Source organism: Vibrio aestuarianus, assembly GCF_028858425.1.
Taxonomy (GTDB): Bacteria; Pseudomonadota; Gammaproteobacteria; order Enterobacterales; family Vibrionaceae; genus Vibrio; species Vibrio aestuarianus.
In genome coordinates this window covers 115,344-346,029 of the sequence record NZ_JAKNYQ010000001.1, presented here as the reverse complement: position 1 = coordinate 346,029, position 230,686 = coordinate 115,344, and the positions used below count along the sequence as shown (strand labels likewise).

The window sequence follows — 230,686 nt, the reverse complement described above, 5'->3', positions numbered from 1 at the left end:
AATAGCTTAGCGTCTATATTTTCCTGCTCTATAAAAGCGAAAATAAATCACAACTCATTGAATAAAAGACAAAAAAATCGAAACACATCTCTAGAAGTAACTTGATTTTCTAGTAGAAATAATAAAAATGTGATTGATGATTTCTTACAAAATCGTGTGTTACACACAAAATAGAGATAAGCCAAAATAAAGAAAATAACGTGACTGAAAATAGAATGGGATCGCTGAATTGATTTTTGTTTCGCCCAATAAAAAACGCCCCAGTCAAATACTGACTGGGGCGGCTGAATCAGCCTAATCCAATAACGTGAAACAAAAGGTCTGAAAGATAGAACATCTTACCTCTGTACCCTACGAGAGTTAATGTACAACAAGTGGTCAGAAATGGGAAACTTTTTTGTAGTTTTTTTTCACTAAATATTTCTTAAACAACAGAACACATAAAATGCACCATTCTTATTTCATGATAAAAAAAAGCCAGCATTTGTGTGCTGGCTCATATAAATTAGGGTGTTTAGTGTAAAAAACGATTAATGCGCCTGATCCCAGTTATCTCCATGACCAGTATCAGCCACTAATGGCACTTTAAGATCCGCTGCAGATTCCATCAATTGTTGTACTTTACTTTCAATTTCGGCTAAAGCTGTCTCTTGAACTTCAAATACTAATTCATCGTGTACTTGCATCAATAGCTTAACTCGTCCTTGTCCATACTCTTCAATCCATGCATCGACCAACAACATCGCTTTTTTGATAATGTCGGCAGCAGTACCTTGCATCGGCGCATTGATCGCCGCACGTTCAGCCGCTTTACGACGCATCCCATTACGAGATTTAATTTCAGGTAAATACAAACGACGTCCCAGCAAGGTTTCAACATATCCCAACTCACTTGCCGTTGAGCGAGTATCTTCCATGTACTGCATTACACCAGGATAACGTTCAAAGTATTTATCCATATACCCTTGCGCTTCACCGCGCGGAATACCAAGCTGTTTGGCTAGCCCGAATGCACTCATTCCATAAATGAGACCGAAGTTAACCGCTTTAGCCCGGCGACGCTGTTCGCTACTCACCTGATCAATACTGACCCCAAGAATCTCGGCAGCGGTAGCGGCATGGATATCTTTTCCTTGTTGGAAGGCTTCAAGCAGTGCTTTATCACCAGACAAATGCGCCATAATACGCAATTCAATCTGCGAGTAGTCGACAGCCATGATTTTCCAGCCATGAGGTGCAACAAATGCTTGGCGAATACGGCGCCCCTCTTCATTACGAATAGGAATATTTTGTAAGTTCGGATCGGTCGACGACAAACGGCCCGTCGCAGTCACAGCCTGATGATAAGAAGTATGCACTCGCCCTGTGGTTGGGTTAATCATCTTCGGCAGTTTATCGGTGTAGGTGGATTTCAGTTTGGCTAAACCACGATGCTCAATAATCACTTTCGGCAATGGGTAATCAAGCGCTAACTCTTGCAGTACTTCTTCATTCGTTGACGGAGCACCGGTTGGCGTTTTCTTGATAACAGGCAAACCCATTTGCTCAAACAAGATTGTTTGTAACTGTTTTGGCGAGCTGAGATTAAAAGGCTGGCCAGCAATCTCAAACGCTTTTTGCTCAAGCTCATCTAAGCGAGCGGCTATTTCGTGTGATTGAGCGCTAAGCAGCATATCGTCAATCATCACTCCGGTACGCTCAATACGCGATAAAACTGGTACTAGCGGCACTTCAATTTGCTGATAAACGCTGTTCAGTTTTTCATCTTGCTCGATATAGCCCATCAAACGATGGTGGAGCCGCAAAGTAACATCGGCATCTTCCGCAGCATAAGGCGCGGCTTGTTCTAGATCGATTTGGTTGAACGTCAGTTGGTTTTTGCCTTTACCTGCAACTTGCTCGAATGAGATGCAGCTATGCTGCAAAAACCTCAATGCTAGGCTGTCCATATCATGTTTGCCACCTACGCTGTTATAAACGTAAGAAGCCAGCATAGTGTCGTGTTTAATGCCTTTCATCTCAATATCGTAGCGTGCCAATACGCTCGCATCGTACTTGAGGTTTTGCCCTACTTTGGCTTGGTTATCATCTTCTAGAATCGGTTTGAGTTGTGATAAGACCCAGTCTCGATCAAGCTGTTGTGGTGCATCTAAGTAATCATGAGCCACAGGAACGTACGCGGCAACGCCTTCCTCTGTCGCAAATGAAACACCGACTAAATTTGCTACCATGTAATCTAGGCTGTCGGTTTCCGTATCAAAAGCAAATACGTCGGCCGCTTTCAACTTATCTAACCATTCGCTAAATGTTTTTTCATCTAAAATAGTTTGGTACTGACTGCGATCAATCGTCACCGCTGAGCTATCGACCTCTGAAGCTGAACTGGATGAAGAAGGCATCGCACTGCCCGACCTTTCATCTGCTTCAATGACGCCAGTGCCACCGTCAAGCAACTCGGTTAACCAAGACTTAAAAGTTAGCTGCCCGTACAGTTTGATTAGTTCATCAATATTCGGCTGAGTTTTCAGCAATGCTTCTGGTTTTTCTTCCAATTCAACATCAAGTTTGATGGTCGCTAACTGATAAGAAAGGAACGCATTCTCACGATTATCAGCCAGTTTTTGCGCCATGGTCTTAGAACCACGGAAACCTAATGGGGCTATCTTATCTAAATTGTCATAGATCTGTTCAAGACTGCCGATACCTTGTAGCAAAGCCAAAGCGGTTTTTTCACCAACGCCCGGAACGCCAGGAATGTTATCCACTTTGTCGCCCATCAGAGCTAAATAGTCGATAATAAGCTCTGGTGGAATACCAAATTTTTCAATCACCCCTTCTCGATCAAGTACTAGATTGGTCATAGTGTTGATCAACGTGATATTTTCATCCACCAACTGCGCCATGTCTTTATCGCCGGTACTGATTAAGACCGGCATCCCCGCTTTGGAGGCTTGAGATGCTAACGTGCCGATTACGTCATCTGCTTCCACACCTTCAATAGATATAAGGGGTAAACCCATGGCTCGAATTACGTTATGTAATGGCTCTATTTGACAACGCAAATCATCCGGCATTGGTGGTCGGTTAGCTTTATATTGTGGATACATCTCATCACGGAAGGTTTTCCCCTTCGCATCAAAAATAACCACCATGCGCTCAGAAGAAAACTGGCGCATCATGCTTCGCAGCATATTAACCACACCATATACGGCATTAGTTGGGATTTCACCATTACTCATGGTGCCAGGGTAGGCATGAAATGCACGGTAAAGGTATGAAGAACCATCAATTAGAATGAACGGGTTATCTGGTATACGAGCCATTGTCTTTTGCTATCCAAGGAGAATACAGAATGTAATGACTAAGGATGCCATGACTGCCCAGAGGTTTCCACGCCAACACACGCCTAGCTTCGAAAGATTTTGCTTATTTGCCCTGTAGCGCACAAGCCAATCTGTGGATAACTCTGTTCATAATTTTTATCCACACGTTATCAATATGCACATAAACACCAAAAAGACACACTTAAATCATTGTATTTAAAACACAAAAACAAAGATCGAACAATGTTGCCATGATCTTTTTATGATCATCCATTGTGGAAAAGACTACCGCTGCCCTTTTAGACACCCACTAGGAATCACTTGATCGTTTAGATATAAAAAAAGCGACACCCGAAGATGTCGCCTAGCAGAAAAAGTCAAAACTAAGTGAAGTCACTCATTCAGTTTTGCTATAAAGCTATAAATTACACTGGAAGCAATGTGAGCAATGTCGTGTCAAAAAGAAGCGGTGCAAGTTCATTAGCAATTTGTCTCGTCACTATTAACACCGAATCGTTGGTGAATCGTAAACTTGACGTCCTTGTGAACTCTCCTCGTCCCTAAGACAAAGTTAATAATAATGATTCTCATTTAATTATCAAGTTTAAATGAGAAAAAATATCATTTATTTTTTATACCGGCACAAACACAATGATAAGCTCAATAGAGAAAAGGAACATTTATCTTATTTTTCATGTGGTTAATAAAATTCAATGCAGGAATTTTCAGGAAATAAAAAAGCTGACCTATACCCAAACAACTTAGAGTAGGAAGGGGATAAAGTCAGCCTAGAAAAGTATGGTCAATATTATTCAGCGTCAGTCTGTAGATACTGCGCTGGCTTTGCGTTTTCTTCGGCTAGCCATTGCGCAACATCTTTTGCAAAGTACGTCAAAATGCCATCAGCACCAGCACGCTTAAAGCACAACAATGATTCCATGACCGTTTCACGCTCTTTCAGCCAACCGTTTAGAATAGCGGCTTTGTGCATCGCATATTCACCAGAGACTTGATAAGCAAAGGTTGGAACTTGTAGTTCAGATTTCACGCGACGAACAATATCAAGGTATGGCATGCCAGGCTTAACCATTACCATATCCGCACCTTCGTTGATGTCCATCGCAACTTCTTGAATAGCTTCATCGCTATTGGCTGGATCCATCTGGTAGTTTTTCTTATCACCACCTTTAAGATTTGCGGTTGAACCAACCGCATCACGAAATGGCCCGTAATAACATGAAGCATATTTTGCAGAGTAAGCCATGATTTGGGTGTGAATAAACCCGGCTTCTTCTAGAGCTTGACGAATCTTACCAATACGGCCGTCCATCATATCGGATGGCGCAACCACATCTGCTCCAGCTTCAGCATGCGATAAAGCTTGTTTGATCAGCACTTCCGTCGTTTCATCATTCATCACATAACCCGTTTCATCGATGATGCCGTCTTGACCATGAGTGGTGAATGGATCAAGCGCAACATCGGTGATCACACCAATTTGTGGAACATGCTCTTTCAGTAGACGAACCGCACGTTGCACCAAACCGTCTGGATTATAAGCCTCTGCTGCACATAAGCTTTTTGCATCTTGGTTAACGACAGGAAAAAGCGCGATCGCAGGTACACCAAGGTTTGCTAAATGCAGGGCTTCTTCCAACATTAAATCAATAGAGAGGCGTTCAATACCTGGCATTGACTCCACAGGCTCACGACGATCTTTCCCCATTAGAATGAACATTGGGTAAATCAGATCGTTAACCGATAACTGATTCTCAGCCATTAAGCGACGGCTGAAATCATGCTTGCGTAGACGACGCATACGACGCCCTGGGAACTGACCTTGAATGGATACTGACACTCTATTCTCCTTGTTTTTTCGCAGTCAAAGAAAGCGATCTTTCTTTAGCACCGCTGTTGATCAAGTGTGGCGAAATCATATCACTCTCGCTTTGTGACGCTAGCGGCAATCTACAAAAATCAGAAAAATGATCTCAGGCTCACACTTACGTATACTCTCAGAATATTTCTTATTGATAGAGACAGACCATGATTGATACCCATGCCCATATTTATGCTGCTGAATTTGATCACGATCGAGATGAAGTCGTGCAACGCGCTAAAGCACAAGGGATTGAAAAAATACTACTACCAAATATCAATCTCGACTCTATCCAACCGATGCTAGCAACCGAAGCGGCCTACCCTGACATTTGTCATTCAATGATGGGGCTTCACCCTTGCTATGTCGATGAAAATGTCGAACAAACGCTGACTGTGATTGAGTCATGGTTTGACAAACACCCTTTTATCGCCGTGGGAGAAATCGGTATCGATTTATACTGGGATAAAACCTTCAAAGCTCAACAAGAGAAGGCCTTTATTACCCAACTCAACTGGGCCAAAGAGCGTGATTTACCTGTCGTAATTCATACCCGTGATTCAATCAACGAAACTTTACAGTTACTCGCCAAAGAACAAGATGGATCACTAGCGGGTGTATTTCATTGCTTTGGCGGTAGCATTGAAGAGGCAAAGGCAATTAACGATTTAGGATTCCACCTTGGCCTTGGAGGAGTCTCTACCTTCAAAAATGGTGGAATGGATGTGGTGATTCCACAGTTAAATTTACAGTGGGTGATACTTGAGACCGACTGCCCTTATCTGGCACCCGTTCCACACCGAGGGAAACGTAATGAGCCCGCTTACACGCAGTTAGTCGCTCAGCGTGTTGCACAGTTAACCGATAGGTCGTTGGATGAAATTCAAACCATTACCAATCTAAACGCAAACTCATTATTTGCTATTTAAATAATCTATGAGATAAAAAAGCGGCAAATCTGCCGCTTTTTTTTATTCAACGATATGCTTTCTTTTTTATTGTTGCTCTTCATCACTCTCTTTACGCACATAAAAACGTGCAAAGAATAATCCAACTTCAAACAACAAACACATTGGTATCGCAAGTAAGGTTTGTGACACTAAGTCTGGTGGCGTCAGAAGCATGCCGACGACAAATGCTCCAACAATAATATAAGGGCGTTTTTCACCTAAAGTCTTAGGATCAGTCGCACCAGTCCAACACAATAAAATAATGGCAACGGGTACTTCAAAGGCAATACCAAAGGCTAAAAAGAGCGCTAAAACGAAATCAAGATAACTCGAAATATCCGTCGCAAATTCAACTCCCCCTAAAGATATCGCGGTAAAAAACCCAAACACCAACGGAAACACAACAAAATAGGCAAAAGCGACGCCACAGTAAAACAACAGTGAACTGGAAAACATCAAAGGCATCACTAAGCGGCGCTCATGCTTATACAAGCCTGGAGCAACAAACGCCCAAACTTGATATAAGATAAATGGCACCGCAATGAATACTGAGGCAATCAAGGTTAATTTTAAGGGGGTAAAAAACGGCGATGCAACATCGGTTGCAATCATGGTTGCCCCTTCGGGCAAACGCTCTACCAACGGTTTAGAGACAAAATCATAGATATCGCTCGAAAAATACACCAAGCCGATAAAAATAACGATCACGGCGGCAATCGCTCGCAATAACCGGTCTCGTAATTCCAACAAATGGCTAATTAAAGGCTGCGTCTGCTCAGCAGAAGACATATCGAACCTCATATAAATAGATCAAAAGAGGAGCTACAGCCGCAGCAGTAACTCCTCAAATAGGACTAATCGGCCTTTTTATCTGCCGTTGCAGGCTGCGAATCCGTTGAAGAGGGAATTGCTTCAACAATATCTTGACTACGCTCTGATGTTATATCAGAAGGTGATGTATTCGCATAAGGTCGCTGAACATCTTGCGCAGCTTGTTTTAGCTGCTCCACTGAAGACTTAAGTTCTGGAGATAAATCTTCCATCCCCATTTGCTCAGCTTTACGCAAGTTATCTTGCAGTTCTTGAACTTTAAGCTCGTGTGCTAATTCATCTTTCACACTGTTTGCCATGTTCTTTGCAGTACTGACAAATTTAGCCACGCTGCGAATCGCATGAGGCAAACGTTCAGGCCCAAGAACCACCAGCGCAACAACAGATATTAATACCAGTTCCCAGAAACCGATATCAAACACGTGTTATGCCTGCTCTTTATCTTTTTTAGTTTCAGCAGTCGCTTCCGTTTTCTGCTGATCTAAGTTTTTCGGTTCAAAGTCTGCATCTTTTTTCGCAGGTTCATCTTCACTCATCGCTTTTTTAAAGCCTTTAACTGCACCGCCTAAATCACCGCCAATGCCGCGTAATTTTTTCGTTCCAAATAGCAATACAACAATTACCGCAATGATAAGAAGTTGCCAGATACTGATACCGCCCATTTTCTTTACCTCGGGGATTTTTTAAACAAAATAACAATTCTTAGAGCTTACCGCTTATTAACGATAAGCTCGCCAGCTAAACAGCCAAAATGTGATACCCACAAGCCCTACTGTCAGTGACAATGGCTGATAAATACTGTTGACTAATATTGCCGAGCATACGATTAAAGTGGCACCAATGCCAAATAAAAACTTCCCGGTCGCCTGTTGACGCTTAGTGTCACAGTAACCCTGATAAAACTGATCCATTCGTTGGTTCATTGCTTTAGCTTGTCTGAGGCTATCGTAAAGAAGCTCAGGCAATTCTGGTAATTTTTCGACCCAAAATGGTGCTCGGTCTTTCAGCGCATTAATTAACGCCTGTGGTCCAACTTGATTCATCATCCATTTTTCTAAAAATGGTTTCGCTGTTTGCCACAAATCTAATTGTGGGTACAGTTGCCGTCCTAACCCTTCAACATACAACAAGGTTTTTTGCAGTAGCACCAACTGCGGTTGCACTTCCATATTGAAACGACGAGCGGTATTAAATAGATTTAACAACACATGGCCAAATGAAATTTCGCATAATGGTTTGGCAAAAATTGGCTCGCACACAATGCGAATCGCAAATTCAAATTCATCAATGTTGGTTTCACGTGGAACCCATCCTGAATCAACATGCAATTGTGCAACCCGGCGATAGTCGCGGTTAAAAAAGGCAAGAAAATTCTCAGCTAAGTAACGTTTGTCTTCACTATTTAACGTACCAACAATGCCACAATCTAACCCTATCCACTGTGGATTTTCTGGATTTTCTGGGTTGACGAACACATTACCAGGGTGCATATCTGCATGAAAGAAACTGTCGCGGAAAACTTGAGTGAAAAATACGCTCACGCCACGTTCCGCCAAAAGTTTCATATTAGTGCCATTGGCTTGTAACCCTGCAATGTCTGAAACCTGGATGCCGTATATTCGCTCAGAAACCATGACAGTTTTATTACTAAAGTCAGGAATAATTTCTGGTACGTATAATTCTTCGCTATTTTCAAAGTTGCGACGCAGTTGAATGGCATTGGCTGCCTCACGACGTAGGTCGAGTTCATCACGAAGGGTTTTGTCGTACTCACGTACAACTTCAACCGGCTTGAGTCGTCGAGCTTCCGGTAAGGCTTTGGCGACAATGCGTGCCATGCGGTACATGAGTTTGATATCTGCATCAATGACAGGCTGAATATCAGGGCGAATCACTTTTAGTACGATTTCCCGCCCTGACGATTTAAGTTTTGCCGTATGCACTTGCGCAATTGAAGCGGAAGCGAGCGGTTCAATATCAAAATCATCAAACCAAGTTTCAAGGCTGCCACCCAGCGCTTTTTCCATCTGAAGTTTCGCTAACGCGCCATCAAAAGGTGCCACTTTATCTTGTAATAGCGCGAGCTGATCTGCGATATGCGGAGGAAAAAGATCGCGCCGCGTAGACATCATCTGCCCAAACTTAATCCATACAGGACCAAGCTCTTGTAATGCTAAGCGCAATCGCTCACCTAATGGTTTATCAGGATGGCGATTTTTTATCCAGAACAGCCCTTTACGTGCCAGTATCGGAGCTTTCGTTAACTGATGTTCTGGCAAGAGTTCATCTAGGCCATATTCCAGCTGAACTTTAATGATTCGGTATAAACGCTTCCATTCAGTTGGGGTCATACTTGCTCCAACAATTGTTGAATTTTTACTTCTATACGAGCGGCCTGACTTTTTATGTCATCCACTTGATCACAAAAATAAGCCACTTCTAACGAACCAGGAAATAAACGCCACTCTTCGGTCAAAACTTGAGCCATATGATTTTGGTGTTTAGAGACTTGCGCTTGTAATAACTGCCCCGCATTTTTCATACTTTGAACCAAAGTATGAGCAACCACATCCCCAGTGATACGCGACAGCCACTCTTCGACATCAGGTTTGCAATCCGTCATGAGTTGCGCAAATTTTTGCGCCAATTGAATATCGCCTTCTAACACCAATTTATCTTGCTTGATCAACTGGGTGATATTGGCTTGTTCACGCAATTGCGGCAAAACCGACAAATTAAGAGAGAGGTAGCAGTCAGGCTTGCCTTCATAGTCAGCTAAAACATCAATTTGCTGACTAAAAATGAAGGTCAACGTTTTATTAAGTTCTTTGAGATTAACTTGGATCACTTGCCCTTTAAGGCGTGATAAACGACGACCCAGTTGTGGATCGTCTTGAATTAACGTGTTGAGTGTCGTTTCAATTGCGGCAGTCACTAAAGGCTCAAACGGCATGCTCAATCCTTAGAATTTATAACCACGGTGCAGCGCTACAATACCGCCCGTTAAGTTGTAGTAGCTGGTTTGCTCAAAGCCGGCTTCATCCATCATCCCTTTCAAGGTTTCTTGATCTGGGTGCATACGGATAGATTCCGCCAAGTAACGGTAACTGTCTGCATCATTGGCGATCATCTGACCAATTTTCGGCAACAAATGGAATGAGTATGCATCGTATACTTTCGACAATGGCTCAAGAATTGGCTTAGAGAATTCCAATACTAATAAGCGACCACCCGGCTTCAATACACGGAACATTGAGCTCAATGCTTTGTCTTTATCCGTCACATTACGCAAACAAAAACTAATGGTAATACAATCAAAATAATTATCAGGAAACGGTAGTTCTTCCGCATTGGCTTGCACGTAATGCACATTACCTACGATACCGTTATCACGCAGTTTATCGCGCCCAACATTCAGCATCGAATTGTTGATATCCGCCAGAATAACGTGCCCTTTCTCACCCACAATACGAGAAAATTTCGCAGTTAAATCGCCCGTGCCACCACCGAGATCCAAAATACGTTGCCCTGGGCGAGCACCACTGCAATCAATCGTGAAACGCTTCCATAAACGATGAATACCACCCGACATCAGATCATTCATAATGTCGTATTTAGTAGCAACAGAGTGAAAAACTTGTGCCACTTTGGCCACTTTTTCTTCTTTCGCTACGGTTTCAAAACCAAAGTGAGTGGTATTGGTTGTCTCTAACGCTGTTTTTGATTGCACGCTTGTATCCGTCATTCTGATTCCTCTTAGGCAGCACGTGTTGTTATAAGCTACTGCGGACGATTAGTTTACTTTATCCTCAGCTTGATGTCTTTCTACTAACGGCTCATTTTCCTTGGCATTTTCAGTCAATGCCTCATTTTGAGCTTGTTCTGCCCATTCGCTACTGATTGAACGTTTAATTTCAACGCCGAGTCGTTTGAAGCTTTCTGCTTGACGAATGGCATTGCCACGCCCAGTCGCTAGCTTATTCATCGCCCCTTGATAGCTTTGATTAGCGCGATCCAACGCCCCACCTAAACCTTCCATATCATCGACAAATAAACGCAGTTTGTCGTAGAGTTTACTGGCTCGCTCGGCAATTAATTGCGCGTTTTGATTTTGTCTGTCATTGCGCCATAAATTATCAATAGTACGTAGCGCCACTAATAATGTGGTTGGGCTGACTAAAATAATATTTTGCTCCATGGCGTCTTTAACCAAACTAGGGTCAGCTTGAATCGCCACCTGAAAAGCAGGTTCAACCGGAATAAACATCAACACATAATCTAGGCTCTGAAGCCCCTTAAGTTGATGATAATCTTTTTGTCCCAACCCTTTTATATGGGCTCGCAGTGCAAGTAAATGCTCACTTAATGCACGCTCTCGCTGCGTATCAGTTTCGGCATTAAAGTAACGTTCATACGCCACTAAAGCCATTTTCGAGTCAATCACCACTTGTTTATTGTGTGGTAAATGGACGATAACATCCGGTTGATAACGCTTGCCGGCGTCATTTTGCAAACTGACTTGGGTTTGATATTCATGCCCTTCACGCAGGCCTGACTCGGCCAACACACGGGCTAACACCACCTCACCCCAATTACCTTGCTGTTTATTATCACCTTTAAGTGCTTGAGTTAGATTCACCGCCTCTTTAGTCATCTGTTCATTAAGGCGTTGCAGGTTTTTCAGCTCATGAACTAATGTGTGGCGCTCTTTGGCCTCATGGTTAAAGCTGTCATTGACCTGTTTTTTAAACCCTTCGAGTTGTTCTTTGAGCGGAGAGAGCAAACCTTCTAAACTTTGACGATTTTGTTGATCAACTTTGGCCGTTTTTGCTTCAAACAATTGATTGGCTAAATGTTCAAATTGTTGCTTTAAGCGCTCTTCGGCACGCTCTAACAGTTGCAGTTTTTCTTGGCTTGATTGAATTTGCTGTTCATGGCGCGCTTCTTGTTCGCGTAACTGCGCTTCGAGCTGTGATTTCTGCTCTCGCATCTGGTTTAAGTCATTTGAATACTGCTGCCGCTCTTGTTTTACTGCTTCGAAATAACGCAATTTTTCCATTACGGCCATCAACTTACCGTGAGATTGTTTAAGCTCAAACGCAGCTTTGTCTCGCTCTTCGTCTAGCTCATCTAACTCTTGTTGCGATTGTTGTAATGCTTGTTTTAACTCGGTAATTTGCTGCTGATGATGCGTATTATTAGTGTCAATCTGCTGCTGCAATAACTCGCTTTTTAGATTCAGTTTTTGTTTCACCCACCAACCGACCGCTGAGCCGCTGATCACAGCACTGCTTAACGTTGAAAGCACTAACACTTGGTTTTCAATAATCCATTGCATAATAACGGCTTAACTCTATTTCATCAGTTATGCTTAAATGGTATTTCGATACTGGATAAATGTCCAGTTTGTGCAAGTTAACAGCAAGCTATAGACTTGCGCCGCTGAACACTATTTCAACAATCATTGTAATGAGGATACATGGACGAACGACGCGCACTGGGTTTTGGCTTATCAGCTGTATTATTGTGGTCAACGGTTGCCACCGCTTTCAAACTCACCCTAGCTGAATTTACTCCGATACAAATGCTCACCGTTGCGAGTATCGTTTCAGGCTTCGCGCTATTGGTGATTTGTGCAATCCAAGGCAAGTTGAATCAAGTCGCCAGAACCTTTCTTGCTAACCCTTGGTATTACTTATTGTTGGGGTTGATTAACCCACTCGCGTATTACCTTATTTTGTTTAAGGCCTACTCATTGTTGCCCGCCTCTCAAGCACAAGCGATCAACTACAGTTGGGCTATCACACTGACTCTGATGGCCGCTGTTTTTTTGGGGCAAACCATCCGCAAACAAGATTGGGTTGCCTGCGCACTGAGTTATTTCGGAGTTGTAGTCATTGCTACCAAAGGCGATATTTTAGCCATGCAATTTGATAGCCCGCTTGGTGTTGGGTTGGCATTACTATCGACGCTACTGTGGGCAAGCTACTGGATTCTCAATACCAAAAACACCGCAGACCCAGTTATTGGGGTTTTACTGGGGTTTCTAATCGCCATTCCGCTTGCCATTGGCTTAAGTTGCTATGAAGGGGCAAGTTGGCAACAGATCACCATCAAAGGTTGGAGCGCAGTAACTTATGTCGGCTTGTTTGAAATGGGAGTGACCTTCGTGCTGTGGTTAAGTGCATTAAAACTCACGGCCAATACCGCGAGGATCAGCAATCTCATTTTCGCTTCACCTTTTATCTCACTGCTATTACTGGCTACCATTATTGGTGAAACCATTCACCCCACCACCCTTATTGGTTTGGTGCTGATTATTGCTGGCTTAGTCATTCAGCAGTTCAAAACCCAAAAGAGCTAGTCCTTATCGTCAGTAAAAAAAACAACAGTGATAGTTGTATCAATATTACCAAGTGTGATTCTGCTATTCTAAATAGAGTCACCAAACTGAGCGAACGAATTGTCGATGATGGATAAAGCCGCCCACACTCTGCCAAAACTGCAAGAGTTCTTAGACAGTCTAGAAGACCATGCCTGGCTCAAAAGCCCGGAGGGTATTTATATTCTATGTAACAAGGCGGTAGAAAAAGCATGGGGATTATCGGCTCAGCAAATTTTAGGATCAAACGATTATCAATTGTTTGATGATGAATTGGCCAGGAAATTTATATCTGCAGATCAATGGGTTATCGATAATAAAACTCAGCTAGTCGTTGAAGAATGTTCATCGACAGACGAAGATCACAGTGAAATTTGGCTAGAAACGATAAAAGCGCCAATTTATAGCGAAAGCGGTCAATTACTCGGAACCATGGGTATGACACGTAATGTCACCCGCCGTCGCCAGTTAGAAAACCAACTTAACCTCACCACGCAAATTTTTAATCACTCTCGTGAAGGGGTGATGATCACTGATGACAAAGCCAATGTTATTGATGTCAATGCCGCCTTCACTGCAATTACAGGCTATCAAGCCGATGAAGTCATCGGTCGTAACCCTCGAATTTTACGCTCAGGTCATCACGATGACGCTTTTTATCAAGCAATATGGCACAACCTTTCGCAGAATAAATCGTGGAAAGGTGAGTTTCTTAACCGTCGCAAAGATGGCTCCCTCTACCCACAGCTCTCAACGATAACCCCAGTTTTCGATGACCACCAGCAGGTGAAAAACTATTTATGTGTATTTGAAGACATCTCTCTTCGTAAAGCACATGAAGCTAAATTGGAGCAAATGGCCTATTTTGACCCACTAACAGAGTTACCGAATCGGATTAATTTATTACAAGAGATAGCCCACCAAATTAAGCGCTATAACAGTACAAAGCTCAATTTTGCTACCTTATTTTTAGATATTGACCACTTCAAACACATTAATGACAGCTTTGGCCACTATTATGGTGACCAAGTTTTAGTTGAGCTTGCTAACCGTCTCAAGCTTTGTCTGAAAGAAACTGACCATATAGCAAGAATTGGCGGTGATGAGTTTGTTATCCTGCTGACAAAACTGCCACCTGAACAATCTTTAGCGCCAATTCTCGATAATATTTTCTCTGTCTTTGAACGCTATTTTGACTTTGGTGAAGAATCTTTAAGGCTGTCCACCAGCATTGGTATCGCAAATTACCCTCAAGATGGACAAACACCGGAAGCACTACTAAAAAATGCCGATACAGCAATGTATCTAGCGAAGAAGAATGGTCGTAATGGGTACGCGTTTTATTCACCGGAACTGACGGATGTCGCCATATCAAGAGTACGCTTACAATCGGCGTTGTATCAGGGTGTAGAACTAAAGCAATTTAGTTTAGTGTATCAGCCCCAATTTAATCTACACAACCAAACCTTACTCGGGTTTGAAGCGCTCATTCGCTGGCATCATCCTCAATTGGGTTTAGTATCCCCTGACGAATTTATACCTATGGCGGAAAAAACCGGTGCGATTCAATCAATTGGTGAGTGGGTCTTACGCACCGCCTGCCAGCAAGCAAAACAATGGCTCGATGCAGAGTATCCGTTAGACAAGTTATCCGTGAACGTATCAGCAATACAACTTAAACAGAGTAATTTTATCGAAATGTTGATCCGCATTCTCAGCGAATCACAGCTCCCAGCCCATAAACTAGAAATAGAAATCACCGAAGGCTTTTTAATCGAAAACAAGCAAAAAGCGATTCATGATTTGCAGCAAATTGCAGAACTGGGGGTGGGTATCGCATTGGATGATTTTGGTACGGGCTACTCTTCGCTTTCTTACCTCAAAGGGTTACCACTACAAAAGTTGAAAATCGATCGCTCGTTTATCAATGACATTCCCGATGATAAAGAAAGCAATGCCATTGTCGCGGCCATTTTAGCGATGGGGAATAGCTTATCGCTGATTGTTACCGCTGAGGGTATCGAGGATGAAAAACAAATGAGTTACCTTGACCAAATTGGTTGCCATTTTGGTCAAGGTTACTATTTAGGTCGCCCACTTAGTGTGGAGGATGCAACTAATCTACTGAAGAAGAATGGCTAATTCCTAGCCATTTTGTCGGAGGGATTTTAGCCTATCTACAGCATTTTCAACTCAGTTTGTTTAGGAAAAATTATACCCATGAGCCAGCAACAAAGCCGCTAGACCAACACCACTGGAAGTTATACCCACCTAACCAACCTGTCACATCCATCACTTCACCAATAAAATATAGGCCAGCGACAGATTTACACTCCATCGTTTTAGAAGAGAGGTAATCGGTATCAACCCCCCCTAAGGTCACCTCCGCCGTCCGATACCCTTCGGTACCATTAGGTAAAATCTGCCAATTCTCTAAATAATGTGTGATAGCAAGAAGATCATTGGGATTAAGCTGCTTTAGCGGTTTATCTTCTAGTTCTTTACGCTCAATTAACACTTCAATTAAACGCTTTGGCAATGCTTTGGCTAAGGTGTTTTTCAAGCTTTGATTGGGGTGCAGCTCACGAGATTGAACCAATAGATCATGCACATCTATTTCCGGTACTAAGTTAATCGTCACCTTTTGCCCTGCTTTCCAGTAAGAAGAGATTTGTAACACTGCAGGTCCAGATAAACCACGATGAGTAAACAACAGCGCCTCTTTAAATACAGTGCCATCTTCTGCTGTAATTTGCGTTGGAATGGCGATACCAGAAAGCTCAGTAAAATCTTCTTTATCTTGCTTGTGTAAAGTAAACGGCACTAAACCAGCAGTGGTTGAAACAATAGGCAAGCCAAACTGCTCAGCTATTTTATAACCAAACGGAGTGGCGCCGAGTTTTGGCATCGATAATCCCCCGGTCGCTACCACTAGCGATTGACACTCAATCGTATCCCCACTAACTTGCAGACAAAAACCGTCTTGCGTTTTTTCGATAGACTGAACATCCGTTTGGTAACGCTGCTTAACATTGGGCATATCGCATTCCGTTAGCAGCATATTAACGATATCTTTAGCTGAATCGAGACAAAACAGTTGCCCGTGATCGCGCTCTTCAAAGGCAATATCGTACTTGCTCACCATTGAGATAAAATCCCAATTGGTGTACTGCGACAAAGCGGATTTAACAAAGTGTGGATTACGACATAAGTAGTTACTTGCCGAGACATCATAATTGGTAAAATTACAGCGCCCACCACCGGAAATAAGAATTTTTCGGCCCGGCTTTTTAGCATGATCAATCACTAAAACATTTCTGCCACGCATACCTGCTTGTGCGGCACACATTAATCCTGCGGCCCCTGCGCCAATGATGACCACGTCGAACTGATGAATCATGCTTACTACCTACTCTTTAATCAAGCACGCTTTACGCACCCAACAACAAACAAAAAGGATGTACTGCGTGAGCGTACATCCTTAAACATTGCGGCTATTCTAGCGACTAATTGAATGAAGACAAGATCAACAAGCCACCACTTAACGTTCCATTAATTGCTCGGCGAGATCACGGCCACAACCACGAACGCTATCCACTGTTTCTGCAAAGCTCGCTGATATAGCTAAAATGCGGGAATCAGAATGCTCCACCAAGAAAGTAAGCTTTTCTTTTTCGGTGAGAATATCCCATTGATGATGGATATCACGAGCAAAATGCAGTACGCGAGCTAATTTTGGTGACAACTGCGCTTTGTCTGGTTGAGCTGAAAAGGCAATGGCATCGACCATTTCATCAGGAAACTTCCATGCTTTGGCTAACTTAGCACCAAGCACATTAGCGTCAGTATGGATAATATGGCGCTGTGCTTCGATTTCATCTTCTCCCGATTCAACACACTCACGTATTTTTAGTGCTTCTTTAGGCACTAAAGAGTGGATCATCAACAAGCCTATATTGTGTAATATCCCAATGGTGAAAGCGCTGTTTGCATCTAATTTTATCGCAGCCCCCAACTTACTGGCGATAAGAGCAATCTCAAACGTATCGGCCCAATATTGAGTTAAATCGAGCGTATCAATTTTAGGAAAGGCACTGGATAATACTGAGGCGATAACCATGGTGCGTACTGAACCACTGCCAACTCGAATCACCGCATCGTTGATCGATGCCACAGTTCGGCTTCCACCAAAATGCGCAGAATTAGCCAAGCGCAGTAGCCGCGCACTTAATACTTGTTCCATTGAAATCTTACGTGTCAGTTCACCAAAATCAACGTCATTTTGGTTAACCATCTCAAGCAGTTCTTGCAATATTTGTCGTAGACGAGGTAACTCATTTAGACGACTAAATAAGGCTTTTTCTTCCATTGAATCCATCCTTTTATTATCGTTTAAAGGATAGTTGGAGTGCTTTTATAATGCTAAACAATGACGAATAAATTTAGCTGCACAGCATTGGAATTAGGTCAGGCAAAGTAAAGGAGCGATTTCGCTCCTTTACTCTAACGCTTAAACGATACAAGCAACAAAGGTGGTTACCGCTAATAATGAGATAGATAGAATAAAGAGTTCCCTTACTCGATCACATTTGCCTGTAAAGATTGGATCATGATGATGGTGATAGTCTTTACTTTTTAGATAATGGAAAAGACGAACCTGTTTAGTGACATTACCATGCGTGGTAAAAAAGCCGCCTCCATCTACTTGCTGGTAAAGCAACGGATGAGCTTCACGCATGATATAAATAAGTGAACGTAGTGCTGTAAAATAACGAGCAAGGTTTACCCCTGTTACAAGCATCAACGCTAATAAAATTGTATCTCCAGTGATCATCTTTTCCTCCCTACACCTCTGTATGGAGAACCCGAAGAAAAAGACGACCGCTTCTAAGTCTTTTTGCTGAAATTACACAGCTTGGGCATCCATTACAGAAGATGAGCCTGCTTTTGCCATTGCCGCTAGGTCTTTGTCGATGAAGAACAGTGCTTTTCCATCATCACCAACCAACTCTAGCTTATCTAAAATCCCTTTAAACAACTTCTCTTCTTCGTGCTGTTCAGACACGTACCACTGAAGGAAGTTAAATGTTGAGTAATCTTGAGATGTAAATGCCGAATGAGCCAGTTTGTTAATCTGTTGAGTAATCATCTGCTCATGTTCATAAGTTTCGCTAAATACCTCTCCGAGGCTTGCAAAATCATGTTTCGGCGCTGCGATCGCTCCAAGGATAGGCAGTGCTCCAGTCTCACTCACATACGTGAAGAGACGTTGCATGTGTTGCATTTCTTCTACAGCGTGAACGCGTAAAAACTCTGCTGCACCTTCAAATCCTTTGTCTTCACACCAAGCACTCATTTGTAAGTATAGATTGGATGAAAAAAATTCGAGATTAATTTGCTCATTCAATTGTTCAACCATAGCTTGTGACAGCATTGACGACTCCTAATTTCTCTTATGATTTGAATTGACTATACCATGAACTCCACCATAACACTTTGTACTCAGTATATGGATATGGGATCACTTCGACAAAAAACTCTCAACCTCGATGCTAATCTTTATATAAAACCCATCAGGAGATAGCACTATGAGTTATCAACATATTTTAGTTGCGATTGATCTTTCAGAAGACAGCAAGCTATTGATAGATAAAGCCGTAGCATTAGCAAAACCACTTGAAGCCGAGATTTCTTTTATCCACATTGATGTCAATTATGCCGAACTATATACCGGACTTATCGATATCAATTTAGCAGAAACTCAGCACCAATCGATGGAATCATCTCAAAAACAACTGCAAGCTTTGGCAAATTACGCACAGTACCCAATTAGACATACCTTAGTCGGCAGCGGTGATTTAAGTAATGAGCTGTGCGAAACGATCAATGAATTTAGCATTGATTTGGTTGTTTGCGGTCACCACCAAGATTTTTGGAGTAAATTACTGTCGTCTACTCGTCAGTTAATTAACTGCTCACCAGTAGATATGTTGGTCGTGCCACTTCACGACTGACGGCAAGCTAAAACTCAGTTAGACTGCAGAGCATTAATTAATCATCGTTATGTATCATGATCTATTTATCTGCAGTTACCCTACTTTGGGCATTTTCTTTTAGCCTGATTGGCGTTTACTTAGCTGGTCAGGTTGACTCTTGGTTCTCGGTTTGGATGCGAGTGGCACTAGCAAGCCTTGTATTCCTGCCATTTATTAAATTTAAATCTATTCCCATTCGATTGATCCTAAAACTGATGGTAATTGGCGGAATTCAGCTTGGACTGATGTATTGCTTCTATTATCAGTCCTTTTTACTGCTATCAGTACCAGAAGTACTGTTATTTACCGTTTTTACGCCTATTTATGTCACGCTTATTTACGATTTACTCAAAGGACATTTTTCTCCCTGGTATTTAGTGACAGCAGCCATTGCCGTTGTAGGTGCAGTATTTATTAAATTTGCCGGGATAAATGATAACTTCTTAACGGGCTTCTTTGTGGTACAAGGTGCCAACCTGTGTTTTGCCATCGGTCAAGTCGCATACAAATACGTGATGGAAAAACAGCCAGTCACGCTGTCGCAGCATACCGTGTTTGGTTATTTTTATTTAGGTGCGTTAGTGGTGGCAAGTACTGCTTTTTTGTTGTTTGGTAACAGCGATAAGTTGCCAACCACATCGTTGCAATGGGGCATTTTGGTTTACTTGGGGTTAATCGCTTCTGGGCTTGGTTATTTTGCTTGGAACAAAGGCGCTTGTCTGGTTAATGCCGGCGCACTTGCGATCATGAACAATGCTCTAGTTCCTGCGGGCTTGGTAGTGAATATTATGATTTGGAACCGAGATGTTGACCTGATGCGCCTTGGTATTGGTGGCTCGATTATCTTACTTTCCTTATGGGTCAATGAAACATGGGTTAAACGCAAAGTCATGACCCAAAGTAAAACGACCAATTAAGTGAAGTCATATAAAATGATAGCGCCTACTAAAATGTAGGCGCTATTTTCTTACTCTTAAGTAATCTCTTTGCTAACACATTGCTGCTTTAACATAGACATCAAATCGATTCTTTTTCGTTTCGATTGCCATACTCGGCTTTTGATTATCTAACCAATTAGCATAATCTGGACGCTTGACCACAACCCGCTTGCTCGCCAAACTCAACGCGGGGGCTAATAAGGCATCGGCATCGAGATCTGCGCCTACCAATGACTGAAAAACCCGCATCTCTTTTTTAACTAATGCCGTTTGCTTTTTGTTTTCCGGATGAGGATACATTGGATCAAGATAGACAACATCTGGCTTTTCAAAACGAGGATCTTGCGCCAACTTATCAAGGGCATCATGACTTGAAGCATGAAGCAAAGTCATTCTTTCTCCAACCCAAATACCAATCTCAGGATCAAGCTTTGCTCTTTCTAAGCCATCATCGAGCAATGCAGCAACCACAGGATGACGTTCAACCATTTGTACTTTACAGCCCAAGGAAGCCAGTACAAACGCATCACGCCCTAACCCTGCCGTTCCATCCAAAATATTAGGAGTGGCACCTTTATTCAGCCCAGCCGCTTTTGCGATGGATTGACCTTTCCCTCCGCCAAACTTGCGACGATGCGCCACCGCGCCACTGACTAAGTCGACATAAATAGCCCCTAACTTAGGCTCATCCAACTTACGTAGCTCAAGTCGATACTCGGTTAACACCAACGCAAATTGACTCGTTTGACTATGTTCAAGCCCCCAGCGATGAGCTAAGTCATCCAAACGTGGCTGCTGTGTAGGTGCTTCGCAAATCAGTTGTAGCTGCAAGTTGACTCCAAAAACAGAGATAATAATCAGAAACCTGAGTTTAACTAATTTTGCTGGATGTGACTAAAGCTAATAACTAATCTCAAGCCATGACTTACGAGAAACTATGGTGAGTGGTAGACTCAAATTGCTGTATTACTATAAGGACTTTTGCCATGCATGCCACAGCCGCGAAGCTTGATGATCTCGACCGAGCGATTTTAAAAATTTTAATGGAAGATGCACGCACGCCTTATGCCGAGATGGCGAAACAGTTCAATGTTAGCCCTGCAACTATCCATGTACGTATCGAAAAAATGAAATCAGCCGATATTATTCAAGGCACAGAAGTTGTCGTGAATACCAAAAAACTAGGCTATGACGTCTGTTGCTTCATTGGCATTAATTTAAATGCAGCGCGAGACTATCACTCTGCTTTAGAAAAACTGAATGCATTAGACGAGGTGGTAGAAGCTTATTACACCACTGGCGCTTACAACATCTTTGTTAAGTTGATGTGTCGTTCTATTGAAGAATTACAGTTTGTCCTTATCGATAAATTACAAGCGATTGATGAAGTACAATCAACTGAAACACTTATTTCATTGCAAAACCCAATTAACCGCAACGTGAATCCATAATTTGCGCATAAATAAAAAGCCCGAGAATATATTCTCGGGCCACAATATCTACTTTATAGATTGGTTATTTATTCAGGTAATTTAGAAGCTCTTCTGCTGAAATACCTTGCTTTGCCAATTCTTTTGCCATGATTTCCACTTGTTCACCTTTGCGAGATTCTATCACGTGTTGAAACTGGAACACTAAATCACGTAGGACTGGTAGTGGTACTTGTTTTGCGGCGCTGCGAATACGCTCACTACTTTGGTTGCCTAATTCATTAAGCAATTTACCGAACATGACCTTTTCTGGCGACTCATCGAGCTGTTCCCAAATACGAGCCATTTCATAGGTTGTCATTGACATTGTTGTTTCGCTTCCAAAGTGCAATTGAAATAATTAAGTGCCCAAATATACACTCGTTAAAACGATTATAGAATAGCATAAACCGATTTTATTGCTGCACTGCTATTTGATGCCAGTATCGCCCTGCTTTTGATAACAGAATTAATAGCGATGGGGCGATTATCCACATATGCAACGCAATTAACACCTGAGGTTCAAACCCAGCTCGCTGTAGCGAGCCCACTAATAAACCAGCGCCACTCATTTGAAATAGTCCAAGCAATGCAGCCGCGGTTCCTGCTTTGTCACCAAATGGAGCTAACGCTTTTCCTGCTGCCGCTCCCAAAATCCAGGCAAATCCAATAGACGAAATAAAGATAGGTAACATAAAGGCTAATGCAGTTTGTTGCTGTGCAAGTACAAGCATTATTGTTCCGGCGATCAGTAATATACTAATGCCAACAACTAACGTTTTATGAGTGCCAAATTTATCCATAAATTGAGGTGCTGTTAAACACGCAACAATATTGATGATGGCATTCATTCCAAACCAAAAAGTGAACTCGTTCATGGTTAAACCGTAACCTTCCATCAACACCACAGGAGCTGAAGTTACGTAAGCAAGAATTACTGCCATGGCTAACATACATAAAGAGGCATGGAATAGGAAAGAAGGTGTTTTCAATACCGACCAGTACCGCGAAAACTTAAAGAATGCTTGCTTCTCTGCCGTTTCAGGATTGGTTTCTTTCATACCTATCAGCATCATTGAGCCAACAACCACAGCAAAACCAGCCATAAAGCTAAAATTACTGCGCCAGCCGAACTGTTGAGTCAACCAACTTCCAAGAATTGGTGCCAGTGCTGGAATGAAACAGATCGCCCCATTCAGGTAGCTGATCATTTTACCACTGCGTTCTGGTCCAAAAATATCGCGAACTGTTGCAAAGGCTGCCACCGATGTTGCACAAGCACCGAAGCCTTGTAGCAGCCGAGCCATCAGCATCCACTCAATACTTTGAGCTGCCCACGCCAAGCAAGCACTCAATGCATAGATACTGATACCTCCCAATGCAACAGTTCGACGACCGAGTTTATCCGCCAAGGGGCCCGCAAACAATTGCCCGATACCCATAGCGAATAGAAACCAAGTGATCGTATCTTGTGCATAAGCGTGTTCCACGTGAAATGTTTGTGAAATTAACGGTAAAGCAGGCAGATAAATATCAATCGCCAACGGGCTGAACAGTACCAACAAAACCAGTAATGTCAGCTGGCGCTTACTGTCTGCACCAGATGTTATTTGTTTCACGAAACACTCCAATATAAAGAAAGAACAACTTTGAGAACTGATGCATAGTAACGCAATGATGATATGAGCAGAAATGGCATATAATCATCCTAATTATTCCTAATTGGAAAAACAGATGAATATTGAGAAGTTATCTCGCATCGATCTCAATTTACTGGTTTGTTTAACCGTTCTGTTAGAAGAGCTGAGTGTCACGCGTGCTGCACATCGTCTCTGTTTGAGTCAGTCAGCCGTGAGCAAATCACTGGCCAAACTGCGTCAACAATTCGATGATCCGCTATTTATTCGTAACTCTCATGGTCTAAAGGCAACGCCTCAAGCTTTATTCTTGAAACCCAAGTTAGATATCTTAATTAATCAGCTTGAAATCATTACTCAGCCGCAGGAATTTTCGCCTCAAACCAGTGAATATCGTTTTCAAATAGCCGCAGTAGAAAGTGTTTACCCACTGATTCTGCCACACTTTTTACCAGTAATTTTTAACCAAGGACCTAATTTAAATATCAATACCCATTCTTGGGATGATCAAACATTCAAAAAACTACAGCTAGGAGAAATCGACTTAGGTATCACTGGCAAAGATATCGATATTAATGATGCTAAGCTAACTATGCTGCCCCCCAGTGACATCTGCGAGCAAGAGATTTACCGAGACAACCAAATGTGTGTGGTGAGAAAAGATCACCCGGTTTTACGTGAAAATTGGACGCTAGAAAGCTACCTTGCGCTGCGTCATGTACAAGTGCGATGTGATGGTAATGACCGCTGGCTGCTCGATTACCGTCTGGCAGATATTGGCAAAGAGCGTGATATCGCAATTACGGTTCCAGACTTCAACAGCGCCGCCAGTTTGTGTACCTATACTGATTTCATTTTCACAGCGCCAAGTCATTTTACCCATCTAGTCGCGCAACAAATGGATCTGGTTGTCCTCCCTTTACCAATGGAGTTCCCCCCCATGGCTTATACGCTTTTTTGGCACAGAGACAGAGAAAATGACCCCGCATTAAGCTGGTTAAGGCAGATGATCCAAACCAAAACCTTACACCTTAGATAATTATTATTTTGAAATTTGCGCGAGTCAGATAAAAAGAGTAGCTTATTTGCACTCGTCCACTCAGTAATGATGTACTGAGATTCATACAACGGACTGTTATAAAAAGGATATAACACAGATGCATAATTCGATCGCAGAACGTGTTTCAGCTTTACGTGGCTGGTTAACACAACAAGGGCTTGATGCTGTCATTATTCCTCATGAAGATGAATATCTTGGGGAGTATGTACCACAACATAATGAACGTTTACATTGGATAACTGGCTTTACTGGTTCAGCGGGTGCTGCCGTGATCACCCAAGATAAAGCCGCAATTTTTGTTGATGGTCGCTATACCGTTCAAGTTCGCAAACAAGTGCCGGAAAGCACATTTGAATATCGACACTTGATTGAAGAGCCCTTTCTCGATTGGCTACAAGAAACACTTGCTACAGGTAGCAAGGTTGGTTTTGACCCACGCATGCATCGTGCGAGTTGGCTTAAAGCTGCACAAAGAAAATTGGATGGTGAGCTACAACTGGTAGCGACATCAACCAACCCTGTCGATCAGTTATGGACGGATCGTCCCGAGGCCTTAGTTTCACCTGTACGCCTTATGAGTGATGAGTTTGTTGGTCAAAATAGTCAAAGCAAACGTAGCTTGATTGCGCAACAACTCATGAAAAAGAAGGCCGATGCGGCAATACTCACCGAATTAGATTCGATTTGCTGGCTATTGAACATTCGTGGTCTTGATGTATCACGTTTACCAGTTCTGCTTTCTCACGCCATTATTCATGTTGACGCTAGTGTCGATTTTTTTCTTGATCCATCACGTATTCCAAGCGAATTTACCCAGCATGTAGGCGCAGATGTTCGAGTCCACCATCCTGATCAACTAGAAGCGCAACTTCGTGTATTGAGTGGTCAGAAAGTTATTGTAGACTCGGCAACCAGCAACGCTTGGTTTACGCTAGTTCTACAAAATTCAGGGGTTGAGATAATTGATGACGCTGACCCATGTTTATTGCCTAAAGCGGCCAAGAACGCCACCGAAGTTGCAGGGATGAAAGCTTGCCACGTACGCGATGGCGCTGCGATGGCTAAGTTTCTCGCATGGCTAGATAACGAAGTCGCCAATCAAAGACTCCATGACGAAGGTTTTCTCTCTGATCGTTTACAAGCATTTAGAGAAGAAGACGCTTCGTTAGCAGACCTTAGTTTCGATACTATTTCCGCCGCAGGTAGCAATGCAGCGATGTGTCACTACAACCACATCAACCAAGCGACTCCAGGGCAACTCGCTTTAAACTCTCTCTACCTTGTCGATTCTGGTGGTCAATATACTGATGGCACAACGGATATCACACGTACTATCGCCATTGGTCAACCTAGTGATGAGATGATTCAGCAATTCACGTTGGTATTAAAAGGGCACATCGCGCTAGCACGAGCTCGCTTCCCTAAAGGCACTTGTGGCCATCAGCTAGATGTACTTGCTCGTCAACATTTATGGGCTAATGGTTATGATTATGATCATGGTACTGGTCATGGTGTCGGTCACTTCCTCAGTGTACATGAAGGCCCACAACGCATTAGTAAAGTGTTCAACAATGTCGCATTGCTCCCGGGTATGGTGCTTTCAAATGAACCTGGTTATTATCGAGCAGACGCCTTTGGCATTCGAATTGAGAACCTGGAATTGGTTGTCGAAATGGAAACCAAAGGTGATTTCAGCGTGTTAGGGTTTGAATCATTAACTCGTTGTCCAATAGACAAGCGTGCAATTAATGTTGATATGCTAACTCGCCCAGAGCTAGCGTGGTTGAACGATTATCACCAAAAAGTATGGCAACAAGTTAGCCCGTTGGTGGAAGGTGAAACTAAAGAGTGGCTACGCCAAGCAACCTCCGCAATTAAACATGACTGATATTTAAATTTCTGTCACATGTTCAACTCAATATGTTTTATCCATTAAAAAGGCGACCAGCTCTGGTCGCCTTCTAAATTGTGATCTAGATATTTACCGAATATAACGAGTATCTACTCTGATGTTTCACGTGAAACATTACCCCGAATAGGCACTATGCCAATCCTTCCACACAGCTTGCAAACCACGATTTTTTACAGCGAGTTCAACTTCATGTGCAGTACGATCATCGCTAATTGTAAATTGTTCTAACTCAACATCTTTCATCGCATAACCTCCAGGTTGAGTCTTTGATGCAGCAGAAATACTGGTAATTCCCAGAGGAATGACACTATCTCGAAAATGAGCTGATTCTCGAGTAGATAGAGAGAGTTCAACTTGCGAATTGAATAATCTAAATGCACAAATCAACTGGACCAACTGCTTATCAGACATTTCAGATTTAGGCTGTAATGAACCTTCACATGGACGTAAACGCGGAAAAGAAATGGAATAGCGGGTTTGCCAATAGGTTTTTTCTAAGTAATCAAGATGAGCAGCAACATAAAAACAATCAGTTCTCCAATCTTCTAAGCCAATTAACGCGCCGATACCTATTTTGTCTATTCCAGCCCTAGCCAGTCGATCTGGCGTCTCAAGTCGGAAATTGAAATCCATCTTATTGCCTCTTAAATGGTGTGAAGCATAAGTGGAAGGATGATACGTTTCTTGGTAGACCATCACAGCATCAAGACCAAGTGTTTTAAGCTCCTCATAATGTACTTGCTGAAGCGGTTGAACCTCCATCGCTACATAACTAAACTCGCTTTTGATCACAGGTAGTATCTGACGAAAATACTCTACCCCGACTTTAGTTTCATGCTCACCCGTTACCAATAACACACTATCAAACTTCATCTTTTTGATGGCTGCAATTTCACCTTCTACCTCTTGTCTATTCAAAGTACGCCGTTTGATTCGGTTTTCCATAGAAAAGCCGCAATAGGTACAAGCATTGGCACACAGGTTAGATAAATAAAGCGGGATATAAAACGAGATCGTATTACCAAATCGTTGACGTGTTAATGAATAAGCATACTGTGCCATTTGCTCTACATAAGGTTCAGCCGCTGGAGAAATCAGAGCTTTAAAGTCTTCCAAATTAAGCTTATCTTTTGCTAGAGCCCGCTCTACATCTCGTGCCGTTTTAGTTCGGATCGATAAACTAATATCATCCCAATCTAACTGCTTAAAACGTTCCAAAAAACTCATGACTACTCATCCAGAAAAGCGGTAAAAGGGCTGGAGGCAACCGCATGCCAAGATTGAGTTGCTAAGCCTGATTCATAGGCCATTCGTCCTGATTCTATCGCCATTTTAAAAGCCATTGCCATGCTAATAGGGTCACGTGCAGTTGCGATTGCGGTGTTAACCAGCACTGCATCAGCCCCCATTTCCATAGCACGTGACGCATGTGAAGGCGCACCAATACCAGCATCGACAATGACAGGAACTTTGGCTTGGTCGATAATAATTTCCAAGAAATCTTTTGAAACTAAGCCTTTATTCGAACCGATTGGAGCCCCCAAAGGCATCACTGCAGCACACCCTACCTCTTCTAATCTCTTACACAACACAGGGTCAGCATGGCAATACGGTAGAACAGTGAACCCCTCTTTTACTAGTTGCGCTGCTGCTTTTAATGTCTCAATTGGATCAGGCATTAAGTACTTAGGATCGGGGTGAATTTCTAATTTTAACCAGTTGGTTGCTAATGCCTCACGAGCTAAATGGGCAGCAAAAACCGCATCCTTAGCATTTTTTGCGCCTGAAGTATTAGGTAACAAATGGATATTAGATTCGATAAGTGGCGCTAAAATATCATCATTCGTATCGTTCAAATCAACACGCTTTAAAGCCATAGTTGCCATTTGTGAACCTGATTGAGCAAGCGCTCGCGCCATTACATCACGATTGGCAAACTTACCAGTTCCAGTAAACAAACGAGAGCTAAACTCTCTACCAGCTATTGTTAACATTTAGCCTCCTGCAATGGCTTGAAACAGTGAAATTGTGTCTCCATCACAGAGCAAGGTAGTAGCCCATTCACTACGTGGAATGACATTTGGTCCAATGGCAAAAACACTTCCAGTGGTCGATATGGCCAGCAAAGTGACAATATCCAATAGGCTTGAACCATTACTGACTTGATGCGGTTGATTATTGATCGTTATCGTTATATCGGACATTTTTGTTCCTCACCTATGTTATCTGCTACTGGCAAACAACAAACATCACAATGCAAATCTTTAGGGACGTTGAATGTTTGAAATTGAAAGGTTTGGCCATCAAACACTGTCATTTGATTAGCTTGGTAATCAGGCTGTTTTGTTAGAAGCTTGATTGTTTGAAGCGCTTGAAGCGCTCCTATCACTCCAACCACAGGACCAATGACACCAAGTTCGTCACAACGCTGTGTTGCTGGTAGCTCGCCATCTGGAACCAAACATCGATAACAGGGAGATGGTGGTAAGTGATCAAACGTAATTATTTGCCCTTGCCAACCAATCACCGACCCAGAGATCAAAGGCTTATTTGCTTTGCGGCATGCTTGATTAATGATATGACGACTTTCAATATTATCAGTACAGTCTAAAACCACATCCGCGAGTAAAATTTCTAGTTGTAACTGTTTATCAAAAATACGCTTTGTTATTGGTCTGACTCGACAATCCTTGTTGATAGCCGCTATCTGTTCAGCCATGGCTCTTACTTTTGATTTACCGATTTGATTTTCTCGGTAGAGCACTTGGCGATGTAAATTGCTACTTTCTAAAATATCATCATCAACAATCACAAATTGTCCAATACCCGCTGCCGCTAAATATAAAACAGCCGCCGAGCCCAAACCGCCACATCCAATAATAAGCACTTTACTGGTTAACAAAGTATGTTGACCATGTTCACCAATTTGAGTAAGCGAAAGCTGCCTCTGGTAACGAAGAAACTGGGAATCAGAAAGCATGGGTCCCCCTTCTCTCAGCACGTAAATTCAACTCAGAAAGTTGCATTATGGAATTGAAACTTTGGATAGCAGATCTAGTGTTTCTCGCCTCAGTTACCGCTCGAACCACAGCCAGACTTGACACGCCACATTGCCAAACTTGCGCTGCGTTATTAAGATCAATCCCGCCAATAGCAACCGTTGGTATGGGATTTATCCCCGTGGATTTAGCCAAATCATCTATTAATTGTTGGTAGAGTTTAAGTCTGACTAATCCTTGTGGTTTAGATGGCATTTGTTTGGTTGTCGTTGGAAATATATGACCTAAAGCGATGTAACTTGGCTTCAATTGGACAACTCGTAAAAGCTCATAGTAACCATGAGTCGAAAGACCTAAGCAAAGTCCAGCTTTTGCAATTTGCTCAAGGTCAGCTGTTTCAATATCTTCCTGCCCTAAATGGACACCAAAAGCTTGGTGTTTAATCGCAAGTTGCCAATGATCATTAATAAAAACTTGAGCACCATATCTTTGGCCAAGCTTGATAGCCTTGATGATATTTAGTTCAAGGTCTGGATGCTCTGTGTTTTTCATTCGCAGTTGAATGATTTTCACACCCATTTTAAGCAAGCACTCAATCCAATCGACACTAGCGACAACGGGATATAGCCCCAAGTTGTCTTTATGCATAACCGGGAAAGCTAGATCATCATTGGTCGCAAGGAAACCTTGTTTAATAGTCGGCTTTGGGAAATAGCTAATTTCTGTGGGCCATGTTTCACGTGAAACATTCATTGCAGCACGAGCTAGCACTAAAACATCTTCAAGTGGAAGACCAAGACATAACAAGGCTAAAACCCAAGCAAAATGAGTAATATCAGAATTAGATAGCTCTAATGAGCGAGAGTAATGCAGAGAACACAGCTCTTGGTCTTTGTACCATTGGTCTTTCGACTCAAGAGGATCCAGTGCTCCAAGAGCAAGTTGAATGACATTCTTTACTGCATAGCATGAAGAAGGAATCGCTGATTGGTACTGAAAAAACAAATTACAGCCAGAAACAGAAACATCTTGTGACGACATCAAACAGTCACTATCAATCGTCCACTCATCAAGTTGGCAGCACGTTGTTGGGCTCACACCTAATGTTATATCTTTAATATCAAAACCTTGCTGCTGAGCCAGTAGCAAAACGCGTTGGATATCTCCGGTTAAAGCAATATCTTGCCGAGGAATTAATAACCGAGTCATAGCTACTCCTCGCTGCAAACAGTCTGCTTATTCACCACTGGATGATATAGTTCGGAACCAGCCGCCTTAAACTCATGCGATTTTTTTCGCATACCTTCTAAAGGATCATCCAATAATTTCACAGAAATCTTTGCATCAGCAGCAACTTGCTCGCTATCTTTAGCATATTCTCGCACTTCTTGAGAGATCTTCATCGAACAGAATTTTGGACCACACATTGAGCAAAAATGCGCTACTTTTCCTGATTCCTGAGGTAAGGTTTCATCATGGAAAGCACGAGCTGTAACAGGATCTAGCGCAAGGTTAAATTGGTCCTCCCAACGAAATTCGAAACGGGCTTTTGATAAAGCATTATCACGAATTTGAGCGCCAGGATGGCCCTTAGCAAGATCAGCAGCATGCGCGGCTAATTTATAAGTAATTAAGCCGGTTTTTACATCTTCTTTATTGGGCAAACCTAAATGCTCTTTAGGCGTGACATAGCAGAGCATTGCGCAGCCATACCAACCAATCATTGCCGCTCCAATACCGGAAGTGATGTGATCGTAACCAGGTGCGATATCCGTTGTAAGTGGGCCTAGAGTATAGAATGGAGCTTCGTGGCAGTGCTTAAGCTGCTCATCCATATTTTCTTTAATCATATGCATTGGAATATGACCAGGTCCCTCAATAATGACCTGAACGTCGTATTCCCAGGCAATTTTGGTCAGCTCACCCAAGGTTCGAAGCTCAGCAAATTGTGCTTCATCATTTGCATCGGCAATTGAGCCAGGGCGAAGTCCATCACCTAAAGATAATGCGACGTCATACTTTGAACAGATTTCGCAAATTTCTCGGAAGTTCGTATAAAGAAAACTTTCAGTATGATGAGCCAAACACCACTTCGCAATGATTGAACCTCCACGAGAAACAATACCAGTGACACGTTTGGCCGTCATAGGAACATAGCGCAATAACAACCCTGCATGAATAGTAAAGTAATCAACCCCCTGCTCTGCTTGTTCAATAAGCGTATCTCGCATCACTTCCCATGTTAGATCTTCAGCAACACCATTCACTTTTTCAAGGGCTTGATACATAGGAACGGTGCCTATTGGTACCGGACTATTGCGTAAAATCCATTCTCGTGTCTCATGGATATTTCTCCCCGTAGAAAGATCCATTACCGTATCGCCACCCCAGCGAGTCGCCCACACTAATTTTTCCACCTCTTCTTCAATAGAAGAAGAAACCGATGAGTTACCTATATTAGCGTTTACTTTTACTAAAAAGTTACGGCCAATAATCATCGGCTCTGATTCTGGGTGATTAATATTAGCTGGGATAATTGCACGCCCCTGAGCCACTTCTTGGCGGACAAATTCAGGCGTTATATCTCGTGGAAGGTTAGCACCAAAGCTCTGACCTGGATGCTGTTGGTTAAGTTGTTCATCAGCAAACTTTTGCCGCCCCATATTTTCGCGAATAGCGATGTATTCCATTTCAGGAGTAATAATACCTTGTCGCGCGTAATGCAACTGAGTGACTCGTCTGCCGTGCTTTGCACGACGAACAGAAGGTAAATTACCATAACGTAATTGGTCTAACGTTTCGTCAGTTAAACGTTGTTTTGCATAAACAGAACTAACGCCTTGAAGCAACTCGGTATCTTCTCTCTCTGCTATCCAGCGCTCTCTTAGCTTCGGAAGACCTTGGTATAAATCGATGGTGTGGGATGGGTCAGTATAGACACCCGATGTATCATAAACACACACAGGGTCATTGGGCTGATAAACAGGGTCTGCTTTAGTCCCTCCAATTAAGCTATCGGCAAGTCTAATTTCTCTCATTGGGACACGAATATCAGCGCGTGAACCTTCGATATAAATTTTGGTTGAATTAGGGTAAGACTCGACAGATAGAGTGTCGATAAATTGTTTGGCTTCTAGTCTCGCTTGTTTGCGACTCGACATAGCATTTTCCTTTCATTGATTTAGGGATAAATGCTTGGCGGATTGATGCACAAGAGTCGATCAAAATAAAATTTTGATCTGAGGATGATATAACTAGATAGATCACTAGCAAGATTATCTTCTCTTGTTCCCTTCGCAGGTATTAGCCTGATCAGGTTCAACGGATCCCGAAAATACGGTCTCAGCCTTATGGCACTCCGACAAGTGAAATCATTATAAAGAAAGCAGATTAATTAACCAAGGTGAAACGTTAATTCAGTTAACTTTTGTTCAACAATTGAAAGCCAATCCAAGCAACAGAAATACTCAAAACGACATTCAATAGAATGTTAAGGCCCATTTTAAAGAAAGCGCCTTGCTGCATTAAAAGAACGTTATCCATAGAGAAAGTGGAAAATGTCGTTAGCGCTCCTAAAAATCCTAAACCAATAATTTGTCGCCACGGTTCAGTGGCAAGTAACTCACTCTCAAATGCCGCGATCAATAACCCCATAATAAATGAGCCGACAACGTTTACCATTAGTGTGCCATAAGGAAAACCTCGCCCGAGAAGCACCACACACAACTCGGAGATTAAATAACGAGAGCAAGCACCAAACGCCCCACCCAATGCGATAAAGCCTAATATAGACAATTGACCCATAATAATCTCCTTAGAACTACAGTCGCTATTCTAACCGCTAAAGAGGAGAAATCGACCTACAAATATAAAAAGTGGTTATACAAAGTACAAATCACCAAGTACTTTTTAAAAGTTACATACGTCACTTATGTAAATGAAATCGGATGAACTGTAAGAAAAACCACATTGGATACCAGCAACCGTCTTACTTAGTGAGCTAAAATCACTGGGCTGAATTCGGAGGAGTAGCAATGCTCAAAGAGCACATTAAACAATACAAACCAAATGAACTTGTCGATCCTGTCGTCCAATTCGAGACATTGCCAGGTGAGCAGATACACGACCATCCCCTATTACGGCGAACGTGTTAAAGCCTTCGTAACACTAATTAAGTTCGCCAGCTTCCCAGTGGAAAAACGTCCGATGACTCTGACTTCAAGTTCGCAACAGGTGCCCAGGGAAAACAGTAAAGGAGCTTACAGGTTAGCGTTCATCGAGCGAAAACTACCAGCCGCCTGATGAACAATTACAGGCGGAGATTACACAGCGAAAAGAACGAATTATGCGGTTAGATTGAACCAGTAGAAAAGCCCACCATGCACTTTATCTGAGCGTTTATGACAGACATAAAAAAGGCCACTCAACGAGAGTGACCTTTGAACTACACCATACAACCGAGAAAGCGTCTTAATGCTATACCGCTTTCGCTTCACATTTTAAAGCGAGAATATAAAACCCCATTCAATACAAAGACGGCTTTAACATCGATTCAATATAATCTCCAGCCATAGAAAGCCGGAGCCCCATGAATATCGACTCAATCAACAAACTCAAAGCCTATAAAGACAACTCTCAAAACGCTATAACGTGAGCAGTGCCACCGAGAGCTTTTATATCAATTCTACCGCCAGCCAAACGCTGATTGATGATGTGAAAAACCTGCTTGATGTACGTTTTGCAGCGACTGACGATTTGGTCGCGATTATTGGCAATGAGTTGATCGCCAACGGCCAAGCAAGGCTGTACACTGAGGACGGCTGCACACCCAGAAAGAAATCAAAAATCGAGATGTGCCAAGTTATCGCGACATATAGTGGTTTGGCCTTCGTCCATTGTATCCAGCTTCCCCCCGCGCGGCATCATGGCCACAAGCTTTGACAATATGCTTATACATGCAAATCGGTCATCATTAAGAACGACAGTAAAAACCGTGTTCAGAACTTCGAATCGATGAACATGGTCTATGTGGTTGAGCAACAGGGAAAAGCAGCCACACTCGAGTTCAACAACGTAAAACTCAAGAAAGTAGGTTCTGATCGTTGGGAGTTATGTTGCAGTAGAGTACGCACAAAAAAGCCCAGTAAATCAACTGGGCTTTCTGATTTGCATTATTATGCAAAATTAAGATGGCAGGGGTGGAGAGATTCGAACTCCCAACACGCGGATTTGGAATCCGCTGCTCTGCCAATTGGAGCTACACCCCTAACGTTTATTTTAAAGAGTTAAACTTCTCTTAAATAAAGTGGCGGAGCGGACGGGACTCGAACCCGCGACCCCCGGCGTGACAGGCCGGTATTCTAACCAACTGAACTACCGCTCCGCTGCGTGTCTGGTTAGACAATATTCAAAGCCTGGCGATGTCCTACTCTCACATGGGGAAGCCCCACACTACCATCGGCGCTATTGCGTTTCACTTCTGAGTTCGGCATGGAGTCAGGTGGGTCCGCAACGCTATGGTCGCCAAGCAAATTCTTTAATTCGGAAAGCTGTCTTCGTTCTTCACATTCAATGTTCTTCTATTGAGCCCACAAAACCCCTTCGGTGTTGTATGGTTAAGCCTCACGGGCAATTAGTATTGGTTAGCTCAACGCCTCGCAGCGCTTACACACCCAACCTATCAACGTTCTAGTCTCGAACAACCCTTTAGGACACTTAAAGTGCCAGGGAAGACTCATCTCAGGGCTCGCTTCCCGCTTAGATGCTTTCAGCGGTTATCGATTCCGAACTTAGCTACCGGGCAATGCTACTGGCGTAACAACCCGAACACCAGAGGTTCGTCCACTCCGGTCCTCTCGTACTAGGAGCAGCCCCCTTCAATCTTCCAACGCCCACGGCAGATAGGGACCGAACTGTCTCACGACGTTCTAAACCCAGCTCGCGTACCACTTTAAATGGCGAACAGCCATACCCTTGGGACCGACTTCAGCCCCAGGATGTGATGAGCCGACATCGAGGTGCCAAACACCGCCGTCGATATGAACTCTTGGGCGGTATCAGCCTGTTATCCCCGGAGTACCTTTTATCCGTTGAGCGATGGCCCTTCCATTCAGAACCACCGGATCACTATGACCTACTTTCGTACCTGCTCGAATTGTCATTCTCGCAGTTAAGCGGGCTTATGCCATTGCACTAACCACACGATGTCCAACCGTGTTTAGCCCACCTTCGTGCTCCTCCGTTACTCTTTGGGAGGAGACCGCCCCAGTCAAACTACCCACCAGGCACTGTCCGCAACCCCGATTAGGGGCCAACGTTAGAACATCAAAACTACAAGGGTGGTATTTCAAGGACGACTCCACGCAATCTAGCGACTGCGCTTCTAAGTCTCCCACCTATCCTACACATGTAGGTTCAATGTTCAGTGCCAAGCTGTAGTAAAGGTTCACGGGGTCTTTCCGTCTAGCCGCGGGTACACTGCATCTTCACAGCGATTTCAATTTCACTGAGTCTCGGGTGGAGACAGCGTGGCCATCATTACGCCATTCGTGCAGGTCGGAACTTACCCGACAAGGAATTTCGCTACCTTAGGACCGTTATAGTTACGGCCGCCGTTTACCGGGGCTTCGATCAAGAGCTTCGACCTAAGTCTAACCCCATCAATTAACCTTCCGGCACCGGGCAGGCGTCACACCGTATACGTCATCTTACGATTTTGCACAGTGCTGTGTTTTTAATAAACAGTTGCAGCCACCTGGTATCTGCGACTCTCAGTAGCTCCATCCGCTAGGGACTTCACCGCCAAGAGCGTACCTTCTCCCGAAGTTACGGTACCATTTTGCCTAGTTCCTTCACCCGAGTTCTCTCAAGCGCCTTGGTATTCTCTACCCGACCACCTGTGTCGGTTTGGGGTACGATTGCTTATAATCTGAAGCTTAGAGGCTTTTCCTGGAAGCATGGCATCAATGACTTCACACCCGTAGGTGCTCGACGTCGTGTCTCAGCCTAACAAGAAACCGGATTTACCTAGTCTCTTAGCCTACGCACTTGAACCTGGACAACCGTCGCCAGGCCCACCTAGCCTTCTCCGTCCCCCCATCGCAATTATAAGCAGTACGGGAATATTAACCCGTTTCCCATCGACTACGCTTTTCAGCCTCGCCTTAGGGGTCGACTTACCCTGCCCCGATTAACGTTGGACAGGAACCCTTGGTCTTCCGGCGTGGGGGTTTTTCACCCCCATTATCGTTACTCATGTCAGCATTCGCACTTCTGATACCTCCAGCATGCTTTACAACACACCTTCAACGGCTTACAGAACGCTCCCCTACCCCACAATCTTACGATTGCAGCCGCAGCTTCGGTTTACTACTTAGCCCCGTTACATCTTCCGCGCAGGCCGACTCGACCAGTGAGCTATTACGCTTTCTTTAAATGATGGCTGCTTCTAAGCCAACATCCTGGCTGTCTGAGCCTTCCCACATCGTTTCCCACTTAGTAGTAATTTGGGACCTTAGCTGGCGGTCTGGGTTGTTTCCCTCTCCACGACGGACGTTAGCACCCGCCGTGTGTCTCCCGGATAGTACTTACTGGTATTCGGAGTTTGCAAAGGGTTGGTAAGTCGGGATGACCCCCTAGCCTTAACAGTGCTCTACCCCCAGTAGTATTCGTCCGAGGCGCTACCTAAATAGCTTTCGGGGAGAACCAGCTATCTCCGAGTTTGATTGGCCTTTCACCCCTAGCCACAAGTCATCCGCTAATTTTTCAACATTAGTCGGTTCGGTCCTCCAATTGATGTTACTCAATCTTCAACCTGCCCATGGCTAGATCACTCGGTTTCGGGTCTATATCCAGAGACTAAAGCGCCCAGTTAAGACTCGGTTTCCCTACGGCTCCCCTATACGGTTAACCTTGCCACTGAATATAAGTCGCTGACCCATTATACAAAAGGTACGCAGTCACAGGACAAAGCCTGCTCCTACTGCTTGTACGTACACGGTTTCAGGTTCTATTTCACTCCCCTCACAGGGGTTCTTTTCGCCTTTCCCTCACGGTACTGGTTCACTATCGGTCAGTCAGTAGTATTTAGCCTTGGAGGATGGTCCCCCCATATTCAAACAGGATATCACGTGTCCCGCCTTACTCGTTTTCACTTAGAATGACGTGTCGGTTACGGGGCTATCACCCTTTATTGCCACGCTTTCCAGCGTGTTCACCTGCATCATTTAAAGCTTAAGGGCTAGTCCAATTTCGCTCGCCGCTACTTTCGGAATCTCAGTTGATTTCTTTTCCTTCGGGTACTTAGATGTTTCAGTTCCCCGAGTTCGCCTCGCTGCGCTATGTATTCACGCAGCGATACTAGCTTATGCTAGTGGGTTTCCCCATTCGGAAATCGTAGACTCAAGTGGCTTTTACTGCCTAATCTACGCTTATCGCAAGTTAATACGTCCTTCATCGCCTCTGACTGCCAAGGCATCCACCGTGTACGCTTAGTCACTTAACCATACAACCCGAAGAAGTTTCGTGTTGATGACAAGTCACCAAGGTTTAGTGTCTCTCTTTATTGAATGAGCGAGAGACATTTCGATTTTGCCGGACTCAATTTTGAAAACTTACCGCAGTAAGCTTTCCCAAGAACACTTGAATGTGTTTGGTATCAACACGTAAACGTATTGATATTGAGAACTTTTATTTGATAACAACAAATCACGTTGTTATCAGTCAGCTTTCCAAATTGTTAAAGAGCAAGATTTTCTGATGAAAACCATTTTTAAGAACACTTAAGCAAATGTGCTTAAAGATGGTGGAGCTATGCGGGATCGAACCGCAGACCTCCTGCGTGCAAGGCAGGCGCTCTCCCAGCTGAGCTATAGCCCCATCAGGTGTGTGATACTGTGTGCCAATCTTCGATTAAGAAGAATTGGTGGGTCTGAGTGGACTTGAACCACCGACCTCTCGCTTATCAGGCGAACGCTCTAACCACCTGAGCTACAGACCCAGCATCGTCTCTAAAACTGTATAAACCATCAATCTGTGTGGACACTCATCAGTGTAATCATCGTATAAGGAGGTGATCCAGCGCCAGGTTCCCCTAGCGCTACCTTGTTACGACTTCACCCCAGTCATGAACCACAAAGTGGTGAGCGTCCTCCCCGAAAGGTTAAACTACCCACTTCTTTTGCAGCCCACTCCCATGGTGTGACGGGCGGTGTGTACAAGGCCCGGGAACGTATTCACCGTGGCATTCTGATCCACGATTACTAGCGATTCCGACTTCATGGAGTCGAGTTGCAGACTCCAATCCGGACTACGACGCACTTTTTGGGATTCGCTCACTTTCGCAAGTTGGCTGCCCTCTGTATGCGCCATTGTAGCACGTGTGTAGCCCTACTCGTAAGGGCCATGATGACTTGACGTCGTCCCCACCTTCCTCCGGTTTATCACCGGCAGTCTCCCTGGAGTTCCCGACATTACTCGCTGGCAAACAAGGATAAGGGTTGCGCTCGTTGCGGGACTTAACCCAACATTTCACAACACGAGCTGACGACAGCCATGCAGCACCTGTCTCAGAGCTCCCGAAGGCACTCCTGCGTCTCCGCTGGATTCTCTGGATGTCAAGAGTAGGTAAGGTTCTTCGCGTTGCATCGAATTAAACCACATGCTCCACCGCTTGTGCGGGCCCCCGTCAATTCATTTGAGTTTTAATCTTGCGACCGTACTCCCCAGGCGGTCTACTTAACGCGTTAGCTCCGAAAGCCACGGCTCAAGGCCACAACCTCCAAGTAGACATCGTTTACGGCGTGGACTACCAGGGTATCTAATCCTGTTTGCTCCCCACGCTTTCGCATCTGAGTGTCAGTATCTGTCCAGGGGGCCGCCTTCGCCACCGGTATTCCTTCAGATCTCTACGCATTTCACCGCTACACCTGAAATTCTACCCCCCTCTACAGTACTCTAGTCCGCCAGTTTCAAATGCAGTTCCGAGGTTGAGCCCCGGGCTTTCACATCTGACTTAACGAACCACCTGCATGCGCTTTACGCCCAGTAATTCCGATTAACGCTCGCACCCTCCGTATTACCGCGGCTGCTGGCACGGAGTTAGCCGGTGCTTCTTCTGTCGCTAACGTCAAATGATGCTGCTATTAACGAACACCACCTTCCTCACGACTGAAAGTACTTTACAACCCGAAGGCCTTCTTCATACACGCGGCATGGCTGCATCAGGCTTGCGCCCATTGTGCAATATTCCCCACTGCTGCCTCCCGTAGGAGTCTGGACCGTGTCTCAGTTCCAGTGTGGCTGATCATCCTCTCAGACCAGCTAGGGATCGTCGCCTTGGTGAGCCATTACCTCACCAACTAGCTAATCCCACCTAGGCATATCCTGACGCGAGAGGCCCGAAGGTCCCCCTCTTTGGCCCGTAGGCATCATGCGGTATTAGCCATCGTTTCCAATGGTTATCCCCCACATCAGGGCAATTTCCTAGGCATTACTCACCCGTCCGCCGCTCGTCATCTTCAAAAGCAAGCTTTTGAAATGTTACCGCTCGACTTGCATGTGTTAGGCCTGCCGCCAGCGTTCAATCTGAGCCATGATCAAACTCTTCAATTAAAGTTTTGTTGGTCCTAAGACCGGCTCAATGAATACTGACTTCAAAACTGCTCTTACTCGAAAGTAAAAAGTAATTTTAAAGCTATTGTTGTTCCAACAGAACAACAATGAATTGACTGTGCCAAAATCAAGTAAACTTGATTCTGATTGGTCACTCAGTTCATTGATAAATCTTTTTCGATTATCATCAACGAGTGCCCACACAGATTGATAGGTTTATATTGTTAAAGAGCTTGCCTTTCAGTGCCTTAACACCTAAGCAGGACGCGTATAATACGCTTTCCACTTTGAAAGTCAACATAAAACTCTCACATTTTCATGAGAATATTATGGTGACTCGTCTCAATGAGACCAGTCGGAAATTAAAGCCTGGCGATGTCCTACTCTCACATGGGGAAGCCCCACACTACCATCGGCGCTATTGCGTTTCACTTCTGAGTTCGGCATGGAGTCAGGTGGGTCCGCAACGCTATGGTCGCCAAGCAAATTCTTTAATTCGGAAAGCTGTCTTCGTTCTTCACATTCAATGTTCTTCTATTGAGTCCACAAAACCCCTTCGGTGTTGTATGGTTAAGCCTCACGGGCAATTAGTATTGGTTAGCTCAACGCCTCGCAGCGCTTACACACCCAACCTATCAACGTTCTAGTCTTGAACAACCCTTTAGGACACTTAAAGTGCCAGGGAAGACTCATCTCAGGGCTCGCTTCCCGCTTAGATGCTTTCAGCGGTTATCGATTCCGAACTTAGCTACCGGGCAATGCTACTGGCGTAACAACCCGAACACCAGAGGTTCGTCCACTCCGGTCCTCTCGTACTAGGAGCAGCCCCCTTCAATCTTCCAACGCCCACGGCAGATAGGGACCGAACTGTCTCACGACGTTCTAAACCCAGCTCGCGTACCACTTTAAATGGCGAACAGCCATACCCTTGGGACCGACTTCAGCCCCAGGATGTGATGAGCCGACATCGAGGTGCCAAACACCGCCGTCGATATGAACTCTTGGGCGGTATCAGCCTGTTATCCCCGGAGTACCTTTTATCCGTTGAGCGATGGCCCTTCCATTCAGAACCACCGGATCACTATGACCTACTTTCGTACCTGCTCGAATTGTCATTCTCGCAGTTAAGCGGGCTTATGCCATTGCACTAACCACACGATGTCCAACCGTGTTTAGCCCACCTTCGTGCTCCTCCGTTACTCTTTGGGAGGAGACCGCCCCAGTCAAACTACCCACCAGGCACTGTCCGCAACCCCGATTAGGGGCCAACGTTAGAACATCAAAACTACAAGGGTGGTATTTCAAGGACGACTCCACGCAATCTAGCGACTGCGCTTCTAAGTCTCCCACCTATCCTACACATGTAGGTTCAATGTTCAGTGCCAAGCTGTAGTAAAGGTTCACGGGGTCTTTCCGTCTAGCCGCGGGTACACTGCATCTTCACAGCGATTTCAATTTCACTGAGTCTCGGGTGGAGACAGCGTGGCCATCATTACGCCATTCGTGCAGGTCGGAACTTACCCGACAAGGAATTTCGCTACCTTAGGACCGTTATAGTTACGGCCGCCGTTTACCGGGGCTTCGATCAAGAGCTTCGACCTAAGTCTAACCCCATCAATTAACCTTCCGGCACCGGGCAGGCGTCACACCGTATACGTCATCTTACGATTTTGCACAGTGCTGTGTTTTTAATAAACAGTTGCAGCCACCTGGTATCTGCGACTCTCAGTAGCTCCATCCGCTAGGGACTTCACCGCCAAGAGCGTACCTTCTCCCGAAGTTACGGTACCATTTTGCCTAGTTCCTTCACCCGAGTTCTCTCAAGCGCCTTGGTATTCTCTACCCGACCACCTGTGTCGGTTTGGGGTACGATTGCTTATAATCTGAAGCTTAGAGGCTTTTCCTGGAAGCATGGCATCAATGACTTCACTACCGTAGTAGCTCGACGTCGTGTCTCAGCCTAACAAGAAACCGGATTTACCTAGTCTCTTAGCCTACGCACTTGAACCTGGACAACCGTCGCCAGGCCCACCTAGCCTTCTCCGTCCCCCCATCGCAATTATAAGCAGTACGGGAATATTAACCCGTTTCCCATCGACTACGCTTTTCAGCCTCGCCTTAGGGGTCGACTTACCCTGCCCCGATTAACGTTGGACAGGAACCCTTGGTCTTCCGGCGTGGGGGTTTTTCACCCCCATTATCGTTACTCATGTCAGCATTCGCACTTCTGATACCTCCAGCATGCTTTACAACACACCTTCAACGGCTTACAGAACGCTCCCCTACCCCACAATCTTGCGATTGCAGCCGCAGCTTCGGTTTACTACTTAGCCCCGTTAAATCTTCCGCGCAGGCCGACTCGACCAGTGAGCTATTACGCTTTCTTTAAATGATGGCTGCTTCTAAGCCAACATCCTGGCTGTCTGAGCCTTCCCACATCGTTTCCCACTTAGTAGTAATTTGGGACCTTAGCTGGCGGTCTGGGTTGTTTCCCTCTCCACGACGGACGTTAGCACCCGCCGTGTGTCTCCCGGATAGTACTTACTGGTATTCGGAGTTTGCAAAGGGTTGGTAAGTCGGGATGACCCCCTAGCCTTAACAGTGCTCTACCCCCAGTAGTATTCGTCCGAGGCGCTACCTAAATAGCTTTCGGGGAGAACCAGCTATCTCCGAGTTTGATTGGCCTTTCACCCCTAGCCACAAGTCATCCGCTAATTTTTCAACATTAGTCGGTTCGGTCCTCCAATTGATGTTACTCAATCTTCAACCTGCCCATGGCTAGATCACTCGGTTTCGGGTCTATATCCAGAGACTAAAGCGCCCAGTTAAGACTCGGTTTCCCTACGGCTCCCCTATACGGTTAACCTTGCCACTGAATATAAGTCGCTGACCCATTATACAAAAGGTACGCAGTCACAGGACAAAGCCTGCTCCTACTGCTTGTACGTACACGGTTTCAGGTTCTATTTCACTCCCCTCACAGGGGTTCTTTTCGCCTTTCCCTCACGGTACTGGTTCACTATCGGTCAGTCAGTAGTATTTAGCCTTGGAGGATGGTCCCCCCATATTCAAACAGGATATCACGTGTCCCGCCTTACTCGTTTTCACTTAGAATGACGTGTCGGTTACGGGGCTATCACCCTTTATTGCCACGCTTTCCAGCGTGTTCACCTGCATCATTTAAAGCTTAAGGGCTAGTCCAATTTCGCTCGCCGCTACTTTCGGAATCTCAGTTGATTTCTTTTCCTTCGGGTACTTAGATGTTTCAGTTCCCCGAGTTCGCCTCGCTGCGCTATGTATTCACGCAGCGATACTAGCTTATGCTAGTGGGTTTCCCCATTCGGAAATCGTAGACTCAAGTGGCTTTTACTGCCTAATCTACGCTTATCGCAAGTTAATACGTCCTTCATCGCCTCTGACTGCCAAGGCATCCACCGTGTACGCTTAGTCACTTAACCATACAACCCGAAGAAGTTTCGTGTTGATGACAAGTCACCAAGGTTTAGTGTCTCTCTTTATTGAATGAGCGAGAGACATTTCGATTTTGCCGGACTCAATTTTTGAAAACTTACCGCAGTAAGCTTTCCCAAGAACACTTGAATGTGTTTGGTATCAACACATAAACGTGTTGATATTGAGAACTTTTATTTGATAACAACAAAAAATCACGTTGTTATCAGTCAGCTTTCCAAATTGTTAAAGAGCGAGTGTTATTCCCAAAGGAATGAATCACTTTCTAATGACTTTCAGCGTCAAACAAACCAACCAGTTCAATTACTTAATCTGGTTTGGAAGTGTGCATCCAAAAATCCTTAGAGAGTGGTGGGCGATACCGGGCTCGAACCAGTGACCCCCTGCTTGTAAGGCAGGTGCTCTCCCAACTGAGCTAATCGCCCACATTGTTTTCTTACCTAAAGTAAGCATTTCCGTGGGAGGAAATGGTGGGTCGTGCAGGATTCGAACCTGCGACCAATTGATTAAAAGTCAACTGCTCTACCAACTGAGCTAACGACCCATGGTATCCCGTAGGGGAGTCGAACCCCTGTTACCGCCGTGAAAGGGCGGTGTCCTAGGCCTCTAGACGAACGGGACACTAAGTGGCGAATGTTTGGGAACATTCTTTCTCTAAAACTGTATAAACCATCAATCTGTGTGGACACTCATCAGTGTAATCATCGTATAAGGAGGTGATCCAGCGCCAGGTTCCCCTAGCGCTACCTTGTTACGACTTCACCCCAGTCATGAACCACAAAGTGGTGAGCGTCCTCCCCGAAAGGTTAAACTACCCACTTCTTTTGCAGCCCACTCCCATGGTGTGACGGGCGGTGTGTACAAGGCCCGGGAACGTATTCACCGTGGCATTCTGATCCACGATTACTAGCGATTCCGACTTCATGGAGTCGAGTTGCAGACTCCAATCCGGACTACGACGCACTTTTTGGGATTCGCTCACTTTCGCAAGTTGGCTGCCCTCTGTATGCGCCATTGTAGCACGTGTGTAGCCCTACTCGTAAGGGCCATGATGACTTGACGTCGTCCCCACCTTCCTCCGGTTTATCACCGGCAGTCTCCCTGGAGTTCCCGACATTACTCGCTGGCAAACAAGGATAAGGGTTGCGCTCGTTGCGGGACTTAACCCAACATTTCACAACACGAGCTGACGACAGCCATGCAGCACCTGTCTCAGAGCTCCCGAAGGCACTCCTGCGTCTCCGCTGGATTCTCTGGATGTCAAGAGTAGGTAAGGTTCTTCGCGTTGCATCGAATTAAACCACATGCTCCACCGCTTGTGCGGGCCCCCGTCAATTCATTTGAGTTTTAATCTTGCGACCGTACTCCCCAGGCGGTCTACTTAACGCGTTAGCTCCGAAAGCCACGGCTCAAGGCCACAACCTCCAAGTAGACATCGTTTACGGCGTGGACTACCAGGGTATCTAATCCTGTTTGCTCCCCACGCTTTCGCATCTGAGTGTCAGTATCTGTCCAGGGGGCCGCCTTCGCCACCGGTATTCCTTCAGATCTCTACGCATTTCACCGCTACACCTGAAATTCTACCCCCCTCTACAGTACTCTAGTCCGCCAGTTTCAAATGCAGTTCCGAGGTTGAGCCCCGGGCTTTCACATCTGACTTAACGAACCACCTGCATGCGCTTTACGCCCAGTAATTCCGATTAACGCTCGCACCCTCCGTATTACCGCGGCTGCTGGCACGGAGTTAGCCGGTGCTTCTTCTGTCGCTAACGTCAAATGATGCTGCTATTAACAACACCACCTTCCTCACGACTGAAAGTACTTTACAACCCGAAGGCCTTCTTCATACACGCGGCATGGCTGCATCAGGCTTGCGCCCATTGTGCAATATTCCCCACTGCTGCCTCCCGTAGGAGTCTGGACCGTGTCTCAGTTCCAGTGTGGCTGATCATCCTCTCAGACCAGCTAGGGATCGTCGCCTTGGTGAGCCATTACCTCACCAACTAGCTAATCCCACCTAGGCATATCCTGACGCGAGAGGCCCGAAGGTCCCCCTCTTTGGCCCGTAGGCATCATGCGGTATTAGCCATCGTTTCCAATGGTTATCCCCCACATCAGGGCAATTTCCTAGGCATTACTCACCCGTCCGCCGCTCGTCATCTTCAAAAGCAAGCTTTTGAAATGTTACCGCTCGACTTGCATGTGTTAGGCCTGCCGCCAGCGTTCAATCTGAGCCATGATCAAACTCTTCAATTAAAGTTTTGTTGGTCCTAAGACCGGCTCAATGAATACTGACTTCAAAACTGCTCTTACTCGAAAGTAAAAAGTAATTTTAAAGCTATTGTTGTTCCAACAGAACAACAATGAATTGACTGTGCCGCTTATTGGTTTTCACTTTTCAATAAAAAGTGAAATCAAAAAGCATTCGAACTATTGCTAGTTCAGGTCACTCAGTTCATTGATAAATCTTTTTCGATTATCATCAACGAGTGCCCACACAGATTGATAGGTTTATATTGTTAAAGAGCGTTCTTCGTTTGGTTGCCGTGGCTTCCTTGGAAGAGGCAGCCATTCTAGCGAGATAATTTTTTGTGTCAAACACTTTTTTAAATTATTTCGTCTTACCGATTTGGCCTACTGATTGACTGGCTAGTGGGCTTGAACCCTTACTGGCTGTGCCGTGTCAGTGAGGCGGCATTATAGAGATCGCCATCACATTGGCAACCCCTTTTTGCAATTTTATTTGGTTTTTTATCTGTTGGATTAAAAAACAGTCAAAACACCTTGAATATATGCTTTTCATTTACAGGTTTTTAAACTTTTGGCTAAATATGGACACTTTTTTCCAGTTTGTGTACTCCACTTCTTTTGATGTGTCCGTTTCTCCGCCAGTGAGTGACATAATGAAACGAATCATAATTTTATCGAAGAAACGGTAACGTGGGTAATAAAGAGCCCCCGCAAATACTCCAATCAATGTGGGTTGCCAAGGCGATTTATTAAGAAAGGTTTTAATATAGACACTACCTTGTGGCGTATCTTTGCCTTGGTCTTCTTTTCTGGCCGTCAGGTTGACACAGAAGAATGCTGACTTAGCTGTTTGCAACTCAGCTTTATGCTGTTCAATAAATTGGTAGAGCTTCTTGTTTAGATGACCATAACGTATAGAAGCACCAATAAGAATGCGATCATAAGCTAATAAATCAATATGTTCAGCTTGATGTAAATCGACCACTTCACAATCCAATTCAGGCAACTCATCTCTTATGTAGTTAATAATTTTCAGAGTTTGCCCTTCACGAGAAGAATAGAGAAATAAAGCTTTTTGCACGTTACATCCTTAACTACGCCAAAATGTTGGAGTAAGCAGTATTAATAGTGTGAAAATTTCTAAGCGCCCAAACAACATCGAGACAATCAGCACCCACTTTGCCTTGTCATTTACATCTGCAAAATGTACTGATACCTCACCAAGTCCTGGGCCTAAATTGTTCAATGTTGCAGCTACGGCCGAAAATGCACTGAGCTCATCCATCCCAGTAGCGATTAACGCCAACATACAGACAACAAATACAAGCGCATAAGCAGAGAAAAATCCCCATACCGCATCGACCACTCGCTGTGAAAGCGCCGTTCCACCCACTTTTATGGTGTACACCGCTCTTGGGTGTATTAGCCGCTTCATCTCCCGCGCACCTTGCAGTGTTAGTAATAAAATACGGATAACCTTCATACCACCACCTGTAGAACCGGCACAGCCACCAATAAAAGAGGAGAATAAAAGTAATACAGGCAAAAATAGTGGCCAATCCGAAAAACCTGTGGTGGTGAAACCAGCCGTTGTTGATATTGATACCGTTTGAAATAGAGCTTGGTCAAACGCATCATAGAGTGAGTCGTAAGAATGATGTTCGAGTAACATCAAAAAACAAATAGCAAATAGGATTATTTGGATTACAGCAAAAGCACGGAACTCAGGATCTTTTACGTAATATTTGGGGTGAACGCCACCAGTTGAAAATGCAGCATAATGCAGTGTGAAATTACAGGCAGAAATTAATAAGAACACAACCGTAATGAGGTTAATAGCATAACTATCAAAATAACCGATACTCGCATCGTGTGTTGAAAATCCACCAATAGCAATGGTTGAGAAGCTATGACAAATTGCGTCAAACAGTGTCATGCCAGCAAACCAGAATGCAGCCGCGCAAGCGATCGTCAAACTAAGGTAGATATACCATAAGGCTTTTGCGGTTTCTGCTATACGCGGGGTTACCTTGGTATCTTTCACTGGACCAGGAATTTCTGCACGATATAGCTGCATGCCACCAATTCCGAGCACAGGAAGAATTGCCACGGCAAGTACAATAATCCCCATACCACCAAACCATTGCAGAAACTGACGGTAAAATAAAATTGCTTTCGGTAATTCGTCTAATCCAACAATAACGGTCGCCCCTGTCGTAGTTAACGCAGAGAAAGACTCAAAAAATGCATCAGTAACGGAAACCTCAGGGTTATTGGCTAACCAAAAAGGCAGCGAGCCGGCACTACCAATTACCGTCCAAAAGAGCACAACAATCAGAAAACCATCCCTTGCTTTTAATTCATGACGATAACGACGATTAGGGAACCAGAAAAAACCACCACACATTAGCAAAACAAAGAATGTCGTGACAAAAGGCACCCCTGCTCCATCTCGGTACAGTAAGGCCACCAGCGCTGGGGCAAGCATGGATACGCTAAATAATGCGAGCAAAAGCCCGACAATACGGATAATAGATCGAAATTGCATTGCTTATTTAAATGAAGCTGAGCTTCTAACTTCCTAGTTATCTTCGAATGCGGCGACCATTGCCTTCGCACCACTTTTATTAATCATAGTTTGGGTAAAGGCATCTACTTGACGCAATTCGATCTCAATAATGAGTTCAACCTGTTCCGTGTAGTTGGCCTCAAATTCTATCGCTTCATACTGAACCATGATCGACTGAGCAATAGGCAGAAAACCGTAGTCTAGCGTTAGGCGCAGCTTTACGGTGATTTTTTTCTCAATTGTTTGAAGCAGCTTAAGCGCTTGCTGAACACCACCACCGTACGCTTTCACTAATCCGCCCGTTCCTAAGCGAATGCCACCGGAGTAACGAGTCACCACAGCCGTCAATTCACCGACACCGGAACCAGATAATTGCGCCAAAATCGGTTTACCAGCAGTTCCAGAAGGCTCACCATCATCACTAAAACCCCATAGCATAGAATCTTCAGGTCGTCCTGCGACAAACCCCCAGCAATTATGCCTTGCATCACTGTGCTTTGCTTTTATCTGTTCAACGAAAGCTTTTGCGGCTTCCACATTCGGTGTATGCGCAAGATAAGTGATAAAGAGGCTTTTCTTTATTTCCTCTTCAAACTGTGCGGGCAACGCTGGAATCAAATATGGCTGAACGTTCATGTTAGGCAGTTAAAACGAAGAATATCGGCAGTGTAACACGCGCAATAAAAAAATCAGTGATCATCTGCATTAGCGCACAATGTTAAACAGTTGTTTAAAAAATGTATTGAAATTAAACAATCGACAGTTCAAACTACTCCTACTGGTCTAACCAGAACAATTAATACAACAAAAACTCTCACACACAGTCAGAAGATTGTATGTCACGGAGATAGACAATGATTTACCAAGCCAACACCCTACAGGTAAAGGAATTACAAGACGGTATCGCTGAGTTAAGTTTCTGCTCTCCAGAATCAGTCAATAAGCTTGACCTTGCCACTCTTGAATCACTCGACCATGCACTCGATGCACTTAAAACGCACCAAGGCCTTAAAGGACTAATCCTAACTTCGGATAAAGAGTCATTTATCGTCGGTGCCGATATCACCGAATTTTTAGGTCTCTTCGCTAAACCAACCGAAGAGCTTGATCAATGGCTACAATTTGCCAACAGCATTTTCAGCAAGCTAGAGGATTTACCCGTTCCAACGCTTGCTGCTTTGAAAGGCCACGCGCTTGGCGGTGGTTGTGAGTGTGTACTCGCTACCGATTTTCGCATTGGTGATGTAACCACTAGCATTGGCTTACCTGAAACTAAACTCGGTATCATGCCTGGGTTTGGCGGTTGTGTACGCTTGCCGCGCCTGATTGGTGCTGATAGTGCCATGGAAGTCATTACTCAAGGTAAAGCATGTCGAGCAGAAGAAGCCCTAAAAAATGGTCTGCTTGATGCCATTGTCGACAGCGACAAACTGCTTGAATCAGCCATAAAAACCATAACATCGGCCATCAATGAAAAAATCGATTGGCAAGCTCGCCGTCAGCAAAAAACTTCAGCGCTCGCACTCAGCAAATTAGAAGCGATGATGAGCTTCACAATGGCGAAAGGTTTAGTTGCTCAACATGCAGGGCCTCATTACCCAGCACCAATGACAGCCGTAATTGCCATTGAAGAAGCAGCTCGCTGCGCTCGCGATGAAGCATTGGCTATTGAGCGTAAACACTTTGCTAAACTGGCTAAATCAGAAGAAGCTAAATCGTTAGTCGGTTTATTTCTCAATGACCAGTACATCAAGGCACTGGCAAAAAAAGCAGCCAAATCAGCCAATAAAGATACAGAAAGAGCAGCCGTACTTGGCGCCGGAATTATGGGTGGCGGTATTGCCTACCAATCAGCAGTGAAAGGTATGCCTGTTTTGATGAAAGACATCGCACAATCATCACTCAACTTAGGCATGACTGAAGCTTCGAAGCTACTCAACAAACAGTTGCAACGCGGTAAAATTGATGGGTTCAAAATGGCGGGCGTATTGGCGTCTATCACCCCAAGCCTTCATTACGCAGGTATTGAACAAGCGGATGTGATCGTCGAAGCCGTGGTTGAAAATCCAAAAATCAAAGCGGCTGTATTGAGTGAAGTGGAAGAAAACGTCAATCAAGAAACCGTTATCACGTCTAACACCTCTACCATCCCTATTAACCTATTAGCGAAATCACTCAAGCGTCCAGAAAATTTCTGCGGCATGCATTTCTTCAACCCTGTCCATCGGATGCCATTGGTAGAAATTATTCGCGGTGAACATACATCTGATGAAACCATCAACCGCGTTGTCGCTTACGCAGCAAAAATGGGTAAATCACCTATCGTAGTTAATGACTGCCCAGGGTTCTTCGTAAACCGCGTACTTTTCCCTTATTTCGGCGGATTTAGTTTATTACTACGTGATGGCGCAGATTTCACGCAAATAGATAAAGTGATGGAACGTAAGTTTGGATGGCCAATGGGGCCGGCTTATCTGCTCGATGTGGTTGGTATTGATACCGCCCACCACGCGCAAGCAGTAATGGCTCAAGGTTTCCCTGAACGTATGGGTAAACAGGGGCGCGATGCAATTGATGCGCTATTTGATGCCAATAAATATGGCCAGAAAAATGGTAGTGGTTTCTATCAATATACATTAGATAAGAAAGGTAAGCCGAAGAAAACCTTCTCTGAAGAGGTACTTACTGTACTCAATGCAGAATGCGGTGACAAACGAGCCTTTGAAGATCAAACCATCATCGAACGCATGATGATTCCAATGATCAATGAAGTCGCTCTGTGCTTAGAGGAAAAAATCATAGCCTCAGCACAAGAAGCAGATATGGCATTGGTATACGGCCTAGGTTTCCCTCCATTTAGAGGTGGCGTCTTCCGCTATCTCGATAGTATAGGGCTACAAAACTATGTTGCTATGGCGAGCCAATACCAAACATTGGGCGCGATGTATCAAGTACCTCAACTGCTGATTGATATGGCAGAAAAAGGTGAGACCTTCTACGGTGCTCAGCAAGCAAGTTCTATCTAAGGAGAGATGCCCAAATGACTTCACATAACAAAAATGTCGTAATTGTTGATTGCCTGCGCACCCCAATGGGCCGTTCAAAAGGCGGGGCATTTCGTCACACTCGTGCCGAAGATTTATCTGCTCATTTAATGAAAGGTATTTTAGCCCGTAACCCACAAGTGAACCCGCTAGAAATCGAAGATATCTACTGGGGCTGTGTACAGCAAACGTTAGAGCAAGGCTTTAACGTGGCGCGTAACGCTGCGTTACTAGCTGGCTTACCAATTGAGATTGGCGCAGTGACGGTCAACCGCTTATGTGGCTCTTCTATGCAGGCTTTGCACGATGCCACACGCGCTATCATGGTTGGCGATGCAGATATATGCCTAGTAGGCGGTGTTGAGCATATGGGCCATGTACCAATGACTCATGGCGTTGATTTTCATCCTGGAATGTCAAAAACCGTCGCCAAAGCAGCTGGTATGATGGGTTTAACCGCAGAAATGCTCGGTAAATTGCATGGCATTAGCCGTGAACAGCAAGATGCGTTTGCCGCTCGTTCACATCAACGCGCTTATGCGGCAACCGTTGAAGGTCGCTTCAAAAATGAAATTCTCCCAATGGAAGCTCATGCTGAAGATGGCACGCTTTTTACCTTGGATGTTGATGAAGTAATCCGCCCTGAAACTACGGTAGAAGGACTATCACAACTACGTCCTGTTTTTGACCCAGTCAATGGCACCGTGACTGCAGGTACCTCATCAGCACTATCAGATGGTGCCTCTGCCATGCTGATCATGAGCGAAGAGAAAGCAAACGCGCTTGGCTTAAAGATCCGCGCTCGCGTTAAGTCAATGGCTGTTGCTGGTTGTGATCCTTCTATTATGGGTTATGGCCCAGTTCCTGCGACCAAAAAAGCACTACAACGTGCTGGCTTGACTATGCAGGATATGGACGTAATTGAGCTCAACGAAGCGTTCGCTGCTCAATCTTTACCTTGTGCTAAAGATTTAGGGCTACTTGATGTTGTGGATGAAAAAGTAAACCTTAACGGTGGAGCAATTGCATTGGGTCACCCTCTAGGTTGTTCTGGCACTCGCATCTCAACAACGCTTATCAACCTAATGGAAGCGAAAAACGCAAAATATGGCTTAGCGACCATGTGCATTGGTTTGGGCCAAGGTATTGCGACCATCTTTGAACGCCCATAATTCAATATAATTGCTAGCATGCCAGCCTGAAGGGCTGGCATTTTTTTAGAATGCTTTTAACCAATCTTGGTGAAGTTGTTGGCTGCTACCTAAATAATTAACCATCCACTCAATCAACTTATGATTATCGTCTTTACGCCATACCAAGCAACATTGACTGAGTGGCTTATCATCTGGCAATATTTTCTCAACAAGCAACCCATCAGCAATTAAAGGTTGCGCTATGTGCCTTGGCATATAACCGATACCTACCCCATTTTTCAAACATTCAATGGCACTGTACCAATTAGGCAATAGTAAACGTCTTTGCTGTGGATAATGACCAGTATGCCGCTTAGGCAACACGCTTGACGTATCATCCAAACAAATAGCAGGATACTGGCTGACGAAAGCTTCGGTTAGGTTTTGCTCTCGAACACAAGGGTGGCTAGGCGACATAACAAATGCCCAATCCAATAGCCCCATATCTCGCACTTCAAAATCCCCCCCGACAGGAATAGCCGAGGTTGCACCAATCACAATATCAGCCCGACCTTGTGCTATAGCCTCCCAAGAACCATTAAATACTTCCATATTGATTTGCAGCTCAGCAAACTCAAATGTGCGATAAAAATCTTCCACCAGTGGTTTCATCTTATCGAGTTTAACCACGTTATCCAGTGTCAGTTTTAGTGTCTTTTGCCAGCCATGGGCCGCGCGCTTAGTCTGGGCACGCACTTCCTCCATCTGCCTTAATAACTGACGAGCCTCCAGCATAAAAAGCTCGCCGGCAGGCGTCAGTTCGACCTTTCTAGGCAAACGACGAAATAGCAATACATCCAAATCTTGTTCAACTTGACGCACGCCATAACTGATCGCTGAAGGCACTTTATGTAAAACCTCTGCAGCGGCAGTAAAACTTCCCAACCGAGCAACGGTATCGAGCATTTCTAATGATGATTTGGAAAACATAAGCCTTCAAATTTTTTGATTGATAACTAACAAATTTAGCGTTTCATTTAATATTAAACGAAAAATAGAATACCAGTGTAGATAAATAAGGGCTGGTAACAATAAAAACCAGCTCAATACTCATTAATTTTTTTGAATGGTTAGAATAATGAAAGCATCAAAATTGCAGTTGCTGTACTTAGCCGCCCTATCCATGCTCGGCTTCATTGCCACCGACATGTACCTTCCTGCTTTTAAAGCGATGGAAATCGACTTTGCCACAGGGCCAGAACAGATCGCACTATCACTGACAGTATTTCTGGTAGGTATGGCGTTAGGTCAACTGCTATGGGGATTAGCTTCAGACAAATATGGTCACCGAAATACACTAGCGGCAGGCTTAGCGCTATTTACTGTGGCTTCATTTGGTTTAGCTTTTAGTGAACAAGTTTGGCAATTATTGGCGCTCCGCTTTGTACAAGCGTTAGGGGTTTGTGCACCTGCCGTTATCTGGCAAGCCATGGTCATTCAACGCTACCCAGCCAAAACGAGCCAACAAGTGTTCGCAACCATCATGCCATTAGTGGCGTTATCTCCCGCATTGGCTCCTCAGCTAGGTGTGTTATTGGCGGATAACTTTGGTTGGCACAGTATTTTTGTCGCATTAACTTTAATGGGCGCAGCGCTTGTCGTGTTTACCTTTGGTCAAAAGAATGAGATTTCACAACCAAAGCAAACCTCGATTAAACAAGATATTAAAACGTTACTAAGTACTAAGACTTACCTAGGTAATGTGATGATGTTTGCTTGCGCTTCGGCAGCCTTCTTTGCTTATTTAACCGGTATGCCCGAAATTATGGCTCGCTTAGGTTATGCCGCCAAAGACATTGGCTTAAGTTTTATTCCTCAAACGATTGCTTTCATGGTCGGTGGTTATTTAGGTAAAGTCGGTGTAAATAAGTTCGGCGATGAAAAAGTTCTGAAACAGTTAATTGGTCTATTTAGCGTGGCAACCTTATTGGTTTTCATCGCTTCACAATGGCAATTGACCTCAATTTGGCCAATTCTAGCGCCTTTCTGTTTGATTGCAGTTGCGAACGGTGCGCTTTATCCAATTGTGGTCAACCGTGCTTTATCCAGTGCTAAACAGAGCCCAGCAACAGCAGCTGGGTTACAAAATAGCCTACAAATCTGCGCCAGTAGTTTAGCCAGCGCACTAGTTGCAGCATTAGCAAGCCAAGCACAAATGGTAACCGGTATTGCGATTATGATTTGTATGGGTGGATTATGGATAGGTTATATTGTCTCGAATAGACAATTATCAGAACACTTCACCACACCTGATAATGCGCGGGTTGTTTCTGAGAAAGAGTAATAAAAAGGAAGCCGTTCGTTATGAGCGGCTTCTATCATTTAATTATGACTAAATGCTTTTCAATCCCCACTTATCAGCAGTTTGCTTGAAGAAACCTTGCGTTTTCTTTAGCTCAACCCAGTGATTAACATAATTGATCCACACTTGGTCGTCTTGCGGTAATAGCATTGAGATAGGCGTGGGTTTGCGAGCTTCTTTTACTGGTACAACAGCAAGCTGATTAAATTTCTCCACCAGCGTTGCCGCTTCTACATTGGAAGTCACCGAGACATCGGCTCTACGAGCAAGCAGCTCTTGATAGTCGCGAGCGGGCGCTTCAATTACAACATGTTGCGCAGAAGGAAAAAATTCTTTAACCATTTTTTCCTGCACAGTACCAAGCGTGGCTGCCACTTTAATTTCTGCTTTATCAAAATCGCTCCAATCACTGTATCGAACGAGATCTTTCTTTTGTACAACAGGCACAAAGGCCAAGTAAAAATAAGGCTGACTATAACCGGCCACTTTTGCGCGTGACATATTGAGTGAGGCACTACCTGTTATATCGTATTTATTAGCTGTAATACCATTGACCAAAGTTTTCCAGTCCGTCGCGACATACTCTACTTTCACTCCCAAATCTTTAGCCAGTTCAGCGGTAACATCAATATCAAAACCACGATAGCCATTGGTCGCAGGATCTTTCATAGTCATTGGGTTCCAATCACCAGTCGTACCAACTCGTAGCACACCACTATCTAATATTTCATGTAAACGGCTTTGGGCCATCACCTGACTCACTGACAATACACACAGTCCTAATGCGAGAAGCATCTTCTTCATTATCGTTTCCTTAAAATAATTCACATTTGTTAGAACATCATTGCTAACATAGCAGCAACAAATGGATTTTTTTAGTTTATTCAAGGTGTAGTGTGATGTTACGTGGCTTACTCATGATGACTATTTTGACGCTGACCGGATGCAGTGACTATCAATGGGGCTGGTATGTTCTCGATCCCACCAGTCAACAAGGTCTGCAAAATATCTCATTTCTAGTGGCTGGGTTTGGCGATACCATTAGTATTTCCCTGATTAGCATGCTACTCGCCATGCTATTGGGGTTAATTGTCGCATTACCTGCGCTATCTGAACGCCAATCGTTACGCTTATTCAACCGAACTTACGTTGAAATTATTCGCGCTATCCCTGTACTGGTTTTATTACTCTGGGTCTACTACGGCTTGCCTTCTTTATTTGACCTATCACTCAATCACTTTTGGGCTGGTGTAATTGCATTAACCATTGCAGAAAGTGCTTTTATGGCCGAAGTGTTTCGAGGAGGCATACAGGCGATCCCTACAGGACAACATGAAGCGGCAAATGCGCTTGGACTTAACTATTGGCAAAAAATGCGTTGGATTATATTGCCGCAAGCTTTACGGCAAATATTGCCGCCACTGGGGAATCAATTTGTTTATATTTTAAAGATGTCGTCATTGGTGAGCGTGATTGGGTTAAGTGATTTAACAAGACGAGCCAATGAATTGGTTGTGACAGAATACCTACCGTTGGAAGTTTACACCTTTTTAGTATTCGAATACTTAGTGTTGATCCTTTTGGTTTCGCAAGGCGTGAGATGGCTAGAAAGAAAGATGGCGGTAGGAAAACGCTAGCTCTACATAAGAGCCAGCGTTTTTATCATTACTTCTTAGTTGGGCGCTTCCAGCCTGAAATTTTGCGTTCTTTGGCGCGAGTAATCACCAACTCACCTTCAGCAACATTGCTTGTCAGGGTTGTTCCAGCGCCAACGGTAGCACCATTGGCAATCGTTACAGGTGCGATAAGTTGGCAATCAGAACCAACGAAGACATCATCACCAATCATGGTTTTGAATTTATTGGCACCATCGTAGTTACAGGTAATTACACCTGCACCAATGTTGACACGTTGTCCCACTTCCGCATCACCTAAATACGTTAAGTGATTGGCTTTTGAACCTTCGCCTAAACGAGCATTCTTCACTTCGACAAAGTTACCAACGTGCGCGTCATTACGCAGTTCAGCACCAGGGCGTAAACGAGTAAAAGGACCTACAGTACAATTTTCTGCTACCGTTGCACCTTCAATGACACTGTATGGACGGATGACCGTATTATCATCGATCTCACAATCTTTAAGTACACATCCAGTACCTATAATGACGTTATCGCCTAGTGTAACGTTACCTTCAATAATGACATTAGTGTCAATTTCGACATCCATACCACACTGTAATTCACCGCGTAGATCAAAACGAGACGGGTCGCGTAGCATTACCCCTTGCTCTAGCAGTTTCTTCGCTTGAGTGGCTTGGTAAGCTCGCTCTAAACGTGCTAGTTGGGCGCGATCATTAACCCCCTCAACTTCAATCGAACTGGCTGGATGAACCGCTTCAACCGCACGTCCTTCGTTATGTGCTGCTGCAATAACGTCTGTAAGGTAGTACTCACCTTGCGCATTTTCATTGCTTAAGCCAGATAGCCAGCGTTTTAAATCACGACCCGTTGCTACTAACACACCGGTATTGATTTCTTTGATCAGTTTTTGCTCATCAGTGGCATCTTTTTGCTCAACAATCGCCACCACAGGGCCGTGTTTACGAACAATACGTCCATAACCCATCGGGTTATCTAAAACGACCGTTAATAAAGCAATACCGTCATTAGGTTGTGCATCAAGTAAGCTTTCTATCGTCTCTTCAGAGATCAATGGAACATCACCGTAAAGCACGAGGATCTTCTCATCATCATGAAAATGATCAGATGCTTGATCAACAGCGTGACCGGTACCCAATTGTTCAGCTTGTAGAACCCAGTTCACCGACTCTTCAGCCAACACTTGCTGCATTTGATCACCACCGTGACCATAAACCAAATGAATATTCTGAGCACCCAAACCAGTACACGTGTCAATCACGTGTTTAACCATTGGCTTGCCTGCCAGTGTATGCAGCACTTTAGGCATATTAGAATACATTCGAGTACCTTTACCTGCTGCTAGGATCACTGCGCTAAATTTCATTGACGACCTATTGACGTTAAAAAAGTTAAGCCGCATTTTAACGGTAATTACTCTGTTAGTTAATTTATCTGGGCACTTTTCTGTTAAATAATAAGCAAAAAGGCGACCAATTGGTCGCCTTTTTCATCACGTCTTAATTCTAAAACAAATTAACGACGTTTTTTTGTCAGCTCGATAACTCGTAACTGAGCAATGGCTTTAGCCAGTTCACTGGCCGCTTGCGCGAAGTCCATGTCGCCATGCTGATTCAAAATATTCTCTTCAGCTTTGCGTTTGGCTTCTTCTGCCTTAGCTGCGTCTAGCTCTTCACCACGGATTGCCGTATCAGCCAGTACAGTCGCTGTACCAGGTTGAATTTCGACAATACCACCAGAAACATAAATAATTTCTTCGTGGCCGTGTAGTTTAACGATACGCACCATACCAGGCTTTATAGCGGTCAGCAGCGGTGTGTGACCATGGAAAATACCCAGTTCACCTTCGCTACCGGTCACCTGAAACGTTTCAACTTGGCCAGAGAAGAGTTTCTTCTCAGCACTTACAACGTCTAGGTGAAAGGTTATTGCTGCCATATCGCCTCCTAGTTAGCCTTATAGCTTCTTAGCATTCTCAAGAGCATCATCGATAGTACCGCAGTACATGAATGCTTGCTCAGGAACGTCATCGTATTCACCAGATAGAAGACCTTTGAATCCACGTAAAGTCTCTTTAAGAGATACGTAAACACCTGGGTCACCTGTAAATACTTCTGCTACGTGGTAAGGCTGAGTTAGGAAACGTTCAATCTTACGTGCACGAGATACAACTTGCTTATCACCTTCAGACAGCTCGTCCATACCAAGGATCGCAATGATATCTTTCAGCTCTTTATAACGCTGAAGCGTCTGCTGAACACCACGAGCAATATCGTAGTGCTCTTGACCGACAACCAATGGATCAAGCTGGCGAGATGTTGAATCTAGCGGGTCGATCGCAGGGTATAGACCCATAGCAGCGATGTTACGGTTAAGTACAACCGTTGCATCCAAGTGCGCAAATGTTGTTGCTGGAGACGGGTCAGTCAAGTCATCCGCTGGTACGTATACCGCCTGTACAGACGTGATAGAACCTTGCTTAGTTGACGTGATACGCTCCTGAAGCACACCCATTTCTTCAGCTAGTGTAGGTTGGTAACCTACCGCAGAAGGCATACGACCTAGCAGTGCAGAAACTTCGGTTCCCGCCAAGGTATAACGGTAGATGTTATCAATAAACAGAAGTACATCACGACCTTCGTCACGGAAGCGTTCTGCCATTGTAAGACCAGTCAGTGCAACACGTAGACGGTTACCTGGTGGCTCGTTCATCTGACCGTAAACCATTGCTACTTTTGATTCTTCAGGTTTTTCGATGTTTACAACACCCGCTTCCTGCATCTCAAAGTAGAAATCGTTACCTTCACGAGTACGCTCACCTACACCCGCAAATACGGATAGGCCAGAGTGTTTTAGTGCGATGTTGTTGATAAGTTCCATCATGTTAACGGTCTTACCTACACCTGCACCACCGAATAGACCGATTTTACCACCCTTAGCGAATGGACAAATCAAGTCGATTACTTTTACACCCGTTTCTAGAAGAGCAGTTTCGTTTGCTTGCTCTTCGTAGCTAGGCGCTGGACGGTGAATTGAGTACAACTCTTCTGCACCGATCTCGCCACGCTCATCAATCGCGTCACCAAGAACGTTCATGATACGACCTAGGGTCTTAGTACCTACTGGTACTGAGATTGGAGCACCAGAGTTTTCAACTGTTACTCCACGACGTAAACCATCAGAGCTACCCATTACGATACAACGAACTACGCCACCGCCTAGCTGTTGTTGAACTTCAAGAACGAGACGCTCTTTTGAGTCCGTAACGTTTAGAGCGTCATATACACTTGGTACTTCGCCCTGTGGGAACTCTACGTCGACTACTGCCCCGATGATCTGTACGATCTTACCTGTAGCCATCGTTAATCCTCTAAACTGTTTGTTTTACCTAAGCTTAAACCGCTGCTGCGCCTGAAACGATTTCCGATAGTTCTTGTGTAATCGCCGCCTGACGGGCTTTGTTGTACACAAGTTCAAGATCATCAATCAAGTTACTAGCGTTATCTGTAGCAGCCTTCATCGCAACCATTCGAGCAGCTTGTTCACATGCAAGGTTCTCTACTACACCTTGGTAAACCTGAGACTCGATATAGCGCAGCAATAGTGCGTCTAATAAAGGCTTAGGTTCTGGTTCGTAGATATAGTCCCAAGAATGCTTACGTTCCTGCATATCTTTGTCGTCTGATTTAGGCAAAGGCAATAATTGATCAATCGTTGGTTGTTGAACCATGGTATTAACAAAATGGTTAAACACCACATATAAGCGGTCTAACTCACCATTGTCATATTTTTTCAACATCACGCCGACAGCACCAATCAAGTCTTCCAGACTAGGATAATCACCTAATCCTGAAACTTGGGCTGCCACCTTGGCTCCTGAGTTATTAAAAAATGCAGTCGCTTTTGAGCCGATAACAGCTAGCTCAATTTCTGCACCTTTCTCTTTCCAGCCTTGCATTTCTACAACCGCATTTTTGAATAAGTTAATATTCAAACCACCACATAGGCCACGGTCTGTAGAAACGATGATGTAACCAACACGCTTAGCTTCACGCTCTTCTAGGTACGGATGACGATACTCTAGATTCGCGCTAGCCATATGACCGATCACTTTACGAATTGTCTCAGCGTAAGGACGAGTAGCTTCCATAGAATCTTGCGAACGTCGCATCTTCGATGTCGCTACCATCTCCATCGCTTTCGTAATCTTCTGAGTGCTTTTAACACTGCCGATTTTACTACGTATCTCTTTTGCGCCGGCCATCGTTACTCTCCATTAGTTGGTGGCAGAGACTGCCACCGACCTATTACCAAGTTTGAGTTGCTTTGAAATCGTCCATCAGTTTCTTCAACTGAGCTTCAATTTCATCGTTATAAGCACCCGTCTTGTCGATCTCAGCTGCTAAATCAGCATATTGACCGCGAGCATACGATAGTAGAGCCGCTTCAAAATCTAGAACTTTACTAAGTTCAACATCGTTTAAGTAGCCGCGCTCGACAGCAAAAACAACCACAGCTTGATCAAATACAGACAATGGAGCGTACTGCTTCTGCTTCATTAGTTCTGTTACTTTTTGACCATGGTTTAGCTGACGCTTAGTTGCTTCATCAAGATCAGACGAGAACTGTGCGAATGCCGCTAGTTCACGATATTGTGCTAGTGCAGTACGAATACCGCCAGATAGCTTCTTGATGATTTTCGATTGCGCTGCACCACCTACACGAGAAACTGAGATACCAGGGTCAACAGCAGGACGAACACCAGCGTTGAACAATTCAGTTTGTAGGAAGATCTGACCATCGGTAATCGAGATTACGTTAGTCGGTACGAATGCAGATACGTCACCCGCTTGAGTTTCAATGATTGGAAGAGCAGTCAAAGAACCAGTCTTACCTTTCACTTCACCTTTCGTAAATTCATCAACGTAATGTTCGCTTACGCGAGCTGCACGTTCTAGAAGACGAGAGTGAAGATAGAAAACATCACCAGGGAACGCTTCACGACCAGGTGGGCGTTTTAGTAGTAGCGAGATCTGACGGTACGCAACCGCTTGTTTAGATAGATCATCATAAACAATCAGTGCATCTTCACCGCGATCACGGAAGTATTCACCCATTGCACAACCTGAGTATGGTGCTAGATATTGCAGCGCCGCAGATTCTGCCGCAGAAGCAACAACAACGATAGTGTTAGCTAACGCACCATGTTCTTCAAGTTTGCGAACCACGTTAGCAATAGTCGATGCTTTTTGACCGATAGCTACGTAGATAGAGAAAATACCAGAGTTTTTCTGGTTAATAATTGCATCGATCGCCATTGCTGTTTTACCAGTTTGACGGTCACCGATGATAAGCTCACGCTGGCCACGACCGATTGGGATCATCGAGTCAACTGACTTATAACCAGTTTGTACAGGTTGATCTACCGACTTACGGTCGATTACGCCTGGTGCAATTACTTCTACAGGTGAAGTCAACTTCGCCTCAATTGGACCTTTGCCATCAATAGGCTCACCTAGCGTGTTAACAACACGGCCAAGCAATTCAGGACCAACTGGTACTTCAAGAATACGACCAGTACCTGTAACTTTCATGCCTTCCTTAAGGTCAGCATATGGGCCCATTACAACGGCACCAACCGAATCACGGTTCAAGTTTAGTGCTAGCGCGTAACGACCACCCGGTAATTCAATCATTTCACCTTGCATCACGTCCGCTAGGCCGTGAATGCTAAGAATACCATCGCTTACCGATACGATAGTACCTTCGTTGCGAGCTTCACTAACAACGTCGAAAGCTTCGATACGTTGTTTAATTAGATCGCTAATTTCCGTGGAATTAAGTTGCATGCTCCAATCCCCATCAAGACTGCAATGCATCGCTCAGGCGGTTTAAACGACCGCGAGCTGAGTTATCGATGACTAGGTCTCCGGCTCGAATTATAACCCCACCAAGTAGGGTCTCATCTATACTGCAATTCAGCTGAACTTTGCGCTCAAGACGCTGCTCAAGTTTGTTGCTGATATCTGCACATTGTTTCTCAGAAAGTTCAGTTGCTGAAATAACATCAACATCTATCTCTTTCTCATGTTCCTGTTTTAAGGCTAGAAACTCGTTACAAACATCAGGAAGGGCCTTTAATCGGCCGTTCTCAGCCATCACCTTAATCAGGTTCTGGGCGTGAACATCAAACTGATCGCCACAAATTGCGTTCAAAATTTCTGCTAATTTCTCAGCAGAGGTAGAGCTAGTTAATAACTCTTTAATTTGATCGTTCTTTGCGACCTCGGCAGCAAAAGCAAGCATTTGAGCCCATTGGCTTAGCTGCTTTTTCTCCACCGCAAAATCGAATGCTGCTTTAGCATAGGGGCGTGCGATTGTAATAAAATCAGACATATGCGCCCCCATCCTTAAAGTTTTGCAGTAATGTTGTCGAGAATATCTTTGTGCGCATCTTTATCGATTGAACGCTCAAGGATTTTCTCAGCACCAGCTACAGCCAGAGTTGCAACTTGTTTACGCAGCTCATCGCGGGCACGATTACGTTCAGATTCAAGTTCAGCTTCAGCTTGCGTTAGGATTTTCTGGCGTTCCGCCTGAGCTTCCTCACGTGCTTCATCTAGAATTTGAGCTTTACGTTTATTGGCCTGTTCGATGACCTCAGTTGCAGTGCGCTTCGCTTCTTTCATTTGTTCAGAAGCGTTGGCTTGTGCTAGATCCAAGTTTTTAGCAGCACGCTCAGCGGCTGATAGACCGTCAGCAATTTTTTTCTGACGTTCTTCGATCGCTTGCATAATTGGCGGCCATACATATTTCATGCAGAACCACACAAAAAGTGCAAACGCGATTGCTTGACCTAGCAGAGTTGCGTTCATATTCACAACAGCTACCCCTCTATTTGTTCACCAACGAAAAGTATTAATCAACGACAAATTATTAATTTGTGTGATCGGTTGATTAACCTAGTTGACCAACAAATGGGTTCGCAAAAGTAAATAGAAGCGCGATTACGATACCGATCATTGGAACCGCATCAAGTAGACCCGCGATGATGAACATCTTAACTTGTAGCATAGGAGCCATTTCTGGTTGACGAGCTGCACCTTCTAGGAATTTACCACCTAGAATTGCGAAACCAATCGCTGTACCAAGAGAAGCAAGACCGACGATAATACCTACCGCGATTGCAGAAAAGCTCAGTAAAGTTTCCATTACTATCTCCAATTTATAGTTGTTGGCTTATGTGCCCAAATAAAAAGCTTAAAAAATTAATGATCACTGTCTTCGTGTGCCATTGACAGATATACGATAGTCAACATCATGAACACGAAAGCCTGAATCAGAATTACCAGAATATGGAAAATAGCCCACGGAAGTGAACCCATCCATTGTAGCCACCATGGTAGCATCGCTGCGATAAGAATGAATACAACCTCACCCGCGAACATGTTACCGAATAAACGCATCCCAAGAGAAAGAGGTTTCGCTAAAAGCGACACGACTTCAATCAGTAGGTTAAACGGAATCATGATTGGGTGATTGAATGGATGTAAAGCCAATTCTTTCGCAAAACCACCTAGACCTTTCACTTTGATGCTGTAGAAAATCATCAACGCAAATACGCCTAGAGCCATAGCCATGGTGATATTCACATCAGCAGAAGGAACCACTTTTAAATAAGGGATACCAAGCCAATGTTCTGCTGGATACGGTAAGAAATCAATTGGAATTAAATCCATGATGTTCATCAACAATACCCAACAAAAGATAGTCAGTGCCAGCGGTGCTATAAGTGGATTGCGTCCATGAAAGGTGTCTTTGACGTTCTGATCGACAAATTCCACCACCATTTCAACAAAACACTGAAGCTTACCTGGTACACCCGCTGTTGCTTTCTTTGATACTGAACGAAATACCCATAAGAATATTAAGCCAGTAAACAAGGAAAAAAACAGGCTATCGATATGTACGTTCCAGAAACTTGTTTCACTAATTGATAGACCTAAATCGTAATGCTCAGAAATCTTCGCAAGAGACAGGTTTGTCAAGTGGTGCTCAATGTATCCGGACGATGTTAGCGCTTCACCTGGCGCAGCCATAACTCATCCTATTTTTTGTTGTTAATGAATAGCACTGGCGCACAGATATTAATACCTAGAGCCAGCAAATAGGTTAGTTTGAGGGGAACAAGTTCCACCTGCATATACATGTAGGCAACATAGAACAGTGCAACTGTGATAAGGATTTTGAGTACTTCGCCTGTATAGAAAGAGGCCGCAATCTGCTTTGCAGCACGAGCTCCACTAAACATAAAAGCACACAGCGCAAAAACCGCATTCGCAATGACAAAAATGCCACCACCAACCAGCGCAGAAAACCCCCATTCAGCATTTACAGCTACCGCCATCCCTGCTGCCACAACCATAACCGCGCCAAACTGGATCATTAACAATTGCTTAGCAAGCTCTCGTCCTGGTCTAGCTAACGCAGCTACCATGTATTCGTACCTCTAGTAATGTCCACAGCTCATCTACAACATAGGGCAGTGGAAATTGGCGAAAATTATACGGTCACTCTAACTGATTGCAATTGAAACACAGCAAAAAGTTACAATTTTGTTTACAAACCGACAACTTTCAAATAAAAAATGTTTTTTATCATAATTGATTTAAATCAATTATCTCATTTAGCTTTCAAGCTTGGCAATTAGTTGCTCTAATTTGTGAGGCTCATCAAGACTAATCGTCACTTTAGCTTTACCGCCCTTAGAGCGAACAATTGAAACTTTAGCCCCCAACATTTCACTTAATTTTTGTGACATTTGTTGTGCATCTGCGTCTTCCGCAGGCAATTCTTGATCAGATGTCTGTGTTAAGCACTTTTTCACTAATTGCTCAGTTTGTCTAACCGTCAATTGCTTTTCGGCGACGCGCTCAGCAACTTCCGTTTGTTGTTCACCTTCAAGCATAAGAAGAGCACGGGCATGGCCCATTTCTAATTGCTTCGACTCAACTAAACGTTTTACACCATCATCAAGCTGGTTCAGCCTTAGTAGGTTACTTACGGTTGCTCGTGATTTACCTATCACATCGGCAACTTGTTGATGGGTCAGTTTAAACTCTTCTTGTAAGCGCTCAAGCGCTTGCGCTTCTTCAATAACATTCAGATCTTCACGCTGAATGTTTTCGATCAGTGCCATCGCAATGGCAGCGCGATCATCCACATTTTTTATTAAGCAAGGAACTTGTTTTAAACCCGCTTGTTTTGCAGCGCGCCAACGGCGTTCACCTGCAATAATTTCATAACCACCCGCAGCTAAATTTCTCACAACAATCGGCTGAATGATACCTTGCGATTGAATGGATGCAGCTAGCTCTTCTAAAGCATCCGGAGACATATCTTTGCGCGGTTGATACATGCCCGGCTTTAAACTTGAGATGGCAATATCCATTAATTCACCATCAGAAGATAGCGCTTGACTGTATGAAGCCGCTTGCTGTTTTTCACGGGCAAGAGAACTGGTCGCCAACAGAGCGTCCAATCCTTTTCCTAAACCACGTTTAGACATGTGGACGAATTCCTTTAAGTGAGATTATGCAGGTATTTCTTCTCGACGAAGCATTTCACCAGCTAGTGCCAAATAGGCTTTAGCTCCAGCTGAATACTTGTCGTAATACATTGCTGGTTTGCCATGACTCGGCGCTTCAGCAAGACGAACATTACGAGGAATAACTGTGCGGTAGACTTTATTACCAAAGTGCTTTTTCAGTTGATCGGAGACTTCATTAGCTAGGCGATTACGTGGATCGTACATGGTACGAAGTAATCCTTCAATTTTGAGGTTGTCATTAACCACCGCAGCCAGTTTACTAATGGTATCCATTAACGCAGTTAAACCTTCTAATGCAAAATACTCACATTGCATAGGCACTAAAACAGAATCCGCTGCGGCCATGGCATTGATTGTAAGAAGGTTTAAGGAAGGAGGACAATCGATAAAGATGAAATCATAGTTATCACGAACTGGTGCTAACGCATTTTTCAAGCGAACTTCACGCGCAAACACTTCCATTAGCTTAATTTCAGCAGCAGTCACATCGCCATTGGCTGCGATCAAATCATAATGACCAGTTGTCTTGCGACAGACGACATCATCAAATGGTGTATCTTCAACCAATAACTCGTAGGCTGTCGCATCAACTTGATACTTATCAACCCCACTTGCCATTGTTGCATTGCCTTGTGGGTCGAGATCAATCACCAATACTTTGCGTTTAGTCGCCGCCATAGACGCCGCTAAATTGATACACGTTGTTGTTTTTCCAACGCCACCTTTCTGGTTGGCGATAGCTACGATTTTGCCCACAAATATGCCTCGCTGTTATCCCTTGCGAGATAAGATTACAAGATGACGGTCACCTTCCAACTCTGGAACTTTCAAAGCTTTGACATCGGTCACAGAACACCACTCTGGTAGTGTAGCTATTTCTTCTTCTGGCAGTTGTCCTTTCAGGGCTAAAAATAGGCCCGTTTGTTCTTTTGGCAAATGATGACACCATTCGACCATGTCCAGCATTGAAGCAAATGCACGGCTAAGTACGCCATCAAATTTTACTTCAGGCTGGAACTCTTCTACTCGACTTTGGATTGTTGTCACATTTTTAATACCAAGCTCATGAAGAACTTGTTTAATAAAACGAATGCGTTTGCCCAAACTATCGAGTAAGAAAAATGTTTTATCTGGGTTCATGATTGCAAGAGGGATACCCGGTAAACCAGGACCTGTGCCAACATCAATAAAACGCTCACCCTGTAAGTGAGGACTTACCACTATACTATCTAGGATATGTTTCACAAGCATATCCATCGGGTTACGCACAGAAGTGAGATTGTAAGCCTTGTTCCACTTATCCAACATTTCAACATAACCAACGAGTTGGTTGCGTTGTTGTTCGTTGACTTCGAGATCGGTTTGGCTAACGAGTTGATCCAGACGCGTTCTTAATTCACTCATGCCGCATCATCTCCTTTTTTAAGAACACCTTGCTTCTTCAAATAAACCAATAGGATAGAGATAGCAGCAGGCGTAATACCCGAAATTCGAGAAGCGATACCAACGGTTTCAGGCTGTGCGGTATTCAGTTTAAGAATGACTTCATTCGACAGCCCTTTGACTTGCTTGTAATCCAAATCTAGCGGTAATTTGGTGTGCTCATGACGCAAAGATTTATTGATCTCATCTTGCTGTCGTTGGATATAGCCTTCGTATTTGACCTGAATTTCAACTTGCTCTGCCGCTTGAAGATCCTCAAGAGCTGGCGAAAAAGCTTCAAGAGAAGTCAGTTGTTGGTATGTGATCTCAGGGCGGCGCAATAGATCCTCACCACTCGCTTCACGCGACATTGGCGTTTTCAAAAGTGCATTCAGTTCGTTGATACCGACTGAGTTGGGATTCATCCACGTTTCTTTCAAGCGTTGGCGCTCTAGTTCCATATTTTCGATTTTTTGGTTAAAACGAGCCCAACGAGCATCATCAACCAAACCAAACTCTCGAGCTTGTTCTGTTAAACGTAAATCGGCGTTGTCTTCACGTAATAGCAAGCGATATTCCGCACGTGAAGTAAACATACGGTAAGGTTCTTTGGTACCCATCGTTGAAAGATCATCAATCAACACACCCATGTAGGCTTGATCACGTCGTGGGCTCCAACCCTCTTTGTTTTGGCTATATAAACTTGCGTTTAATCCGGCCATCAAGCCTTGTGCTGCAGCTTCTTCATAGCCGGTAGTGCCATTAATTTGACCAGCAAAAAACAACCCATTCATAAATTTAGTTTCATAGGTTTGTTTGAGATCGCGTGGGTCAAAGAAATCGTACTCAATTGCGTAGCCTGGACGAACAATGTGCGCTTTTTCAAAGCCTTTCATTGAACGAACAATCTGTATTTGTACATCAAACGGTAAGCTGGTGGAGATGCCGTTTGGATATAATTCGGTTGTAGTTAAGCCTTCCGGTTCGATAAAGATCTGATGACTATTTTTGTCAGCAAAGCGCATCACTTTATCTTCAATCGATGGGCAATAACGAGGTCCGATACCTTCAATAACCCCAGCATACATCGGGCTGCGATCTAAATTGGCACGGATCACATCATGTGTTTTTTCATTGGTGTGTGTGATGTAACACGGGATCTGACGCGGATGGTGACTACGCTGACCCATAAATGAAAATACTGGTGTTGGGTTGTCGCCGTGTTGAGCTTCTAAAACAGAAAAGTCAACACTGCGTGCATCAATGCGTGGTGGGGTCCCCGTTTTTAAACGATCAACTCTGAAAGGTAATTCTCGTAGACGATCAGCCAATGCGATCGATGGAGGATCGCCTGCGCGGCCTCCTGAGAAGTTTTCCAACCCAATGTGGATCTTTCCTCCAAGGAAAGTCCCTACGGTCAATACAACGGCTTTAGCGTGGAATTTGAGGCCCATTTGAGTAACGACACCCACCACATGATCATTCTCAACGAGAAGATCATCTACAGCTTGCTGAAACAAAGTTAAGTTGGGAGTGTTTTCAAGAACATCACGCACATACGCTTTGTACAGAGCGCGATCAGCCTGCGCGCGAGTAGCTCTAACCGCTGGGCCTTTTGAGGCGTTTAGCGTTCTAAATTGAATACCTGCATGATCAATCGCTTGAGCCATAAGGCCACCCATGGCATCGACTTCTTTGACTAGGTGTCCTTTACCGATACCGCCAATGGCTGGGTTACAAGACATTTGACCTAGTGTATCTATGTTGTGAGTAAGCAATAACGTACTTTGACCAGTACGAGCTGCTGCAAGAGCGGCTTCCGTTCCTGCGTGGCCACCACCGACCACAATGACGTCAAATTTTTCGTGATGAAGCATGCACCGACCTCAGGTATTCAATGAAGGTATGGACTGACAAAAGAGGCGTATTCTACCTTCTTTCCTTTGGCTAGAAAATCGCTTTCTGACTTTTTAATTAAAGGCTTGGTAAGTTAATAATATATAAGATCTATATAGAGATCTTTTATTAGATCTATTATTAGGATCATGCTTTTCTGTGGATAACTAATAAATGATCAACAAGATCATGGATCTTAATAGGATCGTAAACTGTGATCTTAACATGATCTAACTCGGTATTACCTGGGATCAAAATAGATACTTATACACACCCTCTGTGTAATACATAAGTTGTTATTGGGATAACTATAGGTTGATCACCGGATAAGAGTATAGTTATACACATTAGATTGCTTGATTTATGTACTAAATGATTTTAGGTGTTTTGCTTAAAGTTATTCACATCTGTATAGATATAAAAAAAGCGGCTAGTCAGCCGCTTTCTCAACAGATATTAAGATTAGAATCGTTCGATATGTTGCTTCAACCACGCTTCAGCCGCGTCTTCTGGAACTGGATATTCTAACGTATCAATAGTGAGGCAATCAGTGAGCGGAGTGGCTCCGATATCTTCCAGCAGTTCAAATGCATGCTTACCAGCGGCGCAGAACGTGTCGTAGCTTGAATCGCCAATGGCCACTACCGCGTATTTCAATGCGCTGGTATTAGGTGGTGTTGTTTGAAGAGCAGCAATAAAAGGTTGGATATTATCGGGATAGTCTCCCGCACCGTGAGTAGATGTGACGATCAACCATATGTCTTGAGCAGGGATAGCATCCAGCTTGGGTTGGTTGTGGATAGTTGTGGTATAACCTTGCTCTTGTAGCAGATCGTTAAGATGATCTCCCACGTATTCGGCACCACCTAATGTACTGCCTGTAATTATATGGATCATAATATTGCCTTCTATCGAATAGGGAATGAAGCTCTATTTGTGATTATTTACCGATACAGAACGAAGAAAAAATGCGGCCAAGTAAGTCATCTGAACTAAATTCACCGGTAATTTCATTTAAATGCTGTTGTGATAAACGCAACTCTTCCGCTAGGATTTCACCGGCCATATAACCTTCAAGTTGTTGCTGACCAATACTGAGGTGTTCCGCGGCACGTTCTAAGGCATCGAGATGTCGACGACGAGCCATAAAACCGCCTTCATTGCCACCTGCAAAGCCCATGCACTCTTTTAAGTGGGTACGCAGTGCATCAACACCTCCGCCTGTCTTCGCTGACAAGCGGATAAGCGTTGGTGAGTTCACGTGACAAATACCTAATTCTTCTTTGGTTTGATCGACTTTATTGCGGATCACTGTCATGCCGATGTTGTCTGGTAGGCGATCAACAAAATCAGGCCAAATCTCTTTCGGATCGGTTGCATCTGTGGTTGTACCATCGACCATAAATAGCACGCGATCAGCTTGAGTTATTTCATCCCAAGCGCGTTCAATGCCGATTTTTTCGACTTCGTCTGAGGCTTCGCGTAGGCCTGCGGTATCGATAATGTGCAGTGGCATACCATCGATATGGATATGCTCTCTCAGTACGTCACGTGTCGTTCCTGCGATGTCGGTGACGATTGCCGAGTCTTTGCCTGACAAGGCATTAAGTAAACTTGATTTACCCGCATTAGGACGACCAGCAATAACCACTTTCATACCTTCACGCATAATTGCGCCTTGGTTGGCTTCTTTACGTACCGCCGCTAGGTTATCGATGATGGTTTGTAGATCACCAGCGACTTTGCCATCAGCAAGAAAATCGATCTCTTCTTCTGGAAAATCAATCGCTGCTTCAACATAAATGCGAAGGTGAATGAGAGATTCAACCAAAGTATGAATGCGTTTTGAGAATTGCCCCTGCAGCGACTGGAGAGCTGACTTTGCCGCTTCTTCTGAGCTGGCATCGATCAAGTCTGCAATTGCTTCTGCCTGAGTAAGGTCCATTTTATCGTTTAAAAAGGCACGCTCAGAGAATTCACCAGGGCGAGCTGCACGCACGCCACTAATAGCCAAAATGCGTTTGATTAGCATATCCATCACCACAGGACCACCGTGTCCTTGTAGCTCTAGGACATCTTCGCCGGTGAAAGAGTGGGGGTTAGGAAAATAGAGCGCGATGCCTTGGTCAAGCTCGCTGCCATCTTGATGTTTAAACGGCAAATATTCAGCGTAGCGAGGCTTTAGCGTTTGACCAGTGACTTCAAGTGCCACTTGGGCCGCTTGGGGGCCGGATACGCGAATAATGCCCACGCCACCTCTGCCAGGGGCTGTTGCTTGGGCGACAATGGTATCTGTAGACATAACTGTACCTAAAATAGGATTGGATTAGCGCAATTGTAATCAGCCAAAAACAAAAAGGCGACCTTTTGGCCGCCTTTGTTCAATTTGTTCGGTCTTACTTCATCAATTAATGACTACTTAGAATGTAAGCCTTTTTTCTCCAACGCTTTGTAAATCACAGTTTGTTGAATCAAAGTTACGATGTTCGATACCAACCAGTAGATAACAAGGCCTGATGGGAAGAACAAGAAGAAGAACGTAAACATAACCGGCATAAAGGTCATGATCTTCTGCTGCATCGGATCTGTTACCGTTGTTGGGCTCATCTTCTGGATCATAAACATACTTACACCCATCAATAATGGCAAGATGTAGTATGGGTCTTGTGCTGAAAGGTCATGAATCCAACCAAAGAATGGTGAATGACGCAGTTCAACAGATTCCATTAATGACCAGTAAAGCGCAATGAAGATTGGCATCTGTAGGAAGATAGGTAAACAACCACCGAGTGGATTTACTTTCTCTTTTTTGTACAGTTCCATCATCTCTTGGCTCATGCGTTGGCGGTCATCGCCGATACGCTCGCGCATTGCTTGCAGTTTAGGTTGCAGCATGCGCATTTTAGCCATAGAAGTGTATTGCGCTTTGGTTAGTGGGTACATGGCACCACGAACGATGAAGGTTAAGCAGATGATTGCCACACCCCAGTTGCCCACAAAGCTTTGAATAAATGAAAGTAGCATGTGTAGTGGTTTAGCAATAAACCATAGCCAACCGTAGTCAACCACTAGGTCAAGGTTAGGTGCAACCTCAGCCATTTCATCTTGCAGTTTTGGACCAACCCACAAGGTTGCTAAAAACGTCGCTTTGTCACCATCTGCGATGGTTTTGTTTGGCATACGTACGCCGATATCACCTAAATTGCCAATCACACGAGTGTACAGATTTGAACCAGCCTCGTTACGTGGGATCCACGCCGTTGCAAAGTAGTGTTGGATCATCGCCGCCCAACCTTGTCCATTGGCTAATGGAAGAGATAGGTTGCGATCTTGCATATCGTCGAAGCTGTATTTTTTGTAGCGTGTTTCTTCTGTTGAATAAGCACCACCACGGTAAGTTGGCATTGCTAGGCTGCCACCAGCGTCTAATAGATTTTGACGTAAGTGAGCATACATACCTAGTGTCGCATTGTTACCTGACTTGTTGAGTACATCAAATTCAACATCTAACGCGTAGCTACCACGTTTAAGGATGAATGTTTTGGTGTATTCAAGGCCATTAGCTTGATACGTCATTGGAATACGCAGTTCGTCTTGACCGTCAGCTAGGGCAAAGCTGTCAGCGCTAACTGCATAGTTTGGACGATTATTGCTGCTTAAATCGATACCTTGAGGGCCCACTAAACCACTTTGTGCGATAAATTGGTGACCAGGAATATTTTTAAGTAGAACAAACGAGTCTTCTGAATCAAGCTCAGCGTCGTACTGATTTAGTTCAGCTGAAACTACATCACCACCAACTGTGTCAATTGACAGAGTCAGTACATCAGTCGTGACGGTGATAGTTTTTGCCGACACATTCTGTGTAGGTGTTGGGTCTAACTCATCAGCAATAGATGGTGCAGGTAAAGTACTGCTATTTTGTGCCTGCTCAACCGCTTGAGGTGCTGGGTTCTTAGCTACTTGCCATTGCTGGAAAAGTAAAAAAGAAACCAATGCCAAGGCGATTAACAGGATATTACGTTGAGAATCCATCGTTATTTATCTCTGTCTTGTGTTTGGACTGGTGGTGGAACGGGGTCAAAACCCCCTTCATTCAAAGGGTGGCATTTTAATAGACGTTTGCCTGATAACCAACACCCTTTTACAAAACCGTGACCTTTCAACGCTTCTATCGCATATGTAGAGCAGGTTGGAGTAAAACGACAGCGTGGTCCAAGGAGAGGACTAATGATTCCTTGATAAAGACGGACGAATCCGATTGCTAACCACGTGAAGGGCGAGACAGGCGATGCCATAATTTATCTAATAGTTTGAACATTTCTTCATTGCTTAAATCTTGCGCGCTCTTTTTAGCAATGACAACAAAATCTTTATTTGGAAGTTGATGTTGTTTGTTGCGAAAACTTTCGCGAGCGAGACGCTTAAAGCGGTTACGACCAACAGCGGTTTTGATCTGTTTTTTCGGAACGGCTAGTCCCAATCTTGGATGAGAGAGAGAATTTTCGCGAGCAATAATTGTGAAATGGGGGGAGCCTGCGCTATGCGCTTGCTGAAAGACTTTTTTATAATGCTCGGGAGTTAACAAACGTAACTCCCGATTGAACGCGTACGTATTCAAAATAATCGCGAATTATTTTGACAGGCGCGCACGGCCTTTAGCACGACGTGCATTAATAACCTTACGGCCATTCTTAGTTGCCATGCGTGCACGGAAGCCGTGAGTACGCTTGCGCTTTAGAACGGTAGGTTGAAAAGTGCGTTTAGACATGTGTAATTACCTTACTGATCAGTAGTTTTTAGGTTCAATGAAACCCGGCGTGGGCATATTTCTCTTCTTTATATAAAGAAAGGAATCCGACGCCTCTCAACAAAGAGGCGGAATTGTAATCACTGTCACAATAAGTGTCAACGATTGGGTTTACTAAAATTCCGGTCGGGCGATTATACGCAGTCTCCTTAAAAGCACAAGGATCCTTAGTCGATCCCGACCTGATTTAAAAATTTCTTGAGTTTAGGATCTTGTGGATTATCGAAGATATCCTGTGGAGAACCTTGTTCTACAATGTGGCCATTTGCCATGAAGATCACGCGATCCGCGACCTCTTTAGCAAATTGCATTTCATGAGTCACCACCAGCATGGTTTGATGTTGTGTTGCTAATTTCTTCATTAAAGCAAGTACTTCGCCGACCCATTCAGGATCAAGAGCAGACGTTGGCTCATCAAATAATAGCAATTCTGGTTGCAGTGCCATTGCTCTGCCAATACCTACACGCTGCTGCTGTCCACCGGAAAGCGCGGCGGGATAGCTATCGCCTTTATCACTCAGGCCAATGTCATCCAAAATTTGTTGTGCACGAGCTAAAGCTTGGTCCTTTTTCCAACCTCGCACGGTTATTAGCCCTTCAGCAATATTTTGTCTGGCGGTCATATGAGCAAATAGGGCGTAGTTTTGGAAGACGAACCCAGTTTTGCGGCGCAGAGCAAGCACCTCGGCTTTGGTCGGTTTTTGGCTGTCGACGGTCACATCATCAATGGTTATCTTGCCTTGATCAGCTTGCTCTAAAAAATTTACGCAGCGCAGTAAGGTTGATTTCCCAGTTCCACTAGAACCGATAATGACGATGATCTCACCTTGCTCAATAGAGAGATTAATTCCTTTTAGTACCTCGGTTTCCCCAAAACGCTTATGAATATTTTCAAGTTTGATCATCGTACATACGCCTTATTGAGTTTCTCTTCAGCCCAAATCTGGATGCGGGTGAGAATCACCACCACAGCCCAATAAATTAATGCGACAGCTAAGAAAGCTTCAAAAAAGCGAAAACTTGAAGAAGCTTCCATTTGCGCTTTTGCCATTATTTCCGCCACACCTAAAGTAAAAGCAAGCGAGGTGGATTTGATCATGTCGATGAAATAGTTCATCAACGAAGGCAGAGCAACACGTGTCGCTTGCGGCAAAATTATACGACGCATGGCTTGGCTGGTGGTCATTCCCACCGATAAGCTCGCTTCCATTTGACTGCGGTCAATGCCGATAATTGCGGCGCGAATACTTTCGGCCATGTAAGCGGCAAAGTGTAAGGTTAAACCAATCACCGCAGCGCTAAAGGCGTTTAATCCGACCATGAAAGGAAAGACTTGCGGTAGACCGTAATACAGCAGGAATAGTTGAACCAGCAAAGGCGTACCACGGAAAAAACTGATATATAGCTGGCTTAATGGGTTTAAAATCGGAACTTTAAACACCCGAATATTGGCTAAAATGACCGATAAAATCAGAGCAAAGACTAGGCCCCAGCTTGCCATTTCCATTGTGGTGCCTAAATACTTGAGCAGTATCGGCATCAACTCCAGCATGTAGTTAAAATCAAATCCCATGCACTTACCTTTAGATAAAAAGAAAAGGTGGAATGAACCATTCCACCTCTATATATAACGATACGCTGACTTATTTGTTGGTGATATCAGCACCGAACCATTTTTCAGAAATGTTACTTAGAGTGCCATCAGCACGCATTGATGCCAATGCTTTGTTCACTTCAGATTGCAACTTTTGACCTTTTTCGTTGTTGACGAATGGCCAAGCATTTTCAATGGTTTCAAAAGGTTTACCTGCTAGTTGTAGCGGTAAACCAGTTTTTTTAATCAGCTCAAGTGCTGACAAACGATCCATCACAAACGCATCAGAACGTCCAAGCGCAACATCATGCTCAATACCTGTATCGTAGGTTTTGATATTGATTTTATTCTCTTTGTCATAGCTGCGAAGTAGTTGTTCAAAGTTCGAACCCAAATTCACCGCGACAGTTTTGCCTGCTAAATCTTCAATGCCCTGAATGCTGTCATTACCTTTACGCACTGTAATTTGAGCACCATCAATCACATAAGGGTCAGCAAATAGATATTTCGCTTTGCGAGCATCAGTGATGGTGATTTGGTTTGAAATGGTATCAATTCGTCCCGTTTCGAGTAAACCAAACAGCCCAGAAAAACTTGATGTAACATATTCGACTTGGTAGTCGTTACGTTTACCTATTTCATCCCATACATCCACTTCAAAGCCTTGTAGTTTGTCTTTTTCTACGAAAGTGAAAGGGAAATAACGACCTGACATACCGACTTTAATTTCAGTGGCGGCTTGTACGGTTGCTGTCGATAGCGCAATTGCGGCAATCGCTATTTTAATCCAGTTTTTCATCTTGTGACTCCTTATATTTATAGAGCAGGATGTTACTGGTAAATGACACAATAGAATAAATAACCAGTTGTTATTAGCCATAACCGAAGGTAATCGCAAAATGGGGATAACTCACACTGATCTTTGTATATGTGGATCATTATGTGGGTAAAATAGAGGTTAGTTGTGAAGATCTACAAAAATCAAGCCTAAATTGTGTGAATAACTTAGATCTTATTCACTGGATCCTCGATCAATTGCTGGCGATCTTGGTTATCAACAGGTAAAATCGCCAGTCTTTTCGATCATTTACTTAGAGTGAGAGCACCGTGTCATCTTCGCTATGGTTGCAATGTTTGCAACAGCTTCAAGAAGAATTACCCGCAGCAGAATTCAGTATGTGGGTACGTCCGTTACAAGCGGAACTTAATGACAATACTCTCACTTTGTTTGCCCCAAACCGTTTTGTGTTGGATTGGGTGCGTGATAAGTACATCAATAGCATTAACCGTTTATTGCAAGAGCATTGTGGCAACGATACTCCAAGCTTGCGTTTTGAAGTGGGCAGTCGTCGAGTCAGCGCGCCAAAAACAGCGCCTGTACGTACGCCTGCTGATGTCGCGGCCGAATCGTCAGCACCAGCGCAATTGCAAGCGCGTAAGCCAGTGCACCGTACTTGGGAAAACGATACTGTGGTGGCAGATATCAACCACCGTTCAAACGTTAACCCTAAGCACAAGTTCAATAACTTTGTTGAAGGTAAATCAAACCAATTGGGTTTGGCTGCTGCGCGTCAAGTGTCAGATAACCCTGGGGCTGCTTATAATCCACTGTTTTTGTACGGTGGTACTGGCCTTGGTAAAACGCACTTATTGCACGCAGTCGGCAATGCGATTGTCGATAACAATCCGAATGCGAAAGTGATCTACATGCACTCAGAGCGTTTTGTGCAAGATATGGTTAAAGCATTACAAAATAATGCAATTGAAGAATTCAAACGCTATTACCGTAGTGTCGATGCGTTATTGATCGATGACATTCAATTTTTTGCTAATAAAGAGCGTTCTCAAGAAGAGTTTTTCCATACCTTCAATGCGCTATTAGAAGGCAACCAACAAATCATTCTGACTTCCGATCGCTATCCAAAAGAGATTAACGGTGTGGAAGATCGCCTTAAATCGCGCTTTGGGTGGGGGCTAACGGTTGCCATTGAGCCACCAGAGCTTGAAACGCGAGTCGCGATTTTAATGAAGAAGGCTGAAGATCACCAAATTCATCTCGCCGATGAAGTGGCCTTCTTTATTGCAAAACGTCTGCGTTCTAATGTTCGTGAGCTGGAAGGAGCTTTGAACCGCGTTATCGCTAACGCTAACTTCACAGGTCGTCCTATTACGATTGATTTTGTTCGCGAAGCACTGCGTGATCTACTGGCGTTACAAGAAAAATTAGTCACCATAGACAATATTCAAAAGACTGTGGCGGAATATTACAAAATCAAAGTCGCGGATCTGCTTTCTAAACGCCGCTCTCGTTCCGTAGCACGTCCTCGTCAATTAGCGATGGCACTCGCAAAAGAACTCACCAACCACAGCTTACCTGAAATTGGTGATGCATTTGGTGGTCGAGACCATACCACAGTGCTGCATGCTTGCCGTAAAATACAGCAGTTGCGTGAAGAGAGTCATGACATTAAAGAAGATTACTCGAATTTGATTCGTACGCTTTCTTCTTGATGTACAAGCTGCAGATATCAGCTATTTTTACCCACGGTCTGGGTATCGCCCGATAACATCGTAAGAGCTAACTATGAAATTTACTATTGAACGTAGCCACTTCATTAAGCCACTTCAGCAAGTTTCTGGCACGTTAGGCGGACGTGCAACTTTGCCTATTCTTGGTAACTTACTGCTTAAAGTGGAAGAAAATGTGTTGTCGATGACAGCCACCGATCTTGAAGTTGAGCTGATTAGCCGAGTAACCCTAGAAGGGGATTGTGAAGCGGGTAATATTACGGTTCCTGCACGTAAGTTTTTGGATATTTGTCGAGGTTTACCGGATAGTGCGGTGATCACTGTGGTTTTAGAAGGTGATCGTATCCAAATGCGTTCTGGTCGTAGTCGCTTCTCTCTTGCCACTTTGCCAGCCAGTGATTTCCCAAACATTGAAGATTGGCAAAGTGAAGTCGAAGTTGAAGTGACACAAGCAGAGCTGCGAGGCTTGATTGAAAAAACTCAGTTTTCAATGGCCAACCAAGATGTGCGTTATTACTTGAACGGTATGCTATTTGAAATTGATGGTTCAATATTACGTTCAGTGGCAACAGATGGTCACCGTATGGCGGTTTCTCAAACTTCATTAGCTGCCGATTTCTCCAATAAGCAGATCATTGTGCCGCGTAAAGGGGTGCAAGAATTAGTGAAGCTGCTTGATGCACCAGAACAACCTGTCGTACTGCAAATTGGTAGTTCCAATCTACGAGCGGAAGTGAATAACTTTGTCTTTACTTCTAAGCTTGTCGATGGCCGATTCCCAGATTATCGCCGCGTAATGCCGCAACATACCAACAAAACGCTAGAAACAGGTTGCGATGAACTACGTCAGGCATTTTCGCGAGCGGCGATTTTGTCTAATGAAAAATTCCGTGGCGTACGCGTGAATTTAGCTAATAACGAAATGCGTATCACCGCCAACAACCCAGAGCAAGAAGAGGCCGAGGAAATGTTGGACGTCACCTTTGAAGGTGAGGCGATTGAAATTGGTTTTAACGTTAGCTACGTCTTGGATGTACTCAACACATTGCGTTGTGATCAGGTGCGTGTTTCTATGTCGGATGCCAATGCCAGTGCATTAATTGAAAATCGCGATGACGACAGTGCTATGTATGTCGTGATGCCGATCCGACTTTAAGTTTGCTTAATGCCACTTACTCGTCTCATTGTTCAACAATTTCGTAATATTAAAGCCTGTGATATTCCATTATCAGCAGGCTTTAACTTTCTTGTTGGTCCGAATGGCAGCGGCAAAACCAGTGTATTGGAAGCGATCTATTTACTCGGTCATGGTCGTTCATTTAAGAGCGCATTAACGGGGCGAGTGATTCAAAACGAGTGTCAGGAATTGTTTGTTCATGGGCGTTTTTTGACCTCGGATCAATTTGAGCTACCAATTGGCATTAATAAGCAGCGTGATGGCTCGACAGAGGTTAAAATAGGCGGTCAATCTGGGCAAAAATTGGCACAGTTGGCGCAAGTTTTACCATTGCAGTTGATTCACCCAGAAGGGTTTGATCTACTGACGGATGGACCAAAACAACGGCGTGCATTTATCGATTGGGGGGTGTTCCATACTGAACCTGCTTTCTATGATGCATGGGGGCGTTTTAAGCGCCTCAATAAGCAACGTAATGCGTTATTAAAAACCGCGACCAGTTATCGTGAACTCAGTTATTGGGATCAAGAAATGGCGCGTTTAGCGGAACAGATTGATGTTTGGCGTAGTGCATACGTTGCACAAATGAAACTCGTTGCTGAAGAATTATGCCAAGGTTTTTTACCCGAATTTGATATTCAATTGAAGTATTCAAGAGGCTGGGATAAGGACACGCCTTATCAACAAATCCTCGAAAAAAACTTCGAGCGTGACCAATCGCTTGGTTACACGTTTAGTGGTCCGAATAAAGCGGACTTAAGAATTAAAGTGAATGGAACGCCAGTAGAAGACGTTTTATCACGAGGTCAGTTGAAGTTAATGGTGTGTGCACTGCGTGTTGCACAAGGACAGCACCTTACCCAATTGACAGGTAAGCAATGCATCTACTTGATAGATGACTTTGCTTCTGAATTAGATAGCCAACGTCGTCAGCGCTTAGCAGACTGCTTAAAAGCGACGGGGGCTCAGGTTTTTGTAAGTTCTATTACTGAAAGCCAAGTTGCAGACATGATTGAGTCAAACAGCAAGATGTTTCATGTGGAACATGGCAAAATAGGACACGGATAAATAGTGAGAGAGTAACTGATGTCGAATAATTACGATTCATCGAGTATTAAGGTACTGAAGGGTCTGGATGCGGTACGTAAACGTCCAGGTATGTACATCGGCGACACTGATGATGGCACCGGTCTGCACCACATGGTTTTTGAGGTGGTGGATAACTCAATTGATGAAGCGTTGGCAGGCCATTGTTCAGACATCATAATCACCATCCATGAAGATAACTCGGTATCGGTCAGCGATGACGGCCGTGGTATTCCAACGGAAATGCACGAAGAAGAAGGTGTTTCTGCTGCTGAAGTTATCATGACGGTACTCCACGCGGGTGGTAAATTTGATGATAACTCATACAAAGTTTCTGGTGGTCTGCATGGTGTAGGGGTTTCTGTGGTAAACGCCCTATCTGAAAAAGTGGAACTGACCATTAAGCGTAAAGGCGAAATATTCCAACAAATCTATCATCATGGTGTGCCTCAAGCGCCATTGGCTGTGATCGGTAAAACCGAAGAAACTGGTACTCGCATCCGTTTCTGGCCAAGTGAAGAAACCTTCACCAACATTGAATTCCATTACGAAATTCTAGCTAAACGTCTACGTGAGCTTTCTTTCCTAAACTCTGGCGTATCGATTAAATTAACCGATGAGCGTGAAGAAGATAAATCTGATCACTTCATGTTTGAAGGTGGTATCCGTGCTTTCGTTGAGCATCTAAACCGCAATAAAACCCCAATTCACCAAAAGATTTTCTACTTTGACCATACTCGTGAAGAAGATGGCATTACCGTTGAAGTTGCGATGCAATGGAATGATGGTTTCCAGGAAGGGGTGTACTGTTTTACCAACAACATCCCACAACGAGATGGTGGTACTCACTTAGCCGGTTTCCGTGGTGCATTGACACGTACGCTCAATAACTTCATGGACAAAGAAGGTTACTCGAAAAAAGCGCAAGCGGCGACTTCGGGTGATGATGCTCGTGAAGGCTTAACGGCGGTTGTATCGGTAAAAGTGCCAGATCCAAAATTCTCCAGCCAAACCAAAGACAAACTGGTTTCATCCGAAGTGAAATCAGCGGTTGAATCAGCGATGAGTGAGAAGTTGTCGGAATTCTTAATTGAAAACCCAACTGAAGCAAAAATCGTGTGTGGCAAAATTATTGATGCGGCTCGTGCTCGTGAAGCGGCGCGTAAAGCTCGCGACATGACTCGTCGTAAAGGCGCGTTAGATTTAGCGGGCCTGCCTGGTAAACTGGCCGATTGCCAAGAAAAAGATCCTGCTCTTTCTGAACTGTACATAGTGGAAGGAGACTCTGCTGGCGGATCAGCCAAGCAGGGACGTAACCGTAAAAACCAAGCGATTTTGCCGTTGAAAGGTAAAATCCTCAACGTTGAGAAAGCACGTTTTGATAAAATGCTTTCTTCTCAAGAAGTTGCCACGCTTATCACTGCCCTTGGTTGTGGTATTGGTCGTGACGAATACAACCCAGATAAACTGCGTTACCATAACATCATCATCATGACCGATGCGGACGTCGATGGTTCTCACATCCGTACGCTACTATTGACCTTCTTCTACCGTCAAATGCCAGAGTTGATTGAACGTGGTTACATCTATATTGCTCAGCCACCACTTTACAAAGTGAAGAAAGGTAAGCAAGAGCAATACATTAAAGATGAAGAAGCGATGGAGCTGTATCAAGCAGGTCTTGCTTTGGATAATGCAGAGCTTTACGTCAACGCCAATGCTCCTGCTTTAGCGGGTGGTCCACTTGAAAAGCTGGTGCTTCAATACAATCAATGTATGAAACTGGTTAAGCGCATGAGCCGTCGTTACCCATATGCGATGATCAACGAGTTAACTTACATCCCTCGTTTAACCGCAGAGATGTCTAAAGATGCCAACCAAGTGCAGGCTTGGGGTGAAAAACTGGTAGAGCAACTCAACGCCAAAGAAGTCGGTGCAAGCCAATACTCACTTGAAGTGGAAAAACACGAAGAGTTGGGTGTGAGCATTGTTAAGCTGGTGGTTCGTACTCACGGTGTGATGCACGAATATGTGGTTTCTTTGGATCTATTAAACTCGAAAGAATACGGTCGTTTAGCGGATCTATCAGAAGCATTAGATGGTTTGATTGAAGATGGCGCTTATGTGAAACGTGGCGAGCGTACTCAAGAAGTTTCTAGCTTCACAGAAGCATTAGATTGGTTGATCAAAGAGTCGCGTCGTGGTCTTTCACTACAACGTTACAAAGGTTTGGGTGAAATGAACCCTGACCAACTTTGGGAAACTACTATGGACCCAGACTCTCGCCGTATGATGCAAGTCACCATTGAGGACGCTGTTGGCGCTGATGAACTGTTTACTACGCTAATGGGTGACCAAGTTGAGCCACGTCGTGCCTTCATTGAAGAGAATGCACTGAAAGTGGCTAACCTCGACGTATAGATGAACTGATTTTTGTGTTGAAGGTGTGCATTTATACCTATAAATTCTGCGCCTTCTCCTTGAATTAATCCTATCTAGCTTCGATAAAGAAAGCGAAGTTAATTGAGAATACCGTCTTTTAAGGCGGTATTTTTGTTTTTAACTTATTGAAAAATATGAGTTTGAAAAAATTTTTAAAATTTTCTCTTGAAACTATTTTATTCAATCCATATATCTAGTTGTGAAGAGGGTTGCTGTCTTGCTCAATAGAGAAGAAACAGACCTCTGGAATCGCTAGAACAACATCGCTCATAAGAGGATGTATTGTTTAGCACACTAATTTGAACCTAGATTCTAAACCATGTCCCTGCGCAATATCGCCAGTGGAATGGCTGAGAATCCCTTAGCTGCCGCAGAGCTTTGCTTTGTTGGAAACTCGCAGCTAGGACTATTGCTTATGATGAGGATAGTAATATGAGAACTGTAGATTTCACTCCTTTATACCGCAACGCAATTGGTTTTGACCGTCTATTAAATATGATGGAAGCCAACTCAGCGAAAAACACTTCAGCGGGTTACCCTCCGTACAATATCGAACAACAAGGTGAAAATAAGTATCGTATCACCATGGCGGTTGCTGGTTTTGCTGAAGAGCATATCGATATTACTCAGCAAGAAAATATGTTGATTGTTCGTGGTGAGCGTAAAGCTGAAGAGAATAAAAATTACGTCTATCAAGGTATTGCTGAACGCGATTTTGAGCGTAAATTCCAATTAGCGGATTACGTTAAAGTGATCGGTGCAACGATGGAAAATGGTTTACTGCACGTTGATTTGGAACGTGAAACACCTGAAGCAATGCAGCCACGTAAAATAGCGATTAATGGTAAAAGCTTACTTGAGAATAACTAAGTGACCCATTAAGCATAAAGTAGTGAAAGAGCGCCAATTGGCGCTCTTTTTAATGGTGGCTACATCTATTTCTGCTCAATCACTATGATTGCTGATAAGCCAGTGCAATCTCTTGTGCGATAATTTGAATGCCTTTTTGCATCGCGGCATCGTCTTGCACGTAGTTCATACGCAAGCATTGATGCGCGTGTTGCCAATCATCTTGTTGACCGATAAAGAAATACTCTCCCGGTACAATCAATACCCCGCGCGCTTTTAAACGTTGGTAAAGTTCCATCGTGGTAATGGGCAACTCATCAAACCAAAGCCATAAAAAGATAGCGCCTTCTGGTTTGTGAATGCGAAAACGTGGGTCGCTAATCGCTTGTTGCAGTAACTCTACGGCTCGTTGCGATTTCTGTTTGTAGAAGGGCTTAATAACCTCGCTGCTAAGCCTTAATAGATCACCATTTTCAATCATATGGTTGGCGATAGCAGGGCCGATACTGCCTGGCGCTAGGCTAATAATGCCATTCATATTGGTTAATGCTTGGGTGATAGTCTCACTGGCAATCACAATACCGCAGCGTACACCAGGTAACCCTAATTTCGATAAACTCATACACAGAATGGTGTTGTCATTCCAAAAGGGTTCAATCTCTTCAAAAATAATATTGGGAAAGGGAACACCGTAAGCGTTGTCGATGATCAGAGGGATATTGTTAGCGCGCGCAAGTTTATCCAGTTTATGGATCTCTTCTTCCGTTAACACATTACCGGTTGGATTGGTCGGGCGAGAGGCGCAAATAGCCGCGACGGAATCATCGACTGTCAGCTTTTCAAAATCGACATGGTATTTAAAGAGACCATTATCGAGCATTTCAATTTCAGGGCGGTAAGAGACAAAAATATCTTCATCAATGCCTGCATCACCATAACCGATGTATTCCGGTGCTAGGGGGAGCAAAATTTTCTTGTGTGATCCGTCAGGCTGTTGGCCAGCAAATAAGTTAAATAAGTAGAAGAAGCCACTTTGACTGCCATTGGTTAGGCTAATGTTTTTTTCGCTGATATCCCAGCCATAAGTCTCTTGTAACAACTTGGCGAGTGATTTAATGAACAGGTCTTTACCTTGCGGGCCATCGTAGTTGGCTAATGCAGCGAGCAATTCGCCACTGCTGAGCATATCGGCACTGGCTTGGTGAAAGTAATCGAGCATGGCGGGAATGGCGGCTGGGTTACCACCACCGAGCATGATTGCTCCTGGGGTGCGTAGGCCGTCATTAAGATCATCCATTAGTTGGGTAATACCAGAATACTGATTAAATTTTTCACCAAATTTCGAAAACTGCATTGCTTATTGCCTAATTCATTATTGTATTTGCTTACGTAACGGAGCATGGAACCGTCCCATGCCAATCGGATAGTCTTTGAACATACCGCAATGTTTTTGTGAGGCAAAGCACTATTTGTGTGCAGAGTGAAAATAGGAATAGCAGCGAAAAAAAAGCCCAACTCGATGGAGTTGGGCTTCAATAGTTTAACCTGTGGTCGTTGACTTAATTCATTACTTCTGCAGCAGTGAGATGTCAGCAATTTGCAGGAATAGGTTACGCAAGTTGTTAAGAAGCGTTAAGCGGTTTTGCTTCAATGCTTCGTCATCTGCCATCACCATTACGTTATCGAAGAAGGCATCAACTGGCTCGCGTAGTGCTGCGAGTTTGCTCAATGCTTGCTGGTAATCACCAGTGGCAAAGGCGGGTTCAAGCGCTTCAGTCATCACTTCCACTTCTTCCGCTAACGCTTTTTCTGCATCTTCTTGAAGCAGGGTTAGGTTGATTTCAGTGGCTAATTGACCATCGAATTTAGCCAAAATGTTACCAACGCGTTTATTTGCCGCTGCCAGTGCTTCTGCTGCTTCCAGTTCACGGAAGTGAGAAACCGCTTTAACACGCTTGTCGAAATCGGCTGGTTTAGTCGGATGACGAGCCAGTACGGCTTGGATAATGTCTACACTGAAACCTTCATCTTGATACCATGCACGGAAGCGGCCGAGCATAAACTCAATCACATCTTGCTCAACACTGTCGTTAGTTAGACGCTCACCGAATAGAGACTTAGCTTTAGCAACTAGGTCAACTAAATCCAAGTTATAGCCGTATTCAACGATAATACGTAGCACACCTAAAGAAGCACGACGTAGAGCAAATGGGTCGCTGCCTTTTGGTGCTTGGCCAATACCGAAGATACCTACGATGGTGTCCAGTTTATCTGCCATGGCAACCGCAGAGGACACGCCATTAGTTGGCAGATCATCGCCAGCAAAACGAGGCATGTATTGTTCGTTCAAGGCAATGGCGACTTCTTCTGCTTCACCATCGTGACGCGCATAGTGCATGCCCATCACACCTTGAGTATCGGTGAATTCAAATACCATTGACGTCATCAAATCGCATTTAGCGAGTAAGCCCGCACGCTTTGATTTTTCAACGTCTGCGCCGATTTGCTCTGCAATGTAGCCTGCAAGCTCAGTGATACGGTCTGTTTTGTCTTTAATCGTGCCTAATTGCTTTTGGAAAATAGCCGTCTCAAGCTGAGGCAGACGATCGGCCAGTTTGCTCTTTAGGTCCGTGTTGAAGAAAAACTCAGCATCCGCTAAGCGTGGGCGAACCACTTTCTCGTTACCTTCGATAACATGACGAGGCTCTTTCGACTCGATGTTAGAAACGAAGATAAAGTTAGGCAGTAGATTTTTATTTTCGTCATACACTGGGAAGTATTTTTGGTCACCTTTCATGGTGTAAACCAAAGCTTCTGACGGTACTTTGAGGAATTTTTCTTCAAATTTAGCGGTTAGAACCACTGGCCATTCAACCAATGACGTGACTTCTTCAACCAGATCATCTTCGAGATCCGCAGCGCCACCCACTAGCTGTGCTGCTTGTTGAGCGCCAGCAATAATGGTTGCTTTACGTGCATCGTAATCAGCGATCACTTTACCGCGTTCTTCTAAAATCGCAGGGTATTGTGATGCATCGTCGATGGTGAATTCTGCTTCACCCATAAAACGGTGACCACGAATGGTGCGCGCAGAGGCTACGCCTAAGATCTCACCTTCGATCAGTTCATCACCCATCAAAATAGTCAGTGTTTTTACTGGGCGGATAAATTGTGTTTCTTTATCACCCCAACGCATCGGTTTTGCGATAGGCAGGTTAGCCAGTGCCTTTGCGGCTAATTCAACCACAATCGCTTTAGCTTGTTGGCCTTTCACTTCTTGTCTGAACAGCAGCCATTCGCCCTGTTCGGTTTTTAGGCGCTCTGCTTGTTCAACAGTAATACCGTTACCACGAGCCCAGCCTTGTGCTGCTTTGGTTGGATTGCCATCGGCATCAAAAGCCACTGAAATAGCAGGGCCACGTTTTTCAACGACTTTATCGGCTTGACCTTGTGCTAGGTTGGTTACTTTCAGTGCTAAACGACGAGGGGTTGCAAACCATTTAATACCTTCATGAGCCAGATCCGCCGTTTTCAATTCCGCTTCAAAATTGGCAGCAAACGCTTCTGCCAAGGTGCGAAGTTGTTTCGGTGGTAGCTCTTCAGTACCTAATTCAATTAGAAATTCTTTTGCCATCTTATTTGTCCTCACCCTTTTTACACATTGGGAAGCCTAGTGCTTCACGAGATGCGTAGTACGCTTCTGCAACCGCTTTAGTTAGGTTACGGATTCGTAGGATGTAACGTTGACGTTCCGTCACCGAAATCGCTTTACGCGCATCCAGTAGGTTGAAGGCGTGACCTGCTTTCAAAATGCGTTCGTAGGCAGGAAGAGGCAGTGGCTTTTCTAGCTCAAGCAGATGTTTACACTCTTTTTCGCATTGATCGAAGAAGGTGAAAAGGAAATCAACATCAGCATGCTCGAAGTTGTAAGTCGACTGCTCGACTTCATTTTGGTGGTAAATGTCACCATAGGTCACTTTACCTAATGGGCCATCTGTCCAGACTAAATCATAGACTGAATCGACACCCTGAATGTACATTGCTAGACGCTCGATACCGTAAGTGATTTCACCAGTTACAGGTTTGCACTCAAGGCCACCAACTTGTTGGAAGTAAGTAAACTGAGTCACTTCCATACCGTTTAGCCACACTTCCCAGCCAAGACCCCATGCCCCTAGAGTTGGGTTTTCCCAGTTATCTTCCACGAAACGAATATCGTGTACTTGTGGGTCAACGCCAAGCACTTCTAAAGAACCAAGATACAACTCTTGAATGTTGTCTGGTGATGGCTTGATGATAACTTGGAATTGGTAATAGTGTTGCAGGCGGTTTGGGTTCTCACCATAGCGGCCGTCGGTCGGACGACGAGAAGGTTGAACATACGCTGTAGCAATTGGCTCTGGACCTAAAGCTCGTAGACATGTCATTGGGTGAGAAGTCCCTGCACCTACTTCCATGTCTAATGGTTGAACAATGGTACAGCCTTGTTGGGCCCAATAATCCTGCAGCGCGAGGATCATACCCTGAAAGGTTTTGATATCGTATTTTTGCATAGTCAGGTTCGCGCGATTCTTCTATCTGAATGGATGAAAATAACGAACAAGTATACCCAGATATTCGCTCAGCGAGTAGGGGTAATCTTGCTTAATTAATAGTCGAAAATCTCTTTTAGTGGAATTTATGGACCTAATTGTGCCAAATTTTCTTAAAAGAGATGTTTTAACCAGTTTATGACTTGAGATTTGGTGACTAGCTGCTTAGAATTGCGCCGTCTTTGGGGAGTAGCTTACCGGCGAGATTTCTTATCTTAATGGTTCGTCCGTCAACATAATTGGTGCCAAATCACCATGGCGTTCGAGGCTAAAGTCATTTTAGCTTAGCAAGACCTTAGACAAACATCACTAACCGGGGTGGGGTGTGGCGTTTGTCTATGGTTATTATAATTATCCCGCCCCGTTGAGCATGTCATGAGCGTATTAGCTATTTCAATTACTACTGTCGCCTTAGCTGAAATTGGCGATAAAACCCAACTGCTTTCCTTGCTGTTAGCCAGTCGTTACCGTAAACCCATTCCTATTATCGCTGCCATTTTCCTTGCCACGATTGCTAACCATGCTTTAGCGGCTTGGTTGGGTGTGGTAGTGGCTGATTACCTTTCTCCACAAGTTCTGAAGTGGGTCGTGGTGGTGAGTTTTCTCGCCATGGCTGCATGGGTGTTGATTCCCGATAAGCTGGATGAAGATGAATCGATTTCTAATCGGGGGCCGTTTATCGCCAGTTTTATTGCTTTTTTCGTCGCAGAAATTGGTGATAAAACGCAGATCGCAACGTCAATTTTGGGCGCGCAATACGCTGATGCACTGACATTAGTCGTTTTAGGCACCACTATTGGTATGTTATTGGCGAACGTGCCGGTTGTTATTATCGGTAAACTTTCCGCTGATAAAATGCCACTCGCACTTATTCGTAAAGTGACGGCAGTGTTATTTGTTGCGTTAGCTGTGGGCGCTGCTATTTGGTAAAGGTCCTATGGCGACCGCACTTTATTATCAGTAAAACCAAGATAATTTTGGCTCAATCACACTTTGTTACTCATGTCCTATCATTGCGTGATGGCTGACATAGTCGTGTCATGATTGTCATGCTAGTGTAATGCATGACGATCCTAATAAGAGGGAAAACTTATGCTGACACGTTATATGGGAATGAGTGCCAAGAGCCAAAGTTACTTGTTTACATTCGGCTTTGCATTAACGCTGTTAGGAATGGCCTTAACCGAGATGTGGTTGCCCATGGTAGCAGGAGCCATTATTTTAGCTGGCTTAACGGTTGAGTCATGGATCCGAGTTGCTCATCTAATGCCAATGCACGAGGAATTACGGGCCATGCAGAAGCAGATAAATAAGCTGCAGTCTGAGCTCCGTGAAATCGAATACAGAGAATGATTTCACGTTTACTGAATACAAAAAAGGCTGTCCCCATATGGGGCAGCCTTTTTATCTCGAATTTAACCGCGTAAGCTCAACACGCCTCAGTTTAAGCCTTTCTTAATCAAATATTGATACGGTAGTTGATCGGTTTTTTCCGCAATCAGTTGGTGATCCATAAAGCGACAAAAACTCGGAATATCTCGAGTTGTCGAAGGATCATCTGCTTTCACTAATAATATTTCGCCATCATCCATGGTTCGAATTGTCTTCCTGACCATCATTACCGGTTCTGGGCAACGTAATCCCTCTGCTTCGAGTATACGTGTGGCTAGTGCTGGATCAAATGTCATGATTAAACCTAATGGATGTAAGAATAAGGCGTAGATAATACTGGTGAAGAAAAAATATTCAATAACCACTTGGCAAAGTGATCTTTTTGTTTTAATTTAGTTAACAAGTTGGTAACAATTAACGCGAGGTACGAACATGTTAACAGCACTAGACAGGCTGACCATCTATTCTGTTCTTTGCTTTATTTCGTTCTGTGCCTTGGTTATGCGTACACCAGCAGAGACGTCACTAATACCACTTGCGGGTGTTGGCGCTTCTATTGTAGGAATTTGGCTTGAAATGCACCTCTGGAAAGGTGTATCTGAAGAGCAGAAACATTAACCTATCGCACTTGCACTACACAAAATACATTCCGACACTATCCCCATTTTCTTGGGCTTCCCCGCTGAAAGGCGGGATTTTTTTTATCCAAGGCGTACAATTAACCCATTCATAGATAGAAAGCTGAGTATTTGTGTGGAATTGGAAGATATTTATCGTCGAGATCTCAATTTATTTGTCGCGCTGCGTGTGCTGATAGAAGAGAGCAGTGTCAGCAAAGCAGCGAATCGTTTAAACCTCAGTCAATCAGCCATGAGTCGAGTACTTGGTCGATTGCGTGAGTTGTTAAATGATCCGCTATTTACTCGTCAAGGCCAGCATCTGATTCCAACAGAAAAAGCGCTCGAAATTGATCGCGCTTTAGGTGAGCCTTTAGAATCACTCCGTCAGCTCCTTTCCCCTGTTGAGTTTGATCCTAGGCTGTGTGATCAGACATTTAGCATTGCGACGACCGATTATGCAATGCAGACCATTTTGCCGTTTGCCTTACCAAGGATTTATCAAGAAGCACCCAATGTCTCATTCGAATTTTTGCCTTTGCAGCACGATAGGTTGGCTGATCAACTGACTTATGAAGGTGCAGATTTAGCCATTTGTCGACCCACCTCTCCGGTTGCGCCTTTGAGAAGTGAGGTGCTTGGCCGTGTTGGTGTGCTCTGTCTGTTTTCTCGCCAGCATCCATTAGCCAATCAGCAGATGACGTTGAATGATTACTTAGCCTATCCACATGCGATGATTGCCATTAGTGATGGGGTTAAAGCGTTAATTGAACAAGCGTTACTTGGCCAACCTAGGCGCAAGATGGTACTGCGGGCTTATCATTTAGAAGCCGCATTAGCGATTGTCGATACCATGCCACTGATTATCACTGTCCCAGCGGATCTCGCATACTTGGTCGCAGAACGTTATGACTTGGTGGTAAAACCTTTACCTTTCCAGTTTACTTCTTTTGAATATTCGATGATTTGGCATTCACGATGCGAGCATTCTCCAGCACAAGAGTGGTTAAGGCGGATAGTGAAACAGGAATGCAGCCGTTTGATCGCAAAACGTGTCGAAGAGATGAAATTAGATATATAGATAAATTTAAGGCTTTGGAAATCACCAAAGCCTCATGACTATATCAATGGGTTAATCACTGATTAAAGCTTGATAACAACACGACCCGTTACTTGACCATTGGTAATGGCTTCGGCGTATTGTGGTGCATCGGCAAGTGCGATTTCATTACACGCTTGTTCAAAGTAGCTAGCTGGTAGTAGTTTGGCTAAGCTTTCCCAAGCGGCAATACGTTTTTCTAATGGGCACGAAACCGAATCAACACCTTGTAGGCGAACGTTGCGTAAGATGAATGGCATGACCGTAGTTGGTAGGTCAAAACCGCCAGCTAAGCCACACGCTGCAACTGTGCTGTTGTAATCCATTTGCGCCAATACTTTTGCTAATACTTTGCTACCAACGGTATCAACAGCACCTGCCCAAATTTGTTTTTCCAGTGGGCGAGCTGGCTCTTCAAATTCAACACGATCAATGATGCGGCTTGCTCCTAGTTTTTCTAGTAGTGGGCCATTTTGTTCAACACGACCGGTTACCGCAGCAACGTTATAGCCTAGGTTGGCTAATAGTGTTACAGCTACTGAACCAACGCCACCACTTGCACCTGTCACTAGAATTTCACCATTTTCTGGTTTAATACCCGCATCTAAAATAGCTTGTACACAAAGCATGGCGGTAAAACCAGCGGTACCGATCATCATCGCTTTTTTGCTATCAAGGCCTTGCGCTAGTGGAACTAACCAGTCGGCTTTCAAACGGGCTTTTTGTGCCATGCCACCCCAGTGATTTTCACCAACACCCCAGCCGGTAAGGACAACTTCGTCACCCGCTTGGTAGCGTTCATCTTGAGATTCAATTACCTTACCTGCAAGGTCAATACCTGGCACCATCGGGAAATTACGAATGATTTTACCTTTGCCTGTAATCGCTAAACCATCTTTATAATTTAGTGATGAATAATCGACAGCAATCAATACATCGCCTTCAGGCAGCTGTGATTCGTCGATCTGTTCGATAGCCGCTAGGGTGCGTTTGTCTTGTTGGTTAAGGATTAAAGCATTAAACATTCTGATCTCCAGATTTGCGCAGCAAAGAAAATATGCAGACAAGTGTAGTACTGAATTCACTATGAATAAAATGAAACTTTAGCATTAGATCTATGCGTATTACGCATGGGTGATATAAAAATGCCAGTCAATCGACTGGCATTTTGCTGTTTAAGATAAGAAGAACTGATAGGAAGGATTATCGGTTTCATCTTTACATTGATAACCAAGCTCGCGTAAGTGGGCAGAGAAGCGAGTTAAATCATCTTCATCGAGCTCAAAACCACACAATACTCGTCCATAGTCAGCACCATGATTACGATAATTGAATAAGCTAATGTTCCAATGTGTTCCTAACGTACTTAAAAACTTAAGTAATGCGCCAGGATATTCAGGGAACTCAAAACTGTACAAGCGTTCTTTGAGTGGCTTCGACGGTTTGCCACCAATCATATAACGCACATGCAGTTTTGCCATTTCATCGTCAGAGAGGTCAACCACAGGGTAGCCACCATTACGCAAATCGTGAATGATGCTGTCGAGCTCTTCTTGCCCGCCCATTAGGCGTACACCAACGAAAATGTTCGCTAGCTTGTCATCGTTATAACGGTAGTTGAACTCAGTAACCGCCCGGCCGCCAATGATGTTGCAAAACTCGAAGAAAGCCCCTTGATGTTCTGGAATAGTAACCGCCAGAAGACCTTCACGTTTTTCACCTAATTCACAGCGTTCAGAAACATAACGCAAACCATGGAAATTGGTGTTTGCGCCCGAAAGCACGGTACCAAGTTGTTTGTCCACCAACTTATTTTTCTCAGCAAACTTCTTCAGACCTGCTAATGCAAGCGCACCTGAAGGTTCAGCAATGGCACGAGTATCTTCGAAGATATCTTTAACCGCAGAGCAGATTTCATCGCTTGATACAGTAATGTGGCCATCAATATATTGCTGGCATAAACGGAAGGTTTCATCGCCAATGCGTTTTACCGCGACACCGTCGGCAAACATGCTGACTTGATCAAGCACCACTGGCTCACCGGCATCTAATGCCGCTTTTAAACAGGCTGAATCTTCTGGTTCAACGGCAATCACTTTGATTTCGGGCATCAGTTGTTTGATGAGTACCGCCACACCTGCAGCTAAACCACCACCACCGACGGGAACAAAAATGTAATCGAGGTGGCCATTTTGTTGCAGCATCTCCATGCCAATGGTGCCTTGGCCTGCTATCACCAATGGGTGATCAAACGGTGGTACGAAGGTATAGCCTTGTTCGCGAGATAAACGTTCAGCTTCGGTTTTGGCTTCATCAAAATTATTACCATGCAAAACAACGTGTCCACCGAACCCTCGCACCGCTTCAACTTTGATATCGGGGGTTGTTTTTGGCATCACAATCGTGGTTTTAATGCCTAATTTTGTTCCCGAGAGCGCCATCCCTTGGGCGTGGTTGCCCGCCGAGGCTGCAATAACGCCAGCCTGTTTTTGCGCTTCCGTTAAGCTTGATACCATATTGTAGGCACCCCGTAGCTTAAACGAATGCACTGGTTGGCGATCTTCACGCTTAAGTTGGACGCGGTTTTTAATGCGCGCGGATAAGCGAGGCATATCTTGCAATGGCGTAACCGTTGCTACTTCATACACAGGCGCGCGCAGGATTTGGCGCAGATAATCTGCGCCAGTTTGGGTCCCTTGGTCAGAGTTACTCATAAGCTAGCCCTCTAGCTTAGATTTATCTCGAACAGCCCCTTTATCTGCGCTGGTGGCCATACTTGCGTAAGCTTTCAGTGCAAAAGAGACTTCACGCTGGCGATCGGCCGGTTTCCAGCCAAGCTTATCTTGCTTCGCACGGCGCTCAGCAAGTTCAGCTTCAGAAACGTTGAGCGTAATTGAGCGGTTTGGAATATCGATGGCAATAATATCACCAGAGTTGACCAAGCCGATCGTGCCGCCGTTAGCCGCTTCTGGAGAAACGTGACCAATTGATAACCCTGAAGTGCCGCCAGAGAAACGGCCGTCAGTCAATAGTGCGCACTCTTTGCCCAGTCCCATTGATTTGAGGTAGGTCGTTGGGTAGAGCATTTCTTGCATGCCCGGACCGCCTTTCGGACCTTCATAGCGGATGACGACAACATCACCAGCTTTGACTTTGCCACCAAGGATGCCATCAACAGCGCTTTCTTGGCTTTCAAAGACCACGGCTGGGCCTTGGAATTTCAGGCTACCTTCATCAACCCCAGCTGTTTTTACAATACAGCCATCAACGGCAATGTTGCCTGACAGTACTGCCAGACCACCATCTTGACTAAAAGCATGCTCTTTGGTGCGAATACAACCTTCTTTGCGATCATCATCTAGGCGATCCCAACGGCACTGTTGTGAGAAGGCTTTTGTGGTACGAATACCCGCAGGACCGGCACGGAAAAAGGTTAAGACGTCTTCGTCTTCCGTTTGCATGATGTCGTACTTAGCCAACTGCTCTTTCATCGTTAAACCCAACACGGTGCGAGTTTGATTGTTGATGAGACCAGCGCGGTCAAGTTCACCAAGAATCGCCATCACGCCACCCGCGCGGTGTACATCTTCCATGTGGTATTTCTGGGTCGATGGTGCCACCTTACACAGATGAGGAACGCGGCGAGACATGCGGTCGATATCATCCATGTCAAAATCGATTTCACCTTCTTGAGCGCCTGCTAATAGGTGCAATACCGTGTTGGTTGAACCACCCATGGCAATATCGAGCGCCATTGCATTTTCAAAGGCGGCTTTATTGGCAATATTACGCGGCAAAGCAGATGCATCATCTTGCTCATAGTAACGCTTGGTTAATTCAACAATGCGTTTGCCTGCATTGAGGAATAGCGCTTCGCGATCAGCGTGTGTTGCCAGCATGGAGCCATTACCCGGTTGAGAAAGGCCAAGCGCTTCAGTTAAGCAGTTCATCGAGTTAGCGGTAAACATCCCTGAACATGAGCCACAAGTTGGGCAGGCAGAGCGTTCAATTTGTTCGCTCTGTTCATCCGAAACTTTAGGGTCAGCGCCTTGGATCATTGCATCGACTAAATCGAGTTTGATGATTTGATCTGAAAGCTTGGTTTTACCCGCTTCCATTGGGCCACCAGAAACAAAGATAACAGGAATATTGAGGCGCAGTGCTGCCATCATCATTCCCGGGGTGATTTTGTCACAGTTTGAGATACAGACCATCGCATCAGCACAGTGCGCATTGACCATGTATTCGACAGAGTCTGCAATCAATTCACGTGATGGCAGTGAATACAACATGCCACCATGACCCATAGCGATACCATCATCTACTGCGATGGTATTAAATTCTTTGGCGATGCCGCCTGCTTTTTCGATTTCACCTGCGACCAATTGACCCATATCTTTAAGATGAACGTGGCCCGGTACGAATTGAGTGAACGAGTTAACCACCGCAATAATCGGTTTACCGAAATCTTCATCTTTTACGCCTGTAGCGCGCCACAATGCGCGTGCTCCAGCCATATTACGTCCGTGTGTAGTGGTGGCGGATCTATACTTTGGCATTGTCAATCGTCCTCTATTACTTCTGTTGTGGGTACACGTAATCCAACCAGCCCCACTTATCTTCTGTGGTGCCGTTAAATAGGCCAAAGTAAGCTTCTTGCATCACTTTTGTGATAGGGCCACGTTTGCCTTCTCCAACCGTAATTTGGTCAACGCTGCGCACTGGGACAATTTCTGCAGCCGTTCCGGTCATGAAAATTTCGTCAGCAAGGTAGAGAGCTTCGCGCGCAATGTTGGCTTCGCGCACTTCGTAGCCCATATCTTTAGCCAGTGTCATGATAGAATCACGAGTAATCCCCGGTAGGATAGAGCTAGTGGTTGGCGGAGTTAGAATTACGCCATTTTTGATGACGAAAATGTTCTCGCCTGCACCTTCAGAAAGATAGCCATCAACACTTAAAGCGATACCTTCAGCATAACCGTGGCGACGAGCTTCACCACCAACTAGTAGTGAAGATAAATAGTTACCCCCGGCTTTTGCTGCGGTTGGTATGGTATTTGGCGCGGCACGGTGCCAGCTCGACACCATTGCATCTACGCCATTTTCTAACGCTTCATCACCTAAGTATGCGCCCCAAGGGAAGGCTGCAATGATGAGGTCCATTTCTGTATCTACAGGTGGACAAACGCCAAGGCCGACGTTACCGACAAAGCCGAGTGGGCGAATGTAGGCTGATTCCAATTTATTGACACGCAATGTTTCACGCGTGGCTTCCATAATTTCATCAAGAGTGTAAGGAATCGGGAAGCGATAAATTTTTGCCGAATCTTTTAGGCGTTGAGCGTGCTCTTTATGGCGGAAGACGATTGGGCCTTTAGGGGTGTTGTAACAGCGTACGCCTTCAAATACCGAAGTGCCGTAGTGCATAGCGTGTGTGAGTACATGAACATTAGCATTTGCCCACGGTACCATTTCACCGTTGAACCAAATGTAGTCTGCAGTTTTTGTTGCCATTTATTGCCTTCCTTATGCACAAATCTTTTGCTGTAAATTGTTATTCGGTAGTTCGTTATTTTTGATTGGGGTGACATCGACAGTGCGAACGTCCCACAATTTTTCAATTTGGTTGATCAGTGTGCTGATGGGGCGATCACTATCAACAATGATCTCAACGCTGGCGACTTTACTCGAGTGGTTCTGAGTGGCCGCTACTTGTTTTATCACAAAACCGCGGTGGCGAATAACGCGTAGAACACGCTCCAATAGCACCGGTTTATCATCGGCTTTGATGTCTAATAGGTATCTATCCATTAGGTGTTCTCCAACATATCACTATTTGAGGCACCCGGTGGTACGAGCGGCCATACGTTTTCTTCTTCATCAATTAAAACGTGAAGTAGATAAGCAGTTTTACTTGCCAGCATCTCTTTAAGTGCCGGCTCAACTTCTTCCTTTTTGGTAATTGTTTTACCTGGAATGTCGAACGCTTTAGCTAGCATTACGAAATCTGGGTTGTCATCCAAAATCGTCTCGCTGTGGCGGCCATCAAAGAACAGCGATTGCCATTGACGCACCATGCCTAAGCGTTGGTTATTCAATAGCACCATTTTTACTGGAATTTGACGGCGCTTTAGCGTGCCAAGTTCTTGAACGTTCATCATGAACGAGCCATCACCAGAAATAAGAATGGATTGGTCATCAGGGCGAGCAACGGCGGCGCCCATTGATGCTGGCAAACCAAACCCCATGGTGCCAAGGCCGGCTGAGGTGATGAAGTTTTGTGGTGCGCGTGGCTGAATATGCTGCGCTGCCCACATCTGATGCTGGCCGACGTCAGTCGACACGATTGCAGAGTCGGGCATCATGTCTGACAATTGCTTAAGCAATAGTGGGGCAAAAATGAGATCGCCAGGGTGGTCATAGCGCCATTTAAAACCACTGCGTAAACTTTCACTGTGATGAACCCAAGGAGCGATGTCACGAGTTAGTTCAAGTTGTGGAAGAATTACGTTGATGTCACCACGAAGTGACGCATTGGCTACGCGCAGTTTATTGAATTCTGCGGCATCAATATCGATATGAATAACTTTAGCGTGTGGTGCAAAGGTATCTAATTTTCCTGTTACTCGGTCATCAAAACGCGCACCGACCACGATCAATAAATCACTTTCTTGCACCACTAGATTCGCGGCTTTTGTGCCGTGCATACCCAACATACCAAGGTAATGAGGGTCATTACGTTCAATACTGCCCAGTCCTTTTAAGGTACTCACCGACGGCATAGGGTTAAGGCGTAGGAATTCGCGTACTGAATCTGTTGCTTTGGCTAGTTGTACTCCGCCGCCCACATACAGTACTGGGCGTGAACTTTGTGCAAGCAGTTGCTGCGCTTTACTCAACTCTTCTTCGTTGGCTACAGGAAGCGCTGGTGGCGTAAAAGCAGGCAGTTGTGATACTGGAGCTTGTGCGAGTTGTACATCCTTAGCGATATCCACAATCACTGGACCTGGTCGGCCAGCCTTGGCAACCTCAAATGCTTCAGCAAGCGTTGGTGCGAGATCGTGGATATCGGTAACGAGGTAGCTATGTTTGGTACACGACAGCGACATGCCAATCACATCCATTTCTTGGAAAGCATCGGTACCAATATGAGAGCTAGCGACTTGGCCAGTGATGGCTACGAGGGGAATTGAATCAAGAAAAGCGTCGGCAAGGCCGGTAACAAGGTTGGTGGCTCCTGGGCCGGAGGTTGCCATACATACTGCAACGTCCTGAGTGGCTCTCGCCATCCCGATAGCTGCCATTGCGGCGCCTTGTTCATGGCGACATAAAATATGTTCTACGCCACCGTCATACAAAGCATCGTAAATGGGCATGATGGCTCCGCCGGGGTAACCAAAAACGGTTTTAATGCCTTGTTGTGTCAATGCGGCTACAACCAGTTGTGCTCCTGTCATCGTAACCCTCCCAAGCTGTGTTTAGCACAGCCAAATATGTTGTGTTTGCACGTCATGTGCGGCTCCCATTCTTCCTGTTCATCTCTGGTTAGATAATCCCCAACCAGTATGCACTTTTTAGTTTAATAGTTGTAAAAAAACCCCCGGACTTTTCAGTGCGGGGGTTTTTAAAATCTTGTGGTTACTTAGCGCCCACCAGCCCCCGCGCGGAATCAATAATGACCACGATAATCAGGCTTAGCAGTAGGTTAATGCGGGCGTTCAAATTCATCACTTAATTCTTAAAATAGTTGCCGTAATATCTTACGAAATTGTTTGCGTCTCTAGTGGTAACATACATTTCCGTTAAATGACAAGCAAAAACTCATTCTTTTTTCACATTCTCTCAGCATCAGGGCGGGTTATATAACAAATAACCGTGCTTCATAACGATACAATTACTCGAGTGAATGCTTTTTAATCAAAGACAAAGGAATGAAATGGGACTTGCGATCATCCACAGTCGCGCCAGTGTTGGCGTGCAAGCACCAAATGTGACCGTTGAGGTTCACATTAGCAATGGAATGCCTGGCTTTACTTTGGTTGGTCTGCCGGAGACCACGGTCAAAGAATCTCGCGATCGAGTGCGTAGCGCCATCATTAACTCTCGTTTTGAGTTCCCAGCTAAACGTATCACGGTAAATCTCGCGCCCGCAGATCTCCCTAAAGAGGGGGGACGTTTTGATTTACCTATTGCTCTAGGTATTTTAGCGGCTTCCGAGCAGATCGCATTGACCAAGCTTGAAGGCTATGAATTTATTGGTGAACTTGCGCTGTCTGGCGAACTTCGTTCTGTCAAAGGCGTGCTGCCAGCAGCATTGGCGGCCAACCGAGCTAAGCGTTGTTTGGTCGTGCCGCAAGGTAATGGTGATCAAGCAGCGTTGGTTGGAAAAGAATTGCATAAATCAGCACAAACCTTATTGGAAGTGTGCGCTGATTTATGTGGTCAGCAGACACTTTCTCTATTTCAGACTGAACCTAAGCCACTTCACACTAAGAGCCTTCGAAATTTACAAGATATTATTGGTCAACAGCAGGGAAAGCGTGCATTAGAGATAGCCGCTGCAGGTAATCATAACCTGCTTTTTCTCGGGCCACCTGGTACCGGTAAAACCATGTTGGCTTCACGCTTATGCGATTTATTGCCAGAGATGAATGAGGATGAAGCGATGGAGACTGCCTCGGTGGCGTCGTTGACGCAGCAAGAAATCAATCAGCACAATTGGAAGCAACGGCCTTTTCGTTCCCCTCATCATTCAAGCTCCATGGCGGCGCTTGTCGGTGGGGGCTCTATTCCAAGACCTGGTGAAATCTCTTTAGCGCACAACGGGTTATTGTTTCTTGACGAAATGCCGGAATTTGAAAGAAAAGTCTTAGATTCTTTGCGTGAACCCTTGGAGTCTGGAGAAATTATTATCTCAAGAGCTCAGGGTAAAACTCGCTTTCCGGCGCGCTTTCAATTAGTTGGCGCGCTGAACCCAAGTCCAACCGGTTATTATGAAGGCACGCAAGCCAGGGCTAACCCACAAAGTATTTTACGTTACTTGGGTCGCTTGTCTGGCCCATTGCTTGATCGTTTCGATATGTCGATTGAAATCCCCTTACTGCCGAAGGGGATGCTAGCTAGTGGTGGAGATCGCGGTGAAAGTACCGAGGTGGTTAAAGAGCGTGTCTTTATTGCTCGTGAGCGGATGCTGGCGCGCAATGGTAAAGTGAATGCTTTGCTCGGTAGTCGAGAAATTGAGCGCCACTGCCCACTAACTAAAACGGATGCTGAATTCTTAGAAAATGCACTACACCGTCTAGGGCTTTCGATTCGTGCTTATCATCGCATCATCAAAGTGGCGCGCACGATTGCTGATTTGGAAGGGGTTGAGCAGATAGCCAAACCCCATCTCGCTGAAGCGCTCGGTTATCGAGCCATGGATCGTTTACTAAAGCAGTTAACTGCTCAAGCGGTATAACGCGTAATTTTAGAACTTAAAGTTGATACCGACTGAGGCGAAGAGTTGTGATTCATCGTAAAAGGTAATATTGGAATTGGAATTGCCGTAACCTGCTAGTGAAATTAACGACCAGTTCTGCCACCCCATTAATTGATTGTATTCATAAGCGGCGAACAGACTGAATTCATCATCACTACGTACTGTATTGTTGTAAAGAGAGTTTTCACCATCGTAATCTCTGTAGGTATAACCCGCAGTTAATGCCAGTTGATGCCTACCCATCAATTGAAAGTAAGAGAGATCGAGTGCATAAGATTGGTAAGAATTGGCATTACCGTCAGCCTGATGGTCGATATAGGTTAAAGCGGGCATCAATATAGTGCCTCGATTGAGCATTAGACGATACTGACCTTTGAGGTAATAACTTTCGCCATCTCTGAGTAACTCTGAACGCGTGATTTGCTCATTGTCGATATCTTTCGTGGCATAGGCGAAATCAAGAGAGAGTGGTGAACCTTGAATGTTCTCGAATCTCAGGCGGTAGGCATTGCCTGATTCATCAGTCTCTTCACGTTTGGTACCAACTTTATATGGGTCTGCCCACGTTTTACTAGACATTACGGTTGGTAAGTAAGCGATACTAACGTTGGTACCTGAAGCTAATTGATATTTGTATCCCAACTCTAAAGCAAGCGTGCCGATAGCTACATCAGAACGTGTCGTACCAGCAAAGAGCTGCTGTTCACTGCGTTTGCCAAAGGTATAAGCAATATTACCTAGTGGTGCGATAACGAAACCAGACTCACTATTTGCACTTTGATTGATTGATGTTAGGACTTCTTCACCATCGGTGTTGAAATTGGACGTTGATGACGAAAAAAGAGCATTAATTGATATCTCGCCACTTATACCTTTTGGTGGGGCTGGTCTTGCCGCTGCCGGTAACGAAAATATCAGGCTCACAATGATGACTGGAACGGTTTTTTTCATGTCTAAATATCCATATTCTAGAGTGATGACTGGTTTACCTAACTGAACTGATCATGATTACAACATAATAAAACTAATCTGACCATTTTATGAAAGATTCCAATGTTGAGAGGGGATTGTATAATCACTCGCTGTTTTTTCTTCACAGTAACACTGAATTGGGAAGTTATGTGGGCTTATCTAATATTGGTATTCAATGTGGCATTAGTTATTTTAAATACTGCATTTTGTTCTATTTTTATCTGTCTGTTTGCGGTTTTAAAAGCACTTTCTCCAAGCGCATTTTTGCAGCATAAAACGACTCAAGCGGCCAATAAAACTATGTGGTTATGGGCGACATTCAATGCGGGTATTATGGCATTATCTAACCGGATTGAATGGGATGTTGAAGGTGTTGATGACCTTAAAAAGCAAGGTTGGTATTTGATGATTAGTAACCATCTCAGTTGGACTGATATTGTGGTGCTGTGCTGCGTGTTTAAAGACCGAATTCCGATGCCTAAGTTTTTCCTCAAGCAGCAGTTGTTGTATGTCCCTTTCGTCGGAATGGCATGTTGGGCGTTGGATATGCCCTTTATGCGCCGCTACTCACGAGAATATTTACTGCGTCACCCGCATAAGCGAGGCCAAGATTTGGCCACGACTCGCCGCTCCTGCGCTAAGTTTCAACATCATCCAACGACCGTGGTTAATTATGTTGAAGGAACGCGTTTCACTCCTGAAAAACAACGCCAAAGCAAAGCTGGTTATCAACATTTACTGCAACCTAAGTCTGGTGGTATTGCTTACACATTAGCGGCGATGGGAGAACAGTTTGAAAAGGTTATTGATGTTACGTTGGCTTACCCACAAAATCGAGATAAACCATTTCGAGACATGTTGATGGGGCGGATGAGTAAGATTGTCGTGAGAGTGAAGGTGTTGCCTGTTGATGAGCAAGTTTTAGGTGATTATTTTAATGATAAGCCATACAAAAGACAGTTCCAGATGTGGCTCGGTCAGTTGTGGCAGCAAAAAGATGAATTATTGAAAACAATATATAAATGAGAAATGGGGAGCAGTAGCTCCCCATTTTGCTATGGATTGAGATCGGTGGCTATTTTGTTAATAGGTAATTAACCAAAGCAAAATACTCATCTGTAGATTTTAGGCCTTGTGCTTGTACTAGGTAGTGGTTGTTTACCACCACGGCTGGTACACCACTTAGGCCACTATCCTGAAATTGTTTATCAAAACGACGCACCATGGAATCGACCGCAAAACCGTTAAATGCCGCGTCGAATTTTGCTCCATCAACACCTTCATCGAGGAAAATTTGACGTAGTTCTGCATCATCCTTTGGCGGCTTACGCATATTGTGAATACGGTTAAACATCACCGGGATCATTTTATCTTCAACTTTTAAAGCAATCATGGTCGCATAAGCTTTGCTCATTGACTTACCCATAGAGCCACCCATGAATGATACGTGATTTTTTTGTAGCTTTGCGCCATCAGGAAGTTGCTTTTTTAACTGCGCGATAATGGGTTCAAAAGTGTTGCAGTGTGGGCAGTAGAATGAGAAAAACTCAGTCACTGTTGGGTTTTTAGATGGTTCAAGATCCAGCACTTTATAGTGCTCACCTTCGTTAAATTGGGCTGCATGAGCCGATAAGCTCAACATTAAGGTTGCCACGAGTGCAAACAGCTTCTTCATTGTGTACTCCATTTTTTCTTTAAGGCGACTTACCATTGTGGCATTAGTGAGAGCGGTTGCTCGTCTAACGCTGCTATTTGTTCTTTAAATCCTAGAACTTGGCTTTCCCAATATTTTGGATCATTAAACCAAGGGAAGGCGAGTGGAAAGGCAGGATCCTGCCATCGTTTTGCCAACCATGCCATGTAATGCACCATTCGTAGACCACGTAATGGCTCAATTAGTTTCAATTCGCTAGCATTAAAATCATGAAACTCTTGGTATGATTCCAGAATAATATCCAGTTGCATTAGCTTATCTTGGCGTTCGCCATTGAGCAACATCCACAGATCTTGCACTGCAGGCCCGTTACGCGCGTCGTCTAAATCGACAAACATTGGTCCATCACGCCACAAAATATTTCCTGGATGGCAATCGCCATGTAAGCGGATTTGCGGTGAGTTTTTAGGCCATTGGTTTTCAATGGCTTTGATCAACAGATTCAAGTCATTGAAAAAAGCATTTTGTAAGTGCTGGGGAATAAACGATGCGTTTTCGAGCAGTTGTCTTGGTTGGTAGAGGTATTCATCTAAGCTAATAGTTGGGCGGTGGTGAAAAGTACGTTTAGCGCCAATGCTATGAATACGTCCCAGAAAACGCCCCACCGCTTCCAATTGATCCATGTTGTCTACTTCAAACTGACGTCCGCCCATACTGTTGAATAGCGCAAAACAGTAACCTTGGTAATGATGCAAGGTTGCACCATTGAGTAGTTGTGGTTCAGCTATAGGGATTTCTGCTTGATAAAGTTCGCGTGTGAAATCATGTTCTTCTTGGATCTGTTCAGAGCTCCAACGCTCTGGGCGATAAAATTTCACGACGTAGCGTTGACGTTCTTCATCTGTAAACTGATAGACGCGGTTTTCATAACTATTAAGGGCAAGAAAACCAGATTCAGCGCGAATGCCGATACTTTCTAAGGCATACCACATTAAATCTGGAGTGAGAGCATCAAAATGAAAAGATGGTTTGGTCATGATTAAAAAAGGCTCATTGCTGAGCCTTTTTCCATTAGTTGAGAAGCTAGAGTTTTTGGATGAATCGACTCTCAACTTCTATCGTAAATTGGTTGCTATCCGAGAGTATAAACTGAATCGTTGAAACAGAAGAGCTGAGTTTGTCGGGATTAACCCCAAGACTCATCGGTAGGCTTAATACTTCGCCCGGTTTGACCTCAATGGTTTGTTTACCATACCAAGATACGTCACTAAGCCCGGTTACATCTAATTTATATGTCTGTGTTTGCTGTGTTTTGTTGATGATTTTGAGCGTGTAAGTATTCTCTATTTCGCCACTGCTGTTGGTTCTAAATAGTTGGCTACGGTCACGCAAAACGCTTAAACCTGCTGGGTCAACGCTGGCAACTTGTGCGACAAATAAACCAAGCATCACCAGTAGCACCGCACCATAGCCCAACAGTTTCGGACGCATGATTTTGGTGTGATGGCCTGATAAACGGTGTTCAGTGGTATAGCTGATCAGGCCTTTCTCATAACCCATACGCTGCATGGTGGTGTCACAAGCATCAATGCAGGCTCCACAGTTAATGCATTCATACTGCAAACCATCACGAATATCGATTCCAGTTGGGCACACTTGAACACATAAATCACAATCAATACAGTCACCTAGGCCTAGCGATTTATGATCGGCTTTGCGAGAGCGGGGGCCGCGAGCTTCACCACGTTTGCTGTTATAGCCGACGATAAAGGTATCTTTATCAAACATCGCTGATTGGAAGCGAGCATAAGGACACATGTGAATACACACGATAGAACGCATCCAACCCGCATTTCCGTAAGTACAGATAGTAAAAAACAGTACCCAAAACACAGGCCAGAAGCTTGCATCTAAAGTAAAGAAATCCACTACTAATTCACGCACTGGCACGAAGTAGCCAACAAAAGTAAAACCAGTCGCTAGGGCAATGGCTAACCAAGCTACATGTTTGACCATTTTACGCATGGCTAAGTTAGCGGTGAGTTTCGTGGAATCTTGCTTTTTCCGTTTATTGGCAGAACCTTCCAATTTTTCTTCAAACCAGATGTACATAAAAGTCCAGACGGTTTGTGGGCACAAATAACCACACCATACTCGTCCTAGAAAGGTGGTAATGAAGAAGAGCCCAAAAGCGGCAATCATGAACAGTAAGGCGAGTAAGGTCAGATCTTGTGGATAAAGAGTGGTGCCAAAAAAGTTAAATTGTTGGTTGCCGATATCCAATAAAATCGCTTGGCGATCACCAAATGAAATCCAAGGGACGAGGGTGAATAGTAGTAGCAAAAACCAACCGCCATAGCGACGCAGTTGTTGATAAGCTCCTTTACTTTCGCGTACGTAAATTCGATTGCTAGGGTTGAATCTATCCCCATTCCCTTTATGAGTTTTGGGGTTAAATGTTTTTGGAGTCACATCCTTTATATCGATTTTATCCTGACTCATTAAATGATCCTTTTTGGGCTGCTAAGGTGTGATTTCTATTAGTTCACACTCTGCGACATTGCTTTTTTACACACTGTCGGTGATTGCTTGCGACTGTGATTAACGCTGTTACCTTGATGAGCAATAGGTTTAACAGTTGAATTGAGATAATAATTATAACGTCAATAACAACTTCATTTCTTTAACACTATCAACCTTTAACAATAAAGCGACAAACAGCTGTATTTGTCGCAATAAAAAAGCGACCAGAAAAGGTCGCTTTGAGAGAGTGAATTTGGTTACTTTATGATGCCACGCGCGCGCAGTAGGGCTGTTTTGAAATCATCTTCTTGGTCTTTTTTTAGCCCTGGGATCATCTCATCTTTAGCACTGTTGCGCATTTTTAGATGGTAGATCAACACATCATCCGTTAATTCTTCAAGCGGACCTTGGTAGCCCGCTTCTTGAGCGAGTTTTACGACAAATTGCAGTAAGTTCAGCTGTTGATCTTTTTGCCATTCTGGCTCAAGCAATTCAAGTAGCTCTTCAATTCTGTGGCATTGCATTTCTTTTCCCCATTTTTTATAAGTATTTTGAGCTAAAGGTATCAAATTGCCGATTGAAGTCCAGTTGAGAGAAAAGAAAAAAGCGCAGTTTTAGCTGCGCTTTTTAATTATGCAGCCTGAACAACATTAGTTGGACTTGATGCAGTGAGAGCATTTTTTTCAACTAAAGTCATTGCAGGAGCGACTTTTTTTGCAACCGGAGCAGCGGCAAAGCCACTACGACGACGCATTGCACTACGGTTTGTGTGCGAACACCTGACAGCTGTTGGGCGCATTTATTAACCTAACGGTCAGGCACATCCATTGCCAATTTAATGGCCTGAATAACCATGAGTTGAGCTTCAAAAAAATGAAGGGTGGCTCTTCTGGCTCTCGCCAATCCAAATAATTATTCAGGAATAACGATATGCATTGATATCGAAATAAGATTAGCACCAAGTTTTAAATTGATCGATAGTTGAGCAGTTGTTCTTGTCAATATTAATGAAAATAAAGGCTAAAATTGTGTGAAGTGCACGATTGAGTTTGTAATCTGATCCGCATTACACTGGATTGAAGATAATTGGAGGTGCCTATGTCGTTTATAAAGAAAACCCTCGCGAGTTTTGGAATTGGTTCGGCACGGGTGGATTCAGTGCTTCACCAAGAGGTGTTGTACCCTGGGCAAAACGTGAATGTCACTATTCATGTCTATGGAGGGGCAAGTGCCCAAGAGATTGACAATATTGAGCTGAAGCTTTGTTGTCAGTACGTGGCAGAAGTGCCACTTAACAACAGTCAACGAGAAAATGGTCATACTCGACGAGTCAATCAAACCTATATTTTGACGCGCTGGACGCTACCTTACGCTTTTACTATTCAGCCTGGTGAGACGCGGGATTTTGATATTGAGCTGAACGTGCCTTGGAACACTCCTGTGACGATTGGTGATGCGAAAGTTTGGTTAGAAACGGGACTTGATATCGCAATGGCTGTTGATCCTACTGATAAAGACATTCTGACCGTACGCCCAGATCCATTAATGGACGGTATTTTTAATGCGTTAGAGGAGCACGGACTCAGAATTCGTAAAGTCGAATGTGAAGCAGTGAAAGGGATGGCATTACCTTTTGTGCAAGAGTTTGAATTCGTGCCGACGACTGGTCCTTTTCATGGGCGATGGCGTGAACTGGAAGTCGTCGCGTTTCGTGATGAGGATGGCTTAACTTTATGGTTTGAGATTGACAGACATCGCACTGGTGCAAGCGGAATGCTCGCTAGCCTACTGGGAATGGGTGAATTAAAACGGCAACTGACGATTGCAGCTGAAATTTCTCCTTCCAGGGCTGGTCAGCAAGTGTTGGATTATCTCGATAGCTCATCACAATAAAATTAAATTTGGGCTTACAACTGTAAGCTGAGGTGTGCGATACTGGAGCAAATATTCGATTGCTCCAGTGTAGGTCTTTTATGTCGGTACCCCACAGCAGTAGCTATAGTGTTCGTGAAGAAGCGGCGAATGCGCTGAGTCATGGTTTGGGTTTGGTGCTCAGTGTTATCGGTCTGGTTTTGCTGCTGATCAAATCAATAAACCATCAAGCTGACGCACTGACGTTGATCAGTATGAGTGTGTATGGTGGCAGTATGATTGCTCTTTTTTTTGCCTCAACTCTTTACCACTCTTTTTCTTCTCCAAAAACAAAACGTTGGCTTAAAACGCTCGATCACTGTGCTATTTATTTACTAATAGCAGGAAGTTACACGCCCTTTTTATTGGTCAGTTTAAGAACGCCCTTGGCAATCGGTTTAATGGTGGTGATCTGGTTGTTGGCTGTGATTGGCATCATCATGAAAATCGCTTTTGTTTATCGCTTTAAAAAACTCTCTTTAGTGACTTACTTGGCGATGGGATGGCTGTCATTAATTGTGATTTATCAACTGGCACTGCATATTGATACTGGTGGGCTTGTGCTACTTGCTGTGGGTGGTTTGGTTTATTCGTTAGGGGTGGTTTTCTATGTGGCGAAGCGCATTCCATACAATCATGCCATTTGGCATTTGTTTGTTTTGGCAGGAAGCGCTTGCCACTATTTTGCGATTTACTGGTACGTTAATCCTGTCTAGCGGGTTTCGATTTTCTCAACTTTCGCATCAATGTGGTAGCTATCTTGCTTACTGACTTTAAGCTTAATCGGCCTACCTTGCGTTTGAGTCTGTGGACGTAGGTAGCTTTCTGCCATCCGTTTGATTGACTGCCAAACTGTGGCTTTCCCAGTAGCTAGCTCTTGGCCTTGCTCATTAAAAATCGTTACTGCTAGTGTCACTTCAATAACTGATTGAGAGCTTTGATTAGTGAGGGCGGTTGGAATAATAAGCTCACCATTTTGATAACTTGCCGCGCCAAGCACAACGTCGATTCCTGAGTCTGATAATTGCATAATCGATTTCTCTGAAGCGACGTTAAACACTGTCCCCTGCGTTTTTTGCGTAATCGGTGTTGCTATGGCTGCGGCTGTTGGTAGGGTGTTTTCTTTGGCAATGTATTGCCAAGTAAAGTCATCATTTAACTGAACTTGACGTCCATCATCTAAAGTGACTGATTGCGCTGCGAAAGCACCGTTGGTCGCAACGCTAAGTAATGCTGCTATTACGTGTTTTATGGTCATATTAACGTCGCCAAAATGCAGGAAAAAATAATACTAGAATAGTCAAAATTTCTAAGCGCCCCATCAGCATGCCGAAACTTAATACCCATTTAGCGGCATCTGGCAGTGGTGCAAAATTACCTGTCGGACCTATCACTGAACCCATTCCAGGCCCAACGTTGGCAACCGCGGTGATAGAGCCTGAAATGCTGGTGATAGGATCAAGCCCCATGGCACTTAAACAGCCAGCAATAGCAATGATGGTGATGAAAAAAGTGATACCAAATGCGACCACAGAACGTACTATGTCATCATTGACTGGACGTTGATTGTATCGCTGAACAAATACCCCTGATGGGTGGATTAGCTTCATCATTTGCTTGTTGAGTAAGGTCATTGCGATTTGAAAGCGGAACACCTTGATGCCTCCGGATGTCGAGCCTGAACAGGCTCCTGCCATCATTAGGAAAGCAAATAGTGTGCTGGGTAATGCTCCCCAGGCGGTAAAGTCCTCTAAGCCAAACCCTGTGGTTGTGACGACAGAGATAATGTTAAACATTGACACGCGTAGAGCATCAAGCCAGTTATAACCATCTCGTACGATTAACCACACGGTGATGATTAGGCTTGAGACCAAAAAGAGATAAGTAAAACCGCGTACTTGCGCGTCTTTGTAGAGTGCTTGAGGTTTTCGCTTGCGTAAGGCGGTGACAAACAATAAAAACGGCAAGCCACCCAGAAACATAAACAAGGTCGCAACCCAGTGTGCCCCGTTAGAAAAATGGTTCATTGACCCATCCGAGGTCGAGTATCCGCCGGTTGAAAGGGTGGTAAACGAGTGGTTGATCGCTTCAAAAAAGGTCATGCCAGTTAGCATGTAGCCAATGAGGCATAGTAAGGTGAGAACCAAGTAAACGACAACGATGTTTTTGGCAACGGTTTTAGCTCTTGGGCTGCTTTTGTCTGACCAATCAGATGATTCAGTCTGGAACAGTTTCATGCCACCCACGTTAAGCATTGGTAGTACCGCTACCGCCATCACGATAAAGCCAACCCCACCCAACCATTGCAAGATGGATCGCCACAGCAAAATGCTTGGAGCCATATTATCAAGGCCACTTAAAACGGTTGAACCGGTTGTTGTAATGCCAGACATGGTTTCAAAGTAAGCATCGGTGAAACTAATGTGGTTGATAAACACAAAGGGTAGTGCCGCAAACGCACTGGCGATAGTCCACACTAAGCTAGTGATGAGAAACATGTCACGTACACTGAGCTTGAAGTGACTGGTGCGTCCAAGGCTTAGACAGATAAAGGCAGCGACATGAGTGATTATGACCGCTTGGGCAAAATCTAAAAAACCGCTGGTACCTGTAAAAAAAGCAACTAACGTTGGCACGTACATAAAGAGGGCTAGCTTAGAAAGGACTAACCCAATAACAAATAAAATGGGGCGTAAATTCAACATAACGCCAATAACCTATAGGAAGAATGGACTAGGTTGGAATAGGGTTTCGACATCAGGCACGTATTTCTTGTCGACCAGGAACATAACGACGTGGTCATCTTGTTCGATAACGGTACGATCGTGAGCAATCAACACCTCTTCACCACGCACTATGGCGCCGATGGTTGTGCCTGGTGGTAGTTTGATATCGCCGACCGCGCGACCAACCACTTTCGAAGTACTTTCATCGCCATGAGCGATCGCTTCTATCGCTTCAGCGGCACCACGGCGTAGTGATGATACGTTGACAATATCGGCTCGACGTACGTGGGTCAGTAACGCTGAAATAGTGGCTTGTTGTGGTGAAATGGCAACATCAATGACTCCACCTTGCACAAGGTCAACATAAGCACCGCGCTGGATTAGCACCATCACTTTTTTGGCGCCCATGCGTTTTGCGAGCATGGCTGACATAATATTGGTCTCATCTTCATTCGTTAGAGCGATAAAGACATCAACTTGGTCGATATTTTCTTCCGTGAGCAGTTCTTGGTCTGCTGCGTCACCACAAAACACAATGGTGTTCTCTAGCTCTTCGGATAGCTGTTCAGCGCGTGGGTAATGACGCTCAATCAGTTTAACGCTGTAAGAGTGTTCAAGGCGTTTGGCTAGGCTTGCACCAATGTTACCACCACCGACAATCATGATGCGGCGATACGTTTTCTCAAGCCTTTGTAGTTCACTCATGATTGAACGAATATGGTTACTCGCAGCGACAAAAAAGACCTCATCATCCGCTTCAATAATGGTAGTGCCTTGTGGTCGAATCGGACGGCCTTGACGAAAAATAGCAGCAACTCGAGTATCAATATGGGGCATATGCTCACGTAATGCCGATAACGCATTCCCTACCAAAGGCCCGCCATAGTAGGCTTTGACTGCCACTAGGCTGACTTTTTCTTCGGCAAAGCTGACAACTTGCAGTGCGCCTGGATATTGAATCAAACGTTCGATGTAGCTGGTAACCAGTTCTTCTGGGGCAATTAAGTGATCGACAGGAATCGCACCCGATTGGAAAAGCGTTTCCTTTTCAGCCAAATATTCAGGAGAGCGAATCCGTGCAATTCGGTTGGGTGTGTTAAATAAAGAGAATGCCACTTGGCACGCGGCCATGTTAGTTTCATCGGTGTTTGTCACTGCAACCAGCATGTCAGCATCTTGAGCACCTGCCTCACGCAAAATATCAGGGTGACTGGCATGGCCGTTGACGACTCGTAAGTCATACTTGTCTTGTAGCTCACGTAAGCGATCACTGTTTTTATCGACAACGGTGATGTCATTGTTCTCGCCGACCAAGTTTTCAGCCAGTGTGCCACCGACCTGACCTGCACCAAGAATAATGATTTTCATATTGTTTTCTCTTCTTTAACTACCGAATTTCGGTAACCGAAAAGGCAGCACAAGGCTGCCAATGTTCGCTGATTTTAGGCTTGTTTGGTTAATACTGCGTAGTAGAAACCATCCATATCTTCTTCACCAGGAAGAATTTGACGTCCCGGCTGTTCTTTATCCGATCCAACAAGCTGTGCGTTTGCGGTACGCGCTAAGAATGCTTTTACTTGTAGGCTATTTTCTTGCGGAGTAATTGAGCAAGTCGCGTAAACCATAGTGCCACCGACTTTTAATTGCTTCCACATTGCATCCATAATTTCGCTTTGTAATTCAGCTAATGCCTCAATATCGCTGCCACGACGCAACCATTTGATGTCAGGGTGACGACGAATTACCCCCGTTGCTGAACATGGCGCATCTAACAAAATTCGGTCAAATTGCTCGCCATGCCACCATTCTTCAGGGTAGCGTGCATCACCACAAATAACATCGGCACGTAGTTGTAAGCGTTCAAGGTTGTCATACACACGCTCAAGGCGGGTAGCATCGCTATCAATTGCAACCACTTCAGTATCGACGGTGTGCTCTAAAATATGCGCCGTTTTACCACCAGGAGCTGCGCAACAATCTAAGATCAATTCGCCCTCTTTTGGTGTTAAGTAATCGACAGCCAATTGTGCGGCAGCATCTTGCACCGACACCCAGCCACGATCAAAGCCAGGCAATAATGTCACATCGCAAGGCGCGAGCAATTTTATGGCGTCAGAAGCGTGAGAATGTACATCGCATTCAATGTTTTCATTTTTCAGCAGCGCTAGATATTCATCTCTGGTGTGATGTTGGCGATTAACACGCAGCCACATTGGTGCTTTGCTGTTATTGGCTTCAACGATCTGTTGCCATTGGTCGGGATAGGCTTGCTGTAACAGTTTCAGTAACCAACTTGGATGAGCATATTTACCTGCATTATGGCTGACAGCATGCGCATCTAAGGCTTCTTGATCGCGTAAATAGCTACGCAATACGGCATTGATTAAGCCTGCAAGGCTTGGTCCTCGTAGCGTTTTTGTGCCTTCTACCGTATCAGCAACGGCAGCGTGTGCTGGAATACGCATAAAACTGAGTTGATAAATGCCAACCAAAATAAGGTGATGAAAAACGCGTTTTTTGCCCTTTAATGAATTATCCATCAATTCGTTAGCAATCGATTCTAAACGAGGTAAATAACGTAAAGCACCGTAGCAAATCTCTTGCAGTAGGGCATGGTCTCTTGGCTTAATGGTTTTTTGAGCCGCAGGAAGGGCGTGAGAAAGAGAGTGGCCTTTATCGACAACTTGGAACAAAACATTGGCAGCAGCAGCGCGAACATTCATGAGTAATACCGAATTTTAAAATGAAATTAATGAGGGTATCTCTACCCTCGCGAAGGTTTAGCTAAGCTGTGTACCCACTTCAAACCAGCTTGCTCTAGCATTAAGGATATCTTGTACTGGCAGTGCTTTTTTGCCTGGCACTTGCAGTTGTTCAAGTACCAATAGCCCATTGCCTGTAGCAACATAAATACCAGACTTATCAGCCTTAACAATAGTGCCAACTGGTTGGTTGCTTGTTTGTGCTTCAACGCGGCTTTGCCATACTTTGATAGTGTTTTCTGCAACGTCGAAATGGCTCATTGGCCATGGGTTAAAGGCACGCACGCAGCGCTCAATGAAAGCGGCATCCATCGACCAATCGATTTTTGCTTCTTCTTTGCTGAGTTTTTTAGCGTAGTTGGCCAAAGCGTCATCTTGCTTAGTGGCAATGGCTTTATCACTGGCAATATCTGCGATGCAATCGACCAAAGCTTGTGGGCCTAATTCTGCCAGTTTGCCATACATAGAGGCACTGGTGTCAGTCGCTTCGATGGGCAAGGTGGCAATTTTCAGCATATCACCTGTATCGAGGCCAATATCCATCTGCATAATGGTGACGCCAGTTTCACTGTCGCCAGCCCAAATAGAACGTTGTATTGGAGCCGCTCCACGCCAACGTGGCAAAATGGAACCGTGTACATTAATGCAGCCCAATCTTGGTGTATCTAATACCGCTTGAGGAAGCAATAAACCGTAAGCCACAACGACCATTAAATCGGCATTAAGCTCAGCCAACTGTTGCTTGGCTTGATCCGATTTAAAGTTTTCTGGCTGATAAACCTCAATGTTGTGCTCAACAGCGATCTGTTTTACTGGGCTCGCTGTCAACTTTTTGCCTCGACCTGCTGGGCGGTCTGGCTGAGTATAAACGGCAATAACCTCATGCTCCGAAGACAACAACGCCGCCAAATGACGGGCGGCGAAGTCCGGAGTACCTGCAAACACAATACGTAATGATTGGCTCAAGGTAACCTCACTTAAATTAGTTTTTTTCGTTGTAGCGTTTGATTTTCTCTAGCTTATCTTTGATGCGCTTACGTTTTAAAGGCGAGAGGTAATCTACAAATAGTTTGCCTTGTAAGTGATCAAGCTCGTGCTGAACACAAATTGCTAACAGGTCATCCGCTTCAAATGAGAACTCTTTTCCGTCACGGTCTAATGCTTTTACCGTCACTTCAGCAGCGCGAGGAACCAGTGCTCGTGCCCCCGGAACCGATAGACAGCCTTCTTCAATGCCATCTTCACCGCTCTTATTAATGATCTCAGGGTTGATCAGCACCATTGGCTGATCGCGACTATCTGAAATGTCGATAACCACGATACGTTGATGAATATCGACTTGCGTTGCGGCAAGGCCGATACCTTCCTCGTCATACATGGTCTCAATCATGTCATCAACGATTTTTTGAATCTCAGGTGTCACCTTGTCTACCGGTTTTGCCACGGTGCGAAGGCGATCATCTGGAAATGTTAATACTTGTAATACAGACATATACACTCGAAAAATTGAACTGTGCCGAAACAGCTTAAAGCTTGTTGGCTCAATTCTAGACATTTTATGACCCAAATGACAGCATCCAAATGTTAATAATCGGATTCATTCTTATTTATTTCGACCAAGGAACTGAGGTCATGTCATCATTTATTCGCCATTTTGCCCTCATTTGTTGGCCATTGTTTTGGGCTGGATATACCTTGGCGGTTGATGAAATAGCGATCAAAATAAAGCCAGATGCACCCAAAACGTATGTTGTCGAGGACGGTGATACATTGTGGGGAATCTCGACACTTTACCTCGACACGCCATGGCAGTGGCCACAATTGTGGCAGATGAATCCCAGTATTGAGAACCCACATTTAATTTATCCGGGGGATAAGCTGGTATTGATCTGGCAGCGGAGCCAGCCACAACTGAGTGTAAAACCGCGGGTAAAGCTGAGTCCCCAAGTTCGGGTGCTTGCGAAAAGAGCCTTACCAATTGTTGAAGAGAGTCTACTGCTGCGATACCTCCATACTGACCGTCTAGTCGAGAAACAAACAGTGCAACGTAGTCAGCGCGTGTTAGGAGCAAGTAGTGGCCATCGCTATCTTACTGCGCAAGAGCCGCTTTACATCTCTGGTAAACAGAACCACAGCAGTTGGGGTATTTATCGTCAAGTTGGCCAGTTTGTGCGTGACGATGAAACTATCCCCAGTAACGAGATGATCGCTTTGCGTTTGATTGCGACCGCTGAGCTTTCGGCGACCCTGCATGCGTATTCAGAGTTAACGATTACCGCTTTGCAACAAGAGATTAGGCTTAGTGATATTGCCTTGCCAGAAACAGAGGGCACGGCGTTGACATTCGCCACGACTTTTTATCCATCCCCGTCACCGAGAAACAGTGTCGCGCATATTTTAGGTCCCCTCACTGGGGGGGATTATGCGGGACAGAATCAAGTGGTGGTGATTGATAAAGGCGCGCAAGATCAACTTCGTCAAGGCAGTATGTTTGATTTGAGGCAAGAAGGAGCAGTGGTGCCCGTTCTCAAAGAGAAAAATAATGATGTCAAGATGTCAGCAGAGGATGAAATTCAACTGCCAAGTAATAGCGTAGGTAGCTTAATGGTACTTCATTGCTATGAGTATTTTAGCTTAGCCTTGATAACCAATAGCCGAATACCGATTAGTCGGGATATTTTAGCGGTATCGCCACTGGTATCAGAAGCCTCTAGCGAGTCTGAGTCAAAACCTCAATCTGAAAGCGCCAGTTAATGCAAACCACAGATTTAGCCGCATGGCTGATGTTAAGTTCTATTCCCAAGCTGGGAGGAAAAAAACTTTCGCGTTTAGCCACATTAGATTCTTTAACTAATGTGGTTCAGTATTCAACCAGTCAACTGCTAGCGGTTGGTTTAACGTCTGAACAGATCGACTACCTGCGTCATCATGCGCCGCAAGAAGCGGATAAGTGTTTGAAATGGCTACAAGCCAGTACGTTTCATCATATAGTGACATCGCAATGTGCTCATTACCCGCCGTTATTGAAAGAAATAGCTTCAGCACCACCGTTACTGTTTATTAAAGGAAGAGTTGAAGCGTTATCGGATCCACAAATTGCAATGGTAGGGAGCCGCAATGCCAGCCCTGACGGGCAACGTATTGCGCACCAATTTGCTCGTGATTTCGTGCAGCATGGCTTGATAGTCACCAGTGGGTTGGCATTAGGTATTGATGGTCATGCCCATGACGGAGCTTTGCAAGGCAGTGGTGAAACAATTGCCGTACTTGGCTCTGGACTTGAGTGTATTTACCCCGCTCGCCATAAAAAATTAGCAGAGCGTGTGGCGGCAAGCGGCGCGCTTGTGTCTGAATTTCGCCCGTATGCCAAACCGCGTCCTGATAATTTCCCAAGGCGTAATCGAATTATTAGTGGTTTATCGACTGGAGTCGTGGTGGTAGAGGCGGCGGAAAAAAGCGGTTCACTGATCACTGCGCGTTATGCGGCAGAACAAGGCCGAGATGTATTTGTGATCCCCGGCTCTATTGCCAATCCAAGTAGCCGTGGCAGTAATCAATTGATCCGAACTGGGGCTTGTTTAGTACAAAATGCACAACAGGTGCTGGATGAAATTGGCACTTTAGTTGATTGGTCATTACGCCAACAGATCGCACAACCGGATTTATTTGCCGCAGAATGTGATCAGCAATTGCCATTTGCCGAACTGTTAGCTAACGTAGGAGTAGAGGCTACGCCAGTTGATATTCTTGCCAGTAGGACCCATATACCTGTGCATGAAGTCATGATGCAGCTCTTAGAGCTTGAGCTTTCAGGGCATGTTGTTGCAGTTTCCGGTGGCTATATTCGTAAGGGGAGGGGCTAGCTATGATGATGGATATACTGATGTATCTATTTGAAACCTACATCCATAGCGATGCAGAGTTACAAGTAGACCAAGATGAGCTTGAAGATGAATTGCTTCGAGCAGGTTTTCACCAAAAAGATATCTACAAAGCCCTTAACTGGTTAGAAGAGCTGGCAGCATTACAGCAAACTGATGCTCATTCTGCGATTGCGACCAGTGCAACCACTTCCATGCGGATCTATACCCCGCAAGAGATGGAAAGATTGGATCTCGAAAGCCGAGGCTTTCTCTTGTTCCTTGAACAGGTCGAAGTTCTAACGCCCGAGATTCGCGAGATGGTGATTGATCGAATCATGGGGTTAGAAACCAATGAATTTGAATTGGATGACTTAAAGTGGATCATTTTAATGGTGTTGTTTAACGTACCAGGCAATGAAAATGCTTATACGCTTATGGAAGAGTTGTTGTACACCAAAGAGCAAGGCATTTTGCATTGATCTCACCGTCCATCTAGTTGAGCGTTATGAGCCGTAAAATTGATCAACAACTTTTTTCCGCGCATGAACATGCGCTACAGCACGAACCTTGTCCTCAATGTGGCGGAGAGTTACAGATCCGCCATGGCAAACATGGCCCGTTTTTAGGCTGCACACAGTATCCTGCGTGTGGCTATATTCGTTCATTGCACCAAAATGACGGGCATATCATCAAAGAGTTAGGGGTTCCTTGTCCTGAGTGTGGGCATGAGCTTGTACTGCGCCAAGGTCGTTATGGGATGTTTATTGGCTGTAGTGATTACCCTAACTGTCATCATATTCAGAGTTTAGATACTCCAGAAGAAGACACATCACACCAAAAACTGCTTTGCCCCGAATGCTTGAAAGGGCACTTGGTTGAGCGAAAAACTCGTCATGGTAAAACTTTTAACGCCTGCGATAACTACCCTAAATGTAAGTTTGCCGTTAATCAGCCACCAGTAGCCGGTAAATGTGAAAAGTGTGGATTTGGATTATTGGTAGAGAAAAAGCTGGCTAGTGGTGTTAAACACCAATGTGCCGATCGAAAATGTGCACATACTCAAGTTGAAAACGAATAAAAAATAGCACGGTTAACGTGCCATTTTAGATCTTAGCGAGAGAATACAACCATCAGCGCATTCTCTAAGGTATTGCTCTATTTTAACTGCTTTGCAAAGTGATGCACGGCAGGAAATGCATTTGCATCCAGTACGTCTGCTAAATGGCAAAGCGTGCGTTGCAGCTCTGCACTGTAGTCAGCGCTGACATTGATGTGTCCCATTTTACGTCCAATACGTTTCTCTTTACCATACCAATGTACGTGACAACCTTCGGTTGCGAGCACTTCTTCAGGTAAGGTATCTTCGCCTAGAATATTAATCATCGATGTCGGGCGAACCAGTTTTGTACTCCCTAAAGGAAGGCCACACACCGCGCGTAAGTGGTTCTCAAATTGACAAGTTTCAGCGCCTTGTTGTGTCCAGTGACCTGAGTTGTGTACGCGTGGGGCAATCTCATTGACCAGTAACGCTCCTTGCACATCAAAAAACTCTAACGCTAAAACCCCAACATAATCTAATCGTTTTGCTACCGCGCTGAACATCTCTTGGGCTTGCTGCTGTAGTTCAAGGTCATCAATGGCTGTCGATAAGCTTAATACACCATCGGTATGGACGTTTTCAGCTAGCGGATAAACGGAAATGCTGCCATCTTTTGCGCGTGCGCCAACCAGCGATACTTCTCGGTCAAAAGGAACAAACTCTTCGGCGACGATAGCTTGAGTTGGTGTTGCGTCGATACAAGCTTGCATTTCAGGCCAAATTTCATCGGCTTGTTGTGCACCTTTTAAACGCCATTGTCCTTTACCATCGTAGCCACCCAAGGCACTTTTCAACACCATAGGAAGGCCGATGTGAGCAATAGCTGCATCGAAATCTTCACGTGAATTAATCACAAAATATTTGGCATTTTTGACGTGAGCTTCATCCAGTAGCGCTTTTTCAAGACGACGATCGCCACCAGCTTTGATAGCTTCTACGCTAGGTAAAAACTTCCCGCTTTGCTCGCAAATAGCGAGAATGTCATGTGGGATGTGTTCAAACTCCGCAGTTATTACATCGGCTTGCTGGATGGCATTCTCTAGCCCGTGACCAATAACATGCAAAGTCAGTGGGTGGACGATATTGCCACTCCCGACATCAAAAGCTGATATTTGAATGTTCAGTGGTGCACCAGCTAAGGCCATCATGCGAGCGAGTTGACCTGCCCCCAATACTAAAACGTGCATAGTATTAGTCCTCAGCTGGGTTAGGGTTAGCTAAGACCGTTTCTGTTTGTTGGGTGCGAAAGGCTTCCACTTTGGTCATTACCGTTTCATCACTGGTTCCAATGATCTGTGCTGCTAATAGCCCAGCATTGGCTGCGCCCGCTTCACCAATCGCTAGTGTACCTACAGCAATGCCTTTTGGCATTTGCACGATAGAGAGTAACGAGTCCATCCCTTTTAAGGCTTTTGACTGCACCGGAACGCCTAAAACAGGTAGGCTTGTAAAAGCCGCTGTCATTCCTGGAAGGTGCGCCGCACCGCCAGCTCCAGCGATAATCACTTTAATACCGCGATCTTTTGCACCGCTAGCGTAATCGGCCAGAAGTTGAGGAGTGCGGTGTGCTGAAACCACTTTGGTTTCGTAAGCGATGCCAAATTGGTCCAACATCTCGGCTGCTAGCTTCATGGTTGGCCAATCGGATTTAGAACCCATGATAATTCCGACTTTCATCTCAAACTCCTTCAAACATCTTAAAATTGGGTGATCAGGTGATTTGCGCGCATTATACGAGTATTTTTTCTTTAGGAAAACGTTTGCGTCGACCTAATTTATCGATTGATACATTTTATCAACAAATAGCTTTAGCCTGTTTCCATCAGAGTTTGTACACTTAGCCTCAAGATCAGATCTAACTTATGGATGTTTTTGTGAATAATTTTGAGCATACCTTGCAAGCATTGCGTGATGGTGAAGTTATCGCTTACCCAACCGAGGGCGTGTTTGGGGTGGGGTGTGACCCAGATAACCCTGATGCCATTCAAAAATTGTTAACGTTGAAGCAGCGCCCAGTGAATAAAGGCTTAATTTTAATTGCCGCATCTTATGAGCAATTGCTGCCTTATATTGATGAAAGCCAGTTGACCAAAGAGCAGCTTGAACGTGTCCATGCTACTTGGCCTGGGCCTGTGACTTGGATTATGCCAACCAGTGATAAAGTGTCGGAATGGGTGAGTGGCCAATTTGATTCAATTGCCGTACGTGTGACGGATCATCCTTTGGTTCAAAAGCTGTGTAATGCTTATGGAAAACCGTTAACCTCTACCAGCGCGAATTTGACGGGTCTTCCCCCTTGCATGACCACGCAAGAAGTCGAATTGCAATTAGGTGAACGACTGGTTGCGATTTTAGACGGTGAGACTGGCGGTCGAAATAAACCAAGTGAGATTCGTGACGCAAAAACATCACAAGTATTAAGACAGGGCTAACCCTGCCAAGGAAGTAAGCGATGCCAACCATTGATAAACAAGCAGTGAAGCAATTTTTGCTTGAGCTGCAAGATTCCATTTGTCTGCAATTAGAGCAAGCCGATGGGCAAGCCCTGTTTGAGGAAGATGCGTGGCATCGCGAGCCGGGAGAGCGACTAGGTGGTGGTGGTCGAACTCGTGTGATGCGAAATGGTCATGTCTTTGAACAAGGTGGCGTTAATTTTTCCCATGTTGCAGGCAAAGAAATGCCAGCATCGGCTACGGCTCATCGTCCTGAATTAGCGGGTCGAAAATTTGAAGCAATGGGTGTTTCATTAGTGATGCACCCTAATAACCCTTATATACCGACTTCACACGCAAACGTGCGATTTTTTATAGCAGAAAAAGAAGGTGAAGCGCCTATCTGGTGGTTTGGCGGTGGGTTTGACCTTACGCCATTCTATCCCTTCGAAGAAGATGCCCAGTCATGGCATGACACCGCGAAACAGTTGTGTACTCCATTTGGTGAGAGCGTTTATGCCGAGCATAAGGCATGGTGTGATAAGTATTTCTTTCTTCCGCACCGCAATGAAACACGCGGTATTGGTGGTTTGTTTTTCGATGATTTAAACGCTTGGGGTTTTGAGCGATGCTTTGCTTATATGCAGGCGGTAGGTCAAGGATATACCGATGCTTATTTACCGATCATTGAACGCCGTAAAGAGATGGAATATGGCGAAAGAGAGCGTCAATTTCAACTTTACCGCCGTGGACGTTATGTTGAATTCAACTTAGTGTATGACCGCGGAACATTGTTTGGTTTACAAAGTGGTGGCCGGACCGAATCAATTCTAATGTCGATGCCTCCTTTGGCTCGTTGGGAATATAGCTATCAGCCTGATGAAAATAGCGCAGAAGCAAAATTAAAACAGTTTTTAGTCCCAAGAGAGTGGTGACAAAAAGCGTATTCCAATGGTAGGGTCACAACAGTGATCCTTTTTGATTTTAGGTAGGCAGGGATATGGCTCATCACATTGATCAATATGCAGTATTTGGTAACCCAATTGGACATAGTAAATCTCCTTTTATCCATACGCTTTTCGCTCGTCAAACCAATCAGGAAATGAAATATCAGGCATTGCTTGCTCCTGTTGATGGTTTTAGGAATGCGGCTGATACTTTTTTTACTAATGGTGGCAGAGGCTGCAATGTGACCGCGCCATTCAAAGAAGATGCTTATCAATTTGCAGATCGCTTAACTGAGCGCGCGAAACTAGCTGGTGCCGTGAATACGTTAAAGAAGCTGGATGATGGTGAGATCATTGGCGATACCACAGATGGTGCAGGGTTAGTTCAGGATTTGTTGCAACACCAAGTGCAAATAAAAGAAGCAACCATTTTATTAATGGGCGCTGGTGGAGCTGCTCGAGGTGTGATTAAAGATCTCTTAGACCAACAACCAAAGAAACTGGTCATCACTAATCGAACTTTTATTAAGGCGCAGCAACTTGCAGATGTTTTCCAAGATTTTGGTGATATCGATGCTATCCCAATGGATCAGATTGATCAGTCATTTGATGTTGTGATTAACTCGACATCAGCGAGTTTAAATGGTGAGTGTCCTGATATTTCCGTCAAAATATTTGGTGATAATACAGTTGCTTATGACATGATGTATGGTAAGGGGCTAACGAGTTTTAATCAGTGGGCGCATAACAACGGTTGTGCTCATGTCTATGACGGCTTGGGTATGTTGGTTGGACAGGCGGCGGAAAGCTTTATGTTATGGCGTGGCTTAAGACCTGGCTCTAGACAGATCCTGAGAGAACTTAGAAAAAACTTAGAAGGACAATAATGAACCAAGCCATTTTATTTCCAGATATGCAACATTGGCATCAAGCAAGTCAAAGTGTGGTGTTTCCTGCACAACATGTGGGAGCGCTGATCGAGTGTGTTGTTTCTATTTCTGTTTTGAGCAAAATTTCTGGTGAAGCAATAGAGAATAGCCAACAAGCTCTTCAAGTCTTCGCACAATGGCGTTTTGATCTGGAAGAGCTAGCGGAAACATTAATAGAAGATGAAGAGTTTAATGTGCAAGGCCAGGTTGAAATTAGCGAGTAGGCTATTCCACTGTTTTGACACTTGATAGATAGTCATTCTTGTTTTGCACATAGTTTGCGGAAGATTTAAGTAAAAAAGCGCGTTCTTTATCAGTTAATGGGCGCGCTTGTTTCACTGGAGACCCAACATAGAGGTAGCCACTTTCAAGTACCTTATTAGGTGGTACTAAACTGCCAGCCCCAACCATAACGTCTGATTCCACGATCACACCATCTAACACTATCGCCCCCATACCAATTAAAACGCGATCATGAATTGTACAACCGTGAAGCATCACCTTATGTCCGATAGTGACATCCTCACCAATCAGTAATGGATAACCGTTCGGGTTCTCTTCGTTTTTATGCGTAACATGTAAAACGCTACCATCTTGAATATTAGAGCGCTTACCAATGTAGATATGGTTAACATCACCTCTGGCAGCCACTAATGGCCATATACTGACATCTTCCTCAAGTACAATATCGCCCACGAGTACTGAACTGCTATCTATATAGACATTGCGTTCAATTTTTGGAGAGATACCTTTATAACTGCGAATCGATGACATAGTCGTTTCCTTTTATAGTGATGGGATGGGCAAATGAAACAGAAATAGTGGTAAAAACAACCTATTTGAATAAAAAACACTCCAACAAACAAAAAATCAAAAAAAAACGCAAAAAGGGGTTGCCAATGTGATGGCGATCTCTATAATGCCGCCTCACTGACACGGCACAGCCAGTAAGGGTTCAAGCCCCACTAGCCAGTCCATCAGTAGGTCAAATCGGTAAGACGAAATAATTTAAAAAAGTGTTTGACACAAAAAATTATCTCGCTAGAATGGCCGCCTCCTTCCAAGGAAGCCACGGCAACCAAACGAAGAACGCTCTTTAACAATATAAACCTATCAATCTGTGTGGGCACTCGTTGATGATAATCGAAAAAGATTTATCAATGAACTGAGTGACCAATCAGAATCAAGTTTACTTGATTTTGGCACAGTCAATTCATTGTTGTTCTGTTGGAACAACAATAGCTTTAAAATTACTTTTTACTTTCGAGTAAGAGCAGTTTTGAAGTCAGTATTCATTGAGCCGGTCTTAGGACCAACAAAACTTTAATTGAAGAGTTTGATCATGGCTCAGATTGAACGCTGGCGGCAGGCCTAACACATGCAAGTCGAGCGGTAACATTTCAAAAGCTTGCTTTTGAAGATGACGAGCGGCGGACGGGTGAGTAATGCCTAGGAAATTGCCCTGATGTGGGGGATAACCATTGGAAACGATGGCTAATACCGCATGATGTCTACGGGCCAAAGAGGGGGACCTTCGGGCCTCTCGCGTCAGGATATGCCTAGGTGGGATTAGCTAGTTGGTGAGGTAATGGCTCACCAAGGCGACGATCCCTAGCTGGTCTGAGAGGATGATCAGCCACACTGGAACTGAGACACGGTCCAGACTCCTACGGGAGGCAGCAGTGGGGAATATTGCACAATGGGCGCAAGCCTGATGCAGCCATGCCGCGTGTATGAAGAAGGCCTTCGGGTTGTAAAGTACTTTCAGTCGTGAGGAAGGTGGTGTTGTTAATAGCAGCATCATTTGACGTTAGCGACAGAAGAAGCACCGGCTAACTCCGTGCCAGCAGCCGCGGTAATACGGAGGGTGCGAGCGTTAATCGGAATTACTGGGCGTAAAGCGCATGCAGGTGGTTCGTTAAGTCAGATGTGAAAGCCCGGGGCTCAACCTCGGAACTGCATTTGAAACTGGCGGACTAGAGTACTGTAGAGGGGGGTAGAATTTCAGGTGTAGCGGTGAAATGCGTAGAGATCTGAAGGAATACCGGTGGCGAAGGCGGCCCCCTGGACAGATACTGACACTCAGATGCGAAAGCGTGGGGAGCAAACAGGATTAGATACCCTGGTAGTCCACGCCGTAAACGATGTCTACTTGGAGGTTGTGGCCTTGAGCCGTGGCTTTCGGAGCTAACGCGTTAAGTAGACCGCCTGGGGAGTACGGTCGCAAGATTAAAACTCAAATGAATTGACGGGGGCCCGCACAAGCGGTGGAGCATGTGGTTTAATTCGATGCAACGCGAAGAACCTTACCTACTCTTGACATCCAGAGAATCCAGCGGAGACGCAGGAGTGCCTTCGGGAGCTCTGAGACAGGTGCTGCATGGCTGTCGTCAGCTCGTGTTGTGAAATGTTGGGTTAAGTCCCGCAACGAGCGCAACCCTTATCCTTGTTTGCCAGCGAGTAATGTCGGGAACTCCAGGGAGACTGCCGGTGATAAACCGGAGGAAGGTGGGGACGACGTCAAGTCATCATGGCCCTTACGAGTAGGGCTACACACGTGCTACAATGGCGCATACAGAGGGCAGCCAACTTGCGAAAGTGAGCGAATCCCAAAAAGTGCGTCGTAGTCCGGATTGGAGTCTGCAACTCGACTCCATGAAGTCGGAATCGCTAGTAATCGTGGATCAGAATGCCACGGTGAATACGTTCCCGGGCCTTGTACACACCGCCCGTCACACCATGGGAGTGGGCTGCAAAAGAAGTGGGTAGTTTAACCTTTCGGGGAGGACGCTCACCACTTTGTGGTTCATGACTGGGGTGAAGTCGTAACAAGGTAGCGCTAGGGGAACCTGGCGCTGGATCACCTCCTTATACGATGATTACACTGATGAGTGTCCACACAGATTGATGGTTTATACAGTTTTAGAGAAAGAATGTTCCCAAACATTCGCCACTTAGTGTCCCGTTCGTCTAGAGGCCTAGGACACCGCCCTTTCACGGCGGTAACAGGGGTTCGACTCCCCTACGGGATACCATGGGTCGTTAGCTCAGTTGGTAGAGCAGTTGACTTTTAATCAATTGGTCGCAGGTTCGAATCCTGCACGACCCACCATTTCCTCCCACGGAAATGCTTACTTTAGGTAAGAAAACAATGTGGGCGATTAGCTCAGTTGGGAGAGCACCTGCCTTACAAGCAGGGGGTCACTGGTTCGAGCCCGGTATCGCCCACCACTCTCTAAGGATTTTTGGATGCACACTTCCAAACCAGATTAAGTAATTGAACTGGTTGGTTTGTTTGACGCTGAAAGTCATTAGAAAGTGATTCATTCCTTTGGGAATAACACTCGCTCTTTAACAATTTGGAAAGCTGACTGATAACAACGTGATTTTTTGTTGTTATCAAATAAAAGTTCTCAATATCAACACGTTTATGTGTTGATACCAAACACATTCAAGTGTTCTTGGGAAAGCTTACTGCGGTAAGTTTTCAAAAATTGAGTCCGGCAAAATCGAAATGTCTCTCGCTCATTCAATAAAGAGAGACACTAAACCTTGGTGACTTGTCATCAACACGAAACTTCTTCGGGTTGTATGGTTAAGTGACTAAGCGTACACGGTGGATGCCTTGGCAGTCAGAGGCGATGAAGGACGTATTAACTTGCGATAAGCGTAGATTAGGCAGTAAAAGCCACTTGAGTCTACGATTTCCGAATGGGGAAACCCACTAGCATAAGCTAGTATCGCTGCGTGAATACATAGCGCAGCGAGGCGAACTCGGGGAACTGAAACATCTAAGTACCCGAAGGAAAAGAAATCAACTGAGATTCCGAAAGTAGCGGCGAGCGAAATTGGACTAGCCCTTAAGCTTTAAATGATGCAGGTGAACACGCTGGAAAGCGTGGCAATAAAGGGTGATAGCCCCGTAACCGACACGTCATTCTAAGTGAAAACGAGTAAGGCGGGACACGTGATATCCTGTTTGAATATGGGGGGACCATCCTCCAAGGCTAAATACTACTGACTGACCGATAGTGAACCAGTACCGTGAGGGAAAGGCGAAAAGAACCCCTGTGAGGGGAGTGAAATAGAACCTGAAACCGTGTACGTACAAGCAGTAGGAGCAGGCTTTGTCCTGTGACTGCGTACCTTTTGTATAATGGGTCAGCGACTTATATTCAGTGGCAAGGTTAACCGTATAGGGGAGCCGTAGGGAAACCGAGTCTTAACTGGGCGCTTTAGTCTCTGGATATAGACCCGAAACCGAGTGATCTAGCCATGGGCAGGTTGAAGATTGAGTAACATCAATTGGAGGACCGAACCGACTAATGTTGAAAAATTAGCGGATGACTTGTGGCTAGGGGTGAAAGGCCAATCAAACTCGGAGATAGCTGGTTCTCCCCGAAAGCTATTTAGGTAGCGCCTCGGACGAATACTACTGGGGGTAGAGCACTGTTAAGGCTAGGGGGTCATCCCGACTTACCAACCCTTTGCAAACTCCGAATACCAGTAAGTACTATCCGGGAGACACACGGCGGGTGCTAACGTCCGTCGTGGAGAGGGAAACAACCCAGACCGCCAGCTAAGGTCCCAAATTACTACTAAGTGGGAAACGATGTGGGAAGGCTCAGACAGCCAGGATGTTGGCTTAGAAGCAGCCATCATTTAAAGAAAGCGTAATAGCTCACTGGTCGAGTCGGCCTGCGCGGAAGATTTAACGGGGCTAAGTAGTAAACCGAAGCTGCGGCTGCAATCGCAAGATTGTGGGGTAGGGGAGCGTTCTGTAAGCCGTTGAAGGTGTGTTGTAAAGCATGCTGGAGGTATCAGAAGTGCGAATGCTGACATGAGTAACGATAATGGGGGTGAAAAACCCCCACGCCGGAAGACCAAGGGTTCCTGTCCAACGTTAATCGGGGCAGGGTAAGTCGACCCCTAAGGCGAGGCTGAAAAGCGTAGTCGATGGGAAACGGGTTAATATTCCCGTACTGCTTATAATTGCGATGGGGGGACGGAGAAGGCTAGGTGGGCCTGGCGACGGTTGTCCAGGTTCAAGTGCGTAGGCTAAGAGACTAGGTAAATCCGGTTTCTTGTTAGGCTGAGACACGACGTCGAGCTACTACGGTAGTGAAGTCATTGATGCCATGCTTCCAGGAAAAGCCTCTAAGCTTCAGATTATAAGCAATCGTACCCCAAACCGACACAGGTGGTCGGGTAGAGAATACCAAGGCGCTTGAGAGAACTCGGGTGAAGGAACTAGGCAAAATGGTACCGTAACTTCGGGAGAAGGTACGCTCTTGGCGGTGAAGTCCCTAGCGGATGGAGCTACTGAGAGTCGCAGATACCAGGTGGCTGCAACTGTTTATTAAAAACACAGCACTGTGCAAAATCGTAAGATGACGTATACGGTGTGACGCCTGCCCGGTGCCGGAAGGTTAATTGATGGGGTTAGACTTAGGTCGAAGCTCTTGATCGAAGCCCCGGTAAACGGCGGCCGTAACTATAACGGTCCTAAGGTAGCGAAATTCCTTGTCGGGTAAGTTCCGACCTGCACGAATGGCGTAATGATGGCCACGCTGTCTCCACCCGAGACTCAGTGAAATTGAAATCGCTGTGAAGATGCAGTGTACCCGCGGCTAGACGGAAAGACCCCGTGAACCTTTACTACAGCTTGGCACTGAACATTGAACCTACATGTGTAGGATAGGTGGGAGACTTAGAAGCGCAGTCGCTAGATTGCGTGGAGTCGTCCTTGAAATACCACCCTTGTAGTTTTGATGTTCTAACGTTGGCCCCTAATCGGGGTTGCGGACAGTGCCTGGTGGGTAGTTTGACTGGGGCGGTCTCCTCCCAAAGAGTAACGGAGGAGCACGAAGGTGGGCTAAACACGGTTGGACATCGTGTGGTTAGTGCAATGGCATAAGCCCGCTTAACTGCGAGAATGACAATTCGAGCAGGTACGAAAGTAGGTCATAGTGATCCGGTGGTTCTGAATGGAAGGGCCATCGCTCAACGGATAAAAGGTACTCCGGGGATAACAGGCTGATACCGCCCAAGAGTTCATATCGACGGCGGTGTTTGGCACCTCGATGTCGGCTCATCACATCCTGGGGCTGAAGTCGGTCCCAAGGGTATGGCTGTTCGCCATTTAAAGTGGTACGCGAGCTGGGTTTAGAACGTCGTGAGACAGTTCGGTCCCTATCTGCCGTGGGCGTTGGAAGATTGAAGGGGGCTGCTCCTAGTACGAGAGGACCGGAGTGGACGAACCTCTGGTGTTCGGGTTGTTACGCCAGTAGCATTGCCCGGTAGCTAAGTTCGGAATCGATAACCGCTGAAAGCATCTAAGCGGGAAGCGAGCCCTGAGATGAGTCTTCCCTGGCACTTTAAGTGTCCTAAAGGGTTGTTCGAGACTAGAACGTTGATAGGTTGGGTGTGTAAGCGCTGCGAGGCGTTGAGCTAACCAATACTAATTGCCCGTGAGGCTTAACCATACAACACCGAAGGGGTTTTGTGGGCTCAATAGAAGAACATTGAATGTGAAGAACGAAGACAGCTTTCCGAATTAAAGAATTTGCTTGGCGACCATAGCGTTGCGGACCCACCTGACTCCATGCCGAACTCAGAAGTGAAACGCAATAGCGCCGATGGTAGTGTGGGGCTTCCCCATGTGAGAGTAGGACATCGCCAGGCTTGATAAACGTTTTCAGATTTTATTTTCTTCAAGAAAATCATCTGAAAATAACACTGAAATATAGCATTTTTAATATAAGACTAAATTTCGGTAACAATTTGTGGAGAGATGGCTGAGTGGTCGAAAGCACCGGTCTTGAAAACCGGCAACCGTTAATAGCGGTTCTAGGGTTCAAATCCCTATCTCTCCGCCACTATTAAAAAGCCCGCTGATATTCAGCGGGCTTTTTGCTTTTTTGATTCTGCAGTAAGAAAGGGTCCATATATAGGCATCAAGGATCGTTTCGAATTTGAATTTTTTAAAATCGTCCTGTATTTCCTGAGATTACTTAGGGTGTTTAGAGCGGGAGTTATCCGTGAAAAGCCCATATGGTCGGGCAGATAATAGATCGAGTCTGGGTGGCATTGCTTGCCAAATTCTTGCACGATCTAAGCGCATCAGTCAGTCGTACACCTTGTGTATTATGAGCTTTGTCTTTGATTCGTTGGCTCCATTGTTTTCTTTGAACAGAAGTTAAAAACGGTGCCATTCCGGTTCTTGGCTTTCCCAACAGTCCTGTCAAGCCTTCCTCCTGAAAGGTTTGAACCCACTTATTGACACTGCTGCCGCTCACCTTTAGAAATTTAGCGATTTGAGTGCGAGAGCGTCTACCTTTGAAATGAGCAAGGGCCAGCAATCTCTCTCATCTGAATGGATTTTTGCTGACTAGTAAGCTTTTTGATGTCGATATTTTGGGGTGGTTTGCTGCATATAAATCCGCACATTGAATAACCTTAATCAGATTATGTTTTACTTAGATTACTCTTACTTAAAGTGATTGATATAAAAAAGCCGATGCTTTGGCATCGGCTTTCAGTTTCGCTCTGCTTAAATGAATTAAGCCTGCTCAGGTTTCAGTAAGCTTAACGCTTTGCGAGAAACTTCTGCTGCCGCTTTCGGGTAGTTTTGTTTCTCTAAACTATCAGCAAGGTAGGCGTAATCAGAAATATTGGTTCGGATAGACAAGGCTTTTTCTAGGTGCTCTTGTGCTTGTGACCATTTTTGTTCGCGCATATAAAATTGAGCGAGAGAGCTATGAGCTTCTGCATTATTACCATCTTTCCTAATGGCTTCTTGCAGAAGCAATATAGCAGGATGACTATCAAGCAAGTTCAGCTCTGCCAGTAATGCATACATTTCTGACGATGGGTGTTTCTTTAGGGTTTCTTTGATGATGGTATAGGCTTCTGAATCGGCTTTTCTTTGAATCAGCAGTTTAACAAAGCACTGAGTTAAGTTGGGTTCAGCTTTGGTTTTTCTCGGAAGTTTATTCCAGTGATTGATCAACCCTTCACTGCCTTGCTGTTGAGCGATATCTGACATTAATCCTGCTTGTGCTTTTTGGGTGAGCAGAGCTAATTCTTGATCGTCTAATTGTTTCGCTTTATGAAGTTTTGGCAGCAAAGTGAGAAGCGGCTGCCATTGATTGAGGTTCAGGTACGTCGTTTTTAGGAGATTAAGCACAATCGTATTGTTAGCATGCTGTTCTTCTAGCGCCGCCAAGGTTACGAGTGCTTTATCGTATTCTTCTTGCCTAACTTGCTGTTTTGCTCGGGTGAGTTCGACAGCGAGGCTTGAGTTTTCTTGCTGACTGGCTAAGTTTAAATAGTGATCACGCTTAGCGGTGTCACCCATACCATGCGCTGCTTCAGAGGCAACAAGATAGCAGAGTAAAGGCATATCATGGTGGTTTGCCCAGCGAGTGACTTTTTTCTCTGCTTGTTTCCAGTCACCTTCAAGAAGTTTTATGATGCCTTGATTGGTATAACGACGAGAGCGTTTCAGTTTACGCACGCTGAACCAATTCCAAGTTGTTGAGCTTGCGTACATCGCTTTTTTCAATAGGTATTCTAGACCGAATAACCCAGCTAAAGCTGCGATTATGAAGATAACTAAAGTTGTGACGCTCATCTCTATAGTTTTGTTCGCAATAGAGATGAGCACATAACCTTGCTGACCTGAGTATTGAGTACCAACAAATAGACCCGCCCCTAAAATCGCAAAGAGGAAAATGATACGAAACATTATTTTTCCTCCGTAATGACGGATGAAACTTCACGGCGCAGACGTTCAGTGATGATATCTGCCAGTTTGTTTTGAGTTTCAAATTTTACAGGGTATTCAACTTGTATGTTCTGCTTACTTAGTTGCAATACCGTATCGTTGAACTGTTTTACGGCGTTGTCATTTTGGTTAAAGAAAGTGGCTGACCATTTGTCTGCGGTGGTTAATGCTGTGGTATAGATCTCTTGCTGTTCGACGTATACCGCTTTGATTGCTGTTTCTAATTTGGCTTTTAGATTTTCTTTTAAATAAAAGTGCTGTTGTGGTGACAGCAAAGGCACGACGTTGCCATCACGAGTTCGGAAGGTAATAAAGTTTTCCGAGAACTCTTTGAGGGAAGTCAGCAGGTTATTTTGCCAATCATTGATGTTTTCTGAGACGTGAGCGACTGGTTCTTGTTGTGCTTCAGGCAAAATGGCGTTCGCTAGAGGTAGTGCATCGACTTGTTGTTGCAAGCTAGTCAAACGTAAAACCAACCCTTCTCGGTCAACAAGGGGTATAACTTTCAGTTTCGTGATGTCATTAGCCATCGCTTTACGCAAAGGAACCAAACTGGGGTCATTTAATGCCGCAATACGTTGGTCTGCACTTTCCATTAGTTGGGTTGCGCTGACAACATCATGCTCTAGAAATAGTTTACGTCCAGCCAGTTTGACCAAGTAGTCTGCTTCGGCAAGTAGCCAATCATTAGGACGACGACCTTTAATATCAGCGACTGCCAACTGCAAGCTCTCAATACTTTTTTGTTGTTGAGCTAAAGAAACTTCTGCTTTATGGGTCGCTTCTGCCGCTTGAGCTATAGTGTTTTGCTTTACTTGGTTGAGTTCAGTTTCTACATTGCGTTGAGTCTGGGTCAGTTGTGTTTTTAACGCTGCAATTTCTGCTTGATAGAAGGCGTCTTTCTGCTGCATTTGAAAGGCAATGCCACCGCTAAAAATAACCGATAGAACAATGGCAACAGCGGCCAGTTTCACTCCTCGCTTGCCCTGTTTCTCTTCATTTTGTGTCGGTTGAGAGCTAGTAAGAGGAGGCGATGTTTCTACTTTGGATGAGTCAACATTAGTGGCCGCATCTTTGTCTGGAGAAGAAGAAGATGCTGATGAGGTTAGTTTATCTTCAGGTTCAATATGCGGGTTCTTATTTTTACTTGTCATGCTTAGAGTCCTGTTTATGTTGGCTAAGAGTAGCCACGAGTTCGGTATTGGATGCGCTTTTTACGTTAGTGACACAACTAAACCCCATGAGTAGTGCCGCTTGTCGAATGCGCTCACTGGGGACAAAAAGATGTAAATTAAATAACCATGGCAATGCAATTTCAGACATTTGAGTAACCAAAAACTCTAACTGTTCACCACTGGTTACGACTAATTGGTGAACATTTTGCTGTTGCCAAATTTGAGCGTGTTGGTTGGCCGAGAAAGCCAGCATAGTGCGCTGATACACTTCTTTATAGGTCACCTTTGCACCACGCTCAGTCAACGTATTGTGGAGCAGTTCTCTTCCACCATTACCACGTAAAATCATGATCTTAAGACCTGATATTGACTGTAATAGCGGCATTTCTAGAAGATGCTCACTATCACTCACCGCGGGGTAGTGTACTTTTTGTTGGCTCAGTTTGCTCAAAACATGTGCAGTTTTTTGACCAACGGCAAGGTATCTTGCTTCATTTGGCCAAAAAGATCTGTGATCTTGCAAAAATTGGTGGCTAAATGTGACTGCATGTTGGCTGACCGCGAGAATGAGGTCGCAGTTGTGAATGTCTGGTAGTAAAAGTGGGAGATCAACTCCCGCTTGAATTTGAATAAGCGGATGGTGTATAGCAGAAATGCCGACCTCCGCGAGCTGTTGGCATAGTTCAAGCCCTTGAATTTCAGGACGAGTGACCAGCACTGCCATGATTTATTCGTGCTCGCAGTAGAGTTTGGTGAGAATTTCTCGAGCTCCTTCATTAAGGAGTTGCTCTGCCAGTGAAATACCTAGTTTTTCAGCATCAGAACGATGGCCTCTAATTTCACCACGTACAATTTTGGAACCATCAGGTTCGCCAACTAAGGCTCTCAGCCATAGTTGGTCACCATCCAGCAGCGCATAGCTACCAATCGGAACTTGGCAACCACCCTCTAGGGTTAAGTTCATCGCTCGCTCACATAAGACGCGATCTGCCGTGTCCTTGTGGTTTAATGGCTCTAGCAGTGTTTTCAAGCGTTGATCATCGATACGACATTCGATACCAACGGCACCTTGACCAACAGCAGGTAGTGATTGTTCTGGTTCGATGAAGCTACGAATACGTTGTTCCAGCTTTAATCGTTTCAAACCGGCGGCAGCAAGAATAATAGCGTCGTATTCTCCAGCATCTAATTTTCCTAAGCGAGTGCCTACATTGCCACGTAATTCTTTGATGACAAGGTCTGGGCGAGCTTCTTTTATCTGACATTGGCGACGTAGGCTACATGTCCCCACGATGGCTCCTTGTGGCAATTCATCAATATTGTTGTAGCCATTGGAAACAAAGGCATCACGAGGGTCTTCACGCTCGCATATCGTGATTAGTCCTAATCCTTCAGGGAAATCGACGGGGACATCTTTCATTGAATGAACGGCAAGGTCGGCACGACCTTCAAGCATCGCGACTTCGAGTTCTTTAACAAAAAGCCCTTTACCGCCAACTTTAGCTAAAGGCGTATCCAAAATGATGTCGCCTTTGGTTACCATGGTCACCAATTCCACCTCTAAGCCGGGATGAGCTGCTTGTAGCGCATCTTTAACATAATAAGCTTGCCATAAGGCGAGTGGACTTTTACGAGTGGCAATTCGAATAGGTGTACTGTGATTCATGATAATCCCGCATGAAAGAAATGAAGGGCTTAATCCTACCATCCCATACTAGAAAGGTTTACTACTAGATCGCATCAGTGAAAAATTGCTAATGACATAGCATAGATTGGGTAAAATAGTGTGATTTAGCTCTCCTTTATATAATGGGCTATTATTACAAAGTCTAGATAGCAACGACACTGTAGCGAGTCAGTGAAAGTAGAGTGGTCAATAGAGGTAGCTTTGGTGTGATATGCGCCGAGATTACTTTACCAAAACAAAAGAAAGTGTTAAATTGATCACGTTTTTTCGGCGCTTTAGAATAAAAGATAATCAAGGCGCTTATTAATGTTTCAACCAAGGAATCAACCTTGCAGGCTTACACAAAGACGTTAATCAAACGATTAGATAATCTTAACCAGCAACGAACCGATCGTGCGCTGGCTCTTATGGATTTGCAAAGTCAGCGTGTATTCCATTTTATCCCCGCTTTATTTCACTTTAATCACCCGGTTATTCCTGGCTATTACGATGCTAACGTCCCTTATGGCATACATAACTTCGAACTCAATGATGTTCAGCGCCAACTGATTGAAGATACCGAGTTAACGTTAGGTCAATCATTAAAAACCTCACAAACCCCGGCCATTCTTGGTTTGTATACGATGGGAAGTACCTCTTCGATCGGTCAAAGTACATCCAGTGATTTAGATATTTGGGTTTGTGTCTCATCAGAGATGAGTTGCGATGAACGTGAAAGCTTAAGTAATAAATGCTTATTGATTACCGATTGGGCGAAAAGCCAAGGGGTTGAAGCTAATTTTTTCTTGATGGATGAAAAGCGTTTTCGCAGTAATCACTCCGAGCAAATGACGGGTGAAAACTGTGGCTCTTCGCAGCATCTTTTATTGTTGGATGAGTTTTATCGCTCGGCTGTGCGTCTTGCTGGTAAGCGTTTACTGTGGCAAATTGTGCCGCCTGAAATGGAAGAGTGCTACGACGAATACGTCAATCAGTTGTGTAGTAAAGCTTACATTAACTGCGAAGAATGGATTGATTTTGGTAAGCTCAATCGCATTCCGGCCGAAGAATATTTCGGCGCTAATCTTTGGCAACTGTATAAAAGTATCGACTCGCCCTACAAGTCGGTACTGAAAGCTATTTTGCTTGAGGCGTATTCGTGGGAGTACCCACATACTCAATTACTCAGTATTGATACCAAACGCCGTTTTTTCGCTCACGAGCCTGATCTTTATAGCATGGATGCCTACTATTTGATGCTCGAAAAAGTGACGCGTTACCTCGAACGCATTGGTGATTCCGCTCGTCTTGATTTAGTCCGTCGCTGTTTTTATCTCAAAACACATGAAAAATTATCGCGTGAGCCGGGTATCGGTTCTGTGGCATGGCGTCGTGAAGCGCTAGGTCACATGATTAAGCAATGGAATTGGTCTGAGTCGGTGGTACAAGAGTTAGATAACCGCCGCAACTGGAAAGTCGCACAAGTTAAAGTAGTGCACCATGCTCTGCTTGATGCCTTAATGCTGAGTTATCGAAACTTGATTCAGTTTGCACGCCGCAATGACATTACTTCCGCTATCAGTCCACAAGATATCTCTATTTTAGCGCGTAAATTGTATGCGGTATTCGAAGTATTGCCGGGTAAGGTTACGCTGCTGAACCCACAAATTTCTCCAGATCTCCATGAGCCAGACCTCTCCTTCATTGAGGTTCGTGAAGGCAGAACTAACAAAGCTGGTTGGTATCTCTACAAGCAGCCATTAGTTGCTCATCGCCTTATTGGTCAGCCTTTTTTAGAGCATAATGAATACTTGAGTAAGTTGGTTTCTTGGGCATTTTTTAATGGTTTGATCACCGAGTCGACACGTTTGCATTCTGTGGTGCGTGATGCTCATTTGGATATAGACAAGTTCTACCAAATGGTCAGCGATTTACGTAATACCTTTTCGTTACGCAAACGTCGTCCAACGATGCAAGCGTTGGCTAGCCCTTGTGAAATAAGCCAATTGGCAATGTTTATTAACTTTGAAAATGATCCAACCGCAGAATTGAGTGGTAAGTCGTTAAAAGTTGATTTGAAAAATATTGATATTTTCAGCTTCGGCTCAGAACAAAAAAGTTTAGTGGGCAGTGTTGATTTAGTGTATCGCAATTCATGGCACGAAGTGCGTACGCTGCATTTTACTGGTGAAACCGCAATGCTTGATGCATTGAAAACGGTGCTTGGAAAAATGCACCAAGATGCACTTCCACCGGAATCTGTTGATGTTTTTTGTTACAGTAAAAACTTACGTGGCGTGATGCGTAATATGGTGTACCAATTGCTCGCAGAGTGCATTGAGTTACGCTTAAAACCGGTTGAGCAAGAAAAACGTCGTCGTTTTAAAGCATTGCGCATTGGGGACCAAATGTATGGTTTGTTCTTCGAACGTCGCGGTGTATCGGTACAGAAATTAGAAAACTCGGTCGATTTTTATCGCAGTATTTCAACCAACAAGCTAAAAGGCTCCCCACTGTTAATGCTCGATCGCGATCAAGATTATCAGCTCCCTGAAGTGGTTGATGGTTTTGCCAGCGAAGGTTTGGTGCAATTCTTCTTTGAAGATACTGACAAAGGCTTCAACATTTATGTACTAGATGAGTCCAATCAAATTGAAGTGTATCACCAGTTTAGTGGTGAGAAAGATGAGATGATTGCCAGCGTAAATGGTTTCTATACTTCAGTGCTAGATGATAACAAGCTATCGGCTAAGTTCATTAACTTCAATTTGCCTCAGTATTATCAGATAGTACATCCTGAAGACGGCGAAAGTTATGTTGTCCCTTATCGTAATGATTCAGCTCTTTACTCTCGCCCTTCTAAAGCGGTTAATGCTTAACAGTGATTGAACCAAGCTACCGTTGAAATAGCGCAACTTGGTTCCTTCTTATTTAGATTCCAACGCCTATTTAACGATAGCGCTCTCAACTAGATAGAGCCTTATCATCGCCACTCGATACTTTCACCAGCGTGTTTTTCACACTCTTGTTTGACCATCGCAACCAATTCCAAGCCAGTTTTTGAGCAGATCCATTGGCCATCTTGCAGTTTGAAATGAAACCCACCTGATTTAGACGCAAGCCAGATTTCATGCATCGGCTCTTGGCGGTTAATGATGATTTGGCTACGGTCATCAAATTCTAACGTCATGACATTGCCAGACGTTTCGTAATCGATGTCTGCGCCAGCATCATCGATAGCTTGTTCAATAATTTCGAGCTGCTCATCGACTTGTTGATGAAATTCAGTATCGTTCATCCTATCTATCCTATTGCTTTTCCTGATTGTGGTGCGATTATAGGGGGCATTGAATCAATAATCACGATATGCAAAATGAAAAAATCAATCACTGCACTATTTATGTTGTCAGTCCTTGCATTGGCAGGCTGTGGTCAAACCGGCCCATTGTATATGCCAGATGAACCGACGCAGAATGAACAACCTCAGCCATAGTGGTTGATTTAGATTAAGGGAAACTAATTTTGGATTACTTCAATTATCAGGACGATGGCCAACTTTGGGCTGAAAATGTCTCACTCTCTCATTTGGCTGAGCAATTTGGCACGCCGTTGTATGTCTATTCACGTGCGACGTTAGAGCGTCATTGGCATGCTTTTGATGAGTCAGTCGGTGAGCACCCACATTTGGTGTGTTATGCCGTAAAAGCAAACTCGAATTTAGGTGTGCTGAATACTTTGGCGCGTTTAGGCTCTGGCTTCGATATTGTATCGGGTGGTGAACTCGAACGTGTTGTGGCTGCTGGTGGTGACCCATCTAAAGTAGTCTTTTCGGGTGTTGGTAAAACCGAAGCGGAAATGAAGCGTGCGCTAGAACTGAAGATTAAATGTTTTAATGTTGAATCTGAACCAGAGCTGGAACGCCTCAATAAAGTGGCAGGAGAGCTTGGTGTGAAAGCGCCGATTTCTCTGCGTATTAATCCTGATGTTGATGCGCAAACTCACCCTTATATCTCAACCGGTTTACGTGATAATAAATTTGGTATTGCGTTTGACCGCGCGCCAGATGTTTATCGCTTGGCGCAGAGTTTAGAAAACCTCAGCATACATGGTATTGATTGCCATATCGGCTCTCAGTTGACAGCGATTGCGCCATTCATTGATGCAACTGACCGCCTGTTGGCATTGATTGATGACCTTAAGCACCAAGGCATCAACATCAAACATTTAGATGTCGGTGGTGGCTTAGGGGTTGTATATCGTGATGAACTGCCTCCTCAACCCTCTGATTACGCCAAAGCTTTGCTTGCCCGTTTAGAAAATCATCAAGATTTAGAACTGATTTTTGAGCCTGGCCGAGCGATTGCTGCTAATGCGGGCGTGCTGCTGACTCGAGTTGAATTTCTCAAACATACCGAACACAAAAACTTTGCCATTATTGATGCTGCAATGAATGATTTAATGCGCCCTGCGCTGTACCAAGCTTGGCAAGATATTGTTCCTGTTGCACCGCGTCAGGGTGAAGCTTCAACCTATGATCTCGTTGGGCCTATCTGCGAAACGGGGGACTTTTTAGGTAAAGACCGTTCTTTAGTCCTTGCTGAAGGTGATTTGTTAGCAGTTCGCTCTGCAGGGGCTTATGGTTTTGTGATGTCTTCAAACTACAATACACGTACTCGCGTAGCGGAAGTGATGGTTGATGGTTCACAGCATCATCTAGTTCGTCAGCGTGAAGAACTATCGAGCCTATGGGCATTAGAGAGTATTTTGCCGGAGTAAATTGAAGCACTATGCATTTCCATTTTTCTAAAATGCACGGTTTGGGTAATGACTTCATGGTTGTTGATTGCATTACACAAAACGTTTTCTTTTCCCCTGATTTGATCCGCCGTTTGGCGGATCGTCATACAGGTGTGGGTTTTGATCAGCTTTTAGTGGTTGAAGCCCCTTATGACCCCGAAAGTGATTTCCACTATCGTATTTTTAATGCCGATGGTAGTGAAGTTGAACAGTGTGGTAATGGGGCTCGATGCTTCGCACGTTTTGTTCGTATGAAAGGGCTGACCAATAAATACAGCATTGGAGTGACGACCAAAAAAGGCAAGATGATTCTAAATATTGAAGAGGATGACCAGATCACCGTCAATATGGGGATCCCTGAGTTTGAGCCAAATAAAATCCCATTCCGCGCTAAGCAAGCAGAGAAGACCTATATTATACGAGTAGAAGATAAAACTATTTTCTGCGGCGCAGTGAGTATGGGCAATCCGCACGTAGTAACCGTGGTCGACGATGTTGCCACTGCTGATGTAGAAACACTAGGCCCGCTACTTGAATCTCATGAACGTTTTCCAGAACGCGTGAATGCTGGCTTTATGCAAATTGTTAACCGCAATGAAGTTAAACTGCGAGTTTATGAGCGCGGCGCGGGTGAAACGCAAGCCTGTGGTAGTGGTGCGTGTGGTGCTGTGGCGGTAGGTATTGTTCAAGGGTTATTAGCTGAAGAGGTCAAGGTACACCTACCGGGTGGTTCATTGCATATTCAGTGGCAAGGTCCAGGCAAGCCGCTATATATGACGGGGCCTGCAACCCATGTGTTTGATGGCCAAGTGTCTTGTTAAGTTAAGGAATTGTTTTGTCGCAAGTTGAAGCGGATGTACTTACAGCTGAAATCGTAGCGGAGTACTTACGGGATCACCCTGATTTTTTCCTCCATCGTTCAGAGTTGGTTGATCGACTTTCTTTACCGCACCATCAACAAGGTGCAGTCTCTTTGGTGCATGTGCAGCTTAATCGTCAGCGTCAGCGTATCGAAGAATTAGAAGAAGAGATCACCGCTTTTATGTCTCTAGCGGCCAATAATGACCGCACTTTTCATGAATTTATGGATCTTCAAGAGCAGATCCTAAAATGCAGTGATATGACGCAAGTGGTAAAAGCGATTGAAAATAAAGCGCAAGCATTAGGCTTGTTAGCTTATGTGCGTTTACTGGCTTCTCCTAAAGTGGATTACCAAATTACACAGGAACAATGGCAGCGTTTTTCAACCAACCATTTCAACGGTAAGGCGGCGTATTTGGGCCGGATGAGAAAGGTTGATCGCCAAGCGTTATTTGGTGATGAAACGCTAGCACCAGAAATGGGTTCTTATGTGGTTCTGCCATTAACCAAAGCGTCACCGCAAGGTATTTTAGCTTTCGCCAGTGAAGATGGCGGTCATTTCCAGCCGAGTATGGATACGCTTTTCCTGCGTCACTTGGCGTTAGTTTTATCTCACCTAATTGATACTCTACCTTGGCAGCCTATTGAGCATGAGCGAATCAGTCATACCTCTGTCTAACGGCTTGCAGCAGCCCTTGAATCGCTTTTATGAATATCTACGAAGTGAGAAAGGGCTGAGCTTGCACACGCAACGTAATTACAAGCAGCAACTTGAAACGATGGCGCAGCACCTAATGCAAATGGGGCTAAAAAATTGGCAGCAGGTTGATGCAGCTTGGGTGCGCCAATTAGCCAGTAAAGGCATGCGAGAAGGCATGAAGGCCAGTAGTTTGGCGACGCGTTTATCTTCATTACGCAGCTTTTTTGATTTTTTGATTTTACGTGGAGAGATCACTGCTAACCCGGCTAAAGGTGTATCGGCTCCGCGCAAAAAGCGTCCATTACCGAAAAACTTAGATGTCGATGAAGTTGCACAACTTTTGGAAGTGAATGCGGATGATCCGCTGTCAGTGCGTGATCGCGCCATGATGGAGCTGATGTACGGGGCTGGCTTGCGTTTAGCTGAATTGGTGAGTATTAATGTCAAAGACATTAACCTTAGCCAAGGTGAAATTCGAGTCGTTGGTAAAGGTGACAAAGAGCGTAAAGCACCATTTGCTGGCAAAGCAAAAGAGTGGGTCGCGAAGTGGCTAAAGTTACGAGCTCAGTTGGCTAATAGTGATGAAAAAGCGCTGTTTGTTTCTAAGCTAGGTGTCAGAATCTCTCACCGTAATGTACAAAAGCGTATGGCGGAGTGGGGACAGAAACAGGCGGTATCTAGTCATATCAGCCCGCATAAGCTACGTCACTCGTTTGCGACTCATATGTTGGAATCAAGCAATAACCTTCGTGCGGTGCAAGAGCTGCTTGGCCATGAAAATATCTCGACCACACAGATATACACGCATTTGGATTTTCAACATCTTGCTCAAGCGTATGACCAAGCGCACCCCAGAGCAAGAAAAAAGAAACAAGACGAGTAACTCATGCATTTTTATCGCAGTATTGGGCCAATTAAAGCAATGAGCTTTGATTTAGATGACACGCTCTATGATAACCGTCCAGTGATACGCCACGTCGAGCAACAAATGGTGTTATGGCTACATAGTCATCATCCGCTGTCGGCCACACGTTCTTTAGCATGGTGGCAGCAACTCAAATTGCGCTTAGCTCAACAGCAACCTTTGCTGCACCATGATGTTACTCAATGGCGTTTTAAGCAGATTGAACAAGGTTTGATTGAGCTAGGTTATAGTTCGGAACAAGCGCTTGAGGCGGCAAATGCTGCGATTGAAGAAGTATTACGCTTGCGAAACCTTGTGGCGGTGCCGCAAGAGACTCACCGCGTGATGACGGAGTTAGCTAAGCGTATGCCGCTAGTCGCGATCACCAATGGTAATGTGGATCCGCACCGTATCGGTTTGGGTGACTATTTCGAACTGATTTTAAAAGCTGGGCCGGATGGTTTGGCTAAGCCTCATCCTGAATTGTTTGATAAAGCGCGTATCCATTTGGCATTGCCAGCAAACTCAATTTTGCACGTCGGTGATCATTTAGTGACTGATGTGCAAGGCGCGAAATGCAATGGTTTTCAAGCCTGTTGGTACAATGACCAAGGCAATACCTTGCTTGCCAACCGCAAGGCAAAAATCTTACCGGATATTGAAATCAACCAATTGAGTTCATTACTACTGCTTTAGTGCATGGCCGCTTTTGTCGGCTTGATAAACCTTCATGTAGTAAGCAAAAAAATCTCTTAGTGTGTCAGCATTAGTTGTTTCATTGATATGGTTAAGCAGCTCAAGCCCCACTTCCACAGTACATAAATTTCCTTCACTTTGGTTACGCCTTAATGTGTAGAGTGATTGGTGATGAGGCGTGAGGTGTACGTGTGGTAACGCTGATAACCAAGGGCTTTTATTGATCATCTTCTTCGCTTCTTGCCAGGTGCCATCAAGAATAATAAACAACGTTTTTCCAATGTTTGCCGAAGGCTGACATTGTTGTTCGTCGAGTGGTTTGCTGTGTGGTGATGGGAATATGAGCACAGGTGTGAGTTGTTCGCTTTTAATGAGCGTTTGCAATGACTTTGCGGGCGATACACGGCTCCACACATGCACAGAAGCCTGCGGCAAGCTGCACAAGAGTAGCTTGCCTGTATTGGTTGCTCTGCGTTGTTCATTTTCATGCATCAATAATGCAACGCGTAGCTTACTATCGAGTCTCGGGTAAGCTTGGCAAACACATTGATGCACGAAACCGCAGCGCGAACAGGGTAATTGGGAATTCATTGATTACTGCGCTCGATCTTCAGTAAACAGCGTTAACCCACCATTACTGATGGGGTAAATAATGTCGCCAACCTTTTCTTTTTCTGCATGGATCTGATTGCCATTACGAGTAAAAATGCGTTCCGCAAGCAGGTATTGTCGCTGATGACGAGTCATCACAACGTGCACTTGTTTATCATTAAGCTGCTGCCAGAATCCTTTTTCAACCATAGATGGGTCACCATTATTGTAGTCGTAGCTGGTGGTTGCAGAATGGTCAGCATTTAGCTGTAAGCTTACGCTAAAGTTATTGTTTTGCGTTGACGCGGCTTGGTAAACACCAACCCATTGCAGGGTTGGGTCGCTATTACCTAACGTCGCACAGCCTTTATAGGTTTTGCCGTCCAGAGTTAAGCTAGAACGCCATCCATAAAAACTATCACTCATCCCATCGTTACAAGCTTGTTGCTTAAGTTGCAGTGAGCCATTTTCAAACTGGTAGTCACGTTGTTGTGCAGATAGTTGGCGTTGAGTGATCGGCAGTTGCTGTTTTTCACCGCTAATGGTTTGAAAAATAACGGCATTACCATCAAAGCTAGCAGACCATGATGGCTCATTACCGAAAGCTCGTGTTGGTTTGAGTGGTTGGTTGCAACGTTTAGGATTTTCAGCACTGAGTAGATTAATGCTCTTTACTTCTAAGCGTGCATTGTAGTCAGCATCTAATCCGATTTGTTTTGGGGCTGCTAAATAACCTACGACTTCACCGTACATTGGTTGGTAGGGTGAACGAGATAATAGCAAGGCTTGTTTAGCTTGCTCTGGGGTTAAAGCCAACCAATACTGTTGGTTGCTGCCGCAAGGCGTAAACGTTCGGGCTTCATGACCGACCACGATTTCACCACGCATCACAAAAGTTTGTGGTGTTATAGTGCTTGGCTTGTCGAGTGTCGCGCTGGTTGTTGCTTCAACAGAAGCTTGTTGCATTGAGCAAGCTTGCAGTGCCAGAGCTGACAATAATAGGATAGGGGTGTTAAACGCCTTCATTGAATACCGTCCTTAAGACAAACAGATAGGACAATATTATGGCACATTGGGTGCTTAGAACTGAACTTAAGCCCACGTTAATTAACAGTCAGCGAACAAAACCTTGGTTTTGGTTGATATTCGCTACTGCGCTGTGGGCTTCAAGCGGCGACTCTAGAGAGCATGCAAACGTTGATGACTAGAATAAATGTTCACGCAGATAATGAGCGACAGCATCTTCAGCGTTACTGCCAATAACGGTATTGTTTGGCAGTGCTTTCATCACTTTTGGATGCGATGTATTCATCACTAACCCTTTGCCTGCCATGGATAGCATTTCGACATCATTCATGCCGTCGCCAAAAGCGATGCAGTTGTCGAGGGTACAACCAAGCGATTCAGCTACCACTTTAAGCGCATCACCTTTTGACACTTCGGCCGCCATGACTTCCAAGCACCAAGGGGTTGAGAAAGCAACGTTGAGCTTATCGCCAAATTTTTCGTTCAAACGGTCTTCAAATTGAGTGAGTAGCTCATGATCTTTGCTTGGGTGTGTAAAGAAAATTTTCGCAATGCCATCGGTTGGAGCATGGTCTATATCAAATACTTGATAGTTAAAACCACTCTCTTTATGGAAATTACGCAGGGTTTCGTCTTCTTTATTCAATAGCCAAGATTCATTTCGATAGATATGGACATAGATTTGTGGGTCTTGTTTAACAACGTCAATTATCGCTTGAACGAGATCTTGTGGAACATTCTTGCTGTACATTAAGTTGTCGTTTTGGTCATGCACGCGAGCACCATTTGAGGTGATCATATAAGCGGGGATGCCCGCTAACTGACGAATACCTGCTACATCCACGTGGTGACGACCGGTTGCAAAGATAAAGGTAAAGCCTTTTTGGTGCAGCTCTTTCAGTGTTTGCTTTGTAAAGTCGCTCAACTGATGATTTGGGGCAAGCAGAGTCCCGTCGAGATCGGAAGCGACAATGTGAATAGCGTTATCTTTGCGTTCGGTGGTCATAAAACCCTCATTATCATGGTTATTTGGGTTTGTTCGCTCTGGTCATGAACAAACCTTTAGGTTGCCTAGTCTACGCCATATTAAAGAGGAAAAAGAGGGTAAAACTGCAAATTGAAATTTCCCCATTTCCCCCACCATTTAGGCTTTGCTTTCTATCTGCTGAAACAGTTCAAATATTGCATCAAGAGCCTGGTTTCTGTAGTCATCTTTCTCAAAAAGTAGCTCATGTTTAGCCTCATTAATGGTAACTAATTGGCTATCTGGGTTGGTTTTTGCCAATTTAGTCGCAAAGCGAATTTGATCGGCATTACTGACTATGGTGTCTTGCCCAGCTTGTAGAATTAAAGTCGGTAGTTTTACTTGTCGAGTGAGTAACTGGCATTGTTTGACAGCCATCAATCCTTGCCATACCCAGCGCGTCGTTGGGCCACCGATTTTCAGCTCTGGTTTGTGTTCATACAGCTCTCTAAACCAACGGTAGCGTACTTCACTTTGCGTTAAAGGGTTCATTTCGAAAGGTTTCGGGGTATAAGCCTGATAACCTGGAGCGTAGGTTGGTTTCGAGTAGATTGCTGTTAACACTTGGCTCAGTTGCATCGCCACTGGGCGTAACTGCCAAGGCATATTGACGCCAAACATCGGGGCGCTGAGTGCCATGGCGTCGAAATTATGCTCGGGATGTGTTTGCACATATCGTGTTGCGACGGCTCCCCCCATGGAATGAGCTACAATAAAACGATGCGAATAACGGCTAAGATCAAAATATTGGATCAGATGGTGCAAGTCTTGGACATAGTCATCGAATTCCTCGACATAGCCCATTTGTGGGTTGTCGATTAGGCGTTGAGAAAGCCCTTGACCACGATGGTCAAAGGAATAAATGTCGTACCCTTGTTGGAAAAGGTCATAAAACAGCTCTTGATACTTCCAACATGACTCAATTCTGCCGTTCACCACCACAATCGCTTTCGAATGCTCGGATGAGGTGAACTTGCAGCAATAAATTTTTGTTTTATCAAAAGATTTGATGAAATCTTCTTCTTTAGAATGCCAGAAGTCGGCGATCGTGGTATTGATCACTTGCTCAAAAGATGACTCTTGAGTATAAGGTGGCGTGTTTGGACTCATCTGATTCATAGATATTCTTTATTGGACAGATTCGAGGGATAATTTATTTACGCTAGATTAGTCTAGTCGAGAGGAATTGCAATGGATACTCATGTTTGGCTCGCTTATGTGCTGACCGCGATTGTGTTTAGTTTGGCGCCCGGTTCGGGCACAGTCAATTCCATTAGCAACGGGCTTAGTTATGGTACTCGCAAATCTCTGGCGGCGATTGTTGGTTTGCAGATAGGGCTAGCGTTCCATATTATTTTGGTTGGCGCGGGAATCGGTGCGTTAGTAGCACAATCAGCGTTGGCATTTAGCATCATCAAGTGGGTTGGTGTGGCTTATTTGGTTTGGCTTGGTATCCAAAAATGGCGAGATCATTCCAGTTTAGTGACCAGTGCTGCCGAACAAGCACTGTCGAGTGGCTCCTTATTGCGTCGTGCGGTATTGATTAACTTGACCAATCCCAAATCGATTGTCTTTTTAGTGGCACTTTTTCCTCAATTTATTGACCCAAGCAAAGATCAACTGACTCAGCTACTTGCATTGGGTGTTACCACTGTGGTGATTGATTCTATTGTGATGTTGGGTTACACCTCATTAGCGGCTCAGATGGGGCGTTTTATTCGTTCTGATCGCGTTATGAGTAAAATCAATAAAGTGTTCGGGTCAATGTTTGTTGGGTGCGGTGCGTTACTTGCTGCAGCGAAGTCTTAACGTGTTGCTACTTACTCAAGTCGTCGTTAGTTAGATGTATTATACCTACGTAGCTCGACAACCGATTCTCAACGCGAAGCAACACACGCTTGGTTATGAACTCCTATTTCGAGACGGAGAAAATAATGCTTTCCCTGCTCATATTGAGTCAAATCGTGCCACTTATCGTCTGATTGTTGAAAACTTCCTCTCTGTTGGGATGAATCCTGCAATTGCCAAATCGCGTTGTTTCATCAATTTCCCCTATAAGAGTTTAATTCGTCGTCTGCCACTGACCTTGCCAAGAGATCAAATCGTGGTTGAAGTGTTGGAAACTTGTGCTCCAAGTGATGAGTTATTGGATGTGATTAAAGATCTTTATAAGCGCGGTTATATTGTGGCGTTGGATGATTTTGTGTATTCGCCTGAATGGGAACGATTCCTACCTTATGTGCACATCGTTAAACTCGATATTATGGCGCTGGGCTTGGAAGAAGCGTGCGAATTTGTTCGTAAGCGGATTGCAGAGGGAAGTAAGCGACGTTTTTTGGCAGAGCGAGTAGAAACTGAGCATGAATTTAATGTTACGCGCTCCGCTGGGTTTACTTTTTTCCAAGGCTATTTTTTCAGTAAGCCACAGATCATTAAGCAACGCTACGTTAGCCCCGAGCAAATTATCGCGTTAGAGCTGTTTCGTGAAGTGTGTAAACCTGACGTCGATTTTGAGCGAATTGAGTGCATTATGTCGCAAGATGTTGCGTTGTCATACAAACTGCTCAGATTTGTTAATACCATGTCGGATCGCCTCTCGATGCCGATTTCCTCTTTTCGTCAGGCTCTGGTTTACCTTGGTCAAGACCGGTTGAAAACGTTTGTTTCATTGGCCGTGGCTTCGTTCGTTTCATCTAAGAAGCCGAAAGAGTTGTATAACTTATCGTTGCAGCGAGCTCAGTTTTGTCAGTTAATGGCAAGTCATCACTCGCTATGCGAATACCGTGAACAGGCTTTTTTGATTGGTCTTTTTTCCGTATTGGATGCTCTGTTAGATATCTCTATTGAAGAGCTTGTCGAACAATTACCGCTTTCTGACGCGGTGAAAATAGCCCTGCAAAGGCGTGAAGGTCCTATTGGTGAGCTGTTAGCGCTAGAAGAGTGCTTTGAACAAGCCGATTGGCAAGGTGTGGAAGCGCGTTGTGATGCGCTTGGTTTGGAGTTAGGCGTTGTCAGTGACGAATTATCTGCCGCGTTGCGTTGGAGCCAAGATGTGAATCGCTTAATTTAACGTGAATTTTTTATGACATGAAGAGCACGCGCCTTGACGCGTGTTTTTTTATTTCTAATATATATGGATATGCGTATGTATGAGATTGAAATATGTTGCCTCATCAGTTTTTTAAAATGTTGTCCGATGAAACCCGCCTGCGGTGCTTGTTGCTTATTGCCCGTGAAGGACGCTTATGTGTGTGCGAGTTAACGGGCGCCCTGCAACAAAGCCAACCGAAGATATCACGCCACTTAGCCCTACTTCGTCAATCTGGGGTGCTGGTGGATGAGCGCCATGGGCAGTGGGTCTATTACCAAGTATCCAATCAATTACCTGGTTGGTTGCGTAAAGTAATTGAAGGACTTAAAAATTCAAATTGTCTGCAGCAGCAATATGCTGCTGACAGCCAACGTTTACAGACAGAAACTCAGCGCCCATGTGCCTGAACAAGAGAGATAATCATGACGATTAAAGTAGGAATTAATGGATTCGGCCGTATCGGTCGTTTGGCAATGCGCGCCGCATTTGATTGGTCAGAAATAGAATTTGTACAGATCAACGATGTCGCTGGTGATGCTAAGACCTTGGCTCATTTGCTCGAATTTGACTCTGTACAAGGGCGTTGGCAGCATGCGGTTAGTGCAGATGAAGAGATGATTATCATCAATGGTCAACGCATTAAAACGACTCAAGAGCGTGAAATTGCCAGTGTTGATTGGTCGGGATGTGATGTCGTTATTGAGGCGACAGGCGTGCACCGTAGCCGCTCTTTTTTGAATCAGTATCTTGAGCAGGGAGTAAAGCGAGTGGTCGTTTCTGCGCCTGTTAAAGAAGAGGGTATTGCCAATATTGTTGTCGGGGTCAATGACCATATTTTTGATCCACAGCTGCATCGTATTGTCACGGCGGCTTCTTGCACAACGAATTGTATTGCCCCGATTGTTAAAGTGATTCATGAGCAACTAGGCATTGAGCAATCTTCATTTACGACTATTCATAACCTAACCAACACACAAACTATTTTGGATGCGCCGCATAAAGATTTACGCCGCGCTCGAGCTTGTGGTACCAGTTTAATTCCGACTACCACAGGCAGCGCGACTGCCATTGTCGAAATATTTCCAGAACTGGAAGGAAAAATTAATGGTCACGCGGTACGTGTGCCGCTGGCGAATGCCTCGTTGACCGATATTATCTTTGATGTCAAAAGAGACACCACAGCGGAAGAAGTCAATGCACTGCTGAAAGTAGCAGCACAAGGTGAACTGCAAGGTATTCTTGGTTATGAAGAACGTCCATTAGTGTCGATTGACTATAAAGGCGATCAACGCTCAACCATTGTCGATGCACTGTCAACGATGGTGGTCGGTAAACGCATGGTGAAGATCTACGCGTGGTATGACAATGAAATGGGCTACGCAACGCGCACCGCAGAGCTGGTCCGTAATGTTGGCTTGGTATAGGGAGCTAGAAATGACACATCCAACTTGGGAATTAGCGGTTGATGAAGCGGCATTAATCCTTACACCATGTCCGGGCACGAAGGGCGTAAGCTTGGAAACATCACTGCGTCAGCTAAAAGCGCAAGGGGTAGCCGCGCTTGTGACGGCAATCAATACTAGTGAAATGCAAGAGAAAGGCGTGCTAGCGCTAGGTGAAATGACCCAAGCGCTTGATATGCAGTGGTTCCATCTACCTATTGAAGATGATTGTGCCCCTGATGCTGACTTTGCCTCTCAATGGGCAAGCATTGGACCACAATTGCAGTCACTGTTGGACAACAAGCAAAAAATTGCGCTGCACTGCATGGGAGGCTCTGGTCGAACTGGGTTACTCGCTGCTCATCTTTTGTTAGATCGTGGTTGGGATATCAATACGATCATTGAACGTGTTCAAGTGCTGCGTCCGGGGGCTTTTACCAAGCCAGTTCAATGTGACTATATCCAGGCTGTTGCTCAATCTGCCTAATATGATGAGCTTTGGGACTATGATGTTCTCAAAGCTCATTAACCTCTCCTTTCAATGCTTACAGTGGCTATCTTATGTTTTCAACATTGGAAAAAAGTATCCGACAATACATTTTAGTGACGTTTAATTATTGGAACTTCACACTAACAGATGGTGCTTTACGCATGCTGGTGGTGCTGTATTTTCACGACTTGGGTTACGGCACACTCGCCATCGCTTCTCTGTTTCTGTTTTATGAGTTTTTTGGTGTTGTGACTAACTTGATCGGTGGTTGGCTAGGAGCACGTTTAGGCTTGAATAAAACCATGAACATCGGTTTGCTGATGCAGATTGTTGCGTTGAGTATGCTGGCGGTTCCCAATGAGTGGTTAACCATTGTGTGGGTAATGGCGGCGCAAGCACTCTCAGGCATTGCGAAAGATCTCAACAAAATGAGTGCCAAAAGTGCCATCAAAACGTTGGTGCCTGATGATCAGCAAGGCGCATTATATAAATGGGTCGCCATCCTAACTGGCTCTAAAAATGCGTTGAAAGGGGTTGGTTTCTTCCTTGGTGGAGTACTGCTGTCTTTGTTTGGCTTCCAATATTCAGTGATTTTAATGGCTAGTATGCTTGGTTTGGTGTTGATTGGTAGCTTAATTGGACTCGATACCGATCTTGGCAAAGCGAAAAACAAACCAAAATTTAGCCAGCTTTTTTCTAAATCAGACTCAGTAAATATTTTATCTGCGGCGCGCTTATTCTTATTTGGTGCTCGTGATGTTTGGTTTGTGGTGGCTTTGCCTGTTTATCTTGGCACTGTGTTTGGTTGGGACCATTTGTGGGTAGGTGGCTTTCTTGCTGCGTGGGTAATTGGTTACGGTATGGTACAAAGTATTGCACCGCGCATAACAGGAAAAGCGCAAGGAAAAGTACCGGATGGTAGCGCGGCTGTCGGGTGGGTTGGTTTACTTGCCGTAATCACAGCTTTGATTGCCTATTGTGTACAAATAGGTTGGCAGCCGCAGTGGGTGATTGTCATCGGGCTGATGTTGTTTGGTGCTGTTTTTGCGGTTAACTCTTCGCTCCACTCTTATTTGATTGTCAGTTATGCCAAAGGTGATGGCGTGTCACTGGATGTTGGATTCTATTACATGGCCAATGCCATGGGGCGCCTAATTGGCACTATTCTTTCAGGCTACGTGTTTCAAGTGGCTGGGTTGGCGGCGTGTTTATGGGTATCATTTGCTTTTCTTGCCATCACGACCTTAATTTCTTTCAAATTACCTAAAGCTTCATTACAAACGGTTTAATACTTTTTAACTTAAATTTGACGCAGTGCTTCGCTGCGTCTTTATTTTTATTGCTATAGTCAGACAAGTTTCTTTTCAAATGAGTAGCTTATGAGACAGCGTGTCCTCTTTTTTGATCTTCTCCGTTGTGTGGCAGCGGTTGCTGTTATTGGCATTCATGTTCTGGCTCCTTATCGTCAGCAATTTGGTGATATTCCTTTTGAGCAGTGGCTGACCGCAATTACTGTTAATAGCGTTAGCCGTTGGGCTGTTCCGGTATTCATTCTTATTTCCGGTGCATTAATGCTCAGTGATCGACGCCCTTTTGATGCGAAATATTATGTAAAGCGACGTTTAGGCAAAGTGTTACTGCCATTTTTAATTTGGTCGTTGTTTTACGCTTATTTGTCCGGCTGGAGTGCTGACGGGTTTAATGCTCAAGTGGTTAAAGATGTATTGATCCATAGCCCTGAGCATGCGACTTACTACCATCTTGGCTTTTTCTACTACTTTATTCCGCTCTATTTTGTGATTCCATTTCTGCAAGTCTTGGTGAGACGAGTAGATGATAAAGCCTTGTATGCATTGGTCGGTGTATGGTTACTTACGACCACCTTATTCCTGTTCGGGATTGATGGCCCCTGGAGTCATGAACTGTGGTTATTTTCTGGTTACTTACCTTTAGGTTATATCCTTTATCAAAAAGTGCCGTTAAATCGTCTATCGGTCGCAACGGCCACGCTACTTGGAGGCATTGCTCTATTTACGACGATATGGATGGTGACGAGCCATAGTATTGCGGCTGGTGAGTATACGATAGGACGCTGGCTTTCTTATAAAACGCTAAATGTGGTGTTAGCTGCCAGCATGGTCTTTATGCTGTGCCGTTATTTTGGTGAGGGGTTATCTGCCCGTACAAATCAAGTGGTGAGTTTTATCAGTCAATACAGCTTGGGCATTTATATTTTACATCCGATTTTCTTATGGCCCGTGAAGGCATATGGATGGGATCAAGGGCATCCAGTTTGGGTTATTCCGTTGTGGATTATAGTCAGTGGTGCGGGATCACTCGCTGTCAGCTGGCTTGTTTCCCGTTCGGCTAAAACGCGTTGGCTACTCCCTTAGCGTTTGAGAGCAAAGTGTAGAAATTTATGACCGCAATAGGTCAGCGTCCCTTGGTCGCCTGGGTTTAATGCATGGTAATAATGTACGCCAACTTGGAATTCTCGTTTAGGGCCTATTTTGCCTTTCTGGACATAAATCCAGAACTCTTGGTCTTCTTCACCGGGGCGAGGGTGGGGAATAGCAATGGATTGTTTGTCGATTATGGTGACATTGGCTGTACGCTCGGGAGCATTCTCACCTTGCATGTGACGACGATAAAAATGGTTAAATGCCCAAGCTGCTGCAATGGCCAGTAAAGCTACTGTGATGATCAAGAAAAATGGCATGATGCACTCCTTAGGGATGAAGTCACTATTTTAACGAGCAACATATATTAAAGAGTTATAAGTCTCAGCAAAGCGTGATCTAGAATTGTTTAGAGAATTTTTTTTCGGCTGATATCACACTTTATTGGCAGGTTAGCCAACTAAAATAAGTCATAACCCTTCGAAAAAGTATGATACAGATAGTTAAGCTCCACTATGATTGGCAAAGGAGGGCGGCCATGTCTGATATTGAACAAGTTGTACTGCGAACGCGTAAATTAGAAACCTTACTAAGAGAGCAGTATCACGCCAACGGTAAAGGCCTTCACCAGTTGATCACTAGTTGTGAAGAGCGCTTGCCACACGATGTGATTAGTAAGCTGCGTTATATTGCGACAATTCGTAATAAGGTGGTACACGAAGAGGGGTACCAATTAGATAATCGTAAAGAGTTTTTGAATGTTTGTGGAGAGTGTGAGAAGGAGTTGACCCCGCGGAGTGGCCGTTTTATTTGGCGTGTTGCGATTTCATTGATGACTCTGATTACACTTGCTGCATTGGCGTTTTACTACATGCATTGGGAAGTTTTATCTAAACATTTACAATGAGATAGTTAAAAATTTGATAAAAAAATGGGGATGCATGTGCATCCCCATTTTTTGTATTCAGTACTTAGTACATCATCGGCAGTGTCATTAGTCCAACGATAACTGCGATCATTACAAGTCCCTGTTTTTGAGATGAAGAAATCATAACACTGCTCCTTTAAATTAGTGAATCCATCTTATGTCTTTTACAATAGCACTACTTTAGTGGCTTGATCAACATCAATTTGATGAAGTATCTAAAAATATAACTAAAAGTGGCCTGTATTGACCTGTATTGGCTATGTTTAGTTATGTTTTTGAAGTGGTTGTATAGTGTGCTTGTTGGGTTTTATTTAACCTTTTGTTTTTTATCTTATTGTTTTTTATTGATTTTTAAAGTTTGAATTATTGTTGTTGGTATGGTTTTTTCTGGTTTTGGTGCTTGGTGGATCTCGCTCTGTCAAAGTTTGGTGAATTCTCATTTTCTGAGAAAAAATGAATGGTTTTTTAGTGGTGGATGTATTGCTATCTGGTTAGCACGGTATTTATTGATATTAATCTCATGATTATCGCTTTGATTTTGCTTCTGGTTGGGTTGTGTGGTTTTATGATGGCTTGTTTTTTATAGTTATATGTTTTTATTTGATTTTTTATTTCTAATTTAAAAATTATGGTCAGTGATATGTGCGTTTTTTGGTTGGTGTTTCTTTTTAAATTCAATAAAAAACAGTGTTTTCTATGGTGGGGTGGTGCTGGACTGCAAAAGTGTATGTTGTTGGATAAGTATTAGTCGGGGGCTTATTATTTATCTGTTTTAAACAACGCGAAGTGAATCCGTGGATTCGCTATCAAGATCCAACTTTTGTAGTCATATGCTGGACTTCAACGACCACATCCCTACACTGGCGGCAGATTCATAAAGGGGTAATGACATGTGGAGCTGGCTCTCCGTTGCTTTGTCAGGATTCATCAGTATTTCTGCACTTGAAAGTAACAACATAAAACAAGCGGTAATGTTTAAAACATTCAGTATGTTGCTGTTGGTTGTTATCTTATTGAGCCAAACAAGCCAGTTATCTTCTCCGATTTTATGGATTAGTCTCGGTTTATGCGTATCCGCATTCGCTGATAGTTTGCATGTACTACAGCGCTACCCAAGAGTGTGTTTTGCCACCTTTCTTTTAGCGCAACTGATGTACAGCAAAGCATTTTGGTTACAACTCTCAGGAGTGATGGTGTGGTGGTTACCCGCATTGCTGATTGCAGCCAGTATCGTTGCCTTTTTTCTACTGCTTCCTCAAATTGATACATTAATTTTTCCCGTTGCTATTATGGGGTTGATGTTAATCCAATTGGCGTGGGCTTCCGGTGAGCTATGGTTACAAGCTCATACCGTAGGGGCTGTGTGCGGATTTGTGGGTAGCTTAGTGCTAATAATGTCAGCCCTTTTGTTAGCTATTCATGATTACCGTCGTCCTCTTCCATTTGGCCGCTATTTAATTTCGGGCAGCTATCTGTTGGCTCAAGCTTTGATCACCGCATCTGTGGTTTTATAAACACTGGCTGTGACTAGCATCGAAATCTGTAAATTAGGCTGATATACTGCGCCAACTTTGAACTAATGAGAGTTGTGCGAGATGGAAATTCTATCGGCTGCAACCATGCTATTTTTAATCATGGACCCACTTGGCAATTTGCCGATCATGCTATCGATATTGAAGCATCTCGATCCAAAGCGCCGTCGAGTGGTCCTAATTCGTGAGCTTTTCTTTGCGCTGATTATTTTGATGCTGTTTCTCTTTGCTGGGAAAAGCATTATGGGCTTTTTGCACGTGCAACCTGAAACCTTGAGCATCTCTGGTGGTATTATTTTATTTATCATCTCAATTAAGATGATTTTCCCAAGCGCAGGCAGCATCACCGGTTTGGCTGCGGGTGAGGAGCCGTTTATAGTCCCGATGGCAATACCAATGATTGCAGGGCCTTCTGTTATTGCCGCGCTGCTTTTACTCTCGACTCAGCATCCCGATAAATTATTAGAGCTCTCTGGCGCGGTACTGCTAGCGTGGGGCGGAACCTTCCTCATTCTTATGTTCTATAACTTCTTCCATAAGGTATTAGGTGAGCGAGGGTTGAAAGCGGTAGAGCGGTTAATGGGGCTGCTGTTGGTAATGATTTCGACCCAAATGTTCCTCAATGGCGTGAAAAGTTATATGGGTATGTAGGAAAAAGAATACCGTTAAACTTACCAATGAAAAAAGCCGCACAACTGGTAAGCAGTGTGCGGCTTTTTCCTTTTTATAGCGAGGGGTTACATCATGTGTTTACGGCGAATATCGAGCAGTGAGAAGACTCCAAACACAAGAATTGACCATTTCTCCCAACGGCTCATGTTTATCTTATCACCGAATGCGCCAATAAAAATCAGCATTTGCAGGCCATGCATGATGAATAAAAATGCCGTCATAATATAAAGCGCAATAGCCGCTTTCCCTGGGAATGGCATAAAAATATTAAGTAATAAAATAAACCAAACAAAAGCAATGGCCGCTTTTGCTAATACGAGTAACACTTTCATTCGGATGTCCTTTCAAAGAGTCGATAGCTCACTTGGCCTGCCGTTTTTTCACGGTGTAGGCGCCAATTGTTTGGGATGCCATCAAGAGGAAGTTCTTTTTCAGTTTCAATATAGATCATTGCATCGTCTGCAAGCCAGCCGTTTTGCTCCAAAAGTGTTACGGTTTCATTCAGTAAACCTTGGCGAAATGGAGGGTCGATAAAGATGATATGTTGAGGTGTGCCAACTTGTTGTAGAAACGTCAGCGCATCGCTATTCACCACTTGCACGTTTGAGGCGTTGAGCGCAGCGATATTTTGCTGAATTTGTTTAAAAGCGGTCGGATTGAGCTCAATCAGTGTCACTGATTCCGCTTGTCTGGATGCAGCTTCAAACCCGAGTCCACCGGAGCCGGCAAATAAATCGAGACATTTTGCACCAGGAACTTCTTGTGCCAACCAATTAAATAGCGTCTCTTTGACGCGATCAGTCGTTGGGCGAAGTCCTTGGGCGTCATGAACTGGCAGTTTACGACCTCTCCATAAACCACTAATAATGCGAACAAAGCCGGTGGATGGCTTATTTTGTGATGAGTTTTGCTGGCGACGTCTTACCATAGATTTTTTGACCGCTAATAAAGTGATACTATGTCCAGTCTACCCACCAAGATGGGTGTTGGCATAGCCATTGAATTTTAATAATGACAAAGTTTACCAAGCTAATTGGAAAGTTTTCACTGCTTTGTCATTTTTCTTTTTCTTAAGAGAGATAATTCTTTAAGAAAAAGGTCGTAGTTAGTTTAGTAAATCTAGGATATCCCCAGATGACGGAAAAAAAGAAACGCGGATTACTCTCTTGGCTAGGTTTTGGTGAAGAAGAATCAAGCAAACCAACCACAGCAAAAGAGCAAACTGAAGATCAATCTGTAGTTGAAGAAACAGTGGTTGAACATGCAGAAACAGCAGAAATTGAAGAAACAGTCGTTGCTGAGGTAATGCATGAGTCTGACACTGTTTTAGCAGAAGCAGAAGCAGAAGCAGAAGCAGAAGCAGAAGCAGAAGCAGAAGCAGAAGCAGAAGCAGAAGCAGAAGCAGAAGTTCGAGTTCAAGAGCAAGAAAAGCCAAGCGAAAGCTTTTTCGCTCGTTTAAAGCGCAGTTTAACTCGTACTAAAGCCAATATAGGCGCCGGTTTTTTTGGCCTCTTTAAAGGCAAAAAAATTGATGACGATCTTTTTGAAGAGCTAGAAGAACAGTTATTGATCGCCGATGTGGGTATGGACACCACGCTTAAAATTATTAATAACCTAACAGAGAAAGCATCTCGCCAAGCATTAAAAGATGGTGAAGCACTGTATGGTTTACTCAAAGATGAAATGGCAGATATTCTGGCTAAAGTCGAGCAGCCGTTGGTGGTTGATAGCAGTAAAACGCCCTATGTCATTTTGATGGTAGGGGTAAATGGTGTCGGTAAAACGACGACCATCGGTAAGCTTGCCAAGCAATTTCAAGCACAAGGTAAGAAAGTCATGCTGGCTGCGGGAGACACTTTCCGCGCCGCTGCGGTAGAGCAGTTGCAAGTGTGGGGTGAGCGCAATAATGTTCCCGTCATCGCGCAGCATACTGGCGCAGATAGTGCGTCTGTTATTTATGATGCGATCGAGGCTGCCAAAGCGCGTGGTGTTGATGTGGTTATCGCTGATACCGCGGGTCGTTTGCAAAACAAGAGCAACCTAATGGAAGAGTTGCGTAAAATTGTGCGGGTAATGAAGAAAATTGATGATTCAGCTCCGCACGAAATTATGCTGACCTTAGATGCCGCGACTGGGCAGAATGCCATTAGCCAAGCCAAATTATTTAGTGAGGTGGCTCCGGTGACAGGCATTACTTTGACTAAACTTGATGGCACCGCAAAGGGTGGCGTTATTTTTGCCTTAGCGAACCAGTTTGAAATTCCTATTCGCTTCATTGGTGTTGGAGAAGGGATCGATGATCTGCGTCCATTCGAAACGCAGCAATTTATCGAGGCGCTATTTAGCCGCGAAGAATAAGATCGTTAAGGTGCTCCTTGAGCACCTCATTAACCAATAAGGCACTGGTAGGGGAATAGCGAGTGATTAGATTTCAACAAGTGAGCAAAGCGTATCGCGGTGGCCGTCAGGCACTGCAAAAAGTTGATTTTCACTTACGTCGTGGAGAAATGGCATTTTTAGGTGGTCATTCGGGCGCAGGGAAAAGTACTTTGCTGAAGCTAATTTGTGCTATCGAACGTCCAACCGATGGGCGGATAAGCTTTAACGGCCACGATATCACGCGCATTCCAAACCAAGATATTCCATTTTTACGCCGTAATATTGGGATCGTGTTCCAAGATCATCGTTTACTGATGGACAGAACCGTCTTTGATAATGTGGCGCTGCCAATGCGAATTGAATCGATCTCTGAAAGTGAGATTAAACGCCGCGTATCGGCTGCCTTAGATAAAACCGATTTACTTGATAAAGCACGTTGCTTGCCGAGTCAGCTTTCTGGCGGCGAGCAGCAACGCGTTGGTATCGCAAGAGCGGTCGTTAACCGCCCAACATTATTACTCGCTGACGAACCGACCGGAAACTTAGATCCCGAACTTTCTAATCGAGTGCTTAAACTGTTTGAAGAATTTAACCGTGCTGGTGTCTCTATTATTTTGGCAACACACGATATTAGCTTAGTGAATACACGTCCTCAATACCGTCATTTAGAGCTTAATCAAGGATTTTTAAGCGAGGTAGAAGACTATGGCAATTAAGCCAAACAATAAGAAAAATGCGAAAGTGCGTGAGCCAAAACGCGTGAAAACCGATAGTTTTTTCACGGTTCATTTTAAGCAAGCTAAAGCCTCATTTTCATCATTATGGCTACGACCACTCGGTAATATCCTTACTCTGGCTGTAATTTCAATGGCTTTGGCAATGCCAGCATGTATGTACCTATTAAGCAAAAATATTGCCTCTGTTGCGAGCAATGTAACCAGTCCTTCACAAATAAGTGTTTACCTACAAGAAAACACACCAGAAGCTCGGATCATGGTGTTGAAGGATGAGCTAGAAAGCTTAGCGGATATCGCTAGTGTTGAGTATATTTCTTCGCAGCAAGGGCTGGCTGACCTTAGCCAATATGCCGGTTTTGAACAGGCAATAAGCTTATTGGATGATTACGCTTTACCTGGTGTATTAATTGTTACCCCAGACGTTGAGCTGCAAGGTCAAATCAAAGCCTTGGCGCAAAAAATACAGACTGAGCAAGACGTAACCGATGTGCGTTTAGATGAAGACTGGCTTGCAAGACTAGATGCAATCCGTACTTTAGCGACCGTGATCGTTGCTAGCTTATCTGTTTTGATGTTGGGGTCAGTATTTTTGATTGTTGGTAATACATTGCGTTTTAATGTACAGGCCAATAAAGATGAAATCCAAACCATGAAGCTGATTGGAGCCACTGATGGATACATATTACGTCCCTATCTGTACTCAGGGATGTGGTTTGGTTTATTAGGGGCGTGTGCCGCTTGGTTGTTAACCGCTTTCATTACAGTCCTGCTAAACGGTGCAGTGGAAGATCTCGCGTTGCTTTATGACAGCCGTTTTCGCCTAATTGGACTGAGTTGGGATGAATCTTTGTTACTACTTATGCTTGGCACCTTCTTAGGCTGCATTGCTGCAAAAGTTTCTGCTAAGCGCCATTTAAAAGAAATTGAGCCAGTTTAGTCGAAGGGGGTCAAAAAAATGGTTAATAACTATGACTTGGCCATACATTGCGGGCTTGTATAGACGATTTGTTTATGCATAATAGCTTCCCCCTGCTTGATTCTTGTTCATTTTGGGTTCAGGATTGGCGGGTTAAAACATCCATTACTCCAGATCAGATATTGATGAGGAATTGAATGACAAACCAAACGTATACAATGGCTCTCGTTTCACAAGATAGCTTAGACAGCTACATTCGTTCAGTGAACAGCTACCCAATGCTGACGCAGGAAGAGGAGCAGTCACTCGCAGAGCGATTACATTACAAAGGTGAAATTGAAGCCGCGAAAGGGTTGATCTTATCGCACCTTCGATTCGTCGTTCACGTTGCTCGTGGTTATTCTGGTTACGGTCTGCCAATGGCTGATCTTGTACAAGAAGGTAATATCGGTTTGATGAAAGCGGTGAAGCGTTTCAACCCTGAAGTCGGGGTCAGATTGGTTTCATTTGCTGTGCATTGGATCAAAGCCGAAATCCACGAATACGTGCTACGTAATTGGCGTATTGTGAAAATTGCCACAACGAAAGCGCAGCGTAAATTGTTCTTTAACCTACGCAAGTCTAAAAAACGCTTAGGTTGGTTCAATAACAGTGAAGTAGAAACTGTTGCTCGTGAGCTAGGGGTTGCCCCTGCTGAAGTGCGTGAAATGGAATCTCGCTTAGCCGCACAAGATCCGACATTTGAAATGTCGGCTGACGATGATGACTCAGGTGCTTCTTACAGTGCACCAATGCTTTATCTTGAAGATAAGCACTCAGATCTAGCTGAAAATGTTGAAGCAGCGAATTGGGAACACCACACCAATAATCGTTTAAGTTTAGCATTAGCAAGCTTAGACGAGCGGAGTCAACATATTGTACGTTCGCGTTGGTTAGATGACCAAAAAGCGACACTGCAAGAGTTGGCAGAAGAGTATGGCGTTTCAGCTGAGCGTATTCGTCAGCTTGAAAAGAACGCAATGAAGAAGTTGAAAGAGGCTGTTGGCGAATTCTAACTTCTTAACGCGATAAGAGTTATTTGAAGGCCGAGATCTTTATGATCTCGGTTTTTTTATATCCGATCGAAAATAAGTGACACAATTTATCGTTATGAGTTGTGGATAACTCTGTGACAAAATTATTTGTGAGCTGTCATCAAGTCGTTTAAATCAAGGCTTGAACAGCGTTTTATGTTTGGGGATATGTATTACGTTACACACAGAAAAGTAAGGATCATCACTACATGTTGTGGATCAATTTTCACTTTGCTACTTTATCAACGTAATCCACAAGATTATCCACAAATGGCGATAAAGTGTTCAGTGGTGGATAACCTTATAAAGGCTGTGTACTTGATCGATATTGTATAGGTTACAATGAGTGTCTAAAAACAATGCGGATAGAAAGAGAAAGTGATGGATAAATTTCAACATATTGATGCTCATGGAGCACAAGCTTTAATTGAACAAAATAATGCGAAATTGGTGGATATTCGTGATACGCAGTCGTTTACAGTGGCACATGCCCAAAGCGCTTTCCACTTAACCAATGACACTATGGTGGCTTTCATGAACGATACTGAATTTGAGCAGCCAGTTTTAGTGATGTGTTACCACGGTATTAGTAGCCAAGGAGCTGCGCAGTATCTGGTTAACCAAGGTTTTGAACAGGTGTATAGTGTTGATGGTGGATTTGAAGCTTGGCATCGCGCCAACTTACCAATAGTAACCAACTAGGACAATACAAATATATGTTAAGGCTGATCACTCTCAATAACCCCAGAATGGCGCAAGCTTTTATTGATTACATGGCATCTCGACGTATCGAGATCCAAATGATGCCAGAGGGGAGTGGTCAGTTTGTATTATGGCTGCTAGACGACCAATACCAAGTTGAAACGGAAGCTGAGCTGACACAATTTTTGCAAAATCCGAATAACAAAAAATACCAAGCTGCCTCTTGGGATGTCGCCGAAACTCGCAATAACCATTTTCAATACCGTTCTCCGAGCATGTTAGCTATGGTTAAAGCAAAAGCAGGCCCTTTAACTTTGGGTGTAATGAGTGTCTGCCTTGTGATTTTTACTCTTCAGCAATTCGGGTTGGCTAATGAGGTTTTTTCCGCATTGCATTTTCCTGCCGTTACTGGCCAGCAATGGCAAATTTGGCGTTGGTTTAGTCACGCGTTGCTTCATTTCTCAGTGCTGCACATTGTTTTTAACCTGTTATGGTGGTGGCAATTAGGTGGGGATATTGAAAAAAAATTGGGCTCTTTCAAACTAGGCCAGTTATTTTTACTATCAGCCGCCTTATCCGGTGCAGCTCAGTACTGGGTTGAAGGCGCTAATTTTGGTGGTTTATCGGGTGTGGTTTATGCGTTGGTTGGATATTTATGGATGCTCGATTGGAGAGCCCCTAATGTTGGTTTGCAAATGCCTAAGCCGCTCATCGGTTTTATGTTGGTGTGGTTAGTTCTTGGTTTTGTACAACCTTTCATGGCGATAGCCAACAGTGCTCACCTAGCAGGGTTAGTTGCTGGTGTTGCTTTGGGGCTTAATGACGCCTCTCGCTATCGCGCTCGTTAGTTGCTTTCAGCGGTGAGCAAAGTGGAAAAAATAAAGCGGCTGTTGCCGCTTTATTGGTAAATGTATTTAGTAAACAGTAAATCAGCAATAACGGTTCGTCCCGTTTCTGGTAGCAATACTGCATTTAATTGTTCTACCAGTGACTTTCTTAAGTCTTCACGTCCAGCAAGAGACTTGATGGTTTCTTCTGTCTGCTTACCAAGTAACTCGACTACGGCATCACGTATAAGAGGCTGATGCAGTTCAACGATGGGTAAATCTTTACTATTGGCCACCATGACATCGATGCGAACTTGAATATAACCAAGTTTTTTCCCTTTGGTAAAAAAGTTCGTTGTCAGATCCGGTTCCAAGGTAAAGTAAGCGAGTTTAGGTACGCCTTCTTCTTCGGCCTTACTGGGTAGGGCACAAAGTAGGCTCATGGCGATAATTATTTGGGCTACATAACGTTTAAGCATATTTCTATCTTTTCTTTCTTCTGTTCACGATACTCGAATCGCTTTAGTCTTGTTACAATAGAGCATCTAATTGTAATCAAAATGCCTATCTCGTTGTTAGGAATATGCTGTGTCAGCTTCTTCCACCCAGTCATTTTTTATGGATGGGTTTCTGATTTCTAACCTAATCAGTATTTCTGAGAGAGCGCGTTTTCTGTGGTTATTTTAACTCCAAAATGGATCTTTATTGTATGTTGATAAAGCCACTAATTGAATACTAGTATGAATCAATCAATTTCGCTCTATCTGTCTGCTTTACGTGAAGTAATTTGGCAGCAACCTGACGATTTTTGCTTCCCAGATCAGGTTTCTCAGTCTTGGCTTTTGGAGCAAGGCTCATTATCTCGTGTTTTAGAAAAGCATTGCCAGCAATTGGGTGTCGAGCTACTGCACAATAAAATAGTAAAAGCAGAACGTTTGCAACATGATGAAATTGCTTTGTTATCGAAAGAAGAATGCTTATTACGCAAGGTGGTATTGTGTGGTGATAGCGAACCATGGGTAGTGGGTCGAACCTTGATTCCACAATCTTCCATGCTTGGTCAGCAATATGATTTAACTCGTCAAGGTAAAATTCCTCTTGGGCTGACGGTTTTTAGCGCTGAGAACGTTAATCGTGATGCATTACAAGTCGGGTGGGCTAAAACGGCTAAGGGGGAATTTCTCGCGCGCCGTTCTCGATTATGGATGAACCACAAACCCATGTTAGTGGCGGAACTGTTTTTACCGTCTTGCCCTATTTACTCTAAGGAGAGAGTCTAATGACCTTAGTTAAGGCCCGTGCTTATTGGCAGTTAATGCGAATGGACCGTCCAATTGGTTCGTTATTGCTGCTCTGGCCGACGTTGTGGGCATTGATTATTGCTGCGCAAGGAGTGCCGGATCTTCATGTGTTAGTGGTTTTTGTGCTGGGAGTTTTGTTGATGCGCTCGGCTGGATGCGTGATCAACGACTTTGCCGATCGTAAAGTGGATGGGCATGTCAAACGAACCAAACAGCGGCCACTACCCGCAGGGATAGTCAGCACTAAAGAGGCGATTATCCTATTTTTGGTACTAGGCGTGACCTCGTTTTTGCTAGTACTGACTATGAATCCGCTGACGATTCAGCTTTCATTTGCTGGGATAGTATTAGCGTTTGTGTACCCTTTTATGAAGCGTTATACCCATCTTCCACAGTTAGTTTTAGCCTTGGCATTTAGCTGGTCGATTCCCATGGCATGGGCAGCACAAGCGAATGAATTGCCGATGGTGATGTGGTTTGTTTTTATGATTAACGCGGTATGGACAGTGGCATACGACACACAATACGCCATGGTTGACCGCGACGATGATATCAAAATTGGCATTAAATCAACGGCCATTTTGTTTGGTCGTTTTGATAAGATGATCATCGGTATTTTACAATTGCTAGTGTTAGTGATGATGATTGCATTGGGGGGATACTATCACCTAGGGGCAAGTTTCTACTGGTGTGTGCTTGCCGCGGCAGCGTTGTTTGTTTATCAGCAACGTTTAATCCGTCATCGTGATCGTGATTTATGCTTTGATGCATTTTTGAATAATAACCATGTTGGTATGGTATTAACCTTGGGGCTTCTAATCGCCTTTTGGTAGAGGTGTGACTTCCACGGGGTAGGTAAAACAAAGGCATCATCATGATGCCTTTGTGGTTTCTTGCCGTTAGTCGACTTGGCAGACGCTTTCTTGAATGGTTAAGCGAATTTCAGGATAGAGCATCGAATAGAGTAAGCGTGCAAGCTGTGTGGTCGGTTCTCGGTTACAGTTGCCATCAAGCTCTAAATAACCTTGTTCTTTTAGCGTGACAAACATTGCAGAGAAAACCCCTTTATCGAAGAACTCTGGTGCGTTGATGCCGTGTAAGCGACCAAGACGCTGAGCAATTTCTTGGCTTTTCTGCTCTAAATCTGATTTCCCTAAGTCTGGGTTTGCAACCAACAGGTTCAACGAAATCGCGTAGCGTTGCAGTGTTTCTGAAATGGTACGGCCTAGCAGCATCAAAACTTGAGTTTTTGCTTGGTTGATGGTGACCATACCGTCATCGTTTACACTGACTAATTGTTGGCGTTGGAGCTCATCAATATAATCGCTGACCACATCGGCTAGTTGATCTTGTGCGTAACTTAAGAACAGCTCTTGTTTTAAGAATGGATAAACCAGTGCCACATTGGCTTTGATTTGATCCAATGACAAACTTTGTTGGCGAATCAGCATTTGTGCAATCATTGATGGGATCGCAAACAGATGAATAATGTTATTACGATAGTAGGTCATCAAAATCGACTGATTACGATCAAGCGAAATAATTTCACCCATAGTGTCCGTTTCAATGACAAACTTATCGAGCGACTCAGCATGTTTGACCAACTCTTCTGCGCTCGCTTTAGGCACGGTACAGGTTTCTGAATAGCGCACATTATTGAGTAGTGATAAATAGCAGTCGATCTGCTTGATTAAGTTATCACGTGAGAGAGCACTTTGACGTGAAGCGAGCAGAGCGGTCGCACAGAGTGTTAGTGCATTCGCAGCGGCCGCATCATTAATGTGTGTCATCATTTTAGTTGCAAGTTGGTTGACGACTGGGTTCATCCATTGCGGTTTCGTCGAGCCCATTGGGTCAATATCTTGCGTCCATTCTGGCGCTTGCTCGTTCAAGTATTGGTTGAGTTGAATTGGCTCGCCAAAGTTGACATAACCTTGTCCGAAATTGCGCAGTTTGCGAATGGTACGTAGAACAAGCCCCGCGTTCTCTTTTTCTTTACGTTTACCTCGTAGCTCTTTGGCATACGTACTGACTTCCATAACATGTTCATAGCCAATGTATACTGGCACCAGTGTGACTGGTCGGTTAAGGCCTCGCAACATTGCTTGAATTGTCATAGCAAGCATGCCGGTTTTCGCCGGTAATAAGCGCCCAGTACGCGAGCGACCACCTTCGCTGAAATATTCTACCGAGTAGCCTTTAGCAAATAACTCAGCCAAATATTCGCGGAAAATAGTTGAGTAGAGTTTATTGCCTTTAAAGCTACGGCGAATAAAGAATGCCCCGCCACGGCGGAAAATAGGGCCTGCAGGAAAGAAATTGAGGTTAATACCGGCTGCAATATGCGGAGGCACCATGCCTTCATGGTATAGAACATAAGAAAGCAGTAGGTAATCCATATGACTACGGTGACAAGGAACGTATACGATTTCGTGTCCATCTTGTGCAAGGCGGCGAACGGTAGCTGCGTTGTTAATGTTTAAGCCTTGATAAATGCGGTTCCACAACCAGCCTAAAATCCGATCGCCTTTTTTTACCAGTGAGTAAGAAAAATCAGCCGCAATCTCATCCATAATGTCATGCGCTTCTTTACGCGCTTTTTCGATAGAGATATTTTGTGCTTTGGCTTGATCTTCAATCGCTTTTTCAATCGCTTGTGATTTTATCAAGCGGTTAAATAATGCCTGGCGATTCGGTAAGTTTGGACCAGAAGCGGCCAGTTTTTGACGAGAAAAGTGAATGCGAGCCACACGCGCCAATTTGTGCGCAATGGAGGCATCGGTACCGTGGGCATCTGCCATATAACGGATAGAAACTACTGGGCTGAAACGCACCATGCAGTCGCGCCCAGCTAAGATGACGGCTTGCGCTTTTTGTAATCCATTCATGGCTTGTAGGTAAGGCTTTTCTTGACCTTCCTTACCTGGCTTGCGTCCCCAAAGTACTGTTGCAGGGATCACTTGCACATCTAATTCTGTATCAAATTGATGCATTTCAAGCAGTTCAGAAAAGAGCGTAATCGAGTCACTTGGGATGTGTTGATCATTCTGTACTAATGTTGGACGTGCAGAAATAAAGACATAACGTTGAAAGCTTTTACCGTTTAACTCAAGTGGTTGTAAAGGATCAGGTAGTCCGAGCTGTTTCGCGTGAGTTTGAAGTGTAAGTAAATCAACACTAGAGCGAAAAGGTAAGGCGTATACAATGGGCTTATTAACATCGATGCCGTGATCTTCAATTGGATTTGAAGGAATCGCCGTGCCTTTGACCAAAACTGATAATGGCAGTTTTAGTAATGAACGTGAGAATGAGTGTCCAGAAGACATAAAGGTTCATAGCCTCAAGAATATTTCAATAAACCTAAACGCATTTCAATTTCCCAAGTAAAAACAATAAGAAACAAGAAAAATTGATATACGCCTAAGCAGCTAACTATTTTTGAACGGCAAGAATACCAGAAACTGGTCAAACCTTTTAATTTTTATTGATTAGTAAAACATCATTTCGCTCGATGTGGGATGAGTAGAACGGAAAAACACGGAGTCAACAACTTGCCCAATTTCTACAAATAGCTAAAAAATAAACACTTACTCTTCCATTTATCATATTACTGGATATACTCACAGTTAACTGTATAAACAGACAGGTGACTCATGAAGCCGTTAACGCCACGCCAACAACAAGTATTTGATCTTATCCGTAGCAAAATTGATGAGACAGGAATGCCACCAACCCGTGCCGAAATTGCACGAGAGCTTGGTTTTCGTTCTGCCAATGCAGCAGAAGAACATCTAAAAGCATTGGCTCGTAAGCAAGCCATTGAAATTATTCCCGGTGCATCACGCGGTATCCGCATTCTGCTTGAAGCGGCTAATGAAGAAACCGGTTTACCTTTAATTGGTCGAGTCGCAGCTGGTGAGCCTATTTTGGCCGAAGAGCACGTTGAAGCTCATTATCAAGTCGACCCTAGTATGTTTCGACCGCAAGCTGACTTTTTATTGCGTGTTCATGGTGAAAGTATGAAAGACATCGGCATTATGGATGGTGACTTGCTCGCAGTTCATAAAACGCAAGACGTGCGTAATGGTCAGGTGGTAGTCGCGCGTGTAGAAGATGATGTCACGGTGAAACGACTTGAGCGTAAAGGTTCAACGGTTTTACTGCATGCTGAAAACCAAGAGTTTTCACCGATTGAAGTTGATTTAAATGCGCAACAATTAACGATTGAAGGCATTGCAGTTGGAATCATTCGTAACACCGACTGGATGTAACCTAAACTTAATCGGATGTATTGAGATTAATTCTCAATAAATTGATTTTGCAATTGATATTCATTATCATCTTCTTTGCTGATACTCAAGGAAGATGATGATGCCACCTAAACCTTCTACTTTAAAACGTTACCAGATACCTACCAATTTAGTTCAGCCATTATGGTTTCGTAGCCGTGAAAGCTTGGTTGATAATGGTTTGGTTTATGATCCCATTGCTGCAACGGCTTGTCAGCGCTGCCAGTTAGCACCTGAGTGCTTATCCGGTAATATTGACCAAAAACAGTTACTACACGCTACGTTAACCCAATTATGTGATCAGCAGGTCCGAGCGTTTATTGAGCGTCACCCCGATGGTGTCATCATTAATGTTGGGGCGGGGTTAGATACGCGTTTTTATCGGGTCGACAATGGACGTTGTCAGTGGATTGAGCTGGATATAACCGAAAATTTATTGTGGCGACAAAAACTGTTTCATCATAGTGAACGTTACCAATATGTGTGCGGTAGTGTTGATGATTTGCAATGGTTAGATACGTTAACCATTACGGATTCTGCACCAGTACTGATGGTATGCGAACATGCGTTATTAGATTGTAATGCACACCAGCTAACACGTTTTATTCGTGCATTAGGTTTGTATTTTTCTCATGCGAGTGCTTGTTTGATGTTAGCTGGCGATAAGACAGCCTCAGCTCTGGGGCAAAGTATGGGTTCAGGCCACTATCAGCACGGTTTTCGTATACCGAGTGAGGCAATATTTAATTGTTTACCCTGGGCTGAATCAGTCAAAACATATTCTCCATTAGACAGTCATTGTGGCCGTTGGAAATGGTGGCAACGTTGGTTGAGCAAAGTGATTGTCTCAAAACAACGTTTGACCCCTGTTTTGGTTCATATCCATTGGTAAATTGAGTAATACGGCTCTCCTTCCTGAGTAAGATCTAGCCGCCACTTTACGGCTCAGTTACACTTTGCTTTCTATTGAGAGAGGTCAACGTGTCGCAATCTATTCTCCAGATTTTGTCTAATCGTGCTGTGCACCAGCAGGTATTATTGCTCGCCATTCCGATGGTGCTTTCCAACATTACTATTCCGCTCTTAGGTTTGGTGGATGCCGCTGTTATTGGCCATCTTGAACACGCTTGGTATTTAGGGGGCGTGGCGCTTGGCAGTACCATGATCAGTGTGGCGTTTTGGTTGCTGGGTTTTCTGCGTATGTCGACCACTGGCTTAACAGCTCAAGCGTATGGTGCACAAAGTTCAAAGCAACTGGCGTTAGTTTTCATTCAAGGCTTACTGATGGCATTGGTCTTTGCTTTGCTATTTTTGTTATTACACCGAGTGTTGGGTGAGGCCATTTTTTCATTCAGTAGTGCCAGTGATGAAGTTAAGCATTACGGTTTACAATATTTTTTGATCCGTGCGTGGAGCGCACCTGCGGCCTTAGCTAATTTTGTGTTGTTAGGTTGGTTGCTCGGTACGCAAAATGCAAAAGCCCCGATGTGGATGGTGATTATTACCAACCTAACTAATATCGTACTTGATATTGTCTTTGTCATCGGCTTCGATTGGAAAGTTGAAGGGGCGGCGTTGGCATCTGTAATTGCCGATTATGCCGGTATGAGCTTTGGGCTATTTTGTGTCTGGCGCTACTGGGTTGCTCAAAAACTGCCTTCACCTTTTACATTATTGTCGACCGCAACTCATGGTATCGCGCGTTTTGTAAAATTGAATCGAGATATCTTCCTGCGTTCACTTTGCCTGCAAGCAGCGTTTAGCTTTATGACCTTTCAAGGGGCTGCTTTTGGTGATCAAACCGTCGCAGCAAACGCAGTATTAATGAGCTTTTTGATGATGATTTCTTACGGCATGGATGGTTTCGCCTACGCGATGGAAGCCATGGTTGGTAAAGCTATTGGCGCGAAGAGCGAGCAACAACTCAAAGGAGCTATCATCGGGAGCTTCTTTTGGAGTGCGATCATTTGCTTGCTATTAACTATCGCTTTTGCCGTTGCGGGATCGCAATTGATCACTTTGATCACTGATATTAACAGTGTGCAGTTAGAAGCTCTGCGCTATTTACCATGGCTGGTGGCGATGCCATTAACGGCGATGTGGTGTTTCTTGCTAGACGGTATTTTTATTGGTGCGACCAAAGGTAAAGAGATGCGCAATAGTATGTTTGTTGCCATGTGTTGTTTCTTTGGAGTGTTCTACACATTATCATTTTTAGATAACCATGCACTATGGCTTGCGATGCTTAGCTTCATGGCCATGCGAGGTATTGGACTTGGTATTGTATTGCTTTCTCAATGGCGACGTGGTGAATTTTTGCACTAGCCGCAGCAAGATCATCTCATCAATCGCTTAAGCTCTTTTAGTTGCATATATCAATGTGCATTGCTGCACATTGATACTTACTACGTTTCATCCATGCTAATTACATTCCACACACCGCTAATTCAGAATAGGCGGTTAAGCCCATTCAACGCCGCCACACGATAGGCTTCAGCCATAGTTGGGTAGTTGAAGGTAGTATTAACGAAATATTCGATAGTATTCGCTTCGCCTTTTTGCTCCATAATGGCTTGGCCGATGTGGATGATCTCAGCGGCACGCTCACCAAAGCAGTGAATACCTAAAATTTCTTTGGTTTCGCGGTGGAATAGAATTTTCAAACTTCCGATGTCTTTTCCTGCGATCTGCGCGCGAGCTAGGTGTTTAAAAGAAGATCGGCCTACTTCATATGGAATTTTGGCCGCGGTTAGCTCTTGTTCTGTTTTCCCAACAGAGCTAATTTCTGGAATGGTGTAAATCCCGGAAGGAATATCATCAATGAGATGCCCTTGCGCTTGCCCTTGAGTAATCGCTTGAGCAACAAAGCGCCCTTGATCATACGCAGCACTTGCTAAGCTTGGGTAGCCAATCACATCACCCACCGCATAAACATGTTCAACCGTTGTTTGGTAATTGCTATTAATGGCAAGCTGGCCCCGTGAATCGGCACTTAAACCGACGGCGGCCAAGTTTAATTTATCGGTATTACCAGTACGTCCATTAGCGTAAAGCAGACAATCGGCTTTCATTTTTTTGCCAGACTGAAGGTGAATAATGACTCCGTCTTCAGTGCCTTCTACTTTTTCATACGTTTCATCATTACGAATCACAACACCACTGTTCCAAAAGTGGTATGACAAAGCATCGGAGGTTTCGTTATCCAGAAACGACAATAGGCGATCACGGGTGTTAATTAGGTCGGTTTTGACACCTAATCCACGGAAAATCGAAGCGTATTCACAACCGATAACACCAGCACCGTAAATGATGATGTGGCGAGGGTCATGTTTAAGAGAAAGGATAGAATCGCTGTCGTAAACGCGTTCATGGTTGAAATTAACATCCGCAGGTCGATAAGGGCGCGAACCGGTGGCGATGACAAATTTATCTGCCGTATAGTGCTCGATAGTGCCATCGCTTTGCGTGACTGAAACGGTATTACTCCCCGTGAATTTTGCTGTGCCGAAAATCAAGGTACATTCATTGCGATCATAGAAGCCTTGGCGCAAGCGAGTTTGTTTATCAATAACGGTTTTTGCGTGACCTAAAATGTCAGAAAAAGTGGCGTGTAAACTGGTGTTATTGGCACAAAATAGGGGATTGCTGTTAAATTCAATAATACGACTCACCGCGTGGCGTAAAGCTTTGGATGGGATTGTCCCCCAATGCGTACAGCCTCCACCGACACTGCTCTCTTTTTCGATAATGGCGACATTCAACCCGGCTTTGGTTAATCCCATTGCAGCCCCTTCACCGCCAGGGCCGCTGCCAATGACAATGACATCAAAGTGGTTCATGTTAGCCATATCTATTCCTTGTTGTATTTATTTAACATTGCTGTAGCGAGATTTTAACTGATCTAGGAGTGTGGTAAATGATGTTGCAGTGAGAGAGTGGAGAGGATCACGCGGATTATATAAAAACGTTATTTTATGGTGTGACTTTCGCTTATTTCTTTGGAAGTGGTTGAAAATTATTCATGTTGTCGTTTAATTTGTCATTTCCTTCAAAGAGGTCAGTTTTGTGGCTTAGACAACACTCTTAATCACGCTATAGTATGCTTCAGAGATTAAAAGAGAACCGACTCATATGAAATCAATGGGAATCCGCGCATTACAGAAAGAAAAGACACGTCGTTCATTAATTGATGCGGCATTCAGTCAGCTTAGCGCTGATCGTAGTTTTTCGAACTTAAGTCTACGAGAAGTCGCACGTGAAGCGGGTATTGCGCCAACCTCTTTTTATCGACATTTTAAAGACATGGATGAGTTAGGCTTAACCATGGTTGACGAAGGTGGATTGTTATTACGCCAATTAATGCGCCAAGCTCGTCAACGCATTGTCAAAGAAGGCAGTGTTATCCGTACTTCGGTAGAAACCTTCATGGAATTTATCGAAAGCAGCCCTAACGTTTTTCGCTTATTACTGCGTGAGCGTTCGGGAACCTCTTTTGAATTTCGTGCCGCGGTGGCACGAGAAATACAGCACTTTTCTGCCGAATTAACCGAGTATTTAATGACGACAGGCATGAGCCGAGAAGAGGCATTTACTCAAGCTGAATCATCGGTTACTTTGGTGTTTAGCTCTGGTGCTGAAGCATTAGATTTAGATCGACGTGAGCGAGATGAACTCGCTGAACGTTTGATCATGCAGTTGCGAATGCTAGCCAAAGGGGCGTATTGGTATCGCAAAGAACGTGAACGTAATCGACTAAAAGGCGGGATAGAGTAATGTCGAATGAAAATAGCATGACCAACCGTGGATCAGAAAGAAAGACACTAGTACTGGCTGTCGTTGCTGGTATTTGTGGTGACGCTTTGTTGTCTTGGATAACAATGAGTGGCGTTTCCTTTTCCATTTTCCCTGTGATTGCCTTAGTGCTTTCCGTACAGGCACTTTATCAAGAATACTTGCGAAACCCTGTTGCTGAAGACATTCCTTTGGTGGGGCTAGCGTGTTTCTTTGTCGGCGCATTTGGCCACTCTGCATTTATTAAAGCCCAGTATCCGGATGCTGGCTCAAATTTCTTCGCTATTTTAGTGTCGTTATTACTGCTGTTGTGGGTTGGGAAAAAATTAGGTTTCGTTGGTAAGCCACGAGTTGAATAGTGTTTTAAAATGTTGCGATAGAAATCAATAACGCAACACTAAAGAGCAATAGCCGAGTCGCAGTGTTGACCGTTGTTACGAATTGGTAAGGATCTTGATGTGTTCCTTACCATGGGTGGTGATGCTCATTTCTGTCATTATGCTAGTGCTCTTTGTTTGGTTAGGAGGACTGATGGATAGCGTTGGCATCGATAGTTGCGATGCTACTATTCGAGTGCAATGCAAATAACATTCGTCGTGCTGGTATCCTCAGTCAGTCACACATATCTGGCGGGTTTGGGTCGGCAATTAACCAGTAGCTGAACAGTCTATCTCGGGTTAGAATAGCAGTATTATTTGTAGTAAGAGCAGGGCTATTTAAACTTACTAACCAATGATAAAAACTAACATTTCTTATTGGCAGTCCGCTTTTTCTATCTCTTTTTCGAGGGTCAATACTATGTTCCGTAAACTATTCTCTATTATGGCGATTTTCGCAACCTTAACTTCCACTCAAGCGTTGGCTGATGACTACAGCGATACCGTCGCTAACTTCAAGTCTGCACCAGAAACTGCACAGATGTTTTCTACTGCTCGTGCTTATGCGGTTTTTCCAACCATAGGTAAAGGCGGTATTGGGATCGGTGGAGCGCATGGCAAGGGGCGGGTGTTTGTAAATGGTCAATCTATTGGTGAGACGAAGATGTCACAGCTTTCAATCGGTTTACAGCTCGGTGGTCAAGCGTATAGTCAAATCATCTTTTTTGAAAATCAGGCGGCACTTGACAATTTTACCAGCGGTAACTTTGAATTTTCTGCGGGTGCTTCTGCTATCGCCATCACTGCCAGTGCACAAGCTCAAGCCGGAACTTCAGGCTCTTCCGCTAACGCAGGTTCTTCATCAGAAAACTCCAACCAAGCTGGCATCACTTACAACAACGGTATGGCAGTTGTCACCATGGGTAAAGGTGGCTTGATGTATGAAGCATCAATTGCGGGTCAAAAGTACAGCTTCAAAGCTAAGTGATCACTATCTAATTGGGCAATGGTCGAACGACCATTGCCTTATTTCTTCCGCTATTATCTACCCACTAGTTACGAGCAGTGCTGGTGGTGATCATATCAAATCCCATTATTGCAATTCAGTATTTCAGGTGTTCCCGTCCCCTAAGCCTGCCCCTCAGGACTAAAACCTTTTAATCCCTTATTTAATGCGCTCTAGCAGTACACCTGCCTCCATATGGTGGGTGTAAGGGAATTGGTCAAACAGAGCAAAACGGGTCACTTTATGTGTTTCGCCTAGAATGTCTAAGTTATCTTTTAGGGTTTCTGGATTACAGGATATATATAAAATACGTTCGTAACCTTGCACCATTTTACACGTATCGATATCCATTCCTGAGCGCGGAGGATCAACAAAAATGGTGTTGCAGTTGTAGCTTTGTAGATCGATATTGGCTTGTTTTAGACGGCGAAATTCACGCTTTCCTTCCATTGCTTCGGTAAAATCTTCCGCTGACATACGGATAATTTGTACATTGTCGATCTTATTTGCCGCAATATTGTACTGTGCCGAATCAACCGAAGGTTTCGCTAGTTCAGTCGCGAGTACACGCTCAAAATTTTGTGCTAGTGCTAATGAAAAGTTACCATTACCGCAATACAGTTCAAGTAAGTCACCACTACAGTCTTGGGTGCAATCTACCGCCCATTCCAACATTTTTTGCGCGACTTTACCGTTGGGTTGAGTAAAGCTGTTCTCGACTTGTTGGTAGATATAGCTATCGCCATTCACATTCAGTTTTTCTATCACGTAATCGCGATCAAGCACCACTTTCATTTTACGTGCTCGACCAATTAGGTTGAGGTTAAAGCCTTCATCATTCAAACGTTGTTTTAACGCTTTGGCGCTTTCAATCCATTCTTCATCTAATTGACGATGGTAAAGCAGCGATACCAGTACTTCGCCGCTTAATGTTGAGAGAAAATCGATTTGGAAAAGTTTACGGCGAAGGGAATCGCTGCCTTTTAATGCATCCGTCAATAGTGGCATGAGGTCATTGATTAAACGGCTTGCGGCTGGAAATTGGTCAACACGGTATTTTTCACGCGTTTCTTGATTGAACATGACGTAGTAAAGGTCTTCCCCTTCGTGCCAAATACGAAACTCAGCTCGCATACGATAGTGCTGCTCTGGTGATTCAAACACTTCCAACTCTGGCACATTATAGTGTGCAAACATTTGGGTGAGACGCTCTGTCTTTTCCGCCAATTGCTGTTGGTAGTGTTGTGGGTTTACATCAAGAGTAGCCATGGTATTACCTTTCTTCGGGTAGGGTGCATTCAAATAAAGAGCGCAGATTTTATTCAATCCCTCGCGCTTGTCCAGTTTTGTGCAGAATTAACCACGCATTGGCATTGTAAAACTATAGCTTATACTAATCTTTCTCTAGACAAATAATAGATAGAACAATAGTATCGCTTCAGCTGGTGCTGTCTGGAAGTGTAGACGGCTGAAAAAGGGAATCTGGTGCAAAACCAGAACTGACGCGCAGCGGTAAGAGAGAACGAAAGCTCAAATGACACTGCATAAGCGATGTGGGAAGTCGAGTGACTAGGTGGCGATGCCGAGCTCTTAAGTCCGAATACCTGCCAGCAACCGAATCGTTAATTACCCAGATGGGGGATTCGGTAGGACTTACGCGACTTAGGATACAACATGAACAACTCTTTTTTGGCGATGGCAGTAGCATCGTTACTTCCGCATGCTTCTTATGCTCAATCTTCTGATCAAACTCTCGTTGTAACGGCAAACCGTTTCGAGCAATCGACCCAATCGACTTTAGCTGATATAGAAATTGTTTCACGGCAAGATATCGAACGTACACAGGCTAAATCTATTCCTGATGTTTTGCGTCGATTGACAGGGATTCAAATTACTCAAAATGGTGGCCGTGGACAGAATGCCTCAATTTTTGTGCGCGGTACAGGCTCTGATCAAGTATTGGTGCTAGTGGATGGTGTGCGCTTTTCTCGCGCCGCAAAAGGTGCCGTAGACTTTAATCAAATCCCTTTAACGTATGTTGAGCGTATTGAATACGTAAAAGGTGCTCGAGCATCCCTTTATGGATCTGAAGCCATTGGTGGCGTGATTAATATTATTACCGTTGCACGTTCTTCGAATGAAGGGACAAGATTCAGTGCAGGTTTGGGGAGTTTGGATTACAGCGAGCTAAGTCTCGCCTCTGGTATTGCTGTTTCGGATAATGGTCAGCTAAACCTTGCACTTGGTAATGAGCAAGATAAAGGTTACAACGTTAAGCCAGTACAAGGTATTAATGATGGTGATCGTCACGGGTTTGATAGCACCAATGGCTTGGTTGGTTATACGCATAAACTAAGCCAGCAATGGTCTCTGTTTGGTAGTGCCAGAGCGTATGAGAATATTTACCAATATGATAATTCGTTTGGTAGCCATAAATACTATGAGTCAGAAAAAGACGATCGTTCATTTACATTCGGTGGCCAGTATCAATCTGAAAAATGGATTGCAGAGATGCAGTTCAACACTCAGAAACAAAAGTCGTGGAATTACGAACAGTCAGCAGATAAATACTCTGGTTCTTCAGATGAACTTGAGCAAAGTAATGTGCAGTTTATTAATCACTATAAGCTATCTGATGTGGTTACTTTGGCTGGTGGAGTCGACTGGCGTGACGAGTCTTATCTAGATAAAACAGCAGATAAGACTTTTAGTCGTTCAAATAGCGCGATATTTGGTATGGTGTCGGCTAGCATTTCATCGGCATTACTTGAAGCCAGTGCTCGCCTTGATGATAACGAAGAATTTGGTTCTCAATCGACTTATAACCTCGCAGCTGGCTATCAATTTGTCGAAGAGTTTGCAGTAAAGGCTTCTTATGGTACATCATTTAAAGCCCCAAACCTTTATCAACAATATGACCCAAACTATGGTTCTAAAGATTTAACCTCTGAAGAATCTAACTCATTTGAACTCACCTTTAGTGGTTTGGTCAAAGGGGTGTACTGGTCTTTAACGGGTTACGATAACAAAATCGATAACTTGATCGATTACCACCCTTCGACTTATCAATACGTTAATGTTAACGGTGAAACTCATATCCAAGGCGTGGAGCTAACGGCTGAATTTGATACCGGTATTATCCAACATCAAATTAGTGCCGATTATAAAGATGCCGAAGAGGCAACTGGTCAGCAATTACAACGCCGTGCGAAAGAGATGTATAAATGGAATGCTTTAGTCAGTTTTGATGAAGTAGATTGGTCAATTAGCTATCTGTATGTTGGTAAACGACCTGATGTAGATTATAGCACTTACCCATATACGGATATTACGCTAGGCGCTTATTCACTATTTGATACTGCTGTAAGTTATTACGCTAACCAGTCAACGACGATAAGTGCCCGAATTGATAATCTATTTGATAAAGAGTACGAAACAGCCAATGGTTACCCTGCACCAGAACGAGCGTATTACCTGAACGTCGCTTACCAATTTTAATGCCTCAAACCGCCTTCGGGCGGTTTTTCAATTAGTGAGTTTCACCATGAAAAAGAACGTCATTATCAGTTGGTCGAGTGGTAAAGATTCTACGCTGACTTTAGAGCGCTTATTAGCAGATACAGATTATAACGTAGTTGGGCTTTATACCACGTATGTGGACAACGAAGTGCCTTTCCAAGCAACGCCGCTGCATGTGATTGACTTACAGGCTCAATTGGTTGGTTTACCGATTATCAAAATAAAATTACCCGAAGTGTTTCCGAGCAATGAGGTTTATCAATCAACCATCATAAACGCTCTGAAATCGAGTGACTTAGAGATCAACGCCGTTGCATTTGGCGACATTTTTTGTAATGGCATTGCTGATTATCGTAAAAGCTATATTGAACCTGCTGGTTGGGAATGCGTATTGCCATTGTTGGGGGAGAATAGCCGTGTGTTGGCGGATGAAATGATAGGCTGTGGTATTAAAACGATGATCGTGACGACTGATGGGCAAGCTTTAGAACCGAAATTTTGTGGTCAGTGGTATGGAAATGAGTTTCTTCAATCATTGCCACTGAGTGTCGATCCATGCGGTGAAAATGGTGAGTTTCACACTTTAGTCACTGAAGCTCCATGTTTTATCCATGGCTCGCTGCAATTAACCCTCACACACCTCGAAGAGGGGGAGCGTTTCTGTCATCAAAGATACCAGGCAAGAATATTGCCAATTGATAAAGAGCGAGTATGATCAAGACGTTTTCATTTCTAGGTGGTCAGCGTGTCACAACAGTCTCATCATAATGTGCTTATCTTTGATTCCGGTGTCGGTGGATTATCTGTCTATCAAGAAATACAAGCGCAATTGCCACAGTTAAATTACACCTATTTGTTTGATAACGAAGCGTATCCTTACGGTGAGTTAGATCAACAAGTATTAATTGAGCGTGTCCTCACTTTAGTTACTCAGATTGTTGAGCAAGATAATATCGATTTAGTCGTGATTGCTTGTAACACCGCAAGTACAATTGTCTTGCCGACATTACGTTCTTGTCTTTCGATTCCTGTTGTTGGAGTCGTTCCGGCAATAAAGCCAGCGTCATCGCTAGCAAATAAAGCCGTAGGACTTATCGCTACCCCCGCTACCATTACACGCCAATATACTCATGACCTAATTCGAGATTTTTCATCGGATAAAAATGTCGAACTATTAGGCTCAACTCGGCTTGTCGATATGGCAGAAGAGAAACTACGAGGTAAAGCGGTAGATTTGGTCGAGCTAAAAGCCATACTGCAGCCTTTGGTTAATCATATTGACGTTGCAGTACTTGGCTGCACACATTTCCCATTAATAAAGGAAGAGATTCAAAGTGTATTAGGGAATAAAGTATTGCTGGTGGATTCTGGAAACGCGATAGCCCGGCGTGTTAAAGAGTTGCTTGGGGTAGAAAGTGAGCCGCAATGTCAGATAAAGCACTACAAAATTTTATCGAGTGCGCTTCCTTGGGAAGAAAACGCACTTAATAGCCGACTGGCTCACTTAGGGTTTAGTCCTGTTCAAACATTTCGCCGTCAGGATGTTTAGGGTCGTTCGCCACGCGTACTTTTAGGGTACGTTGCATGTAGTCTTTTTCATTTAAGGCTGCAATTGCAGAATCAACATCTGAAGATGCCATTACTACAAAGCCAAAGCCCCGTCTTTTTCCAGTGCGTTTATCTTTCATCAAGCGCACAGCAAACACTTCTCCTTCTTTAGCAAAAAGTTCACGGACATGGGCCTCGTTAGCTTTGTATGGCAAATTTCCGACATACAAAGTTTTCGTTGAGAGTTTTGGATCCTCATCGGTTACTGTGCTGTTGCCACAAAATTTAAAAACAAAAGCTGAAGAGACAACACCAAGCACGAAAGTAATTGCGGGAGATAGCGCGACCAGAGAAAAGACGATAGCGCCTATTATTGCAAGAGATGCAATCAGTAAAGTCGATTTATTAGAGTTCATATTGGAATACTACATATCAAAATAAAAGAAGATAGATGTCTAAGCTTAACAAAATAGACACATGAATCTTACGTACAAGCTTGGCGTTTTTCCAACCAATTGCTGTGATAGCCTTCAAATGTTGAAGTTTTATTCAATAAAACGCGACATTGGTTGGTTTTTGGTCGAACAAAAAAGAAATTTCAAAAAGTACTTGTCACCTTCTAAATCATCCCTATAATGCCGCCTCACTGACACGGAGTGAGACGAACCTCACATACGAGTTAGAGTTTAAAAGAGAATAGAAAGTTTGAAAATAACCCTTGACTCTTAAAAACGAAAGCGTATTATTCGCACCCCTAGCGACGCGGACTTAATGGTTTGGTCGGTAGGAAACGCTCTTTAACAATATAAATCTATCAATCTGTGTGGGCACTCGTTGATGATAATCGAAAAAGATTTATCAATGAACTGAGTGACCTGAACTAGCAATAGTTCGAATGCTTTTTGATTTCACTTTTTATTAAAAAGTGAAAACCAAGAAGCGGCACAGTCAATTCATTGTTGTTCTGTTGGAGCAACAATAGCTTTAAAATTACTTTTTACTTTCGAGTAAAAACAGTTTTGAAGTCAGTATTCATTGAGCCGGTCTTAGGACCAACAAAACTTTAATTGAAGAGTTTGATCATGGCTCAGATTGAACGCTGGCGGCAGGCCTAACACATGCAAGTCGAGCGGTAACATTTCAAAAGCTTGCTTTTGAAGATGACGAGCGGCGGACGGGTGAGTAATGCCTAGGAAATTGCCCTGATGTGGGGGATAACCATTGGAAACGATGGCTAATACCGCATGATGCCTACGGGCCAAAGAGGGGGACCTTCGGGCCTCTCGCGTCAGGATATGCCTAGGTGGGATTAGCTAGTTGGTGAGGTAATGGCTCACCAAGGCGACGATCCCTAGCTGGTCTGAGAGGATGATCAGCCACACTGGAACTGAGACACGGTCCAGACTCCTACGGGAGGCAGCAGTGGGGAATATTGCACAATGGGCGCAAGCCTGATGCAGCCATGCCGCGTGTATGAAGAAGGCCTTCGGGTTGTAAAGTACTTTCAGTCGTGAGGAAGGTGGTGTTGTTAATAGCAGCATCATTTGACGTTAGCGACAGAAGAAGCACCGGCTAACTCCGTGCCAGCAGCCGCGGTAATACGGAGGGTGCGAGCGTTAATCGGAATTACTGGGCGTAAAGCGCATGCAGGTGGTTCGTTAAGTCAGATGTGAAAGCCCGGGGCTCAACCTCGGAACTGCATTTGAAACTGGCGGACTAGAGTACTGTAGAGGGGGGTAGAATTTCAGGTGTAGCGGTGAAATGCGTAGAGATCTGAAGGAATACCGGTGGCGAAGGCGGCCCCCTGGACAGATACTGACACTCAGATGCGAAAGCGTGGGGAGCAAACAGGATTAGATACCCTGGTAGTCCACGCCGTAAACGATGTCTACTTGGAGGTTGTGGCCTTGAGCCGTGGCTTTCGGAGCTAACGCGTTAAGTAGACCGCCTGGGGAGTACGGTCGCAAGATTAAAACTCAAATGAATTGACGGGGGCCCGCACAAGCGGTGGAGCATGTGGTTTAATTCGATGCAACGCGAAGAACCTTACCTACTCTTGACATCCAGAGAATCCAGCGGAGACGCAGGAGTGCCTTCGGGAGCTCTGAGACAGGTGCTGCATGGCTGTCGTCAGCTCGTGTTGTGAAATGTTGGGTTAAGTCCCGCAACGAGCGCAACCCTTATCCTTGTTTGCCAGCGAGTAATGTCGGGAACTCCAGGGAGACTGCCGGTGATAAACCGGAGGAAGGTGGGGACGACGTCAAGTCATCATGGCCCTTACGAGTAGGGCTACACACGTGCTACAATGGCGCATACAGAGGGCAGCCAACTTGCGAAAGTGAGCGAATCCCAAAAAGTGCGTCGTAGTCCGGATTGGAGTCTGCAACTCGACTCCATGAAGTCGGAATCGCTAGTAATCGTGGATCAGAATGCCACGGTGAATACGTTCCCGGGCCTTGTACACACCGCCCGTCACACCATGGGAGTGGGCTGCAAAAGAAGTGGGTAGTTTAACCTTTCGGGGAGGACGCTCACCACTTTGTGGTTCATGACTGGGGTGAAGTCGTAACAAGGTAGCGCTAGGGGAACCTGGCGCTGGATCACCTCCTTATACGATGATTACACTGATGAGTGTCCACACAGATTGATGGTTTATACAGTTTTAGAGAAAGAATGTTCCCAAACATTCGCCACTTAGTGTCCCGTTCGTCTAGAGGCCTAGGACACCGCCCTTTCACGGCGGTAACAGGGGTTCGACTCCCCTACGGGATACCATCTTTAAGCACATTTGCTTAAGTGTTCTTAAAAATGGTTTTCATCAGAAAATCTTGCTCTTTAACAATTTGGAAAGCTGACTGATAACAACGTGATTTGTTGTTATCAAATAAAAGTTCTCAATATCAACACGTTTATGTGTTGATACCAAACACATTCAAGTGTTCTTGGGAAAGCTTACTGCGGTAAGTTTTCAAAATTGAGTCCGGCAAAATCGAAATGTCTCTCGCTCATTCAATAAAGAGAGACACTAAACCTTGGTGACTTGTCATCAACACGAAACTTCTTCGGGTTGTATGGTTAAGTGACTAAGCGTACACGGTGGATGCCTTGGCAGTCAGAGGCGATGAAGGACGTATTAACTTGCGATAAGCGTAGATTAGGCAGTAAAAGCCACTTGAGTCTACGATTTCCGAATGGGGAAACCCACTAGCATAAGCTAGTATCGCTGCGTGAATACATAGCGCAGCGAGGCGAACTCGGGGAACTGAAACATCTAAGTACCCGAAGGAAAAGAAATCAACTGAGATTCCGAAAGTAGCGGCGAGCGAAATTGGACTAGCCCTTAAGCTTTAAATGATGCAGGTGAACACGCTGGAAAGCGTGGCAATAAAGGGTGATAGCCCCGTAACCGACACGTCATTCTAAGTGAAAACGAGTAAGGCGGGACACGTGATATCCTGTTTGAATATGGGGGGACCATCCTCCAAGGCTAAATACTACTGACTGACCGATAGTGAACCAGTACCGTGAGGGAAAGGCGAAAAGAACCCCTGTGAGGGGAGTGAAATAGAACCTGAAACCGTGTACGTACAAGCAGTAGGAGCAGGCTTTGTCCTGTGACTGCGTACCTTTTGTATAATGGGTCAGCGACTTATATTCAGTGGCAAGGTTAACCGTATAGGGGAGCCGTAGGGAAACCGAGTCTTAACTGGGCGCTTTAGTCTCTGGATATAGACCCGAAACCGAGTGATCTAGCCATGGGCAGGTTGAAGATTGAGTAACATCAATTGGAGGACCGAACCGACTAATGTTGAAAAATTAGCGGATGACTTGTGGCTAGGGGTGAAAGGCCAATCAAACTCGGAGATAGCTGGTTCTCCCCGAAAGCTATTTAGGTAGCGCCTCGGACGAATACTACTGGGGGTAGAGCACTGTTAAGGCTAGGGGGTCATCCCGACTTACCAACCCTTTGCAAACTCCGAATACCAGTAAGTACTATCCGGGAGACACACGGCGGGTGCTAACGTCCGTCGTGGAGAGGGAAACAACCCAGACCGCCAGCTAAGGTCCCAAATTACTACTAAGTGGGAAACGATGTGGGAAGGCTCAGACAGCCAGGATGTTGGCTTAGAAGCAGCCATCATTTAAAGAAAGCGTAATAGCTCACTGGTCGAGTCGGCCTGCGCGGAAGATGTAACGGGGCTAAGTAGTAAACCGAAGCTGCGGCTGCAATCGTAAGATTGTGGGGTAGGGGAGCGTTCTGTAAGCCGTTGAAGGTGTGTTGTAAAGCATGCTGGAGGTATCAGAAGTGCGAATGCTGACATGAGTAACGATAATGGGGGTGAAAAACCCCCACGCCGGAAGACCAAGGGTTCCTGTCCAACGTTAATCGGGGCAGGGTAAGTCGACCCCTAAGGCGAGGCTGAAAAGCGTAGTCGATGGGAAACGGGTTAATATTCCCGTACTGCTTATAATTGCGATGGGGGGACGGAGAAGGCTAGGTGGGCCTGGCGACGGTTGTCCAGGTTCAAGTGCGTAGGCTAAGAGACTAGGTAAATCCGGTTTCTTGTTAGGCTGAGACACGACGTCGAGCACCTACGGGTGTGAAGTCATTGATGCCATGCTTCCAGGAAAAGCCTCTAAGCTTCAGATTATAAGCAATCGTACCCCAAACCGACACAGGTGGTCGGGTAGAGAATACCAAGGCGCTTGAGAGAACTCGGGTGAAGGAACTAGGCAAAATGGTACCGTAACTTCGGGAGAAGGTACGCTCTTGGCGGTGAAGTCCCTAGCGGATGGAGCTACTGAGAGTCGCAGATACCAGGTGGCTGCAACTGTTTATTAAAAACACAGCACTGTGCAAAATCGTAAGATGACGTATACGGTGTGACGCCTGCCCGGTGCCGGAAGGTTAATTGATGGGGTTAGACTTAGGTCGAAGCTCTTGATCGAAGCCCCGGTAAACGGCGGCCGTAACTATAACGGTCCTAAGGTAGCGAAATTCCTTGTCGGGTAAGTTCCGACCTGCACGAATGGCGTAATGATGGCCACGCTGTCTCCACCCGAGACTCAGTGAAATTGAAATCGCTGTGAAGATGCAGTGTACCCGCGGCTAGACGGAAAGACCCCGTGAACCTTTACTACAGCTTGGCACTGAACATTGAACCTACATGTGTAGGATAGGTGGGAGACTTAGAAGCGCAGTCGCTAGATTGCGTGGAGTCGTCCTTGAAATACCACCCTTGTAGTTTTGATGTTCTAACGTTGGCCCCTAATCGGGGTTGCGGACAGTGCCTGGTGGGTAGTTTGACTGGGGCGGTCTCCTCCCAAAGAGTAACGGAGGAGCACGAAGGTGGGCTAAACACGGTTGGACATCGTGTGGTTAGTGCAATGGCATAAGCCCGCTTAACTGCGAGAATGACAATTCGAGCAGGTACGAAAGTAGGTCATAGTGATCCGGTGGTTCTGAATGGAAGGGCCATCGCTCAACGGATAAAAGGTACTCCGGGGATAACAGGCTGATACCGCCCAAGAGTTCATATCGACGGCGGTGTTTGGCACCTCGATGTCGGCTCATCACATCCTGGGGCTGAAGTCGGTCCCAAGGGTATGGCTGTTCGCCATTTAAAGTGGTACGCGAGCTGGGTTTAGAACGTCGTGAGACAGTTCGGTCCCTATCTGCCGTGGGCGTTGGAAGATTGAAGGGGGCTGCTCCTAGTACGAGAGGACCGGAGTGGACGAACCTCTGGTGTTCGGGTTGTTACGCCAGTAGCATTGCCCGGTAGCTAAGTTCGGAATCGATAACCGCTGAAAGCATCTAAGCGGGAAGCGAGCCCTGAGATGAGTCTTCCCTGGCACTTTAAGTGTCCTAAAGGGTTGTTCGAGACTAGAACGTTGATAGGTTGGGTGTGTAAGCGCTGCGAGGCGTTGAGCTAACCAATACTAATTGCCCGTGAGGCTTAACCATACAACACCGAAGGGGTTTTGTGGGCTCAATAGAAGAACATTGAATGTGAAGAACGAAGACAGCTTTCCGAATTAAAGAATTTGCTTGGCGACCATAGCGTTGCGGACCCACCTGACTCCATGCCGAACTCAGAAGTGAAACGCAATAGCGCCGATGGTAGTGTGGGGCTTCCCCATGTGAGAGTAGGACATCGCCAGGCTTTAATTTCCGACTGGTCTCATTGAGACGAGTCACCATAATATTCTCATGAAAATGTGAGAGTTTTATGTTGACTTTCAAAGTGGAAAGCGTATTATACGCGTCCTGCTTAGGTGTTAAGGCACTGAAAGGCAAGCTCTTTAACAATATAAACCTATCAATCTGTGTGGGCACTCGTTGATGATAATCGAAAAAGATTTATCAATGAACTGAGTGACCAATCAGAATCAAGTTTACTTGATTTTGGCACAGTCAATTCATTGTTGTTCTGTTGGAACAACAATAGCTTTAAAATTATTTTTTACTTTCGAGTAAAAGCAGTTTTGAAGTCAGTATTCATTGAGCCGGTCTTAGGACCAACAAAACTTTAATTGAAGAGTTTGATCATGGCTCAGATTGAACGCTGGCGGCAGGCCTAACACATGCAAGTCGAGCGGTAACATTTCAAAAGCTTGCTTTTGAAGATGACGAGCGGCGGACGGGTGAGTAATGCCTAGGAAATTGCCCTGATGTGGGGGATAACCATTGGAAACGATGGCTAATACCGCATGATGCCTACGGGCCAAAGAGGGGGACCTTCGGGCCTCTCGCGTCAGGATATGCCTAGGTGGGATTAGCTAGTTGGTGAGGTAATGGCTCACCAAGGCGACGATCCCTAGCTGGTCTGAGAGGATGATCAGCCACACTGGAACTGAGACACGGTCCAGACTCCTACGGGAGGCAGCAGTGGGGAATATTGCACAATGGGCGCAAGCCTGATGCAGCCATGCCGCGTGTATGAAGAAGGCCTTCGGGTTGTAAAGTACTTTCAGTCGTGAGGAAGGTGGTGTTGTTAATAGCAGCATCATTTGACGTTAGCGACAGAAGAAGCACCGGCTAACTCCGTGCCAGCAGCCGCGGTAATACGGAGGGTGCGAGCGTTAATCGGAATTACTGGGCGTAAAGCGCATGCAGGTGGTTCGTTAAGTCAGATGTGAAAGCCCGGGGCTCAACCTCGGAACTGCATTTGAAACTGGCGGACTAGAGTACTGTAGAGGGGGGTAGAATTTCAGGTGTAGCGGTGAAATGCGTAGAGATCTGAAGGAATACCGGTGGCGAAGGCGGCCCCCTGGACAGATACTGACACTCAGATGCGAAAGCGTGGGGAGCAAACAGGATTAGATACCCTGGTAGTCCACGCCGTAAACGATGTCTACTTGGAGGTTGTGGCCTTGAGCCGTGGCTTTCGGAGCTAACGCGTTAAGTAGACCGCCTGGGGAGTACGGTCGCAAGATTAAAACTCAAATGAATTGACGGGGGCCCGCACAAGCGGTGGAGCATGTGGTTTAATTCGATGCAACGCGAAGAACCTTACCTACTCTTGACATCCAGAGAATCCAGCGGAGACGCAGGAGTGCCTTCGGGAGCTCTGAGACAGGTGCTGCATGGCTGTCGTCAGCTCGTGTTGTGAAATGTTGGGTTAAGTCCCGCAACGAGCGCAACCCTTATCCTTGTTTGCCAGCGAGTAATGTCGGGAACTCCAGGGAGACTGCCGGTGATAAACCGGAGGAAGGTGGGGACGACGTCAAGTCATCATGGCCCTTACGAGTAGGGCTACACACGTGCTACAATGGCGCATACAGAGGGCAGCCAACTTGCGAAAGTGAGCGAATCCCAAAAAGTGCGTCGTAGTCCGGATTGGAGTCTGCAACTCGACTCCATGAAGTCGGAATCGCTAGTAATCGTGGATCAGAATGCCACGGTGAATACGTTCCCGGGCCTTGTACACACCGCCCGTCACACCATGGGAGTGGGCTGCAAAAGAAGTGGGTAGTTTAACCTTTCGGGGAGGACGCTCACCACTTTGTGGTTCATGACTGGGGTGAAGTCGTAACAAGGTAGCGCTAGGGGAACCTGGCGCTGGATCACCTCCTTATACGATGATTACACTGATGAGTGTCCACACAGATTGATGGTTTATACAGTTTTAGAGTAGTTGGGGCTATAGCTCAGCTGGGAGAGCGCCTCGCTGGCAGCGAGGAGGTCTGCGGTTCGATCCCGCATAGCTCCACCATCTTTAAGCACATTTGCTTAAGTGTTCTTAAAAATGGTTTTCATCAGAAAATCTTGCTCTTTAACAATTTGGAAAGCTGACTGATAACAACGTGATTTGTTGTTATCAAATAAAAGTTCTCAATATCAATACGTTTACGTGTTGATACCAAACACATTCAAGTGTTCTTGGGAAAGCTTACTGCGGTAAGTTTTCAAAATTGAGTCCGGCAAAATCGAAATGTCTCTCGCTCATTCAATAAAGAGAGACACTAAACCTTGGTGACTTGTCATCAACACGAAACTTCTTCGGGTTGTATGGTTAAGTGACTAAGCGTACACGGTGGATGCCTTGGCAGTCAGAGGCGATGAAGGACGTATTAACTTGCGATAAGCGTAGATTAGGCAGTAAAAGCCACTTGAGTCTACGATTTCCGAATGGGGAAACCCACTAGCATAAGCTAGTATCGCTGCGTGAATACATAGCGCAGCGAGGCGAACTCGGGGAACTGAAACATCTAAGTACCCGAAGGAAAAGAAATCAACTGAGATTCCGAAAGTAGCGGCGAGCGAAATTGGACTAGCCCTTAAGCTTTAAATGATGCAGGTGAACACGCTGGAAAGCGTGGCAATAAAGGGTGATAGCCCCGTAACCGACACGTCATTCTAAGTGAAAACGAGTAAGGCGGGACACGTGATATCCTGTTTGAATATGGGGGGACCATCCTCCAAGGCTAAATACTACTGACTGACCGATAGTGAACCAGTACCGTGAGGGAAAGGCGAAAAGAACCCCTGTGAGGGGAGTGAAATAGAACCTGAAACCGTGTACGTACAAGCAGTAGGAGCAGGCTTTGTCCTGTGACTGCGTACCTTTTGTATAATGGGTCAGCGACTTATATTCAGTGGCAAGGTTAACCGTATAGGGGAGCCGTAGGGAAACCGAGTCTTAACTGGGCGCTTCAGTCTCTGGATATAGACCCGAAACCGAGTGATCTAGCCATGGGCAGGTTGAAGATTGAGTAACATCAATTGGAGGACCGAACCGACTAATGTTGAAAAATTAGCGGATGACTTGTGGCTAGGGGTGAAAGGCCAATCAAACTCGGAGATAGCTGGTTCTCCCCGAAAGCTATTTAGGTAGCGCCTCGGACGAATACTACTGGGGGTAGAGCACTGTTAAGGCTAGGGGGTCATCCCGACTTACCAACCCTTTGCAAACTCCGAATACCAGTAAGTACTATCCGGGAGACACACGGCGGGTGCTAACGTCCGTCGTGGAGAGGGAAACAACCCAGACCGCCAGCTAAGGTCCCAAATTACTACTAAGTGGGAAACGATGTGGGAAGGCTCAGACAGCCAGGATGTTGGCTTAGAAGCAGCCATCATTTAAAGAAAGCGTAATAGCTCACTGGTCGAGTCGGCCTGCGCGGAAGATGTAACGGGGCTAAGTAGTAAACCGAAGCTGCGGCTGCAATCGCAAGATTGTGGGGTAGGGGAGCGTTCTGTAAGCCGTTGAAGGTGTGTTGTAAAGCATGCTGGAGGTATCAGAAGTGCGAATGCTGACATGAGTAACGATAATGGGGGTGAAAAACCCCCACGCCGGAAGACCAAGGGTTCCTGTCCAACGTTAATCGGGGCAGGGTAAGTCGACCCCTAAGGCGAGGCTGAAAAGCGTAGTCGATGGGAAACGGGTTAATATTCCCGTACTGCTTATAATTGCGATGGGGGGACGGAGAAGGCTAGGTGGGCCTGGCGACGGTTGTCCAGGTTCAAGTGCGTAGGCTAAGAGACTAGGTAAATCCGGTTTCTTGTTAGGCTGAGACACGACGTCGAGCTACTACGGTAGTGAAGTCATTGATGCCATGCTTCCAGGAAAAGCCTCTAAGCTTCAGATTATAAGCAATCGTACCCCAAACCGACACAGGTGGTCGGGTAGAGAATACCAAGGCGCTTGAGAGAACTCGGGTGAAGGAACTAGGCAAAATGGTACCGTAACTTCGGGAGAAGGTACGCTCTTGGCGGTGAAGTTCCTAGCGGATGGAGCTACTGAGAGTCGCAGATACCAGGTGGCTGCAACTGTTTATTAAAAACACAGCACTGTGCAAAATCGTAAGATGACGTATACGGTGTGACGCCTGCCCGGTGCCGGAAGGTTAATTGATGGGGTTAGACTTAGGTCGAAGCTCTTGATCGAAGCCCCGGTAAACGGCGGCCGTAACTATAACGGTCCTAAGGTAGCGAAATTCCTTGTCGGGTAAGTTCCGACCTGCACGAATGGCGTAATGATGGCCACGCTGTCTCCACCCGAGACTCAGTGAAATTGAAATCGCTGTGAAGATGCAGTGTACCCGCGGCTAGACGGAAAGACCCCGTGAACCTTTACTACAGCTTGGCACTGAACATTGAACCTACATGTGTAGGATAGGTGGGAGACTTAGAAGCGCAGTCGCTAGATTGCGTGGAGTCGTCCTTGAAATACCACCCTTGTAGTTTTGATGTTCTAACGTTGGCCCCTAATCGGGGTTGCGGACAGTGCCTGGTGGGTAGTTTGACTGGGGCGGTCTCCTCCCAAAGAGTAACGGAGGAGCACGAAGGTGGGCTAAACACGGTTGGACATCGTGTGGTTAGTGCAATGGCATAAGCCCGCTTAACTGCGAGAATGACAATTCGAGCAGGTACGAAAGTAGGTCATAGTGATCCGGTGGTTCTGAATGGAAGGGCCATCGCTCAACGGATAAAAGGTACTCCGGGGATAACAGGCTGATACCGCCCAAGAGTTCATATCGACGGCGGTGTTTGGCACCTCGATGTCGGCTCATCACATCCTGGGGCTGAAGTCGGTCCCAAGGGTATGGCTGTTCGCCATTTAAAGTGGTACGCGAGCTGGGTTTAGAACGTCGTGAGACAGTTCGGTCCCTATCTGCCGTGGGCGTTGGAAGATTGAAGGGGGCTGCTCCTAGTACGAGAGGACCGGAGTGGACGAACCTCTGGTGTTCGGGTTGTTACGCCAGTAGCATTGCCCGGTAGCTAAGTTCGGAATCGATAACCGCTGAAAGCATCTAAGCGGGAAGCGAGCCCTGAGATGAGTCTTCCCTGGCACTTTAAGTGTCCTAAAGGGTTGTTCGAGACTAGAACGTTGATAGGTTGGGTGTGTAAGCGCTGCGAGGCGTTGAGCTAACCAATACTAATTGCCCGTGCGGCTTAACCATACAACACCGAAGGGGTTTTGTGGGCTCAATAGAAGAACATTGAATGTGAAGAACGAATTCAGCTTTCCGAATTAAAGAATTTGCTTGGCGACCATAGCGTTGCGGACCCACCTGACTCCATGCCGAACTCAGAAGTGAAACGCAATAGCGCCGATGGTAGTGTGGGGCTTCCCCATGTGAGAGTAGGACATCGCCAGGCTTTGAATATTGTCTAACCAGACACGCAGCGGAGCGGTAGTTCAGTTGGTTAGAATACCGGCCTGTCACGCCGGGGGTCGCGGGTTCGAGTCCCGTCCGCTCCGCCACTTTATTAGAAACCTCAGCAGCAATGCTGGGGTTTTTTGCGTTTAGGGCATTAAGCTATACTCGTTACCTCTTTTCCTACTAGCCTCTCTTCTCTTTATTGCTACAGCGACAGAAGTGCATAGCACTAAAAAAATGAGTATGAAAAAGCCGATACATAACATGATCGGCTTAGATAAAGAAATATTTGTTCTTTATTAACGGCTGGCTACTTTCTCTTGTAATGCACTTTTATCTTCTTCTGTAAGGAAAGCAAGCTCCAATCCGTTTATTTGAGCTTGGCGAATTTGAGTTTGAGAAAGACCGGCTTGAGGTGCTGCAACTTCATATTCATAAGGTAATTCAATGCCTTCAACTGCAGGGTCATCAGTATTGAGACAGGCAAGTACACCATGTTCAAGGAATTGCTTAATAGGATGAAGACTGAGTGAGTCAACTGTGCTGGTTTGGAAGTTGGATGTTAAGCATGACTCGATACCAATACGCTTTTCTATCAAATAATCCATGAGTCGTGGGTCGTGGATTGCTTTTACGCCATGTCCAATGCGCTCTGCGCCGAGCTCTTTAATGGCTTGCCACATACTTTCGGCACCTGCTGCTTCGCCAGCGTGTACAGTTACTTTCAGACCTGCATCTCTTACTTGCTTAAAGTGAGAGATAAAACGGTCTCCGGGTTGACCAAGTTCATCACCGGCGAGATCCACTGCAACGATGTTGTCTTTTTGCGTTAAAATAGCATTCAATTCTTGCTGGCACGCTTCTGTACCAAAAGTTCGACTCATAATACCGATGAGATTAGCTTGAATACCAAAATCTCGAACTCCTGCTCGAACGCCATCAACCACAGCTTCGACGACTCCTGCAAGTGGTAGGTTATGTTTCATTGCCATGTAATAAGGTGAGAAACGCAATTCTGCATAATCAATTTGTGCATTTAAAGCATCTTCAACGTTTTCGTAAGCAACACGGCGGCACGCATCAAGATCACCAAGTACAGCGACACCCCAATCGAGCTTAGATAGGAAGGCAACAAGTGATGGTTCGGCTTCGACAATTTGTACGTGTGGTGTTAATTGTTCAATGTTGTCTGCAGGAAGTTTTACATTGAATTGTTGGCCAAGTTCTAAGATGGTTTTGGTGCGAATATTACCGTCGAGGTGACGGTGTAAATCTGTAAGCGGCAGGTTTTTAGTTATCATTATTTTCTTTCCGAATGTTTTTATCTGGCACTAGTATAAAAATCAATATGATCAGTGTCAGTAGTAAAGCCGTTAAAATCGCTCTATTTCGTCGATTTTTGTTTCACGTTAACCATATCTGTTGGCCAATCTGCAAACGGAATGGCTTTGCTGAATAAAAAGCCCTGTCCATGCACGCATTCTAGTTGCTTGAGTAACTCTACTTGTTCATTAGTCTCAATACCCTCTGCGACTATTTCGACATTAAAACCGCGAGTCATGTTAATAATTGCAGCAACAACAGAGCTATCTGTGTTTTCTTGAGCTAACTGGGAAACAAATGCCCTATCAATTTTTAAGCAGTCAAAAGGGAGTTTGTGCAAATAAGCGAGAGAGCTATAACCTGTGCCAAAGTCATCGATGGCAATATCAATCCCAAGTTGTTTGAGTGACTTCATGTTTTCGAGAATGACTGGATCGTTATCTACAATTCTAGATTCAGTTATCTCTAGCGTCAGGTTGCTTGGGGGAAGCTCTGTTTTTTCTAAGGTCTGCTCAAGTTGTTCGATAAAATCTGGTTGAGAAAGTTGGTTTACCGATAGATTTACATGGATCTTGAAAGTGCTATCCCATTTCCCCATCTGGATACCTTTCATGGTATCGAAACAAGATTTGTATAAAATTTGCTCGCCAATTAAACCGATGAAGCCACTCTCTTCCGCAATTGGAATAAAGTCTAAAGGGGGGATAATCTCACCACTTGATGTTACCCAGCGTGCTAAAGCTTCTGCACCTACAATCTTACCCGTAGCAAGCTCTACGATAGGTTGATAAAAGGGGATGTATTCTTGGTTCTCAATCGCCAGCTTAATTTGAGTCAGCATTTGCGTGCGTTTACGTGATTGCTCAGCCATTTCTGGTGAGTAATAGCTGATGTGCGTCAGTTCTAATTTTGCATTGCTTAATGCGATACTACCGTTACGTAGACTGAGTGTCATATTCGCGCTCTCATCACCGAGCACAACACCAATGGATACGTTGATCACTACTTGTTCACTGTACATCGCTACGGGGGCTGAAAACATTTGTAGAATGTTATTTGCTGCGCTTTGGGTTTCAGATCTTTGCTTTGCGGATGGTATGTAAATGGCAAACTCATCGCCACCAATACGTGCAATGTATGAGTTGTTAGCAAAAAGAGAGCGTAGTCTTTCTGCAATGATCACTAGTAATTTATCGCCTTGTTGATATCCCAGGCTGTCATTGATGTCTCTGAATTTATCTATACCAACGATAAGCAGGCTACCGTTGAGTTTATTTAAATGCTCACAGCTTTCTATTAAACCCTCTCGGCTATAAAGTTTAGTAAGAGAGTCATAGACCAATTGAGAACGAAGTGCTTTAAACGAGGCTTTTAAATTATTTGCCATTTCATTAAATGAATAAACCAATAAGCTTATCTCATAAATCTTTCCTGCCTTAGGCATCGCACTTTCCCAGTCTCCTTTTGCAAGTTGTTTAGCAGCAGAAGCTGTAGCAGTAATCGGCGTGGTTACATGATTAAATGCAATAAGCCCAATCCCAATGCCAATCAGACTGACGATGCATCCGATTATCCAGCTATTTTGCTGATTTTCTGGAAGTTTGCCTAATAGATCAGTTTCCGATATTGAGACCCCTATAAACCAATGAAGACCATATTGATCTTTAAATGGAGTGAGAAGATTGAAGTAACGAATTCTATCGACGCTGGTTTCAAACTTACTGAATGAAGAGGGCAGCAACGTATTATGGGTATCGACATATTGAGCACTGGCTTGTATTACAGGGTTTGCATTTTCTATTGCAAATAGTCGTTCTCCTTGGGGGGATAAGTTAGTTCCCCATGAGACAACGGCGCTTGCGTTTGAGTGGGCAACAAGCCGTTTTTGCTGATCCATGATATATACATTGGCACGCGTCTGTTTTCTTAATGAATTAAGAAAGGTGTTGAAGGTGTTTATTTTTACATCGCTAACGACGACGCCGATAAATTGGCTACTATCAAAAACGGGAGCGAGAGCGGAGAGGGTGACTTCTTGGCGTTCGTCGACATTGGCATAAATAGAAGACCAGCCAGATGTGAGACTTTTGGCTACAGGGCTATACCACGGCCGGATTCGAGGATCATAATCAACAATGGTAGAGCGGATGTTTCTATTTATCGTGTCACCTTTATAGATAATTAAATTCTGTTGCGTTCTTTCATCTTGCAGCATGAGTGAGTATTCATGATCATTTTCTTTTCTAAAGCCAACAAACTCGGCTTGCTCTCCACCGAAACTGATGACATCAAGCTGCTCGATTGTCTTGTAAAGACTATCGAAACTGGTTAGCAGATATTGTTCAATTTTACTTGTGTTACCTGGGGTATAGAGGTGGTTGAAGCCAATGCTATGACTGATAGCAAGACTCGCTTGAAACGGTTTTTCGAGAAAGTTGAGTAGATGTTGCTCAACGTTATTTGTTAAAGAAATAAGTTGTTTGCTACTAAGGTCATCCACGACCTCTTCATAGTGATATTTTTGAACGCCAATGATCACACCAATGGTGAGCAGGAAGACCATAACAAATGGGAGAACAACGGCTGTTCTCAGCGTAATTTGGTTGATAAATGGCATGTCGTGTCTTTTTCTTCCATAAAAAATTGAGAAAACACGCGAAGGAAGAGGGGGATTTAGCTTGCTGATTACAAGCTAATCACCAGCTTAAGTCATTAGTAAAGTTCTTTTAACTTCCTTGTCAGCGTGTTGCGTCCCCATCCTAGCACCTTTGCGGCATCTTGTTTATGCCCATTGGTATGATGGAGTGCTGCTTCTAAAAGTATACGTTCAAATTCAGGGAGTGCGTAAGAAAGTAGTTCAGTTTCTCCTGAAGCTAAGGATGACTTAGCCCAACTTGCAAGCTGTTGCTGCCAACTTATATCATTATCAAACTCGTTATTTTTCTTTTCTGATAATAACTCGGAAGGAAGATCACTGGGCAGAACTTCACTGCCACTTGCCATCACGGTTAGCCATCGACAAATATTTTCAAGTTGACGTACGTTACCTGGCCATTCTAATCGATTTAAAATCTCGACACTTTTGGGGTGCAAGGTCTTCATCTCCACACCTAGCTCTTTCGCTGCTAGGGCTAGGAAATGTTTTGTTAGCTTTTCAATATCTTGACGTCGTTCACGTAGTGCTGGGATATGAATTCGAATCACATTGAGGCGGTGAAATAAATCTTCGCGGAATTTGCCTTGATGAACGAGCTTCTCTAAATTTTGGTGAGTTGCAGCGACAATGCGTACATCAACTTTGATCGCTGAATGTCCTCCAACTCGATAAAACTGACCGTCGGCGAGGACGCGTAATAAACGGGTCTGAATATCGAGTGGCATATCACCGATTTCATCTAGAAATAACGTTCCACCATTGGCTTGCTCGAAGCGGCCTTGGCGGACGCTATTCGCACCAGTGAATGCTCCTTTCTCATGGCCAAATAGCTCCGATTCAATAAGGTCTTTGGGGATTGCGGCCATATTCAGGGCTATAAACGGTTTTTGTGAACGAGGACTATGGCGATGAAGTGCATGCGCGACTAACTCTTTGCCGGTACCTGACTCACCATTAATGAGCACTGAAATAGACGAGCGAGATAAACGACCAATCGCACGAAACACCTCTTGCATTGATGGTGCTTCACCGATTATTTCTGGCGTGTCATCAATGCCAGCTTGCTGGGCTGATTGCTCTTTACGTTGCTCTTGACCGTGAGCGATCGCTCGTTCAACTAAGGTAAGTGTTTCATCTACATCGAATGGTTTAGGCAGATATTCAAAAGCGCCTTTTTGATAAGCATTAACGGCTGCGTCTAGGTCAGAATGCGCGGTCATAATAATAACGGGCAATTCCGGAGAGCGAGAGTGAACTTGATTGAGCAGTTCGATACCGTCAATGCCTGGCATTCGTATATCTGAAATGAGTACATCTGGCGTTTCTCTTTCTAGTGCCATCAATACACTTTCTGCATCCGAGAAGGTTTCACATTTTATATTGGCAGATGAAAGTGTTTTTTCCATTACCCAACGGATTGAACTATCGTCATCGACAACCCAAACGTATCCTTTACTCATAATTTTTATTCCTTAACAGCAAACCGAATCTCACAGTGGTGAAATGGGTAAATATATTGTAAATGTTGTTCTACCTGGCCAGCTTTCTACATCAATTTTTCCATTATGTTGGTCAATGAGATTTTGTGAGATTGAGAGACCTAAGCCTGTCCCGCCTTCTCGCCCGCTGACCATTGGGTAGAAGAGCGTGTCTTGCAATTCCAATGGAATACCTGGTCCGTTATCGGTGATCTCGATACGTGCGACCAATTTATGTCGCTGGCCATGAATATTAGCTTGGTGCACCGTTCTGGTGCGCAACGTTATTTTTCCATGTGGCTGGGATGTTAATATTTGAGCTGCATTGCTAACGATATTAAGCAAAGCCTGTTCGATTTGATCGGTATCCATCAAAATATCCGGCAGGCTTGGGTCATAATCTCGCTCTATTACTAAATTGGTGCTAGCTTCTAGCTCGACTAGCTGTCGAACTTTTTCCAAGATGACATGTAAGTTTTCAGACTGCTTTTTGCCAGGCCTTTGTGGGCCAAGCAAGCGATCCACCAGCGCACGTAAGCGGTCTGCTTGCTCAATAATGATTTGGGTGTATTCAGTTAAACTCTGGTCAGGAAGCATTCTTTCTAGCAGTTGAGCCGCACCACGCAGTCCACCTAATGGGTTTTTAATTTCATGTGCTAAGCCTCTCACCAGTAACTTTGCAGCTTGTTGTTGTGCGTGTTGGTTGAGCTCTTGGGTTAGGCGACGTTGTTGTCCCACTTTTCGCATTTCGACCAATAGCATCAATTCACGTTGCCAAGAGATTGGACTTACAGTGACTTCAAGCATCAGCGGTTTACCATCAACGACAAACGTAACATCACTGTCAGTAATACTTTGACCACTTTGCAAAGGTTGAGATAGCAACGCTAAATCTAACGAAGCATGCTGGATTAATTTCGACAAAGGTTGGTTGATGATACGTTTGGCACTTTGGGAAAATAATTGTTCTGCTGCAGGGTTGGCGTAACGGACCGAAAGTGATTCATCTAGCATCAATGTCGCGGTGACCACATTGTTTAAAATGGTTTGGCTTAGCTCGTAATTCACGTTTTCATCCTTGTTCGTGTTCCAAAATAGTGCGCTGCACAAACTTGGTGCATCATATGGCTAAGTATGGCGCATTGGTATCAGAAGAAAAAGTGAAACCTATTGTTATATCAAGCGTCTTGGTGAGAAGGTCATTGTTTCACAGTTGCTCGATGTAAATGCACCGTCATAATCGATGAAGATGCAATAACCTTGCCGTTTACAACTGATTGAATTAAAAAGCGATGACTGCCTCGGTCAATGTTTTTTAGCACCCAACGAGTTTGATTTGTTGGCGTGCTATAGGGCTTTTCATTAAGTAGTAGTTGTAATTGTTCTACGGCACTTAAACGGCGATTCAGCTCAACTTGAATCGTAATTTGCCCAGCGCTGTTATGAATATTTTCATTATTGGTTGGTGAAATAATGGTTATGGTAAGTGGCGCTAAAACTGGTGAGTATTTATCTTGCATGGTGTTGTCGAGCTGAGGTTGCTCGGCAGGTTCGAGTGCTTCAAAAGTAGGAGTTGTGGCTACAACATGAGCGTCGGCAATGACTATTTGTTCAGCTCGGTAGTTTAGTTGGGCATCATCACTTATTGGCTCATCACTAAAGTGGCGAATGTTATCGCCATCTACCCATGTGTACACATTTTGAGCGTTGCTAAGTGCTGCAATAAACACGCTGAGCGTAATGATGATGCTACTAATTAGGTTCACGATCTCTTCCTTCAAAAAGATGTTTTCACATTAGGTGAATAGCGGCGTATATGGCCGTTATCGCTATAACACTAATGCTAGCGTGTGCTTGCTTTTCTCCTAATATTAAAAAGGCCCGCCTGCGAGGCGAGCCTAATAAATCAGTAACCAAAGTTACATTTTACACTTGGGATAAGAATTATACAGAGTAGTACAATTCAAATTCTAGTGGGTGAACAGCCATATTCACACGTTCTACATCTTTTGATTTTAGCGTGATGTAAGAGTCGATGAAATCATCAGAGAATACGCCGCCAGCGGTTAAGAACTCACGGTCTTCGTCCAGTGCTTTCAGAGCCACTTCTAGTGATTCTGCTACTTTTGGAATCTCAGCTGCTTCTTCCGCAGGTAGGTCATACAAATCTTTATCCATTGCTTCACCTGGGTGGATCTTGTTCTTGATACCATCAAGACCAGCCATAAGAAGTGCTGCAAACGCTAGGTATGGGTTTGCTGCTGGATCTGGGAAGCGAGCTTCGATACGACGTGCTTTCGGGCTTGGTACCACAGGGATACGGATAGAAGCAGAGCGGTTACGAGCTGAGTAAGCGAGCATAACTGGCGCTTCAAACCCTGGAACAAGACGCTTGTACGAGTTAGTTGACGGGTTAGCAAATGCGTTGATAGCGCGCGCGTGCTTGATGATACCGCCAATGTAGTAAAGCGCTAGGTCAGATAGACCGCCGTATTTGTCACCAGCAAATAGGTTTACACCGTCTTTTGCTAGAGATTGGTGAACGTGCATACCGCTACCGTTGTCGCCAACAAGTGGTTTAGGCATGAAAGTCGCTGTTTTACCGAATGCGTGAGCAACGTTATGAACAACGTACTTATAGATTTGGATTTCATCTGCTTTAGTCGTTAGCGTGTTGAAGCGAGTTGCGATTTCGTTTTGACCCGCTGTCGCTACTTCATGGTGGTGTGCTTCAACAACTAAGCCCATCTCTTCCATGATCAAACACATCGCTGAGCGAATGTCTTGTGATGAGTCAACTGGCGCTACTGGGAAGTAACCACCTTTAACACCTGGACGGTGACCTTTGTTACCACCTTCGATGTCGGCACCAGTGTTCCATGCTGCTTCTACGTCATCAATTTTAAATGATGCACCAGACATGTCGTTGCTGTATTTCACGTCATCGAATAGGAAGAATTCAGGTTCTGGGCCAACAAGAACGGTGTCTGCTATGCCTGTAGAGCGCATGTAGTCTTCAGCGCGTTTAGCGATAGAGCGTGGGTCACGGTCGTAACCTTGCATTGTTGCAGGCTCTAGAATGTCACAACGGATGTTTAGCGTCGCATCTTCTGTGAATGGATCAAGAACTGCACTTGATGCGTCCGGCATCATTACCATGTCAGATTCATTAATGCCTTTCCAGCCAGCAACTGATGAACCATCGAACATCTTACCTTCTTCGAAGAAGTCTGCGTCGATTTGGTGAGCAGGAATTGAGATATGTTGCTCTTTACCTTTTGTATCGGTAAAGCGCAGGTCAATAAACTTAACTTCGTTTTCTTGGATAAGCGATAGAACGTTTTCTACTGACATCTTGGATAACCTCCAGTGTTATTAAAGCGGTAATAGCCCGAATCGATTGAAACTAGCATTGATTAATTTCATTTCAAACTTATTAATCGATGCTGTTTCCGTTAAAGCCAAATTCGTGCCAAAAAAATTAGTCCATTAATTTCAATTGGTTGCTTAATTTAGTGCCTAGTTTTAACAGATGATTGCACCATAATGATCTTTCTCTGCACTATATTGGTGCTTGGTTATTTTCGCTGCACCATTATCAAACAAACTTGGACTATTCAGCCTAGATTTAAACATATTGTCAATGAGGATTTTGTTCCTTTTGATGCAATTTGTTTCAAATCAAGTTAAGGGCTAAACTGGTAGGGAGCGAAAATCAGCGTGATAGATCACATATTTCTAGGTTTTTCGCCAAAATCTGGTACATTATTGACCGTTTTTAAAATCAAGTTCTATGCTCGTTGCGGCAATGTCCCGAAGCGAGTTACTCCTTTAATAAGTGAAGCAAAATCCATGGCTACTCCACAGATTGATAAATTAAGAAATATCGCGATCATCGCACACGTCGACCACGGTAAAACAACCTTGGTTGATAAACTCCTGCAGCAGTCAGGTACGTTAGAGTCTCGCGGTGAAACGGAAGAGCGGGTCATGGACTCGAACGATATCGAGAAAGAGCGCGGTATTACTATTCTTGCGAAAAACACAGCAATCAACTGGAACGATTACCGCATCAACATCGTAGACACCCCTGGACACGCAGACTTCGGTGGTGAAGTTGAACGTATCATGTCTATGGTTGACTCTGTTTTGCTTATCGTTGACGCTGTTGATGGCCCAATGCCACAAACGCGTTTCGTAACACAAAAAGCATTCGCACATGGCTTGAAGCCAATTGTTGTTATCAACAAAATCGACCGTCCAGGTGCTCGTCCTGATTGGGTTATGGATCAAGTATTCGACCTATTCGATAACCTAGGTGCAACTGATGAACAGCTAGACTTTAAAGTCGTTTACGCTTCAGCACTAAACGGTTGGGCTACGCTAGAAGAAGGTGAGACTGGCGAAAACATGGAACCACTGTTCCAAGCGGTTGTTGACACAGTAGAAGCACCAAACGTAGACCTTGATGGTCCACTGCAAATGCAAGTGTCTCAGCTTGATTACAGCTCTTATGTTGGTGTTATCGGTGTTTGTCGTGTAACTCGTGGTTCTGTTAAAGCAAACCAACAAGTGACCATTATTGGTGCAGACGGCAAAAAACGTAACGGTAAAGTGGGTACGGTTTTAGGCTATCTTGGCCTTGAGCGTCATGAAGTTGAAAAAGCTAATGCTGGTGACATCATTGCGGTAACTGGTTTGGGCGAGCTTAAAATCTCGGACACTATCTGTGACCAAAACAATGTAGAAGCTATGGTTCCACTTTCTGTTGATGAACCAACAGTAACCATGACTTTCCAAGTAAACACTTCTCCTTTTGCAGGTAAAGAAGGTAAGTTCGTGACTTCACGTAACATTCTTGAGCGTCTGCAAAAAGAATTGGTACACAACGTTGCACTACGTGTTGAAGAAACTGACAACCCAGACCGTTTCCGTGTATCAGGTCGTGGTGAACTTCACCTTTCGATTCTGATCGAAAACATGCGTCGTGAAGGTTTTGAGTTAGCGGTATCTCGTCCTGAAGTTATCATCAAAGAAGAAGATGGTCAGAAAATGGAACCGTTTGAAACGGTAACCATTGACGTAATGGAAGAGCATCAAGGCGGCATTATGGAGAAAATTGGTTTACGTAAAGGTGAACTGAAAGATATGTCTCCAGATGGTAAAGGCCGCGTACGTCTAGACTTCGTGATGCCATCTCGTGGTTTGATTGGTTTCCAAACGGAATTCATGACGCTGACTTCAGGTTCTGGTTTGCTTTACCATACATTTGATCACTACGGTCCACACAAAGGCGGTAACATTGGTCAACGTAACAATGGTGTGCTTATCTCTAATGCAACCGGTAAAGCATTGACTTACGCACTGTTTAACCTACAAGAGCGTGGCCGTCTATTTACTGAGCACGCAGATGAAGTTTACGAAGGTCAAGTTATCGGTATTCATAACCGTTCTAACGACTTAACAGTTAACTGTCTGAAAGGTAAACAGCTAACTAACGTTCGTGCTTCTGGTACTGATGAAGCGCAAGTGCTTTCTCCGGCAATCAAGTACACGCTTGAGCAAGCTCTAGAGTTCATTGATGATGATGAACTAGTAGAAGTAACGCCAGAAAGCATTCGTATTCGTAAGCGTCACCTGACTGAAAACGATCGTAAACGTGCAAGCCGTGGCTAAGCTTAAGAGCTAAAACTGCGCTTCGTAGAGTAATATGAAAGGGTGAGAAATAACTTCTCGCCCTTTTTTGTATCTGTCGTTTTTATTTAAAGGAAGAAGATGAAACCGATTATTATTTCTGGCGGTCCTGGTGCTGGAAAAACCACAATCATTGAACAATTAAAACACCGAGGATATCTCACCTTTGCTGAAGGTTCTCGTACGCTGATTGAGCAGCAAAGCCAGCATAAAGATGGCATATTACCGTGGACTGACTTAGCGGCTTTTGCGCAGTTATGCTTACAATTGATGAGTGAACAGAAGCAGCAGGCGCAACAAAGTGGAAAGCAGTGTTTTTTGGATAGAGCGATTCCTGATATTTGCGCCTACCTAAAGCAAGGTGGCTTGGCAGTGCCTGATGAATATATTCAAGAGAGCCAAGGTTATCATCGATATGCTTTTCTCTGCCGTCCTGAAGCGTCAATTTACGTTCAGGATGCCGTGCGTCCTCATTCATTTTTAGAAGCGTTAGAGATTCATCGTAAGCTACAAGAAACTTACCAAACACTTGGATTTGAGGTGATTGAAGTGCCTTGGGGAAGCGTGATAGAGCGAGCCGACTTTATCGAAGCTAATACCAATCGTAGTGAATAGCTGGTCATCCTCGCTGGTTAAAACACTCGATAACGGCGTTAGAATTTTTGATGGTAGAATAACTACTGATCGATAAATTCCGCCTTGTTATCAAGCATTTTTGTACGCTATTTCTGATCACTTATTTACTGTGATTGGTATGAGATTCAGTCGGCGTAAGTGTCTTTTATTTAGCGTTGAGCTTGGTTAAAAACTTATCAGACTCAGCAATCGCAGTGTTCATTTGTTTGATCGCATAGCTGATATCTTGCTCTAAACTGATGAATTCACCTTGCATAGAACCTATCGCACTCGCATTCAAGTTGTGTTTTAAATACAGCGTATTGTCTCTGAGCGTATTAAGTACAGGTGTCATTTTCTGCTCGGCGCGCTTCATGGCTGACAGCATGGTTTGATAAGACGCTTTTGTTTCTTTCAGCTTTTGTTGGCTTGCTCGTTTTAGTTTGCTGCTGGTATAAAGTTCTAGCTCAGATTGCCATTCATCAAATAGGGCATCAGATACATCTTCAATGGCAGCAATACGATTACTAACCTCTTGTGCGGCTTGTTCACTATCCTGGTATTTATCGTTGATCTGGTTATAAACTTCTTCAAGCTCACCGCCGTTGAAATTGGTCAGTACAGATAATGCCTCTAGAGCGCTAGTAAATTCTTGCTGAGCATCTTGTTGTGAGGTTTTAGCATCTTCAACGCGATCAACCATAATGTCTCGTTTGTGATAGCCAACTTGTTCCATCGCGGAATAGTAAGCCGATTGACAACCTGTTAACGTGAAGATGGAGACAAGTACGGCGAGCAAATAAGGCATCTTAATTTCCTTTCGATTAGAATGACTTTGATACGACGGAGTCTCAAAGTGATTGGTGGTATGAGTAAGCGGTTTATGGATAAGTCTAGTACAATGAATGAGTTGATAGGGAGATACAAGTTGAAATTTGATCAAGCCGTGAAAGCTGGGATCCAGTTTACACGTTATCTGCTGAACCGTATGGGCCATGACCGTGTTAACGTAAATGCGGGTTATTTAGCCTATATCACGTTACTATCGATTGTTCCGATGCTGACTGTTCTTCTGTCCATTCTCTCCTCATTTTCTATTTTCACCAATGTTGGTGTTGTGATTCAAGATTTCGTTATTACCCACTTTGTTCCTGCTGCGGGTGATGTGGTGCGCGAAGCATTAATCGAGTTTATTGCCAATACGGGCAAGATGACGGCAGTCGGTGGTGGCTTTTTATTTGTCGCCGCGTTAATGCTGATATCAAATATTGATAAGAATTTGAACTACATTTGGCGAGTAAAAAAGAAGCGTCGTATGGTGCTGTCTTTTTCAATGTACTGGATGGTGTTGACACTTGGCCCTATTTTGGTCGGTGCGAGTATTGCGGCTACGTCTTACATCACCTCTCTGAAAATCGTTGATAATGAAACCGTTACCGGAGCGTATAATTTACTACTACGTTGGCTACCTTTTATCTTGTCATTTTGCGCATTTGTCGGCCTTTACCTACTAGTTCCCAACAAGAAAGTGCATTTTTCCCATGCGCTTATTGGCGCTATTGTGGCTGCGCTTTTATTTGAATTCAGCAAGAAAGGGTTTGCTGCATACATCACTCAATTTCCTTCGTATCAACTTATTTATGGCGCGCTAGCTGCGATTCCCATCTTGTTTGTCTGGGTGTATTTGTGTTGGATGATTGTGTTGGTTGGTGCTGAAGTGACAGCTGCTTTAGGTGAGAAAGAGCACTGGAGCAACAGCAAAGAAATGCTAAACTCATCGCCAGTTTCAAATCAAGAAGTGAAAGGAAGTCAAAGTGATAGCGTTGATCCAGAGAGTGAGTGAGGCCGCTGTTCGTGTTGATGGTCAAGTGGTTGGTGAAATAAACCAAGGTTTATTAGTCTTACTGGGTGTGGAAAAAGACGATGATGAAGCGAAAGCAAAGCGTCTAGTCGAACGAGTCACTAGCTACCGCGTTTTTGAAGACCAAGACGGAAAGATGAACTTAAACGTCCAACAAGTGAACGGTCAGGTATTGGTGGTGTCTCAATTTACATTACCTGCTGATACGAAAAAGGGAACGCGAGCAGGATTTTCTAAAGGTGCTCATCCGGCAGACGCTGAACGTCTGTATGATTACTTCTCGGATCGATGTGAACAAGTCTTACCTACTCAGCGAGGCCGCTTTGCCGCGGATATGAAAGTATCACTGATCAATGATGGTCCAGTAACGTTCTGGCTTCAGGTTTAATAAAGGAATTAATGGTCGCTTCTTCAGTTTGGATATACCTTTCCCAGCTAGAGGCTGCAGCGGTGTTGGTTATGTTTGCTTACCCCAAACACATAGTTTATCTATGCTGATGGGGGAACTCGCTTGCCATCTATCTGTAACTTCAAGCTGTTCGGGTATCGTTCTTACTAGTAGGTTCGGCAATTTAGGGATAGCAATATGTTTAAACTGATTACGCCAATTACCGATAACCAACTCAATAAGTATTACCACTTTCGTTGGCAAATGTTGCGTGAACCATGGCATTTGCCGATTGGCTCTGAACGAGATGAATATGATGGCATGAGCCACCACCGCATGATCGTCGATGGGCGTGGACGGCCGATTGCGATTGGTCGACTTTACATCACGCCTGACTGTGAAGGTCAAATTCGCTATATGGCGGTCAAAAGTAGTCGTCGTAGCAAAGGCATGGGTTCACTTGTGTTGGTGGCATTAGAGTCGCTTGCTCGCCAAGAGGGAGCGAAGCGTTTGGTGTGTAATGCGCGCGAAGATGCCATCGCCTTTTATGAAAGGAATGGCTTTGAAAGACGTGGATCGTTAACCGATGAGCGTGGCCCAGTGCGTCATCAGCAAATGGTTAAGCCGCTTGACCCTATGGCAAACGTATTACGCAAGCCTGAATGGTGTACGGAATTACAAGAGCGTTGGGCAACTCATATCCCCATTAGTGAAAAAATGGGTATTAAAGTTACTCAGTATACCGGTTACCAATTTGAATGTAGTGCCCAATTAAATCCCAACCTTAATCCGCATAACACCATGTTTGCTGGTTCGGCATTTACCTTGGCAACTCTTACCGGCTGGGGGATGGCGTGGTTATTGATGCGAGAGAGAAACCTAGACGGTGATATTGTTTTGGTTGATAGTCGAATTCGTTATCGTCACCCTGTAGTGCATAATCCGGTGGCATTAACATCACTTGATGGGATCAGTGGTGATTTAGACCGATTAGCCAGCGGACGCAAAGCGCGTATTGTGGTGGATGTGACGATTGCTAGTGGTGATAAACCAGCAGTTGAGTTCGTTGGCACTTACATGCTTATCCCCAATTACCAAGAGCTGTTGGCAGAATTATCTGACTCTTGAGGGGCACATGAATAGTTCATTTGCTGCTTGTCGTGAATCAGTTCAAAGCGAGTTTCACGGCAAGTTTGCTTAACATCAACGTTAATCTGTGCATTTTTCATATCGAGTAAGTCAATATTACCAATGATGTTCAGTTGCATATCCTGCGTGGCTAGTTGAGTGGGTTCAATTTTGATGCGTCCTCGATCAGCGGTAATCGTCAGGTCATCTAGGTTAAAAGGATGCTCTGCTCTTTGATCGTATTCATTGCTGGTCAGTAACGTTGCTTCGCGTAGGTTTGCTTTCAAACTACCCGTTAGGGAATGAGCTAGAGTTGAGTGATCACTCGCCAGACCTTGCAATTGCACTTCAAATTCACTAACCCCTTCGATGCTAAAAGGTAATGGTAGAGCATTATTGATAAGAGATAGAGGAAAACCATCAGCGTGAATTTCAGTTTGCCAAGGCTCGCTGATTGCGTTGAAGTCCCACTTAGCTATTGCATCGATATAACCTTTTTCTAAAGGAATAAACAGGCGATCTAAACTCCACTTTCCTTGATCGCTGTGCATTTCAATCACGCTTTGCGTGGCAAGTACACTGTCATAACTGGCGCTATTTGCTGTTATCTGCAACTCTCCTTGCCATAACCCAAAGCGTTTGTTGTCAATTAATGTCAGATCGTCCCCCTCGATATTGACACCAGAAAGTTGCCAGTAAGGGGCTTTGGCAAGTTGTATAACCTGGCTGTTGCCGATATTTAGCTTTTCTATACTCATGTTTTCAATTGATGATAGCAACTGAGCGAACCAATCGAAGCCATGTGCCGTCTCATTGACCCATTTTAAACCGCGAACATTAAACTGCTTTAATGACAGAGACGATGGAGTCATGCTCCCCGATAACTGAATATCACCCTGATACAGCTCAGCATTAAAGTCATTGATAATGAGCTGCCCTGGGCGCGTTTCGATACTAATACTGGGTTCAACCCATTGCTGACCGAACCAAGTCGCATCGTCTGCTCTAAGTGATACATAGCCTTGCTCTTGTTGCCAAAGTGAAGCGTGCGGATAGAGGTTTTCTAGTGAGATATCAACATTGCGCAAGTTCACATCACCCATAGTCAAATTGCTATTTAAGATATCCAGACTGTTGATGTGGTCGATCTGGTTGGTTAAATACGCTTGGCTGATTTGAGTTAGTCGCTTACTTTCGTTGGCGCTAAGGTTGAGTTTATCAACCGTGACGTTGACCAGAGACCATCCTTGTGGATATTGTTCAGCTTGTCCTGAAATAGCCGCACCTTGCCAGGTAAATGAAAGCCCATAAACGGTGCTGTTATGTGGCTTGTAATCCATATCTAGCAGCACATTATTTAAAGCTTCACCTTGCCAGTAGAGTTGTTCGGCAGAAAATTGAATCTCTCCAAAAGGAATTGATGAGTGCTTATCTGACCAAGAGGGTTGCTTGATCTGCATATTAACTCCACGGGCCACCCAACCTTGATGAGCGATATCGACATTATGCAGTGCTAATTGATGAAGATAGAGATAAGGAAGGCGCGGCAGGTTAGGAAGATCATGCTGCAAATTAAGACCATCAAGTAAGATACTATCAATTACCAGTTGGTTATCGTGGATCAGAGTGGCATTAAGCCAAATATCAGCCTGTACAATAGGGATTGTCTGTTTATCTTGATGTATTACCAGGTGATGAAAGCGAAAATGTAAAGGGTATTGGTACTCGACCGATTCAAAGGTGATATTGCCCTTAGAAAGTCGCTCTACAACCAATTGGCTAACTGGCGTGGCGTATTGGGTATGTAACAAAGCAAAACAGCCCAATAGCGCGGTCAGCACAAGAGCGATAACTGCAATCAGCAACGCCAATACCTTTTTCATGTTTTCCCTATCCTTAATCCCTTGTCGTGACAGAGTGAAACAAATTCTCTTTATCGGCAACAAAAAAAGCCCCTGTTAAAAGGGGCTTGTTACGAACTTATCAGTTTTAGTCGACTTGAGGGCCTGCTGCCACTAAAGATTGACCTTCTGCGTTATCGGTGTATTTCGCAAAGTTATTGATAAAGCGAGAAGCTAGATCGTGCGCCTTGCTTTCCCATTGTAATGGGTCAACGTAAGTGTCACGAGGGTCTAGAATACCAGTATCAACACCTGGAAGTGATGTTGGTACTTCTAAGTTGAAGATTGGAATATGCTTTGTCTCTGCATTTTCAATCGAACCATCTAGGATCGCATCAATAATACCGCGTGTATCTTGAATCGAAATACGTTTACCGCTGCCATTCCAACCAGTGTTGACTAAGTAAGCTTCTGCACCTGACGCTTCCATACGTTTTACCAATACTTCTGCGTACTTGGTTGGATGTAGCGTTAAGAACGCAGCGCCAAAACAAGCAGAGAACGTCGGTGTTGGTTCAGTAATACCTCGCTCAGTACCTGCAAGTTTAGCAGTAAAGCCTGATAAGAAGTGATACTTGGTTTGTTCTGGTGTTAATTTTGATACTGGAGGGAGCACGCCAAATGCATCAGCCGATAAGAAGATCACTTTATTGGCGTGACCGCCTTTTGAAACTGGCTTAACGATATTGTCGATATGGTGAATTGGGTAAGAAACACGAGTGTTTTCGGTTTTCGAACCATCATCAAAATCAATAGAGCCATCATTGCGCACGGTTACGTTTTCTAATAGGGCATCACGGCGAATCGCGTTGTAGATGTCGGGTTCAGCTTCTTTAGATAGTTTGATGGTTTTTGCGTAGCAACCACCTTCGAAGTTAAACACACCTTCGTCATCCCAACCATGTTCATCATCACCGATCAAAGCGCGTTTGGGATCGGTTGAAAGGGTGGTTTTACCTGTGCCAGATAAGCCGAAGAAAACTGCAACATCACCTTCTTTACCCATGTTTGCAGAGCAGTGCATAGAAGCAATACCTTGTAGAGGCAAGAAGTAGTTCATCATTGCGAACATACCTTTTTTCATCTCGCCGCCATACCAAGTGCCGGCAATCAATTGCATTTTTTCAGTTAGGTTGAATACGGTAAAGTTTTCTGAGTTCAGACCTTGTTCTTGCCATTTTGAGTTGGTGCATTTTGCGCCATTCATGACAACGAAATCAGGCTCAAAACTAACGAGTTCTTCTTCTGTTGGGCGAATGAACATGTTTTTAACAAAGTGTGCTTGCCATGCAACTTCGGTAATTACACGTACACTTAAACGCGTATCTGGGTTAGTTCCACAGTAACCATCAATCACAAAAAGTCGTTTTCCAGACAATTGTTGTGTGACGAGTTCTTTAAGCTCGTCCCAGACTTCTTGGGTAATGGGTTTGTTATCGTTTTTAACCGTGTCTGATGTCCACCACATATTTTCACGGGTGGTGTCATCTTTCACAATGAATTTATCTTTTGGTGAGCGGCCAGTAAAAATACCTGTATCGACAGCTACCGCGCCAAGCTCAGTGACGATGCCTTTTTCATAGCCTTCGAGTTCTGGGCGGGTCTCTTCTTCGAACAGTTGTTCATAACTTGGGTTGCGAAGAACTTCAGTTACGTTTTTTAATCCGTGTTGGGTTAGGTCTAATTGTGCAGCCTTTGTATGTTCCATAACGGTCATAGGTGCTCCTTATAAGGATTTTGTAGGGATTTTGTAATAATATTTGTAGTTTGTAATTGTTATCTGCTCACCATGCTAGCAACGAGACTGGGATAAAACAGGGACGTAGCTCAAAAATTGCCCACGACTGTTGTGTGGTTTTAGGTGTCCCGTCACATATTGGCCTAACTATTTTATCGCGCACGCAAACCTTTGCGCTAGATCAAAAAGATTAATACTTTTTAAAAATTAAGTATGGCGTACTGTCACTTTGGTGTTTGATTTTATTGGATTTTGATCACAAAAAAGCCAGCTTGATGCTGGCTCTGAGACGTATTTCACGTGCTTGATAATACATGCAAATTAATGAAGAGTACCGCTGTTCTGGGTCGCTTGACGGTAGAGTTCAGTTATCTCTGCTTGGTCAAAGGAATAATTCGTGCCGCAGTAATCACAATGTAAAGAAACTGATCCTTCAGTGGCTAAAATGTCGTTAATTTCATCTTGGCCGATAGTGATGATTGCTGCACCACTGCGTTCACGTGAACAACCACAGTGGAACTCTACTGGCTGCGGGTCGAACAGTTGTACTTTTTCTTGGTTATAAAGACGATAAAGTAGATCGTTGGCTGGTAAAGTAAACAGCTCTTCATTTTTGACGGTATTGGTCAGCTGTTCTAAATGTTCAAAGTCATCAGGTGTTCCAGTACCATCAGGCATAGTTTGTAGCAACATGCCAGCGGCATGGGCTTTGCCTTCATGCTCACCGATACGGATCCAAAGGCGGGTCTTCAACTGCTCTGAACGGATGAAATAGCCTTCTAGTACTTCAACTAAATTAGCACCCTCTAGACCGACTACACCTTGGTAACGCTCGCCTTGTTTTGGTTCAATAGTGATAACAAGATGGCCTTTGCCCATCAAAGTATGCAGGTCTGCATCATCAGCAATATCACCTTCCCAGCGTGCAACGCCACGAACTTTTTGTTCGTTGTCACCGTTAATAACAGCAAGCGATACCGGGCCATTACCTTGCAGTTGCATGGTAATCGAGCCTTCAAATTTGAGTGTTGCAGTCAGTAGTGTAGTCGCTACCATCAATTCGCCTAACAGTTTTTGTACAGGCGCTGGGTATTCCTTGCTAGAGATGATTTCTTGATACACTTTATCCAATTGTACCAATTCGCCACGTACAGAAAGGTCTTTAAACAAGTAGCGATTTAAAATGTTATTTGCCATTTAGCTATTTCCTCGGAGCATGGTCCCGCTTTTATTGATGTTTAAATTTAATAATGTCTCGACGCTGTTTTTTATCAGGTCGTCGCTCTGGGCTTGGATTATGTGCATTGAGTTTGCGTTGCTCGGCATGGTGTGCACGTTTAGCGATACTTTCGCTGGTTTCACTATACAAGGCTTGTGCTTCAGGAGCCCCGCGGCGTTGCCCAGATAATTTCTCAACGGTCACGGTTTTCTCTTCTGGACCTTGGCGCAAGGTTATGGTTGCGCCAAGTTCGACAATTTTGCTAGGTTTACTACGCTGACCATTATAGTGAACTTTACCACCATCGACCATGTTTCGAGCGATAGAACGAGTTTTATAAAAGCGTGCAGCCCATAACCATTTATCTAATCTTATTTGTTCAGTCTCAGAACTCATACTAGGAAAGTGCCTCTAACAGAGTTAGCCTTGCGTGTTTATGTTTGGCTTACAATGGTGTTTTCGTTCCAGATTTTCAAGCGACCCGACAAATTAATGTCAGATAAAGGGACGCTGAAGAGGTATGTGATATATTAGTTCGTTCGTATAAGGCAATGAACTATATGAAAATGATATCGTTGGTTACAAAAGCAAAATGGTTAACGAAAAATTGCAAATAAAGGATATCTTTTGAGGCGAATTAATTTTAGCAATATGACCTCATCAAGCTCATGGCAGATAGGCTTGCTACAAAAAATACCACAGTGGCAAAAACAAATCAGTTTTGCTCTTACTTTGTTATTACTGATCCTATCTGCTTGGATAATGGGCAAGATGGTGTGGTTGCTACAACAAAATACCTTTGATGTTGCACCTTGGGTGCCGACATCAAGTTCATCGACTACTGCTACTCAGCAGTCACTTGATCTTTCCTCATTACAACAAGGTGACTTATTTGGACGCTATAGTGAGGAAAAAGCAGAGGTGGTGCAAACCGTAGTCAAAGATGCGCCTAAAACTAGCTTAAGTTTATTGTTGGTTGGTGTAGTTGCCAGTAATGAACCCAGTAGAAGTTTGGCGGTTATTGCTAATCGTGGCAGTCAGGCCACTTATGGTGTCAATGAAGTGATTGAAGGCACAAGAGCAAAGCTAAAAGCCGTGCTAGTTGATCGCGTTATTATTGATAACTCTGGTCGTGATGAAACACTGATGTTAGATGGGGTTGATTATCACAAGCCAAGTGTGCAAGTGCCTGAAAGAGTTATTGCTTCTAATGCGCGAGGTAATAACCCCGCGTCTGAAGAAGAGAAGTTGGATGACATTCGAATCGCAATTTCTCGCAATCCGCAAGAAATATTCAAGTATGTTCGCCTGTCTCAAGTCAAGCGAGATGATAAGGTGCTTGGATACCGAGTGAGTCCGGGTAAATCCCCAGAATTGTTTGAGTCTGTCGGCTTGCAAAACGATGATATCGCCATTCAATTAAATGGACAGGATTTAACGGATCCAGATGCCATGAGCAAAATTTTTCAGTCAGTCTCGGAGTTAACGGAAATCAACTTAACGGTTGAAAGAGACGGACAACCACATGACATTTATATCCAATTTTAAAAAGACTGATGCATAAGCATGAGTTTAGGGAGTAAGACGTGAAGCATTGGTTAAACAAAAGTACTTGGTTATTGATGGGAGGTTTGCTGTCGTCACCATTGGTACTTGCTAACGATTTTAGTGCCAGTTTTAAGGGTACAGACATTCAAGAGTTCATCAATATCGTTGGCCGTAATCTCGAAAAAACCATTATTGTAGACCCTTCTGTTCGAGGCAAAGTCGACGTTCGTAGCTATGACACGCTCACTGAAGAGCAATACTACAGCTTCTTTTTGAATGTACTGGAAGTGTATGGTTTTGCTGTGGTTGAGATGGACAATGGCGTCCTGAAAGTCATTAAAGCGAAAGATGCAAAAACATCCGCTATACCAGTGGTCGGTGATGACGAGAAAGAAAATGGCGACAGCGTGATTACGCGTGTGGTTGCCGTACGTAATGTCTCGGTGCGTGAGTTATCGCCATTGTTACGCCAATTGATTGATAACGCGGGCGCGGGTAACGTTGTGCATTACGATCCTGCCAATATTATTCTGATTACCGGTCGTGCTGCTGTGGTTAACCGTTTGGCCGATATTATCAAGCGTGTTGACCAAGCCGGTGATAAAGACATTGAAGTGGTTGAACTAAACAATGCATCCGCAGCTGAAATGGTACGTATTGTTGAGGCATTAAATAAAACGAATGATGCTAAAAATACCCCAGAATTTCTGCAACCCAAGCTTGTGGCTGATGATCGTACCAACGCGATTTTGATCTCGGGTGATCCCAAGGTGCGTGAACGCTTAAAGCGTTTGATCAAGCAGTTAGATGTTGAGATGGCAACCAAGGGTAACAACCGCGTTATTTACCTTAAGTACGCTAAAGCCGAAGATCTGGTCGATGTACTAAAAGGTGTCTCTGATAACTTACAAGCAGAAAAGCAATCGGGTCAAAAGTCGGGTCAAGGGGCACAACGCGGTGAGGTAATGATTTCTGCGCACCCTCAAACCAATTCACTGATCGTCACGGCACCTCAAGATATTATGAAAGCGCTGGAAGACGTGATAGCCCAGCTTGATATTCGTCGCGCGCAGGTGCTTATTGAAGCTCTGATTGTTGAAATGGCCGAAGGTGATGGCATCAACCTAGGGGTTCAATGGGGGTCGTTGGAAAGCGGCTCTGTTATTCAATATGGTAATGCAGGCGCACCAATTGGTCAGGTGATGGTTGGTTTAGAAGAAGCAAAAGATACCACGACCTCTAAAGCGGTTTACGATTCAGATGGAAACTTTTTACGTAATGAAAACACGACTGAAAAAGGTGATTACTCAACATTAGCTTCAGCACTTGGTTCGGTCAATGGCGCTGCCATGAGCTTAGTGATGGGGGATTGGACGGCTTTAATCAGTGCGGTTGCGAGTAATTCAAACTCCAATATTCTGTCATCACCAAGTATCACCGTGATGGATAATGGCGAAGCATCTTTTATTGTTGGTGAAGAAGTCCCAGTTCTTACTGGTTCAACGGCGGGTTCTAGCAATGATAATCCATTCCAAACCGTAGATCGTAAAGAGGTGGGTATTAAACTCAAAGTGGTACCACAAATTAACGAAGGTGATTCCGTTCAATTGCAAATTGAACAAGAAGTGTCGAACGTATTAGGTGCCAATGGCGCGGTTGACGTACGTTTTGCTAAACGTCAGCTTAATACTTCAGTCATTGTTCAAGATGGGCAGATGCTGGTTCTGGGTGGTTTGATTGACGAACGCGCAGTGGAAAGTGAATCGAAAGTGCCACTGCTTGGTGATATTCCCGGACTCGGTTACTTGTTTAAATCGACTCGCACTCAAGTGGAAAAGAAAAACCTAATGGTGTTTATCAAGCCAACCATTATTCGTGATGGTATGACGGCAGATGGTATTACACAGCGCAAATACAACTACATTCGAGCAGAACAGTTGTACAAGTTAGACCAAGGCTTGAAGTTGATGGATGATAATAACATTCCCGTTATCCCTAAATTTGGTAGTGAGCGCCTTCATGCACCAGAAGTACAAGCCTTTATCGATCAAATGGAAAAGTCGCAATGACCGATGTTTTGCAACAACTTCAGTACCGTCGTTTACCGTTTAGTTTCGCCAATCGCTTTAAATTGGTGTTAGAGCAAGCAGAAGAGAGCGCGATACCGACTTTGTTTTACGTTGCACCACTGGCGATAGAATCGCTGGTGGAGGTCAAACGTGTGGTAAAACAACCTTTAAATTTAGTTGAAATGACCGCAAGTGAGTTTGAAAGTAAGTTGACCGATGCGTATCAGCGTGACTCTTCAGAAGCGCGGCAATTGATGGAAGATATTGGTGCCGATAACGACGACTTTTTCTCACTGGCTGAAGAACTGCCCCAAAGTGAAGATTTGCTCGAGTCGGAAGATGATGCCCCAATCATTAAATTGATTAACGCGATGCTGGGTGAGGCGATCAAAGAAGGGGCTTCCGATATTCATATCGAAACCTTTGAAAAAGTCCTTTCGATTCGTTTTCGTGTTGATGGTGTGTTGCGTGAGGTGTTATCACCGAGCCGTAAACTTGCCCCCTTGCTCGTGTCTCGCGTGAAGGTGATGGCCAAGCTTGATATCGCCGAAAAACGCGTCCCACAAGATGGTCGTATTTCATTACGTATTGGTGGCCGTGCGGTTGATGTTCGTGTATCTACCATGCCATCTTCGCATGGAGAGCGTGTGGTAATGCGTCTATTGGACAAAAATGCCACTCGCCTTGATTTACACAGCTTAGGTATGACAGCGGCAAACCATGAAAACTTCCGCCAATTAATCAAAAGGCCGCATGGCATTATCTTGGTCACCGGCCCAACAGGCTCGGGTAAATCGACCACCTTGTATGCTGGGTTGCAAGAGCTAAACAGCAACGAACGCAACATTTTGACCGTTGAAGATCCAATCGAATTTGATATTGACGGTATTGGTCAAACGCAGGTTAACCCTAAAGTGGATATGACGTTTGCACGTGGATTACGTGCCATTTTGCGTCAAGACCCAGATGTGGTAATGATCGGTGAAATTCGTGATTTAGAGACTGCGCAAATTGCCGTTCAAGCCTCTTTAACCGGCCACTTAGTGATGTCGACCTTGCACACCAATACTGCGATTGGTGCGATTACCCGTATGCGCGATATGGGGATCGAGCCATTTCTTATTTCGTCGTCGTTGCTAGGTGTGTTAGCGCAGCGTTTGGTGCGCACCTTGTGTTCAGATTGTAAAGAAGCTTATCCAGCCGACAAAGAGCAAAAGAAACTGTTTAATCTGCAACCGGATCAAGAACTGACATTATATCGTGCCAAAGGTTGTGAAAAATGTAACCAAAAAGGCTATCGCGGCCGAACTGGGATCCATGAATTACTGTTAATTGACGATAAAGTGCAAGAGTTGATCCACAGTGAAGCGGGTGAGCAGTCTATCGAAAAATCGGTTCGTGAACGAACGCCAAGTATCCGTGATGATGGGTTAGATAAAGTGCTTCAAGGCATTACTTCATTAGAAGAAGTGATGCGAGTGACCAAGGAAGCGTAATTAATGGCCGCATTTGAATACAAAGCATTAGATGCTAAAGGCAAACAAAAAAAGGGTGTTATTGAAGGCGACAATGCCCGTCAAGTTCGCCAACGCTTAAAAGAGCAAGGGCTAATTCCGGTTGAAGTGCTGGGAACCAAAGCGAAAGCAGCGAAGCAAGAACAGTCAGCGTTTAGCATGAAACGCGGCATTAGCACGCCAGACTTAGCATTAATCACGCGCCAATTATCGACGCTAGTGCAGTCAGGAATGCCACTGGAAGAGTGTTTAAAAGCGGTATCCGAACAGTCTGAAAAGCCGCGAATTCGTAACATGTTAGCAGCTGTGCGTTCTAAAGTGACCGAAGGCTACACATTGTCGGATAGCTTGGGTGACTACCCACATATTTTCGATGAATTGTTTCGTTCAATGGTTGCTGCGGGTGAAAAATCAGGACATCTTGATTCGGTGTTGGAACGCTTGGCTGATTATGCAGAAAATCGCCAAAAAATGCGTTCAAAGCTGATGCAAGCCATGATCTATCCAATCGTCTTGGTTGTTTTTGCTGTCGGTATTGTCGCCTTTTTGCTGGCGGCGGTCGTGCCGAAAATTATTGGTCAATTTGTACAGATGGGGCAGGAACTACCCAAGTCGACTCAATTCCTGTTGTCATCGAGTGATTTTATTCAGCACTGGGGTATACAGCTATTAGTGCTAACCATTGCATTGGTCTTCCTTGCTAAATGGTTACTGAGTAAACCAAATTTACGTTTGAAGTGGGATCGAAAAGTAATTTACATGCCGATGATAGGCAAGATCTCGCGCGGTTTGAATACCTCACGTTTTGCACGCACCTTGTCTATTTGTACCTCCAGTGCCATTCCTATTTTGGAAGGTATGAAGGTGGCGGTGGACGTAATGGCAAACCAATACGTCAAGCAGCAAGTAACGATGGCTGCCGATAATGTACGTGAAGGTGCCAGTTTGCGTAAGGCATTGGATCAAACCAAATTGTTTCCACCGATGATGCTGCATATGATCGCCAGTGGTGAGCAAAGTGGTGAACTTGAAAGTATGTTGACTCGTGCAGCGGATAATCAGGATGCAAACTTTGAGTCGACCATCAATATCGCATTGGGCATTTTCACCCCAGCACTAATCGCTTTAATGGCAGGTTTAGTGCTCTTTATCGTAATGGCGACCTTGATGCCAATTTTAGAAATGAATAATTTAATGAGTCGTTAGTAATAGGTAAGCATTCACCTGTTATTTAGACAAAAACTACGTTGGAGATTGGAATGAGAAAAAAAGCAAACAAGCAATCAGGTTTTACCTTGCTTGAAGTAATGGTTGTAGTGGTGATTTTGGGTATTTTAGCGAGTTTCGTTGTTCCCAATCTATTGGGAAATAAAGAAAAAGCCGACCAACAAAAAGTCATCACCGATATCGTGGCATTAGAAAATGCTTTGGATATGTACAAATTAGATAACAGTGTTTATCCAACAACCGATCAAGGGCTTGAGGCGTTAGTGACTAAACCGTCTAGCCCAGAACCACGTAATTATCGTGATGGTGGATACATTCGTCGTTTACCAAATGACCCTTGGGGTAATCCTTACCAATACCTAAGCCCTGGCGACAATGGTACCGTGGATATTTTCTCCTTAGGTGCTGATGGTCAAGAAGGCGGTGAAGGGGTGAATGCCGATATTGGTAACTGGAACATGCAAGACTTCCGATAAGCAAATAACTGAGGGCGACTATCGGGTCGCCTCATTTTTCTGACGGCAACGATTTTCTAATGACAGCTATTTTCTGATGACAAGCAAACGTGGTTTCACCCTACTCGAAATATTACTCGTGCTAGTACTGCTTTCTCTTAGTGCTGTGGCAGTCATTGCTACGCTTCCTAGTTCAGGAAAAGATGAAGCAAAACAATATGCGATGAGTTTGTACCAACGTCTGCAACTGGTGAATGAAGAAGCGATTCTCAGTGGTAAGGACTTTGGTTTGCGAGTGGATGAGAAGACATCACGTCTTGTGTTCCTAGCATTGGATGACAAAGGTTGGCAGCCATTAGAGAGTAAAAAAATGACCACCGAAATTCAACTTCTAGAAGAGCTCGCGATGCAATTTGAGCTTGGGGGTGACGCTTGGAAGAATGATGATCGGCTGTTTAAGCCAGGCTCTTTATTTGATGAAGAGATGTTTGCTGAAGAGAAAGAGCAAGAAAAACAGCGACCACCGCAAGTGTTTATCTTGTCGAGTGGCGAGCTAACGCCCTTTGTCTTGAGCATATATCCCAACACGCAAGATGCCGAGCAAGGTTGGCGGGTTATTGTCAAAGACAATGGCGAAATTAAGCTATTAGAGCCAGGGGCATCGGATGATGCGTAGAACACGAGGCATGACCTTATTAGAAGTCTTGGTTGCTCTAGCAATTTTTGCCACCGCGTCGATCAGCGTGATTCGTTCAGTGAGCCAACACATTAACACCATCAGCTATTTGGAAGAAAAAACCTTTGCGGCGATGGTGGTCGATAATCAAATGGCGCAAGTGATGCTCAGCCCTAAAAGCTTGAAAGCGCAAACCGGAACACAAGAGCTGGCAGGGCGTACTTGGTATTGGAAAGTCACGTTAGTGCCTACGGCCGACAATTTATTGAAAGCGTTTGATGTCAGTGCAGCATTAGAGAAACAAGGATCACCTTTGGTGACGGTGAGAAGCTATGTCGTCAAATAAAAAACGCCAAGGTTTTACTCTGATTGAAGTGCTGGTGGCGATCGCTATCTTTGCGAGTTTAAGTGTTGGTGCTTATCAGGTGCTTAACCAGGTACAGCGTAGCAATGAAATTTCTCAGCAGCGCAGCCAGCGTTTAAATGCGTTGCAGCGAGCCATGGTGTTAATGGACGGTGATTTTCGCCAAATGGCGACTCGTCAATTTCGCACCAATGGTGAAGAACCCAATAAACAGATATTGCAGTGGAAAGAGTACTTGCTCGACTCCGATCAAAAGGGTGTGTTGTTTGCTCGTCTTGGGTGGCATAACCCACAGCAACAATTTCCACGTGGCGAAGTGACTAAAGTAGGTTATCGCATCAAAGAAGGGGTACTTGAACGCGTTTGGTGGCGTTACCCTGATACGCCTGCTGGTCAAGATGGCATTATCACGCCACTCTTGTCAGAGGTGGAATCAATGTCATTGCGTTTTTATAGCAATGACAAATGGAGTGAGGATTGGCAAGAATCATTAAAAATACCGCAAGCCGTCGCGGTGAAGCTAGTGCTGAAAGATTACGGTGAAATTGAACGTATTTATCTGACGTCAGGTGGTGCCATCAACCAGAACACGCAGGGAGCAGATAATGACGCATCATAATCGCTCACTACAAGGCAGGCGTTCGCAGCAAGGTGTGGCATTGATTGTTATTTTATTGCTGCTGGCGATCATGGTGTCAATTGCGGCGACCATGTCAGAACGTTTATTTACTCAGTTTCAAAGAGCCAGTAATCAGATCAACTATCAACAAGCCTACTGGTATAGCCTTGGGGTTGAATCGTTAGCGCAAGCTGCTATAGAGCAGAGCTACAAAGATGGCGATAACATTAATTTGAGTCAGCCTTGGGCGTTGGAAGAGCAAACCTATCCTCTCGATTACGGCACAGTTAAGGGTCGTGTTACCGATAAGCAGGCGTGTTTTAATCTCAATGTATTAGCTCGAGTTACGCCCACTACAGGCGGAGCTAATAAGCCCTATTTAGTGCAGGTGCTGCAACATTTATTAGAAGAGTCAGAAGTTGATAGCTACCAAGCTGAGGTGATTGCTGATTCAGCATGGGAATACATTGATGACGACAGCAATGTCCAGTCATCTTACGGTGTTGAAGACAGCTATTATGAGTCGATGTCTCCGGCTTATTTAGCGGCTAACACTTTACTGGCTGATAGCAGTGAACTTCGCGCAGTACAGCAAGTGACGGGGGACGTGATGCAACGTATCGCTCCTTACGTTTGCGCATTGCCAAGCGATGATTGGCGATTAAACGTTAATACTGTCGCACCAGAGAGCGCAAAATTGCTGGTGGCGATGTTCAGCCCGCATTTAAGTGAATCTGATGCAAAAAACGTATTAGAAAACCGTCCATTTGATGGGTGGGGGAGTGTCGATGATTTCTTAGCGGAGGCATCAATTGCCGCCGTAGATAGCAAAGTGAAAGATGAAGCGAAACAGTATCTCTCAGTGGATAGCGCTTACTTTGAACTCGATGCTCAAATATTGGTTGATGACTCGCGAGTTCGCATTCGCAGTTTATTGTTTAGTGATAATAGAGAAACCGCAACGGTAGTACGCCGTCGCTTTGGAGGGATCAGTGAGCGAGTTTCTGACCGTTCGACTGAGTAGTCAACAGGACGCTGAAATACCTTGGTTGGTGTGGTCATCACAACAACAAGAAGTCATTGCCAGCGGTGAAATATCTGGTTGGGAGCAGTTATCTGAGCTCGCCACTTACGCTGCGCAGCGAACCACAATTGTGTTGCTGGCTGCAAGCGATTTGGTACTTACGAAGGTTGATATTCCATCGGGCGCTTCTCGTCAGTTGGAATCTATGTTGCCTTATTTAATTGAAGATGAGATTGCTCAAGATGTCGATGACCTGCATTTTTCTATTTTGCAGAAAACGGCGTCAACCGCTTATGTAGCGGGGGTTGATCGTAGCTATCTTACCCACTGCCTTGAACAGTTAAAATCGGCAGGAATGGAAGTTAAGAAAGTGCTACCAGATGTGCTCGCCGTTCCTTTGCATGATGGGTTATCAGCACTGCAAATGGGTAAAGAGTGGCTGATTCGTAAAGAGGAATATTTAGGCGTAAGCCTTGAGGCTGAGTGGTTAGAGCTGTTTAGCCATTCGGAATGGGTGAAACAAGATGATCAATACTTGCCGCTGAATGCTTATACCCCTTTACCGGAGTTAACCTTGGCTGAAGGTCAACATTGGCAGCAAGCTGAACCTCAATTAGTGATGGCGTTGCTGACAGAGCAAGCCATTGCGAGCAAAACCACGTTGTTAACCGGTAGTTTCAAAGCTAAATCTTCTTTCTTCAAGCATTGGCAGGTTTGGCAAAAAAGTACGTTGGCCGCGTGTTTGTTATTGGTGATCTCGACGGCTTATAACGTATTGCAATCAGGGCAATACGAGACACAAGCGACCGCTTACCGAGTCGAAAGTGAACGCGTTTTTCGCGCCGTTTTCCCTGATAAACAGAAGATACCGACGGTTAGCTATTTAAAAAGACAGATGAATGATGAAGCGTCGCGTCTTGCCGGTGGCGGCAGTGGTGGCGCCATGCTTGAATGGTTAGCTAAGCTGCCAGCAAGTATCGGTAGTGTGCCGAACATGCGTTTGCAAAGTGTTAAATATGATGGCAATCGTGGTGAAATTCGTCTTGAAGCACAAAGCAACGATTTTCAGAGCTTTGAGTTAGCGCGCGTTCAACTGGAAAAGCAGTTTATGGTTGAGCAAGGGCAGTTAAACCGCTCCGGTGAGATTGTGAATGGTACTTTTGTACTCAAAAGTAAATGAGGTGAGTTGAATGAAAAATAGTCTTAACGCACTTCAAGCTTGGTGGACGAGTATCAGTGCTCGCGAACAAAAAATGGTGTTGGGTTGTTTGGTGTTGGGCATTGTCGGGGTGATTTATTGGGGCGTTTTGTCGCCATTAGATCAAAGAACTGAGCTGGCTAAAGCGCGTATTGTGAGTGAAAAACAGTTACTGAATTGGGTAACAGATAAAGCGGATGATATTGTCCGATTACGTGCACAAGGTGGTGTCGTTGCATCCAATCAGCCGTTTAACCAAGTGATTTCTTCAAGTGCACAGCGTTTTCAGATTGAACTCATTCGAATCCAACCTCGTGATGAGATGATGCAAGTATGGGTTCAACCTTTGCCTTTCACCAAGTTGGTCGATTGGATTGCGTTTCTAAAAGAAACTCAAGGTGTTGATGTTGAGTTTATGGATATTGGCCGAGCGCAGCAAAGTGGTGTGGTTGAAGTGAAACGTCTGCAATTGAAGCGAGGTGGCTAGGTGAAACATGGATGGTTATATGGTGGACTGTCGCTACTGGCTTTTACAACAAGTTTGGTTGCACATATTCCGGCCTCTTTTGTCGTAAGCCAAGCTCCGATGCCACCTGAATTACGCATCACAGGTATCGCGGGGACGATTTGGTCTGGCAGTGCTCAGCAGGTATTTTGGCAGGGGCAAAATATCGGTGACCTGAAATGGGATATTCAACTGTCATCACTGTTTGTGGCTAAGTTAGAAGCGGCCGTGCGCTTTGGGCGAGGTAGTGATATGGGCGTGCGAGGTAAAGGTAATGTCGGTCTTAGTTTGTCTGGTCCTTACGCGGAAAACTTGGTGCTGTCTGCCGCGACTAAGCAGCTAACAGCAGCACTAGTCTTGCCATTTCCTATTGATCTCCAAGGTCAGCTAGAACTGTCACTCAAGCAGTATCAATACTCAAGTCCATGGTGTGAGTCGGCTCAAGGTACATTAGCATGGACCGATAGCAAAATAGGCTCACCGTTAGGAGAGTTGTCTCCAGGCCCTGTAGTGGCTGATTTAACTTGCCAAGCCAATGATGTGGCGTTGACTGGTCAACAAAGCAGTGCGCAAGTCAGTAGTGATTTCTCTGCGCAGCTTAAGCCAGACATGAATTATAGCTTTCAAGCATGGTTTAAGCCGGAAGCACAATTTCCAAGCGAAATGGGCGAGCAGCTAAAGTGGGTTGGTAATCCTGATAACCAAGGTCGATATCAGTTCCAGTACCAAGGGCAACTGTAAGGCTGAAAACTCAACCGCGAAAATTTAGAGGCTGACCCAAGTGGTCAGCCTTTTACTTTAAGGATATCGTCCCAAGGTAAGCCCGCGTCACCAAGCACGATGAAGTTCGGGTTTTCTAACGTTTCTCGCTCATTGTATGACAACGGCTCTAGTAGAGTGCTGAGGATTCTCCCCCCAGCTTCTTCAACAATACATTGAGTCGCCGCCGTGTCCCATTCACCGGTTGGCCCTAAGCGCAAATAACAGTCAACAGCCCCTTCAGCAACTAAACACGCTTTTAAAGCGGCAGAGCCAAGTGGCACTAGCTCATAATTCCAAGCACTGCTCATGCGGTTAGTGATGCGGTTGATGTCTTGACGACGGCTAATCGCAATGGCGATCGATTGTCCCGGAGTTTCATGCTTGTGGGTTTGAATACGTAGGTTTTCAGACATATCGGGAATTTTCCATGCCCCTTTGCCCGTATAAGCATAATAAGTCACACCAGAAACTGGTCCATACACCACACCCATTACAGGTTTATTATCCTCAATTAAAGCAATGATGGTGGCAAAGTCACCGCTGCGAGCAATAAACTCTTGGGTGCCATCCAGTGGGTCGACTAACCAATAACGATTCCATTGGCTACGTTTTTCTAAACTGATGTCGGCTGCTTCTTCGGACAATACCGGAATGTCTGGTGTTAGCTCGCTCAGTCGTTCATTGATGAATTTATGGGCCGCAAGATCAGCGCTCGTGACAGGTGTGTGGTCACTTTTAGTAAAAGCTTCGTAGTTTTTTTTCTCGTAGATGTCGAGAATCAATTGCCCTGCGGAGCGTGCAATTTCAATGACATTTGGCAATAGGTGAGATAAATCTTTGGCTGTTGGCATCATCAATCCTTTAGCTCTGCTTCGTTATTTTAAGCGGCGCAAAGCAAGCAGTAGTGCGGTAATACTTCGGGCTTCACAAAAGTCGAGATGGGTGAGTAGCTCTTCAGCTTGCGCTAAAGGCCAGCGAATCACTTCTAATGGCTCGGGTTCATCACCTTCTAGCTTTTCTGAGTATAGATCTTGTGCAAGGAATAGGGTCATCCGACTTGAAAAGTAAGAGGGAGCGAGGACGACCTCTTTAAGAGGCGTTAGCGTATGGGCACCGAAGCCAATCTCTTCTTTTAATTCACGGACAGCGGCTTGTTGTGGTGTTTCACCTTGGTCAATCAAACCCTTGGGAAAACCGAGTTCATAACGTTCTGTACCTGCGGCATATTCTCGAACCAATAGCAGATCACCTTGCGCAGTGATAGGTACCATCATCACTGCATGTCGGCCGCTGGGTTTCATTCGCTCATAGGTGCGCTGTTCCCCATTTGAAAAGCGTAAATCCAACGATTCAATCGTAAACAGTTTCGACTTCGCTTCCGTGTTGGTCGCTAAAATATCGGGCAGTTTTCTGGGTGGCATACGCTAATTCCTTACAGGCAAATGACTTTTCTAACTATATGAGAAAAATGCCTGATTTGAAAAGAACTAACGGTAGCGAAAGCATTTAAAGATAAAAAAAGCCGAGAATGTTATCTCGGCTTCGCATTTTGTGCGTTTTAACTTAATTTTATTGATTCTAACTTAGTAGTAAGAGTGATCACCACGGTCATGTTCTGTAGCATCGCGAACGGCAGTCAATTCACCTTCGAATTGTTGAAGTAGTTCTTTCTCGATGCCTTCTTTTAGGGTGACATCAACCATTGAACAACCGTTACAACCACCACCAAATGCCACGATTGCAACGCCATCTTCGGTGATTTCCACTAAGCTTACATGACCACCGTGGCCAGCAAGTTGTGGGTTAACTTGAGTTTGAATCGCATATTCAACACGTTCGATTAAGCTCGCGTCATCTGCGACTTTGCGCATTTTGGCGTTTGGTGCCTTCAATGTTAGTTGAGAGCCCATTTTATCGGTAACGAAATCGATTTCTGCATCTTCCAAGAAAGGCAGGCTTAACTCATCCACATAGGCAGAGAAAGCATCATATTTGATTTCAGTATCGGTCGCTTCTACTGCTTCTGGTGGGCAGTAAGACACACCGCACTCCGCATTTTGGGTACCAGGGTTCACCACAAAAACACGAATGTTGGTGCCATCAGGTTGCTGACCAAGCAACTTGGCGAAATGGGTTTGGGCTGTTTCGGTAATAGTAATAGAATTTGACACGACGAATACCTGAGTAATTTTGTAGGCTATTTGCTCACCATTCTACTCCTGAAAAGCTGCGGATCCAGTCCTTTTTTGTTCTCTAAACAAAAACGTAATGGCTAATCTTTTGGTTCAGGAGTGCGGCAGATACAATAAATATCAATCCTTTCGACGCCAACTTCAAGCAGTAATTTACAGATCTGTTGGATGGTACTGCCTGTGGTGACAACATCGTCAACAATTGCGATATGTTTCTGATTTGGTTTGCGTTGTAGTGCAAAGGCATGTTGTAGGTTTTGTTTACGCTGCACCTTAGATAATCCTTTTTGTTGCGGGGTGGCGCGCTTACGTTTTATCAGCTGATGATCACAAGTGGCATTAATAAGTTGCTTGCTTAATTGATTGGCAAGTAACTCACTTTGATTAAAGCCTCGTGTTAAGCGTCTTTGCCAGTGCAGAGGAACGCTAGTTATCAACGGGGCCGGCTCATCAATTCGTGGAGCCAAAAGCGCGCTTAAATTACGCGCTTGCCAAAACTGCCCTTCGTATTTCAGTTTATGAACGGTGTGGTTGAGTGGAAATATGTAATCACCGACACAATACAAACGATGCCAAAGCGGTGGACTAGCTAAGCATTGTCCGCACTGCGGTACATTAAGCAGTGTCGGCAAGCCACATTGTTGACAACGAGGCTGGGGAGCAAAGTAGGTCAAACAGGTTTCACACCAAGCGCTATTTTGGTGTGTAGCGATCGGTAGGTGGCAAAGTGGGCATTGCCTGCTGACTAAGCGATAGATGGTTTTTTGAAGCCAATGCGATAACATAACTCACCGAAAGTGGCGAAAAGATGTTCTGCTATGATCGGTGTTTCTGTAATGCAAAAGAATGAATTTAGTGGGAGAGTTTGCGACCATGGCAACAGCGTTGTATTGGCAAGTGGAAGGAGAAGGGGCTGATTTAGTCCTAGTGCATGGCTGGGGAATGAACGGTGCAGTATGGCAACAAACCGTCGATGTACTGAAGCATCATTTTCGTGTTCATGTTGTCGATTTGCCCGGTTATGGACACAGCGCGAATAATCATGCGGCTAGTTTAGAAGCCATTGCTCTGGCGCTGCTCGAGCAAGCGCCAAAAGCGGCGATTTGGGTTGGATGGTCTCTTGGTGGCCTAGTCGCCACGCATATGGCGCTGCACCATAGTGAATACGTCAGCCAGCTGGTCACCGTGGCTAGCTCACCGAAATTTGCGGCTGACAAACCGTGGCGAGGTATTCAACCTCACGTACTTAGTGCTTTTACCGATCAATTGGTTGATGATTTTCACACCACTATTGAACGCTTTATGGCATTGCAAGCGATGGGCAGCCCTTCTGCGAGGCAAGATGTTAAATTGCTCAAACAGGCGATATTGTCGAGACCGTCCCCTAATCCGCAGTCCTTACTCGCTGGGCTTAAGATGTTAGCTGATGTCGATTTACGTGAGCAACTGACAACCATTTCGGTGCCGATATTGCGTTTATATGGTCGATTAGATGGCCTTGTACCGATTAAGGTCGCGCACGATCTGCAACAAGCTTTGCCAAAAAGTGAGCAATATATCTTTAGTGAGTCGTCTCATGCACCCTTTATGACCGAGTCTGATGCTTTTTGCCAACAGCTGATTGCTTTTTCTCAAGGTAGCCAATGACGTTATCGGTCTACTAGCGATAAATAAACACTAAACAGTAAATATTTGTTAAAGATGCTAAAAGTTTGTGCAATCTGGTCGATATATAATCTAACCCAACCAGGCTGGATTAGTTAAAGGCTAGCCTCGCGGGGCGGGCGATACTGAGGAGGTTTCGGCTATGATTGTGTCACCAGCGAATATAAGTGTGCCACTCATCGCCCCATCGGTTAATGTGCAAACGGAACAGGCTGCGCGTGATAATAAAATTCGTGCACCGGTTATGCCAACCGTTGAACTGGCTAAGACCAACGCTGAGCGTAAGGTTAAAGCGGATGATAAAAGACGAAAACAGTCGTCATGGGACCCTTCAGAGCATCCTGGCTATGAGGTTGGCACCGAACACGAAACATCGACTTCTTATCAAGCTGAGCAGAAAAGTGAGTTAGAAAGGCTCTTTGATCTATTAGCACTCGCTACTTACAGCAAGGAACAAGGTAAAGGCTATGCAATGCGGTTTAGGCTACCTAAACACATTATTGATGCTGCGATAACCGAGGGAAAAATGGCGCGCAGGCGAACCGTAATTAAATATCATTATGGCCACGCAGTTGCTCCTAATACTCCTTCTGAAGTCATTGCGGTGTTGTAGGTAGCGTTAACGTTATCTATCGCGATAAATAAAATCCCCACCCAATGCGGATGCATGAGTGGGGATTTGTGTTTTTAAGCGTCTATGTCAGGGCTGTTTTAGCCTAGCTTAGGCTAATTATTTTTTTGCTTTGGCGAAAGCGGCGGCAAATGCACCACCCATAGCACCGTTTTGTTGTGGCTCTTCACGACGGTTATTTTGCTGCTGGTTGCGCGGCTTGTGCTGATGTTGATTTGGTGCGCTACTTCTCTGGCTACGATTGTCTTGACCAGGTTCGTCATTCAAACGCATAGAAAGCGCAATACGCTTACGTTGAACATCCACTTCCATTACTTTTACTTTGACGATATCCCCCGCTTTGACTACTTCACGAGGGTCGGCAATATAGCGATCCGTTAATGCAGAAATATGCACTAAACCATCTTGGTGAACACCTATATCAATAAAGGCACCAAAATTAGCCACGTTTGATACAACGCCCTCCAAAATCATACCAATTTCAAGATCTTTTACTTCGGTGACTCCGTCGGCAAAGGTCGCTGTTTTAAACTCTGGTCTTGGATCTCGGCCTGGTTTATCTAGCTCTTTGATAATGTCGCTTACGGTAGGGACACCGAAGTTGTCATTGGTGTAATCCACCGCGTGTAGTCCACGTAGAAAATCACTATTGCCGATCAGTGCTTTGATCTCTTTATTATTTTTCTCAGCGATGGCTTTTACTACAGGGTAGGCTTCTGGGTGAACAGCGGAAGCATCCAGAGGGTTTTTACCATCCATAATGCGCAAGAAGCCGGCACACTGTTCAAATGCTTTAGGTCCAAGGCGCGCTACTTTTTTCAGTGTTGAACGAGAAGCGAAGCGTCCATTTTCATCGCGATAATCGACAATATTCTGTGCGAGCGTATTGGAAAGGCCAGCAACGCGAGTCAAAAGTGCTGCTGAAGCCGTATTAACATCAACACCGACAGCGTTTACACAGTCTTCAACAATCGCATCTAGGCGTTTGGCGAGCATCGATTGACTGACATCGTGCTGGTATTGACCGACACCGATCGATTTCGGGTCGATTTTCACCAACTCCGCAAGTGGATCTTGTAAGCGGCGAGCAATTGAGACTGCGCCACGTAGCGACACATCCATATTGGGGAACTCTTTGGCTGCTAGCTCAGACGCGGAGTACACCGATGCTCCAGCTTCACTGACGATAATTTTCTGTACCTTCAAATTGCCACGTTTAATCACGTCGGCGACAAAGGTATCGGTTTCACGTGAGGCGGTACCGTTGCCAATCGCAATCAAATCCACATTAAACTGACGCACCAGTTGGTCAACAATTTTGGCTGATTTCTCATGCTGATTATGCGGTTGGTGTGGGTAGATGGTTTCAGTCGCCAGTACTTTACCGGTGGAGTCGACAACGGCAATTTTGGAACCCGTTCGCAAGCCAGGATCCAAGCCGAGAGTGGCTCTCGGCCCAGCTGGAGCGGCCATCAACAAGTCTTTTAAGTTAGTGGCAAAGACTTCAATCGCTTCGATTTCAGCTCGTTCTTTCATTGCACCCATCAGCTCGGTTTCCATATGCATAGATACCTTGATACGCCACGCCCAGCTAATGACTTGCTTGCGCCAGTTATCGGCAGGCGCTGAACTTAAATGAATACCATAATGTTCGGCAATAATGGTTTCGCAGTACGACTGGCGCGCACCTTCTTCTTGTTCTGGGTCTGCGTTGATATTGAGCGTTAAGAAGCCTTCATTACGGCCGCGCAGCATGGCAAGTGCTCGGTGTGATGGCACTTTGCTGATTGCTTCATCGTGAGTGAAATAATCTTTGAATTTCTCGCCCGCGTTTTCTTTGCCATCAATCACTCGCGAAACCAGTTGAGCATTGCGGGTTAAATGGCGGCGAATTTTTTCCAGTAAGTTGGCATCTTCAGCAATACGTTCCATCACAATGGCTCGCGCGCCATCTAAAGCTGCTTTGCTATCGGCGACCCCTTGCTCTGCATTGATGTATTGCATGGCTTCACTTTCAGGGTCAGTTTGCGGTTCATTCCACAGCTTGTCAGCTAAAGGCTCTAAGCCTGCTTCAATTGCAATTTGCCCCTTGGTACGACGCTTAGGCTTGTAAGGTAGATACAAATCTTCAAGGCGAGTTTTGCTGTCGGCTTGGTTGATATCGTGCTCTAGCTCTGTAGTTAGTTTGCCTTGTTCTTGAATCGACTTAAGAATCGTTTGACGGCGGTCATCGAGCTCACGCAAATAGGATAAACGACTATCTAGGTTACGCAGTTGGGTATCATCAAGCCCACCCGTGACCTCTTTACGATAACGGGCGATAAAAGGAACGGTATTACCGTCATCAATTAGGGTAACCGCAGCGGTCACTTGCTCTGGGCGAACATTCAGTTCTTGAGCAATCATGTTACAGATAGCTTGGCTCATCCGTGGGTTCTCTTTATTGTTCGGTAGAACCACCAGGGGTGGTGGTTGGAATAGGGTAAATATTGGGGTTCGTGGCGGTGATTTCTAGTCTTGCTGGTATTCGATAGCATTTACAAACCACTCTTTTTCTCCTTCTGGGGTACGAACCACAAATTCATCATCGACTTCTTTTTTTAGCAAAGCGCGCGCCATAGGTGAATCAATCGAAATGTAGCTTTTTACACCGCCGTAGATTTCATCTGGGCCGACAATGCGGAATTTTTTCTTATCTCCGGCTTCATTTTCAATTTCGACCCAAGCACCAAAGAATACTTTGCCTTCTTGTTGTGGCGAGTAATCAACAACGTTGACTTGCTCGAGGCGTTTGCGTAAAAAACGCACTCGGCGGTCAATTTCACGCAGGCGCTTCTTGTTGTACTGATAATCCGCATTTTCACTGCGATCACCAAGGCTTGCAGCCCACGTCACTTTTTTGGTCACTTCGGGGCGTTCTTCACGCCACAAAAAGTCCAATTCTTGTTTGAGACGGTTAAAGCCTTCACGCGTAATTAGGTTTGTCTTCATAGTCCTGACGTTCCTTGGTTGAAACTGTCCGCTACATTAGCTAAAAAAGACATAAACGTTAACAATTCTTTCAGCGACTTTAGTCAGAACGGTGTTACATTTTACTAACTCGGTTGGATATTGGCTCGAGTTAAGAATTAGGTGGGATCATAGATGCAAGAAAACTATAAAATTTTAGTGGTTGATGACGATGCACGCTTGCGTTCATTGCTTGAACGTTACCTATCGGAACAAGGTTTTCTTGTTCGTAGTGTGGCAAACAGTGAGCAGATGGACCGCCTGTTAACTCGTGAAAACTTCCATTTGATGGTATTGGACTTAATGTTACCTGGTGAAGATGGGTTATCCATTTGTCGCCGTTTGCGTAATGCCAACAATATGCTGCCAATTTTAATGCTTACTGCGAAAGGCGACGAAGTGGATCGCATTGTCGGGTTAGAAGTTGGAGCCGATGATTATCTACC

General features: G+C 44.6%; 200 protein-coding genes, 14 tRNA genes, 15 rRNA genes and 2 riboswitches (1 of these 231 running past the window's edge). Of the genes, 104 read left to right on the top strand and 125 right to left on the bottom strand.

Features of this window, described 5'->3' with window-relative positions; genetic code table 11:
• Window positions 1–289: 289 nt before the first annotated feature.
• The 3 genes from spfP to hemB all read right to left on the bottom strand — a co-directional run bounded on the left by spfP (window position 290) and on the right by hemB (window position 5,181).
• Window positions 290–337: a small protein SpfP gene (gene spfP / locus MCT08_RS18720; RefSeq protein ID WP_438356636.1), complete on the bottom strand. Its 48-nt coding sequence runs from the start codon at window positions 335–337 to the stop codon at window positions 290–292.
• 193 nt (window positions 338–530) lie between these two features.
• Entirely contained in the window at window positions 531–3,323 is a 2,793-nt protein-coding gene (gene polA / locus MCT08_RS01740; RefSeq protein WP_274677752.1) for a DNA polymerase I, read from the bottom strand.
• An 808-nt stretch (window positions 3,324–4,131) separates the two neighbouring features.
• Window positions 4,132–5,181, bottom strand: coding sequence for a porphobilinogen synthase (gene hemB, locus MCT08_RS01735; RefSeq protein WP_053309763.1), 1,050 nt, complete (start codon window positions 5,179–5,181; stop codon window positions 4,132–4,134).
• Between the two features lie 188 nt (window positions 5,182–5,369).
• On the opposite strand from hemB, the gene MCT08_RS01730 reads away from it, so the two are divergent.
• Window positions 5,370–6,131, top strand: a complete 762-nt coding sequence (locus MCT08_RS01730; RefSeq protein ID WP_274677751.1) for a TatD family hydrolase — start codon at window positions 5,370–5,372, stop codon at window positions 6,129–6,131.
• A 66-nt stretch (window positions 6,132–6,197) separates the two neighbouring features.
• Here the strand turns inward: MCT08_RS01730 and tatC are convergent, their stop codons facing one another.
• The 7 genes from tatC to rmuC all read right to left on the bottom strand — a co-directional run bounded on the left by tatC (window position 6,198) and on the right by rmuC (window position 12,321).
• The gene (tatC, locus tag MCT08_RS01725; RefSeq protein ID WP_053309765.1) at window positions 6,198–6,941 is read right to left on the bottom strand and encodes a twin-arginine translocase subunit TatC; all 744 of its coding nucleotides are present in this window, start codon (window positions 6,939–6,941) and stop codon (window positions 6,198–6,200) included.
• A 65-nt stretch (window positions 6,942–7,006) separates the two neighbouring features.
• Window positions 7,007–7,405, bottom strand: coding sequence for a Sec-independent protein translocase protein TatB (tatB, locus tag MCT08_RS01720; protein ID WP_053309766.1), 399 nt, complete (start codon window positions 7,403–7,405; stop codon window positions 7,007–7,009).
• Window positions 7,406–7,408: 3 nt separating this feature from the next.
• Window positions 7,409–7,645, bottom strand: a complete 237-nt coding sequence (tatA, locus tag MCT08_RS01715) for a Sec-independent protein translocase subunit TatA (RefSeq protein WP_053309767.1) — start codon at window positions 7,643–7,645, stop codon at window positions 7,409–7,411.
• 57 nt (window positions 7,646–7,702) lie between these two features.
• Window positions 7,703–9,334, bottom strand: a complete 1,632-nt coding sequence (gene ubiB / locus MCT08_RS01710) for a ubiquinone biosynthesis regulatory protein kinase UbiB (protein WP_168524779.1) — start codon at window positions 9,332–9,334, stop codon at window positions 7,703–7,705.
• Window positions 9,331–9,936 (bottom strand): ubiquinone biosynthesis accessory factor UbiJ, encoded by a 606-nt coding sequence (locus MCT08_RS01705; RefSeq protein ID WP_176246281.1) that lies wholly within the window; start codon window positions 9,934–9,936, stop codon window positions 9,331–9,333. Before MCT08_RS01705 ends, ubiB begins: the two co-directional genes overlap by 4 nt.
• A 9-nt stretch (window positions 9,937–9,945) precedes the next feature.
• Complete coding sequence (gene ubiE / locus MCT08_RS01700; RefSeq protein ID WP_168524781.1) at window positions 9,946–10,728, bottom strand: bifunctional demethylmenaquinone methyltransferase/2-methoxy-6-polyprenyl-1,4-benzoquinol methylase UbiE; 783 nt, start codon at window positions 10,726–10,728, stop codon at window positions 9,946–9,948.
• A gap of 48 nt (window positions 10,729–10,776) precedes the next feature.
• Window positions 10,777–12,321, bottom strand: a complete 1,545-nt coding sequence (rmuC, locus tag MCT08_RS01695) for a DNA recombination protein RmuC (RefSeq protein WP_274677750.1) — start codon at window positions 12,319–12,321, stop codon at window positions 10,777–10,779.
• Window positions 12,322–12,462: 141 nt separating this feature from the next.
• Here rmuC and MCT08_RS01690 point away from each other — a divergent pair, with 141 nt between their 5' ends.
• Window positions 12,463–13,347 carry a DMT family transporter gene (locus MCT08_RS01690; protein WP_274677749.1) on the top strand — a complete coding sequence of 295 codons (885 nt, stop codon included), beginning with the start codon at window positions 12,463–12,465 and terminating at the stop codon, window positions 13,345–13,347.
• 105 nt (window positions 13,348–13,452) lie between these two features.
• Window positions 13,453–15,507, top strand: a complete 2,055-nt coding sequence (locus MCT08_RS01685) for a putative bifunctional diguanylate cyclase/phosphodiesterase (protein WP_274677748.1) — start codon at window positions 13,453–13,455, stop codon at window positions 15,505–15,507.
• A 70-nt stretch (window positions 15,508–15,577) separates the two neighbouring features.
• Here the strand turns inward: MCT08_RS01685 and MCT08_RS01680 are convergent, their stop codons facing one another.
• The 4 genes from MCT08_RS01680 to ftnA all read right to left on the bottom strand — a co-directional run bounded on the left by MCT08_RS01680 (window position 15,578) and on the right by ftnA (window position 18,799).
• Window positions 15,578–16,765, bottom strand: coding sequence for a BaiN/RdsA family NAD(P)/FAD-dependent oxidoreductase (locus tag MCT08_RS01680; protein WP_172532781.1), 1,188 nt, complete (start codon window positions 16,763–16,765; stop codon window positions 15,578–15,580).
• A gap of 141 nt (window positions 16,766–16,906) precedes the next feature.
• Window positions 16,907–17,734 (bottom strand): HDOD domain-containing protein, encoded by an 828-nt coding sequence (locus tag MCT08_RS01675; RefSeq protein WP_261918290.1) that lies wholly within the window; start codon window positions 17,732–17,734, stop codon window positions 16,907–16,909.
• A 141-nt stretch (window positions 17,735–17,875) separates the two neighbouring features.
• Window positions 17,876–18,199: a universal stress protein UspB gene (uspB, locus tag MCT08_RS01670; RefSeq protein WP_053309776.1), complete on the bottom strand. Its 324-nt coding sequence runs from the start codon at window positions 18,197–18,199 to the stop codon at window positions 17,876–17,878.
• Between the two features lie 72 nt (window positions 18,200–18,271).
• Entirely contained in the window at window positions 18,272–18,799 is a 528-nt protein-coding gene (gene ftnA, locus MCT08_RS01665; protein ID WP_053309777.1) for a non-heme ferritin, read from the bottom strand.
• Window positions 18,800–18,953: 154 nt separating this feature from the next.
• Here ftnA and MCT08_RS01660 point away from each other — a divergent pair, with 154 nt between their 5' ends.
• Both MCT08_RS01660 and MCT08_RS01655 read left to right on the top strand, forming a co-directional pair.
• On the top strand, window positions 18,954–19,379 hold the full coding sequence (locus MCT08_RS01660) for a universal stress protein (protein WP_053309778.1): 426 nt from the start codon (window positions 18,954–18,956) through the stop codon (window positions 19,377–19,379).
• 56 nt (window positions 19,380–19,435) lie between these two features.
• Window positions 19,436–20,317 carry a carboxylate/amino acid/amine transporter gene (locus MCT08_RS01655; protein WP_168523901.1) on the top strand — a complete coding sequence of 294 codons (882 nt, stop codon included), beginning with the start codon at window positions 19,436–19,438 and terminating at the stop codon, window positions 20,315–20,317.
• Between the two features lie 72 nt (window positions 20,318–20,389).
• On the opposite strand, the gene MCT08_RS01650 is transcribed toward MCT08_RS01655, so the two are convergent.
• The gene (locus MCT08_RS01650) at window positions 20,390–21,169 is read right to left on the bottom strand and encodes a class I SAM-dependent methyltransferase (protein WP_053309780.1); all 780 of its coding nucleotides are present in this window, start codon (window positions 21,167–21,169) and stop codon (window positions 20,390–20,392) included.
• A gap of 155 nt (window positions 21,170–21,324) precedes the next feature.
• Here MCT08_RS01650 and asnC point away from each other — a divergent pair, with 155 nt between their 5' ends.
• A complete protein-coding gene (gene asnC / locus MCT08_RS01645; protein WP_053309781.1) occupies window positions 21,325–21,789 on the top strand; it encodes a transcriptional regulator AsnC in 465 nt (154 codons plus the stop codon).
• A gap of 64 nt (window positions 21,790–21,853) precedes the next feature.
• Here asnC and tsrA read toward each other — a convergent pair whose 3' ends face one another.
• Complete coding sequence (gene tsrA / locus MCT08_RS01640; RefSeq protein ID WP_053309782.1) at window positions 21,854–22,135, bottom strand: H-NS-like global regulator TsrA; 282 nt, start codon at window positions 22,133–22,135, stop codon at window positions 21,854–21,856.
• An 88-nt stretch (window positions 22,136–22,223) separates the two neighbouring features.
• A complete protein-coding gene (locus MCT08_RS01635; protein WP_171980707.1) occupies window positions 22,224–23,426 on the bottom strand; it encodes a multidrug effflux MFS transporter in 1,203 nt (400 codons plus the stop codon).
• 115 nt (window positions 23,427–23,541) lie between these two features.
• On the opposite strand from MCT08_RS01635, the gene MCT08_RS01630 reads away from it, so the two are divergent.
• Window positions 23,542–24,483 carry a LysR family transcriptional regulator gene (locus MCT08_RS01630; protein WP_274673491.1) on the top strand — a complete coding sequence of 314 codons (942 nt, stop codon included), beginning with the start codon at window positions 23,542–23,544 and terminating at the stop codon, window positions 24,481–24,483.
• 118 nt (window positions 24,484–24,601) lie between these two features.
• A complete protein-coding gene (locus MCT08_RS01625; RefSeq protein ID WP_172532777.1) occupies window positions 24,602–26,392 on the top strand; it encodes an aminopeptidase P family protein in 1,791 nt (596 codons plus the stop codon).
• A 138-nt stretch (window positions 26,393–26,530) separates the two neighbouring features.
• Here the strand turns inward: MCT08_RS01625 and thiH are convergent, their stop codons facing one another.
• From thiH to crcB, 7 genes are all read right to left on the bottom strand, one after another.
• Window positions 26,531–27,643 carry a 2-iminoacetate synthase ThiH gene (gene thiH, locus MCT08_RS01620; protein WP_274677282.1) on the bottom strand — a complete coding sequence of 371 codons (1,113 nt, stop codon included), beginning with the start codon at window positions 27,641–27,643 and terminating at the stop codon, window positions 26,531–26,533.
• 2 nt (window positions 27,644–27,645) lie between these two features.
• Entirely contained in the window at window positions 27,646–28,410 is a 765-nt protein-coding gene (locus tag MCT08_RS01615) for a thiazole synthase (protein WP_172532775.1), read from the bottom strand.
• The gene (gene thiS / locus MCT08_RS01610) at window positions 28,411–28,620 is read right to left on the bottom strand and encodes a sulfur carrier protein ThiS (protein ID WP_053309788.1); all 210 of its coding nucleotides are present in this window, start codon (window positions 28,618–28,620) and stop codon (window positions 28,411–28,413) included.
• Window positions 28,608–29,396, bottom strand: a complete 789-nt coding sequence (locus MCT08_RS01605) for a HesA/MoeB/ThiF family protein (RefSeq protein WP_274677747.1) — start codon at window positions 29,394–29,396, stop codon at window positions 28,608–28,610. The genes thiS and MCT08_RS01605 overlap by 13 nt, the downstream gene beginning before the upstream one ends.
• Window positions 29,386–30,624 carry a thiamine phosphate synthase gene (gene thiE / locus MCT08_RS01600; RefSeq protein WP_274677746.1) on the bottom strand — a complete coding sequence of 413 codons (1,239 nt, stop codon included), beginning with the start codon at window positions 30,622–30,624 and terminating at the stop codon, window positions 29,386–29,388. The genes MCT08_RS01605 and thiE overlap by 11 nt, the downstream gene beginning before the upstream one ends.
• A 2-nt stretch (window positions 30,625–30,626) precedes the next feature.
• Entirely contained in the window at window positions 30,627–32,576 is a 1,950-nt protein-coding gene (gene thiC, locus MCT08_RS01595; protein ID WP_274677745.1) for a phosphomethylpyrimidine synthase ThiC, read from the bottom strand.
• Window positions 32,577–32,687: 111 nt separating this feature from the next.
• A riboswitch (TPP riboswitch) is annotated at window positions 32,688–32,786 on the bottom strand.
• A gap of 49 nt (window positions 32,787–32,835) precedes the next feature.
• A complete protein-coding gene (gene crcB, locus MCT08_RS01590; protein WP_053309792.1) occupies window positions 32,836–33,219 on the bottom strand; it encodes a fluoride efflux transporter CrcB in 384 nt (127 codons plus the stop codon).
• A gap of 846 nt (window positions 33,220–34,065) precedes the next feature.
• Here crcB and MCT08_RS01585 point away from each other — a divergent pair.
• A complete protein-coding gene (locus MCT08_RS01585; protein ID WP_274677744.1) occupies window positions 34,066–34,356 on the top strand; it encodes a P2 family phage major capsid protein in 291 nt (96 codons plus the stop codon).
• 249 nt (window positions 34,357–34,605) lie between these two features.
• On the opposite strand, the gene MCT08_RS01580 is transcribed toward MCT08_RS01585, so the two are convergent.
• The 16 genes from MCT08_RS01580 to MCT08_RS01505 form a co-directional block, all read right to left on the bottom strand.
• Window positions 34,606–34,682: transfer RNA gene (locus tag MCT08_RS01580), tRNA-Trp, on the bottom strand.
• A gap of 39 nt (window positions 34,683–34,721) precedes the next feature.
• A tRNA-Asp gene (locus tag MCT08_RS01575) sits at window positions 34,722–34,798 on the bottom strand.
• Between the two features lie 29 nt (window positions 34,799–34,827).
• Window positions 34,828–34,943, bottom strand: a 5S ribosomal RNA gene (gene rrf / locus MCT08_RS01570).
• A gap of 83 nt (window positions 34,944–35,026) precedes the next feature.
• Window positions 35,027–37,918: ribosomal RNA gene (locus tag MCT08_RS01565) — 23S ribosomal RNA — on the bottom strand.
• Window positions 37,919–38,216: 298 nt separating this feature from the next.
• Window positions 38,217–38,292, bottom strand: a tRNA-Ala gene (locus MCT08_RS01560).
• 44 nt (window positions 38,293–38,336) lie between these two features.
• Window positions 38,337–38,413 (bottom strand) — tRNA-Ile (locus tag MCT08_RS01555).
• A 65-nt stretch (window positions 38,414–38,478) separates the two neighbouring features.
• A 16S ribosomal RNA gene (locus MCT08_RS01550) occupies window positions 38,479–40,026 on the bottom strand.
• Window positions 40,027–40,393: 367 nt separating this feature from the next.
• Window positions 40,394–40,509 (bottom strand): 5S ribosomal RNA (gene rrf, locus MCT08_RS01545).
• 83 nt (window positions 40,510–40,592) lie between these two features.
• Window positions 40,593–43,484, bottom strand: a 23S ribosomal RNA gene (locus tag MCT08_RS01540).
• 362 nt (window positions 43,485–43,846) lie between these two features.
• A tRNA-Val gene (locus MCT08_RS01535) sits at window positions 43,847–43,922 on the bottom strand.
• A 43-nt stretch (window positions 43,923–43,965) separates the two neighbouring features.
• A tRNA-Lys gene (locus MCT08_RS01530) sits at window positions 43,966–44,041 on the bottom strand.
• A gap of 1 nt (window position 44,042) precedes the next feature.
• Window positions 44,043–44,118, bottom strand: a tRNA-Glu gene (locus tag MCT08_RS01525).
• A gap of 88 nt (window positions 44,119–44,206) precedes the next feature.
• Window positions 44,207–45,753, bottom strand: a 16S ribosomal RNA gene (locus MCT08_RS01520).
• Window positions 45,754–46,300: 547 nt separating this feature from the next.
• Window positions 46,301–46,828, bottom strand: a complete 528-nt coding sequence (gene hemG / locus MCT08_RS01515) for a menaquinone-dependent protoporphyrinogen IX dehydrogenase (RefSeq protein WP_053308844.1) — start codon at window positions 46,826–46,828, stop codon at window positions 46,301–46,303.
• A 9-nt stretch (window positions 46,829–46,837) separates the two neighbouring features.
• Complete coding sequence (locus tag MCT08_RS01510; RefSeq protein ID WP_274677743.1) at window positions 46,838–48,295, bottom strand: TrkH family potassium uptake protein; 1,458 nt, start codon at window positions 48,293–48,295, stop codon at window positions 46,838–46,840.
• 33 nt (window positions 48,296–48,328) lie between these two features.
• Complete coding sequence (locus tag MCT08_RS01505; protein WP_261915965.1) at window positions 48,329–48,952, bottom strand: YigZ family protein; 624 nt, start codon at window positions 48,950–48,952, stop codon at window positions 48,329–48,331.
• A gap of 218 nt (window positions 48,953–49,170) precedes the next feature.
• On the opposite strand from MCT08_RS01505, the gene fadB reads away from it, so the two are divergent.
• Window positions 49,171–51,342 carry a fatty acid oxidation complex subunit alpha FadB gene (gene fadB, locus MCT08_RS01500; RefSeq protein WP_274677742.1) on the top strand — a complete coding sequence of 724 codons (2,172 nt, stop codon included), beginning with the start codon at window positions 49,171–49,173 and terminating at the stop codon, window positions 51,340–51,342.
• 14 nt (window positions 51,343–51,356) lie between these two features.
• Window positions 51,357–52,532 (top strand): acetyl-CoA C-acyltransferase FadA, encoded by a 1,176-nt coding sequence (fadA, locus tag MCT08_RS01495; protein ID WP_053308848.1) that lies wholly within the window; start codon window positions 51,357–51,359, stop codon window positions 52,530–52,532.
• A gap of 45 nt (window positions 52,533–52,577) precedes the next feature.
• Here the strand turns inward: fadA and punR are convergent, their stop codons facing one another.
• Window positions 52,578–53,483, bottom strand: coding sequence for a DNA-binding transcriptional activator PunR (punR, locus tag MCT08_RS01490; RefSeq protein ID WP_053308849.1), 906 nt, complete (start codon window positions 53,481–53,483; stop codon window positions 52,578–52,580).
• A gap of 148 nt (window positions 53,484–53,631) precedes the next feature.
• On the opposite strand from punR, the gene punC reads away from it, so the two are divergent.
• The gene (gene punC / locus MCT08_RS01485; protein WP_053308850.1) at window positions 53,632–54,837 is read left to right on the top strand and encodes a purine nucleoside transporter PunC; all 1,206 of its coding nucleotides are present in this window, start codon (window positions 53,632–53,634) and stop codon (window positions 54,835–54,837) included.
• A 48-nt stretch (window positions 54,838–54,885) separates the two neighbouring features.
• On the opposite strand, the gene MCT08_RS01480 is transcribed toward punC, so the two are convergent.
• On the bottom strand, window positions 54,886–55,659 hold the full coding sequence (locus tag MCT08_RS01480; RefSeq protein WP_053308851.1) for a transporter substrate-binding domain-containing protein: 774 nt from the start codon (window positions 55,657–55,659) through the stop codon (window positions 54,886–54,888).
• Window positions 55,660–55,754: 95 nt separating this feature from the next.
• Here MCT08_RS01480 and MCT08_RS01475 point away from each other — a divergent pair, with 95 nt between their 5' ends.
• Window positions 55,755–56,492, top strand: a complete 738-nt coding sequence (locus tag MCT08_RS01475) for an amino acid ABC transporter permease (RefSeq protein WP_053308852.1) — start codon at window positions 55,755–55,757, stop codon at window positions 56,490–56,492.
• A 28-nt stretch (window positions 56,493–56,520) separates the two neighbouring features.
• On the opposite strand, the gene glmU is transcribed toward MCT08_RS01475, so the two are convergent.
• The 23 genes from glmU to MCT08_RS01360 form a co-directional block, all read right to left on the bottom strand.
• Entirely contained in the window at window positions 56,521–57,879 is a 1,359-nt protein-coding gene (gene glmU / locus MCT08_RS01470; RefSeq protein ID WP_261918265.1) for a bifunctional UDP-N-acetylglucosamine diphosphorylase/glucosamine-1-phosphate N-acetyltransferase GlmU, read from the bottom strand.
• A gap of 149 nt (window positions 57,880–58,028) precedes the next feature.
• Window positions 58,029–58,451, bottom strand: coding sequence for a F0F1 ATP synthase subunit epsilon (locus MCT08_RS01465; protein WP_053308854.1), 423 nt, complete (start codon window positions 58,449–58,451; stop codon window positions 58,029–58,031).
• Window positions 58,452–58,469: 18 nt separating this feature from the next.
• Window positions 58,470–59,873, bottom strand: a complete 1,404-nt coding sequence (gene atpD / locus MCT08_RS01460; RefSeq protein ID WP_168523863.1) for a F0F1 ATP synthase subunit beta — start codon at window positions 59,871–59,873, stop codon at window positions 58,470–58,472.
• A 34-nt stretch (window positions 59,874–59,907) separates the two neighbouring features.
• A complete protein-coding gene (gene atpG, locus MCT08_RS01455; protein ID WP_053308856.1) occupies window positions 59,908–60,777 on the bottom strand; it encodes a F0F1 ATP synthase subunit gamma in 870 nt (289 codons plus the stop codon).
• Between the two features lie 43 nt (window positions 60,778–60,820).
• Window positions 60,821–62,362 carry a F0F1 ATP synthase subunit alpha gene (gene atpA, locus MCT08_RS01450; RefSeq protein ID WP_274677740.1) on the bottom strand — a complete coding sequence of 514 codons (1,542 nt, stop codon included), beginning with the start codon at window positions 62,360–62,362 and terminating at the stop codon, window positions 60,821–60,823.
• 13 nt (window positions 62,363–62,375) lie between these two features.
• Window positions 62,376–62,909 carry a F0F1 ATP synthase subunit delta gene (gene atpH, locus MCT08_RS01445; RefSeq protein ID WP_053308858.1) on the bottom strand — a complete coding sequence of 178 codons (534 nt, stop codon included), beginning with the start codon at window positions 62,907–62,909 and terminating at the stop codon, window positions 62,376–62,378.
• Window positions 62,910–62,923: 14 nt separating this feature from the next.
• The gene (gene atpF / locus MCT08_RS01440; RefSeq protein WP_053308859.1) at window positions 62,924–63,394 is read right to left on the bottom strand and encodes a F0F1 ATP synthase subunit B; all 471 of its coding nucleotides are present in this window, start codon (window positions 63,392–63,394) and stop codon (window positions 62,924–62,926) included.
• A 76-nt stretch (window positions 63,395–63,470) separates the two neighbouring features.
• Window positions 63,471–63,725: a F0F1 ATP synthase subunit C gene (gene atpE / locus MCT08_RS01435; protein ID WP_053308860.1), complete on the bottom strand. Its 255-nt coding sequence runs from the start codon at window positions 63,723–63,725 to the stop codon at window positions 63,471–63,473.
• 56 nt (window positions 63,726–63,781) lie between these two features.
• A complete protein-coding gene (gene atpB / locus MCT08_RS01430; RefSeq protein WP_053308861.1) occupies window positions 63,782–64,612 on the bottom strand; it encodes a F0F1 ATP synthase subunit A in 831 nt (276 codons plus the stop codon).
• A gap of 8 nt (window positions 64,613–64,620) precedes the next feature.
• Window positions 64,621–65,010, bottom strand: a complete 390-nt coding sequence (locus MCT08_RS01425; protein ID WP_274677739.1) for a F0F1 ATP synthase subunit I — start codon at window positions 65,008–65,010, stop codon at window positions 64,621–64,623.
• Window positions 65,011–65,199: 189 nt separating this feature from the next.
• Complete coding sequence (locus MCT08_RS01420) at window positions 65,200–66,081, bottom strand: ParB/RepB/Spo0J family partition protein (protein WP_171979812.1); 882 nt, start codon at window positions 66,079–66,081, stop codon at window positions 65,200–65,202.
• Between the two features lie 24 nt (window positions 66,082–66,105).
• Window positions 66,106–66,879, bottom strand: coding sequence for a ParA family protein (locus MCT08_RS01415; RefSeq protein ID WP_053308864.1), 774 nt, complete (start codon window positions 66,877–66,879; stop codon window positions 66,106–66,108).
• Between the two features lie 15 nt (window positions 66,880–66,894).
• On the bottom strand, window positions 66,895–67,527 hold the full coding sequence (gene rsmG / locus MCT08_RS01410) for a 16S rRNA (guanine(527)-N(7))-methyltransferase RsmG (protein WP_053308865.1): 633 nt from the start codon (window positions 67,525–67,527) through the stop codon (window positions 66,895–66,897).
• Window positions 67,524–69,422 carry a tRNA uridine-5-carboxymethylaminomethyl(34) synthesis enzyme MnmG gene (mnmG, locus tag MCT08_RS01405; RefSeq protein ID WP_274677738.1) on the bottom strand — a complete coding sequence of 633 codons (1,899 nt, stop codon included), beginning with the start codon at window positions 69,420–69,422 and terminating at the stop codon, window positions 67,524–67,526. The genes rsmG and mnmG overlap by 4 nt, the downstream gene beginning before the upstream one ends.
• A gap of 481 nt (window positions 69,423–69,903) precedes the next feature.
• On the bottom strand, window positions 69,904–70,338 hold the full coding sequence (gene mioC / locus MCT08_RS01400; protein WP_274672367.1) for an FMN-binding protein MioC: 435 nt from the start codon (window positions 70,336–70,338) through the stop codon (window positions 69,904–69,906).
• Between the two features lie 43 nt (window positions 70,339–70,381).
• Window positions 70,382–71,743 (bottom strand): tRNA uridine-5-carboxymethylaminomethyl(34) synthesis GTPase MnmE, encoded by a 1,362-nt coding sequence (gene mnmE, locus MCT08_RS01395; protein WP_274677737.1) that lies wholly within the window; start codon window positions 71,741–71,743, stop codon window positions 70,382–70,384.
• Between the two features lie 113 nt (window positions 71,744–71,856).
• Entirely contained in the window at window positions 71,857–73,476 is a 1,620-nt protein-coding gene (yidC, locus tag MCT08_RS01390; RefSeq protein WP_176312272.1) for a membrane protein insertase YidC, read from the bottom strand.
• A gap of 2 nt (window positions 73,477–73,478) precedes the next feature.
• A complete protein-coding gene (gene yidD, locus MCT08_RS01385) occupies window positions 73,479–73,739 on the bottom strand; it encodes a membrane protein insertion efficiency factor YidD (RefSeq protein WP_080996272.1) in 261 nt (86 codons plus the stop codon).
• Window positions 73,706–74,062, bottom strand: a complete 357-nt coding sequence (gene rnpA, locus MCT08_RS01380; protein ID WP_080996273.1) for a ribonuclease P protein component — start codon at window positions 74,060–74,062, stop codon at window positions 73,706–73,708. Before rnpA ends, yidD begins: the two co-directional genes overlap by 34 nt.
• Window positions 74,063–74,074: 12 nt before the next feature.
• Window positions 74,075–74,212 (bottom strand): 50S ribosomal protein L34, encoded by a 138-nt coding sequence (rpmH, locus tag MCT08_RS01375; RefSeq protein ID WP_010319951.1) that lies wholly within the window; start codon window positions 74,210–74,212, stop codon window positions 74,075–74,077.
• A gap of 206 nt (window positions 74,213–74,418) precedes the next feature.
• Window positions 74,419–75,156: an amino acid ABC transporter ATP-binding protein gene (locus MCT08_RS01370; protein WP_053308871.1), complete on the bottom strand. Its 738-nt coding sequence runs from the start codon at window positions 75,154–75,156 to the stop codon at window positions 74,419–74,421.
• On the bottom strand, window positions 75,153–75,824 hold the full coding sequence (locus MCT08_RS01365; protein WP_053308872.1) for an amino acid ABC transporter permease: 672 nt from the start codon (window positions 75,822–75,824) through the stop codon (window positions 75,153–75,155). The genes MCT08_RS01370 and MCT08_RS01365 overlap by 4 nt, the downstream gene beginning before the upstream one ends.
• 70 nt (window positions 75,825–75,894) lie before the next feature.
• On the bottom strand, window positions 75,895–76,644 hold the full coding sequence (locus MCT08_RS01360) for an amino acid ABC transporter substrate-binding protein (protein WP_168523843.1): 750 nt from the start codon (window positions 76,642–76,644) through the stop codon (window positions 75,895–75,897).
• Window positions 76,645–76,952: 308 nt separating this feature from the next.
• Here MCT08_RS01360 and dnaA point away from each other — a divergent pair, with 308 nt between their 5' ends.
• The 5 genes from dnaA (at window position 76,953) to MCT08_RS01335 (ending at window position 83,949) form a co-directional block, all read left to right on the top strand.
• Window positions 76,953–78,356 carry a chromosomal replication initiator protein DnaA gene (dnaA, locus tag MCT08_RS01355; RefSeq protein ID WP_053308874.1) on the top strand — a complete coding sequence of 468 codons (1,404 nt, stop codon included), beginning with the start codon at window positions 76,953–76,955 and terminating at the stop codon, window positions 78,354–78,356.
• Between the two features lie 73 nt (window positions 78,357–78,429).
• Window positions 78,430–79,530 (top strand): DNA polymerase III subunit beta, encoded by a 1,101-nt coding sequence (dnaN, locus tag MCT08_RS01350; protein WP_274677736.1) that lies wholly within the window; start codon window positions 78,430–78,432, stop codon window positions 79,528–79,530.
• A gap of 9 nt (window positions 79,531–79,539) precedes the next feature.
• Window positions 79,540–80,619: a DNA replication/repair protein RecF gene (gene recF / locus MCT08_RS01345; RefSeq protein WP_168523837.1), complete on the top strand. Its 1,080-nt coding sequence runs from the start codon at window positions 79,540–79,542 to the stop codon at window positions 80,617–80,619.
• Between the two features lie 18 nt (window positions 80,620–80,637).
• Window positions 80,638–83,058, top strand: a complete 2,421-nt coding sequence (gyrB, locus tag MCT08_RS01340) for a DNA topoisomerase (ATP-hydrolyzing) subunit B (RefSeq protein WP_176246124.1) — start codon at window positions 80,638–80,640, stop codon at window positions 83,056–83,058.
• 453 nt (window positions 83,059–83,511) lie between these two features.
• Entirely contained in the window at window positions 83,512–83,949 is a 438-nt protein-coding gene (locus MCT08_RS01335) for an Hsp20 family protein (protein ID WP_053308878.1), read from the top strand.
• Between the two features lie 82 nt (window positions 83,950–84,031).
• Here the strand turns inward: MCT08_RS01335 and MCT08_RS01330 are convergent, their stop codons facing one another.
• The 3 genes from MCT08_RS01330 to glyQ all read right to left on the bottom strand — a co-directional run bounded on the left by MCT08_RS01330 (window position 84,032) and on the right by glyQ (window position 88,481).
• Window positions 84,032–85,282: a valine--pyruvate transaminase gene (locus MCT08_RS01330; protein ID WP_053308879.1), complete on the bottom strand. Its 1,251-nt coding sequence runs from the start codon at window positions 85,280–85,282 to the stop codon at window positions 84,032–84,034.
• A gap of 213 nt (window positions 85,283–85,495) precedes the next feature.
• Entirely contained in the window at window positions 85,496–87,562 is a 2,067-nt protein-coding gene (gene glyS, locus MCT08_RS01325) for a glycine--tRNA ligase subunit beta (RefSeq protein WP_274677735.1), read from the bottom strand.
• A 1-nt stretch (window position 87,563) separates the two neighbouring features.
• A complete protein-coding gene (gene glyQ, locus MCT08_RS01320) occupies window positions 87,564–88,481 on the bottom strand; it encodes a glycine--tRNA ligase subunit alpha (RefSeq protein ID WP_053308881.1) in 918 nt (305 codons plus the stop codon).
• 414 nt (window positions 88,482–88,895) lie between these two features.
• Here glyQ and MCT08_RS01315 point away from each other — a divergent pair, with 414 nt between their 5' ends.
• Window positions 88,896–89,450: a TMEM165/GDT1 family protein gene (locus tag MCT08_RS01315; RefSeq protein ID WP_053308882.1), complete on the top strand. Its 555-nt coding sequence runs from the start codon at window positions 88,896–88,898 to the stop codon at window positions 89,448–89,450.
• A gap of 162 nt (window positions 89,451–89,612) precedes the next feature.
• Window positions 89,613–89,873, top strand: a complete 261-nt coding sequence (locus tag MCT08_RS01310; RefSeq protein ID WP_053308883.1) for a hypothetical protein — start codon at window positions 89,613–89,615, stop codon at window positions 89,871–89,873.
• 86 nt (window positions 89,874–89,959) lie between these two features.
• Here the strand turns inward: MCT08_RS01310 and tusA are convergent, their stop codons facing one another.
• On the bottom strand, window positions 89,960–90,208 hold the full coding sequence (gene tusA, locus MCT08_RS01305; RefSeq protein WP_053308891.1) for a sulfurtransferase TusA: 249 nt from the start codon (window positions 90,206–90,208) through the stop codon (window positions 89,960–89,962).
• A 136-nt stretch (window positions 90,209–90,344) separates the two neighbouring features.
• Between tusA and MCT08_RS01300 the strand changes: the two genes are divergently transcribed.
• Both MCT08_RS01300 and MCT08_RS01295 read left to right on the top strand, forming a co-directional pair.
• Window positions 90,345–90,530 (top strand): hypothetical protein, encoded by a 186-nt coding sequence (locus tag MCT08_RS01300; RefSeq protein ID WP_053308892.1) that lies wholly within the window; start codon window positions 90,345–90,347, stop codon window positions 90,528–90,530.
• Between the two features lie 135 nt (window positions 90,531–90,665).
• On the top strand, window positions 90,666–91,610 hold the full coding sequence (locus tag MCT08_RS01295) for a LysR family transcriptional regulator (protein WP_053308884.1): 945 nt from the start codon (window positions 90,666–90,668) through the stop codon (window positions 91,608–91,610).
• Window positions 91,611–91,672: 62 nt separating this feature from the next.
• Here the strand turns inward: MCT08_RS01295 and acuI are convergent, their stop codons facing one another.
• The 6 genes from acuI to ilvG form a co-directional block, all read right to left on the bottom strand.
• Window positions 91,673–92,653, bottom strand: coding sequence for an acrylyl-CoA reductase (NADPH) (acuI, locus tag MCT08_RS01290; RefSeq protein WP_172532906.1), 981 nt, complete (start codon window positions 92,651–92,653; stop codon window positions 91,673–91,675).
• A gap of 150 nt (window positions 92,654–92,803) precedes the next feature.
• A complete protein-coding gene (gene ilvA, locus MCT08_RS01285; RefSeq protein ID WP_053308886.1) occupies window positions 92,804–94,342 on the bottom strand; it encodes a threonine ammonia-lyase, biosynthetic in 1,539 nt (512 codons plus the stop codon).
• Window positions 94,343–94,345: 3 nt separating this feature from the next.
• Window positions 94,346–96,187, bottom strand: a complete 1,842-nt coding sequence (gene ilvD / locus MCT08_RS01280) for a dihydroxy-acid dehydratase (RefSeq protein ID WP_172532908.1) — start codon at window positions 96,185–96,187, stop codon at window positions 94,346–94,348.
• 16 nt (window positions 96,188–96,203) lie between these two features.
• The gene (ilvE, locus tag MCT08_RS01275) at window positions 96,204–97,142 is read right to left on the bottom strand and encodes a branched-chain-amino-acid transaminase (protein ID WP_053308888.1); all 939 of its coding nucleotides are present in this window, start codon (window positions 97,140–97,142) and stop codon (window positions 96,204–96,206) included.
• Window positions 97,143–97,154: 12 nt separating this feature from the next.
• Window positions 97,155–97,439, bottom strand: coding sequence for an acetolactate synthase 2 small subunit (ilvM, locus tag MCT08_RS01270; protein WP_192074889.1), 285 nt, complete (start codon window positions 97,437–97,439; stop codon window positions 97,155–97,157).
• A complete protein-coding gene (gene ilvG, locus MCT08_RS01265) occupies window positions 97,439–99,085 on the bottom strand; it encodes an acetolactate synthase 2 catalytic subunit (protein WP_053308890.1) in 1,647 nt (548 codons plus the stop codon). The genes ilvM and ilvG overlap by 1 nt, the downstream gene beginning before the upstream one ends.
• A 479-nt stretch (window positions 99,086–99,564) precedes the next feature.
• Between ilvG and MCT08_RS01260 the strand changes: the two genes are divergently transcribed.
• Complete coding sequence (locus tag MCT08_RS01260) at window positions 99,565–101,088, top strand: YifB family Mg chelatase-like AAA ATPase (RefSeq protein ID WP_168780644.1); 1,524 nt, start codon at window positions 99,565–99,567, stop codon at window positions 101,086–101,088.
• A gap of 9 nt (window positions 101,089–101,097) precedes the next feature.
• Here MCT08_RS01260 and MCT08_RS01255 read toward each other — a convergent pair whose 3' ends face one another.
• The gene (locus MCT08_RS01255; protein ID WP_274677734.1) at window positions 101,098–102,060 is read right to left on the bottom strand and encodes a DUF2860 domain-containing protein; all 963 of its coding nucleotides are present in this window, start codon (window positions 102,058–102,060) and stop codon (window positions 101,098–101,100) included.
• Window positions 102,061–102,228: 168 nt separating this feature from the next.
• On the opposite strand from MCT08_RS01255, the gene MCT08_RS01250 reads away from it, so the two are divergent.
• Window positions 102,229–103,107, top strand: a complete 879-nt coding sequence (locus MCT08_RS01250; protein ID WP_053312184.1) for a 1-acylglycerol-3-phosphate O-acyltransferase, YihG family — start codon at window positions 102,229–102,231, stop codon at window positions 103,105–103,107.
• A 49-nt stretch (window positions 103,108–103,156) separates the two neighbouring features.
• Here MCT08_RS01250 and MCT08_RS01245 read toward each other — a convergent pair whose 3' ends face one another.
• From MCT08_RS01245 to MCT08_RS01225, 5 genes are all read right to left on the bottom strand, one after another.
• The gene (locus tag MCT08_RS01245) at window positions 103,157–103,756 is read right to left on the bottom strand and encodes a thiol:disulfide interchange protein DsbA/DsbL (RefSeq protein ID WP_168523820.1); all 600 of its coding nucleotides are present in this window, start codon (window positions 103,754–103,756) and stop codon (window positions 103,157–103,159) included.
• A 29-nt stretch (window positions 103,757–103,785) separates the two neighbouring features.
• On the bottom strand, window positions 103,786–104,772 hold the full coding sequence (locus MCT08_RS01240) for a serine/threonine protein kinase (RefSeq protein ID WP_274677733.1): 987 nt from the start codon (window positions 104,770–104,772) through the stop codon (window positions 103,786–103,788).
• A 46-nt stretch (window positions 104,773–104,818) separates the two neighbouring features.
• The gene (gene ccoG / locus MCT08_RS01235) at window positions 104,819–106,237 is read right to left on the bottom strand and encodes a cytochrome c oxidase accessory protein CcoG (RefSeq protein WP_053312187.1); all 1,419 of its coding nucleotides are present in this window, start codon (window positions 106,235–106,237) and stop codon (window positions 104,819–104,821) included.
• A gap of 278 nt (window positions 106,238–106,515) precedes the next feature.
• On the bottom strand, window positions 106,516–106,782 hold the full coding sequence (locus MCT08_RS01230) for a YihD family protein (protein WP_053312188.1): 267 nt from the start codon (window positions 106,780–106,782) through the stop codon (window positions 106,516–106,518).
• A gap of 107 nt (window positions 106,783–106,889) precedes the next feature.
• Window positions 106,890–107,057 carry a hypothetical protein gene (locus MCT08_RS01225; RefSeq protein WP_141652930.1) on the bottom strand — a complete coding sequence of 56 codons (168 nt, stop codon included), beginning with the start codon at window positions 107,055–107,057 and terminating at the stop codon, window positions 106,890–106,892.
• Window positions 107,058–107,356: 299 nt separating this feature from the next.
• Here MCT08_RS01225 and MCT08_RS01220 point away from each other — a divergent pair, with 299 nt between their 5' ends.
• Window positions 107,357–108,151, top strand: a complete 795-nt coding sequence (locus tag MCT08_RS01220; RefSeq protein ID WP_274677732.1) for a sporulation protein — start codon at window positions 107,357–107,359, stop codon at window positions 108,149–108,151.
• A gap of 80 nt (window positions 108,152–108,231) precedes the next feature.
• Window positions 108,232–108,885: a PAQR family membrane homeostasis protein TrhA gene (trhA, locus tag MCT08_RS01215; RefSeq protein WP_053312190.1), complete on the top strand. Its 654-nt coding sequence runs from the start codon at window positions 108,232–108,234 to the stop codon at window positions 108,883–108,885.
• Here the strand turns inward: trhA and MCT08_RS01210 are convergent.
• The 6 genes from MCT08_RS01210 to def form a co-directional block, all read right to left on the bottom strand.
• The gene (locus MCT08_RS01210) at window positions 108,882–109,427 is read right to left on the bottom strand and encodes a DUF3157 family protein (RefSeq protein ID WP_053312191.1); all 546 of its coding nucleotides are present in this window, start codon (window positions 109,425–109,427) and stop codon (window positions 108,882–108,884) included. The genes trhA and MCT08_RS01210 overlap by 4 nt on opposite strands.
• Before the next feature lies 1 nt (window position 109,428).
• Window positions 109,429–110,874, bottom strand: a complete 1,446-nt coding sequence (locus tag MCT08_RS01205; RefSeq protein ID WP_053312192.1) for a TrkH family potassium uptake protein — start codon at window positions 110,872–110,874, stop codon at window positions 109,429–109,431.
• 12 nt (window positions 110,875–110,886) lie between these two features.
• A complete protein-coding gene (gene trkA, locus MCT08_RS01200; protein ID WP_053312193.1) occupies window positions 110,887–112,263 on the bottom strand; it encodes a Trk system potassium transporter TrkA in 1,377 nt (458 codons plus the stop codon).
• Window positions 112,264–112,337: 74 nt separating this feature from the next.
• Entirely contained in the window at window positions 112,338–113,618 is a 1,281-nt protein-coding gene (rsmB, locus tag MCT08_RS01195) for a 16S rRNA (cytosine(967)-C(5))-methyltransferase RsmB (protein WP_261918249.1), read from the bottom strand.
• A gap of 57 nt (window positions 113,619–113,675) precedes the next feature.
• Window positions 113,676–114,623: a methionyl-tRNA formyltransferase gene (gene fmt / locus MCT08_RS01190; RefSeq protein WP_053312195.1), complete on the bottom strand. Its 948-nt coding sequence runs from the start codon at window positions 114,621–114,623 to the stop codon at window positions 113,676–113,678.
• A gap of 16 nt (window positions 114,624–114,639) precedes the next feature.
• Window positions 114,640–115,149: a peptide deformylase gene (gene def, locus MCT08_RS01185; protein WP_210731353.1), complete on the bottom strand. Its 510-nt coding sequence runs from the start codon at window positions 115,147–115,149 to the stop codon at window positions 114,640–114,642.
• A gap of 140 nt (window positions 115,150–115,289) precedes the next feature.
• Between def and MCT08_RS01180 the strand changes: the two genes are divergently transcribed.
• The 4 genes from MCT08_RS01180 to MCT08_RS01165 are packed head-to-tail and all read left to right on the top strand — an operon-like array spanning window position 115,290 to window position 118,598.
• Window positions 115,290–116,411 carry a LysM peptidoglycan-binding domain-containing protein gene (locus tag MCT08_RS01180; protein WP_274677731.1) on the top strand — a complete coding sequence of 374 codons (1,122 nt, stop codon included), beginning with the start codon at window positions 115,290–115,292 and terminating at the stop codon, window positions 116,409–116,411.
• Window positions 116,411–117,520: a DNA-processing protein DprA gene (dprA, locus tag MCT08_RS01175; RefSeq protein ID WP_274677730.1), complete on the top strand. Its 1,110-nt coding sequence runs from the start codon at window positions 116,411–116,413 to the stop codon at window positions 117,518–117,520. Before MCT08_RS01180 ends, dprA begins: the two co-directional genes overlap by 1 nt.
• Before the next feature lie 2 nt (window positions 117,521–117,522).
• On the top strand, window positions 117,523–117,999 hold the full coding sequence (locus MCT08_RS01170; RefSeq protein WP_053312199.1) for a DUF494 family protein: 477 nt from the start codon (window positions 117,523–117,525) through the stop codon (window positions 117,997–117,999).
• Window positions 118,000–118,025: 26 nt separating this feature from the next.
• Window positions 118,026–118,598 carry a DNA topoisomerase family protein gene (locus MCT08_RS01165; RefSeq protein ID WP_141652931.1) on the top strand — a complete coding sequence of 191 codons (573 nt, stop codon included), beginning with the start codon at window positions 118,026–118,028 and terminating at the stop codon, window positions 118,596–118,598.
• A gap of 77 nt (window positions 118,599–118,675) precedes the next feature.
• Here MCT08_RS01165 and MCT08_RS01160 read toward each other — a convergent pair whose 3' ends face one another.
• The gene (locus MCT08_RS01160) at window positions 118,676–119,806 is read right to left on the bottom strand and encodes a 5-(carboxyamino)imidazole ribonucleotide synthase (RefSeq protein ID WP_274677729.1); all 1,131 of its coding nucleotides are present in this window, start codon (window positions 119,804–119,806) and stop codon (window positions 118,676–118,678) included.
• 4 nt (window positions 119,807–119,810) lie between these two features.
• Complete coding sequence (gene purE / locus MCT08_RS01155; protein ID WP_053312202.1) at window positions 119,811–120,296, bottom strand: 5-(carboxyamino)imidazole ribonucleotide mutase; 486 nt, start codon at window positions 120,294–120,296, stop codon at window positions 119,811–119,813.
• Between the two features lie 197 nt (window positions 120,297–120,493).
• On the opposite strand from purE, the gene tsaC reads away from it, so the two are divergent.
• The 4 genes from tsaC to MCT08_RS01135 all read left to right on the top strand — a co-directional run bounded on the left by tsaC (window position 120,494) and on the right by MCT08_RS01135 (window position 123,151).
• Window positions 120,494–121,051 carry an L-threonylcarbamoyladenylate synthase type 1 TsaC gene (gene tsaC / locus MCT08_RS01150; protein ID WP_168523796.1) on the top strand — a complete coding sequence of 186 codons (558 nt, stop codon included), beginning with the start codon at window positions 120,494–120,496 and terminating at the stop codon, window positions 121,049–121,051.
• 20 nt (window positions 121,052–121,071) lie between these two features.
• A complete protein-coding gene (gene hemF / locus MCT08_RS01145; protein ID WP_053312203.1) occupies window positions 121,072–121,986 on the top strand; it encodes an oxygen-dependent coproporphyrinogen oxidase in 915 nt (304 codons plus the stop codon).
• A 65-nt stretch (window positions 121,987–122,051) separates the two neighbouring features.
• Window positions 122,052–122,885: a shikimate dehydrogenase gene (aroE, locus tag MCT08_RS01140; protein WP_053312204.1), complete on the top strand. Its 834-nt coding sequence runs from the start codon at window positions 122,052–122,054 to the stop codon at window positions 122,883–122,885.
• On the top strand, window positions 122,885–123,151 hold the full coding sequence (locus MCT08_RS01135; protein WP_053312205.1) for a DUF1488 family protein: 267 nt from the start codon (window positions 122,885–122,887) through the stop codon (window positions 123,149–123,151). Before aroE ends, MCT08_RS01135 begins: the two co-directional genes overlap by 1 nt.
• Before the next feature lies 1 nt (window position 123,152).
• On the opposite strand, the gene MCT08_RS01130 is transcribed toward MCT08_RS01135, so the two are convergent.
• Window positions 123,153–123,701 (bottom strand): gamma carbonic anhydrase family protein, encoded by a 549-nt coding sequence (locus tag MCT08_RS01130; protein WP_053312206.1) that lies wholly within the window; start codon window positions 123,699–123,701, stop codon window positions 123,153–123,155.
• Between the two features lie 550 nt (window positions 123,702–124,251).
• Between MCT08_RS01130 and MCT08_RS01125 the strand changes: the two genes are divergently transcribed.
• The 7 genes from MCT08_RS01125 (at window position 124,252) to MCT08_RS01095 (ending at window position 129,805) form a co-directional block, all read left to right on the top strand.
• A 16S ribosomal RNA gene (locus MCT08_RS01125) occupies window positions 124,252–125,798 on the top strand.
• Window positions 125,799–125,886: 88 nt separating this feature from the next.
• A tRNA-Glu gene (locus MCT08_RS01120) sits at window positions 125,887–125,962 on the top strand.
• 1 nt (window position 125,963) lies between these two features.
• A tRNA-Lys gene (locus tag MCT08_RS01115) sits at window positions 125,964–126,039 on the top strand.
• A 43-nt stretch (window positions 126,040–126,082) separates the two neighbouring features.
• A tRNA-Val gene (locus tag MCT08_RS01110) sits at window positions 126,083–126,158 on the top strand.
• Between the two features lie 362 nt (window positions 126,159–126,520).
• Window positions 126,521–129,412 (top strand): 23S ribosomal RNA (locus tag MCT08_RS01105).
• A gap of 83 nt (window positions 129,413–129,495) precedes the next feature.
• Window positions 129,496–129,611: ribosomal RNA gene (gene rrf, locus MCT08_RS01100) — 5S ribosomal RNA — on the top strand.
• Between the two features lie 103 nt (window positions 129,612–129,714).
• A tRNA-Ser gene (locus MCT08_RS01095) sits at window positions 129,715–129,805 on the top strand.
• Window positions 129,806–129,961: 156 nt separating this feature from the next.
• Here MCT08_RS01095 and MCT08_RS18640 read toward each other — a convergent pair.
• The 5 genes from MCT08_RS18640 to hemC form a co-directional block, all read right to left on the bottom strand.
• The gene (locus MCT08_RS18640) at window positions 129,962–130,288 is read right to left on the bottom strand and encodes a helix-turn-helix domain-containing protein (RefSeq protein ID WP_425609317.1); all 327 of its coding nucleotides are present in this window, start codon (window positions 130,286–130,288) and stop codon (window positions 129,962–129,964) included.
• 200 nt (window positions 130,289–130,488) lie between these two features.
• The gene (locus tag MCT08_RS01090; protein WP_168523788.1) at window positions 130,489–131,676 is read right to left on the bottom strand and encodes a heme biosynthesis protein HemY; all 1,188 of its coding nucleotides are present in this window, start codon (window positions 131,674–131,676) and stop codon (window positions 130,489–130,491) included.
• Window positions 131,676–132,869 carry a uroporphyrinogen-III C-methyltransferase gene (locus MCT08_RS01085; RefSeq protein ID WP_274677728.1) on the bottom strand — a complete coding sequence of 398 codons (1,194 nt, stop codon included), beginning with the start codon at window positions 132,867–132,869 and terminating at the stop codon, window positions 131,676–131,678. Before MCT08_RS01085 ends, MCT08_RS01090 begins: the two co-directional genes overlap by 1 nt.
• Window positions 132,859–133,614: a uroporphyrinogen-III synthase gene (locus MCT08_RS01080; RefSeq protein WP_274677727.1), complete on the bottom strand. Its 756-nt coding sequence runs from the start codon at window positions 133,612–133,614 to the stop codon at window positions 132,859–132,861. Before MCT08_RS01080 ends, MCT08_RS01085 begins: the two co-directional genes overlap by 11 nt.
• A gap of 3 nt (window positions 133,615–133,617) precedes the next feature.
• Window positions 133,618–134,556 carry a hydroxymethylbilane synthase gene (hemC, locus tag MCT08_RS01075; protein WP_053311404.1) on the bottom strand — a complete coding sequence of 313 codons (939 nt, stop codon included), beginning with the start codon at window positions 134,554–134,556 and terminating at the stop codon, window positions 133,618–133,620.
• 350 nt (window positions 134,557–134,906) lie between these two features.
• On the opposite strand from hemC, the gene MCT08_RS01070 reads away from it, so the two are divergent.
• Window positions 134,907–137,435 carry a class I adenylate cyclase gene (locus tag MCT08_RS01070; protein ID WP_053311405.1) on the top strand — a complete coding sequence of 843 codons (2,529 nt, stop codon included), beginning with the start codon at window positions 134,907–134,909 and terminating at the stop codon, window positions 137,433–137,435.
• Between the two features lie 104 nt (window positions 137,436–137,539).
• Here MCT08_RS01070 and cyaY read toward each other — a convergent pair whose 3' ends face one another.
• Complete coding sequence (gene cyaY / locus MCT08_RS01065; RefSeq protein ID WP_053311406.1) at window positions 137,540–137,854, bottom strand: iron donor protein CyaY; 315 nt, start codon at window positions 137,852–137,854, stop codon at window positions 137,540–137,542.
• Window positions 137,855–137,929: 75 nt separating this feature from the next.
• Between cyaY and lptM the strand changes: the two genes are divergently transcribed.
• The 6 genes from lptM to yigB are packed head-to-tail and all read left to right on the top strand — an operon-like array spanning window position 137,930 to window position 142,514.
• Window positions 137,930–138,049, top strand: a complete 120-nt coding sequence (gene lptM / locus MCT08_RS18635; RefSeq protein WP_412072892.1) for an LPS translocon maturation chaperone LptM — start codon at window positions 137,930–137,932, stop codon at window positions 138,047–138,049.
• A 29-nt stretch (window positions 138,050–138,078) separates the two neighbouring features.
• Window positions 138,079–139,332, top strand: a complete 1,254-nt coding sequence (gene lysA, locus MCT08_RS01055; RefSeq protein WP_168523778.1) for a diaminopimelate decarboxylase — start codon at window positions 138,079–138,081, stop codon at window positions 139,330–139,332.
• Between the two features lie 11 nt (window positions 139,333–139,343).
• A complete protein-coding gene (gene dapF, locus MCT08_RS01050) occupies window positions 139,344–140,174 on the top strand; it encodes a diaminopimelate epimerase (RefSeq protein WP_053311408.1) in 831 nt (276 codons plus the stop codon).
• Window positions 140,175–140,188: 14 nt separating this feature from the next.
• Entirely contained in the window at window positions 140,189–140,893 is a 705-nt protein-coding gene (locus MCT08_RS01045) for a DUF484 family protein (RefSeq protein ID WP_274677726.1), read from the top strand.
• Window positions 140,865–141,797, top strand: a complete 933-nt coding sequence (gene xerC, locus MCT08_RS01040) for a tyrosine recombinase XerC (RefSeq protein ID WP_053311410.1) — start codon at window positions 140,865–140,867, stop codon at window positions 141,795–141,797. Before MCT08_RS01045 ends, xerC begins: the two co-directional genes overlap by 29 nt.
• Window positions 141,798–141,800: 3 nt before the next feature.
• On the top strand, window positions 141,801–142,514 hold the full coding sequence (yigB, locus tag MCT08_RS01035) for a 5-amino-6-(5-phospho-D-ribitylamino)uracil phosphatase YigB (RefSeq protein ID WP_274677725.1): 714 nt from the start codon (window positions 141,801–141,803) through the stop codon (window positions 142,512–142,514).
• Here yigB and MCT08_RS01030 read toward each other — a convergent pair.
• The 4 genes from MCT08_RS01030 to MCT08_RS01015 form a co-directional block, all read right to left on the bottom strand.
• On the bottom strand, window positions 142,503–143,105 hold the full coding sequence (locus tag MCT08_RS01030; RefSeq protein ID WP_274677724.1) for a tRNA-uridine aminocarboxypropyltransferase: 603 nt from the start codon (window positions 143,103–143,105) through the stop codon (window positions 142,503–142,505). The genes yigB and MCT08_RS01030 overlap by 12 nt on opposite strands.
• A gap of 3 nt (window positions 143,106–143,108) precedes the next feature.
• Window positions 143,109–144,131 (bottom strand): COG3650 family protein, encoded by a 1,023-nt coding sequence (locus MCT08_RS01025; RefSeq protein WP_274677723.1) that lies wholly within the window; start codon window positions 144,129–144,131, stop codon window positions 143,109–143,111.
• A 178-nt stretch (window positions 144,132–144,309) separates the two neighbouring features.
• Complete coding sequence (locus MCT08_RS01020) at window positions 144,310–145,137, bottom strand: Cof-type HAD-IIB family hydrolase (RefSeq protein WP_274677722.1); 828 nt, start codon at window positions 145,135–145,137, stop codon at window positions 144,310–144,312.
• Between the two features lie 138 nt (window positions 145,138–145,275).
• Window positions 145,276–146,274 (bottom strand): alpha/beta fold hydrolase, encoded by a 999-nt coding sequence (locus MCT08_RS01015; protein ID WP_053311415.1) that lies wholly within the window; start codon window positions 146,272–146,274, stop codon window positions 145,276–145,278.
• A gap of 72 nt (window positions 146,275–146,346) precedes the next feature.
• On the opposite strand from MCT08_RS01015, the gene rhtB reads away from it, so the two are divergent.
• The 7 genes from rhtB (at window position 146,347) to MCT08_RS00980 (ending at window position 152,571) form a co-directional block, all read left to right on the top strand.
• Window positions 146,347–146,964, top strand: coding sequence for a homoserine/homoserine lactone efflux protein (gene rhtB / locus MCT08_RS01010; protein ID WP_172533177.1), 618 nt, complete (start codon window positions 146,347–146,349; stop codon window positions 146,962–146,964).
• Between the two features lie 34 nt (window positions 146,965–146,998).
• Window positions 146,999–148,225 carry an EAL and HDOD domain-containing protein gene (locus MCT08_RS01005; RefSeq protein ID WP_274677721.1) on the top strand — a complete coding sequence of 409 codons (1,227 nt, stop codon included), beginning with the start codon at window positions 146,999–147,001 and terminating at the stop codon, window positions 148,223–148,225.
• A gap of 92 nt (window positions 148,226–148,317) precedes the next feature.
• Complete coding sequence (locus MCT08_RS01000) at window positions 148,318–148,653, top strand: metalloregulator ArsR/SmtB family transcription factor (RefSeq protein WP_053311418.1); 336 nt, start codon at window positions 148,318–148,320, stop codon at window positions 148,651–148,653.
• Window positions 148,654–148,668: 15 nt separating this feature from the next.
• The gene (locus MCT08_RS00995) at window positions 148,669–149,670 is read left to right on the top strand and encodes an ArsJ-associated glyceraldehyde-3-phosphate dehydrogenase (RefSeq protein ID WP_261927370.1); all 1,002 of its coding nucleotides are present in this window, start codon (window positions 148,669–148,671) and stop codon (window positions 149,668–149,670) included.
• 10 nt (window positions 149,671–149,680) lie between these two features.
• Window positions 149,681–150,175 (top strand): cyclin-dependent kinase inhibitor 3 family protein, encoded by a 495-nt coding sequence (locus MCT08_RS00990; protein WP_053311420.1) that lies wholly within the window; start codon window positions 149,681–149,683, stop codon window positions 150,173–150,175.
• Between the two features lie 74 nt (window positions 150,176–150,249).
• Window positions 150,250–151,467, top strand: a complete 1,218-nt coding sequence (gene arsJ, locus MCT08_RS00985; protein WP_053311421.1) for an organoarsenical effux MFS transporter ArsJ — start codon at window positions 150,250–150,252, stop codon at window positions 151,465–151,467.
• 90 nt (window positions 151,468–151,557) lie between these two features.
• Window positions 151,558–152,571, top strand: coding sequence for an acyltransferase (locus MCT08_RS00980; protein ID WP_274677720.1), 1,014 nt, complete (start codon window positions 151,558–151,560; stop codon window positions 152,569–152,571).
• Here the strand turns inward: MCT08_RS00980 and MCT08_RS00975 are convergent.
• The gene (locus MCT08_RS00975) at window positions 152,568–152,897 is read right to left on the bottom strand and encodes a DUF2500 domain-containing protein (protein WP_053311423.1); all 330 of its coding nucleotides are present in this window, start codon (window positions 152,895–152,897) and stop codon (window positions 152,568–152,570) included. The genes MCT08_RS00980 and MCT08_RS00975 overlap by 4 nt on opposite strands.
• 218 nt (window positions 152,898–153,115) lie before the next feature.
• Between MCT08_RS00975 and MCT08_RS00970 the strand changes: the two genes are divergently transcribed.
• The 3 genes from MCT08_RS00970 to MCT08_RS00960 all read left to right on the top strand — a co-directional run bounded on the left by MCT08_RS00970 (window position 153,116) and on the right by MCT08_RS00960 (window position 155,688).
• Complete coding sequence (locus MCT08_RS00970) at window positions 153,116–153,484, top strand: hypothetical protein (RefSeq protein ID WP_053311424.1); 369 nt, start codon at window positions 153,116–153,118, stop codon at window positions 153,482–153,484.
• A 911-nt stretch (window positions 153,485–154,395) separates the two neighbouring features.
• Window positions 154,396–155,019, top strand: coding sequence for a lysoplasmalogenase (locus tag MCT08_RS00965; RefSeq protein ID WP_274677719.1), 624 nt, complete (start codon window positions 154,396–154,398; stop codon window positions 155,017–155,019).
• 81 nt (window positions 155,020–155,100) lie between these two features.
• Window positions 155,101–155,688, top strand: a complete 588-nt coding sequence (locus MCT08_RS00960; protein WP_053311426.1) for a YhgN family NAAT transporter — start codon at window positions 155,101–155,103, stop codon at window positions 155,686–155,688.
• 86 nt (window positions 155,689–155,774) lie between these two features.
• Here MCT08_RS00960 and MCT08_RS00955 read toward each other — a convergent pair whose 3' ends face one another.
• Together MCT08_RS00955 and rsmD are read right to left on the bottom strand one after the other, a co-directional pair.
• On the bottom strand, window positions 155,775–156,041 hold the full coding sequence (locus MCT08_RS00955; RefSeq protein ID WP_168523750.1) for a DUF1145 domain-containing protein: 267 nt from the start codon (window positions 156,039–156,041) through the stop codon (window positions 155,775–155,777).
• Complete coding sequence (gene rsmD / locus MCT08_RS00950) at window positions 156,038–156,637, bottom strand: 16S rRNA (guanine(966)-N(2))-methyltransferase RsmD (protein WP_053311428.1); 600 nt, start codon at window positions 156,635–156,637, stop codon at window positions 156,038–156,040. The genes MCT08_RS00955 and rsmD overlap by 4 nt, the downstream gene beginning before the upstream one ends.
• Window positions 156,638–156,843: 206 nt before the next feature.
• Here rsmD and ftsY point away from each other — a divergent pair, with 206 nt between their 5' ends.
• From ftsY to glpG, 6 genes are all read left to right on the top strand, one after another.
• On the top strand, window positions 156,844–158,067 hold the full coding sequence (gene ftsY, locus MCT08_RS00945; RefSeq protein ID WP_274677718.1) for a signal recognition particle-docking protein FtsY: 1,224 nt from the start codon (window positions 156,844–156,846) through the stop codon (window positions 158,065–158,067).
• A gap of 62 nt (window positions 158,068–158,129) precedes the next feature.
• Window positions 158,130–158,804, top strand: coding sequence for a cell division ATP-binding protein FtsE (ftsE, locus tag MCT08_RS00940; protein WP_053311430.1), 675 nt, complete (start codon window positions 158,130–158,132; stop codon window positions 158,802–158,804).
• A complete protein-coding gene (ftsX, locus tag MCT08_RS00935) occupies window positions 158,794–159,762 on the top strand; it encodes a permease-like cell division protein FtsX (RefSeq protein WP_274677717.1) in 969 nt (322 codons plus the stop codon). Before ftsE ends, ftsX begins: the two co-directional genes overlap by 11 nt.
• A 176-nt stretch (window positions 159,763–159,938) precedes the next feature.
• The gene (gene rpoH / locus MCT08_RS00930) at window positions 159,939–160,796 is read left to right on the top strand and encodes an RNA polymerase sigma factor RpoH (protein ID WP_053311432.1); all 858 of its coding nucleotides are present in this window, start codon (window positions 159,939–159,941) and stop codon (window positions 160,794–160,796) included.
• Between the two features lie 399 nt (window positions 160,797–161,195).
• Entirely contained in the window at window positions 161,196–161,516 is a 321-nt protein-coding gene (gene glpE / locus MCT08_RS00925) for a thiosulfate sulfurtransferase GlpE (protein WP_053311433.1), read from the top strand.
• A gap of 14 nt (window positions 161,517–161,530) precedes the next feature.
• Window positions 161,531–162,364, top strand: coding sequence for a rhomboid family intramembrane serine protease GlpG (gene glpG, locus MCT08_RS00920; RefSeq protein WP_274677716.1), 834 nt, complete (start codon window positions 161,531–161,533; stop codon window positions 162,362–162,364).
• 50 nt (window positions 162,365–162,414) lie between these two features.
• On the opposite strand, the gene MCT08_RS00915 is transcribed toward glpG, so the two are convergent.
• On the bottom strand, window positions 162,415–162,822 hold the full coding sequence (locus tag MCT08_RS00915; RefSeq protein WP_053311435.1) for a flagellar basal body-associated protein FliL: 408 nt from the start codon (window positions 162,820–162,822) through the stop codon (window positions 162,415–162,417).
• Between the two features lie 249 nt (window positions 162,823–163,071).
• On the opposite strand from MCT08_RS00915, the gene MCT08_RS00910 reads away from it, so the two are divergent.
• Both MCT08_RS00910 and ubiA read left to right on the top strand, forming a co-directional pair.
• Window positions 163,072–163,623, top strand: a complete 552-nt coding sequence (locus tag MCT08_RS00910) for a chorismate lyase (RefSeq protein WP_274677315.1) — start codon at window positions 163,072–163,074, stop codon at window positions 163,621–163,623.
• Window positions 163,623–164,477, top strand: a complete 855-nt coding sequence (gene ubiA, locus MCT08_RS00905; protein WP_172533187.1) for a 4-hydroxybenzoate octaprenyltransferase — start codon at window positions 163,623–163,625, stop codon at window positions 164,475–164,477. The genes MCT08_RS00910 and ubiA overlap by 1 nt, the downstream gene beginning before the upstream one ends.
• A 66-nt stretch (window positions 164,478–164,543) precedes the next feature.
• Here ubiA and plsB read toward each other — a convergent pair whose 3' ends face one another.
• Window positions 164,544–166,970, bottom strand: a complete 2,427-nt coding sequence (gene plsB, locus MCT08_RS00900; RefSeq protein ID WP_274677715.1) for a glycerol-3-phosphate 1-O-acyltransferase PlsB — start codon at window positions 166,968–166,970, stop codon at window positions 164,544–164,546.
• A gap of 327 nt (window positions 166,971–167,297) precedes the next feature.
• Here plsB and lexA point away from each other — a divergent pair, with 327 nt between their 5' ends.
• The 3 genes from lexA to dinF all read left to right on the top strand — a co-directional run bounded on the left by lexA (window position 167,298) and on the right by dinF (window position 170,258).
• Complete coding sequence (lexA, locus tag MCT08_RS00895) at window positions 167,298–167,915, top strand: transcriptional repressor LexA (protein ID WP_053311439.1); 618 nt, start codon at window positions 167,298–167,300, stop codon at window positions 167,913–167,915.
• Between the two features lie 94 nt (window positions 167,916–168,009).
• A complete protein-coding gene (locus tag MCT08_RS00890; RefSeq protein WP_274677714.1) occupies window positions 168,010–168,825 on the top strand; it encodes a class I SAM-dependent methyltransferase in 816 nt (271 codons plus the stop codon).
• An 89-nt stretch (window positions 168,826–168,914) separates the two neighbouring features.
• Window positions 168,915–170,258 (top strand): MATE family efflux transporter DinF, encoded by a 1,344-nt coding sequence (dinF, locus tag MCT08_RS00885; RefSeq protein WP_274677713.1) that lies wholly within the window; start codon window positions 168,915–168,917, stop codon window positions 170,256–170,258.
• A gap of 122 nt (window positions 170,259–170,380) precedes the next feature.
• Here dinF and sthA read toward each other — a convergent pair whose 3' ends face one another.
• Window positions 170,381–171,781, bottom strand: a complete 1,401-nt coding sequence (sthA, locus tag MCT08_RS00880) for a Si-specific NAD(P)(+) transhydrogenase (RefSeq protein WP_274677712.1) — start codon at window positions 171,779–171,781, stop codon at window positions 170,381–170,383.
• A gap of 283 nt (window positions 171,782–172,064) precedes the next feature.
• On the opposite strand from sthA, the gene fabR reads away from it, so the two are divergent.
• The 3 genes from fabR to MCT08_RS00865 all read left to right on the top strand — a co-directional run bounded on the left by fabR (window position 172,065) and on the right by MCT08_RS00865 (window position 174,089).
• Window positions 172,065–172,706: an HTH-type transcriptional repressor FabR gene (gene fabR / locus MCT08_RS00875; RefSeq protein ID WP_053311443.1), complete on the top strand. Its 642-nt coding sequence runs from the start codon at window positions 172,065–172,067 to the stop codon at window positions 172,704–172,706.
• Complete coding sequence (locus MCT08_RS00870) at window positions 172,706–173,083, top strand: YijD family membrane protein (RefSeq protein ID WP_172533189.1); 378 nt, start codon at window positions 172,706–172,708, stop codon at window positions 173,081–173,083. Before fabR ends, MCT08_RS00870 begins: the two co-directional genes overlap by 1 nt.
• A 439-nt stretch (window positions 173,084–173,522) precedes the next feature.
• Window positions 173,523–174,089, top strand: a complete 567-nt coding sequence (locus MCT08_RS00865) for a YSC84-related protein (protein WP_168523726.1) — start codon at window positions 173,523–173,525, stop codon at window positions 174,087–174,089.
• 177 nt (window positions 174,090–174,266) lie between these two features.
• On the opposite strand, the gene trmA is transcribed toward MCT08_RS00865, so the two are convergent.
• The gene (trmA, locus tag MCT08_RS00860; protein ID WP_274677711.1) at window positions 174,267–175,376 is read right to left on the bottom strand and encodes a tRNA (uridine(54)-C5)-methyltransferase TrmA; all 1,110 of its coding nucleotides are present in this window, start codon (window positions 175,374–175,376) and stop codon (window positions 174,267–174,269) included.
• 157 nt (window positions 175,377–175,533) lie between these two features.
• Window positions 175,534–175,733, top strand: a riboswitch (cobalamin riboswitch).
• Between the two features lie 48 nt (window positions 175,734–175,781).
• Between trmA and btuB the strand changes: the two genes are divergently transcribed.
• Genes btuB through murI form a run of 3 tightly spaced genes read left to right on the top strand, consistent with a single transcriptional unit; the run spans window position 175,782 to window position 179,175 of the window.
• Complete coding sequence (btuB, locus tag MCT08_RS00855; protein WP_274677710.1) at window positions 175,782–177,605, top strand: TonB-dependent vitamin B12 receptor; 1,824 nt, start codon at window positions 175,782–175,784, stop codon at window positions 177,603–177,605.
• 46 nt (window positions 177,606–177,651) lie between these two features.
• Complete coding sequence (locus MCT08_RS00850) at window positions 177,652–178,341, top strand: adenine nucleotide alpha hydrolase (RefSeq protein ID WP_274677709.1); 690 nt, start codon at window positions 177,652–177,654, stop codon at window positions 178,339–178,341.
• 21 nt (window positions 178,342–178,362) lie between these two features.
• Window positions 178,363–179,175: a glutamate racemase gene (gene murI, locus MCT08_RS00845; protein WP_274677708.1), complete on the top strand. Its 813-nt coding sequence runs from the start codon at window positions 178,363–178,365 to the stop codon at window positions 179,173–179,175.
• Here the strand turns inward: murI and MCT08_RS00840 are convergent.
• The gene (locus MCT08_RS00840; RefSeq protein WP_053311450.1) at window positions 179,138–179,590 is read right to left on the bottom strand and encodes an RNA recognition motif domain-containing protein; all 453 of its coding nucleotides are present in this window, start codon (window positions 179,588–179,590) and stop codon (window positions 179,138–179,140) included. The two genes, murI and MCT08_RS00840, sit on opposite strands and share 38 nt — an antisense overlap.
• A gap of 648 nt (window positions 179,591–180,238) precedes the next feature.
• Here MCT08_RS00840 and MCT08_RS00835 point away from each other — a divergent pair.
• The 9 genes from MCT08_RS00835 (at window position 180,239) to MCT08_RS00795 (ending at window position 190,885) form a co-directional block, all read left to right on the top strand.
• A 16S ribosomal RNA gene (locus MCT08_RS00835) occupies window positions 180,239–181,785 on the top strand.
• An 88-nt stretch (window positions 181,786–181,873) separates the two neighbouring features.
• A tRNA-Glu gene (locus tag MCT08_RS00830) sits at window positions 181,874–181,949 on the top strand.
• Window positions 181,950–182,247: 298 nt separating this feature from the next.
• A 23S ribosomal RNA gene (locus MCT08_RS00825) occupies window positions 182,248–185,139 on the top strand.
• Window positions 185,140–185,222: 83 nt separating this feature from the next.
• Window positions 185,223–185,338, top strand: a 5S ribosomal RNA gene (gene rrf / locus MCT08_RS00820).
• A gap of 367 nt (window positions 185,339–185,705) precedes the next feature.
• Window positions 185,706–187,252, top strand: a 16S ribosomal RNA gene (locus tag MCT08_RS00815).
• A gap of 62 nt (window positions 187,253–187,314) precedes the next feature.
• A tRNA-Ala gene (locus MCT08_RS00810) sits at window positions 187,315–187,390 on the top strand.
• 298 nt (window positions 187,391–187,688) lie between these two features.
• Window positions 187,689–190,580: ribosomal RNA gene (locus MCT08_RS00805) — 23S ribosomal RNA — on the top strand.
• 83 nt (window positions 190,581–190,663) lie between these two features.
• Window positions 190,664–190,779: ribosomal RNA gene (rrf, locus tag MCT08_RS00800) — 5S ribosomal RNA — on the top strand.
• A gap of 29 nt (window positions 190,780–190,808) precedes the next feature.
• Window positions 190,809–190,885: transfer RNA gene (locus tag MCT08_RS00795), tRNA-Asp, on the top strand.
• 195 nt (window positions 190,886–191,080) lie between these two features.
• Here MCT08_RS00795 and add read toward each other — a convergent pair.
• The 6 genes from add to glnA all read right to left on the bottom strand — a co-directional run bounded on the left by add (window position 191,081) and on the right by glnA (window position 199,592).
• Window positions 191,081–192,082, bottom strand: a complete 1,002-nt coding sequence (gene add / locus MCT08_RS00790; RefSeq protein WP_274677707.1) for an adenosine deaminase — start codon at window positions 192,080–192,082, stop codon at window positions 191,081–191,083.
• 83 nt (window positions 192,083–192,165) lie between these two features.
• The gene (gene gepA / locus MCT08_RS00785) at window positions 192,166–194,721 is read right to left on the bottom strand and encodes a phosphodiesterase GepA (RefSeq protein ID WP_274677706.1); all 2,556 of its coding nucleotides are present in this window, start codon (window positions 194,719–194,721) and stop codon (window positions 192,166–192,168) included.
• 95 nt (window positions 194,722–194,816) lie between these two features.
• Window positions 194,817–196,220, bottom strand: coding sequence for a nitrogen regulation protein NR(I) (gene glnG, locus MCT08_RS00780; protein ID WP_053312254.1), 1,404 nt, complete (start codon window positions 196,218–196,220; stop codon window positions 194,817–194,819).
• A gap of 30 nt (window positions 196,221–196,250) precedes the next feature.
• Window positions 196,251–197,306 carry a nitrogen regulation protein NR(II) gene (gene glnL / locus MCT08_RS00775; RefSeq protein ID WP_053312253.1) on the bottom strand — a complete coding sequence of 352 codons (1,056 nt, stop codon included), beginning with the start codon at window positions 197,304–197,306 and terminating at the stop codon, window positions 196,251–196,253.
• 131 nt (window positions 197,307–197,437) lie between these two features.
• On the bottom strand, window positions 197,438–198,004 hold the full coding sequence (locus tag MCT08_RS00770) for a DUF4124 domain-containing protein (RefSeq protein ID WP_274677704.1): 567 nt from the start codon (window positions 198,002–198,004) through the stop codon (window positions 197,438–197,440).
• A 178-nt stretch (window positions 198,005–198,182) separates the two neighbouring features.
• Window positions 198,183–199,592: a glutamate--ammonia ligase gene (gene glnA / locus MCT08_RS00765; protein WP_053312251.1), complete on the bottom strand. Its 1,410-nt coding sequence runs from the start codon at window positions 199,590–199,592 to the stop codon at window positions 198,183–198,185.
• Between the two features lie 498 nt (window positions 199,593–200,090).
• On the opposite strand from glnA, the gene typA reads away from it, so the two are divergent.
• A complete protein-coding gene (gene typA, locus MCT08_RS00760; protein ID WP_053312261.1) occupies window positions 200,091–201,914 on the top strand; it encodes a translational GTPase TypA in 1,824 nt (607 codons plus the stop codon).
• Between the two features lie 99 nt (window positions 201,915–202,013).
• The gene (locus tag MCT08_RS00755; RefSeq protein WP_171981478.1) at window positions 202,014–202,547 is read left to right on the top strand and encodes an AAA family ATPase; all 534 of its coding nucleotides are present in this window, start codon (window positions 202,014–202,016) and stop codon (window positions 202,545–202,547) included.
• Window positions 202,548–202,713: 166 nt separating this feature from the next.
• On the opposite strand, the gene MCT08_RS00750 is transcribed toward MCT08_RS00755, so the two are convergent.
• Complete coding sequence (locus MCT08_RS00750) at window positions 202,714–203,355, bottom strand: DUF2959 domain-containing protein (RefSeq protein ID WP_053312249.1); 642 nt, start codon at window positions 203,353–203,355, stop codon at window positions 202,714–202,716.
• A gap of 93 nt (window positions 203,356–203,448) precedes the next feature.
• Between MCT08_RS00750 and MCT08_RS00745 the strand changes: the two genes are divergently transcribed.
• From MCT08_RS00745 to MCT08_RS00735, 3 genes are all read left to right on the top strand, one after another.
• Entirely contained in the window at window positions 203,449–204,390 is a 942-nt protein-coding gene (locus MCT08_RS00745; RefSeq protein ID WP_255091356.1) for a virulence factor BrkB family protein, read from the top strand.
• The gene (gene dtd, locus MCT08_RS00740; RefSeq protein ID WP_053312248.1) at window positions 204,362–204,796 is read left to right on the top strand and encodes a D-aminoacyl-tRNA deacylase; all 435 of its coding nucleotides are present in this window, start codon (window positions 204,362–204,364) and stop codon (window positions 204,794–204,796) included. The genes MCT08_RS00745 and dtd overlap by 29 nt, the downstream gene beginning before the upstream one ends.
• Before the next feature lie 198 nt (window positions 204,797–204,994).
• Window positions 204,995–205,924 carry a bifunctional GNAT family N-acetyltransferase/hotdog fold thioesterase gene (locus tag MCT08_RS00735; RefSeq protein ID WP_053312247.1) on the top strand — a complete coding sequence of 310 codons (930 nt, stop codon included), beginning with the start codon at window positions 204,995–204,997 and terminating at the stop codon, window positions 205,922–205,924.
• Here MCT08_RS00735 and MCT08_RS00730 read toward each other — a convergent pair.
• The 4 genes from MCT08_RS00730 to hslR form a co-directional block, all read right to left on the bottom strand.
• Entirely contained in the window at window positions 205,888–207,807 is a 1,920-nt protein-coding gene (locus tag MCT08_RS00730) for an AsmA family protein (RefSeq protein ID WP_274677703.1), read from the bottom strand. The two genes, MCT08_RS00735 and MCT08_RS00730, sit on opposite strands and share 37 nt — an antisense overlap.
• Window positions 207,808–207,913: 106 nt before the next feature.
• Window positions 207,914–209,542, bottom strand: coding sequence for a phosphoenolpyruvate carboxykinase (ATP) (gene pckA / locus MCT08_RS00725; RefSeq protein WP_168523684.1), 1,629 nt, complete (start codon window positions 209,540–209,542; stop codon window positions 207,914–207,916).
• A 342-nt stretch (window positions 209,543–209,884) separates the two neighbouring features.
• Window positions 209,885–210,760: an Hsp33 family molecular chaperone HslO gene (gene hslO, locus MCT08_RS00720; protein ID WP_053312244.1), complete on the bottom strand. Its 876-nt coding sequence runs from the start codon at window positions 210,758–210,760 to the stop codon at window positions 209,885–209,887.
• Between the two features lie 31 nt (window positions 210,761–210,791).
• Window positions 210,792–211,178 (bottom strand): ribosome-associated heat shock protein Hsp15, encoded by a 387-nt coding sequence (gene hslR / locus MCT08_RS00715; RefSeq protein ID WP_053312243.1) that lies wholly within the window; start codon window positions 211,176–211,178, stop codon window positions 210,792–210,794.
• Between the two features lie 240 nt (window positions 211,179–211,418).
• Between hslR and gspC the strand changes: the two genes are divergently transcribed.
• The 12 genes from gspC to MCT08_RS00655 all read left to right on the top strand — a co-directional run bounded on the left by gspC (window position 211,419) and on the right by MCT08_RS00655 (window position 222,722).
• Window positions 211,419–212,330: a type II secretion system protein GspC gene (gspC, locus tag MCT08_RS00710; protein WP_425609348.1), complete on the top strand. Its 912-nt coding sequence runs from the start codon at window positions 211,419–211,421 to the stop codon at window positions 212,328–212,330.
• 38 nt (window positions 212,331–212,368) lie between these two features.
• Entirely contained in the window at window positions 212,369–214,399 is a 2,031-nt protein-coding gene (gene gspD / locus MCT08_RS00705; protein WP_168523679.1) for a type II secretion system secretin GspD, read from the top strand.
• A complete protein-coding gene (gene gspE, locus MCT08_RS00700) occupies window positions 214,396–215,895 on the top strand; it encodes a type II secretion system ATPase GspE (protein WP_274677701.1) in 1,500 nt (499 codons plus the stop codon). Before gspD ends, gspE begins: the two co-directional genes overlap by 4 nt.
• A 3-nt stretch (window positions 215,896–215,898) precedes the next feature.
• A complete protein-coding gene (gene gspF / locus MCT08_RS00695) occupies window positions 215,899–217,119 on the top strand; it encodes a type II secretion system inner membrane protein GspF (RefSeq protein ID WP_274677700.1) in 1,221 nt (406 codons plus the stop codon).
• A 53-nt stretch (window positions 217,120–217,172) separates the two neighbouring features.
• Window positions 217,173–217,616, top strand: a complete 444-nt coding sequence (gene gspG, locus MCT08_RS00690; RefSeq protein WP_168523675.1) for a type II secretion system major pseudopilin GspG — start codon at window positions 217,173–217,175, stop codon at window positions 217,614–217,616.
• 76 nt (window positions 217,617–217,692) lie between these two features.
• Window positions 217,693–218,271, top strand: a complete 579-nt coding sequence (gspH, locus tag MCT08_RS00685) for a type II secretion system minor pseudopilin GspH (RefSeq protein ID WP_053312237.1) — start codon at window positions 217,693–217,695, stop codon at window positions 218,269–218,271.
• Complete coding sequence (gene gspI, locus MCT08_RS00680; protein ID WP_053312236.1) at window positions 218,261–218,617, top strand: type II secretion system minor pseudopilin GspI; 357 nt, start codon at window positions 218,261–218,263, stop codon at window positions 218,615–218,617. The genes gspH and gspI overlap by 11 nt, the downstream gene beginning before the upstream one ends.
• On the top strand, window positions 218,604–219,254 hold the full coding sequence (gspJ, locus tag MCT08_RS00675) for a type II secretion system minor pseudopilin GspJ (protein WP_053312235.1): 651 nt from the start codon (window positions 218,604–218,606) through the stop codon (window positions 219,252–219,254). Before gspI ends, gspJ begins: the two co-directional genes overlap by 14 nt.
• Window positions 219,241–220,278 (top strand): type II secretion system minor pseudopilin GspK, encoded by a 1,038-nt coding sequence (gene gspK / locus MCT08_RS00670; protein WP_168523669.1) that lies wholly within the window; start codon window positions 219,241–219,243, stop codon window positions 220,276–220,278. The genes gspJ and gspK overlap by 14 nt, the downstream gene beginning before the upstream one ends.
• Window positions 220,247–221,458: a type II secretion system protein GspL gene (gene gspL / locus MCT08_RS00665; protein ID WP_274675056.1), complete on the top strand. Its 1,212-nt coding sequence runs from the start codon at window positions 220,247–220,249 to the stop codon at window positions 221,456–221,458. The genes gspK and gspL overlap by 32 nt, the downstream gene beginning before the upstream one ends.
• Window positions 221,459–221,468: 10 nt before the next feature.
• A complete protein-coding gene (locus MCT08_RS00660; RefSeq protein WP_053312232.1) occupies window positions 221,469–221,963 on the top strand; it encodes a type II secretion system protein M in 495 nt (164 codons plus the stop codon).
• Window positions 221,964–222,722: a type II secretion system protein N gene (locus MCT08_RS00655; RefSeq protein ID WP_261926569.1), complete on the top strand. Its 759-nt coding sequence runs from the start codon at window positions 221,964–221,966 to the stop codon at window positions 222,720–222,722.
• Between the two features lie 44 nt (window positions 222,723–222,766).
• On the opposite strand, the gene cysQ is transcribed toward MCT08_RS00655, so the two are convergent.
• The 4 genes from cysQ to MCT08_RS00635 all read right to left on the bottom strand — a co-directional run bounded on the left by cysQ (window position 222,767) and on the right by MCT08_RS00635 (window position 225,720).
• On the bottom strand, window positions 222,767–223,594 hold the full coding sequence (gene cysQ, locus MCT08_RS00650; RefSeq protein WP_168786871.1) for a 3'(2'),5'-bisphosphate nucleotidase CysQ: 828 nt from the start codon (window positions 223,592–223,594) through the stop codon (window positions 222,767–222,769).
• 24 nt (window positions 223,595–223,618) lie between these two features.
• Window positions 223,619–224,164 (bottom strand): ADP compounds hydrolase NudE, encoded by a 546-nt coding sequence (gene nudE, locus MCT08_RS00645; RefSeq protein WP_053312229.1) that lies wholly within the window; start codon window positions 224,162–224,164, stop codon window positions 223,619–223,621.
• 162 nt (window positions 224,165–224,326) lie between these two features.
• A complete protein-coding gene (nfuA, locus tag MCT08_RS00640; RefSeq protein ID WP_053312228.1) occupies window positions 224,327–224,914 on the bottom strand; it encodes a Fe-S biogenesis protein NfuA in 588 nt (195 codons plus the stop codon).
• 101 nt (window positions 224,915–225,015) lie between these two features.
• The gene (locus MCT08_RS00635; RefSeq protein WP_176245576.1) at window positions 225,016–225,720 is read right to left on the bottom strand and encodes a ComF family protein; all 705 of its coding nucleotides are present in this window, start codon (window positions 225,718–225,720) and stop codon (window positions 225,016–225,018) included.
• Between the two features lie 88 nt (window positions 225,721–225,808).
• On the opposite strand from MCT08_RS00635, the gene bioH reads away from it, so the two are divergent.
• Both bioH and MCT08_RS00625 read left to right on the top strand, forming a co-directional pair.
• On the top strand, window positions 225,809–226,582 hold the full coding sequence (bioH, locus tag MCT08_RS00630; protein ID WP_172533219.1) for a pimeloyl-ACP methyl ester esterase BioH: 774 nt from the start codon (window positions 225,809–225,811) through the stop codon (window positions 226,580–226,582).
• 160 nt (window positions 226,583–226,742) lie between these two features.
• A complete protein-coding gene (locus MCT08_RS00625; protein ID WP_053312226.1) occupies window positions 226,743–227,213 on the top strand; it encodes a hypothetical protein in 471 nt (156 codons plus the stop codon).
• A 117-nt stretch (window positions 227,214–227,330) separates the two neighbouring features.
• Here MCT08_RS00625 and MCT08_RS00620 read toward each other — a convergent pair whose 3' ends face one another.
• Window positions 227,331–229,658, bottom strand: coding sequence for a Tex family protein (locus MCT08_RS00620; protein WP_274677699.1), 2,328 nt, complete (start codon window positions 229,656–229,658; stop codon window positions 227,331–227,333).
• A gap of 84 nt (window positions 229,659–229,742) precedes the next feature.
• Window positions 229,743–230,222, bottom strand: coding sequence for a transcription elongation factor GreB (greB, locus tag MCT08_RS00615; protein ID WP_053312224.1), 480 nt, complete (start codon window positions 230,220–230,222; stop codon window positions 229,743–229,745).
• A gap of 153 nt (window positions 230,223–230,375) precedes the next feature.
• Here greB and ompR point away from each other — a divergent pair, with 153 nt between their 5' ends.
• Window positions 230,376–230,686, top strand: partial view of an osmolarity response regulator transcription factor OmpR gene (gene ompR / locus MCT08_RS00610; RefSeq protein WP_053312223.1) — the beginning only. The gene runs 409 nt beyond the window's last position; only the first 311 of its 720 coding nucleotides appear in the window; it begins with the start codon at window positions 230,376–230,378; the stop codon falls past the right edge of the window.

What these genes read in the sequence shown, in the direction of transcription:
- polA (WP_274677752.1), bottom strand. Translation starts at nt 3,323, where the DNA reads ATGGCTCGTATACCAGATAACCCGTTCATTCTAATTGATGGTTCTTCA.
- MCT08_RS01730 (WP_274677751.1), top strand. Translation starts at nt 5,370, where the DNA reads ATGATTGATACCCATGCCCATATTTATGCTGCTGAATTTGATCACGAT.
- tatC (WP_053309765.1), bottom strand. Translation starts at nt 6,941, where the DNA reads ATGTCTTCTGCTGAGCAGACGCAGCCTTTAATTAGCCATTTGTTGGAA.
- tatA (WP_053309767.1), bottom strand. Translation starts at nt 7,645, where the DNA reads ATGGGCGGTATCAGTATCTGGCAACTTCTTATCATTGCGGTAATTGTT.
- ubiB (WP_168524779.1), bottom strand. Translation starts at nt 9,334, where the DNA reads ATGACCCCAACTGAATGGAAGCGTTTATACCGAATCATTAAAGTTCAG.
- MCT08_RS01705 (WP_176246281.1), bottom strand. Translation starts at nt 9,936, where the DNA reads ATGCCGTTTGAGCCTTTAGTGACTGCCGCAATTGAAACGACACTCAAC.
- ubiE (WP_168524781.1), bottom strand. Translation starts at nt 10,728, where the DNA reads ATGACGGATACAAGCGTGCAATCAAAAACAGCGTTAGAGACAACCAAT.
- rmuC (WP_274677750.1), bottom strand. Translation starts at nt 12,321, where the DNA reads ATGCAATGGATTATTGAAAACCAAGTGTTAGTGCTTTCAACGTTAAGC.
- MCT08_RS01690 (WP_274677749.1), top strand. Translation starts at nt 12,463, where the DNA reads ATGGACGAACGACGCGCACTGGGTTTTGGCTTATCAGCTGTATTATTG.
- MCT08_RS01685 (WP_274677748.1), top strand. Translation starts at nt 13,453, where the DNA reads ATGATGGATAAAGCCGCCCACACTCTGCCAAAACTGCAAGAGTTCTTA.
- MCT08_RS01680 (WP_172532781.1), bottom strand. Translation starts at nt 16,765, where the DNA reads ATGATTCATCAGTTCGACGTGGTCATCATTGGCGCAGGGGCCGCAGGA.
- MCT08_RS01675 (WP_261918290.1), bottom strand. Translation starts at nt 17,734, where the DNA reads ATGGAAGAAAAAGCCTTATTTAGTCGTCTAAATGAGTTACCTCGTCTA.
- uspB (WP_053309776.1), bottom strand. Translation starts at nt 18,199, where the DNA reads ATGATCACTGGAGATACAATTTTATTAGCGTTGATGCTTGTAACAGGG.
- ftnA (WP_053309777.1), bottom strand. Translation starts at nt 18,799, where the DNA reads ATGCTGTCACAAGCTATGGTTGAACAATTGAATGAGCAAATTAATCTC.
- MCT08_RS01660 (WP_053309778.1), top strand. Translation starts at nt 18,954, where the DNA reads ATGAGTTATCAACATATTTTAGTTGCGATTGATCTTTCAGAAGACAGC.
- MCT08_RS01655 (WP_168523901.1), top strand. Translation starts at nt 19,436, where the DNA reads ATGATCTATTTATCTGCAGTTACCCTACTTTGGGCATTTTCTTTTAGC.
- asnC (WP_053309781.1), top strand. Translation starts at nt 21,325, where the DNA reads ATGCATGCCACAGCCGCGAAGCTTGATGATCTCGACCGAGCGATTTTA.
- tsrA (WP_053309782.1), bottom strand. Translation starts at nt 22,135, where the DNA reads ATGTCAATGACAACCTATGAAATGGCTCGTATTTGGGAACAGCTCGAT.
- MCT08_RS01630 (WP_274673491.1), top strand. Translation starts at nt 23,542, where the DNA reads ATGAATATTGAGAAGTTATCTCGCATCGATCTCAATTTACTGGTTTGT.
- MCT08_RS01625 (WP_172532777.1), top strand. Translation starts at nt 24,602, where the DNA reads ATGCATAATTCGATCGCAGAACGTGTTTCAGCTTTACGTGGCTGGTTA.
- thiH (WP_274677282.1), bottom strand. Translation starts at nt 27,643, where the DNA reads ATGAGTTTTTTGGAACGTTTTAAGCAGTTAGATTGGGATGATATTAGT.
- MCT08_RS01615 (WP_172532775.1), bottom strand. Translation starts at nt 28,410, where the DNA reads ATGTTAACAATAGCTGGTAGAGAGTTTAGCTCTCGTTTGTTTACTGGA.
- thiS (WP_053309788.1), bottom strand. Translation starts at nt 28,620, where the DNA reads ATGTCCGATATAACGATAACGATCAATAATCAACCGCATCAAGTCAGT.
- MCT08_RS01605 (WP_274677747.1), bottom strand. Translation starts at nt 29,396, where the DNA reads ATGCTTTCTGATTCCCAGTTTCTTCGTTACCAGAGGCAGCTTTCGCTT.
- thiE (WP_274677746.1), bottom strand. Translation starts at nt 30,624, where the DNA reads ATGACTCGGTTATTAATTCCTCGGCAAGATATTGCTTTAACCGGAGAT.
- thiC (WP_274677745.1), bottom strand. Translation starts at nt 32,576, where the DNA reads ATGTCGAGTCGCAAACAAGCGAGACTAGAAGCCAAACAATTTATCGAC.
- crcB (WP_053309792.1), bottom strand. Translation starts at nt 33,219, where the DNA reads ATGGGTCAATTGTCTATATTAGGCTTTATCGCATTGGGTGGGGCGTTT.
- MCT08_RS01510 (WP_274677743.1), bottom strand. Translation starts at nt 48,295, where the DNA reads ATGCAATTTCGATCTATTATCCGTATTGTCGGGCTTTTGCTCGCATTA.
- MCT08_RS01505 (WP_261915965.1), bottom strand. Translation starts at nt 48,952, where the DNA reads ATGAACGTTCAGCCATATTTGATTCCAGCGTTGCCCGCACAGTTTGAA.
- fadB (WP_274677742.1), top strand. Translation starts at nt 49,171, where the DNA reads ATGATTTACCAAGCCAACACCCTACAGGTAAAGGAATTACAAGACGGT.
- fadA (WP_053308848.1), top strand. Translation starts at nt 51,357, where the DNA reads ATGACTTCACATAACAAAAATGTCGTAATTGTTGATTGCCTGCGCACC.
- punR (WP_053308849.1), bottom strand. Translation starts at nt 53,483, where the DNA reads ATGTTTTCCAAATCATCATTAGAAATGCTCGATACCGTTGCTCGGTTG.
- punC (WP_053308850.1), top strand. Translation starts at nt 53,632, where the DNA reads ATGAAAGCATCAAAATTGCAGTTGCTGTACTTAGCCGCCCTATCCATG.
- MCT08_RS01480 (WP_053308851.1), bottom strand. Translation starts at nt 55,659, where the DNA reads ATGAAGAAGATGCTTCTCGCATTAGGACTGTGTGTATTGTCAGTGAGT.
- MCT08_RS01475 (WP_053308852.1), top strand. Translation starts at nt 55,755, where the DNA reads ATGTTACGTGGCTTACTCATGATGACTATTTTGACGCTGACCGGATGC.
- glmU (WP_261918265.1), bottom strand. Translation starts at nt 57,879, where the DNA reads ATGAAATTTAGCGCAGTGATCCTAGCAGCAGGTAAAGGTACTCGAATG.
- MCT08_RS01465 (WP_053308854.1), bottom strand. Translation starts at nt 58,451, where the DNA reads ATGGCAGCAATAACCTTTCACCTAGACGTTGTAAGTGCTGAGAAGAAA.
- atpD (WP_168523863.1), bottom strand. Translation starts at nt 59,873, where the DNA reads ATGGCTACAGGTAAGATCGTACAGATCATCGGGGCAGTAGTCGACGTA.
- atpG (WP_053308856.1), bottom strand. Translation starts at nt 60,777, where the DNA reads ATGGCCGGCGCAAAAGAGATACGTAGTAAAATCGGCAGTGTTAAAAGC.
- atpA (WP_274677740.1), bottom strand. Translation starts at nt 62,362, where the DNA reads ATGCAACTTAATTCCACGGAAATTAGCGATCTAATTAAACAACGTATC.
- atpH (WP_053308858.1), bottom strand. Translation starts at nt 62,909, where the DNA reads ATGTCTGATTTTATTACAATCGCACGCCCCTATGCTAAAGCAGCATTC.
- atpE (WP_053308860.1), bottom strand. Translation starts at nt 63,725, where the DNA reads ATGGAAACTTTACTGAGCTTTTCTGCAATCGCGGTAGGTATTATCGTC.
- atpB (WP_053308861.1), bottom strand. Translation starts at nt 64,612, where the DNA reads ATGGCTGCGCCAGGTGAAGCGCTAACATCGTCCGGATACATTGAGCAC.
- MCT08_RS01425 (WP_274677739.1), bottom strand. Translation starts at nt 65,010, where the DNA reads ATGGTAGCTGCGTTAGCTAGACCAGGACGAGAGCTTGCTAAGCAATTG.
- MCT08_RS01420 (WP_171979812.1), bottom strand. Translation starts at nt 66,081, where the DNA reads ATGTCTAAACGTGGTTTAGGAAAAGGATTGGACGCTCTGTTGGCGACC.
- rsmG (WP_053308865.1), bottom strand. Translation starts at nt 67,527, where the DNA reads ATGAGTGAATTAAGAACGCGTCTGGATCAACTCGTTAGCCAAACCGAT.
- mnmG (WP_274677738.1), bottom strand. Translation starts at nt 69,422, where the DNA reads ATGCTTCATCACGAAAAATTTGACGTCATTGTGGTCGGTGGTGGCCAC.
- mioC (WP_274672367.1), bottom strand. Translation starts at nt 70,338, where the DNA reads ATGATCCATATAATTACAGGCAGTACATTAGGTGGTGCCGAATACGTG.
- mnmE (WP_274677737.1), bottom strand. Translation starts at nt 71,743, where the DNA reads ATGTCTACAGATACCATTGTCGCCCAAGCAACAGCCCCTGGCAGAGGT.
- yidC (WP_176312272.1), bottom strand. Translation starts at nt 73,476, where the DNA reads ATGGATTCTCAACGTAATATCCTGTTAATCGCCTTGGCATTGGTTTCT.
- yidD (WP_080996272.1), bottom strand. Translation starts at nt 73,739, where the DNA reads ATGGCATCGCCTGTCTCGCCCTTCACGTGGTTAGCAATCGGATTCGTC.
- rpmH (WP_010319951.1), bottom strand. Translation starts at nt 74,212, where the DNA reads ATGTCTAAACGCACTTTTCAACCTACCGTTCTAAAGCGCAAGCGTACT.
- MCT08_RS01370 (WP_053308871.1), bottom strand. Translation starts at nt 75,156, where the DNA reads ATGATCAAACTTGAAAATATTCATAAGCGTTTTGGGGAAACCGAGGTA.
- MCT08_RS01365 (WP_053308872.1), bottom strand. Translation starts at nt 75,824, where the DNA reads ATGGGATTTGATTTTAACTACATGCTGGAGTTGATGCCGATACTGCTC.
- MCT08_RS01360 (WP_168523843.1), bottom strand. Translation starts at nt 76,644, where the DNA reads ATGAAAAACTGGATTAAAATAGCGATTGCCGCAATTGCGCTATCGACA.
- dnaN (WP_274677736.1), top strand. Translation starts at nt 78,430, where the DNA reads ATGAAATTTACTATTGAACGTAGCCACTTCATTAAGCCACTTCAGCAA.
- recF (WP_168523837.1), top strand. Translation starts at nt 79,540, where the DNA reads ATGCCACTTACTCGTCTCATTGTTCAACAATTTCGTAATATTAAAGCC.
- gyrB (WP_176246124.1), top strand. Translation starts at nt 80,638, where the DNA reads ATGTCGAATAATTACGATTCATCGAGTATTAAGGTACTGAAGGGTCTG.
- MCT08_RS01335 (WP_053308878.1), top strand. Translation starts at nt 83,512, where the DNA reads ATGAGAACTGTAGATTTCACTCCTTTATACCGCAACGCAATTGGTTTT.
- MCT08_RS01330 (WP_053308879.1), bottom strand. Translation starts at nt 85,282, where the DNA reads ATGCAGTTTTCGAAATTTGGTGAAAAATTTAATCAGTATTCTGGTATT.
- glyS (WP_274677735.1), bottom strand. Translation starts at nt 87,562, where the DNA reads ATGGCAAAAGAATTTCTAATTGAATTAGGTACTGAAGAGCTACCACCG.
- glyQ (WP_053308881.1), bottom strand. Translation starts at nt 88,481, where the DNA reads ATGCAAAAATACGATATCAAAACCTTTCAGGGTATGATCCTCGCGCTG.
- MCT08_RS01315 (WP_053308882.1), top strand. Translation starts at nt 88,896, where the DNA reads ATGAGCGTATTAGCTATTTCAATTACTACTGTCGCCTTAGCTGAAATT.
- MCT08_RS01310 (WP_053308883.1), top strand. Translation starts at nt 89,613, where the DNA reads ATGCTGACACGTTATATGGGAATGAGTGCCAAGAGCCAAAGTTACTTG.
- tusA (WP_053308891.1), bottom strand. Translation starts at nt 90,208, where the DNA reads ATGACATTTGATCCAGCACTAGCCACACGTATACTCGAAGCAGAGGGA.
- MCT08_RS01300 (WP_053308892.1), top strand. Translation starts at nt 90,345, where the DNA reads ATGTTAACAGCACTAGACAGGCTGACCATCTATTCTGTTCTTTGCTTT.
- acuI (WP_172532906.1), bottom strand. Translation starts at nt 92,653, where the DNA reads ATGTTTAATGCTTTAATCCTTAACCAACAAGACAAACGCACCCTAGCG.
- ilvA (WP_053308886.1), bottom strand. Translation starts at nt 94,342, where the DNA reads ATGAGTAACTCTGACCAAGGGACCCAAACTGGCGCAGATTATCTGCGC.
- ilvD (WP_172532908.1), bottom strand. Translation starts at nt 96,187, where the DNA reads ATGCCAAAGTATAGATCCGCCACCACTACACACGGACGTAATATGGCT.
- ilvE (WP_053308888.1), bottom strand. Translation starts at nt 97,142, where the DNA reads ATGGCAACAAAAACTGCAGACTACATTTGGTTCAACGGTGAAATGGTA.
- ilvM (WP_192074889.1), bottom strand. Translation starts at nt 97,439, where the DNA reads ATGGATAGATACCTATTAGACATCAAAGCCGATGATAAACCGGTGCTA.
- ilvG (WP_053308890.1), bottom strand. Translation starts at nt 99,085, where the DNA reads ATGACAGGAGCACAACTGGTTGTAGCCGCATTGACACAACAAGGCATT.
- MCT08_RS01260 (WP_168780644.1), top strand. Translation starts at nt 99,565, where the DNA reads ATGGGACTTGCGATCATCCACAGTCGCGCCAGTGTTGGCGTGCAAGCA.
- MCT08_RS01255 (WP_274677734.1), bottom strand. Translation starts at nt 102,060, where the DNA reads ATGAAAAAAACCGTTCCAGTCATCATTGTGAGCCTGATATTTTCGTTA.
- MCT08_RS01250 (WP_053312184.1), top strand. Translation starts at nt 102,229, where the DNA reads ATGTGGGCTTATCTAATATTGGTATTCAATGTGGCATTAGTTATTTTA.
- MCT08_RS01245 (WP_168523820.1), bottom strand. Translation starts at nt 103,756, where the DNA reads ATGAAGAAGCTGTTTGCACTCGTGGCAACCTTAATGTTGAGCTTATCG.
- MCT08_RS01240 (WP_274677733.1), bottom strand. Translation starts at nt 104,772, where the DNA reads ATGACCAAACCATCTTTTCATTTTGATGCTCTCACTCCAGATTTAATG.
- ccoG (WP_053312187.1), bottom strand. Translation starts at nt 106,237, where the DNA reads ATGAGTCAGGATAAAATCGATATAAAGGATGTGACTCCAAAAACATTT.
- MCT08_RS01230 (WP_053312188.1), bottom strand. Translation starts at nt 106,782, where the DNA reads ATGCAATGCCACAGAATTGAAGAGCTACTTGAATTGCTTGAGCCAGAA.
- MCT08_RS01225 (WP_141652930.1), bottom strand. Translation starts at nt 107,057, where the DNA reads ATGCGCCCAACAGCTGTCAGGTGTTCGCACACAAACCGTAGTGCAATG.
- MCT08_RS01220 (WP_274677732.1), top strand. Translation starts at nt 107,357, where the DNA reads ATGTCGTTTATAAAGAAAACCCTCGCGAGTTTTGGAATTGGTTCGGCA.
- trhA (WP_053312190.1), top strand. Translation starts at nt 108,232, where the DNA reads ATGTCGGTACCCCACAGCAGTAGCTATAGTGTTCGTGAAGAAGCGGCG.
- MCT08_RS01210 (WP_053312191.1), bottom strand. Translation starts at nt 109,427, where the DNA reads ATGACCATAAAACACGTAATAGCAGCATTACTTAGCGTTGCGACCAAC.
- MCT08_RS01205 (WP_053312192.1), bottom strand. Translation starts at nt 110,874, where the DNA reads ATGTTGAATTTACGCCCCATTTTATTTGTTATTGGGTTAGTCCTTTCT.
- trkA (WP_053312193.1), bottom strand. Translation starts at nt 112,263, where the DNA reads ATGAAAATCATTATTCTTGGTGCAGGTCAGGTCGGTGGCACACTGGCT.
- rsmB (WP_261918249.1), bottom strand. Translation starts at nt 113,618, where the DNA reads ATGAATGTTCGCGCTGCTGCTGCCAATGTTTTGTTCCAAGTTGTCGAT.
- def (WP_210731353.1), bottom strand. Translation starts at nt 115,149, where the DNA reads ATGTCTGTATTACAAGTATTAACATTTCCAGATGATCGCCTTCGCACC.
- MCT08_RS01180 (WP_274677731.1), top strand. Translation starts at nt 115,290, where the DNA reads ATGTCATCATTTATTCGCCATTTTGCCCTCATTTGTTGGCCATTGTTT.
- dprA (WP_274677730.1), top strand. Translation starts at nt 116,411, where the DNA reads ATGCAAACCACAGATTTAGCCGCATGGCTGATGTTAAGTTCTATTCCC.
- MCT08_RS01170 (WP_053312199.1), top strand. Translation starts at nt 117,523, where the DNA reads ATGATGATGGATATACTGATGTATCTATTTGAAACCTACATCCATAGC.
- MCT08_RS01165 (WP_141652931.1), top strand. Translation starts at nt 118,026, where the DNA reads ATGAGCCGTAAAATTGATCAACAACTTTTTTCCGCGCATGAACATGCG.
- MCT08_RS01160 (WP_274677729.1), bottom strand. Translation starts at nt 119,806, where the DNA reads ATGCACGTTTTAGTATTGGGGGCAGGTCAACTCGCTCGCATGATGGCC.
- purE (WP_053312202.1), bottom strand. Translation starts at nt 120,296, where the DNA reads ATGAAAGTCGGAATTATCATGGGTTCTAAATCCGATTGGCCAACCATG.
- hemF (WP_053312203.1), top strand. Translation starts at nt 121,072, where the DNA reads ATGCCAACCATTGATAAACAAGCAGTGAAGCAATTTTTGCTTGAGCTG.
- aroE (WP_053312204.1), top strand. Translation starts at nt 122,052, where the DNA reads ATGGCTCATCACATTGATCAATATGCAGTATTTGGTAACCCAATTGGA.
- MCT08_RS01135 (WP_053312205.1), top strand. Translation starts at nt 122,885, where the DNA reads ATGAACCAAGCCATTTTATTTCCAGATATGCAACATTGGCATCAAGCA.
- MCT08_RS01130 (WP_053312206.1), bottom strand. Translation starts at nt 123,701, where the DNA reads ATGTCATCGATTCGCAGTTATAAAGGTATCTCTCCAAAAATTGAACGC.
- MCT08_RS01090 (WP_168523788.1), bottom strand. Translation starts at nt 131,676, where the DNA reads ATGTTTCGTATCATTTTCCTCTTTGCGATTTTAGGGGCGGGTCTATTT.
- MCT08_RS01085 (WP_274677728.1), bottom strand. Translation starts at nt 132,869, where the DNA reads ATGACAAGTAAAAATAAGAACCCGCATATTGAACCTGAAGATAAACTA.
- MCT08_RS01080 (WP_274677727.1), bottom strand. Translation starts at nt 133,614, where the DNA reads ATGGCAGTGCTGGTCACTCGTCCTGAAATTCAAGGGCTTGAACTATGC.
- hemC (WP_053311404.1), bottom strand. Translation starts at nt 134,556, where the DNA reads ATGAATCACAGTACACCTATTCGAATTGCCACTCGTAAAAGTCCACTC.
- cyaY (WP_053311406.1), bottom strand. Translation starts at nt 137,854, where the DNA reads ATGAACGATACTGAATTTCATCAACAAGTCGATGAGCAGCTCGAAATT.
- lptM (WP_412072892.1), top strand. Translation starts at nt 137,930, where the DNA reads ATGAAAAAATCAATCACTGCACTATTTATGTTGTCAGTCCTTGCATTG.
- dapF (WP_053311408.1), top strand. Translation starts at nt 139,344, where the DNA reads ATGCATTTCCATTTTTCTAAAATGCACGGTTTGGGTAATGACTTCATG.
- xerC (WP_053311410.1), top strand. Translation starts at nt 140,865, where the DNA reads ATGAGCGAATCAGTCATACCTCTGTCTAACGGCTTGCAGCAGCCCTTG.
- yigB (WP_274677725.1), top strand. Translation starts at nt 141,801, where the DNA reads ATGCATTTTTATCGCAGTATTGGGCCAATTAAAGCAATGAGCTTTGAT.
- MCT08_RS01030 (WP_274677724.1), bottom strand. Translation starts at nt 143,105, where the DNA reads ATGAATTCCCAATTACCCTGTTCGCGCTGCGGTTTCGTGCATCAATGT.
- MCT08_RS01025 (WP_274677723.1), bottom strand. Translation starts at nt 144,131, where the DNA reads ATGAAGGCGTTTAACACCCCTATCCTATTATTGTCAGCTCTGGCACTG.
- MCT08_RS01020 (WP_274677722.1), bottom strand. Translation starts at nt 145,137, where the DNA reads ATGACCACCGAACGCAAAGATAACGCTATTCACATTGTCGCTTCCGAT.
- MCT08_RS01015 (WP_053311415.1), bottom strand. Translation starts at nt 146,274, where the DNA reads ATGAATCAGATGAGTCCAAACACGCCACCTTATACTCAAGAGTCATCT.
- rhtB (WP_172533177.1), top strand. Translation starts at nt 146,347, where the DNA reads ATGGATACTCATGTTTGGCTCGCTTATGTGCTGACCGCGATTGTGTTT.
- MCT08_RS01005 (WP_274677721.1), top strand. Translation starts at nt 146,999, where the DNA reads ATGTATTATACCTACGTAGCTCGACAACCGATTCTCAACGCGAAGCAA.
- MCT08_RS01000 (WP_053311418.1), top strand. Translation starts at nt 148,318, where the DNA reads ATGTTGCCTCATCAGTTTTTTAAAATGTTGTCCGATGAAACCCGCCTG.
- MCT08_RS00995 (WP_261927370.1), top strand. Translation starts at nt 148,669, where the DNA reads ATGACGATTAAAGTAGGAATTAATGGATTCGGCCGTATCGGTCGTTTG.
- MCT08_RS00990 (WP_053311420.1), top strand. Translation starts at nt 149,681, where the DNA reads ATGACACATCCAACTTGGGAATTAGCGGTTGATGAAGCGGCATTAATC.
- arsJ (WP_053311421.1), top strand. Translation starts at nt 150,250, where the DNA reads ATGTTTTCAACATTGGAAAAAAGTATCCGACAATACATTTTAGTGACG.
- MCT08_RS00980 (WP_274677720.1), top strand. Translation starts at nt 151,558, where the DNA reads ATGAGACAGCGTGTCCTCTTTTTTGATCTTCTCCGTTGTGTGGCAGCG.
- MCT08_RS00975 (WP_053311423.1), bottom strand. Translation starts at nt 152,897, where the DNA reads ATGCCATTTTTCTTGATCATCACAGTAGCTTTACTGGCCATTGCAGCA.
- MCT08_RS00970 (WP_053311424.1), top strand. Translation starts at nt 153,116, where the DNA reads ATGTCTGATATTGAACAAGTTGTACTGCGAACGCGTAAATTAGAAACC.
- MCT08_RS00965 (WP_274677719.1), top strand. Translation starts at nt 154,396, where the DNA reads ATGTGGAGCTGGCTCTCCGTTGCTTTGTCAGGATTCATCAGTATTTCT.
- MCT08_RS00960 (WP_053311426.1), top strand. Translation starts at nt 155,101, where the DNA reads ATGGAAATTCTATCGGCTGCAACCATGCTATTTTTAATCATGGACCCA.
- MCT08_RS00955 (WP_168523750.1), bottom strand. Translation starts at nt 156,041, where the DNA reads ATGAAAGTGTTACTCGTATTAGCAAAAGCGGCCATTGCTTTTGTTTGG.
- rsmD (WP_053311428.1), bottom strand. Translation starts at nt 156,637, where the DNA reads ATGGTAAGACGTCGCCAGCAAAACTCATCACAAAATAAGCCATCCACC.
- ftsY (WP_274677718.1), top strand. Translation starts at nt 156,844, where the DNA reads ATGACGGAAAAAAAGAAACGCGGATTACTCTCTTGGCTAGGTTTTGGT.
- ftsX (WP_274677717.1), top strand. Translation starts at nt 158,794, where the DNA reads ATGGCAATTAAGCCAAACAATAAGAAAAATGCGAAAGTGCGTGAGCCA.
- rpoH (WP_053311432.1), top strand. Translation starts at nt 159,939, where the DNA reads ATGACAAACCAAACGTATACAATGGCTCTCGTTTCACAAGATAGCTTA.
- glpE (WP_053311433.1), top strand. Translation starts at nt 161,196, where the DNA reads ATGGATAAATTTCAACATATTGATGCTCATGGAGCACAAGCTTTAATT.
- glpG (WP_274677716.1), top strand. Translation starts at nt 161,531, where the DNA reads ATGTTAAGGCTGATCACTCTCAATAACCCCAGAATGGCGCAAGCTTTT.
- MCT08_RS00915 (WP_053311435.1), bottom strand. Translation starts at nt 162,822, where the DNA reads ATGCTTAAACGTTATGTAGCCCAAATAATTATCGCCATGAGCCTACTT.
- ubiA (WP_172533187.1), top strand. Translation starts at nt 163,623, where the DNA reads ATGACCTTAGTTAAGGCCCGTGCTTATTGGCAGTTAATGCGAATGGAC.
- plsB (WP_274677715.1), bottom strand. Translation starts at nt 166,970, where the DNA reads ATGTCTTCTGGACACTCATTCTCACGTTCATTACTAAAACTGCCATTA.
- lexA (WP_053311439.1), top strand. Translation starts at nt 167,298, where the DNA reads ATGAAGCCGTTAACGCCACGCCAACAACAAGTATTTGATCTTATCCGT.
- MCT08_RS00890 (WP_274677714.1), top strand. Translation starts at nt 168,010, where the DNA reads ATGATGATGCCACCTAAACCTTCTACTTTAAAACGTTACCAGATACCT.
- sthA (WP_274677712.1), bottom strand. Translation starts at nt 171,781, where the DNA reads ATGGCTAACATGAACCACTTTGATGTCATTGTCATTGGCAGCGGCCCT.
- fabR (WP_053311443.1), top strand. Translation starts at nt 172,065, where the DNA reads ATGAAATCAATGGGAATCCGCGCATTACAGAAAGAAAAGACACGTCGT.
- MCT08_RS00870 (WP_172533189.1), top strand. Translation starts at nt 172,706, where the DNA reads ATGTCGAATGAAAATAGCATGACCAACCGTGGATCAGAAAGAAAGACA.
- MCT08_RS00865 (WP_168523726.1), top strand. Translation starts at nt 173,523, where the DNA reads ATGTTCCGTAAACTATTCTCTATTATGGCGATTTTCGCAACCTTAACT.
- trmA (WP_274677711.1), bottom strand. Translation starts at nt 175,376, where the DNA reads ATGGCTACTCTTGATGTAAACCCACAACACTACCAACAGCAATTGGCG.
- btuB (WP_274677710.1), top strand. Translation starts at nt 175,782, where the DNA reads ATGAACAACTCTTTTTTGGCGATGGCAGTAGCATCGTTACTTCCGCAT.
- MCT08_RS00850 (WP_274677709.1), top strand. Translation starts at nt 177,652, where the DNA reads ATGAAAAAGAACGTCATTATCAGTTGGTCGAGTGGTAAAGATTCTACG.
- MCT08_RS00840 (WP_053311450.1), bottom strand. Translation starts at nt 179,590, where the DNA reads ATGAACTCTAATAAATCGACTTTACTGATTGCATCTCTTGCAATAATA.
- add (WP_274677707.1), bottom strand. Translation starts at nt 192,082, where the DNA reads ATGATAACTAAAAACCTGCCGCTTACAGATTTACACCGTCACCTCGAC.
- gepA (WP_274677706.1), bottom strand. Translation starts at nt 194,721, where the DNA reads ATGCCATTTATCAACCAAATTACGCTGAGAACAGCCGTTGTTCTCCCA.
- glnG (WP_053312254.1), bottom strand. Translation starts at nt 196,220, where the DNA reads ATGAGTAAAGGATACGTTTGGGTTGTCGATGACGATAGTTCAATCCGT.
- glnA (WP_053312251.1), bottom strand. Translation starts at nt 199,592, where the DNA reads ATGTCAGTAGAAAACGTTCTATCGCTTATCCAAGAAAACGAAGTTAAG.
- typA (WP_053312261.1), top strand. Translation starts at nt 200,091, where the DNA reads ATGGCTACTCCACAGATTGATAAATTAAGAAATATCGCGATCATCGCA.
- MCT08_RS00755 (WP_171981478.1), top strand. Translation starts at nt 202,014, where the DNA reads ATGAAACCGATTATTATTTCTGGCGGTCCTGGTGCTGGAAAAACCACA.
- MCT08_RS00750 (WP_053312249.1), bottom strand. Translation starts at nt 203,355, where the DNA reads ATGCCTTATTTGCTCGCCGTACTTGTCTCCATCTTCACGTTAACAGGT.
- MCT08_RS00745 (WP_255091356.1), top strand. Translation starts at nt 203,449, where the DNA reads ATGAATGAGTTGATAGGGAGATACAAGTTGAAATTTGATCAAGCCGTG.
- MCT08_RS00735 (WP_053312247.1), top strand. Translation starts at nt 204,995, where the DNA reads ATGTTTAAACTGATTACGCCAATTACCGATAACCAACTCAATAAGTAT.
- MCT08_RS00730 (WP_274677703.1), bottom strand. Translation starts at nt 207,807, where the DNA reads ATGAAAAAGGTATTGGCGTTGCTGATTGCAGTTATCGCTCTTGTGCTG.
- pckA (WP_168523684.1), bottom strand. Translation starts at nt 209,542, where the DNA reads ATGACCGTTATGGAACATACAAAGGCTGCACAATTAGACCTAACCCAA.
- hslO (WP_053312244.1), bottom strand. Translation starts at nt 210,760, where the DNA reads ATGGCAAATAACATTTTAAATCGCTACTTGTTTAAAGACCTTTCTGTA.
- hslR (WP_053312243.1), bottom strand. Translation starts at nt 211,178, where the DNA reads ATGAGTTCTGAGACTGAACAAATAAGATTAGATAAATGGTTATGGGCT.
- gspE (WP_274677701.1), top strand. Translation starts at nt 214,396, where the DNA reads ATGACCGATGTTTTGCAACAACTTCAGTACCGTCGTTTACCGTTTAGT.
- gspF (WP_274677700.1), top strand. Translation starts at nt 215,899, where the DNA reads ATGGCCGCATTTGAATACAAAGCATTAGATGCTAAAGGCAAACAAAAA.
- gspG (WP_168523675.1), top strand. Translation starts at nt 217,173, where the DNA reads ATGAGAAAAAAAGCAAACAAGCAATCAGGTTTTACCTTGCTTGAAGTA.
- gspH (WP_053312237.1), top strand. Translation starts at nt 217,693, where the DNA reads ATGACAAGCAAACGTGGTTTCACCCTACTCGAAATATTACTCGTGCTA.
- gspI (WP_053312236.1), top strand. Translation starts at nt 218,261, where the DNA reads ATGATGCGTAGAACACGAGGCATGACCTTATTAGAAGTCTTGGTTGCT.
- gspJ (WP_053312235.1), top strand. Translation starts at nt 218,604, where the DNA reads ATGTCGTCAAATAAAAAACGCCAAGGTTTTACTCTGATTGAAGTGCTG.
- gspK (WP_168523669.1), top strand. Translation starts at nt 219,241, where the DNA reads ATGACGCATCATAATCGCTCACTACAAGGCAGGCGTTCGCAGCAAGGT.
- MCT08_RS00660 (WP_053312232.1), top strand. Translation starts at nt 221,469, where the DNA reads ATGAAAAATAGTCTTAACGCACTTCAAGCTTGGTGGACGAGTATCAGT.
- cysQ (WP_168786871.1), bottom strand. Translation starts at nt 223,594, where the DNA reads ATGCCAACAGCCAAAGATTTATCTCACCTATTGCCAAATGTCATTGAA.
- nudE (WP_053312229.1), bottom strand. Translation starts at nt 224,164, where the DNA reads ATGCCACCCAGAAAACTGCCCGATATTTTAGCGACCAACACGGAAGCG.
- MCT08_RS00635 (WP_176245576.1), bottom strand. Translation starts at nt 225,720, where the DNA reads ATGTTATCGCATTGGCTTCAAAAAACCATCTATCGCTTAGTCAGCAGG.
- bioH (WP_172533219.1), top strand. Translation starts at nt 225,809, where the DNA reads ATGGCAACAGCGTTGTATTGGCAAGTGGAAGGAGAAGGGGCTGATTTA.
- MCT08_RS00625 (WP_053312226.1), top strand. Translation starts at nt 226,743, where the DNA reads ATGATTGTGTCACCAGCGAATATAAGTGTGCCACTCATCGCCCCATCG.
- MCT08_RS00620 (WP_274677699.1), bottom strand. Translation starts at nt 229,658, where the DNA reads ATGAGCCAAGCTATCTGTAACATGATTGCTCAAGAACTGAATGTTCGC.
- greB (WP_053312224.1), bottom strand. Translation starts at nt 230,222, where the DNA reads ATGAAGACAAACCTAATTACGCGTGAAGGCTTTAACCGTCTCAAACAA.